We start from the raw sequence: 230,686 nt of genomic DNA, 5'->3' as shown, positions 1-230,686 counted from the left end.
CCTCAACTACATTATCCATGCCGGATATCGCCTGAAGAACACAGCCGCTACAACTACTTGAGGTCTGCTCTAGAACGGACATAGACCCTAATTCTACAGACATTTTGATATTGCTGCAGCAAACGAGGGGTTTGTTATCGATCGTTTATTGATTGTCGAAAGTAAGTGGCAACCTGCTGTTAAACAGCACTTCTCTGTCAGACAGAGAATCTGAGAGTTGCAGACAAAATTGCGCGGTGTGGTCGCTGAACTGCGATTTTTGGGCGAAGCGCGAGCGCTCTCTGTTTGGCGGCCGGCAGGGCAAGAAGTGCCAAAACCCTTGGGAAACAACGAACCCTTGGGAAACAACGAAAAAAGCCGAGGGGGTTAATCCTCGGCTTCTCTGTTAAATCATACCCTCGGAAATTCCGAGGATTTGAAAGGCTCCCCGAGCGCAACCCTCTTCGTAACAATACTCTCCGCGCTCAAAATTCGTAAAGCCTTTGGCTGAAAGGGCTTACGAAGTTCGAGACCCGCTTGGTCTGTTTCTTCACGAAGAGGTACGAACCGTGAGTGGACACCGCAAGATTGTAGCGTCATTAGCTGAACCGGACAATGCCAGTATCCTGCTTTGCATGTGAGAAACGGACCTAAAGTGGTGTTACTGGCTGCATTAGTGGGACTCGGCTTTCTGCTTGCTGGCACTTTTGCGTTCGAAACGGACTCCGGTTGAGGCTGAAGTCGCCGTTTTGGCTGGTTGCGGATCAGCATACGTTTCTGTTGAAGTTCTCGTATCTGGGACCTCCGTGGGTGTTTTCGCAAAGATAAAACTACTGCCACGGTCGGCGACTGCTCTCCAGGCGACGACACCATTTTGTCCAACTTCTTGGAACAGATTCGAAAGCTGGCGTGTGGTTGAATCCTTAGAGGCCCCGCTCACGATCAGTACTACGGCCAGAAAAATGAGATGAAGCGTCGGTGCAACCAGCAAGGAGAAGAGTCCGCCTAATCGCTGGATGTCGGGTTGGCGAAAATCGCTTTCCATCCAGGTAAAAGCAACATGTGCAGCCATGGAAAAACCCATGCATGCTGGTAGCATCCAAGGCTTCAGCGGCATAAGCGTCGAAACAACTTGCAAAACGCCGAATGCAAGAAGCGGAATCAGAGGGATCACGTACGGTGCAATGATGATCAACCAGTTTCCTCCGCGGTCGAAACCAACATAACCTCCTTTGCTAGAGACCTTCCAACGTTTAGGAACTTTGAGGCACAGCAAGCCTGCCAATAGATGTACCGTTTCATGCTCCAGAACCCATAGCCAGTTCCATGCAACAGTCCTCTTTATCAGCCTGCTGACCAATCCAAAAGCTAGTATCCCAAGCATGAAAGGCGGTAACGAGGGCGATCGAAGCAATGACATCGAGCTTGGCCAACAGACCAAGAAACAGCTTGGCAAGAAGAAAAAGCACGTGAGTGCGAACGGCCATTTCAGCGCGTTAACAACCCTGTCCAGACTATCGGCCAAGTAGCACCGGATTCGATTAACAGCAGTCATCGCTTCGTCTCCTCAAGAAGTCAGACAAGTAGATGGACAAGGGCTGCTGGCTTGCTTCCCTTCGAAGGCAGCGGTGCCTGTCAATCTCTGCCGACGGTTCAATTCCAGGCGTCTTCAATCAGCCAGGTTTCGCCGTCCGCGAGAAGCGAGGCGATCTTTCCCCCAGCCCATACTTCAAGTCGGTTTTTTCCAGCTTGTCGAAGCTCGAACCCGCTTTCAAGTTCAGCGGGCGTACTGCGACGCATATTGCGTACTCTTGCGAGCCCTAGTTGGCTCCTCAAGCTGCTGGTCGAAAGACCTTTGGCCGCATTGATGTCCATATCCACCACTGCGTCGATGAATTGGTTGACAACCTCTGCTGCCCGTTCTTGTTGAGTTCGGCTTGAGTGATTGGCGATAGTCGACTCGATCCTGGCAATTCGAGTGAGCGATTTCCATTCCTCCTTGACTGCTTTGCTGCGGAGTTTCACGAGGAAGTATCTTTCTGCTTCCAGACGTTCTTTGTCCATCGCGAGGAGCTGATCAGTGTTACTTGCGAGAACTGCTTCTCGCCGCTTGATAAGTTCGGCCAACTCGAGGCGGAGAGACGCAGTCTGTTCTGAATTGAGCAATTGCCCATCCGCCTTCGGTCCGTTGAGCGACACCTCGATCTCTTCGATGTCAGCCACGATTTGCTCGTACTCAGAATCGATGGCCTGACGATTCGCTTCAGTCGCCATATCCAGGATCTTCTTCTTCGTAGCATATGCCGAATCATAGATCGTGCTGGCCACACTGTTTGGGTTGAACGCGTCCTTTCTCAGGTCTGCGGTCCAGAAGTATGCCAGGGTCAAAGTGCAGGCCAAGATAACACCACTGAAAAATCGCTTTGTCATTTTCGTAATCCTTAGGTCAGGCAACCGGAGACTCGGTTTGAGTAAACAACGTGAATACTGCTAAAACCGTGTCACTCAATAGGAAGTTGGTTACGTGAGCGGCGGTTACGGAATTGACGTTGGCCAGCATCACTTCCCCCAGAAAATTGAAGCATGGAAACTCACCCAGTATTTCGTTTTTCGTAACCGCCGGTGTCCGTCATTCCTGGGCAGTCGCAAAGTGCAACACTTGTTAATGCCTAGTGAACAGCTAAATCAGCGCAAACGACACGCTAGTCACCTTCACAAACGTAGGCGTGCCCACCCGTAGCGTTGATTTGGTCAACGACAATTTGTGCGTCCGCTATGGATGCACAGCAGCCAATAATCGTGGGCGCACTCTCAACCAAATCCTTAATCTCTTGTAGAGTCAGTTGCGAGAATCGCTTTACAACCTTAATGACGCCGATCTTGCTGCTTCCGTAGCTCATAAGTGTGATTGGGGTGCCGTGTTCAGCGTTTGCTGGCATCCCGATCAATATGACCTTGGGGAGCTGAGGGTATGACTGAGAGTCCTTTTTCTCTGCAGTTGCGCTGACCTCCAGTGCCCGTTCCCGCAAGAATTCCAAGAACAGCAAGTTGGCCGGAATATTAATAGCTCCTGAGCGCAGGTACGCTTTGTAAAACTCATCAATGGTCGCCTTTTTGGAGGCTAGCAAGTTTGCGAATTTAAGCACGCATTCAAGCTTAGTCGAGTACTTAAACTCAAGAGCGGTCCACCACTCACGAGCAGTCCTGCAAGCCGTCTTCCATCCAATTTGGAGCTTGACTTCTTCAAGTTGCCCGCGGGACAATTTTGTCCGCTCAGCCAGCCTTGAACAGTGCGGGCAGCTCGGATAACAGTCCTGCGTGTCTTCTACAGAAGGCTGAATGATATACTCGGCGTGACATTCATCGCAAACGACCATATCGCCAACTGCTGGGCAGCTGTCGAAAAGCTTCGAAATCGCGTCGTCGATGCTCCCGCTACCATCATTACCTGATGAATTCTCCTCAAAATCATTCATCGTTAAGTCTCCTAGTTTTTGAATGGGCCAGAGAAAAAAGGACTCACGAACAGAGCGCAGTTCGCAAGCCGTCTATCCATTCATTGGTTACCCTGCGTTGGGTTACGGGTAAACAAGGGAGAATTGCAGGAATTCACTGCATTCAATCCCTGTGATCTGAGCGGAGATTCACTTCTCTCGTAACCGCACGACAGAATCCCACGGGCAGGCGCACAGGAAGACTTCGGATCTCGCTAGTAGCGAATTCGCTGCATTAGGCATTGGGCGCACTCGTATTCGAGCAGCCGAGGGTATCACTACCCAGCGTTCAGCCGATTGATAACCAATAGAACATCGAGCGCAGTGATGCTGTCGTCGTTGTTGACGTCCAGCAGACCGCCGTCGAAAAAGGCGTCAACGTCGGGAGCAGAAAGAACAGAACGCGATCCATGGCGATTGATGAAATTGATGATTCGCAAAGCGTCGATCGGAGAAACTTGGCCGTCTCCGTTGACGTCTTCCTGTAAACGCTTATTGTGCCACTTATTGGAAGGTTGGATCTCCAGTTGCGTTGAACCATAGGTAATCTGCTGCTGGGATATTGGTGAGTCGAGACCGTTCAGCGACACCTCGTGGGCGGGAAGGATGTCTGCTGGGTTTGTGCTGACGTTGAGTGTTCCAACGGCGGTTGCGCGCAATGGGATTCGGACAAACAACTCATCGTCAGCGTTACCAAGTGAGCCGTCAGTAACGGCACTGACTTCATCGATTAGCCCCAAAGCACTTGCATTGCCGGTTTGCCGGTTGATGAATCTTTGGCCGAACAGTAGCGGTCCATTGACTTCCGCCATCGCAGCCGAGAACTCGACGTCAAGACCTGCGGAGAATAGTCCATTCGGCGCGTTACGCAGGTCTTTCGCATTGATTTCGATGAAGCACTCGTCTCCCACGCACACCGATGTCAATGGAGTGCCTTGGCTGTCGACAGGAAGGAGAGAGAACTCGACCATTGCCTACGGTTCGATCACGGAAAAAGCCACCGAGATGCTGAAGTCGCGAAAGCTTTCATCACCGCCAAACTCTTGATCCTCCCAGGCCAGTTGCCACTGGCTCTCGGTAGTCGTCGAGCGCAAATGTTGGTAGCGATCTGGGTTGGCATTCGCGATGGACGTAAAGACCAACGGACGAACCGAAAGTGAATTTTCCGGGTTTAAAGATAGCCATTCCTCTAGCCCTGCGTCTTGTACCAAGTACCAGACGCCAAATCGTCCCGCCTCGAGTTCCACGCTGGATCGATTACCCTCAGTCGCGCCAGAGCTAAATATGGTTTGTGGCGCACTTCGACTCAGCAACTCCGACAACCAACCAACGTCCGCCGGAAGTAATCCATTTACTCGCCCTTGAGCATCATCTACGTAGGCCCACCCCAACTCGTTGTCGTACTCAGCCAACCGCTCGGTCACAACGGAGTCCATACTAGCTCGACCTCCGCCGGAACTGGGGACTTGAAATACGCCAACAGCCGAAGTATTTGCATCTGCGTCTGAATCTGCCATCATCAACCAAGTTGAAGTTGCCAACTCGGGTGTAGCCGCATGGATCGAAATAGCTTGCGGGCCCTCTTCGATCAAATCTGCGACACCTTGTACGACGAATTCAACGCTTGCTGCTCCAGCCGGTATGGTGACCTGAGAAGGTAGATTGAGTTGGTTAACAGTGGGTGTACTAAGTGTTACGACTACCGGCAAACTAAGGGAGCCACCGTTTCGAGTCAAACGAATTCGTTGCTCCGAAACGATGCCTGCCTCTGTTAGATTGCGATCGAGGGGCAGTAAGGTCAAACGAGGATCGCTCCCGGCGTACCAGCCCGTTTGACGAGCGTCGCTGTGATTGGGACGGAAGAAATTGTCGAGACTGGCACTTCCCGTCGATCCGCTACGATCAATACCCATTGCCTGCCACTGGCTGAAGTCAAAATCGCCTCCCAGTGATTCGTAATCGGACCCAAACAAATCAAAAAGAGCAGAGCTCTGAGTGTCAAAGAAATTCCGGTCCGAGCGGAACTTGCCCATTCCGATCGAGGCTCGATATTCATTGTCTGAACCGTAGCGATAGACACTCAGTGTTCGTCGCTCAGAGTGATCGTACGCACGACGATCGACAACCAAGTTGTGAACGAACTCGACCGTCCCGAGCGGAAATGCACCGCGAGGGCTGTCTACGGTTTCGGTAGGATCGTATGCCAACGACCCGCTCCCCAACCGATCTGAGAGCGTGTTAATAATCGTGTTATACTCAATGAGCTCGCCAGCTAATTGGTGCGTACCGCCGATGTCGTCCACTCTGAATCCACCCGGATCCACCAGTAGGTTATGGTGTATCCAGGAATTCGGTGCTGATGTCCCAACACCGTTTCCACCGACGTTGATGATGGTGTTACCGGTCACTTCAAACGTCATCGCGGCGGCCTGCGCAGGTGTAAGACTCCCAAGATGCTTGTACTCAATGCCAAAGCCGGTTTCAGGCTGGCTGTTCCAAACGACATTATCCAAAACCCGAACGTCCACCGAGCCAAAAATGACTATTGGACGGCTGTTTTGGCTTTCCGGTTGATTGCGGTCGAAAATATCGCGGAGCAGATTCCCTTCGAGAGTACTTGAGTGAGCATCCGTCAGATAGATCCCCGATAGATTGTCGTTAGCCCAACCATCAACGTCATGGATGAAGTTATCGTGTACCCCAATAAATCTCGTATCGGCAAGTCGAATCGCCGATCCTTTCGACGTGACGTCAAACCCAGTAATTTCGATATGGCTTGATGCAAGTAGATGGATGGCGTTCATCTCGCTACCGTCAGGCGCCTGCGACCGCAATTTGGCTCCTGGCATAGCCAACAGCCTGATAGGAGCATCAGGTTCTCCGTGAACGCCACGTAGAAACAAGGACTCATAGCGCCCATCATATAAATAAGAAAAATCAACCTCGCCCGGTAGAACCTAAATGGTATCGCCGGGGCCTAGTTGCTGGTGTCCGACCGGACGATCTGCCTCGGAGTAGTACGAGAAAAAGTTCGCAGGTGACTTCCACGCTAACTCGACACTACGACCCGACGCCGAGTCATCGCCGTGGACAGGGTCTAGGTAGAACACGTCTACGGCCATCACCAGTCGTGGCGATAGCGACTCAAAACGTAGGGTTCGACAGAAACTTTTGCTTGCATTCATGGTTTCAACTCTCAAAGCTTCCCCCTGCGTGACATTATTCTTACGCAGTTGATGGTTGGAAGGCAAAACAATAAATCGGAACCAGGAACAACCTCATCACAAAGCGTTCGAAAGTGCACGTAGAAACTAAGGCTGTTTGCAGGACCAATGCTTCTCATTTCAGAAGCCACACTCAATAAGACGACACCGTAAAGCTCACAACTAGGCCTCCGGTAGCAACGACCTGAAGTTTGCAGAGCCTATGCTTCTCCAAGAGCATCAACAACGATTTCCAGTTTAAGCCGAACTCTTTACGGGGCGAAAACTGAGGCATTCGATCCTTCATTGCCGCGCCAAGGACAGCCAAATACATCGGCTTGCCTGCTGACACCTCGGCCGCGACGCGCACGATGTCACCAATGCAAGCATGCGTGAGTACATCACTCTCATTTGCAGGCCCGACCACGTAGTACGCATCCGCTTCGACCCGCAACTGATTCGCTCCGTGTGAGAGCGTAATGCAAACAACGCGTCGCTGTAGCTGTTTCAGCTTGCGAATCAACGGGACAAAATCCGCGTCGCCACTCGCAACGATAAAGTTCTCAATGCCAGGGTTCAGTAGGGCAAACTCAACAGCATCGGTAGCGATCTGCAAATCCACAAGGTTCTTGCGTTTACCGCGGTAGCGAATCGTATCCACCGTCTCAAAACCCGCCTCGATGAATTCAATTCGTTGTGCTTTATATTGGTTCCAGTTCGCATATGCCTTCAGCTTAACGCACTTGCTGTAATCTTCCGACTTTAAGCAGATCGCCTTCGCCAACCCTGACTGACTCATGTTCTCAACGTCTGCGAAAAGAACACTGTCGAACGAAGTCATATTTTTTGGTTGAGAGAACATAAACACCTTCCTCAGGTAGTCGGAATCAAAACATTTCGTCGTGAGATCATCGGTTTTAGTCAATATTTTCAGTGTCAGCCTGGGACTAATCATTCATTAAGTGATCTTGTGGACTCCGGACCTAGACTTGTTTATTCAACTCGAGCAAGTCCTCCCAAGGCGATGATGGCGTCAGCGGCAGCATTAGCGTCAGCATTGCTCTCACACCGGCCAATAATCGTTGGAGCACGCTCAACCAACTGCTTACATGTCACAAGCGGCAGGTGAGTCATTTCTTTAATCTTCTTCGCCACGTCAATCTTTTTGATACCAAACGATACCAAGATGACAGCTACGCCATTTTGGGCTGTCGTGGAAATCATCGGCTTGACTGATGATGCCGCAGCCTTTGCCTTGCGTACCGGAGGCAATGGACCATTTCCGCATTGCTTCATCCGAAGGTATTCCATAAAGTGCAAGTTCGCCGCGACATTGCTAGTACCCGACTTAACGTAGGCATCGTAGAGATTGTCAACCGTACTATTCAGCCCCTCAAGTTCAATTGCGACCTCCAGCACAACTTCGATGTCATGCTTGTAGTTGAATTCAAACGCTTCCCACCACCTCTTAGCCTCGGGTGAGACACTATCCCAGCCGATGTTGGATTTCGCTCTAGCCAACTTAGCTTGGCTCTCCAAATGCTCTTCCACCGTATCCGAGCAATGCGGGAATTGCGGAACTCTGGTGCGACCACGACCAGATTTTCGGGACACGATGTAGTCCTGATGGCAGTCTTCGCATACAGCCGCATCGCCCTCTGATAACGGCTCCCAGAAAAGCCTAGCAATTTGACTATCATGCTCGCCGTCACCAGGAACGCCAGGATCCTCATCGCTAACTGAACGCATTTGCAACCTCGTAGGTATTAGTGGTATACAGCGTTGACTAAGACTAGCCATCGCCCTATCAACTCATGGGTTACGAAACTCCTGGTTACGCGGCTGTGATCTCCGTAAGACATTCTGCATGCAATAAACGCAGTAGACTGGCGGTCAGGAATATCAAAATTCAACGTCACCCCGTAACCGCTCATTTTTCCTTGCCAGTGCAATGAAGCCAAACTCATCTCAGTTCGACGGAATATTCGACGTCAGCGAAGCGAGTTTTCCTCCAACTTTCAACATATGCACATATGCTGTCTTTCGATTACCGTAGTCTTGGGTAGCGGCAACCAGCCTGTTGGTGTCTTGCGTAAGATGCCGTTGGCCGAGCGATCCGATACACAGGTCAGAGTCTTGCTACCACGGCATGGCGAGAGCTGAGCTGATTGGAGCCGCCCAGTTGTAAATCGATTTCGTATTTGTTGGCAGAGAGAAGATAGCAACTTCGCCTCGGTGATTTGATCACGTATTTCGTGCTGCTTATCACCACAGTAGCGGCGTTCTCCCGCTGCAATCGGTTTGAGTAATGAGCGATTGCCGCTTCTCTCTACAGACTGATTTGATTGAAGTCAAACATCGCCCCGTCATCGTTAGACCCTAATAAATTTGTTACCGCCGTTTTGGGCGTAGCGCTTCATACCAGGCCAAGCGATTCGGCTTCCACCCTACAAGCCAAGCACTTACTTCATCTACTTCCAATTCATTGATGTCGTCAGCAATTCGACGCATAATGGAACTTGGGAATAGCCTCCGCGCTCGCTCTTCATTTTCTGCTGACTGGCTAAGCGTTTCGTACAAGTCCCAGGCACCATACAAATGGAGAATCTCATGGGCAATCACAGACGAAACAACGCCGTTCCCACTGTTGTCTTGTTCGTACACGATCGCTCCCTCGACAAAGTAGAGCTCTTCATTCACTCCGTTGCTCGACGACATGGCATAGCTGCGACCTCTTCCTTTCGCATAAATCAGAACTTGAATTTGCATGGCATTGATGTTCGAGTGCACCCATTCAACTAGATCGTGAGTACTTTTATATCCCAAACGATACAACATCCGAGACACCCACTGTGATGGCTCGTTGCCCGACGCGGTCCCTCGGTCGATAGTGGACACTTTGATGTCGTCTTCCAGTCCATAACTACCCATGGCATCAAAGTTCACCTTCACTCCGTAATTCAAAGCTTGATTCCTGATCCAAGTCATGGCCTCTTCCTGCTTTCTCAGTACTTCGAGCTTTTCTCGATAGCCCCAACTTTCCCGACCATCTTTGGAGATAAATATGCTCAAGGTGTAGACATTTCCTTTCAATTCAGATGCACTTCCGTAGCTCGAGCTTTCAAGCGACTGGGCCTCCGCAGTACGATGCACAAACAGCACCAGACACACGAAGAGTATTATCACGGTTCTTGCCATGGCCATTCGCGAACCAGTTGTTCGAAATCTCTCGACCGGTATCGATGTTCTTGGCATCAAGTCGCTCATTTGACTTACCCTTTCAATGTGGGGGCACCGTCACTGTTGATGAACAGCTTTCCAGCGATCATCGTCAGGGCCTTGTAGTAGCGGTCACTCAAGTGATTGCTTTCGATTTCATGCCCCAACTCATGAATAACGAGATCGACGATCACGGCGGGATTGCCGTCAAACCACTTCTCGCCGCCAAGGCTGTCAAGATTGAAAGTCAGCTCCCTCTGGCCGTAGCAGGCAGCAAAGTACTTACCCGCCCTAGTCATCTTTACGTCGATCTCAATTCCTAACGCCGTGTGAGCGGCCCATTGCGAGAACTCAGCAATTCGGTGCATCCCTGCTGACCAGTCGGTTTCTGCGATTACATTCTCAGGCCGTCCATCATCGCTGTACGGTTTACGTGTCGGAAACACCTGGCCAGCAGGCTTGATCACTCCATGCCTACGTGCTTGAGCCCACATTCCCTTGGGCATGGCACCACCAGAAACTGGTCTTCGCCCCATGCTCGCTGCAACATCGTTGGCTTCCATGTCGCTGGGGTCAAACGACAGCGGCTCCGGATCAAATCGATCCTCCAGGACCTTCTTGATTGCATCCCGGGTGATGTCGCCACTTCCAGCTGCCGAAGTCACCCATTCTGCCGCCGACTCTTCCTTCGTGAGTAAGCTCGCGGTAGCGTTTCGAACTATCGTACGCACTTGCTGCAAGAACTTGGGAGTGACATTGTCACGATCTAGGGACATAGGGACCTTCTGGGCGATGTCGACGTCGAATCGATCGCCTGTTTCGACGATCGGAATTCCCATTTCGTAGATCCAGCCAACAGCGAGTTTAGGCTCATAGATACGAATAGTTGTCTTGCGATTGCTCCTTCGTACGACCCCTTCAGCATCTGCGATTTCAGTTGGTAACGATGCCTGTACTTCCTTGATTGGAGGCTCGTTCTTCAGAACTTGTCCGTTGATTGAGGTAACCACATGCGCGGGCGGCCGTAATTGCTGAACCGATTCCAGGATCTCGTTGACCTCATCGCGTGTCAGGCGAATAATCGCTTCGAATCGAGAGCCAGTATCGCGACGTTGCCGTACGATGTGGCGACCGCTGGGGTCGAAGCGGACGCCTCCGCTGGTCGAAACGATTGTTGCCTCATCGCAAAGGGAAAGCACCAGCTTCTCGCCGAGATTGAATCGACCGCGCTTGGTAGCATCCGATTTCTTCTTGCTTTCGGCGAACAGCGTGTAAGCATGCCGCAAATCGGCAAAACCGTCGGGTGAGTCATCCTCAATCGTCAACCTTGCGCGAGGCCTTCCGGGGATGGTTTCAAGCGATGCTGTAACAACGGTAGTGCTCTCATCCCAAGCGTTTTGAATGAGCTCGAAAAGGACAAACGATTTGCCCTTCCTCTCAACCAGCTTCCCCAATCCATTTTTATCCACTGCAAACCAAGTCATTGTTCTTCTCACTGGGTAGATATCTTGGTTTCTTCCGGGTCCCAAAGCCCGTGCGAGGTACGGGACTCAGAGGGCGGGAAGATCGAGCATGTTGCCCGACACTTATTCGCTGGTTATGGGAACGGTGGTTACGACAATGAGGGCCGGATCGCGGGGGAAACCGCAGCAAAAGTGGGGAAACTCCGGTCTCTGTCACTCATTAACTAGCGACAATCCGTAACCGGGAAGCTGGAATCGCACAGTCTCCAGTGCAGGCGACCGTCACTCACCGAGCCTCCTGCCTGCGCCACGCTCGGAATCGATCAGGGCGGATTCCGCCTGAAACGCGACCAACTTCGCCCAGCATTACCGATTGGGAAGCCGCGAAAGTTGGCGGCGCTGGCTGTCGTCGGTGACTGACACGCTGCCGACGTACACTCCCCCTTAAAATGGGTTAAAATGCCACCCATCCAAATCCGAAGAGTCTTACGCCCTTGATTGCAATGCCACCTCGAGCAAATCCATCTAACCCTGTAATGACTGCGTTCCAGAAGGCGCTCGCGGTGTGCATGAAAGGTACCAGTCGGGCACTCAACAGCAGGATTGGCGTATTCTACCGCGACGATTTCACCGGCTTATGGGAATTGGATGCCAGCCTCAAGTCCCGAGCGTTCTCCAGCGGTGATTTTCTAATCGTGGTGGCCGATGGGCCGGACCGGAGGAGCGACCTTCCCGAAGCCGACAAGCACCTTACGGCATTCGATTGGGTTGCCCTATCTTCGGTAGTTTTCCTGTAGGGCAAGTCGACTTTGATCACTTGGTCAATAAATCAAAGCGAACGAGATAAGATCGAAACTTGGTGCGAAATGGCTACCCAAGGTAGCGAAACCGTCACGCGCGAAGATGCACAGTACATTGAAGCCGTAACGGTACTTTCTCTATCAATTGCTTGCGTCGAACATTCACTTTCAATCATTCTGTTTTCGTCAGCCAATCGGTTATTGGTAGATCACCGTTGTTTAGTTCGTGGCAATATTTCACAAGTGATAGCCACTGGCACGTCGGTTGCCATGTCATTGGATAGGAATCAAATGACAACTGCGGGCAACTCGATTGCTGTGGCACTGCAGGCGGCAGCAGAGTCGATGTCGGGTCCCGAGATCTTGGTCCTGGCTTCGGTGCTGCAACAAGCGAAGCTAAATCAAGTTGAAGAACGACTGACGGGAGTAGTATCAAACATATCGATTGCAGGTGGCTCTGGGACGATTTATAGTTTGGAGAAATCATTCACGGCTCGGAAACGTAATTGCAAAGGCTCGCTGAAAACGGGTGATGTCGTTGAGTTCACGCCGCGTAGCGGCAACAAGGCTAGGATTACCAATGTGGCATGGAACAAATGAAAAGAATCGATCTGTTCTCCGACCTTAACACCGTTAATGAAGCCATCAGAGTTGTCGCGGCCCGATTTGGGATCACGGTTCATCATCGCAATTTCGCAAGCTTGAGTGGTTCCAATGACAAGAGAGCCTGGGACATGCTCCAGACAAACGCGGTCATTGGGATTTCCAACAGCAGGGACTTCAACGCTGTAATAGCAAGTGCGTGGTTGACTAGACTCAGATGCGCACCTTTCAATTACACCGGGCCGATCGCCATTGTTCCTACCCCGAACGAACTGGAAACTACCCCGGCAAAATGGCTGGAGCTCTTAGGGGAACAAACCGTTGAGTTCTCTGAAATTGTTTCTGTATTTCTGCAAATGACTCATAGCGAAGATCGCTGGCCTGTACTGCCAGATTTGAAATGCCGGCCTTCTTGGGCAATGCTTGGCGAAGCGATAAGTTTGCACCATGAAATCAACAATTTCTTCAGTAGGATTAGTCGGTCGTTCTACCAAAACGGGGAGTTGATTAATCCAAACGACAGTAAAATTGCTGAGCGTCTTCGAAAATGGTTTTGTCAAGAAATGAACTTAGGAGAATGACTATGACGATTGTTATCCATGTGGATGATGAGTACCGAGGCGACCCAGAGCGTTTCCCGGTTCTCAAGAGCTTTCTGGAGAAGAGGGGCTTCGTGTTGATTAGTGTCGCGAATTTTAATGAGGCCGAACATCAATATCAGTTACACGGGTACCCGGATGTTGTGATCATGGACATCCTGGACAAAAGCCCCAGCGGCATCACAACTTCTCCTGGTCCTTCACTCACAGAAAAAATGGAGAAGAAGTTCGCTGCCGGTCCACAAGCACCGTGCATTATCTATTATACAGGCATTAGCGACACTTCCCACCCAGCAATTAAGGCTATCAAAGAGTATAACCCCTATACTCCGATCGTTCAGAAGACGGCACTTCTGCACGAAGACGCTGAAAAGATATTTAAAAATTTCCCGGAGCGATTGCAGTAGCTGGGAGCAACACAAGTAACGCGGACTCGCGATCAAGAGCCGGCATGCGTATGAGTTTTGAACACGCGGTCATACTGGATTGTCTTGACAGTATAGGCTGTTTTGCTTCTGCCGTGAGGCAACAAATTGAAGGCTGGCTAGGTTATTCCACGACCATCTTACGTTCCCCTACAGACGTCAACTATCTGTTGCGAATGGACGAAGAGTTCCGTTCATGCCCTGTAATATTGCTGACGCCAATGAGAAGTGACAGTTTAGATCAACAAGTTTTCAACCTCCACTGCACATTGAGGCGGCGAAATTTGGGCAATGAGGCGTCGTGGATCGGTGGCTTAGTAGTAGTGCCGTCAAGCAAGGATGCAGCCGAGGTGCTTTTGGGTAATCCGATCTACAAGAATCTGTCTGGGCATGCCGTGGTGTCTTTTCCAACGCTTCTCTTGGAACTATTGACCGCGATTGATCGAGTAGGTGAATTGTATCCTGGAGCATGGGCGCTAACGGCGGAAAGAGCTGGGCTTGGTACCTTCTGGCAATCAGTCGATATGGCCTCACGGAATCTGGAGAATGGAGATGTCGCTGCTGCGTTGAACAAGTTGAAGGAAGCGATTTTTAAGGTCACGGATAACGAGATTTTGAAGCGACTACTTCCTCATACGGAAGTGATTCGCCAAATCGAATCGCTCGGTCGAGAGATCGACGAACTGGATTGCCCCTCGGTGACAAGCATCTCGATGAAACTGGTTCGTCTAGGCGAGTTGATGGCTGACTACAAAATGGGAGACTGACATGGCCGAATTCACACCGCATACGTACAACATACTGATTGTCGAAGATCGCGCTGACTGGCGGCGTGCACTGAAGGCTATGTACACCAGGTTGCTCTTTGGCACAGAACAAGACTGTCAAAACATTTACACTGCAGCGACTGCTGCGGAAGCCGTCGATCTGATGACGTCACGTCCACAGTTCTTTAATCTTGTATCGTTGGACATCAACCTAGGATCGAGAGAAAGCCTAGGTATCCACGGAATGGATACCAGCATAGCCGTTACTGGTCTTGATGTGCTTGACAAGGTGAAGTCGCTTCAGCGAGGTGCGGCTTTGATCGTGGTAAGCGGAGCTAGCAGCGATAGCGAATTGCCTGCAGCTTTTTCGGCGGGCGACAAAGAGGGAATTGCACGCGCGAGAATAACTCTGGGCTCAGAACTTCAGTCGCAGTTCGAAACCGCGTTTCGGTATTTCCCCAAAGCCCCCTTGGAGGAGACCACCGTCGTAGAGCAGATCGCGTACATTGAACGGCAATTATCGCGTGCAAGTCTCTTCAAACTTACAGAGCTGCGCAAATCTCAGCTAGTAGCCCCGGAGCTCCCAAGTCTGTGTGTGATGATTGTGCTGGACGACGCGTATTTCGAAGGGCATGACGAAAAGGGGACTTTATTTGCAGACCCTAGGCAACGCGTTGTGCGGTTTGACTTTTTTGAGGAGTGCCTGAAGTACTTGGCGAAAGTAAAAATTTGGAAGCCATGGCCAGATCCAGATGAATTTGGCGACGTAGATTCATTTAAGAACGCGGCATACCAATTTTACTGTCGCGAAGCGCAGGAGGCTTTTGACACGGCCCTTGAGATTTCCAAAGGTTTCGTCGTGCTTCGGTCGAAGCCGGATACCGCCCAGGAATGTGCGGCACCTAAAAGTACAACAACCATTAATAAAGTGGGATCGCCAAATTTAACGGACGTGCATCAAGATTTCTTGCTTAGTATAGCTAGGAGCAAAATTATTAACGCACAAGGTGGTCCCGCCGTCGGTGACAATAATGAGAAGAAAACGGCGAGCGAATTGAGAAAGCGGCTGCGCGAAACTTTTCAGTTACGAACTGATGAACTAGATCCAGTCCTTTCCAAGCACCCAAAGAACGGCAAGAAATTATCTCATTACGATGTGAAAATGCAAGTATTCCTCTGCAGCACGCAGTACATCAATCCCCCTAAACCAAAACAGGGCAGACGGAGAAAGCAATCTCTTGAGTAGAAGTCTACAATCCCTCCCAAAATAGATAGCCGTCAATGCCGGAAATTGGATTCGATAACCAAAACACTGCTCCTGAACACCATTCCTGCTAAAGCGATTCCAAGCCCATTTCCGCTTCAAACAATTCGTCAATCTCTTCGACTTTCGGCGGTCGGTTCATTAGCAGAGCATCGAGCGTGTATTGGAGAAATTTTATCGCGAACTCCTTTGCATCCTGTCGACTTTTGAATGGATCTTTCGAGTGGGCGAGATCATTACGAAATCGACGCAATTCGCGTTCGATATTCCCGGCCAGGGTGCCGATGTACGAGTAAACCTTTTCCCAGTCTTTGTCTTTGACGTTTCTGAAACGCAACTCTTGAATCTGCCCCATCATTAGCACAACTTGGTCGAAGGGGTGATCTCGACGATCCATAGATTCCGACTGTTGGACTTTCCCAAATTGCCAAAGCAGCAATAGCGCCTCCTCAAGTTTCTCGAGAATCGTTAGCCTGTGTTCAAATGATCCGTTTAGCCGATTTCCGTATCGTAAGCCATTCAACCGCTCTTCAGCACAAATCTCTTCTTCAGGATGGAACAGATTTCGAGTCTTGATGTTGCCGCTGAGTTCCGCGCACCACCACACTTGTTTCTCCTGGAGCATCCGCAACTTGACCCAATGCTCACGAAGCTCAGCTTGATCCAATGCCAAGTCCAGTACTCGTGTGAACTGCTCGCCGTCATGGACTCCTTTGATCCAGTAACCAGTTGCGCCAACTAACCTAACTGTTTCCGATGAAGATGCTTGTTGCGATGCCGTCATCATCACAATAGGCATGAACGGAAACGTATTTTTGATGTGGTGAAGTACGGACATTCCTGTCGTTTCCTCGATAGGACAGGTTTCATCGGCCCGAGGATTTAGTCGAAGATCGAGAAAGGTCACACTACATGGATAAGTTGTGGAGATCTCCTTCTCCAATTTCGCTTTCAAGGCGCCTGCTTCGATGCTCTCCTTCTCGAGCGCGGTTGAAGCGACATCAGCCTCTCGGCTTTCGGCCGTGAGTCGCGCATGTCGAGTGGATGCTTTAGTAAACGCTTCCTCAGCTTGCTGGGCTGCACGAGCGGCCTTTTCGTAAGCGGCAATGGACTCTTGGAACGTTGGCAGGATCTTGCGCAATTCAGGTACGCTTTCAAGCAGTCCAAGCCCAGGCGCGTCCTCAACGTCAGCGACTTGCCAGGCTAAGTCTTTGAATGCGGCGATCTGCTCAGCACAGGTAAGCTGCTGAGCGACTGCTCTGGACTTGGCAGCATTCAGCGTCTTCTCGGTCGCTTGTCGTTCGTTGGCCGCTTGCTGAAGCTCCTGCTTCAAGCGCGTAGCATTAGCCTTCGCCTTCTTGGCTGCAACCACGGTCAACATTGACTTATGATCCGCTTCCGACCACTGCTCCAGTTTGGCTTCAAAGTCAGCAAGTTGTTGTTCGAAAAACGTGACAGCATCGTCACGGTTGTCAATGCAAGTCATTCGCCCGCAAGGCGAGTAACTCGTCCCTGTTCCCTGAAATGGTTCGTGGCTACACGTTTGCCCTGTGAGCGTCATATAAAGCCCCAGCGACCACCCGTGAACGTGTTCATCATCAATGTAGACGGCCGTCGGACGTCCCTTGAACGCGAGAAACCGTTGACGCAGCTCGAGCAACTCATCCGGCTTGGCTGCCTTCGAAGCTATCCAATGAGGCTTAAGAGCCTTTGCTTTCTTAGCCCAAAGATCAGTCGCGAGCAACTCTTGATATTGAGCTACAAGAGGATGCTCCATGCCGACGACATCTGCCGCGCATTCCGAAAGAAGTTTTCCGATTCCCAGCCGATTCAGTAGCCCGTGCGACCCCCGCTGCTCATCGAATTCTGTTAGGGAAATATACGGGATGATCTTCCGAGGCAAATTGTCGTCATAACCACTGTTGTTCAGCAATGCATGAATCCCAGCAAACAAACGCAACGGGTTCAGATACCCCGTCCCCGGCGAACAAATCAGGCAATTGTCAGGCGTTCGGCGAATCAGATCTACCGGATCTTCAAACGCACCGATCACGGCCGAGAGCCGCGAGAGCGGAAGGAGATCGGCAGTCAAACGGAGGTGCAATAGAAACTCTAGCCCACCCAAGTGTGACCTCGTCTGCCGCGATTGTTTGAATACCAATCCGCCGTTGATATAGATGGTATCCGTGTCCGAGCAAATCTGGTTCAATCTTGGCAACACTTCGGCAATCGATTCTTCCGGGCCGACTTGAAACGGCTTTACCTCGACACGAAGCAACAATTGCAGGACTTGCTTCAGGGCAGTCCCACAAGCGTTCGTGTTGTGGATGGCGACAATAGACTTACTCATCCGTGCTGTTACTCATTTTCTTGCGATTTGTCGGACGATTCGCTTCGGCTTGATCGTAGGCTTTTTTCAAGAGCGGTTCATGCATCGCTGCTTCCAGGACATTCGAATTGCGTTTCATCAGCCGCTTGATGGCATCGTAGGCGGCCGAAGTACTAAGTTTTCTGTTACCAGTTAGGAACTGCATCGCTTTCGTGATTTCAGGCTCCCCAGTGGCATGGTCTTTATGCATCCGTAGACTCGCCAGCAGGTAGCCAACAACCAATTTCGCAGCCGCTTCGTCAAGCTTGTCGAGCTGGTTGTAGAGCAAGTCGGGGTCGGATAAATCGAACTCAAAATCTCGCATCGTGGCGATCAATTCGGCCAGGTTCTTGGGCTGCTTCAGCGATATTGCGGTCGTCGAGCCTATCGGTTCTTCAATGGTAACATCTGGGGTCTTGGCATGTTCCGGTGCAGCCCGTTCGGTGGTCGCAGGCACTGTCACAACCGAACGCTCCAGACCCAAGTCCTGCCTGGCCTTTTCGATCTGCGCAGGGAAAACGAATTCGACGTCGTTGTCCTTAACGACCTTGGTGATCACATCGCGTAGAACGCGAATATTGCCAGGCCAATCGTCTGCCATCAGCAGCGATAAAGCCTCGTCCGAAAAATGCCGGGTCAGCGGCTTCAGTTTGCCGACGACGGATGAAGAACTCAGGCTCTCTTCTGCCTTTCGCAAAAATGAAAAGGCCAACAGCGGGATGTCTTCCTTTCGATCGCGAAGCGGCGGCAAGAAGATCGTACCGCCACGACGGAGCCGATCCAGCAAGTCTTCACGAAAACGACTGGTTGCCGCGTACAGTTCCAAGTCGGCATTTGTCGCTGAAATCACCCGAACATCGACTTCACGCTCTTCCTTGGCACCGGTTGGTGTGAAGGTACCTTCCTCCAAGAACCGAAGTAAGGCCGCTTGCGCCTCAGGGATCATGTCCTTAACTTCGTCAAAGAACAGGTCGCCTTGATGCGCTCTCACAGCCGCACCTTCGTGCTTGTCAACGCCGGTCGCCTTGCGTTTCTCAATACCAAATAATTCGCTGGCATATAGGCCCGTGGTGAGCACTGCCGAGTTTACCGAGATGATATCTTTGCGAGCGCGAGTTGGATGAACGCGGTGGATGTATCGCGAGAACTCTTCCTTACCCACACCCCGTTCGCCACGGATTAGAATGTTGTCACGCGAATCGTTGTAAGCCGTCCGGCGAACGCCTCGGAGAGCCTTTAACAGCGGCAAGCTCCGCCCGACAATCAAACCGTGAGGCTCCGGAAGCAATCCATGTCGATCGAGAAAGGTCCGCAGTTGCTCATCGCCATCAGGAGCCGTTCTTGGGAGAAACCCGAGTGCACCATGAGCGGAATACTCTTGGCTTACCTTGTCGCGATCTTGGCTGGACAAGATAACGATCGGCAGATCTGGGTAACGTGCATGGATGGCTTTAAGCAACTTAAGCCCGAAGAAGTCCTTGGGGGTGATATCGTCCGCTCGCCCTTCTGGCATACCAGGCTCGGCCTTATTGCTCCCGCTTCCTCCGACCGCTGAACTGATCTTGCCGGTCACGACGCCCGTGTAGAAGCATAGATCCAGCAGCAACAGGGACAACCGCTTAGAGCCTCGTTGGGTACCGGCCCATAGTTGGTTGACAATTTGCAGCGTACCTTCAAGGTCATTTTCAACCTCGTCGCCGTCGCTTGGGCAAACAGGAGTTTGCCCACGAATGAACACTGCCTCGGCGATGGGGGACTTTATCTTTTGGCGAGAGACGGTTTTCCTGCCGGGAAGGATCTCACCGGTAACGTCGCGCAACATGAACGACGCACATAGATTGTCTCGATCTTCGTTCGTTCCGTTGGGAAGGTGGCGACCAAACAGGTCGTCGATGATCAGTACTCTAGGTAGCTCCACACTCATACAAAACTCAAATCCACCTAATTGCTCTACTCTCCAATTCGAGATTCCCAACCCGTCCGATTGTTGCGAAATGGCAAAACATCGGTTTTTACCTGGACTGAAGAACGCCTATCAGGAGTCAAGCCCTTGTCCGTAATGTTAATGGTTTTCAAACTACCAATAAGCGGTTAGGGAACCTTGAAATCGCTGTTCCTAACTCGCCACAGGCATCCCGAAAGACCAACAGCTCGGTGCGACAGCAAGCCAATTGCTGCCCCTCAAGTTTACCACACTTACCCCCAATACACTGCTTGAGGCGATCGAAGGCTGCCGACGCTTCGTCGAGTCGCTTAGTCGCCGTCTCAACCAGTTCGGCGGCCTGAATCCGGCTTTTCCAGCAGGCGTGAACCACCGTTCCCAGCCAATCGCGATAACGATCATCGAGTCGACAAAGAGGCTTTCGATCGAGCAGAACACGAGGAGACATGGACCTCTCAAACGACTCAATCAACGCACGAGCATTCTGCATTTCGGTTTCGAACTCTGGCAAAGCAATCTCGATGAACTTCGCTGCAAAATCGTTATCCTCAATACGCTCCTGAGCAATCTTCACCGCTTTTTCCAGACTCAACGAAAACTTGTTCTTCAGCCAATCATGATTCAGCCGATTTCGCCCAGCTTGCCAGTCTCTATCCACCGTGGAGGTAACCATCAGCATCACGCCGCCTCCAGCAGTTTGCTGAGCGTGAGATAAGCTTTCGCGACGGTATCTACAAAGTCTTCATCGGAGACCATCCTTTCATCGATTGCCTTGAACAAATTTTCGATATCGTCGGGCAATTTCGTTAGCGACTTTGGCAGTTCACATCGGATTCCTTCTCGCAGCAATTTTGATCCCTCAAACGGTTCAGTCCAGAACGCAACATTTGGCGTTTGCTTTTCGGAGTCAAAATTCAGGTTGTCTACCGTTTGGGAAACCTTCTCCGCCAACTCATCATCAACCCACCCCATGGCTTTGAGAGCCTTCCCCACATCAACGAATCCCTTGGTGCTCACGGTACCGTCGATCTGGTTCTTCAATGCGTATTCAGCGAGATAGCCTTGGCAGAGAAGGGACAACGCAGGTACGATCTCGAGAACTGGACGAACCTGAAGAAAGTCCGGCACGGCCGGTTTTCGGTCAATCGCATGCAGTACAAGCCCAGTCCATTTCTCCTCGCTTAGGCTCTCCCCTGAGTCAACTGAACCCCAAATCGGAGAGATGAAACAAGTTTCACCCAGCTCTACAACTGTTTGATCTTCATTGACATCTTCGGCTCGAAGGCCACCACCAGAGTACGGAACGATACGAGTACCTGGCTGCAATTCCAGTTTTAGTTCACCAGCCAGAACTCCACGGTTCCTCCAGTGAACGAGAAGAAGACAACAGCCTCCAGAGGGGCGCTTTCCCGCCCAATTTTGGCCGTCGTGTTCAAATACCTCAAAAGTACTGTGCGAAGGCTGGGGCAACGATCGTAACACTTTTGCGATGCTTTCACGACGACGACCATCGTCGTCGAATATCGAAACAAATGGGTTTGACATGATTTAAATCACTCTTGTCTACTTGACGCTGAAATCGAATCGAGTCCAGTTTGCCGATTCTACTTCGGAAATGCTCGTGCAATTCCGTAGCGACTTGCTAACCGGGTATATACCTAGCCGTATAGGAAGCCTGTATCGAGAAACAACCTCCGTAACCTTCAAGACTCGCTTTGCTGCCTCTCCATCGCATGCATACTTTAAAAAAAGGATTTTCTCCATCAAACTTTGCGAGCTTATTGTCCGCGAAATACAGTCAAAATCAACGTCGACTTCAAGATGCAGCGTGGGTGTTATAGCCGTGCTCGGCCCCTCATTCCGAATCACAAATCTGACATCAAACAAATTGAAATTCTTCGTTTCTTGATTCGTGGAAAGATGCTTGAACAAGCTGGCGACGGCCCCAAATAATTCTCTTAACGGACGGGCACTGTCGATATCTATCTCTTTTTGGGGCGCAATCCACTCCAGCTCTTCCAACCATTGCTTGTCAGCAACTGCATACGCAACTGCAAAAACCAGCGCCTGAATTGAAAAACGCTTACCTTGATTGTCACCCAAGTGGATAAGCGCCCAGCCACCAATCGTTCTCTTTAACGTTTCGTACATGTCCTTCTGACCCAAAAGTTTCTCGACCAGACAAGCGTCCAAACGGAACTTGTTTTGCAGGTAGACAGCAAGCGGGTGCTTCGTGCCGTAGAGTGTCAACTGCGGCATGAAGTCCTCGTGATTGTGTGGAACAAGAATGCATCCCTCTGTGAACCATTCCAGTTGGGCAAGACAGTGCTCCTTGCCTAAATCAGAGGCACTAGCCTTAAGAGCAATAGAAGGGGAATTACTTTCAACCCAAATATTACCGTCCGAAGGCCACCATTCTGCAGCAAAGCTTTCACAAGCTTTTTCAACTGAGTGAATCAGGTTTTTGTAATTAACGTCAAGCGTTAGCGAGTTATGCAGTTTACGGAAGACATACTGCGACGACCTATTAGCCAGTTCAAGAAGGATCTCGGATTCCCAATCATTTGCTGCACTACTTGCTATGTAGATCTCGAGATTCGCGAGCGATTTGTGCGTTGCTGCCACAATCAGCAGTAAGAATCCTTGGCGTTGGTCATTAAGCCATGCCACGACGTCTTTTGTATTCACCGAATCTGCAATTGCATTTTTGCAGGCGCAGTAAAATTCGACCGCCAATACCATCTCATGCGCTGAAATATCATCCTCAGTTATCGTGAAGCCCCCACTAGTTTCATTGAGATTAATGTCAAAAAACAGTATCGCTCTATCTGTATCGCCGAACGAGCGAATAGTCTGGATCGCTTTCTTATATGCTTGGAGGCTTCGAACAGGTTCACAGGTTTTCCCTAACGCACGAGCCGTTTCTTCACCAAGTGCATTGAAGGCATCGGCAAATTCAAACTCATATTTGCACCCAAATACTTCTCGTCTAGGAAGTTTATTGGAAGCCCAATGCGCACGGAATTGCGGGAAAAAGACCTTGTCGTCAAAAACATAAACACTCACCTTTTCATTCATTTTCGCTCCTCCGAAATGATCCAATCCGGCTTGTCGAACTCAACTGCGCACCAATATCTGGATCCATCTCGCTGAGGTGCCGAACGAACAACTGGCTGCCTATATTTCAGGAACGTGCGCGCAACAAAATCGAACACCTCTTCGCCTCTAAAGCTCAGAAATAGTCGCTCTTCATCAAGCTTTGGCTTGACTCCGTTAGTCTCCCATTGCATCCTAATGCGCTTGTTCGCCACAGCTTCCCAACTTAGTCTAAGCGTTGCATTATCCGTACTGTGCAAGGTAAAATTTTCAACTGCTAGTACGTATAGCCGAAATACTCCAGCAAGCTCGATGGCGAACCTGCGAGAGGTGTCGGGCTCTTCTTCTCTTCCTTGGTATTTAAATTCGGCAAGCGGCTTACTCCAATCGCATACTCCAGAGCTGAACTTGAAGTGAAGGTTTTTGAGACTCGAGGAATCGATTGTTCGTTCCCCAAGAAAACTTTCGCATAACCACGCTTCCGCGAGATCCACTGAGTCAGTCCGGTCGAGACCACTCGTTTTTCTCAGATAAGTACAATCCTCGGCATATGAGACAGCTTCTTGTATTAGTTCGACGGCATTCTGCGGTCCAAACTCACTGGAACCAAACAAGTCAGTCAGTGTAAAGGTGAGCGACCATAATTTCAGTGTGGAGGATAGGGCCGAGAATATCTTTGGATCTGGAGCTGTTAGATAGCCTTTCGCTTTTTCGCGAGCTACTTGCGTCGCAACGTCAATATTGAGTTTTTCCTCACTTACGAGATGTTCTGTCATTTTTTTAATTGCATGATCTCGCAGGCCTGGCCAAACAGATGGAGGCACTAACCATCTCCCACCGATGCTGCCAGAAAGAGATCGGATTTGATGGGCGAAGGACCTAATCGATTCGCCAATGAGTTCTCGTTCAATAAGCTTCTTTTGAAAACCGCCGTAATAGACGCTATCCAGGATAGGTGAGGCCATCGCTTTGCTAAGCGCCGTCAAGGCTGGAATATCCGCGATCTCCTGATCAACTGTGGCTAACAAGAAAACTCCACAATTGCGGGCCTGCACAACTCCTTCCGAAATGACTACCTGGTGCTTAAAGCTGCGTGTAGAGTGCAACGGAATAATGGCGTGCGCAATCTCTCCGTTAGTAAGAGCGACAAGGCTAAGATACGGAATGAGTGGGAAGGGTGCCTTCTGCGAAATATCGTGCAGGCGAGAAATAATCGGCGAGTTTGAGTCTATTCTCAATTTGTTTTGCAGATCACTTGCGCGATTTTTGAAGGCTGCTTGCTCAGCAATGCTTGGTACTATGTCTCCAAGTGTGCACTCCATAAGTAGCCTAGCAAAGAGGTCGGAATCAGACAATTCTTCCCTGCCAAAAGCGCGAAAGAACAAGTCGAAGTCGTCGAACCCCAACGCAGTCCTCCTCGTGTGATGTGGGGTTCTCTTCAAAGCCTTGTAAAGAGCCTCGCCGACGGTAAGTTTCAAATTTGGCACAGCATTCGACGAAAGTAGTCCGTACTCAGCATTTGCTGCCGAATACAACAAGAAGAGCCATGCAGCTAGATAATTGCATATTTCTTTGAAGGGAGCAATCACTGCACCTTCTATATCCTTTTTCAGAAACTCGGGAAGCATCCCGTCTGGATCATTTGTCCGCTGGTTACCTCTCTGCACCTGAAACAATGAGTCTATGAAATCTGAATAGCCTGTTCTTGCTGCCTTCAGCGAGTCAAAAAATTGCGGAAACCTATTCGCAAGATTCGTTGGGGCTTTATAGCGAAAAAGCTTGAATTCATCGCTTAAGCTATTTTCGGCGATGCTCGACTTCCGCATATAGGTCCTAGTAAGAGCGATGGTGGATTGACTTGGATCGAGAACAGAAAATGCCGCGCCGATTACGCCCTGAGAAGAAGCGATTTCATTGACGCATTTGGTTAAGTCAAGCAACGCCTGGCCCTCCGACGCGTCTTCCGCCGTTGACCATCTGGCAACACACCGATCTATCTCCCCCAGGCGCTTCAGCAGGTCTTTCGTTTGATCGTCGAGTTTTGCGCCCATTACTTTCTTGCCCAAACTACGCCAACCTGATAGTAGCGAAGCGGATTTGCCACTTCTGAAAAGCCCACGTGTCGCAGCATCTCAAAGTGTTCAGATACGGACGAAAGCCTGTTGTCTGTAAGGTAGTGCTGAATCCAGTTATCTCGCAAGGCTTCCAAATTCATAACATGCTTGCTATCTTTGGCCGCTTCTATCGCACGTGTGAAGTTTTCATGCATCCATTTAACTTCGAAATCCAAAATTGTATCAGTCATCCAGGATGACTCGCCGCTGCAGTTAAATAGATCACCAAGTATGAAGATCCCTCCCGGCGTAAGTAAATCATAAATCCGCTGAATCACAAAAAGTTTTTCGTCTGCGGCGAAGTGATGAATCGTGAATGCGGAAAACACCAGCCCAAAAGCGGCTTTCCCAAATCTGTCACTGGCATGCACTCGCGCCCGAGCGTACGTGCTGTCATCAAGAGCATCCGCGACGAATACAGCAAACCGCTCCGGCGTGATACCAGCGTCTGCAGCCTTTTTATTGAATAAATCTACCATTGGCTCACATAGATCGACTCCGATAATGCGCAAGTCGGGAATAGATTCCAGAAGCATAATGGAATCAACTCCAGTACCCGCACCGATGTCAAGCGCTACTTTATCGCGTAAGTGCGGCACATGGTCTTTAGCGAGTCTTTGCATCATTGAATGCATTTGTTCATAGAGCGGAACCACAAACTCGATTGTGGCATCATACATCCCCGCTTCGTGCATTGCATAGAAGAACTTGCGGCGAATTTCACTCAGTAACATCTTCTCACCTTTGATTTCATTTTTCGCGTCAATCCAGTGCTTGATGTTCCGAATGACAGAAGCTAACGATCAACAATTCAGTTCCCCCGGATTGAATCGACCGAACTGTGGCTGCTGCCCTAAAGTCACACACAACTAATTCATGCTTTGCGGCTTCATTGATGTACGTTGCTATCGGTCTCAGGATTCGAAAGTATTTGCCGACGGGCATATGCTCTTCCGACACGAACGACGAAGTCAGTCTCCAGTTACCATCTTCGCTGCGGCCTAGTTTCGCGCCGATGGAAACGCCAGACTTGAACTTCAGAAGATCAACGAGTGGATCGGTTATGACGAGCACGAATTTGCCGCGGGTTGCAATAAGCTTCTTGGCAGAGGCGAAAGCGTTCGAAAGAGATTCCGCCTCTAGAAAGCTGAAGACAGAAACGACCAGATCCGATTCGCTGTTGTTCGGAACTTGCGTAGGCTTCTCGAAATCAGCAACTAAATATTCGACGCCTTCCGCGCGAGCTCTAGCAATCTGAATTAGGCTCTCTGAAAAATCTAGGCCAGTAACTTTAGCTTCGGGGAAATGATTTTTCAGCAATCGACAGAATACACCTTCGCCGCACCCCAGCTCCACAATCGTACGCGGAGGGGATGCAAGAACGCCCAAGCGATCCAGGATTCCGTTCAGCAGTTCCCTACGTTCTATGTTTGACTCCACATAAACTGCCCACAGTGCAGCCTGCCTATTCCACCGATTCTTTCGGCTAGATGAGCTCGACACGTCTATTTCTCCATCGACTTATTGAGAAAAGACTCATCCAGAATCTGGCCCAGAGAAACCTTGCCTTTGGCGATTTCACCAAGTTCTTCTAACCCGCTAATAGTTTGCTGCCAGTTGTCTGGCGATGATTTCAGTACGCCCCCTTCACCCGAGAAGTATGGCATTCCTCGCTCTAACGACTTTAGTTCCCGATCTTTGTCGATTCCTTCAAATTGGATTGCCAGAGTGTCAATGGCTTGCGTGGGATTCGCGATCGCAGACTCCCAGCCCTTTCTGAGATAGTCAATTAATATTTGAACCTCTTCAGGATGCTCGGAGAGAAAATCCTTTCGGGTGAAGTATACCGTTCCTACAAACTTCACTCCAAAGTCGGATGGCTTGATGATGTCGTAAGTTATGGACTTCAGGTCCAAACTTACTGGTTCGTCATAAATAAATGCGGGACGAACATCGTACTGACCAAGAAGAAATGTCTGCAGGTCAAACGGAACTGGAATCTCCTCAATTCTGCTTCGATCTACTGAAGATCTCGCCATTAGAAGATTGTAAACCCGTTCAGTGTTTGTACCGGGAAGAATTCCGACCTTCTTGCCTATGAAGTCTGTGGGAGATTTGATTCCGGATTCGGACTTTACCAAGAAACAAGTCGGCGAAACATTATTTATCGTCCCAATGCAAACGAGGTCGGCCCCTTTTTCATTTGCGCTAATCACAAGATCAGCGCCTGCAACACCAAAATCAGCTGCACCAGATAACACTAATTTTATCGGGTCTACCGACTCAGATCCAGGGATTAGTTCGATCACGACATTTTCAAGCGCAGCAAGGCGGACAGCTTCACACTCACCTGCGTAACCAGCGTATGGAAACCACTCCTGTTGCAACTTTATGGTCGCTTTCTCGTTACTTGAATTGCGCGTAACAACCCACCACCCAATCCCTAGCAGGAGTAGCAAGAATGCCAAAACCGACAGTAGCCTTGTTCGTGTTTTCACTTCAGTTGCCCTTTGAGTACCAACTACCTAAAAAAGATTCCAGCAATCGAACAGTGCCAGCGATTGACGTAGACAATATCGCTGAACCAAGAATGCCGGACATCATCAACTCTGGTTCTAATCGCTTTGCTGCAATGAAGATATCCTTCCCTAAACCATAACGGGCACCATTAAATTCTGCTATAATTGATCCTATGACGCATAGCGGTGAAGCAATGAAGAGCCCCGTTAGAAAGTAATGAGTGACGTGCGGTATAACAATTATCCGAAATGTGTGGAGCTTTCCAATCGCAAGGACCTCCATTAGTTCAAGAGATTCCCTTCGAATCGTGCGAAGGCCAGAGAGTACGTTGCTTAGGATAGGAAAGAACGCAACAAGCGCACTTAAGAAGATCTTGCCCCAGATGCTGGTTGGGCCAAAGGCCAAAACGACAGCAGGTGCAATAGCGACGAAGGGGATAACCTGGGTGGCCGAGATCCAAGGATAGGTGAAACGATGAGTTCTAGGGCTGATATAAAATAACGTTGCCAATGCGATTGAGCCGAGCGCAGCGATAGTTAACCCGCCGATAGACTCGACGGCCGTAGTCGTCAAACTGGTCCAGAATGCAGATGAATTAGTCGAAAGGTATTTAAGCACCCTAATTGGCGATGACACAAAAAGCGCCGCTTTACCGTATCGCGAAAATACTTCCCAGAAGCAGACTGCGATGGCAATAATTGCAGAGTGCATAGCGCGTTCCTTAATTTGCGAAGTCATGCTACTAAGACATCCTTTTCTATTGCTAGCATAAGTTGCTCGTAGGCCTTTTCAGCGTCTGGAGTCAATGCACGCAGAGTAGACTTCGCCAAGTACGAGCTTTCGTCAATTAAGGGAAACGATATATCGCATTCGATTCTTGCTGGCTTTCCGGCGAGTACTAGAACGCGATCAGCGAACAAGATAGCATCTCTTATTTCGTGAGTAATCCATACGACCGTTGATTTCGCGCCGAGCTGAAGCGTCCTCAATGCAATGTTTAACGTATTGCGGTAGCCCGAATCCAAGCTGGAGAACGGTTCGTCTGCAAATAAAAATCGTGGCGCAACACAGAATGACATCGCCAACGCTAGCCGAGCTCGCATTCCAACAGAAAGTTGGTGCGGATACTTGGCTATAGCGTTCGTTAGTCCAACTGTTCTCATCACCTCATTTAACCTAGCTTCGCTTACCTTGCGATCATGCAATTGAAAAGCCAGCTGAAGGTGCTGGGCCACCGTTCGATTTGGGAAAACAACCGGCTCTTGGAAAAGAAACCAAAGTTCTTTGCGTTTGTGCATTTCTTTTGGAGCAGTTCCTGCGATGAGAACAGACCCTTGTTTTGGCGATGGAGGCAATCCGGCAAGACTACGAAGCAGCGTGGATTTACCTCTGCCCGATGTTCCAAGAATTGCAGTACTCTCGCCTTCCCTGATTGTTATGTTGAGATCGCTAAACACAGCGTCCTCACCGAAAGAAACAGTTAGGTTGATAGCTGAAATACCGGACACTTCAATTCTTTCTCAAACTTTGCTTTGATTTTAAGCTAATTCCACTCAAACTTTGAAACCGAGCGTTCCCATCCGCAAGACGCGTGCCAAAGAGCGGGTTTCCCAATTTGCCATTTGTGGCACTTGAGGACCGCTACATGAGGTAGCGAACTCGCTACCAGCAATAGCGTTTTTCGCTATTTGGTTGGCATGAATATCACGCTGCTCAGCAGCAATCTCGTAGCTAGCTAACTTCCTCGGGCTCGGTCGGTTCCTAGATTAGCTTTAAATTTTCTATTGTCTTCCTTACTAGTTTATCGTCTCACGCACCACTCGTAGCCCGATCGACTCTGCGGCGTCGTTCCTTTTTTGCCATGCTCGATTGGCGGCTCGGGCGTCCAGTGGGTTGGTGGAGATTGCCGAGCCGCCGCGGATGGGCGCGTGGAGCGGACTCGGTGGCTCGCTGAGCGGGCTTTCCAGGGTGAGCCACTCCCAACAGTTGCCATGCATATCGACCAGACCAAAACGATTCGGACGGAACTGCCCCACCGGCTGAATCCGTCCCGAGTCAATGTTGCAACTCGCTTTGATGCCTCTCAGAAGTTTGCCCGAATCTCCTCGGTGAAAGGTAGTGATGGCGTCTGATAACGAGCAGTTGCCATCCCAAACGGCCAGCAACTCGCTCGAGCCGGCTCGGCAGGCGTACTCCCACTCGATTTCGGTCGGCAAGCGGTGGACCATTCCCGTTTTGATGGTCAACAGGTGACAATATTGAGTCGCTTGGTACCAGTTGATGTTGGTGATGGGCAAGTTTCCGCCGCTGGTGCTGGCCGATCGATGCGGCTCCATGATCGGGAACCACTGAGCACGGGTGATCTCGCTGACGGACATTTCGAATGGGGCGACTGTGTACGTGGTCAAGCGTTCCAAAGCCGGGTCGCGACCAGGTTCATTGGACAGCGAACCAAGTCTGGCACTACCTCCCGGAATGGATACAAAATGGATAACTGACGGATCGGCCGACGCACTGGGCGGCGGTAGGTATGATCGTGAGCTATCACCGCTATCGCGACTTGCTGGCTCCACCGCTGCCTCGGGCGAGCTCGTCGATCGACTGCATCCCCCGACGAGCATCAACATCGCGAGCAGCACACCGACGATGTGCGTTTTGAGGGGCTTGCTGGCTGGTTCGCTTCGCACGTGCTTCGAATGATCGTTGTTTAGTGTTGCTACATGACCCATATCTCAATCTCCTGCGTTTAGTTCGCTGACCACTGGCACAACTATGCGAAATCCGAGAGTATCTTCTTTTGCGTTGGCGGGTTTGAAGCGTCGCAAAGCGAGTTCCCGATTGGCAGCCACATCTTTAAAACTGGAACCGCGTACAGCTCGCGCCTCGTTTCTTGTAGCCAGCTCTTTTTCATTGAAACCTTTGTAGACAAAGACTTCGTTCGAGCGTGAGGAACTGGGAGTCATCGTGCGTCGTTGGTAGGCTTTCTCGTCCCATGAGTCGATCGTCCACTCTTGCACATTCGAGTTCATGGCAACACAACCACTCCAAGAACGATCCAGTGAATTGTCATTGACTGGCCATGGGCCGCCCAACACGACATTGGGTTCCTGCATCGACTCGAACTGCTGCACGAAGAGGTTGCCTCGCGCTGCGTATTCCCACTCGACTTCGGTCGGTAGCCGGACTGTCACACCACCGTTGAGGCGACTCAACCAGTCGCAAAAGTTCATCGCTGTCGACCAGTCAATCGAGGTGGCAGGCAAATTGCGGTCCTTTTCGCTCGGATGCGGTAAAGGCGTCGAAGTCACCTCCTCAGACGTTCGCTGGGTAGTGAACTCAGCCAATTGTCCGACCGTGACTTCGTAAACTCCTATGAAATATCCGGTCTCGACATTAATCAAGTGAGCAGGAGTCGAAAAATCAAAGTGGGCTGAAGCGGACGCCCGCGCGCTCGCGACGCGTTGTTGTTCAGTTTGCCCAATCAGAAACCTTCCAGCACTTACATAGACCAATGGGATAGCGTTCTCACTTTTGGGGTCTGCACTGGCTCTGAGGAAAAGTTGTCCAGTTGAAATGCCTTTCGTTAAAGCTTCGTTCCTGAGGCTCTGTATTGCTTTCAGTTCCTGGACGTTCTTCAATTCAGAGAGCTCAACTTTCAGGTGGCTGAATTCCAAGTCCAGTCGAGCTAGCCGATCAAAAAGATGGTCTAGGTTCCGCGAAGTAGTCGTCGTTGCCGCAGTTGGGCCAGGTTGGCCACGTTCCGTAGCCGGAGGCTCGCTGGCAGGCAATTGCGACTTGTTGTTATTCGACTCATCCCGTGCTCGCGGGTTGTTTGCTTCGATTACCGGAGTTTCAGATGGACCCGATGCCAATGGATCGTCCTTTGGGAACGGGGAAGAGGCAGGTGACATCTGTGGGAAGAACATCCCCTGATTAGTTGCAACACAATATGCACCAATCGCCGCAATAGCGGTAAGTATGAGGAGCGGAAAATAGTGTCGCAGCCAAGAGTTCTGGTCTTGAAGGTACCCGTGGCGAGCGAACCTTGCGTCTTGCTCCACAAGGCGTAAATTCCCTTCGCGAAGGCTGTTTGAAGCTGTCTGCCGATTAAGTGATTTCGCTGTGCCGGGATTCGCTGTGTCAGGATTCTCCCCGACAGGCTGCAACGTGACCGGCTGCACCGATCGCGTCGGCGGAGACGGCTGTCTCGGAAGGCGTTCAACCTTCCCGCCGAGATCCGCATCTTGTCCAAAGACTTTATCGTGGTTATTGCCTGGGTGTGACATCATAATTTCTCCAGTGAACATGGTTATTGAACCTTTCCAGATTTAATGGCGAGCATGGGATCTAACTTGGTAGCTGCATACGCGTGGTAGGCTACGCCCAGCGCCGAGCAGAGAATGGCCCCCACAAAGACCTGAGCGAAGTCCACGATGGACAATCGGCACTCGGCGTTTGCAATCAACGGGAGTCCCGTTGCGATCAACAAAGACAGTACGCTGGCCATTGCCCAACCCAAGCCGGCGATGAGGATGGCGCGAAAGAAGACGAACAAGAAGATGCCCTGTGATTGCATACCCATAATCTGCATGATGCCGATAGACGTTTGGCGGCGGCGCGTCACTTCCATGAATATGACACTAGACGTGACGAATCCAAGAAAGACCGCAATGACTTGCAGGATGACTACCAGTAGGTCGAGCGTGCCCGCATAGCCTTGCATTTCAAGCACCTGCAGACGCGATGAGACAGTGCTGTAGCCAAGGCTTTGCAGATGTTCATCGATCACGGGAACGTCGTCCAGCACCCGGGCGTAGAAGCGACCGCTATAGTAACGATTTGGCGTGTTGGCTCTCTCAAAATTTTGGGTGGTTGGATCAAAGGTAAGGGTGCCTTGCCGGTGTCGATGAACGGCGGCTAGTAGACTGGCCGGAACTATGGCGATCGGATCGCGATTGGCGTCGATTTGCTGTTCAATGGCTAGCAACGTGGCTCGTGCACCGGATTGTTCCCGTGCTGCCAGAGCATCCAGACTGCCAAGCATGTTGCCTAACAGCCCTCCAAAACCTTCTACGAAATCGTCAAATTTAGGAACGAACGCGTCGACCTTGGAATAAAGCTTTGATGCCTTAAGTTCGTTGATGCCCGTCGGCGGGGGACTGCATGTCAAATTCAACGTTTGACCGTCCGACAACTCCAAGCCAACAAGATCAGTCGTGGCCGTACCGAACGGAATCATCACCCGAGGAAGCTCTGCTCCAATCATTCGCACACGCGTGTCGACGAAGTACCCGCGAAGCCATTTCAATGATCCAGAAATCCCAACCAATCTGTGATCTTTGCCATCGATCTTGGCTGCTGTTGGCTCAGACCAATAGAGCATGACATCGTCACAGGTAGTAATGTCCTCGACCTCGCTGACCTCGAAGTTCAAATACTGCTCCAAACGATCGCTTTGAGTCTGGGAGGTGACCAAGTAGACATGGAGGTCATGCGGCTTAAGCATTCCATAGAGATCTCGCCATCGGGATCTTTCCTGGATTGAGTTGTCATACGAAATGGGCATGGCCTTGAAACCGCGCAGATGCAATCGTTTGATGTCTTCGCCCGAGTACGCCTGCTTTGTGAAGGCCAAATATCCCTGATGCCCGATAGAATCTTCAACGGGAAGGCCTGGCCATGCATGTTCAATAACCGCTTCCCCCTTTGTGAAGTCCTCTAACTGTTCCATGAAGTGCCGAGACAGGTAAGCGGTTTTCGATTTGCTGCCCTCTGTTCCGAAAACTGCACGAACCGAAACTTGAAGTCGGGCGGTAATCGCTTCACGCCCTTCACTCCGGGTCAACTCAATAGTGACATTCGATGTACCAGAGTTAATCGCTTGATCCGACAATCCAAGGGTCTGAGCGACCGCAGGTGAGACCACCAGCTCTGGAGCGGTAGCCCCAGAGATACCTGCTCCGTGGTAAGCAAGGATTGGGTCGCCCGGTACGGTCGTCTGTAGAGTAACACCGTCGACTCTCGCCTTCGGAGTCAAGATCGTCCCGAGCTTGGTGATTTCGGGAACAATGATTGTGCCCGGAGGTAAACCAGCGATCAGATCGGCCTCAGATGCAGCCGACAATGCTAGGTCATCGCTGGTCGCGAACAAATCGCCCTTAATTGACGATGGGTTGGAGCCAATGTCGTCGCGGAGTTGCTGGACGAGACCGCTTTTGAGGCCTGCCAGTACCAGTAACAGCAAACAAATACCTGCGAAGACGGTCGCAGTTGTCAGGAGCGTAGTTCGAGATCGCCAGGAATCCTTCAAGGCGATTTCTCCATAGTACAAGTGCATGCGAATCGAGTCTTTAGGCAACATGATATTCCTCATGAGAAGGTGTGTAATCAACTTGGAAATGCGAGTTTGTAGGGAACCAGGAGCCGTCGATCTTGGCTTCGAAACTGATTGGCGTACCGAAGCCATCGCTTTCGCGGAACGGCAACCCAATTTCATCATCCCAGCCCTCTGGGATTGCGCTGATATTGACGATGTAATCGGAGTAACTCCGAGCCAATGCGTGGTCATGGTTGATCATGATCACGGTTGTCTCTTCGTCGCGAGCGAGCGTGCTCATCAGGTCCAGTACACGACGTTTGTTTGGTGTATCCAGACTGCTTGTGGGCTCATCAACGAATAAGATTTGTGGCCGATGGGCGATGGCACGCGCCAAGGCGATTCGTTGGTATTCGCCACCGGAGTACTCCAATGGAAGTTTCTCTGGGATGTTCTTTTCAGAAACCCCCAGAAGATAACCCAGTAGCCCTTCCGCCCGCTTGTTCGCTTCCTTCGCGGAGGCTCCGTTGAGCCTAAGCGGCATTGCAACATTTTCTTTGATGGTAAGCGTCGGGATGAGCTCACCACTTTGCAGATAGAATCCCATCAAACGTCGGCGGAGAGCCTCCATCTTTTTCTTCCCAGCTTTCCCTTTCTTGAGTAGCTCAGCAACATCGTGGCTGACAACTCGACGAGGCGATGCTCGCTCGTTGATACGAAACTCCTCAACGGTCGAGTACTCATCGCTCTTTAGTGCCAACAATAGGCCGAGTCGGCTTTGTAGCGTGGTCTTGCCAGAGCCTGATTCTCCCAGGATCGTCAAGAGACCTCCCATCGGGATCACCAAGTCAACCACCTGGAGAAGAAAGCGGCGTGTTGGGGTGTTATACAAATGTTGAAGATTTTTTATGGTAATTGCGTACTCAGTCATGATATGCGCTCCAGATAATTGTGACGGAGAGAGAATGGCGAGGAAGCCAGGGCGGCTTCCTCGCCGTATTTGCCAAATAGTTATGGCAGGTCACTAAGCCGAACGAACGCGAAGCGAAGTTGAGGTCGGGTCTCTTTTCCCAAATTGAACCAACGGGCGTTTTCGATATGGCCGGTGACCATCGCGTGGCTAGCATCGATTTCAGCGACCCAAGACTCGAAATCCTTCTGGGACATCGCGGCCAATCGTGCCGGGGTCATATCAAAAACCCTGGACTTGACGGGTAGCCCTAAGATCAATTGCAATATCTCTTTGAGCGGAGTGTCGGCAGTGATTTCACCGTCGTAGCTGATATGTACGGTTAGAGTTCTGAGTGCTTGCAGAATTTTATCGACGTCCTTGCTGCCTGGGTCACCTGCACCCTCAAGCGTCCGAACACAAAACTCCAAAGCTGACGCAAACAATTTCAGCTCATTCCGTCCGACGAGCACAAAGGGCTCGATCGTTCGATTGCCTTCGGCATCTATCTCGGCTGAATAACCGCTGGCGAACGTCGCGCCAACCAATTTCTCCTTGCCCAGGTATTGAAGAATTGCGCCGATCGCACCTTTGTTGGGGTCCTTCGTTGCGGCAAACTCTTCGACATCACCTTGAACGATAGACACGGTATCGCGAACGCGATTCGTAAGTGTCTCCGCTAAACTTTCGATGAAGCTAGTCGTGTTGTCGGTAGTGGCCGAGATTCCTGCGAAATCACGCCCCGCCGCTATGGTCGAAAATTGATCACGGCAAAGGTCACTCATTGGCCCTGAGCCGCTTCCAACTTGCAACGTATGCATGGTAATGTGGCGGAACAATGCTTCAACGTCGTCGCTTGACGCACCTGGTTGAGCGGCAGCGAGTACCGTATCAACGGCTACAAGCGATTTTTCCCCTTCATGGTTTGGAGCGTCGCCGATCAAAATGATGTGGCGATTGGCTACATCGTTCCAGGCAATGTCGGTGATGGCGGTTCTCAATCCTGCATAAACTTGCTCTGGGTCATCACCGCCGCCAGCGACTACAGTATTTGCGAGAACTTTCTCGAAAACGGCTAAGTCGCTCCCGCTTTCCAAGCTGCAGAGTACCTTCGAGACATACTCGTCGCCTTCGTCGCGGTAGCCAACCAAACCCAAACGAACTCGTCCACGTACATGCTGGTTAGCATTCACAGCAGCTGCGATCTTCCGAACCACTTCTTTCGCTGCTTCTATGTGTGGTTTCATCGACGACGTTGTGTCAATAACGAAAACAATGTCGAGAGTGATTTCTGCTTGGACCTGTGGTAGGGTAATTGCTTCTTTTTGATGGACGGACGAGAAGATGTTTTTGGGATCTGCAGTGTGCAGATAGGCAAATTCAAAAACTATTATTTCTTCCCCATCCAAGGTGCTCTTCAACTCTTTTAGTATCGGAAGCAACGAGAATATTTCTGAGCCATCAGACTCACGGCTTATTGCTTCGGAAATGCCGCCTTCATTGAGATGCGACAGCACCGCCGCCTGATTTTCAAAGAAGTATGCCGGACCCCGTCTTCCTCGCTTAGTAAAGCCTCCAACTAGTCGATGCTCCCATTCGACAACATCGTCGGCTTTCACCCAGCCGATTTCGTTTGCGAGAGATTTACCGGTCGCAATACGGTAATGACCTTTCTTGGTTTTTGCTCCCGACTCGTCGGCGGGCAAGACAAAAAACCATTCAAATTGACGTAGTGGCTGTGAACGACTAGATTCGGTCGGTTCCGCGAACACCGCGGAATCGTTTCGCACAATGACCTTCAGGGGTGCGCCGAACTCTGATTTCAATACGTCATCCGCCACCAACGAGGGCGAAGAAATGATCAAAAAGAGTAACGCTACCAAACCGCTCTGAATTTTCGACAACATGACACCGCTCCATTGAAATGGGGTATGAAGCCGTTCCGTGGCAAGGCTGGGCCGCGGTATCCAGCACGCGACCGGCACCGGCAAAAAAACAACCGGTTCCACTTACCCCCTGGTTCCGGCTGTGGCGGTTACGGCGGTCGATAGCCGTAATAGGCGAGAAAACTGCTAAAACCCGAATATTCCGAGTGTTTGCCAATCGAAGAAATTTTGAAAGAGCGTAACCAACTTGATCTGGTTAGCGACATCGCCGAATTCCATAAGCCCAAACTCTGTTCGCAACCTTCAGCGAGAAGGCTCAGCAAGCTTCATCACGAAGCGTTCCGCTGAAGAGGGTTCGGATGCACGAACCTTGTACTTCGTGATGGGCAGTAATTGCACTGTGGAATTTCCTTTTTCGCAAGGAAGTCACGGACTTCTTCATCTAATGCCGTCGGCGGGCAGGCTCGGTAGTCGCGGAAGAGTTGCCAGGCTGGCTCTGAGGCGAGTTTTAGCTTGCCAGACATGATTGCATGGTAGGCGAGCGCGGGGCATTTCCACAGGCATTGCTTGTAGAGCTGGGTACAGGTGCGTTGGAGGCAGATTTTCCAGGCGGCTCTCGGGTCGCTGCCGAACGGCATCGGCTTGCCATCCACCATGTGGTACTGCTGACGCCAGCCACGATGGGATTTGCGGATGTTGATTTGCAGATCAGGATAGCTGGCTCGCCACGCGCGGACCTTCTGGCAGACGACGCGAAATCGCTTCATGTACTCCGGCGCACGTCCATGTTGGGAGACGTCCATACGGAAGCGGTTGTCGATCAGAACGCGGGGCAGGTCGGGATGACGATCGAGGAAGAATCCCTTCGTGACGAACAGTCCTTCGGCGTTTGGGAACGACTGTCTTGCAAGCTCGATGATTGAAATCAACTCCGGGTTGAGTGTTGGTTCGCCCCCAAGAATTGCAATCCGTTTGGGCGCTAGCCGGCCCTTCCATGCTTCGAAGTTCGCGCGAGCTTCATCGAGGCTCACGATTCCGCCGGCATGAAAGTTGGAATAATGCGAGCACTGCGCACAATAAAGATTGCACGCATGTGCTGCATGGAACTCGAGATTGGCAAGCTCGATCATCAACATTTTTCCGAATCACTTGAACCAGCTTCATCGCCCGAGCCTTCGCTGCCTACGTCGCCACTTCCGCCTGGTGGTTTAGGTGGTTTCACGTCGTGGCCTGGATGCCCTGGTGGCAAGTTGTCCGGCCAGTGGTAGCCAGGAGGCAGATGGTATGGATGATGCGTAGGTAGCCGCGGCCAGATGATGTTGGGCAGTGGAGGCGGTACCAACACTTCGATCGGCGGCTCGGGCACCGGAGGCCATACCCAGTCTTCCGGCCACCAATCGGGACGCGGCTCCGCGCTGGAACCCGGTGGATCTGGCAGTGGAACGTACGGTAGCGGTTCACCTGGCGGATCAAACGGCGGTGGGGGCCAACCCGGTGGTCGCTCGCCGTTGGGACCAAATGGTCCATGGTTTGTGGTGGTCATAGACACTCCTTCAAGAAATTGGGTAAACGAAAGAAACAGAAATCAGCGCCAGAGAACCTTGCGTAGGTTGTGCTTACGCAAGGCTTGTTTCAGGAAGACGGGGCGATGTCGCTTGTAGGCGGGCGGATCGACGTGGATGTGCGGAAAGACATGGTCCATCGCCACGCCAACCTTGACGCCGGCAATCTTGGCACGCCAGAAGAAGTCCCAGTGCTCATCGACCTTCAGGTCTTCATCCCAACGGATCGCTTGAAGGATGTCGCGATGGGCAACGAAGCAGTTACAGACGAATGCGCACTCGGCAATGTCGCCGATGCGTCGATACTCGCCGCGAGGAATGTGAAGAACGCCACCGGCTGACTTCAGCAAACGTGGCGCGCCATCAGGATGGGCACGATGCGGTTGCTTGCTGAGCGTTGCCAATAGATCGAGGCGACTCGATTCGAACTTGCGCACGAGATCATTCAGTCGCGTCTGCGGACCAACGACGTGATCGTCATCGGAGAAGATCACCATCCGAGTTTGCGCGGCTTCAACGAGACGATTGCGACCAGCCGACAACTCGATGTCATATTCGGTCTCAATGAGTCGATCTACTAACGTGGCTTCGTCGGGACAGACTTGCGAGAATCTCAGCTCAGGCTTGCCGTCGTCGAGGACGTAGATCAGCGGACGCTCATCGCCACAATGCTCGTAAATGCTACGCACCAGAGTCGCGCAACAATGAGGGCGATGGATAGTCTTGATGCAGAATGTGCACGATCACGCATGGACGATACCTCCTCCTGGATAACGCAGTGAATCAAAGCCGTGTTTACGAAGCCCCAATCGGCGGAACTTGGGTCGGGCTCGCAGAGCTCCGTAAGGCTTGGCTGCCACGTGGTCGTGGACTACGGAGCAGTCGAGAGCCACGGCGATTTGCAGATGTTTAATATGGGACGCTCGGTAGAAAAACTCCCAGTGCTCGTACGTTTTGATCTCGTCGTCCCAGCGAACACGAGCGATCGTGTCGCGCCGCGCGAGGAAGGCGATCAGTTCATTGATCACCGTTTCAAGATCTTCCGTTAGCTTGGCGAAGTTGATCCGATCGACGGGGACTTCTGGATGCTCTTGGATGAACGTCTCGCGATGTTCAAGACGCGAACGCTGGAGTTTGTCGCAGGCGTCATCGCCGGCTGCGAACCATTAGCCTGGATGTCGGCTAGTTCGATCTTGAAGCGAACGAATCGAGGCTTCGATTGGGCGATCCACGGCGATGATTCGCAGCGAGTTACCGAGGGCTTCGTAGAGGTGGTTTGCGAATCGGCAGAGATGCGGATACTTTCCGCCAGCCACGGGTTCGATCACGAATGGCTTCTGCTTTCCTGGCGACGATCCAGGCCTACAGTTGCTTGGCGAGCTGACCGTCGGGAATCTTGGGATCGATCGCTGGGAATCGCATCGCCTTTTCACAGAGGTTCGCAAGCCCGATCGCTTCGCCTCCCCCAGTTGCCTCGTAGCCTCCGAGTTCGTTGCCCATGTGAGGAGAGGCTTGAGACCTGAGGCGTGAGGCTTGAGTCAATGCAACATAAACTCCCTTGGAATTTTCTCCTCAGGCCTCAAGTCTCGAGGCTCACGCCTAGCAAAACGTTGTAAGGTCGGTAAACGTGGTCGCTGATCTTCTTCGGCGGATGCTTAGCGGCGTAGAGGTGCTGACCTCCGAGCTAAGCCAGGCCCCAGTCTTCGGGTAACTCACGAACGTACGCCTCAAGGTGTTCCACAAAGTCGGGAACGAAGCCTGCGTCATCCTCAAAGACCACATACGAGTCGATCCCTTCGAGCAAACATTTCTCCAGGATCAGCAAGTGCGAACGGTTGCAGCCCCAGGCACCATTGCCGGCGCGCCACTGCTCGGACGTCGAGAGCTTGCGACCATCGATGGCTGCGAATCGCTCGACGTCTGGGAATGGCCATGGCTGCGGTAGTTGCTGCATCCACTCGCGCAGACGGTCGTCGCGTCCGTCAAGATTCATGAGGAAGCAACGCTCAACGATCTTGGGCGGCCCCGAAAAGCTTAGCGCAGTCGTTTTTGCAGGGGAGAACTCAAATGGAATCGCTTGCATTTGCTTTGTATCCTTTAGGGCATCGCCAGATTTAGAAGGGATTAGGAAATGCCAAACGAAGTAACGCTGACATTCAGTGCTGATGGTCTGTCTGCGCTTGCGGCCATGACTATCGCCCCCAAAAACCAGTCACTTCTCGACGATCTCCTGTCGCGAAACCGGGAAGGTAAGCTTTCAGCGGAAGAGACGCGGGAACTTGACATGCTTCTGAAGCAGATCGACGAACTCAATCTTGTTAAAGCGCGTGCTGCTGCTGCCTTGCACCGCATCAAGACTGAGGAATAGCGTTGAGCGATTACGTTTCCGTTTAGCTCAGGCGGCAAATTCGAGCACACTTCTCCAGTCGTTGTGCATATTGCCAATCTAGCGAGGCGCTGACGGTGGTGACCTTCGAGGTCGAACACATCATGCCGATGAGCGACCAACAAGCGGTCGAAGGGATCGCGATGATGAAAGGGCAGATTCAATAGCCGTTCGGTATGCGTCGACAAAATCGGCAAGATCTGAAATCCGTATTTGACAACTGCGATGTCGATCAATTCTTGATAGGGGCGATTGAGAATCCATTTACCTAAAGACACTTTGATCGCAATCTCCCAATAGGTTGCTGGGCTGAGAAATATCTCGTTGCCCGCATCGGAAATCATCTCTCGTCCCGTTGAAGACAGGCTCTGATGATCAGCGATAAACCAAAAGAAAGCATGTGTATCCAAAAGAAGCTTCATTGCATGTACTCCGAGAAGTCTTGCAAATGATCATCATCGTCCGCAACAACCGTGATGATCCCTTTTCCGAGACCAGGTATGCGAGGCAACTTCGGAAGAGGCTGTCGTACGGTCAGTTTGGCAATCGGAATGTCGTTTTCCGTGATTACCAACTCGTCGCCAGAATGAAGCTCTTTCAGCAGCTCACGCAAACGCTGCTCGGCCTCCTGGAGGGAAACGGTATTTGTCATTTGTCATTCCTTATTTGTCAGGTTCACTTTATGGATTCTGTTCATTGTCACTTTATTCGGGCAAGGCCGTAACCACTGAATCGGTAGTAGTTCAAGCGCGAAAGAAACTGCTCGGCAGCTTGCGGATCGGGTATCGTGAGACCACGTTGCTGAAGCAACTGCACCTGAGCGGCGTAGGAGAGCCACGGCTTGGAGAAGGGAATCCTTGGAGTGCCGCTCATGTTCGCTCCTCGACCTGAGAATAGGGAGGAGCGCAAAAAAGAAACTCGCCCTTGATGTGCGTCACCGCAAAGCGGGAGGGGCACGGCGAGTGTGTTGATCGAATATTACCGCTTGGCCCGGAAAAGACAAGGCCGTACACGGCTTGGATCGGCTTGCGACACCCCGAAACTGAATCTATCTTGCGGAAAATGCCAATTTTGACGGGCGAACACCCGAATGAACGGGGGTTGCGCATTGCGGGGAAGAGTGGCGTAAACCAATGGGGAAACACGCTTTGTGGGCAGAATGTCATTGGAGGTGTCCCTCCAACCGCCAGCGAATCGTGAAGAGCGGTGACACCGACTTCTTCTGACCAAGCTGGACTTCGATGCGTGCAATCAGTTCGTCTCGTTGGCTGTCAATCTCATCCTGAGCCTCGAAGAGGCGCTTTCGCCGCTCCTTCCGAGTCGATTCCAGCGTGCGGATCAACTTCTGGGCTTCGAGCTTGTCGTTGAGGGACGCCGCCAGTGCAGCGACCTTCCGAGCTTCCCGAATCTGCTTGTCGAGTTCCTTGATCTCCCGCTCCAAACCCTGCTTCAAGTCGTCCGACCAGTGGTCGAGCTTCAGCACCTCTTCGTCGAAGTGCTTCATGTTACGCTGTTCTACCTCTTGCACTCGTCTATCGACGAGCAGTTTTCGGTTTTCAGTTTTCAGTGTTTCAGTCTCTTCGCTGAACACCGAACACTGAACACTGGAAACACTGGCAGGGAGCGACAACAGTTTGCGGGCCGTATCCTCATCTAATACTTGCCTATCATCGGTTGCCGCAAGCACCAAGATATACTCTTCGGTGTCGAGCGAGGTGATCGTCAGCTTGGAGAGTTCCAGCCAACCGCTCTGTCCGAGTAGCGGCTCAACCGAACTGACGACGGAACCGTGATTGGCGTAATGAAAGGTGAGCGTGGCGGGGGGTAACTGCCGGTTCTGGGCACGCTCAATCAGGTGCGCTGCCAGTGGGTGTTGCTGCCGGTAGAACGTATCGCCATTCTTCTCGGCCTGCTTCCAGTCGAAGTGGAAAGTGGTTTTCAGTGCTCTGTTTTCAGTTTTCAGTTCTGGATTTCCTGAACACAGAACACTGAAAACTGAACACCCCTCCTTCAGTCGAAAACGTGGCTCATTCTCAAAAAACTCTGCCTCACCATCTAATTCCGCTTTGGTCAAGTTCAGCAGCCATCTTTCTCGCTCCGACAGGCTCTCCAGCGTCCTGTCTCGATGGACTCGCAGTCGCTCGGTGACTTCCTCATCGAAGTTCTCCAGCAACGTCTGGCGAGTCCCCGCCATGCGGGTCTGAATCTGGTCGGTCAACTGCGACTGAAGCTCGTCGAAGGCTTGGGCAATCTCTTCAGGCGTGCGGCACTTCTGGTAAACGTTGGCGATCCGACGCTCGATATCGACACCGGATTCCAAAGCCCCCAGCACTTCGTCGCTCGAACCGAACACGCCGTCGAACAACTTGAACTTCTCGCTGAGCAACTCGAAGACCCGCTGGTCGGCCTCGTTGCGTCGATTCAGGAAATTTACGACCACCACGTCGTGCTTCTGGCCGTATCGGTGGCAACGACCGATGCGTTGTTCGATTCGCTGTGGGTTCCACGGCAGATCGAAGTTGACCACAAGCGAGCAGAACTGAAGGTTGACACCTTCAGCTGCTGCTTCCGTGGCAATAAGGATCGAGGCCCGGTCACGAAACTCTTCAACGATGGCCGCTTTGATATCGACCGGCTTCGAGCCACTGACGCAATCTTCACCAGCATGGCGAGCCAGCCAGCGTTCATAGATGTCCTTCGATACCGGATCGGCGTTGGTGCCGTTCATCAGCACCAACTGGCCTTCGTAGCCCCGCTTTGACAACAGATCGAGAAGGTACTGCTGCGTGCGACGAGACTCGGTGAAGATGACCGCCTTTCTTGCCGCACCCAGTTGATCCGCACGACGAAAGGCGGTGTCGAGTGCAGGAAGAAGTGCTTCTCCTTTGGCATTGGCCGTGATCCGGCTGGCAAGCTGTGAGAAGCCGAGGAGTTCGTGAAGTTCCTCCTCCAACAATTTCGGGTCGGGCAAGTTTTCGGTTTTCAGTGTTCGGTTTTCAGTTTCTTCATCTGCTGAACACCGAACACTGAACTCTGAACACTCTTCTTCATCCCACTCGTCTTCCAGTTCCAGAATAGATTCGAAGTCACTTTCGTCGATCAACTCTGACGCTGACGGCGGGGATGCTTCGACTGGTTTGGCCTGCGCTTGGGCCTGCTGGATAGCTACCACTCGTTTGAGATTGCGGAGGCGACCGACGAGACCTTGCAGCGTGCCAGCAATGGCAAACGTCGATGAGGCCAGCAGTTTGCGAAGGACCAGCGTGATGAGTTGCCGCTGACTCGCTGGCAACGAGATCAACGTCTCCCGTTGCAGAAAGGCCGACACGCTCTCGTAAAGATCGTGTTCTTCGTCGCTCGGCGTGAAGTCCTGCGTGATAGGAATACGATTGGTGTAGGGAATGTATTCGACGACCTGCTTCCGCAGTGTACGGATGCAGACGGGCATCAGACGGCTGCGAAGCTGGGAATTTCGCTCCGACTCACTGCCCGCCTTGACGAACTGGTCACGGAAGGAGGCGGCATCCCCGAAGACGTGTTCGTCGATCACGCTGACCAGCCCGTACAACTCCATCAGCGAGTTCTGGAGGGGAGTCGCCGTCAGCAGCAGCTTGTGGGCCGGGCCGATGGAATCAGCGATACGCCGGGCCATCTTGCTATGCGGCTTAAACACGTTCCGCAGCCGATGAGCCTCGTCGATCCCCACCAAGTCCCACGGCACGCCCTTAACGCTCTGAGCCTTGGCCGAGGCGAAGTGGTACGAACAAATGATGATCTTGTCGTCTTGCAGGAACGGGTTGCCCTCTCCCGCCTTCCGCATCCGGTTGAACAGGACCGAATCCATCACGACGGACGGCAGGAAGAACTTCTCGTCGAGTTCCTGTTGCCACTGCTTGCGGAGCGTGGCTGGGACGATCAGCAGGATGCGGCGCTTCCGTTCGGCCCAGCGTTGGGCGAGAACGATCCCCGCTTCAATCGTTTTGCCGAGGCCGACCTCATCAGCGAGGATCGCTCCTTTGGACAACGGCGACCGCAGCGCAAACAGAGCCGCATCGACCTGATGGGGATTCAGGTCTACCCGTGCGTTCGAAATCGAACGTGTCAGGTTCTCGATGCTGCCACCCGCTCCCTTGAGGGTGAGCAGGTGCGCCCAGTATTGGCAGTGGTACGGCGTCATTGGCCCCGCTGTTCTCTCCGTCTGGTTGACCAAAAAGTACGGGCAGCATACGCTAATTCACTGTGAGCGGCAATCAGTTGGATGCCCCCCGTGCCCCAAATCGCTGCGCCAAAGACTTACGGTGATGCAGTTCGGTCGTCGAATTCGAGAGCTTCGAGAGACACGAGGGTTCACCCAGCGTGATCTGGCTGAGCGTCTGGGAGTCAGCGTTTCGTACATCTCGAAGGTCGAGAACGAGCGGCTGCACTTCGGGGACTATCCGTCTGAGAAGTTCATCCACAAGCTGGCGTCAGAACTGGACACCAATGAGGACGAACTGCTGCTGCTTTCAGATCGTGTCCCGCCATCACTGAAGAAACGGATTCGGGAACGTCCCGAAGCGTTTCAGCGGTTTGCGGACCTTGACGATGCCCACATGGATGAACTGTTGTCGAAACTCGGAGTGAGCAAGAAGTAAACGATGATGGGCAAGCGGCCATGCTCGACCACGACGAAGCCGATGACGACGAACTGCTCGAAGACAGCTTCGTACAAGCTCGCTTTCCCGTTCGACTCAATCTGCCCGAGGCCAACGCTGACAGTCTCGAAGACGCCAAAGAAGCGATTCGGCGTGAGTTCCGAGACTCGGTGAAGTGGAAGCGGCTGCGATGCCGCAGCGTCACAGTTCTCTCCGAGTCTGAGACTGGAACGGTCTTTATCCTCGAAGTCGGACATGCCGTCGAATTCGACTGGACATGGGAAGGAGCGGTGGCGTTTCGACCGCTCATGCTGAAGGAATTCGCCGACGACCCAAAGTCGCTATTCGGTGAGGAAACAGACGAGATCGACATTGAGGATTCGATCCTCTGGACAGGCGAAATTCTGGAAGTGGACGAAGCGGCGGGGCGCATCTTCATCGTTGTTTCAAATCCAGAGCATCCACCAACGACCGGATCGTTCTACGTCCGTCCCTTCGAGTTTCTGGCGTTTCTCAACGCTGTGTTTCATGAACCAGCATTCGATCAGATTCGGGAGATGCTCCCCAGTCGCCTGCTGGCTGCGGAGGGCGGCGTCCATCCCGATGTGGATGGCTACCGAGAGGTTGGCCTGACCAAGTTGAAGCCGTGGTGGTCGAAGGCGTGGAGCGTCTTGTGGGGACCACCGGGCACCGGCAAGACGTACACCACCGGCCATCAGGTGGCGAACATACTGGCGGACGAGAATGAACGAATTCTCGTCGTCTCTACCACCAATCGGGCCACGGACGCCGCCGCCATCGCCATCGGGCGAGCGGCAAAGGACGTTGCAGCGACAGAACTGGCAAACGGCTCGCTGCTGAGGATCGGCAAAGGTGCGTCATTACAAAAGTTCGAGTCCGAAGACCTGACGGCGATGTTGCGGGGAACCGAGACTGAGTTCCTCGCTCAGATCGAAGAACTTGTACTGGAACTCGCTCGGGCAACCGACTCGGAAACAAAGGCTCTGATCCGCAAGCAGATCAAGGAATTGCGGGAGCAGATGCGGGATGCGGCCCAAAGGAACTTCCTTGACGAAGAAGTGCGGGTCGTCGTCGCAACCGCATTCCGAGCGACAACATTCCTGAAATGCGAGGACGTGAAGGAGGATATCGAGCGTGGTTTTGCTCCATTCACGACCATCTTCATCGACGAAGCGGGACTGATCTCACGAGCGGCTGTTGCCGCACTGTCGCTGCTGGCGAGTCGGCGTGTGGTGCTGGTCGGGGATTCGAAGCAACTTGCTCCCATCAGCCGTATCAGCCGGATTCTCCCCACGAATCAGATGACGTGGCTTGCCAATAGCGGCATGAGCCACTTGGAGAGCATCAAGACTGATGAAGTCGGTGTGCATGTTCTTCAAGAACAACGCCGAATGCACGCTGACGTCTGCTCGGTCGTGTCGGCCTACCAGTATGACGGCTTTCTGACGACGGCCCCGGAGGTCAGCAGCCGTGCGTTTTCGTTGCCCGATGTCCTGAGCAATGAGCCAAGGACCATCTGGTACGTTCTCGATGACGACGGCGACGAATTGCCAGCAATTCGGGCCGAACGTGGTCCCGGCAATCGAAGCTGGATTCGTGTGGCGACAACGAAAGTCCTTGACCGGCTGTTTTCCGATCCGACGTTGCGTGCGGCAACAGGGATGTTCATTTCTCCCTTCAAGGCGCAAGCGAAAGACATCGCCTCATACTTGGCAACCAATGAACTGCATACATGGTCGGCCTCGACGGTCCACAGCCAGCAGGGTACGGAAGCCGATATTGTCGTCTTCGATACCGTCAATGCAGGCAGCTACAGTTGGCCCTACGACGAGTGGAAGCGTCTGGTCAACGTCGCTCTCAGTCGTTCGAGGGAAGCCATCGTCGTGCTTTCCAGTCGAGCGGAAATGGACGAGCCATACTTGCGCCCCCTGCTGCGACACCTCGTCCCCAGAGTGTTGAAGAAACAAGGAAAGAATCTGACGTGGGAATCAGTTCCAGCGAAGGTGGAGTATTCGCCCCCAAACCGATCACTGATGAAGGATTCGAACTCGGTTGGAGGTCAGCTTGCCAAGCGAAAGGAACTCAGGCCAGTTCTATCACACGAGCAAGAACGGCTTTGCGGTCTGGAGCTTGATGGAAAACCTCGACTTGTTCGAGGTGTGGCAGGGAGCGGAAAGACGGTCGTTCTGGCCCATTGGCTGATGCAGACTGTCAGACACTTTGCCGGACAGCAAAACGTCCGCATTTGGGCGGTGTTTGCCAATCGTTCGCTGCAATCGCTCATCGGGGATTCGGTTGAGTCTGCATGGGAGAAGGAGACGGGCGGCAAGCCCTTCCCTTGGGATCGAGTGTCTCTACGGCACATTCGAGAGATTCTGGACTTGCTGCTCCCCGAAGTGGGCCTGTCGTCTCATTCTTTTAGCTTTGAATACGACGATGCCGCTGCTGCGTACCTGAGTCATAAGTCGGTCGATGACATGAAGCCTCGGTGTGACGCCCTGTTCATCGACGAAGCTCAGGACATGGGGCCGAATACGCTGAAGCTGCTGGCTGGCATCGTGCGTCAAGCAGACGATGACGACAACAACAGCCGGTCAGTCAACATCTTCTATGACAACGCTCAGAACATCTACGGACGAGGAACGCCTACTTGGTCGGAGCTTGGCCTCGACATGCGGGGCCGTTCTACAGTGATGAAGGAGAGCTTCCGAAGCACGAAGCCAATCACGGAATTCGCTCTGAATGTCCTGTACCGGCTACAGCCGCCTGAGAAGAATCCTGACCACAAGGAGATGGTGACTCGTGGGCTGATTGAGCGCACGGAGCGCAATGGAACGGATTGGTGGACTGTGCGGTTCAATCAAATTGACGGCCCGAAGCCGAGCTTCCGGCAATACAGGAATTTGGATCAGGAGTTTGAAGCGATTGCCGACTACTGCCGTGAACTGATCGAAGTGGAGGGCGTGCAGCCTTCGGACATCTGTTTGCTGTACAACGGTCAGAACATCAAGTATCGCCTCGAAACGCAGATAGCACCACGCCTCGCTGATCTGGGTGTGGAGTTGTCAGTCCAAACGAACAAGCCATTTGAACGCAGCAGTCGCATACTGCTGGCGACAACATCGCATTCCTTCAAGGGCTACGATTCGGAAGTCGTGATCGTTCCGGCTGCCGATCAGTACACGGCGAATGACAGGGGCGTGCTGGCCAACAACCTGTACGTTGCCATGACTCGTGCCAGATCGATCCTGACGATTTTCGCCCAGAAGATGAACAATCGGCACGCAAGGCACTTGTACGACGTCATCCAAGACTGTCTCGACTATCTTCACGAACGCCCCAAGGTCGATAACGAAATCAGTCCGCAGGATGATCTGGTGGACATCCTCGACATCATCGGCGACGAGCATCGCAAGTGGCTGACGAGTTTGTGGAGTCAGTCCAAGCTGAACCAAGAGCCAATCCTCACTAAGTCTGGTGAGATCGTTGCAGAGCCGTTGTTTTGGATTAGGGCACAGGACGGTCTTTACGCCTGCTTTGGCACTGAATTACCTCGGCAACGAGTAGTTCAAAGGCTGGAGGACCTGGGAATTCGGCTGCTCGAAGTGGGACAGGAGATTGGAAGCAGTAAATGAGAATCCTTTTTCTCCACGGCTGGCACTCAGTTCCGGGCGGCGTCAAACCGACCTTTCTGAAGCACCACGGCCAAACCGTCGTGAATCCCGCCCTCGACGACGACGCTTTCGACGCCGTCGTCTGCACCGCACAAGTCGAATACGATCAGCACCAGCCGGACGTGATCGTCGGCAGTTCGAGAGGTGGCGCAGCTGTCCGTGAAACCGGCAACACCTCATTAGATCGTTGCGAGGCTATTGAGGTCCCGAATCGGCCCGAAAGGAATCTGCCAAATAATCTTTTGGACTTCGGGCAGATTTTCCCTGAACCCTCCGTTTACCTAGATGAAGCGTCGCATAGGGCGATGGCCAATTCAGTTAATTCCAGTTCGGGAGAAGCAAAATGAAGTCCTCTACCATCCTCAAGGTCGTTCGTCGCACTTTGGCAGTCGGCATCGCAGTGATCGGCCTAGCTTGGGCCAGTTCTTCAGCATCGGCCAGCGATTGCTACACGCCGCAAGTCACCTGGAAGACCGTCACTGTTTATCAAGTCGTTCAGCGGCCTTACTTCTACACCGTCACTAAATACACCTCATGTGGAAAAGCCTACCAGGCAAGCCAAGTCGCCTATCAAAGCTTCCGAGTTCCCGTTCAAAAGCGCGTAGCTGTATACCACTGACACCGGACGGCATACGTACTCGCGAGTCAAGATTTGACCAGGAGTCCCGGACTCCTGGTCGCGTGGATTGAGCAGGCCGTTGTATATCGCTAAACTGGCGATATGAACAAGGTTACGGCACCGGTTACTGACGACCAACAATTATCCGATCTCGCCAACCGCTTTAGGCAGGGCGACCAGGAGGCATTTCGTCAGTTGCACAGCTCGATCGATCCTGACTTGAGAGCATTTATCCGGTCACGCTGGTCGGGAAGCGATGGTGATGATATGGTTCAGCAAACGTGGATCAAAGCTTGGGCCTCACGCGCTGGATTTGAGAATCAGCACATTCGCGGCTGGCTATTCCAGATCGCTAAGAACCTGCTGATTGACCAGTATCGTCGTCGCGGCCGCCAGAAGCATGAGTCATTGGGCGAAAGACAAATAGAAATAGTACAGGTGCGAGAAGAACAGTCTCCGCACATCGACGCTCTGCGTGATTGCCTCCAGTCAGTAGGTGGTGATTTTGTCGCGGTGCTCAAACTGCGATTGGCTGAAGTGTCTACGGAGGAAATTGCCGAGCGATTGAACATCTCCCAAAACACGGTCTACACGCGAGCCCAGCGAGGACAGAAGCAGTTGAAGGACTGCATTGAGAGGAAACTGAAATGACGCTGATTTCAGCCAACTTACCTCTCCACCAGGAGCAGCAGTTGCCCCTGTGGCTCGAACAGCAATTGCTGTCCGAGCATCTTGGTCAACTGATTGCCGAGCTGGAAGTTTTGCATGCAACCGATCATCCACTAGTTGAACAATCGTCACAGCCACAGCCTGCAACAACCTTGCAGCAAATCTGCGGCGATCAGATGTCGGATGTGCTACAGCGAGGATTGACGGTGCTGAGCGATTCGCAGGTGCGAGCGCTATTGAGTCATCCGGCTGTGCTGCTGGAATTGCAAGAGCAAGTCATGACCCAGGGAGGCAGCTACTGGATGCAGCTCAAACGCGATCCACAGTTGCTCAAGGACAGCCGCCAGAGTTGGTCTGCGCTGGCCAACAAAATAAGCATCGCCCAGCCAGCGTCGATTGCTATTGAAACTGCCTCGACGACCACAGCGGCAACAGACGCGACACTAGCTCGTTCACAGTCAGTTCCAGCCAATCGCCGAGCTTGGATGTGGGCACTTGCCGGTCTGGCCGCCGCGATGCTGCTGGCTGTATCGCTGTGGCGCGGTCGCACTGCGGGCGATGCCTGGGGGTTCCAGCGCAGTGGATTATTGGCCGCCGACCTGCCTGCCGCCGACTATCTCGAAAGTTTGGCTGACGCCGCCGAAGATTGGTTTAACAAGCGTCCCGACGATGCTGTATCTTTGGCCCAACGCATTGCTTCGTTCGAACGTGGCTGCGACGAGCTGTTGATTGCTAAGCATCCGCAGTTGGACGATGTGACACGAGCTTGGCTGGTCGAGCGCTGTCAACTCTGGAAATCCAAACTGATCGCGCAGCGCACTGAACTGGAGTCTGGTGCCTCGGATGTCGAACAAACAATTCAGGCCGCCGACCAAACCATTCGCACCCTGCAAACCGCCCTCCGCGACCAAGCCAAGCAATTGTCCAGTTAGCGTGAGCCAGTCAGCCATGTCAAAATGATAGTGCACAACGATGAAAACCGATCTCACCCAGAGGCACAGTGGCACAGAGGAAGAAAAGCAGAGCGTATCGGGTAAATCGATTGCGGGTCGGTGCAGAAATGAAAACCCCTCATCTCTGCGACTCCGAGCCTCTGTGTGAAAATCCTACTTCCGACGCTCCTGCCATCAATCTGCCCGGATCATTTTGCCAACGTCGCTGGCGATGCTGACTTTTTCGCGTCCAATCGGCCAAGGATTCTGGGAAGAAATCGTGGATTGATTCGTTATACTGTTGGGTGTCACCCAGCTTGGCAATGTTTCTATGCGGAGGTAGTAACAGCTATGCAATCGCACTTCTCCCTGGCTAGCCTGCTGGCACTGGCACTCACATTCGGCTGGCCGCTATGTGCTGTCTCACAGGCGGCTGACAAGCATGCTCTGCTGGTGGGGGTAACGAAATACAAGCATCAAGCGATGAACGATAAACCACTGGATTTTCCGGAGGACGACGCGCAGGCGATCAAGGGCCAGCTGGAAGCGTCGGGTTACAGGGTAACGACTCTGCTGGGTTTTCAGGCCACCAAGCAAGCGGTCCAGGACGCGATGAAGAAGATCGCAGGCCAAGGGGCTGCCGATGGGGTGTTGATCCTGGGCTTCTTTGGTCACGGCGTCCAGTATGGTACGGCGGCCTACTACTGTCCGTATGACAGTACGGTGCGGGAAGTCAAAGACGCCGATGGCAAGACGCTGCGTGACCGCAGCGGCAAATTGATGCTGGAACCGGACCCGGCATCGCTAGTACCGATGGCTGAGATGCTGGATGCGTTAACACTTTCTGGAGCGGGCAACAAACTGCTGCTGGCCGATTGCTGCCGGGATGACCCCAGCGCGGCTAGGTCGGTGCGTAATCGAGCGTTTGGAAGTTCGCTGCGAGTCGACCAACTGCCCAAAAATTGTGCGGCCATGTTTGCGTGCAGCGAGGGGGAGCAGGCGCTGGAGCACAATAGTTGGAAACACGGAGCCTTCACGCGAGCCATACTGGATGCCCTGTCCAGCACCCCACGAGTGACCGCTAATGGACTATCCGAATCGGTTTTCTATGGTGTCAAAGGCCTCGTGCAGCCCATGGGTAGGAAACAGAATGTTAACAGTCTTTTGGCGGGAGGTGTCATCGATCTACAGCTCAACCCTGATCGACCCCTGAACGTGTCGCTGGGCATGAAGCGTGATATCCAGCCCAATAACCCCACGCCACCGCCCAGTGAACCACAATCGCAGTCGCCGACACTGACCAGCCGATCTACCGGCATGCAGTTGGTCTTGATTCCGGCGGGGACATTCCTGATGGGCTCGCCGGATTCGGATTCGGAGGCCAATGGTGACGAAAAGCCGCAGCATCGAGTGACGCTGAGTCGTTCATATTACATGGGCGAGACGGAGGTAACGCAGGGGCAATGGAAGGCGGTGATGGGGACCGAACCATGGAAGGATGGGCGGAATGTTAGGATAGGAGCCAATTACCCAGCCACGTATGTGAGCTGGGACGACGCAGTGGAGTATTGCAAACGCCTGAGCCAAAGCGAGGGTCGGGAATACCGGCTACCGACGGAAGCGGAATGGGAATACGCCTGCCGAGGCGGAAGTACGTCGAAGTACAGCTTTGGAGACAGTGCCAGTGAATTAGGAAGATACGCCTGGTTTGAAGATAATACTGCCAAAATTGGTGAAGCGTGTGCCCGCATCGTGAAACAAAAACAGCCCAACCAGTTTAGGTTGTACGACATGCATGGCAACGTGAAGGAGTGGTGCAGTGATAGCTATGGGGAGAACTACTATGTCAGCTCACCGGGGACCGATCCTCAGGGACCTGACACTCGTTACTACCCGGTCTACCGGGGCGGGGGCTGGGACAGCACGGCCGGGGTCTGCCGCTCGGCCTACCGGTACGGGGACTCTCCGGCTGCCCGGTACGACTTCCTGGGCTTCCGCCTAGTATCCGTCAGCAGCCAGTAAGCAAGCAGGTCAAGCCAGCGAAGCGAAGGCAGATCGAAAGCGTACGCAGCGGTGCGTTGGGCATGGTTGAGTAATTGAAGGTGAAAGTCCTTTGCGGGACCTATCGGAGGTAACCGCGAGCGAAGGCAACTGCATGAATGGACAACTAAATCTAGCTGTTTCATACGCCGCGAGGCCATGTGGGATGGAAGCTGTTAGCGAACTGCAGCACCGAACGCAAGTGAACCTCATTGTAGGCTTGTTGGCCCGGGTTAGTGTGCCGCTATACACGACGCCCAATATCCGATCGGGGCCAGGAAGTATTCGAGGCGGGCGCGGCAATACATTACTCAACCTTACCCCAAGAGATCTCTATCGGTCCACAATCAGACTCCCACGAGCATGTGGTAGGGCACGCGCAGGAAACGACAACTGCCCAAAGTCGATGGAGAAGTCGGATCACTTCGTAGTAGCGTTGAAGCCGGGTAATGCCGGTGGAGCGAAGGGAGTGACAAGTTGAAAAGTTCTGAATCACGTCAACTGAAGTTCGTGTTTGCCGACAGTCCTGACACTATGCAGAGTTCAGGGGCGAGTTCGCGCGGTCCACAGACGTATCTGCCAGGCCAAGAGTACTTGCAGCATCAAGCGGAAGTCAATTTGACGAACGAAACAGACACCCGAGCAACTGACCCCGGTCAGTTGTTGGAACGAGTAGCATGGCTGCCGAACTTGGCACGCGCGCTGCTCAAGGTTGCATCGAATAAAGGTGCTCCCGGCGTCGATGGAGAGAGCGTCGAATCGGCTGTCGAGCATGCTCCACAGTTGCTGGCCGATCTTCATCAAGCCTTGATCGAGGGTGCGTATATCCCTGGAGACATCCGCCGAGTTTGGATACCCAAGCCCGGGGGTGGCGAAAGAGGTTTAGGCATTCCCAATGTCGTGGATCGAATTGTTCAGCAGGCGGTCCTCCAGGTTCTGGAGCCGATCTTTGAACCAAGCTTCCATAACAGCAGTCATGGTTTTCGCCGTCGTCGCGGTGCACAGACTGCGATCGCCGAAGCTAAGGGTTACTTCGCAGAAGGTTACGGCACCTCGGTCGATATTGATCTTTCCAAGTTCTTCGACCGAGTTCATCACCAACGCTTGCTTAGCCGCTTGGCCCAGCGAGTCGGCGATGGACGTATCCTGAAGCTGATTCACTTGATGCTGAAAGCGAAAGTCGTCTTACCAGATGGCAGTAGTTCTCCGACGCAAGAAGGGGCCCCGCAAGGCGGTCCGCTTTCACCACTCCTCTCGAACGTCGTCCTTGACGAACTCGACTGGGAGTTAAGTCGTCGTGGCCTTCGCTTCGTGCGCTATGCTGATGATTTCAGTATTTTCGTCCGCAGTCACAGGGCTGGAGAACGCGTGATGGCATCCGTGCAACGATTCATCGAAGACCGTCTTCGCCTCCAGGTGAATACGGAAAAGAGTTCGGTGAGTCAGCCATTTGACCTTTCCTTCCTTGGCTTTAGCCTGCGGAAAGCATCCGATGGCTCAATCTCAGTCAGTATCTCCGCTAAGACAAAGCAACGTTTGTCTGCCCGCATTCGCGAGCTAACACCTCGCACATGGGGTAACTCATTCGCTCGCTGCGTCGAACGTGCCAACCGCTATTTAACGGGTTGGGTTGGATACTTTCGGTTATGCACCAGCCCAAGTTCCTTCAGCAACTTTGATGCTCATATCCGGCGACGGCTACGAGCCATCTTAGTCCGCCAGAAGAAACGCTCACGTCACCTGTACCGTCATTTGCAAACCCGCGGCGTATCCCGGGGCCAAGCTTGGAAAACCGCCTATCAGATTCGTAGCGTTTGGAAGCGAAGCAGCAGCTTTGGTGTCCACAAAGCCTACTCGAACGCATGGTTCGAGCAACGGCTTGTATCGCTCTCCGTCCGATGGCAAGAACTCCAGCCAGCCGCGCAGGTCCAAGGACAGCTTATGCTGTTCTAACATGTTCAGCTTGAGGAGCCGGATGTGGGCCCACAAGTCCGGTTCTGTGAGAGGTGCGGGGGAGCAATCCCCCGTGCCTACTCGACAAGCCGAAACGGAGGCCCGGAGGGAGCGTGCGGAGCCGGGACCGTAGGTGCCGCAGTGTAGGCATAGCTGGAGGGCGGCCCGGATAATTCCAGCAGATGCAGAAGTTGATGTGAATCAGCGTGCCACTCGATCACGCCATTTTTCAGGATCGCGAGCAGAATGAAAGACGCAGTAGACCGTGAGGATACCCTCGTGATGTTCATAGAGATCCGCGTAGGCAAATCTGCGAACCAACAGCCGGCGGAAGTTTTGATGAACGCACATGGGTGGCATCACTAGCCCTTAAAGCCGATCGCTGTAAACTCAGCGATCGGCCCAATACCCCGGTTCACGCGACGTGTGAGCCACCGCGATGATGGTGACGTCAGAAGAGTTGGTGCGATAAATGATCTGATAGGGAAAACGACGCATCAGGACAAATCTGTGCCGATTGTCACATTTTGGGAACCGATCTGGCGAATGAGCGATTTCTTTTAGCGCAGAGTCAAATTCCGTTTCGAAATAAGAAGCTATGTTGGGGTTTCGTTCAGCATACCAACACAGGGCATTTGTAAAGTCAACCTCAGCCGCCGAACATAAGCGGATTCGACTCATTCGGACAAACCAGCTTTACGTCGCGCGCGCGCGCGAACATTCTCCCAGTCGTTCACAGGCATTTCGCCAGCCGCAATTGCATCACTCCGCCCATTTGCCTCGGCCAGCCATCCCGTCGACGGAGCTACCCAGTCTTCTGGATGCACTTGCTCCCATAGAAGTGGTATTAAGCGTGCGCGGTCGCCAGATGGCAAGGCACGGACCGCAGCCATAATCTCATCAATAGTACTCATATTGGTTTTTCTAACTTCTTAAACTCACCTACCCAATCGTTTCGATTAAAGCTCACAATAATTATAGGCCAGTGGCGACGTCACTGACAATAGCTTAGTTACATCGTAACCGTTCACGATCAGGAAGGTAGGTCGAGGCTCCTGCCGAGGCATTTAGCGAAAATCGTGACGCATTGGTTGCAGGAACGTTTCGGCAGGTGCCTCACCCTCCCTACGAATCTACTCCGATTTTGACAGAAAACGAAATACCGTGAACGGTTACGTTACATCGAAAGTCGTTCTCGCGTGCAAACCTCCTTCAGTCCGCACAGATCCGCCTTTGCTCAGTACACGTGTCGTTCAACCGGTGTGTTTCACGGTCTGACCGACGCAGTGGTTAGTACGCCCGCTGATCGAAAGTTGCTCGCGGTGGCAAGCACCCAGCACAGCGCAGACCGCTCACACACCCTACATCTACACCTGCCAGTCCTGCTATCATTCTGGCCCCATCATTTTGCCAACGTCCGCTTGGTGCCTGGGGATCATTCGAGCCAAAATTTTTTTTGGTTTGCGGGAAGAATCGCGACCGACCAAGCGTTAAACTATTGCTTGGCCATCTAAATCCCCCCTGCCCTTGCCGAGAGCACTACCATGAATCAGTGTACGACTAGGCTTCTTCCAGTGCTACTTGCGCTGGCGATTCTTCAGCCAGGATTACCGTCAGCTCCAGCTCGTGCCGACGACGCCCCTGAACAGCTAGCGGCTAAGGTAGGTGTGATCCTGAACAACTACTGCTTTCGTTGCCATCGCGGCACAGGTTCTTCTGCCGGCGGTTATGCGTTTAACGCTCGCGACGTGGCTTCGATGGTCACTGACGGTGTCGTAACGCCCGAGAGCACCGACGATTCGGACTTGTACCACGCCATGTTTCGTGGCCGCATGCCGCCGCGCAATCAAATTGGCCTACCTCGTCCAACCGCCGATGAAGTTGCCATTGTCAAACAGTGGATCGACGCCGGTGCTCCAGAATTCCCGCCCATCCCGAAGCGTCCGTTCATGCCGCTGCTGGAGGTGATGACCAGAATCTTCGAGCACTATCAGTCGCTCGATCCCCGCCAACGGAACAACTATCGCTATTTTACGCTGGCCAATCTATGGAACGATCCGCAGGTCGACGAGCGGCAATTGCGGATGACTCGGGCCGCGCTGGCAAAGGCGCTGAACAGCCTGAGCTGGCAATCGGCCATCGTCATGCCTGAAGCGATTGACAAAGAGCAGGCGGTATTTGCTGCCGATATATCAAAACTGGGCTGGACATCGCAGCACTGGCTAGCCTTGGTGAACGATTATCCCTATGACATCGCTGCCGACAGTATTATCGACGATGGCGCTGGCGATACGGTTACTCGACTGCGTCGCATCGAAGAGGATATGATCAGGTTGAGCGGCAATGATCGCCAGCCCAAACATCTGCGCGCCGATTGGCTCATAACCATCGGTCTGCGACCAAAGCTATATCATGCATTGCTGTACGATCTCAGCTTGCCGGCACTCAAAGCCAGACCAGCCAGTCGCAGCAATCCCAACAATCCCAAGAACATGACCGACATGGACCTGGAACATCACCTGGGTGTGCCAGTCGAGCGGAATATTCATGACACGCCTTCGAAGGTCAGCCGGGCTGGCTTTACCGAGAGCGGTATATCGGGACAAAACCGCCTACTCGAACGACATCCGCTATCCACTCGCGGCTACTACTGGAAGTCCTACGATTTTTTGGGCAGCAATTCGCGAGCCATCCTGACCGAATTCCCGCTGGGGCCTCAGCGGGACCCGCGCGACGAGTTCACTTTCCAGCACGACGGCGGCGAGATCATTTTCACGCTGCCCAACGGCCTGCAGGGCTACCTGCTGTCCACGGCCAAAGGCGAGCGGCTGGATGCCGGGCCGATCGAAATCGTCGGTGACGCGCTCAAGACCTCGGGCAATCAACTGATCGTCAACGGACTGTCCTGCATCGTCTGTCATCGCAAGGGCATGATCGAGCCGCCGGACGACGAGGTGCGTCTGGGTGCCGGGGCGTTTGGGCAGTTGGCCGACCGAGTGCGTGACCTCTATCCGGAAGCCGCCGTCATGCAGCGGCTGGTCGAAGAAGATTCCAAGACGTTCAGCAGCACCATCGTTCCACTGCTGAAGAAATACATGATCGACGAGGACTACCAATCGAACGGCGATGGCTTTCCGCCGGAACCGGTAGGCGAGGTGGCTCGTTGGTACCTGTTTCAACCGATAAGCCTACAAACCATTGCCAGCGAATTGTATCACCCGAATGTCGATTCACTGCGAGTGCTAATCAAGACCGACGCCCGGGCGCGCCAAATTGGCCTAGGACAGTTACGCAATGAAAACGGATCGATCAAGCGTGAAGCCTGGCAGCACATCGAAGGCCGCTCGCTAATGCAGCAAGCCGCCGATGTACTGGGCTATTCGCCAGGCGGTTGAACGCATCCAGAGTCTCGACTACACATTGGTTCAACCAAGTAAATTAACCACTCGTAAACGAAAGAGCACTTGTCATGCGCCGAGTACTACTGACCTGCCAATACTGCGTTTTTACTATGCTGACCCTGCCGGGAGGCTTGATAAACGCCGCCACCAATCAATCGCTAGAAGGCCAGATGGCCGGTTTGGCAGCGGATGTGAAGGATTTTCTGAACGGCGACCGCCTGCTAAAGGGGCAAAAACTGCGTTTGGATCGGGTATCCAGCAGCGGAATGCCAGATGCCAACTACGACCAGTTCATCGAGCAGCAACTGACGAAGTTGTTGGAGGATGTTGTGGATAGTGGAGCTGCATTGTTGCTGAAGGTCGAGTATTCCTACCAAGTCAGCGAAACAGAATCCAACCGTAACAACCGTGTGATTCAAATTATCGCCAAGGTACTTGAGCGGGGTCGTACCAAGAAGACGCTGCTTAGGGAAGTTAACAATACCAGTGATATCAGTCGAGTATTGGGTAATACACAGGCTCCCGCCGACTCTGTCGATTATCAGGTAAGGCTGACCTCAACAGAGAAAGCCTTTGAGCAACCAGCCTTCAAAATCATCGGCAAAACGCAGGTCTCCTCCGATACCCCCAATTACAGCGTAGAGATTCGTAAACGCTCGGGCGGCAAAGGAGACACCAGTCCCGTCGTGCCGGTCAATGAAAATGGTCGAGCGTTTGCTCCGATCGATATCAACGACACTTATGAGATTGTGCTTTACAATTATGACTCACTGGCTGACGCAGTTGCCAAGGTCGATATTGACGGTCTGGATGCGATCAATACTTTCAGCATAGACTTGGATTCCTCTGGCCAGAAGATTGTTCACCAGGGCTATTTCATTCCTCGAGCCACCAACTCAGGACCTGGCATTCACATAATTCCTGGCTGGCTGCACACGCTGAGGCCAGGAAACGATAATGTATTTGAATTCGTGGTCAATGAACTAGGACGTGGGGCCGCATCGTCGCTAAACGTGCGTGGCAAGACCGGCGTAATCACCGTCCGCTTCTTTGACGCGTACAAACCCACAGAGCAACCACGCGGTCGCAACTTCGGCGAAACCGGCAAGGGGCAACCACGCAAGCAGGACTATGCGTTGATCGAAACTGTAGTCGGCAGTGAGCCGCTGTCGGTGGTGACAGTGCGATACTCCCGTAGTCCGCAGTAAAGACAGGTTAGAAGACGCGCGAAACGCCGAATCCTGGTATCCCGGCTCGGAACGCCCCGCACCAGCTACCCAAAGTCACCAATGGATTTGCAATGCCTGGGCATCTTATTAATGCCAATCTCACCTTTTTCAGCTTGCACTATAATCTGCTAGTGAACCATGTCACTTGCCAGGATTCTTGCAGCCGAATCCAAGGAGTAACCCATGCAGCCCCCGAGATTCTTTTTATACCACTGTCCGGTAAGACCTGCTTGCTATCCGCACTACGGTTCATGGACCATAATGCGGTTCTTGTGGGCAATGCGGGCTCTGCTGCTGGGACTAGCTCTAATGCCGACAATCGCCACCGCCCAGCAAAAACACGCGCTGCTAGTGGCCGTCGGCGAGTATCAACGCCCAGACAAATTACGGACGCTGAAATATCCCGAGGCGGATGCGCTAGCCATCAAGCAAGCGCTGGAGCGAGCTGATGGGACCGGTTATGAAGTTACCTTGCTGCTAGGCCGTGATGCGACGGGCCCAGAGGTCTTGAAAGCGTTACGTGAGATCGCCAAGAAAGAGGGAGTGGGCGGCCATTTGATCCTGGGATTCTTTGGCCACGGAGTCCAGTATGGCCCCGACGCCTATTTTTGCCCATTCGATACCAACGTCAGGCAAGTGGTTAATGCTGATGGTCAGAAGCTATATGACGGTAATAAACCGCTTCTGGAACCTTCACCCGAAACCATGGTGCCGATGCGGGAGATGCTGGCTGCCATGGCATTGTCCGATGCCAAGCACAAACTGCTGCTGGCCGATTGTTGCCGCGAAGACCCGAATCGCGCTCGAGGAGGCGTGGTTGGTCGAGCCTTTGGTAGCGACTTAAAACTGGAAGACCTGCCTCGTAATTCGGCTGCCATGTTTGCGTGCAGCGAGGGAGAGCAGGCATACGAGCTAGATGACTTTGGTCACGGTGCCTTCACGGCTGCGTTTCTCAAGGCCTTTAAGAGTTCTGAAAATCCCACCGCCAACGAGTTGTCCGTCTCGGTATACCGGGGCGTACAGTCTCTGGTCCAGCCTAAAGGCGTAAAACAAACTGTCAACAGCCTCTTCAGCGGAGGCGTTATTGACTTAGGGATGGTCAATCGGGTCGCGGCAGTCAAGAGGCCTGCGCCTGAAATGCGTTCTTCTGCTCAGTCACCCACATTGAAAGAGCCTACTACTGAAATCTCGACCGTACGCAATCAGGTTGATATGCAATTGGTGCCGATTTCTCCGGGCACTTTCTGGATGGGATCAGCCAACGATCAGGAGGGGCGATTTTCGGACGAAGTGCGTCACGTAGTGACAATTTCCCGTGCGTTCCATATCAGTACCACCGAAGTCACTCAGGCTCAGTATCAAGCGGTCATGCAAAACAACCCCAGTATTGTTAGGCAGCCTCAGCATCCTGTGGACAGTGTAAGCTGGAACGATGCAGTCCGTTTTTGCGAAGCCCTGTCGGCCTTGCCAGCAGAAAAAGCCGCTGGCCGAGTCTATCGACTGCCGACCGAAGCCGAATGGGAATACGCCTGTCGAGCTGGCCAAGAGTCCCGCTTTCACTTTGGAGACGATGCTCAACAATTAGTGCAGTATGCATGGTTCAAGGCAAATGCTGCCGGATCGCAGTCGCTGCCAGTGAAGCAGAAGCAGCCCAATGCCTGGGGAATCTACGACATGCACGGCAACGTCTACGAGTGGTGTGCCGACTGGTACGAAGCCAAGATATCGCCCAGCCCAGCGACTGATCCAACGGGGCCGACCAGTGGCAGCGAACGAGTCATGCGGGGTGGGTCATTCCGCGAAGACGCCAAGTATCTACGATCGGCAGCCCGAATGAGCTATCCACCACAATCCAGCTTCCCGTTTGTTGGATTCCGTGTAGTGATGGAGCAACAGTAGTGCATCGAGCAACCTGCTGCAGCCAGTCCAGAATAGTATTGGTATCAGTAACAATTCAGCCAAATCAAGTTGACGCAGTTGGTGTAGGGTGTGTGAAGCAAGTCGCTAAGAATGGTATGTTCCAACAGCAAGACGCCTGTAATACCAGTCCGCATTTGAACTGCCTATCAACTGACTTGCGTAACACACCGTTTCCTAGGAGTTTGCACGGTGAAAAAGAGAATCGAGTTTTGCGGCATAATCGGTTTAGCCCTGATGACGGCTTCTGGCAATGCGAATCTCCGCGCCCAAGATGCGGTATCCAGTCAGCCCCAGAAGATCACCAACAGCATCGGGATGGAGCTGGTACTGATTCCTGCCGGCCGATTCACGATGGGATCACCAGCCTCAGAGCGTGGCTCGCAGGAAGACGAAGTCCTCCACAAGGTGGATTTGACTCAGGCGTTCCACATGGGCACAACCGAGGTGACCGAACATCAGTGGGCCACTGTCATGGAAGAAGCCTTCCGGACTGAAGTGGTAGAAGTTCGCGATCCGGAGACAAATCGGCTGGTAAAGAAGGAGGAACGCCAGATCAAGAATCCGAAACTCGACAGCCAGTTGCCAGTGACGAATGTCTCGTGGATGCAAGCCGTCGAGTTCTGCAGACGCTTAGGGCAGTTGCCCGAGGAGAAGAAAGAAGGGCGAAATTACCGCTTGCCAACCGAAGCCGAATGGGAGTACGCCTGCCGGGCCGGAACATCGACAGCCTACAGCTTCGGCGATGACGCATCGAAGCTAGGCGATCACGCCTGGTACATAGGCAATAGTCGCGGATCGAAGCCGATGCAGGTAGCTCAGAAGCAAGCCAATCCTTGGGGGCTGCACGACATGCATGGCAACGTCGCCGAATGGTGTCATGACTATTACGGTGATTACTCTGAAGATTTGGTGAGCGACCCTATCGGTCCCGTGAAGTTGGCTTCACTTCAACTGGTTGCACGCGGTGGATCATTCCAGAGCAAAGAAACACTGTGCCGTTCAGGCTGGCGCGGTCAATACTCACGAGATAGTCAAACATTAGTCGGTTTGCGTGTAGTCTTGGGTGCTGTGCTGCCTGCGATGGGCAGGTTTGTTGTGAATAATATTGGCCAGCGCCTAGTTAAAATCGATGCCGGCATTTTTTTGATGGGCTCTCCGGACCTAGATGCTGATGCCGGCTCCAATGAGAAGCCGCAGCATAGTGTGACGATAACGCGGTCGTTCTACATGGGGGAAACGGAGGTGACTCAGGGTGAGTGGCTGGCGGTGATGGGGACCGCACCGTGGCAGGGCAAGAGTCATGTTAAGGAAGGAGCCAACTACCCGGCGACGTATGTGAGCTGGTACGAAGCGGTGACGTATTGCCAGCGATTGAGCCAAAGCGAAGGCAGACAGTATCGGTTGCCAACGCAAGCGGAATGGGAATACGCTTGTCGGGCCGGGCTAAGTTCACGATACAGCTTTGGCGATGACGGTCATATGCTAGGGGACTTTGCCTGGTTCCGCGACAACAGCGATGATGCACAATTAGTGGGCCAAAAAGCACCCAATGCATGGGGGCTGTATGATATGCACGGCAATGTATGGGAGTGGTGTAGTGATTGGTTTGGTGATTACCCCAAGGGGGCCACTAGCGATCCTGAGGGACCAGGAGACGGCTCGGCACGGGTCTTCCGTGGCGGCTGCTGGTACAGCACGGCCGGGACCTGCCGATCGGCCAGCCGGTACGGGTACTCGCCGGAGAACCGGGACTTCGATCTGGGCTTCCGCCTAGTTTTTGTCAGCAGCCAGTAATTAAGGTGGCGGGCGCGGCTCGGAGAATTCCAGCAGATTCAAAGAAGCCAGCCGATTTTATGAAGTTGTTTGAATAGGACTCGAAATAAGCCGAAAACAGGTCCATTAGATTGCATCGATCCAGGAAAATCGCAAACATCGCATACCTCAGTCCATAGTCTGTTGGCCTCTCTGAAGCTGCTGGAAAATCTAACGAAGTTGGCACAATTATTTGGGCAAAATGACTAGAACCTTCACTCACTCAAAGACTCAGAGATGCAGAGGAAGAGCGGGTAGAATTCATGACCTGTCTGCTGTGTGGCTTTATGCCTGTGTGTGACAAACCAGCTGCATTGCCGAGGTAAACCATGAAAACTTCTCAACAGTTCCGCGAACCAACACCTTCTGCGAATCCGATGACTGGTGCCGGCTGGCTGCTGTTCACGTTGGCAGTGATCGCATGGCCAGGCACCGCCATGGCGCAGCAGCAGGCCCAAAAGTATGCGCTAATGATTGGGGTAACGACCTACGACCATGCAGTCATGAACGGTGATCGACCGCTGAAGTTTCCCGAAGACGATGCACGGGCACTCGGTAAGCTGCTGGAGCAGCATGACTACGAAGTCGAATACCTGCTGGGTGAACAAGCAACGCGCGAGGCCGTGATCACGAGACTAGAAGGCCTAACCGCCAAAGGCAATGCAGCCGGTGTGTGTGTGGTGGGCCTGTTTGGGCACGGTGTCGAAATGGAGTTCCCGCTGCCGGACAAGAAAGGCAAACAGATTCAAGGCTGCTTTTGTCCCTTCGACACCGGTGTTCGACAGGTCGTCAATGCAGACGGGCAAAAGCAATTTGGCGGAAGGGGCAAGCCGCAACTGGAGCCAATACCTGACAGTCTGGTCAAGATGTCCGAAGTGGTCAGCGCCCTGGGGCTGGCCAAAGCTGGCTCGCGGCTGCTGATCGCCGACTGCTGCCGCGAGATGCCCAACCGGCCTCGAGGCCGCAATTTGGGCCTGGGCGCCAACTTCAGTACCGATCGTCTGCCATCGCAAACCGCCATGCTGTTCGGCTGTCGGCCCGGCGAACAGGCGCTGGAACGCGACGACTGGCAACACGGTGCCTTTACCAAGTCGCTATTGGAGGTGATGAGCCAAATGGCCAGTTCCAGCGACCCGGTCACGTCTGGCACCTTGGCCGACCGCGTCAAGCGACGCGTACAGCAACTGACCAGCAACCAGCAGAATCCAACTCCGATATCTCTAGATTCGATTGACCTGCTGATGAATTCATCAGCGGAATTGACACCAGCGGCTGATACCCAGTTGATGTTAAATACACAGACCGCAAAAAAGGAGGCAGATAATCGCGGTGATTCGCGTAAGGTAACTGTCGTGGATTCGAAAATTGCCTCACTTCCTGAGCCAATCAAAAGCTGGCTTCAAGAGAACACAGCATTACTGGAAATTGATTCATATTTTAATGTGGTAGTGATTGAAAAGAAACGCATGGCAATTGCTATAGGCAGCGCCTTGATCGAGAACAGCGATGACCTCACTGCGCAAAAGAAGTGTCGCTTGCGCGCCAACGCTGCTAGAACGAAGTCTCAAAATGACGTGAATATCAAGATACGTGAAGAGATTAAAGATGATCGAGTTAGTGAGTCTATCATCTCGTCAGTAGAAGCCAAAGTTCGCTCGCTTCCTGCGGTGGGTAGTTGGACATCGAGCGACGGAAAGAGGATTTGGGTGCTCTATGCTGACCATATCGCGGTAGAGTGATGCAAGCCCTGTGCTTTTCGTATTCGAGTTTTTTCGGATCAAACGATTTACCCACAAAGGAAAAAAGATCATGATAAGCAAAATTATTACTGCAATTGTCGTGTTGCAGTTGGTGGTTTCGCCTGAAGCAGCGTACGGACTCCAAGACAACGAAGCCAGTAGTGATCTAATCATAGAGTATGCAAGGGGGTTAGGGCGTGACGAGGAAAGTGCCAGAAAGAATGCTCTGAAATTGGCTGTTGAACAGGCGATCGGCGTTTACGTTCAAGCCAAAGAGGAGATAAAAATTGATGGTAGCTACGTTGAAGAAATCGCTACGTTCAGCAATGGATTTATTGAACGGTATCAACAGCACGACCTGAAGAAGGTCGGCAATCTCTTTGAGGTCGTCGTCCTTGCTCACATTCGCCGCGGAAAACTGATTCAGGATTTGCAGGCCAAGCAGATCGCTTTGAAACCTGGGGTTACCGCCGTCCAAGTTGATTTATCCGCACCTGCCAACCGGATTCGTGCCAATCGAGAACGGATGGAAAACGCCAGTCAGTTGCTAGCAAAATTTCTCGAAGACATACCAGACCCTAAAGTCTACCTGCGGGCAGGCATTATTAGTGTTGTAGAGCAGGAAGTAAGCCAACAGCAGAGTCGCGCGCATTATGATTTTATTGTTCGCGTCGACTTCGAATACCAATATGACTGGCCTGAGATTATTCGTACTAATAAGTGGCTTGATGAATGCATGACTCAATCAAAAATTGCCTCGCGTAGCGAAACTGAAAGCTTTCGGCATGATGTTGATATTGAGTTGTCAGGCAAACTTTCTGATGAATTCGATATTTTGGGATCTCTTCAAAGACTCAGACTGAAATTGCCCGCCGGTTCCGCTTTTCACAGATCCTACCCTGGAAATGTCGGAAAGGATGAAGGGAATTTTTTGGTTGGATTGATGGTTGCAATTCAACCCGGCAGCCAGGGTAAGCCTTGGCAGACGGAATGGAGAATGCACTGGATAGAGGACGAGATTTGGACGAAAGCAACGCAACTCGCCAGGGACCGATTTTATCGAAGAAACAATCGTGCACAGCGCGAAGAGATAAATGTATCGACGCTCCTAGTTTCGCTTTATGGGCAGGACAAGATTGCTCGAGAAAATTTTTCTGCTGCGCAGGCTCTCGGAGGGCCTCATGCAACCGCAATGGCTCCGTTCGAATTATTTCATTTGCAAGGGCCTCATCCAAGGTTGTCGCTAAAACATCGGGAGCGTGTGTACTTTGCCATCAAGATCGAGGAAACAGATTCTGCAAGTCCATTCAAGTCGTCTGATAGTTTCATGCGTGGCGGACGTCGACCATTTGATCCGATCATTCCATGGAGTGACAAGGTCACGTTAACCTGGAGCCATGAGATTTTACCCTATCAACATCGCCGGCGTTGGAAACTTTCAAAGGGTGATGTACTTGACGGGCAAGTAGTAAATTTGAGCGTAGATGGACGTAAGCTATTAATCTATGTCGAAAATACTCACACATCTTCAGTAATTCTGCGAGCCGACCTATCTGAAGAAGATCAAGTCTTCTTGCATAAGTATCTCGAACAATCACCAGAGTAATTTTGTGCTCGGGCGGTTCGTGGTTCGAACCCACGACCAGCGCATAATTAGGGGATGTCCCGGTGGTTGTTGAAACTAGTGATGGTCTCGCTAGTTCTGGCTCATGTGAACCGGCTGGCTGCCGAGCAGACTGTCGGCTTGGCGGACTACCTCCAGCGCATCTACTGGAGCAGAACTGGCTTGCTGGGCTATCTGATCCTCCAGGCCGACAACTGCGCGTTCGATAGTCAGAATATCCTCGATCTTTTCGGCAATCGCCTTGCCTTTGACCAAATTATCGCGACTGGGCAGCTTGCCTTTACCGCCACTGACCAGTGCCAGTACATTCATTTCAGAGCGAATGGCCTGCAGGCGAATCGCCAGCAGATCACGCTCAGATTGGCGCTGCTGGATGCTTTCATCCAGTTCCTGGTGATTCTTCTCCAGTCTGGCTACCACTACTGACAGACGTTCAACTTCTGACTGCTTCAGCTTGTACTGCTCCATGCGCTTCTTCAAGGTTCGAGTCAGATCGGCATCCCCCTGGGAGCTGCAGGTCGAAGATAACTGGTCCTTCAGTCGATTGCGGGTATCGCAAAGTGCTCCCCGCATCGACTCGACGCTGGCAGAGACATTAGCCAGATTCTTGCGCGCCTTGGAAAGCTGTAAACCAGATTCGGCTCGCGTACGCTGGCTATCTGCCAATTCAGTATCGAGCCGTTCAATGTACAGCCCCAGCCGCTCGATCTCGACCTCCGGAGGCACCTGACCGCTCAGCCACTGGGCAGCTTGCCGGTAGACGACGGTTGGATAATCGTCGAGCCCAGTCATTTTGCCTACCATCGTCAAACCGACCAACAGGGCCGCGACTCCAAGAACTCTCGTAACCATGATTTCACTGTTCTCCCGGGAATCACTGGATTCCGCTATTAGGTTGTCACAGCCGGTAACACATTTGAACGTCCTGGCTGCATCCGGCGTTCACTAGGGATAACTGCGGGTGTTACCGAATCTTCCCATCAAATCAGAAAAATATTGAATGAGCATGCGCTATCAGGAACGATCAGTCTCGTGCTCAGCCAATCTCTAGTCGCCTTCGTTGAGAGCGTACGTTGCCAGGCTGGGTATTCTGGCAAGAAACGCAGCAACAACAGTACGCTGGCCACGATAACGACAGTATCTGATTGAACGTCCGCACTCGTATTTCTAAAGGGGGAATTTCCGTTGGATTCCGAAATTTTCTGGAATACTTGGGAAGATATCAGTTGGATAGGCGTTTCATTGGATGAAGGCCGGCCGGTTCCCGCTTTGCTGAATCAGAGATTGGGCGTCGGGAGCCGTCAATTGCCATTCCGATCTAATTTCCCTACCCAAATCACCAAAAGGATGCACCAATGTTTTTCTCAACAATACCTGACAAAGAACGTCGTATCTCACATCGCAGTCGAACTCTCCGCGTGGAAAGCCTGGAGCGCCGAGAATTAATGGACGGCTATGGACTGCATTTAAGCCTGCCGAGCGTCTCGGCATTGGTAGCCGAAGGTGAGCAACCAGCCGTATTTGCTCAGCAATCAAGCGTCGCGTTGGTTACCGGCAACGTTCGGAATGACTCTATCTCTCGCGTCGGCGAAGTTGACCGTTTTACCGTTCAGGCAAGCGCAGGCCAGCTATTTCAGGTCGCGATAGCTCCTAACGGGAATTTGAATGCTCAGCTTCGAGTACTGGACTCGATTGGCAGGGTGATTGTTAGCGCCGCTTCCACCCAGACGTTCGCTCGCAATTTTTCAGCTGGTACTGCCGGTACTTACATTGTTGAAATTCAAGGAGTCAATCACAGGAGTGTTGGAACTTACCGATTAGGCTTGGAGTCTCTCTCTCGGCCAAGTGCTGATGCCAAGGCATTGCCTATCGGCAGTATCGCCAATGGCCAGCTGTCCGGGTCGGTGCAGGTCGATCAATTCAAGGTGGCAGCTCGCGCCGGCCAGGTATTTCAAGTTGCACTGGCTACTCAGTCTGGCCTGGACGCTACCATGCGAGTCTATGCTCCGGGAGGACGTATGCTGCTTGAGGCCACAACTAAGTCAGCTGCAGCCCGCAATTTCACGGCCACAGCCGCTGGCGAGTACATTGTCCAGATTCAGGCGACCAATCTGACCTCGACCGGTAGCTACCGCGTTGGCGTCGAATCCCTATCGTCGCCGAGTGCAGACGCCAAAGCGCTGTCAGTTGGCGGCTTCAATAACGGTCAATTGACCGGTTCGGTTCAAGCTGATCAGCACAGGTTTTTAGCCAATTCCGGTCAGCGGTTTCACCTAGACCTTGCACCACTGGCTGGTCTCAATGCCAAGATTCGCGTTTTCGAGCCAGGTGGAAGGCTGGTTCTGGAAGGTTTAACATCCAGCGCCAGAACATACAACTTTACGTCCAGCATCAAGGGCGAGTTCATCGTGATGATCGAGGCCGCCAATCTAACCAGTCTCGGCAGCTATCGATTGGGCCTGCGGCGTAGTTGACGGTTCCCCTCATGAAAGCTGTGGTTGTCAATCTCGGAACACTTGTCACAAACAAAGCCAATCAGTCGCTCCGTTGTTTGCGAGCGACTGATTGCTGCTTTTGATGCCGGAGGGAAATCTACTATATGCCCGTAGGGTGAGGAGAATTTTTTCTCTGTGTTTCAGATGCTGACTATAGACAACAATTATCGGCTGGAACGATTGGCGTCCATATCGAATTGCTGCTCGAACGTTTGGGGCAACACCCACGGGGATTCTACAAATCGATACTGGAGTCGCTTGAGGTGGTGCCGTCAGCGCATACGGCCACCTAAATTCAACACACGTTTCTGACTATATGAAGTGAGAACGGGCTTAGCTGGAAACGGTGCTGTGAATGGCATCGTTTTCTAGCGAGCTGCCCTGATCTGTGGGGTCAGGTCGTACTGTACTGATGAACTCGGCGCAGTACGGCCGGATGTCTTGGGCCTGTGAGCCGCCAGTGTTGGCGAATGCTCAGTTTTCGCTCGCGGTCGCGGAATGGGCAGAGGTCTGGTCTCTGTGTGGCCTTGGCCCAATTCCGTTTTCTATCGCTGTTTCTATTTCCCTGTTTCACTCACGAAGGAGATGATTTCCATGAGTCACATTGTTTCGATCGAAACACAAATTCGCGACCCGCTGGCGGTCGAACTGGCGTGCCGACGTTTGCAGTGGCCAGAGCCGGTGGCGGGTAGCCATCGGCTGTTTACTACGACCGTCGAAGGTCTGGGCGTTCGGGCACCTGGCTGGAATTACCCGATCGTCTGCCACCTGGAGAGCGGGCAGTTGTCGTATGACAATTTCAATGGCCGCTGGGGCGATCCGGTGCATCTGGATCAGCTCAAGCAGGCCTACGCGGTCGAGAAAACTAAACTCGAAGCACGCCGCCAAGGCCGCTCGGTCTCGGAGACTATTTTGGCGGATGGCTCGGTGCAACTGGTGGTCGAAGTATCGGCGGGCCAGTCGGGCGTTTTCGATGGCCCGGGTCAGCAAGGAGGTGCCTTGTGAGTCGTCCACTAATCATCGTTCATGTCTCACCCACTGGTCAGACCCAAGTCCGCGCCGAAGGCTTTCGCGGTCAAGATTGTCTGACGGCCACTCGGGAGTTGGAGCAATCTTTGGGGCTGGCAGTTAGTCGCCAACATACCGGCCAGTTCTATCAGGCGAATGAGGCGGCTAGCCGCGTCGAATTGCAATCGGGTGAGCGGACGGAATAGCCCGGATGACGGTCTGTCCGTGACCGGGTAGGGCAGTTTCTAGTCACGCATCTTCTATTCACGCATGTGGTGGGCCGTCGCTGGCTGGACTACTTGCGATGGATTCGTCACAGCAGCGCCCAAGCTGTTTCTAGGTGGAGGGCAATTTGCGCTCGTCTTCCCCGCTCGTCCCACCCTACGAGACCTACAAGGTCGTGAACGCTACATCAGATCAATTCAGTTCCATTTAACTCAGTTCAATTCAACCAACCAATCACACCTTACATGGAGTACCAATCATCATGCCAATGCTAAAAGATCAACTGTGGGAATACATTCGAGCTGGCTTCTCGGGACTGTGGATTCAGACCCACGAGACCAGCGAAGCCCTGCTGGAAATCACCGAACTTGCCCAGCAGAAAAAGCTGCAACTGGTGCGCTGGAACCTCGATCAAGGAACTCAGCTCCTCAACGGCCAGTTGACCGTCCAATCCAATCACGATCCGCTGTCGGTTGTCCGTTCACTCGGCTCGATCGAATCTTCCGAGAACAATACCCTGCTGGTACTGGAGAATTTCCATCGGTTCATCGAATCAGCCGAAATCTGCCAAGCGCTGCTCACTCAGTTGCAACTGGGCAAGCAGTCAGGTCGTCACATCGTGATCCTGTCACCACTGCTGAAAATCCCGCATGAGCTGGATCGACAATTCGCAGTGCTGGAATACGCGCTGCCGGATCGAGAACAGTTGTGGCAGATCGCAACTGGTCTGATCCAGGATATCGAAGACTATTCGGACCAGGAGCGAGAATCGCTGCTGGACGCCTCAGCGGGTCTGACCCGTGGTGAAGCCGAGTCGGCCTACAGCCTGTCGCTGGTGCGCCACGGCCGAATTGTCGACAGCGAAATCTGGGGCCTCAAGACCAAGTGGCTGAGGAAGTCCGGACTGCTGAGCCTCTACCAGAGCGACCAGGGATTCGACTCTCTGGGCGGTCTGGATAATCTCAAGCAGTTCTGCCGCCATTCGCTACGCCGTCACGGCGATGCCGATCGGAGAGCCAGGCCGCGTGGCATCATGCTGCTAGGTGTACCGGGTACCGGCAAGTCGGCCTTCGCCAAGGCGCTGGGCAAAGAATCTGATCGCCCGGTGCTGATGCTGGACATCGGGCAACTGATGGGATCGCTGGTGGGCCAGAGTGAAGCCAATATCCGCACCGCGTTGAAGATCGCTGACGCGATGGCTCCGTGCATTCTATTTATCGACGAAGTCGAAAAGGCACTGGCCGGAGCGGGTTCGGCCAGCGCCGGTGACAGCGGTGTATCCAGTCGCTTGTTCGGTACGCTGCTTACCTGGCTGAATGATCATCACAGCGATGTGTATGTTGTAGTGACCTGCAACAACATTCAGCATCTGCCTCCGGAATTTTCCAGAGCCGAACGCTTTGATGCCGTCCTGTTTCTGGACCTACCGGGAGCTGAAGAGAAAGAGCTGATCTGGCAGCTCTATGTGCAGCACTACCATCTAGACGCTTCGCTCCAGCGGCCAGCCGACCAGCACTGGACCGGCGCAGAGATCAAAGCCTGCTGCCGGCTGGCCAGTCTGCTAAGTGTTTCACTCCAGGAGGCTGGCCAGTACATCGTTCCCGTAGGCGTCACGGCGGCTGAGAACATCGAGCGTCTGCGCACCTGGGCCAGCGGTCGTTGTTTGGATGCCAGTCGTCCAGGAATTTTTCAGTCTCGGGCGGCGGAGTCTCACAGCGGTAATGCCAAGCCGCAGCCCGGCAGTCGTCCCAGGCGCGGGATCACCCTCAGGCCATCTGAGAATTAAAGTACATCTCCATTTCACTAACCTCAACCAAGGAGGACAGACATCATGTCCACAACAATCACCACAGCGGCACCAACACGTCGTTCCGATCCCACCTCACCTGTCCAATCTGAAAGCGAACCTGTCACTGACCAGGTTCAAGCTGCCGAGCAACTGCGGCACGGCTTTTCCGCCATGCGGGTTTCCTTCTGTTGGCTGGGCATGCGCAAGAGTCTCTCGGGCGACCAGCTACAACTGGCCGCCCAGCCCTTTGGGGCTCAGCAGAATTTTATTTCTGCCGGCAAGAAATTGATCGACACCGGACATCCGGCCATGCGGGCCGTCAATCAAATCCGCCGGCAAGTCGTCCAGCTCTGGAAGAACTCTAGCCTGCCCTTCCCTGAACCGGGCATACGTCTGGTCCGTCAGCAGCATGTAGCCGAGCTTAGCCAGAGCATGCAGACTCTAGCTGAGCAGCTCCAGCAGGCGGTGCGAGAGCTGGAAGGCTGTTATGCGGAAATCAAACAACAAGCTCAGCAACGACTGGGCGAGCTGTACTGCGACAGCGACTATCCGGCGAGTCTCAACGAAGCGTTCGGCTTTGTGTGGGAATTTCCCAACGTCGAGCCGCCCGATTATCTGCGGCAATTGCAACCGGAGATTTACCAGCAGGAGTGCGAGCGGGTGCGGGTTCGCTTCGAACAGGCCGTCGAGCTGGCCGAACGGGCCTTCACCGAAGAACTCTCCGGGCTGGTCTCACATCTGATCGAGCGGCTGGCCGGCAGCGATGATGGCAAGCCCAAGGTGTTCCGGGATTCATCGCTGAGCAATCTGCGGGAATTTTTCGAGCGTTTTCGGCTGCTAAATATCTCCTCCTCGCAGGAGCTGGATCAATTGATCGGTCGCGCCCAACAGGTGGTGGCCGGCATCCAGCCGGACAGTCTGCGGACCAGCCAGCCGCTGCGCCAGCAGGTGGCCAGTGAACTATCCAGTGTGCAGAGCGTGCTGGATGGTCTGATGGTCGATCGACCGCGTCGCCGTATCTTGAGAGATGTGGGCCAATGAGCCTCACAATTCTGATTGGCCCCAGCGGGACAGCTCAAGCCATCTATAGCGAATCGCTCAGCCTGTCCGCGCTGGGCCGGCTGTCGATCCGCCGAGCCTCACATGTCGAGCCCACACCTGACGGACAGTGGACGGCCGATTTGTCGCCGGTGGCTGGTCCCATCTTGGGGCCATTTCGGCTGCGAAGCCAGGCGCTGGCTGCCGAACTGCACTGGCTGCACAACTGGCTGGGCGGTCGTGCCGGTCAGTCGTCAACTTCACCGGCTCTGCTCAGTCGTACTGAACAGAGTCACGTATCACATAACCATTTACAAGAAAGCACCAAGCATGAACGCACGTCACAAGTTGAATGAAATGTATGTCTATGGATCGGCCTTCATCGGACTGCTGGGCGGAGCGCTGACCGGTTCCTGGTGGGTATTTTTCTTGGTCACCGGTCTGCTGATCGGTGGCGCTGCCTATTCGGGAGACATTCGCGTCGCCTCCAAGCCCAAAGGCAAACTTGGCCGGTAGTCTGCCGGCTGGCCTCGAAGTGGCTGCCGAGTCGGACAATTCATCAATTCACATCCTTGTGGCTCGCGTCTGCTGTGTTGGACGCGAGCCCTTTTCGTTTGTTTGAATCACTTGTACTCACAGAAAATCGGTTTCACGTCACTTAAGGAGAAACACGTATGATAGTCATCAATAGCGGAGTCTTGGCGCGCACCGTATCGCAGCTCAAGAGCATTCTCGGGCTGCGTGGTCACACGTCGGCCGCCATCACCATCTCGTCAGACGGTAAGACCACGGAAATTGCCAGTCGGCTGGGTGACTGCGCGGTAGCTTGCCAGTTGTCGATTCCCAATCAGCCATCGGCCGTCAGTGTGCCGCTGGAGCTTATCGAAGAACTGAAGCGATCGAGCCGGCATGATGTCACCTTCCGGCGAGACACCGAGCAGGTCTTGGTCGATCACTGGGACGGTAATGCTCGCCGATCGGTCTTGTGGCTAGCGGCTGAACTCCAGGCGCTACCAACACGAGCCGAATATCACTTGGCCAATCCTCGGTCGCTGGGCTTGGCGCTCTATCGGGCAGCACAGATGACCGACGACAGTTCGGTGCGCTATGCCCTGCACTGTCTCCAATTGCGAGGCCGCGATGGTCAGGTTGCCGCTACCGATGGGCGTCAGGCACTGGTCGAGTCGGGCTTTGCGCTGCCGCTGGAGGAGGTACTGGTTCCAGCCAAGCGACTGGCCAAGCTGAAGTTGCTAGAAAAATGTACCGGTGTGTCGGTTGGCTGTACCGAGGGGTGGTTGCAACTGGAGCTGTACTGCGGGCTGGCGCACTGGCGAGTCGACTTGCAGCTCACCAAAAATGTTCGCTTTCCGACTTTAGACCAGTGCTTTGCCGATCCGGCTCACAGCCGGTCGACGCTGAGGATCGACGATCTGGATGCCGATTATCTGCTGGAGCAGCTCCCCAGAGCATTGGGGTCAGGCGAGATCGAGCCGCTCACGCTGGAGCTGGTAGCCGAACCGGTCGGCACGCGAGCTTCAGTCGTGCTGCGCTGGGCCTGTTCGAGTCCAAGCTGGATGCAGATGCAAGGGCTGGCGGACGTGTCGCAATTAGGCTCGATCGTACAGCTTGATCTGTGCGATTCGGCCTATCAGGGTGCTGCCGGCCGGGTTGTTGTCAGCCAACACAATCTGATTAGCGCACTGCAAATGGGCTTCCGGGAGTTTTACATTTGGGCCGCTCCGGCTCCGGTACAGTGCCAGCAGGGCGGCCGGAAATATGTCTTCGGCCAGTTAGATCAGTGCCACCTGCTGTTGCCCGGTCGTGAGGTCGGCTATCTGGCCAGTAGCGGCAATCTGGTGGCTGCCTGATCGAAATCCCGTACTTCGACAATGCCAAGCATTTCGTCGAAGTCACTCGCTTTGCATATCGACTCGCAGTTGGCCCTGGTGGCCGGCTGCGAGTCGCTTTACTCACTTCAATCCAATTTCCAATAAGGAAACCAATGATGACTAACGACGAAGATCCCGATTGGCTCGCCTACTTGCAGCAAATGCAACGGGAGGCCGAAAGGAAAATGACTCTGGCCGCTCAGTATGCCATTCAGCTCCTGCGAAGGCACAAGCTGCCGTGTGTGATGGCCCAGTACTGCGGCTGTGGAGACAGCGGTCAGGTAGAAAGCCTGACTGTACTCAAGCTGAGTGTCGATCGCCAGCAGTTGCTGACCATGGGAATTTATGCGGACGGTAAACAGTGCGGCTTGGACAAGCGAAAGACCCGGTCGCTGGGCAAGCTGCCGTTTCCAGAGGATTTTCCGAAAGCTCTGTCGTCCACTTTGTTTGGCAAAGCTTCACTGGAGGACTGCTTGATCGCACTGGTCGAGCACATGACGCCAGACAGTTACGAAATCAACGAAGGTGGCCAGGGCGTAGTCATATTCGATGCCCACCAGGGCATGGCACACTGCCTGCATGGCTCCAATTACATCGAAATCCAGTACGACTGCCAGTCCGTTGAGGTCGACCCGGTCGCACCGGAGACTCCACAGGGCGGTAAGAAAACCGGTGGCAAGCGCAAGGCGAGCTGAAGGAGCATCAACCATGGCACATCCGTATCATCACGCTCTGAGCAGCATTAAGAAATGGGGCGGCGTTCCCGAGGATTATTTGCCGATCCACGATTGGTTCGACGAGACTAAGAAACTCTTAGCTGACTTTCGACATCGCGCTTTGCGGCATCATGCCGAAGGGATCTTTCTGGCCGAGCAGATATTTGGCAAGACGATCGTGCTCAGCACCGGTCGCATTGTGCCCATCAGGTTTATCGGCGAGCAGCATGTGCTGGAAGATTGCGGCTGGATTCCATCAGCGGGCGACTGGCTGAAAAACCTCCACGCCCAACCCTGGATGAAAGGCATCGGCCAGCGTCTGTCCATCCAGACCTTCGAATGCAGCTCAGCGGCCGGCAAAGAAACCATCTAGCCGGTTCACATCTAGTCCTACAAAACATCCGCATAAGCCTTCACCGGTTTTGTAGGGTGGGACAAGCGGGCCAATCACTTCTGGAGGGAAATTGACCTAACCCCGCGCCGGCCCACCACTGTCGTAAACGTTTGCAATTCCACTCACATTCCATAATTAAATTGGAGCAACAACATGTCCATCAAAGTTCGCATCGGGCTCAACCGTAAAGTCGGCGAGCCCAATTACAGTTCACGCGGTGCCAGCATCGAGCTGGAAGCCGAGGTCGATAACTCAATCGCCACTAATCCTAATCAATTTCAGCAGCAGGTTCGCGGGCTCTACGAAATGGCTCGCCAGAGCATCAACACTGAATTGTCCGGCAGCGCTGACTCTGGACCGGCCCTTCCCAATCCTGCTAATTTCCCAGCGGTTCATCACAGCCTACCGGCCGACAGACGCGATGCCAAGAATGGTTCCGGTACTGCAGCGACCAACAGGTCCAACATACCGGCAATTACCAACAGTCAAGTCCGAGCCATTTATGCACTGTGCAAGCAGCGGCAAATTAATCCAGGCCAATGCGTCCAACAGGAATTCGGCAAGTCGAAAGTCGAAGACTTGAACATCCGTCAAGCCAGCCAGTTGATCGATCAACTCAAGGACCAATTCTCGCTGGCCGGCAGCTAGGCTGATCCAGAGCAAAATAGGTGGCAGTTGAGAATTGGGCAAATTGGCTCATTTGCAAATCTCTAGTAGGTCGGTCCTGTCCGTTCAGGCATCTGCGAGCGGCAGCTGACAACATACCGTAGCTACCGTCGCCAAAGCGGTGGTCCTGCTTGCGATCCATCATCTGGCGACCGCATCTACATTTCGGACGTTTGTCTTAGCGACTAATCAGTACCTAACCGCCAGCCCCAGCGCCACTCTCCTCTCGTCGGTCAAGCATTCCGCTTGACCGGCGAGAGTTCTTTCTGCGTTCGTGGGAAATTAATGTCACTTGCGGATAGCGGAAACGGTGCCTGTGACCGCCGATTATCGCAAGCGATCGCCAAATTCAATCCAATAAAACGCCAAGTTTTGTTTTTAGCTCTCACAGGTCCGCTCGTTGACCAAACACTTCGCCAAGCCGCAATTCGGAAAGCCTGGGTTAGGTTGAAACTATATGAGACGCCGCACTTATCTCTCCCATTTCGTCCGAGCAAGCCAAGACGATTGCCATATGCAATTCGATCGCATTGGAGCCTGTGTTCCGAATTTCCAACTTTTACGAATTCAGTATAGGCTGCGTCGTTCGGCTTGATGCCCTTAGTACACTGACGGTTCGACCTGTGTCAGGGACCAAATACAACCAAACTCGATCGACCCCATTTCCCTTCGCCAGAAAGCTCACTCCATGGCATTTTGGAATCCCTTACCTGGGATTCACAGGGGCATCAAGAGCGAGGCGGAACCCATTGTTGAAGTTGCTACCCGACGGGTCGAGGTTGCCACGGAAGGATGATTGGCACATAGCGGCCCCGTAGTCCCAACTGCCGCCTCGGTCGACTCGTAAAGAGCCTGTACGCGGACCTTGAGGGTCGCTAACAGCTCCGTTCGGATATTCCCCATACCAATCCGAACACCACTCCCACACATTTCCATGCATATCGTAGAGACCCCATGAATTCGCTTTCTTCTGTCCAACGGGATACGTTCGATCATTACTATTTGAGTCATACCAAGCATAATCACCAAGTGCCCTAACATCCCCCCCAAAACTGTAGGCTAACTTACTCCCAGCGCGGCAGGCGTATTCCCATTCTGCTTCAGTCGGTAATCGGTACACTCGCCCAGTCGCTCTCTCTGCAGGCAATGCCGATATGCGTCTGCAAAACTCGACTGCATCCTCCCAAGAGACTGTTTCTACTGGAAAGTCTGAAGTAACCTCGACGCTTCGAGCGTCAGGCAGATTGTCATTTTGGAAATAGCTTGGATTATCCCCCATGATTGTTTCGTATTGCGCCTGAGTTACTTCGTACATACCGAGGTAGTAGTCTCTGCTGATCGTTACCTCATGCTGTCGCTCGTCATGGTTCACGCCTTCCTTGCCGGGCGGTGATCCCAACTTGAACGTCCCCTTGGAGATTATTACAAGCTTCATACCGATACTGTTGGCAATCTCTTTCGGGCTTTGAGCGCAGCACTGCTCGGATCTACTAACTCCGAAGAACGCTGCACGCAACAACCAACAAATGGAATACCCTCGTTGCATAGTCATAAGCTCCGCAAAAATGGTGTGAAAGACATCGGAAAACTCCTGCCATCACGATGCTAAGTTCCTATGTTCCACCTCGACGCGAAGTTTAAACACTCTTTCTTCCGTCTCCTAGGCGATGTCCACCAGTCCTGGGCGGCCGCATCCGGCTTCATCATTACGATTTACATGCAGTCGTGCAAGCGCCCAAAGCGAGCGATTTGCCAGAGTGATTCAAGGGGAAATTGCGACCACAACTCGGCCCGTAATATGTCGAATCAATTAGCCGAAATGCCCTATCTTCAGTTATCATTTACTAACCTTCCGAAAGCTCTTCAAAGAACTTGTCGATCGACTCGACTGATGGCGAAGTTAGCGTGAGGCTCGCTGGAAGGCTGATTGGTTGAACTCGCCTAAGTCGCAAATTCCCCAGCACCCATTCGCGGGCCGATAGATTCGAGGTAGTTGAACTCGCCCCGGTTAGACTGCCGATTCGGTAATTCGTCGTACCCCGTTGGGCAACGGGGGCTACGAACTTACATCCAGTTGACTCAAACGGTTGGGCGATTGACGATCCGGCCAACTGACTGCTAACAGGCTGCGGATTAGCCATCACGACTATAGGAGCGATTATTGGTGTAGGCGGTAATACCGTCGAGCCAGCGCTGGACAGTTTGGTCGGATTTGAATCCTCAATTCTAGCTGTGTCTTTAACTGCAGCACTGTCTTCACTGACACTTGCGTCTTCAATAATATCAGTGTCTTCGATGAGCTGCGCAACTTCGAGAACTGTTGCGTATTGAATGGCAGTTGCATTTTGAACATCACTGCCGATCTCAGCCACGCCAGAACTGCTGAGCAGACGCGACTCTTTAACTTCAGTAGTCTGCTCAGCAACACTTACGTGCTCAGCGATACTCGAGTCTTCAGCAATACTCGCGTCTTCTAGGAGACCCGCGTCTACAATCAGGCTAGTGGCTTCATTGGCAACTGTGTCTTCAACCGCAGGTGCCGCCATTCTGAGCGCAACCTGGCCGTCATGGTATCCGCCTTGATCTTCGCCACTGTCGGCTAAACTACTTGCCGCAAAGCCACTGAAAGCTGCGGCCCCGTCATCAAAAACGTAGCCAACTAAGCTGCCTTCCTGGTTATCACTGCCTCCAGTGCCTCCGCCACCACCGCCTGAAGCAGGAATGATGATATTCGTAAGCTGAGCTGCCACGTTATTGCGCATGGCGGTGATGTCGGCGAAAGCGATCACACCATTCTTGTCGATGTCGAGCACGCCACCCGGACCGACAATGATAGAAACATTGTTCTTGATCTGGGTGATATCGGCGAAGGACACCGTGTACACACCGAACTCGACAATTCCGTTGGTCTCACCGCGAAGATGCCCCAAATAATAGACTTCCGGCACGGCCAGTCCCGTATTGGTATTGGCCTTGATGGTTACTCGTATCCATCGGTTGATGATCGATCCATCAGGCCACTCGAGGATCACTCGTGGCGTCGCACCCGGCAGAACTGTAATCGCCGATGGAGCGGGAGCCGCTGTCCAGGCTGACGGCGGATTAGCGCTCTGGTTAAACGCGCCCTGTGGGCTCCACTGAAACTCAAAATCGGCTGCGGTCAAAGCAGTTGCCGGCAGATTCGAAATATCAAAAGCCAGACCATTGATGCCACGAGATGTGTTGATCAGGTTGTTGAAACCCAGTGTCTGGGAAGTCGCCCCCTCCTTGGCTAGCTGTTTGCTGGTATCCAGCGCGGCGGCTATGTTGCTGCCGCCCCCTGCGAAACTCGATCCTTTGTGGTAGACATGGCTCCCTACAACTTGAGCACTACCAACTGAGATAGCAACTGGGTTGCTACTTCCCGGTGTCAGGGACTCACCATCGGTGACGAAAGCTTGAACAGTAAAAGTGCCCAGCTCGGCAAAGACATAGTAAACCTCAAAAGTAGCTTGATTCAGATGGACTGAATCCGGGGTTATCCGCAGCGGCGTACGGGCGACTTCAACGTTTGAACTATCCTTAATCGAAACGTACCCGGTCCACTTGTCGCTGTCGTCCTCCGCTCCGAGATCGGTAAAGGTGCCGATGAACTTGACCGAAGTGCCTTGTGCAGTCGAGTTGCTGCCGCCTGCGGTGGCAAAGGTCTGTACGGTCGGTACCTGGTTGTTAATGGTGACGACCTGTGTATACACGTTGCTGCCCTGATCCTTGTCGCTTACGCGAACTCGTAACAGATAGCTACCGTTGGTATAGATCGTTACCGGAATGGTTGGCGTGGACACCGGACCATGCTCGTACAAGCCATCGCCATCGAGATCGAACTCGAACATCAGCGACGCGAGGTCGGCTGGAACATCATTCAAATACTCAAGTCCAAATTGGAACGTGCTGCCTTCATTAATTGACGCAATTCCAATGGCTAAATCACCTCGTGGGGCCACGTTTTCTACCTGCACGATCCGCTCGTAGGTTGTTTCGCCTCCATCACGGTCTCGAATGCGTCCCCGGACGGTATAGATGCCGTTGTCGGGGAAAATGATCCAATGAGACGCATTAGGACTGTCCAGCACATCACCAGGATCGGAGTAATCCCCGTTTCCGTTTAAATCGATGCTGTACAGGAAGCCAGCCGAAGTATCGCCGGGCGAAGGATCGTAGATCGAGCTGAATTCGAAGTTGACTGCAACGCCTTCCGGGGCTGTGGTCGGACCGGTGAATTGTGCGGTGGGAGCGGCATTCAGGATGGTAAGGGTAGTGTCGGTTGAATGCGTGCCGCCGAGCCCGTCGTCAACCAGAAGTTCAATTGGTAAACTGGCGGGACCATCAGAATACCCAAACGCTACCAACTCGTCCCAACTGAGGGTCAGGATTTGACCGCTACCCAGAACGGTGACATTGCTCTTCCAAGTGTAGCTTAAGAGGTGTCCGTCGGCATCGCTGGACTGTCCACCCTCCAGCGTCAACGACTGCCCTTCGCTGATGGTGTAGGTTCCACCTGCGTTGGCCATTGGCGAGGTATTGGCGACGACCAGATCAACCGCCATCGAATCATCGCTCAGCAGCCCATCGGAGACTCGCACGCGAACCGGATAAGTACCTTGTTGCGTAATGCCCCAGTTGGTTAATTGAACCCAAGTAAGCGTCGGGCTAACACCCGTCACATCCCCGAAGATACCATCGTTGTTCAAATCCCAGAAATAGGAAAGCGGATCGTTACCAGGATCAGTCGATCCGCTAGCGTCGAGCGTCACGCTACCCTGGCCGGCGGTAATCGTATACGGCCCGCCAGCGTCAGCCGTGGGGGCAGCATTATCGATCATGACTGTTGTCTGGTAGTCGCTAAAGCCACCATCCTTGTCCATCACCCGACCGTATACTGTGTAGGTTTCGTCAGCGGTAAAGGTGAACTCTTGAGAGCTCGATAGACTACCATCGGCATAGACCGCTGCGTCGCGAGCCAAGACATCCGTCGAGAAAAAATACCGCAAGCTCGCCTGATCATCACTGGAAGGATCGGTAGCCGCGATCGACACGGTCACCGGCGTTCCTTCCGGCTTGGGACCATTATTGGCCATGCCGCCCGTGGGAGCGACATTGGTCACAAAGACCATTGCGGAATCTGAAAACGTGTGTGTCTGCCCTAGGTAAGTTCCGGTCACTTCGACCTTGACGTGGTACCCTCTGCCGATCGGGTTGTTTTGACCATCCAGACCACTCAGGACAAACGTGTCATCCGTTTGTCCGCCGATTTCATAGCCATCTACAAACCATTTGTATGTGGGACCTGTCAATTGATCGCCCACGTCGGTCGTGAACGTACGCGCGGCTACATTAGCATCCTCGGTGATCATTCGATCGGGACCGATACCAACCGCCATTTGGCTTCTGAAGTCCTGTTGTGTTGCGATGAACTGATTGCTAACCAGGCTGACAGTTCGCAGGCTGTCGGCTGGCGAAATTGCAAATCGATTGTTGGCAGGATAATTCCTGTCGACTCGTACCTGGTATGTACCGAGGGTCAGACCAGTAAAGCGGTACTGGCCATTGCCATCGGTCAGCGTGTTGCTTTCCGACTCTTGCCATATACCATCGCCATTTTCGTCTAAGAATACACGCAATCCTTCAACGTCCTCACCTGGGTCCAAATCTCCACTTAGGTTTGTGTCGTCGAACACGGTTCCATAGATTCCGCCATTGCCAATGTTGGCTGCCGGGATGGGGGCAATTGGGGTACCCACCGTCCAGCGCAGAATCGCCGCATCGTAGGCTGATCCGTTAGCGGTACGGTTATACGTCCCCGAACCCGGATTAAGGTCCGCTATACCCTTGATCCGACCCGCAACGACCACGTTGCCCCCGGCATCAACCGCGATTGATTGTCCCAAATCATCATCACTGCCACCGAACTGATCGGCTTGCAATAGAGACCCATCATTTGAAGCCAGCTTCACAACAAAGCCATCGGACTTTGAGGCACTTGAAGTCAAGTTGATCGTGCCGCTTCCGGGATCGAAATCCACGGTGCCGATGAAATTCCCAGTAATCCAAATATTGCCCGCCGAATCGGTAGCCGCTGATCTGGCGGTCCCGCCGATTTGTGACGGTGATGTGCCCCCCATCGTGCTGACCCATGAAAGACTACCTGCCGGGTTAAACTTGGCGATGAAAATGTCATTGTTGTTCGCGGTGCGAATCACCCCAGTATCAAAGGTGGCTGTCTGCTGGAATTCACCTACAACGATGACATTATTGTCAGCGTCCGTCGTAACTCCGAAAGCAGAATCTGTGCCGCTTCCCCCCATGCGTCGAGCCCATTGAAACTCGCCACTGCTACTGAGTTTCAGCACGAAACCGTCGTGACCAACCGCGTCTAATGGGAAACTACCAGCCCCTGGATTAAAGTCAACGTTAGACCCTTGAAATTGTCCAGTAACGAGAACATTGCCCGAACTATCCGTGCTGATCGAAAAGCTAGTGTCATTGCCGGTACTTCCGATTCTGCCGGACCAAAGGTGATTTCCATTCGAGTCCAGTTTACTGACAAATATATCCGCCGCCCCCGCAGTCGACAAAGTTGTCGATCCTGGACCGGAATCAAAGTTTGAGCTTGCGAACTGGCCTGCAACCCAGACATTTCCGAATGGATCAACTGAGACTCCTCTTCCCAGATCACTACCTGTGCCACCCATTCGCTTTGCCCATGCGAGAGTGCCGTGAGTATCGAACTTGATGACAAACACGTCGTCACTTCCTGCGCTTGTCAGCGTAGTTCCCATCATTGAGACAGTGTTTTGGAAGTAACCGGTGACATACACATTTCCATTTGCATCCACATCGATGGCGAGCCCTTCATCGTTTGGAGTCCCCGAAGATTGGTTGATCTTACGAACCCACGCCAACGCCCCTGCGGGCGTCTGCTTCATGACGAAGACGGCGCGATCTCCAGCACCGTTGGTTGACAAAGAATAGACACCTGGTCCTGCATCAAGATCGACGTTGGAACCGTCGAAAGCTCCTGTGGTATACACGTTTCCTTGCGGGTCAGTTCGAACGGCGTGTACAAAATCATCGCGGTCGTTGACAGAACTTCCGAACGAAGTTGCCCATCCGAATGCGGGAGCTGACCCCGTCAAACCCGCATCAATTCCTTGAGGCACTCCAAAACTGAACGCAGATGAAACTCCAAAGTTGTTCACATCGCTGTCGATGTTGTCATCGCTGCCAACATCTTTATCGACAAATGTGAATCCGATTGGAGGCCGCACAACTACATAACTGTAGGGTTCAGTCGCATGGGTCAAGAAATGGTAACGGCCCAAGGCATCGGTCGTTGTGACCGCAACCGAAACATCGTCACCATCTCCAGCTGTCGCATTCACCGAAAAGAAAAGCTCTACGATCGCGTTAGGAACCCCCGCTTCGCCAGCATCCTGGAGATGATTGCCATTCGCATCGAACCAAACTCTGCCGGTTACCGAAGGAACGACCATCACATCAAAACTCTGCTCGCTTGTTCGGCCACGATAGTCGTTAGGACCGGTCGGGCCATCGTGGGCGGTCACTGTCACCCGCGCATTACCCGTAAAATCGCCCGAAGGAGTAATTATCAACTGATCACCTACAACCTCTAGGCTCAGACCATATCCATTTACAATGGGATGATCGGTGGTTGCGGTAAACAAAGCACTGCCAGCCACATTGGATTGAATGATAGAAGCGGAAAAATTATCGACACCGAACGAGGCGCTTGTTCCAAGGGCCGACGCATTGGATGTGAAATATCCAAAGCTGATGGGCAGTCCTGAAGAACTGAAATCGAGATTTCCCGTTCCACTTACCAACTCGAAGTCGCTCGCTAACAAATTACTTCCAGCAACTCGACTCCAGCCCTTGGATCGTTTAGCCACAGCAAGATTGTTCTTCTGGACATAGTAATTGGCTCCTTGCTTCAGCATGAGTCCTGTCGTTACATCGCCGCCATTGAATGACCGAATGTCGAAGGAATAGTTCATTGCGCCGATGGGTGAGTCGCTTAACGAGTAAGCTGGGACTCCTGTAAACGTATGGATGCCCAAGAACAGCTCGGAGTTATTTGTGGTCGAACGTTTTACTCGCAAGTTGAGATTGGTGCCATCGTAGCCCGTAGACGGCAGAAAGAGATCGTCTCTGCCATCGCCATCATAGTCGCCTATCAGTACCCGATTCAGTGCTCCAGGTCCATCGCCCAGAGTTAGAGTCTTTGTAGCAGATAACGAAAATCCATTGCCATTTCCGAAGTAGATAGTGGTACGCAGGCCAACCGGAGACTCTATAAAATGAACCACCAGATCCCCATAACCATCGCCGTTCAGGTCAGCGACTCGAACGGGGCTAAGAGTCACATTCGGCAGAATGGGTATCGATTGGACTGTAGTCATAGGACTCCAGGTCCCATTGGAATTTCTCAATGTGTGGCGGACCAACAATTGAGTCGAGGTCTGATGGATAAACGTCAAATCTGCCAAACCGTCTCCATTGATGTCAGCCAATCGAGAATTGGCTGCAAGTCCGGATTCAACAGGGAATAATTGTTGTACCGAGCCTTTCCAGTTGTTGGCCTGTCTCTCGAAGACTCGAACACGAAGTGACCCTGTGTCGTGGCTAAAGTCAAAAGGCACGACCAGATCAGCCAGACCATCCCCTGTAACATCTCCAAGCCTTGCAAATTGCGCCAGTCCCACTCCATCAGCAAACTGTTGATTTACGGGTGCCGCCCAACCGCCGCCGGGAAGTCTCGGAATCGTAAGAATGTTGAAGCCACCATCGCTCCGTTGGTGATCGTAGGGAAACACCAAATCCGCTAATCCATCTCCATTGACATCGGCAAGCCGAGGGTTGACTAAGAGTGACGATATCGTTGCTCCAGCGGCGATAACGCCGTTCAAATGCCCGAAGACTTGATCGCTATAAACCCAGCTTCCATCGGCGTGGTTGATATGCGTTCGAACTACCAGGCCTTCATTCGTACCAAAAGGGCTATTGTACGGAAGGACTAAATCGTCTCTACCGTCCCCATTGACGTCACCGGTTCGTGCATTAATTTCCCAATTGGCTCCACCATTCAAGAAAATAGTTCCCTGAGCCGGGATTTCTTGCCATTCGAAATTCGTCCAATTGGACTGACTTGTTCTCTGAAATGGTCCAGAAACTCCTCCAACGGTCGCCGTAATGGAGGTGCTGCTCCAGTTCTCAGGAGGCGTCACGATACTATGACTCCAGTTCGAACTATCGAATACCTGGTCCGATTGAGTGGTTACTCCTTGCAGCGATAACTGAACAGTCGTAGTTCCATTGGCGGCTACCAGTTGCGGAGCGATCGGGTTCAGGACTGGAACTGCGGTCGTGGGGTCTAAAATCAACTGAAGTCCACGGCCAGACTGGGCAATCATAGCAGGAATAGCAATATTAACCGCATCGTTGCCGAGTGGGTTGCCGCGCAGGTCGAGGTTCTTTAGCCGAGACAACACCGCCGAACTTCGAACGATCTGTACGCCGTCGGCAATGACTAAGCCATCTGCGACATTGCTTAGTGTTAGAGTCAATCGGCCAGTCGTCGAACCTTCTGCGGATTGCATTACGCTCACCGAGCCTGCAAGCCGCTGCCATTTGCGATTCTCGGAGTCGACACGCTGAAAGTCGCTATAGGCCCCGGGTTCGAGCTTCTGATTGACGAAAATCGGCGGTCCCTCCAGCATTGCCGAACCAATGCTTCCTTCCTGGGAAGATGCGATCACATACCGTGCATTGCTTGCGTTTGCCTTGCTCGGCAACCAGGTGACCCATACTTCATATTCATCGGGCACTAAATTTTCGAATGTCCAAGTAGCAGAAGCCGTTGCCTCCTGGCTCGGCGATTTCTCTGCGAATCTATAGTCTCCATGAAAGGCAGCGGTTACGTTGCTGATATTGCCCTGCCAACTTCCGGTTTCGGTGAAGTAAGAACTGGAGAATTCGGTATGCGGATCAGTCGCTGATGCAGGGCCAACAAATCCGGGCTGGTCGTCATCGGCAAGCGCTATTCCAGCTAGCGCCGAGACATCTCCGACGGAGTTGTTGCGTAAATTCAAATATTCTAGGTTAACAAGTCGACTTACTGGAGCGATACTTGAGACACCTTGATCAATCAGACTCAACGACTTCAATTTCAGAAGTTCGGAAATAGACGAAATGGAATTGACACCACTCGGTGTGTGTTTTAGCCAAGCTCCCGCTATGTTGTTAGACTCTGCTGCAAAGCCCAGGAACAAGTCCATATCGCTATTTCGCAACAGACTAGTCTGTGGTCTTGCACCTCCGACTGAAATCGGCATTTTAAACTGTCCGGATTGTCCGAAGTCAGTGTCGATTCGCCCGTTCGAATCGAGTCTAACAATGGTAGGCTCTAGATCAACGCTTTCACGTCCAGTCACCAGAATTCCATCTGCAAAGTCTATAAGCAACTGGTTGCTGGCATAGCCATTTGGCCTCATCCCTGGGATTTCGACTCTTCCGTTGTTTCCAAAGGTAGAATCGGTTAGACCATTGCTCTGGTATCTGGCTATCAGCGTCCTGGCAGCGCCGCCGGTCAATGTACGATGGTACTCTACAACAACAATTCTGCCCTGAGAGTCAATCTGTACATCTAATGCGAGGTCTTCAGCAGTAGGATCGTCAGAGAGTACACGACCTTGCGAACCAAAATTTAAGTCCTTTACTAAACCGTTCGGCGTGGGTAGTAACTTCGTCATGAATCGCCCAGTGCTTGCCGCTGAGAAATTTGCATCGTAGGATGAGCCAACAACAATGACTCCGCCATCCGGGTGAAGCCGTGCCTTAGCTACGGCTACATTCGTAGCAATAGGACTATCTATGAAGTTCGTGCCTACTGCCACACCAGAACTGGTGAACTCGACTCCAGCAACACGGTAGCCTCCTGAGTTCCACGCTTCTCCAATCGCAACGACATTGCCATTAAACAATTGAACAGCGGACTTGAAGTAATCGGAATCTAGGGAGTTGAACTCTACTCTTTGATAACCTGACGTTCCATTGAACGGTGAGGTCGACCCATTTCCGCTCGAATCAAGTTTGCCTTCGGTCGTTAGACGTACAATGAGTGCATCACGAGCTGACCCCAGTCGAATTCCCCCAAGCAACAAAATCTTTCCATCTGCTTGCAATTCAATGCCATGAAGCCCGCTCATGGGTGACAGGCTCGGCAGATTGGACAACTGGAATATGCCCCCAGTGCCAAACGAATTGTCTAATGCCCCGTCTTTTTGGTATCGTACGACGGTCCAAGTATGCGGTGAGGATAATGAATGGAGCGCATACAAAACCTTCCCATCAGGTTGTACCAAGATTTTTCCAGCACTCGGATTGGTATCTGAAAAGGGTGAAAATATAGGGATCGAATTCACTGCTATCGATGGGGCTTTATCGATGCTTAAATGCTCAAGCGAGGAAAGTGACTGAATCGCCTGCTGGGGGTCACTCCAGGTTTCCGAGCTACTAAGGCTTAAAGCAAGAGCTTCAGAACTTAGCCAGTTGCCATCTGCCGACAAACCGCGTAGCTCGCCTAGTCCCCCAAGTGGAGCAAAAGATACAATCTCGTTGCTGTCCAAAGAAAGGTACTCTAGTCGGCGAAGTCCGAGTGGCGCTCCTGCATCTACGTCATCAGTGCTTGTTTTGACGCGAAGCGTTTCCATACTTCGAAGAATATTATTCGCCAAATTCAGGCTTCGAAGATTGACCGCGTTTTCGAGTCCAGTCAGATCGCGGATTCCGCGATTGCTTGCGTCCAGGTGTGTTAGCGTTGCCAAGTCGCTCGCATGGATTGGGCGAGCCAAATTGGGCTGGTCGTCAAAGCGGTTGGTGTAGGTAATGCCAATCGCATCGGCCAGTACTAGCCGCAATCCCTTGTCTGGAATGAATACGGCACGGTCGAGCTGCGCCTTCTTGAAATCCCCGATCGAATCGGCAGTAGCGGTTTGAACAACGATCTCGTTATTCGGACCTGCCGCATCCAGCGTTCCCTGGTAGTCGCGAATCTCGGTGCTGCGCAGTCGAGCTTGAGTCGTACCGGTGAAGACCGTCAACGTGTCACTGGTAATGACGTCGTTACCCGACCCGCCGAACAGTCGATCGATGTCTGCGTTGCCAATCAGGAAATCGTTGCCATCACCGCCGCGAATGGTATCGCGGTCGGGATCGGAGAACGTCGGTCGAGTCTGCCCAGCCGGTGGTGCCGCGACCAAGAACGTAAAGTTGCGGGCCGTACCGGTCGCGGCCGGTGCATCCGGGCGATAGACTCGCGCATAGTACGTCCCCGCATCTAGATGCCGCATATCGACGTTGGTTACACCCGGCTTCATCAACCCGCCCTTGGCATCGTACAGGTCGAATACCACGTCGTTTTCCGAGGGCGGTGTTACAGTCAACCGCGTTGCACCCGGCATGTTCGGATCGTCTCCGTCGTGCGGAACTCCAAATCTTGTAACGGCCCCAGCCAAATCGATGGCGATATCCAAGCGAATGTTATTCTGAGAATCACCTGTCGGGGACTGGGCGTTTGGAACATCGCTGGCCGACAGCCTGTTGCCCTGCTCCAGTCGCACCGTCATTCGGGTGTGTCCCTTCAGCAGAGCATCACGCACTGCGGTTTTCAGCATTGCATTAACCGTCGGATCGTCGATCACACCGCTGGTTGCATTGACGGCACCCGCAGTCCCAGACTTGGCGGTCCGCTCCGAGTAGGCCACTGGGTTCGATACCCCAATGAGGTCATCGCTAGTAATCTGTCCATCGCCCTCATCTCGCAGCACATTCACGACTAGCTCAACGCCTAGCGTCCGATCCACTCGCACCGTTCCGTCCGAGTTGCCGTCGGACTTGAACAACTTGCTACCCGCCCCATCGTCCGCCAGAAAGTACGCTAGATTTCCAACAGCCACAAAGTTCGAAGGGTTGGAACCGGCAATGCTCGGCGTGTCAGGGCGAATATTGGAGACTAGATTTGTCCCGATCGAGGTTCCATCGCTTTTCCACAATTCATTTCCGTGAATTAAGTCATTCACAGCAAAATAGATGAATCCATCCACCTCGGTAAAGTTCGTAGGAGTAGATCCAGTAGGTCCAGGTACGATATCCTTAACGTATCGAGCGATATTTACTTGAGACCAAAATCCTCCCGTGGTTGATGTAGAGCCAGTGCCGGGTGGTAAATCCAATTCAAAACTGTTGACGTTTACGTTCTTGATGGCAGTCACGCGATTCACATTGCCTGCCCCACTACCGGTCGCCCCCAGAATACTGACGACATCGCCATTTTGCATGCCATGTGGCTGACTGGTAACGACGACAATGGATGAGCCGGAGCCACTTGCAGACACAACACTTCCACTGCCGAGCGAAACGCTCGTGTCATACTTGAGTAACTCAGTTCCAATTCGGGAGTCACTACTTGCCGCAAAAATCAATTTCGTCCCAGAAAGACTGGTTAGACTGCTTCCATCGGCGATTGGCAATCCCTTCTCACCCAGCATAGCCTGTGTACCGGTAGTTGTACCGTCAGAAATCCAAACGGTGTTGCCTGGAGCCACTGTAAAAAACAGGCGGTTATTGACACCAGTCAGATTGCCGAGAGCATTTCCCGAATGACTACTAACAGCGTTAAGATTCGCAGTATCAGCGGAATTGACTGTATACAGGCTGGGGAAACCATTGCCGGGATCATTAGCCGTGAAAAATAGTGACTGCATTGACGGTACGGCGGTGAGGTTTTGAGGATTCCCCAAGTTCAGATTCACGCGGCCTGCAAGACTATCGCCATCGAAGTCCGCATTGACTTGATTCAGGCGAATGGACCAAAGTCTCTTAGTCGAGCTTGAGTTCGAATGATCTGCTACAAAGAACAGAGTCCTTTCACCGAGGATGGGCGTTACCTCTAAGCTGTTCGGATTCCTAACAAAATCGACGACCGGAGTTCTTTCTGAGACGACTTTACGGGCACCTGCGACAGGCACCGTCGAATCCAGATGCCACAGGCGTGCGTAACTACCTTCGGTACCTGTGAAGAAGACAATACTCTGACCGGATTTCTCGCCCAGATATTTGAGCTTACCTAAAGATGTCACACCGGTGAGATTGGTCGTCTGGACCGCCTGCTTTGATGGGTTCAAATTCCATATCTGGTTATGAGATGTAAAATAAAGCTTATCATTTGCGCCATCGTTATCGCTGTCGATTCCTAATAACTCGTCGGTCGTTGTCAAGGCAACCAGAGCATCTCCAGTCAGTTGCCGTACCTGATAGGTTCCAACTACAGTTCCGTCAGTCCGCCACAGCGACTGCCAACCAGTAGGACCTCCGACGAAGTACAGTATGTTGCCGATCACCGCTCGATGAGTGGGCTCCAGACTGACGGTGCTCGGAAAATTGAGATTGGCCGAACTGTAGCTGAGCTGGAGATTGACTTTAGTCAGAGCATCTTCGATCAGACTATCCACTGTCGATGTGGATGGATTGTCGGCAAGCAGCTTCTGGATGCCGGACAGATCGAATTCCAGGATTCCGGGTAGGTTGCTGGAGATGGAAAGGGGGATATCCGGGGCCAATGCTCCTCGATCCAAGCTGCCATCACGATTCAGCCGGACTAATGCAAAATCCCCTTGCGGCAAGGTGTCATGGTATGCCATGCCAGCTGCGACAATCTTTCCATCCGACTGCATGACAACTCCATAGCCAGAACTATGATGTTGTCCGATTTGCACCGCTTGCATGCCTGACATACCGAAGCCGTTGTCGAGACTGCCGTTTGAATTGTAGCGACTGACAAACAGTTTTCGGAGCGTGTTGAATTGATCCTCGCCGGTAACCATTAGTTTACCGTCCGGTTGGATTGTCAGGTCGGCAAAAAAGATGCTACCAGTGGGAGTCGAGAAACTGAAGTCTGCACCTGATTCCGCTGTACCATTGGCAGAATATCGTGACAGAAACGGCGTGACCGTTTGACCGGATACTCCGCTCCAGTTATATCCCGCCACAACCAATTTTCCATCAGACTGAATAGCCAATCCTCTTAGAGTCCCCGCAGCGGTGTTAATAAACTTTTGGCCATTGCTGTTTCCGCTACCATACGTCTGAATGCCATTGGTTCCAAAACCCGCGACGGCGGTACCATTACTGTTAAATCGACCAATGGCCAGCAGTGTCCCCTGCCTGCCAGCAATCACGATCTCACCGCTGGACTGAATGCCTACTCCGACTTGCATGAAATCATTATCACTGGCAAACGCGGGCGTAATCTTGCCCGAACTGCCAAAGGAACTATCATCGCTTCCATCTGATTTGTAGCGCTTGACAACGAAAGTGCCAGAGGCGCTCACAGATGCCGATTGTCGCCCGACCACTAAGATTTTGCCGTCTGCCTGCAGCGTCATGCGGAATATTTGATCGTGCTGGCTAGAATACGGGTCGATGCGAACTCCAGCAGTACCAAAATCCGTATCTGGTGTTCCATTGGGCAGTAGTCGAACCAATGCGAAATCGTAATCACCGGAGCCAATGCGACTTGAAGCGCCTATGACTATCTTGCCATCGGGCTGAATCAAAACTGCTTGTGTCCAGTCGTCAGCCGATCCCGAATTACGAATGGTTGGCTTATAGATACCGCCATTACCAAAACTCGAATCCAGCGTGCCGTCGATGTTGTAGCGAGCGATGGCGATTTCACTGCGGGAAGTGGAAGGAATTGTTGAGTATCCGGCCACGACAATCTTTCCGTCAGGCTGAATGGCTAGTCTGCCTGTCATAATATCATTGGTATTCGCGCCGATATCGGTGATGACGATACCCTTGTCGCCAAACATACTGCCGGCTGCTTGCGGAGCAATGCTGATTGGGGCTGACGACTGAGCATTGATGCCAAAACTGTTCCCCGGCAGGCCGTCACCGAGCGTGGTGAATTTGAACCACTGCTCAGATTTACTGTCGGCGAGCGTTCGCGAGAAGGTATCGGGTTGGCCGGTGGCGCGATCGACCAGGAAGTCGCCGCTGGCGGTGACGGTGCGGTTGGTTAGTACGTCGATGCCGTCGTTGGGAATAGCCGTTCGCTTGCGCTCACCTTCGATGGCAAACACGCGTCCGGCGTTGCTTCGCACAGACCCCAGCGTGCCAGTAGCCTTGGCTGCTCCGATCAATAGATCGCTGAGCCCATCGGCGTTCAGGTCCAAGCCAGTGGGGCTAATCGCGGTGATGATCCCCGTGGAGGCGTTCGATTCAATCACGACATCGCTATCGGCCAGCGACAGAGTATTCCCGACTCGGCTGCGGATATTCGAGAAGACATAGACGCGGCCCGAAATCGGAGTACCACTCGCAGTCGAAACCGACTCCAAAATGGCCAGGTCAGCCTGGCCGTCGCCATCGTAGTCGCCGGCAACCGGAGTCAGCGTCACTCGCTGGCCGGGGACACTTGACCCATTGCGGTTAATCAAGATCGAGCGACTGGAAGAGATGCCCGTTTGGCTGCCAAAGCTGATCTTGACTGTGTTGTCATAAGTACCGTCTCCGATCACTTCCGCGAAGTCCGCATAGCCATCCAACCGGCTATCTAGATCACCCATCGGCAATTGACGAATGACGGAATTCTGAGTCGCTCCGGCGGAGATAGTCGTACTGGTTGAGCCACCGGTGATCAAGCTGCTGAAGGCGGTTTGTGATGCCGATGGACTGCGCCGAGCGCGTAGATCGCTGCGTCCATCGCCGTTGACATCCCCCAAAACCTCCAACACCCAGTTAGGAGATGCAGACGTGTTGAAAGTTATGATCGCGGACGACAGCGATCCGGTGCCGTTGGTGTTATGGTCGTACGAGTGAATGGTGGACGTCGCACCGCGATTGATCAGAATCTCGCTGGTAGGCCGCCCTGAACCATCCAGTATCCCGTTCCAGTCCAACATCGAGACGGTAGGAGCAAATCCGCTGGAGACTGTGATGTTCTGTTCGTACCATCGCAATCGATCCGGGTCGGAGTTGTATCCGGTGATGCCGCCTAGTTCTCGAGGAAGGACGCGGCTGCCCATGATCGCGGTAAGCGTCCATGTCGTAGCATTTACGTACTTCACGAATACCAGATCGGCTATTTCATCGCCGTTGACATCGCCCATTCCGCTGGCCAGTGTCCCGAGGTAGTGGCTACCACTTGGATTGCCCGTGTTGACGATGATATCGGCGCGATCGCGTATCGACTCGACACCGGCCAACGATACCGGCCCCAGCAGTATGTAACTTTCGGTCGCTCCGGAGATGAAAAAGTCTGGAAAACGATCACCGTTGATATCGCCGATGTTGCGCGCACTAGCCAACTGGTCATTGGCGTTCATTCCTTCCAGCGCGGCGGCACTAGCGATACTGACCGTGCCTCGATTGGGCAATTGCAAGGAGCTAAGTAAACCCGCATGACCCGGCAGCAGCGGCGGTGCCATGCCGACTCGGAAAATTTCTGACGACTCGGTGAAGTTCCACGTGGATACATAATTGACACTTGACACCCGCCCCAAAATGACGTGCGTATGTTGTCCAACGCCCGGATAATCGCCGATACCAAAGTCGGCCTTGCCATCGCCATTGACATCGCCCAACGCGCCAAGTGCCAGTACATCCAACGTGCCAGTGTCGTATAACGATCTGGCAGTTTCGATCACTAGGTCGGGCGTTGCCAAACTGAAGTTGCTGCCACCAAAGAAGACCTGTCCGATGGCGTGTTTCAGTTGCGGGCCCAACTCGCTGACCGGATCGGTCCATTCGATGCTCTGAACGCCAAGGTCAGCACGGTTGGCTGTTGTACTGTCGTTCGCAACATCGCTAACATTCCCCAATGCGATTAAACGTCCCGCAGGCAATCTCTTGACCGAAGACGACAACCCAACGGGCGCATTCTGTCCGACGGTCAAGTCCAGAGAGAAACTCGCCGAACCACCTTCGACAACAAACGAAGGGCCTGAACTGCTGTTGATCAAGAATTCATGGTGAGCTGATCCAAAAACATCTCCAAGAGCCGATGTTACTGAGTAATTGGCAAAAGTGCTATTCTGTGCAGTAATCGTAGCTCCAGGTGTAGCAGTAGCTCCTCCATGGAAGATTTGTATGGTCGAGTTATTGACCAGAGCAAAGTCCGCACGTCCATCTCCGCTATAATCGCCAATGCCGGCCAATGAATCGGCAGTGTACCCGGTGAGCGACTGTTGAGCAGTGGTCAACTGTCTAGCTACCCGCGCGAATGCGATGTTGTCGACGTACCAGCCTTCAAAGTTATTGGCCAGGTTGTCAACGGAGTCGAAATGGAAAATCAGACGGATTTGCTTACCGCGATAATCGTTGAGATTGATCGTAGCCAAACGCCAGTTGGCGTTTGGCGACACGACTGCCCCCGGACCTTCATCAATCAGGGTGTGTATGGCTCCAGTACGATTACTGGCGACCACGGTGCCCGTGAGCCCCGTTGGCCATGGGTCTTGTGACGAATTTCGCTGCTGGAGAATGACGCGAGCCTTGTCATAGATCGAATTGACATCGGTCGATTCCGTTTGAAGCAGGTAGGCAAATCGCAACTCGATATCGTTGGCATCAGCCTCATCGAGTTCTGATGTCAGGTCGATTTCGTGAGTCGTCAGTGCTCCCGAGGTCGTGCCTACATCGAAGTTACCCTCAATATTGCGACCGAAATAAAATGCCGGTCCACTGTGGTTGGCACCGCCACTGCGTCGCACCGTTCGATTCCAAAGCCCCGTATAGGATTCAATACCTTCATCGACATCTTGATTCTGGGCATTGGAGAAATCCGACGACCAGAGAACTGCGGTCGACCTGTACAGGGAATTGCCTGCGTAAATTCCAGGAGTACCACCAACAAGTCCAGCTACGATGTCCGCAGTGCCTTGCCCGCCGGAGCCGTAGGCATCGCCCACGAGTCCGCCGGTAGCAGTAGCGAGCGAAATGCGTGCATCATAGGATCGGGTGACATCCAGGGATTGAGCATCAAGAATTCCACCTGTCCACGCGTTGCGCTGTTCGTCTCGGAAGCCGAGGACCGCTTTCATTGGATCGGAAATTGAATCGTTCAATGACAATTGCAGCGACCGACCAGACCTTAGACGCAGACGGATCTTGTCGCCTGCCTGAGCCGTTGTGCGCACCTCGCCTGTTGAACTGACTGCCTCGGCAATGATTGTGTTGCTCAAGCCAGCGGTAGCAATCGCTGCGTTCAATTTAGTCAGCAGTGTTGCGAGCGTTACGCTGGTTTCAGCTGTGTTAGTCGTCAAGGTCAGCGGAATCCAATTTGCCGCTTCTTCAGTCTTGACAGACAGAGTTGCTCCAATGGGCAGCGTATCCTCTGCTTGCAATGATCGTGAACCGGTGACAAGAAATGCGTCGCTTCGTCCCAGAATGGTATAGACCCCGGCATGGTCTCCACCAGAGACCGTTACCACGATATCCCATAGTCCATCCGCATTAAAATCTCCGCTGGTAATCGTGGAGAATGTCCCGGGACCGGAACCCGTTGGCGACAAAGGAGCTGGCAGTTTCAACGACAGCACGTGTCGATTGAGCACGGCGTTGTTGCGGGCGATTTGATTGGCAAAGTTGGGGCTGGCCGGATCGACCGGCTCTTGCGGGCCGCCAAAGAAGATTCGGGCGTAGTGATCGTTGCCACTGGAGAAGGTCGCTCCGACAAAATCGCCGTAGCCGTCGCCATTGATATCGCCCAAAGCGATGGCTGCTGGCAAATCGCCCGGATTGGATGTTTGCACATGCCCCGATGCGTCAGTGGCGGTTGAGACCTCGACGGTTGCGCCAAGCTTGGAGGCTAATAGTCGAAGTTGGTATGTTCCCGATGATTCGGGGATAGCGGAAGTTCCGTTGCGGAAGTACAAGTCCTCCGAAGCTGCGTTCTTCGGGCCGCCCAGTCCGGTAATGAGCATGTTGTTGATGGACGCTATAGCTTCGCCACTGACCGAAGTGGAACCAGTCAATCCAAAGGTGGCGTTTCCTGTGCCAATTCCCAGTGATGTCTCGGAACCGCCCGCATTAGTGCTCAATCTCAGCTTACCATTCAACAAACTGGCACGCACCGTAGTGGCCAATGAGGTCGCCGCAAGCTTGGCGTTAATGACGCTGACCAAGTCTGCTGGACGGCTATTATTGGTCGTGTCGCCTGCCGTGACGGAGACGGTGACTGCGGTTCCTCCGTTGTAACTAACGGTAAACGATTGGGTCGAAGAAACTTTGCCATCGCTGGGCAAATTGACTGAGCCGATGATTTCCGCTGGCGCGCCGACAAAAGCACTTTTGTCAGATAACCAGAATCCAACGCGTTTGTCCTGTGTGCTGAATTTATTAAAAAGAACTTTTCCATTGAGGTACGATTGCTGAACCTTAGATTGGATACTGGCCACCAACAGATCCAGATCATTGGCACCACCGAAAGACAGTGGTTCAGTCAGGCTCTTCACGACTCCATTGGCGTTGATGTACTCAAAGGTAATTCCAAGTTCTGCCAAGTAGGGTTCTACTCCGTGCATAAACTGTGGATTACTGACTTCGGCAGAACCGATCAAGGCATCATTGTTGGGATTGACGACATGGATCAAGTAGTATTCGGGTACGCCTTCGAAATCCTGGACTGGCACGATCGATATTCCGACGCCAGGGTCGGTATCGTAGCCTGCAAACAGGTAGAGCAGACGTCCGGAGTCGGAGTTAGGGACGTATCCGAAGGATGCCAGTCGCTGCGATATCGGCGAGTTCGGATTCTGTGTTTCGGGGTCAGTGAACTCGATCTGGATGGCGTCTTTAATCAACTGCGCTGCTTTGACGGAGGCAAACTGATGGGCCACATCAGGGGAGCCAAATTGCTTGACCGCTTCCGGTGTCTTGAGGATGTACCAGTCGCCGGTGTCGCCATAGCTGAGATTCAGAGCACGGATGACTACGTCGCGGCTGGCTGCCGGAAGCAACTCGCCTGTAACGGCATCGCGGCGACGAAGCACCGACAGGTCTTCATTGAGCAAGGCTGCGTAGCTGACACTGTTATTGGCGGCTCCGGCCGCGAATTCGTAGCGATCGGGCATGACCTGGCTGGGGCCACCGGCAATCCAGTCGTCGCCGGCTCCACCGTCAATTTGATCATTACCTCCTCCACCGCGAATAACATCGGCTCCGGCTCCACCTTCGATGCGATCGTTGCCAGCTCCCCCGAACAGGCGATCGTTGCCATCGCCGCCTCGGATAATCAGGTCAATCTTGCCTCGCTGTGGCCGATCTTCGGTATCGAATCCCCACTCGCTGCCGCGAATCAGGTATTCAGGGTCTGCGCGAACTTCGTCGTCACCCGCTCGCGTATCGATCACTGTGTAGGTTGTGTTTTCTGAGTCGAAGACCGTGTAGAAAGCGTAGTGCTGCTGTGGCGAGAAACTATCCTTTTGGCCAGTAGCCGGTTTGTCTGGAGGAGTCTCAGTCAAACCGAGTTGATTTATCGCAACCGAATTCGGAGCCACGAGCGTCAGCGAGGCGGTTGTCCCCCGCGAAATAGTTGTCAACGATAGCCTACCGTCCAGATTGCGGGCAGAAAGTTTTCCGCGCAAGCCGGCGATTCGAATGGCCTCATTGATCTGAAAGACGAGATGATCAAACTTCGAATTCAGTTGCGCCGTCGCTTTGGTAACTGTGATGACGGTCGGGGTGCCGCCGTCCGCACTGATGGTAAATGTAAGGTTATCGTTTAGTTGTCCGTTGCTAGGACCGGCGGTCAAACCAACGATTTCAGCCGGCCCCTCAAGAGCATCCGTTTCCCACTTCTGCTGTTGAAAATTCCAGACTCGAGTGGTGATCTCGTAGCGGTGCAGGATGGTATTCCAGCGAATGGCGACATGATCGGGTACCGGTCGGCCATTGGCATCCAAATCGCCACCCAAGTACAGTACTTGGGTGATGCCCGGCCCGCCATCGAAGCGGTCGGTGTAGGTTGGGATAAAGGTCTCGTTGCTGGCCGTTCCCACGCGTCGCTGAGCGGCCTTGGTGGCAGGCAGCCGATCGGTGACGACTTGGAAAATATCATCGCCCTCTTCGCCCCACAGCAGGTCACCGGCCTGGCGATCATAACCGCCCGAAAGCACGTCGTTGCCCGGGCCACCAAAAATCCAGTCTTCGCCGGGTCCGCCCTGCAGGATATCGTTCCCCGGTCCGCCCATCAGAACATCCTTGCGCACATACTTGTAGCGACCGAAAGGGTCGACCAGCGGATTGCCCAGAAACTGCTCGGCCTGAGCCGACAGATTGACGCTGTATGCGCCGTAGCTAGGCGACTGATCGGAACCAGAGTTTACCCGCGGAACAAGTTCGTAACGCGCGGAACTCGATCCGGTGACTCGCAGTTTGTAGTTACCAGGATTCAACCCGGCCAGAGAAACGTCTGCGGGGGTCTCGAGGCCATACGTAGTCGCCGCATCAATGGCCGTGTTGTTCTGGTCCAGTAGTTCCAGTGTTATCCAGCCACTGGCATCGAAGGCGCTGAGCGAAATACGGTCAGCCGACTTACCGGTGCTCGTCAGTGTAAAGCTATAGTAGATGCTGTTTGGGCTGCCGCTGGGTTGCTTCAGAGGCACTCCGACCACGGAGTTCAGGTCATAGATCGTCGCAGCCGAAGCGGATAGAACTACGTTGCCGATGGTATCCCGCAATTCAGTCGGATTGGTAATTGCAATCGCCGCGGAAGCCGAAGCGCCAGCCGAACTGCCGACGATAAAGTCCAGCTCGTAGACGGTCGGAATGCGATCGGTCGAAATCTTCAACCAGTAAACTTCACTGCCCTGAAGCGCGGGCAGTTGGTCCAGACGAATCTCTGGATCGAAAGCGGTTGCTTGAGTCCAGGTATATCCGTCAACCGGCGTATCGGTCGATTCATTGGGTATTAGTGAACTGCTGGCTGTCTTGTAAAGCTGGAATGACAGACGGTCGTTCGGCGATAGACTTGGCACGCGTAGAACGTCACCTGAGGTCACGCCTGACAAGGTAAAGGTGAACCAGTCGACATCCGTTGGATTGTCAATGGTCAAGCCGGTGAACAACCGCTGGGTTGACACGTTGCCCAGTCCATAGGCTTGGGATGGCGTATCATTGCGTACCGTACCAGACCCGCGTAGATCGGGATGATCGATCAAGATGGGCTGGCCGGCCATGTGTGTAATCGTATCATCGCCCCGGCCGCCGTCGGACCAGACGCTCTTGATAACCGTTGGACCAACGATGATTTGATCGTTGCCATCGAGTGCATCGATGATGATGGCCAAGTAATCGTTTTCGGGCGGCAGCAGGCTCTTCAGCCCGTTGGAGCCAACCAAACTGTTGGTAGCAACGGAATCCGCGCCGATGAATAGCTCAGATTGAGTCACGCTGTTGGCATAGGTAATGACCAAGGAAGCATTTGGCGAGTTCACCGGCGACGTACGAATCAAACTGAGGAGATCGCCGCTGGCTCGGGCACGTACGGGCAGGGAAGCAAGGTCCGCAGGCTGGAATTCTCCGTCGACACGGGTCAGCCCATAGGCAGTCGCTATGGCCTCGTCCACCTCTTTTACCAAATCGCGGATGGTGCGCATGCCACTGGGCACCGAGGCGCTGCTGGAGGGAGCGACCGAGATCAGCTTGATTTCACCACCATCGACGCTGATGGCAAATTCAACCGTGGCGGACAGCGTTGCATTGCTGCGACCATCGTTTAATTCTGTAGCTACCGAACTGCGAACAGGTGACGAGCCAGTGATAGCCAGTCCATAAAAGGCATCGGAGGAGGACCAGTTACTGAAATCCAAATTGACCTGAGCGTCAAAGGTATAGTTGCCATTGTTGTTTGTCAGCCGCGTAATCAGATGGCGGCCTTCCAACAAGCCGGGCTCGGTGACATAGTCTACATGGATCACATCGTCGCGATTGGAGCCGCTGTAGTACCAGACTTTATTGGTCGATTTTGCATATTCCTTCCAAGCATCGCCCGCTAGAACGCCGCGACTCTCGAACAACTGGCCATTCCTGTCGTACAGCAGGTCGGGGCTGGCTTCTGGCGCGCCAAAACCGTACATGAAATCCAAGCCAGTACCGCCATATAGTTGATCGAACTTGTTGTCGCGTCCAGTTTGATCTGCACCTAGAACGCGATTGATTCCGGTGTCTTCGAGCTTAAAGCCCGGCGGTAATGCCGCTAGTGAATCGGGGAATTGGTCGTTGTTCAAGTCGCCATTATTGGCCACAAAATTACCTTGAGAGTCAACGACTATTCCGAAAATGCCAGACTCAATTCGAAATGCGGACGGCGACCGGAAACGCAGTTTGGTGGTATGCGCGTCAACGACAATCCCTGAGTCGCTTCCCACGGCAGCTTGAAGCTGATTGATGAGGTCAGGGAGATTTTCGTTCGTGTCAGAAACTGCTTTCGGAATTTGAATGGGAATTGGATCCTGATTGTCGCGGATGATCCACAGGTTCAAATCTGCCCCAATTTCCCCGTTGGCAGGCGCATCGAATGCACCTTCGATCGTATGCACACCGCCGACAGAACGGGATGCAGCCGAGGGCGTCAAGTAAAGTTTAGTAATTGCAGGTCCTGGGTCGTAGCTCCATGCGAAAAGCGAGTTCGTGCCCTGTCCACCCAGCACATCATCGTTGCCTTGACCGGCATAGATCGTGTCATGATCGCTGACGTTTCCCAGGCCAGGACCGCTATCACCCCACAGTTGATCATCGCCACCGTAACCGTAGATAATGTCGCTGCCGTAACCGCCGTCGATGCGATCGCGACCATTGGTACCCTTCAAAATATCGTTACCCGGACCGCCATCGATGACCGCTACCCAGTCATCGCTGCGATCGGTCAGGTCGGAGATATCGAGTTGATAGGGCGTGCTGGAGAAAGAACCGACTCTGCGGTTATCCAAGAACGCAATACTGTCGTCGCCGCCGAGACCTGAAATGCGAATCTGCTCGATCAAAGGCTTGCCGTTGGCATCGGCTGGGTCGGTAAAGTCGCGCCAATTTGCCAGCAACAGTCGTCCATTGTATTGGACGGCCAGGCGCGAGCCGATGCGAGTGGTGTTGGGGATGTTGAAGTCGATCTGTCCAACACTGATCGTATCAACTAAATCGGTGCCTTCGATCAGCAAGATATCCGTGGCGTTATCGTCGGCCACGTCGCCTGGTAGGAAATTGCCATAATGACCGTCGAAAACCTCGTGGGTCGCATTGAGACCGTAGGCAGTGTCGGTATCCAGTAGGATCATGTCGATGCCAGAGCCACCGTACAGCGTGTCGACTCCATCTTGGCCTTCCAACCAATCCGAATCGGCACCACCCCAGATGATATCGCCGCCGCCGCCACCGTAGATACGATCTTCGCCCGAGCCGCCGTAGATCAGATCGCTACCGCCGAGTTGCCGCTCCGATTCGGTGGCATTGACCGTTGCGGAACCGATGCCGGTATAAATAAGCGGATACTCGTCATTGATGGCGCTAAGAGCCTTGCGCGGATTGTCGGCGTAGTTGGGCCCAACCAGTCCGTCGCCTTGGATGGTGTCGTTGCCACTGCCGCCGTAGATCGTATCACGCCTGATGCTGCCATAGATCCAATCCCCGCCGGCTCCGCCGTGTAGCTCTTCGCCGTGCAGCAGCGATTCAGTACCCACATGATTGCTTGCGTCAACTGTTGCAAAGTTGGTCGAATAGGAATAGCCGTACAGGTAGTCGATGCCGTCGCTACCAAAGAGTCGCTGGCCCGCAAGCGATTGAAACAGCCCCATCCCCTGGCCAATATCCTCACCGGCATCACCGAACAGCCTGTCAGAACCGGCATCGCCAAACAGTTGATCGATACCTGCTCCACCTAGAATGATATCGTCACCCGAACCACCGCGCAGGACGTCGTTTCCATCGCCGCCCTCGATGCGGTCGCTGCCAGCACCTCCGTCGGCGTAGTCGCGGCCGGGACCGGCTAACAGCACATCGTTGCCGCCACCACCAAACAGCCAGTCGTCGCCCACTTCGCCGTGCAGCATATCGTCACCGTCATCGGCTTGGCCTTCGACCGACAGACCTGCCAGAACGACTGGCACGATGCGAGTGTAAGCCTGTGCCACGATATCAGGCCACTCGGCACCTGGAAAATTGGTGGGATAGTCGAAATCGGTAATGACATCACGTCGAAATGCTGAGAATGAGATGACTTCAGAACCGCCCCACAAAACGTCTGACCCCTTGCCACCCCACAACTGATCGTCGCCAATACCGCCGACCAGGAAATCGTCATCGTCATATCCGTAGATCGTGTCTTTTCCGGCTCCGCCAAAGACCAAGTCCTTATCCGTCTGACCGGGATACAGGTGCAGATCGGTCACACCCGCGATGATGATATCATCGCCATCCTCGCCGTACACGATGTCATCGCCCACCGAGGTACTGATATAGTCATCGCCGCGTCCGCCGTACACTGTGTCGTTACCAGCCAGAGTGAAGACAATGTCAGCTCCTTCACCGGCGAACACCAAATCGTCGCCGTTGTCGCCATAGATGCGGTCGCGGTGATCCTCAAGATTGCCAGGCGGCGATTGGGCGGCAATCGGCAGGCTGGTATCACCGAAGATAGTATTTCGAAAAATGTAACCAGAGCTGCCACTTCCCAATTCGTCAATGCCAGCGTAAATCAGATCAGACTGCCAGCCACCCTCGATCCAGTCGTTACCCTGCAACCCGTAGATCGTGTCATTGCCGAAGCCTGCGTAGATAAAGTCGTCGCCCTGATCGCCGTAGATCAAGTCTTCATGATCTTCCGGACGTCCTGTCATGTTCCAGTGCGAATCGCGATTGGCACCATCTAGATCGCCGAAAATTACGTTGCTATCGTTTATGTTAGACGGTGAGCCATTTGTATCTCGTCCGCCAAACAGTATGTCACGTCCCCAGCCACCTATGATGTAGTCGCTGCCATCTCCGCCAATAACCAAGTCGTCGCCATCACCGGCATCGATCCAGTCATTGCCCGCCAGACCGTAGATAAGATCGCTTCCCTCACGACCATAGATGGTATCGGGGCCGATATCGCCATAGATTTCATCGTCGCCATCTCCACCGTCAATGACGTGGACGGCTCCGGTATCGCCACCCGCCTTGGATATACCCGCGATGATGATGTCGTTGCCGGCGCCTCCATAGATGAAATCACTGCCGGCGCCTCCGATCAAATAATCGTTCCCGGCACCCCCTTCGATCGAGTCGTTATTGGCCCCACCGTCAATGGTATCGTCCCCATCTCCGCCATACAGAAAATCGTTGCCCATACCACCTTCCAGGCGATCGTTGCCGTTACCGCCGTACAGGCGATCACTTCCGTCGCCACCAATCAGCGTGTCGTTTCCGTCCTCGCCATACAACTCGTCATTATCTAAGCCACCATCCAGGTAGTCATTGCCGGTTCCACCGTAGATCTTGTCCCGCCCCAGTTCGCCATACAGCCGATCGTTACCGGCCCCGCCATATATTTCGTCGTCTCCGCCCCCGCCGTAGATTTCGTCGTCTCCGTCGTCGCCATAAAGCTTATCATTGCCTCCGTTCCCATAGATTCGATCGTTGCCGAGCCCGCCGTGAAGTTCATCATTTCCGGCTCCACCGACGAGCGTATCATTACCCGAACCACCCCAAAACTTAGCGGTTCTACTGCCGCGATAGATCAGGTTATCGTTCCCTTCCCCACCATGAATTTCGACATCCAAGGCGACCGATTCCTCGAATACGATAAAATCATTGCCCTTGCCAGCGTCACCAACTATCTTACCGAAGCTGGTCAATCCGAGGCTTGCGGGAGTGTAAGAACGACTCTGCCCCCTGCCCGTCACTACGATTGCGCCGCTTGCGTCTTGACGGACCTTAAAGTTGTCGTCTACGTCACGCAATCGCAAACGGACATCATTGGTACCTGGTACGCGTTCCAGCAAATGGTCGGTGTCAATTTCGCCACGCGGAGGCAACGAGAAGTCAAGCAGTGTGACTCGGGCCAGTTCCTTGCTGGCATCGATAATTGTCAACGAAAAGAAGCCTAAGCTGACCTGGATTTTAATAAATGCCCGCAAGTAGGCTTCCAGGGATCCTTGAAGGTCAAAAACCCATTCTGGACCGCGACTAATATTTTGGAGCAACTCGGGCAGATGGACTCTACCGTCTTGATTCGGATCGTGTAAATTCAAGCCAACTTCGGCGAAAATTCCTCCAGCGGCACCAGCGGCCACGGTTACAATCCCCAAGTCAATGCCCGCGAAGGCTCCAGCCTCGACATTAGCGAACAGCGAAACCTCTATCGGATCGGCTGCCCCCTTGACTCCGCCAATAGTGTCCTCGATGTAGAAGCCATCCATCGGATTGCCGGATACAAAACCGCTGGTATCAAACCCGAAATTGAAATCTGCTTGTGCACCGATCATGCCTTGAAAGAAGACTGTCAAGAACGGCGGGAATATCGGCAGCGGGCCAATCTTGAATGGTGCCGTAAACCTCAATTGCGGCATGTCGTACCGAAAAAGCGTGACGTCTTGTTTGCCCAGTAGAATCTGCAAAACTCCCATCGGATTCTGGAGAATTGGGAAACTGAATCCGTCCCCCGAACCGTTGCCGGATGGCACACTTTGCCCCTGTTCCATGAAGGCCTTTGAGGCGGCATCCAATTTGCCAGCCAACGACAAATCGTTAGCCGTAGTCCCAGTTAATTGATCAATTAGTTGCGCAGGGTTAATCTCCGACAACGACCCAGTACGAATGTCAATCTGATTTCCACCGGTGCCGGCTGCGCTTGGACCACCGCTAAGCTGGTAGCTGCCAAGATTGATTTTTCCCGACGCTGATACATTCTGAACGAAGTTCACCAAGCTGTTCAGATCGGCAGCAGCACGAATGAATCGCTTGGTCTCTTGTGAAAACTCACCGCCAAAGACAGGCGCAAACAGCTCGGCCATATCCAGCAAAGTAAAATTGCGTCCGGCAAGCTGCGAGATAACCGGCAGAGGAGTCTGCAAGACTTCGATCACCGGCTTGACCGGCGCGAGTATAGAATTCACGTGTTGGAGCATCGGTTTAGCGAATCGCTGTACGACTTGACCGGGATCAATTTGCACATTGCGCAGCCAAACTTCCGGCGAGTCTCCAAAGGATGAGGGGTCGGTAGTTGTCAATATTCCGCCGAAACCCCAGCCAATCGTCAAGTCAGTTTCTATCTGCGGGAAGTCCTGATTACCGGCGATAGAGCCGACCAAGTGCAACCTCACATCAGCCCGATTAGAGTCTGCAGTATTTGGAAACCGAGCCACGATCACATTGGAGAGATTGGCACTGGCCAATTCAGACAGCGTCAATTTGTTATCGTTATTGGCACCAATGCCAGGATCTCGGAAGTCCACATTGATGTTGGCCAACAATCTTGTTTTTTCATTGGCCGAAATGACATTGTCGATGTTCAGGTCGGCTCCGTCGGTAACATTCACCTGCAAGAAGCCCAGCGTGCCTTGAGCGTTGAAATTGGGAATTGTTGCCTCCAGGGCGATGCGCAGTTCATCCGAGACATCGGTAGTCAGATAAAATCCCCTGCTCCGATCGAGACCGAAGGTCAAATCCCAATTGAAGCCGATATCCAGTTGAACCTGACCGTCGACAACCAATCCCAGCAGCGGCAATCCCAAATCAAAGTCCACCGGAATTGTCACACGAGCCAGCGACTGTTTCAGCCGGACATTGTAGCGCACATCGCTAGACGAATTCACGTCGATACGAACATCGTCAACACTGATATTCGCCAGATTCAGTGGGCCGGACCGCCAATTGGAATCATCTTGATCGCGTAGCCAATTCAGTCCACCTGGACCAATGGCTTCATAAATCTTTTGCTGGACCACGGTCACGGACTTTGGTCCGAGCACTTGCAAGTTGTCTGAGATTTTGTCGCGAATGTCGCCGACAAACCGCACCGCATCCCGCAGCGCGTCACCGATCAGGGGCAATCTTGCAATGAGCGCCTGGTTATCAATAGCCGTGTCCAGAATCGTGAAGAAGTCGGCGATGCCACCACTAAAACCGTCCAGTTCTGTAGAGAGATTTAGTCCAGAAACTAGCGAATTGAAATTTGGGTATGTTAAGTTGGCACCGCTGGACGGCGCGTTATCCCAGCTTAGGCTGCTATTGATGGGGAATTGCCAGTTCAAATTTCCTATCAAACTTTCATCCCGAGTCTTAGACATCGGAAGATGGACACGGAACTGACCGTTCAAGGCACTTTCTGTGAACGTTGCATTGCTTAAATTGGTAAAGTAAACTCGCCCATCGTTTCCGCCGTCATCGTTCAACGTGATTGAGTAGTTTAATCGGTCATTTGAATTGAAAGTTCCCTCGGCATCACCATCGGAATCGATAGCTACCCAACCGTTGTTGACCTTGACGCCGAAAGACAGCACCGAAGCAGAAAAACTGAGGTCTTTGCCCCAAACCTTGGCCCCCACTTCAGCCATGGTAGTCCCCGAGTAAAGGAACGGACGCGGGGATAAGGGATTGGACATATCAATACCCAGATCGATGTGGAATCCCGCGTTGGCGGCAACGCGAACGTTCCCTTCACCACGCACGTCGACTAGACTGTCCAGATTAGCGATTCCCAGCGAACCAAGACTCAGATTGATGTTGAACTGATCGTCGACCAACGCAGAAAAATCAAAGCCAATCTTGAGCGCAGACCCGTCAGCAGTAAATGTCACGGGTACACCAAGAGCAGTTTCCATGGCTGTCTTGAACTGCACCAGTGTTTGTACTGGTTGGTTCTTGTAATTCGCAATCAGCTTCGTGAATTTACTTCCGGCACCTACCAATTCCGCCAAGCTGCGATTGAGGGCCGGTATTTTTTCTTGTAGGAACGGGAACTGCTCCACATTCGATAAATAAGCAACCACGCTTTCGAGTGCGCTGGCAATGCCTTCACCATCGAGATTGGCGAAGTTGAATAACTGATCAAGGCTGCTTGCATGAGAGACTCGCAGTTTGCTGGCATCCGTCAGGTCAGGCCAAGAAACAACGACATTCCCAGTAGCCAACTGATTCGCTGGAAGCCACGGTGCCTTGGCTGCAACCGGCAAGAATAAATTCATCGACGCGCTGGTTTCAGCGGCTACGTTCAGAATAGATGGAGTTCGTACTGCATCGAATAGTTCCTGCAGCGTAATTTTCCCATCGCTGGCGGCAGGTCCGTCCATGGCGAGTCGTACCGTAGCTCGCGCGCTGCCTGTTCCGTCATTCACACTGGCTTCTGCAATCAGAACTTTCAAGGATGCGTCGATGTCACTGGCTGACACAGTAACCGAACTGCCAATCGTTGGTCGGTTCGTGGATGTGCTCACGAGATATAGCCGCTCTGCGAGACTGTCGTTGTGCAGCGGAGAGCCGCTTATTTCCAGGTGTCCTTCGGAATTAGGTTTGCCGCTAATGCCATAAATTCCCAGACCAATTCCAGCCAACCCGATGTTCGAGTTATTCAGACCAGTGATCAAAAATGGCTCAGCTTCACCGCGTGTGCGATCGACGAATGAAAACGCCTTGCGCGATTGATCGAGCTTCGCAAACGGTGATTGAGCACTGTACAGCGTTGCATACCGCGAACCCAAGGCGGCAGATGCGGCCGTCTCTATGGCACTCAGCACTGCGCCAACCGTGGTTAGACCATCAAAATTCACATCGAAATCGGTTCCATCGGACAACGTAAAGCGAACGCCATCCACCTCTGTCGGTCGGTCAGCCAATTGCCATCGTGGTACTGGTGGAGTAGAACTGTTCTGATCGTGGTCATATGTAACGGTCGTTGTACCGTTGGAGCCATTGAGCGCAGTCAGCAATGTGGCCGCAGACAGGTTGAACCCACTGCCAATTGCGCTATTCAGGTCGATTCCCAAAGTGAACTTGAAATTCGCATCGGCTTGAATTTCAGCCAGGCTGGCGGAATCGAATGAGCCAATCGGACCAAGGTCGGCATCAAACCCAACTACGGCCGACTGCTTTACCAGCGAGCGAGATAAGTCGACATTGAAGGTAAGGTGCCCGGTGGAGGAATTGTAGTTGCCTGTCGAAACCCCTAGGCGAGTGAGCAGAGTTTGCAGGTCTTGCACGGGACTGCTGCCGGAGAATTGACTGCTGACTGCTGTGTCCCAGGCTTCCTTCAGGCGAATCGCATTCCCGGCATCCAGTCCTTTGGCTAGCCCCAACGACACGTCAAAGAGACTGGTGTCGCGCAGGCTATCGATGGCCGTACCGAGTTGGCTGAGTGCATCTTTGAACGCCGACGAATTGATCGTCAGTAGATTCTTGAGACCACTGGAGAAACCAGTGATGGAAACGTCGATGGGGTTAGCATCGAAGATGTTTGTGTCACTAAAACTGATGGACCCTGTGTAGGTCGTTCCGAACAGAGTGGCCGTGGCATTGAAGCCTCCAGTGACTGACGTAGTTGGAGTCGGCGCTGATAATAACACGCTCAACGGACTGGAAGCCAAGCTACGCAGCGAAATCTCGCCCGAACTAGCCGACACGTTGGCATTGAGGTTCAGGTTGCCGCCACTAACATCAAGCTTCAGGAAGCGACCAAGCAAGTTTAGATCAATCATGCTTGAGGGAGCCACAGTCGCGCTCGCGTTCGCTTGAAGGCTATTGATCTTGATAAAGAACGCCTCGTCTGTGCTCGACGTTGTCAAATCAATTCCGAAGTCCAGGCTGCCAGACAAGGTTGTTGTCAGCGTAATTGGAATCGAGCGACTGGTAGCCAACCCGCTAGTAGCTGCGTTTTCGCCGAGGTACAGTGTGCGTGATGCGTCAGAAACGGAGCGTGTAAAGCCAAATTGAAATTGTTTCCGATTGGGCTGCGAACTGACTGGATTAAGACTCGTCAGGGTTACACCGGTGATTCCGGCAGTGGTCAGATAAGCTTGGGCTCCCGGCAGCGAGGGGCTGTCAGACGTTTCGATATAGCTGGCCAGCGGCTTGATCAGGCTATCGCGCAACTGGCTGTCGATCGACAAAGCACTGGCTAGACTGACTTCGTCTTTGGGGGCTTCGGGAGTGGATTTCGTTTCGACGGGGGTCGTGCCGACCAGTGGAAGCGGCTTGCTAAGTTCTCCCAAGGATGCAAAGTTCATCCTGTCTGCAGCAGACCTCAAGCCTTGAGCCAATGACGATCGCTGGGCGGCGGTCAGTATACCACCAGAGCCGTTAAGTCTCATCGTCGTGTAAAGGTCAAGCTCCGAATCGAAACTACTCGGCTGCCCTACGGGGGTTGTCCCAAGCGCCTTGAATCGCTGTAGCATATCGCGTGTGAAAGGCCCCGATATGCCGTCGATGGCAAGAGGTGCGATCGGCTGATTGTTAGAACCGCCAGGCAAAGTGGGGTTGGTCAGAAATATTTGATGGTTCGCGTAATCTCTTGCACGCAGGTAGTTCAGACGCTGTTGCACAGCCAACGTTTGCTGAAGTTGGTTATTACCGACGATAGACAAAACCCCCGAGCTACTGTAGCCATCGACAATTCTCAGGTTCAATTCATACACGGTGTCTGAAAAGGGAGCTCCACCGTCGGGCTGCGACGTGAATCGCAGTTTCACCTTGCCTTGAAATCCCGATAGAGCAGACCCGTCAGCGATTGTGTCGCTAGTCCCGGGAGCGAAAAACAGCCTGCCGGTATCGCGGAATCGACTGCTACTTCCCAGCCGATCTGCAAAGATGATCGAGCCGATCATCGCTCCATTAGCTGTCGTCTGTCTTATATCCCAGTCGCCCCGCTGATTGACGGTGACCGATGTGGGAATTAGCAGACCATGCTCACCGTAAAGCTCGACATCTATCAGTTGATAATGGCTGCCGCTGACCACGGCGGATTTCAGATTCACTGGAATGACATCCCCAGTCTGACCTCCGGCAATCAGATTGATGTTGTCGATGAGGATCTTGGTGGAAGGAACTACGCTCAAATTTGTGTTGGCCAGTCTGAAAGTAATCTCGGCAGATCTACCTTTGAATTGTCCGGGCAGCGGTATAAAATGCTGCAGGTTCCAGGTTGTCCCCGCGCTGGCCAAATGAATCGGCTGGCCGATGGGCTGGCCATTGACCTCAACAATCAATTGATCGCCGACATTGCCATTAGTTGGTTTGGCCCAATCAAAGGCGATGCCAGCCACCTGGCTGGAAAGGTACGCACGATTGTGAGTTCTATTAAGTCCGGCAGGGCCAAGTTCGAGCGCAAAATTTGTAGCGTTCAGACGTACTACACTTCCACCCCCGGTGCCACCATGATGGCTCCATCCCGGGATCAAGTTGTTGTTGATCGTCCAAGCACCGTCGTGGCGATCGCCCGGGTAAGTGAAATCGCCGTTATGAAGCCTCAGCGCACTCCAATCCGGTGATTGCTTGGCCCCCGCAATGGCAGCTTGTGCCCCAGGATTCGTTACAGTCGTGGGTTTTAGAGCGACCGGAGTCTGGCTGTGATTCTGAAAGCTTGAATAAAAACTGAACTGAAACGACGGGTTGCTTAAATCCGACTGGGTGGGACGTGATGCACTGGGTCGGGGGTCGGAGCCTTGAGCAACCTGACTGAAGGCGTATCCGCGCACGGCTGAAGCAATCGTGTCGTTCACCGTGCCAAGATAGTAAGAGGCCCAGACATCGGAATGTGGTAGCCCCAGCAGCGGTAGCTCAGAGTATGTCAACTTATAGTTGTAGGCACCTGGTATCGGACGCCCCTCTGGATCCGGTGTAAGCAGACTTTGGTAGTAGACGTCTGTGAAGGCAACATTGTTCCAAACGGTTGCTCCATATCCTGCGGGTTTACCCAATTCGAACAATCGTTGTTCACCATCGATAGGCATTCCCGATTCATCGAAGTCGTGAGGATCCAGGTATGTAACCTGATCGACCGGAATCGAGAATGCGGCTAGACGCTCGACAGCTTCACTGGTAACGGCCGTACCAAAACTGTGACCAATAAAGTGCAGCGGAGCAATCGCCTGCTGTAACTCAGGCGATACCAACCCCAACGTGACTAGCGAACTGAAAAGCGCATCGCCAGCCGCTTCGGCCCATCCGCTACTTGGTTCATTCGATTCTGGTGCCCAATCGAATTGGTAGACCAAATGTCCCGGCGCGCCAACCAAAATGGAGCCATTCAACGGTTCATCGTCGCCTACTCCCAGATCCATGTCGAAGAAGCCATTACTTCCCTCGCCACGAACATCGAAATCGATGAGCCATGCACCCAGGTCGGGCCCATTTTCAGCATCGGCCCTGTTGCGAATCGCCTGAGTGAGCGACTGCAGCGAATCGCCTTCGTATCCGGTGAGCTGAAATCCATGGGTGACAACGGTAACCCCCTGGAGTTGTCCCGCAGACAAATGTGGCCGCAACAGATCAGACATCTGCTGCACGGACAGATGAGAGAACGCCAGCAGCCTGCGGTCTTCCAGTAATTCAAACCTTAAGGCTCGCCGAGCCTGGGACATAAACTGTAGACGCTGAAACCTGTTCTTGTGTCTGTCGGAGCGACTGCGTTTCATAGAAAGCTCACGCATTAATGTACGGTATGAAAAGGCTGATTGAAGCAATTGGCGACTGGAATCCCCTATCACACAAGCCGACAATCTCAGATGTGATCTCAACGAGTACCAGAGTCACTACGAATTATTCGTAGGGTAGCGACAGTATCATGCATGACGCAAATGCTTCGGAGATGTCGTTGAACATCGCTTGCGCTGAAGTTTAAGCCTTGCTGATTTGCGTAGCAACTAGCCATAGAATTGCGCGTTCAACAATTTCAAAATTCCCAAAATCTGGGCTGAGTACTCGATGACTGTTGCTCGAAAAAATTCTTGTAGAGTGTCGCCAAATGATTCAGAATTTCCTTGGTGGCTTGATTGGGTATATGGCGAATCAGCCATGCATTAGTCACATTAGTCGTGTCGCCGACATTCAAACGCCATCAGTTTGCATAGTCTGCATGGACACCATTGCATCGGTTTCTCAAGGGCCAATTCAAGGTAGTTGGCAAGTGAGAAATCTAACACATCAGGACTGGCATCAGAAACAGCGAGCCAAGTGGAAGTCCTAGTAAGCGGGTCCAGCCATTCATCTATGGAATGACCAGGTGAGCGCACTGCGAACTGGCGGTGATTTTCGCAATTGTGCCGGAATTGAATGGCAGAAAATCGCTGTCGACTCCATCTGAAAAGATGATCCCGCCATCGGGCATGAGCGATTCAATGATGAGACCCTCACCTTCGTCAATCACCCCCGCCACAAGCGTGGCCTGGGTCCGTTGGCTCTTAAAAGGCTCGCGAACCGCCCACAGAAGCTTACGGTCCTCCCAGCTCAATGAGATATTGCTGGCCAGTTCAGTTCCCAGCATCTGAGCTACGCCCGCTGCCATATTGAAGACACTTGACATCCAGCCTGTAGAGCCGGCTCCAGTGGAGATCAGAATTCCGCTTGAGCTTTGCGCTTCACTCTTTCCGCTGGTTTGAATGGTGTAACGTGCGGAGGCGTGGTTTGCTCGCCCCACAAAAAAATCGTTGAAGGCCAATAACTTTTGTGAGTCATTGAGGAGGACTTCCGCCAAGGTGACGCGACGAATTTGCGCCTGTTGATCGAGGACTCTTTGTACCGCCCGCCTGGCTTGTTCAACTTTGAACGGCAGCAAGATGCCGTCGAATCGAATTGGATCTGGATTGACACCGATGATTGGCACGTCCCCGACGTATTTGGCCGTATTGGCAACCAATCCATCTTGGCCAACCACCACAACCACTGCCATTTTCCAAAAGTCCATGGTTGGAACCAGTGACCGGTCGACGACAGAAATCGGGACGCCAAAACTGAGTTCGCTTTCCAGTCGCTCCAGTACTCGCTGGTATATCGTGTCTTCCTGTTCGTATTCGCTAAATGAAACTTCATGTTCAATCGTAGCGGCTGATTTTGCTCCAAGTTCGGTTTGAGTCGATCGGCGATTACCAACTCGTCCCTGGGCTGTCTTGCTGAGGCCAGATTCGAATTTAGCCGGCTCTGAGAAACTCTGCCGGTTGCTCATGACAAAGCGGGCTTGTCCAAGCGTTCCCCACCGTTGGCGTAATCCTTCCAAGCGTGTCGGTCGACGAACGATCACAATTCCAGGCGTGTGGCTCAACTTTTTATTCCCAGCAGTTGTGGCTGACCTTAGCTCGGCGGTAAAAAGCATTTGTCTTGCATGACAGACACCGGGGTGACAATCGCAAGACAGAGTTTGGTTTACTTATGCGGTTTGGGATTGGTGGGTAATTCTGACTGGGTCAACATCGCCAACAGATCTGGAGAGATATTGAGTTGACCAATCTTCTCAGCATTTTCCGCCAGCTCTCGAAAGGCGAGTGCAATATTCAGTTTCGCATCGCCACCTCCGCCGGCAGCCATCAGCGTCTTCCAGTCAATTGACTTCAGGGGGTCCAGAATTTGTTGCAGGGCAAAGGCTCGGGACTCAGCCTCTTTGCGTTCATTTTCAGTGCGACTATCGACCAGCGTTGCCCGCTGGGCTTCTAGTGCGATGTCGGTGCTCATTTGAGTTTCACGGACTTCGCGCTTCTTCTGCTCGACGGCGATCTCGGTTTTTAATTCGTTCTCTTTGATCGATCGTTCCATTTCGACAGACGCATTCCGTCGGGCGAATACCGCTTCGTCTGCTTTTCTCAAGAGCTCTTCGCGAGCGCCTGCCTGGAGCGCTTTTGACATTTCGGGATTTGATTTGATTCCCAGAATCGACACGTCCAGAACTTCGATTCCCAATCGCGTCACCGCCTCAGAGGCCCCCATGCCTTGAGCGACTTCGGCAGTCATTTCGCTGGACTTGACTAGTAACTCCCGTAGAGCGAACCGCTGTACGAAGGCTTTGGCTAGAACCTGCGAGGCATGTACTAGTCGATCGTTTAGCTTGGTAGGGTCTTCGCTTCGGTAATTGCCTCTGGCATCGACGCTATAGTCCAGCACTTCGGCTACTCGCTTCGGTTGCACAATCCGATAGGTGAGCTCTCCCTGAATCATGACATGTAATAGTTAAAACTTGATCTGACATTAACCAAGGAAAGAGGTTAGTGTATTTCGGTTGCTAGCAGTAGTGCAGTTGCGCAGGTGCGTTGGGCATGGTTGAGTGATTGAAGGTGAAAGTCCTTTACGGAACCTATCGGAGGTAACCGTGAGTGAAAGCAACTGCATGAATGAGCTACCGAACAAGGTTGTATCATATGCCGCGAGGCCATGTGGGATGGAAGCTGTTAGCGAACTGCAGCACCAAACGCAAGTGAACCTCATAGCAGGCTTGCTGGCCTGGGTTAGTGTGCCTACGAACACAACGCCCAATATCCGATCGAGGCCAGGGAGTAGTCGAGGTGGGAGCGGCAGAACATTACTCAATCTTACCCCAAGAGATCTCTATCGATCCACAGTCAGTCTCCCACAAGCATGTGGTAGGGCAGGCGGAGGAAACGACAAATGCCCAAAGTCGATAGAGAAGTCGGATCACTCCATAGTAGTGATGAAGCCGGGTAATGCCGGTGGAGCGAAGGGGGTGACAAGTTGAAAGGTCTGATTCACGTCAACTGACATTCGTGTTTGCCGACAGGCCTAAAGCTCTACTGAGCTCAGGGGCGAGTTCGCGCGGCCCGCAGACGCATCTGCCTGGCCAAGAGTACTTGCAGCATCAAGCGGAAGTCAATTTGACGAGCGAAGAAGACACCCGAGCAACTGACCGCAGTCGGTTGCTGGAACGAGTAGCCTGGTTGCCAAACTTGGCACATGCGTTACTCAAGGTAGCATCGAATAAAGGTGCTCCCGGCGTCGATGGAGAAAGCGTCGAGTCGGCTGTGGAGCACGCTCCACAGTTGCTAGCCGATCTTCATCAAGCCTTGATGGACGGGACCTATATCCCTGGAGACATTCGCCGAGTTTGGATACCCAAGCCCGGGGGTGGCGAAAGAGGTTTAGGCATTCCCAATGTCGTGGATCGAATTGTTCAGCAGGCGGTCCTCCAGGTTCTGGAGCCGATCTTTGAACCAAGCTTCCATAACAGCAGTCATGGTTTTCGCCGTCGTCGCGGTGCACAGACTGCGATCGCCGAAGCTAAGGGTTGCTTTCCGCAGAAGGTTACGGCACCACGGTCGATATTGATCTTTCCAAGTTCTTCGACCGAGTTCATCACCAACGCTTGCTTAGCCGCTTGGCCCAGTGAGCTCGGCGATGGACGCAACGAAGCGCTGATTCTAGTTACCTTGATGCTGAAAGCGAAAGTCGTCTTACCAGATGGCAGTAGTTCTCCGGACGCAAGAAGTTGCCCCTGCAAGGCGGTCCGCTCCTTCACTCCTCTCGAACGTCGTCCTGACGAACTCGACTGGAGTTAAGTCGTCGTGGCCTTCGCTTCGCGCGCTATGCTGATGATTTCAGTATTTTCGTCCGCAGTCACAGGGCTGGAGAAACGCGTGATGGCATCCGTGCAACGATTCATCGAAGATCACCTTCGCCTCCAGGTGAATACGGAAAAGTTAGGTAGCCATTTGACCTTCCTTCCTTGGCTTTAGCCTGCGGAAAGCATCCGATGGCTCAATCTCAGTCAGTATCTCCGCTAAGACAAAGCAACATTTGTCTGCCCGCATTCGCGAGCTAACACCTCGCACATGGGGTAACTCATCGCTCGCCGCGTCGAACGTGCCAACCGCTATTTAACGGGTTGGGTTGGATACTTTCGGTTATGCACCAGCCCAAGTTCCTTCAGCAACTTTGATGCTCATATCCGGCGACGGCTACGAGCCATCTTAGTCCGCCAGAAGAAACGCTCACGTCACCTGTACCGTCATTTGCAAACCCGCGGCGTATCCCGGGGCCAAGCTTGGAAAACCGCCTATCAGATTCGTAGCGTTTGGAAGCGAAGCAGCAGTTTGTGTCCACAAAGTCACTTCGAACGCATGGTTCGAGCGACGGCTTGTATCGCTCTCCGTCCGATGGCAAGAACTCCAGCCAGCCGCAGGTCCAAGGACAGCTTATGCTGTTCAACATGTTCAGCTTGAGGAGCCGGATGTGGGCCCACAAGTCCGGTTCTCAGAGAGGTGCGGGGAGCAACTCACGTGCCTACTCGACCAGCAACGAAACGAATGCTAGCAGCCGGCGCAAGAGCTCACATAGGCCCTTTACAAAGGGACAAGGAGTGTCAGATGACTACCGAACGTAAGAGATCATTGAAAACAAACCGGCATGCTTAAGCTGGTTGAGAAGCTCGGGAATGTCTCCGAGGCTTGCAAGGTGTTCACTCCGGTTACCCAGAGATAGTTCTTGTATCGCTTCAAGCAGCTTCTACGAAGTGGCGGCGAGGAAGCTCAAGGAGATCTCTAAGAAGAAGCCCGTGCTGAAGAATCGCGTGTGGCTCCTGAAGTTGAACAGGCCGTGCTGAAGATGGCCTTTGAGCTGCCAGCCTATATCAAGTGCGTGTCAGCAACGAACTCAAGAAGCAGGGCATTCTGCTATCGCCTGGCGGAGTCCGCAGTATCTGGCTGCGACATGACTTGAGACTTTCAAGAAACGCTTGACAGCACTCGAAGCCAAGATCGCTCAGGAGGGTGGCGGCGCGCTTACTGAAGAGCAAGTCGTTGCTCTTGGAGAAAGCCAAGCAGGAAAAAGGAGCGCATGGTCAATCGAAACCGAGCATCCCGATACCTGGTCGCTCAAGACACCTTCTACGTAGGAACGATTAAGGTGTTGGACGAATCTACCAGCAGACCGTCATCGATACCTACACGGGTCGCGTTTGCAAAACTCTATGATCGCAAGAACGCACCTGTAGCTGCCGACATGCTCAATGATCAGGTGATTCCATTCTTTGAGCAGGAAGAAGTACGCGCAAGGTGTTCTCACCGATCGTGGTAATTGAGTACTGCGGGGCGCGTGAACATCACGAGTACGAGTTGTACTTAGCTTAGAGAATATCGACCACGAAAACTAAAGCTAAGAGCCCGCAAACCAATGGTATTCGCGAGCGTTTTCACAAGACGATTTTGCAAGAGTTTTATCAGATTGCCTTTCGCAAAAAACTCTACGAATCGATCGAGCAATTGCAACAGGATGTCGATCAATGGTTACAGCACTACAACGAAGAACGTCCTCACAGCGGACGCTACTGCTTCGGAAAAACTCCGATGCAAACTTTCAAAGATTCTAAGCAGTTGGTTGATCAAAAAATGCTCGACCAACTCTTACAGCCCAGTGCGTAATCTGGGCAATTGTCGTCAGATCAAATACTGGCTACTACACATAAAACCACCAAAATGTCGGATCGCAGTTTTTGCACAGGGCGGTACCGTGGCCTCGCGGCTTGTGTCTCGTACTGCTCCTTGCGACACTTAGGCCCGACGAGTAACTATCGGACTAGCAACTGATGCGCTCCCTTCAAAAAATTTCCCATTTGTTCCTAGTCCACATCAAATATTGACTTCGATATCACCTCAATCTCCCGAACTGCGAAGCCATTTTAATACAGCATTTTCCAGACCAACTGCTAGTTCGAGTAATTTGACCACACTACTACCTTCGACGATTTCGGCGGAGGGATAGGCCGAGCGTTGCAGGGGCTAGCAGAAGAAGAGACGATGGTTCAGGTACGACTCGCATGGTACCGATCCGTCCGCTGAGTCCAACCGACTCGTTATTGACGTTCAGCAAGTCGAATGCGGCTAGGTCGCCTAGCTCGTTGTGAAGCGATATCTGCTCCTCTTCGGTTGCACTGACCAGATTCCCAAAAACGGTAAGACTCCATACGGTGGGGACACCTCCGGACCAACTGGAGAATGAATTGTTTGGCAGAGATATTCCAGACGGAAGAGCGGCGACATCAGGAACGTTAAAGGTGAAAGAAGGTACGCCTGCCGAGGTGGCTGTCAACGAAAAGGACCTAGCCTGGCTGGCACCAACTGTGTCAAAGGTTATTGTTCCAAATATTCGATCTACGCCAGACGAAAAATGTGAGCCCAGCGTGGCATCGAAGGGACTACCCATAAACGTGACCGTGGCTGCATACGCAGATGCGGGTGCTAGGCACAGGATCAGACAGGCCACGATATGTCGAAAGCTTTGAACGAATGATCGGATCATCTTGTGAACCTTATCACAAATCAAGTTGGTTAGTTTCTTCATGCGAGGCACCTAGTTTACGTCCACGTTTTGGCAAACGTAGCTACGACACGGTGTCACGGATTTTCTGGGACCATGCAATATCTGGGTTATCGTCTGGTCGAGCTAACCGTGAGCTAACGCTCAACGGCTGATCGAGTTAACTACCTTAACTCTGGGTGTTTCGATTCCACCATACGATTAACCATCAAGCGGTAGAATCAGGGATCTAATCGCTTCTCAAAATTACGACGGAAAAATGCCAAGTCCACCAGATCGACATCACGGTCTACGTCCACATCAAACGCACTCTCGAAGAACTGGTCCTGAGAGGTCTTTTGGAAGGTCCTCTGGAAGAACGCATAGTCTACCAGATTGACATTGCGATCACCATTCACGTCGCCAAAAAATCGGAAAAATTCATCCACTCGCGAATTCCCGGCTTGTCCGGTGGCTCCTCCGTCCAGGGCGGCTCCCTGGGGACTACGGATGTGGGTGTGCTGGGCCGTCAGACGGTAGTTTCCGTCCTTCAGCGAACCACTCAGCTCGCGGAAATTGGAGGCGGCGAAGGTGATCAACGCCTGAGTCTTGCCGTCAGCCTGCTGCACATCTACATTTACGGGCAAGACTTGCCCGCCGGTTTCCAGCCGGAACGCTCCGTCGTCAATAACAACTGCCGAGTCAAAATGGACGGTAATGGAATGCACCATGCTGCGTTGGGTTCTGCCGTCGCCTATGATAACCCGCTCGATCTGGGGGGCTATGACATGGATCGGTCGCGCACCGAAGTCGATTCCCGTTCGATTCTCGCCAGGGGCAAGATCGATCTGGTGGCCGATTGCCAGACTGGTGACTCCGGCATCGCCCGGATCGCCATTGCCAGTATCACCATTGTCGCCGCTGTCGTTGACCGGATCGTAGTTCAGCACGCGGCTGAGCATGTTGACGACGTCCAGCCTGAAGTAGGGCGCGCCGGTCCCGGCGACGCTGCTGTCTTCATCATCTCCGTCGTAGATCAGCACGCCGCTGGATTGCAGCAGCGAACGTATCTGAGCGGTCGTTAGCCGTTGACCGTGCTCGCGCAGCGACAACTGCTGGGCCAATACGACGGCTCCGGTCACAAACGGAGTGGCCATGCTGGAACCTCGCATCGCCATGATACCGCCGCTGGCGTTGGCGGCTGTGATCAGGGCTCCGGGGGCAAATACATCCAGCAGATTGGCGTCGCGCTGCGAGAATACGGCGATGCGATCGGCAGCGGTCGAGTATTCGCTGCCATAAGCGCCAAACGACTGCGGGCCACGATTGCCATCCCAGACGGCACCCACGGAAATGGCATACGGATCAGCCGCCGGATAGGACAGGCCTTGACGGCCTCCGAAGGCAGCATAGCTATTGCCGCCTGCCGCTACGGTGACGATGCCCAGAGCATCCAGAGCGGACAATTCATCAGAGATACCGTACATGTTGACTGGCACCGACCAGTTCCGGCCATCGCCCAAAGAGAGATTCACAGCAGCAATGTTGTAGGTGCCCGCATTTTGAACCACCCACTGCAGGGCGCGTTCCAGATCACCGAACGTGCCGTTCCCATCGTCGCCCAAGACCTTCAGAGCAATGATGTTGACACCGGGAGCCACGCCGGGATAGTGCGGATTGCTGGAGGAGATAATGCTAGTGACATGCGAGCCGTGACCAGAGACATCGCCGGCCGAGCTGTCGGGGTCGGTGAAGTCGTACTGGAATACGATGCGATCGGCGATACCGTTGCCATCACCGTCTGGACCAAAGAACGGATGATTCAAGTCGATGCCGGTATCGATCACCACCACCGACATACCCCGTCCATCGATCCCCGAGTATCGCGAATCGGCACGCAGGCGATCGATGCCCACCAGGTTTCTGGATAGGGCTGCGTTGACAGGATGTGATACTGCGGGTCCAGCCTGAGAAGCGTACAGCTTGGCGGAGCCATTATTCAGCGCATTGACAATTAGCAGCGCGTCCAATGCCGAGACACGGCCGTCGCCATTGACATCCAAGGGATCAAACAGGCTGGCGATTCTAGCGGCACCGGGACTAGTGAAGTTCAGCCGATTGATGATACGTAAGGCGTCCAGTGCAGAGATACGACCGTCGCCATTGACATCCATTCGACTGAGCGGGTGAGTGGAGATGGAACTGTCGACGATTTCAAAGCCAGGAGTCACTAGGGTAGCGGGTGAACCGGTGAAGGTGAGCCCGGAAGCCCCAGAAGCGACCGGATAGGTCTGTTCCCATGCGTCGGGCAGCACATAGCGCACGGTGTACTGACCGGCAAGCAGATTGGCAAAAGTGTAGCCCCCCTGATCATTGGTCAGCGTACTGGGCTCGTCCAGGTCCCAGCGACCGTTATCGTTCAGGTCCAGGAAGACGCTATGGTTGGGCAAGACCGCTTCCCACGGCTCGCGCTGGCCATTGCCATCGGCATCCTGCCAGACGGTACCCGAGATGGAACCCACCAGTACCTCATCGCCCTCGGGCACCAGAATCCGTGCCGAGCTGCTGGGGACGCCAAAGCCGATCAGATCAAACGACAGCTTGCCGATCGTTCCTTCAGGCAAGCTGCTGATATCGACGGTCACCAGGATTGACTTGGTCAGATCCAGCATACCACCGTCCAGCAGTGTACCGGAGACCAGGACACCGGGACCGGCGTGGTAGGAGCCATCGCGTTGGATATTGAGAAAACTATCGGAATTGTTCAGAGAGCTGATACTACTGAAGTAACGGGGGGTATTACCGGGCAGATGCGTTGCCAGAGCCACCTCGAACGCATCGGGCGGCTGTTCAGGGCCGTTATCATTAAGCAACATATTACGAATTTCGAAACGGAACGAAGCCTCGTCCGGATTGAGAGTATAGCTGCGTGACGCACTGGAAATCAGCAGTTGATGCTCATTCAACAGCAATTCGCCGCTATCCAATTGACCATTACCCTGGAAGGTCCAGGTGTTCGTAGGGAGCCCCAGACCAGGATTGGTGAGAACGGTAAACGAACGCTGAACCATGTTCTCCTGAGTGCTTGAAGGCGGGGGAAATTCCAGCGCCAGCGCAACTTCTGTCGGCTCATGCGGTTCTTGCAGCATACCCATAGCCGCCGTTGAGGGCGGGCTACTAGAACCATTGAACTTACTGAGTAATAGGTCCCAATATCCGAAGCCGTTGCTCTGCCTGTGCAGTGTATTGTCCCCCAAGAACTGAGCGCTGTGTGACCAGCCCACATCCGCGAAACCAGTAAGATCCGCCTCCAATGCTAACCCTCTATGCTGAAAGCCAAATCGAGCTGTTAAATTCTCACTATCGGCAACGAGTCCAAGGCCGCCCACTGGCATTGACAAATGCGGCGTAGCGAAGGCCAGGATTTCGTAGCGACTAATGTCCATGAATAGAGTATTTTCGACAGTGTCAATCCACCCGAGAAATTGGCATGAATCGCCACTTCCATCAAGATTCGCACGGTAAAACCCGTTTTTTGGGAAAAGTTGGCCACAGCTTGCTAAAAACGATGCATTGTGAAGAGTCTTTAGTGAATCATTATTAGGTAAGAAATTTAATGGATGTACGAAATACCAGCGGTGAATCGAATCACTTTCGGGAATTGCCGTATTCCCCTGCAGGAAAGAAGGTTTTAAAAGTTGATTTGCCCCCCACACCCAATTGCTAAGCGCCCAGTCTCCCGGGCTATAAAAGTTTACGTATTTTGCAACGGCGGGAGCGAACTCAGGGGAAAAGTATGGACTGCCTTGATTCAGATAGTTACTAAACGCCCTCTCTGACGGGTAAAGCCCATTACTGAAACCATATAACGACGAACTTACAGCGGATTGGGTTGAGACATATACGTCAATCAGAGGCTGGAAAGCACCTGCCCCATGTTGCCTAAGCGCCTCACCTACAACGTAGTTGCCCATGCTATGAGCAAAGACATTTAAAGTGGTGTATTCACTTTTGAGCTCTTCTAACTTAGCACGTAAACCTGCCGCAGAATTCCATGCAATCAATTCTGAGCGGTTGTAGTTGCCCGTGTCAGACAATGGATTCTCAACCCAATCCGTTGGCCATGAAAAGAATGCGAAGTCATTCTCTGACCCTGCATACAAGAGCCGCTTCATAGAGGTAGCTGCAAATGCCATTCTCTCTTCTTTGATCATACGCCATCCGTGGACCAGAACGTTGACTCCAGTATTTCGCGATGCATCCACTTTGACTGAGTTGCCAAAAGCCGCCTGCCTCGAACTCACTTTAGGTGGCTGAATGGGTTGCAGATACTCTCCATACTGAACCGCTGTAGACATTGGTTCTTGATACACCCCACCGTTTTGATCGTAGTTGGCTACCGTAAAGTGCTGATACCATGTGTCTATGTGAGTCAAACGCAGGTAGGCTGACGTTTTGGCGTATTCAGAAGTTTCACCGTCAGAGGGAGGCTTGAGTTGAACATCAAAGCTAAAGTCAGATACCTCGATACCTGAAACGTTTCCCTCAATCAAGTACTGCACAGCGTCTAATCCTTTGAAATCCGCAGGTTTAAGGTGGCCACCATGAAATGCGAATTTATTTGCATACCGCAGTACGCTATCGGCAACAGTCGTTGAAAACAGATACTGTCGTCCAAGAACTTGAGAATTATCGCGATAAACATTTATCTGTTCTCTGTTGCCGTCTAAAGCTAATTTGAGGGAGAAATCCTTCGGAAGAAACTGGAATAATGGGGCAACCACCTGAAGAGATATAAAGTCCTCCAGGTCTCGACGTGAATCAATGCCTTCGGTCTCGAAGTCTGTTTTCGCAACACTCTCACCGAACTTTTCAAAAGCAGCCCTCAAATTGGGCATTTCTGTGTCGGAATTGGTATTTCCCCAGAACGGCTGCGGAAACTTTTTGGAGGTCCGATTTTTGTAAATATCAAGAGGAGCGCTCCCATCTGACTGAGAACCTCTGTTGGTAGGCGTATCGCGATAGTCGTCGAAAGCGATCGAAAGAGCTAAAGATGTGAAAGCAATTTTATCCCGAAGCGGAGCATTCTGCATGTCTTGTCCGATCGGATTCACCAATAGAGTGATCGTTTGATCTGCTAGAGCTTTACCGTCAATGAGAGACTCTAGGTAAACCACTCGGTAGCTCGACTCTCGAGAGAAATTATCACTAAGCACCTTTTTAGGAATAGGCAGATCTGCGAATCGAATGGACTCAGCATTCTTTAGCAGATGCTCAGATAGCAGACGCGGTTCGTCGGCATCAACAGTCCACAATCGCAAACCAGGCGTCTTGATTTCATAATACCAGGGTTCTGCGAATGTGCCTTGTCCGAATTCTTTGACGCCATCCGCCGGAGTTGCCTGATATTCGAATTGCACATATGCTTCTTGAGGGTCAATACCCTTTGGAAGTTCCACGATGATCGGAATCAGTTTGATTCCACTGCTGGATTTCGATTCTTCATTAGCAAAGCCAGAGTCTTTGATACCATCGGCAAAATCAGGTACTCCATCACCGTCAGAATCGTTGAACGTGGGAATGACAACTTTCCCAGGTTGAGTCGCAACTCCATTGCTATCCCGAGCTGGAAACTTTTTGCCTTGCTCAGCGAGGCTGCCATCGGGATAAGAGTAGCCATTATTGTTGTCTGAATCAATGTGAAGTAACCCGGCATTGATCGTACTAACCACGGTACTACTAGCAAAGTAGTCGTCGACTGAAGCCGATTCAAAGAAAGCAGATCTGCCAAGCAGTACCGAAATCTCTTGGCGCGGCTTGTACTCGTTTTCAGTATTTAAGAAAAATGGAACACCTTCAAGATAAAACGTTACTGAACGTTGAGTCTCGGTGATTCCAAGTGCATAGGCCGAATAATGTTTGTCGTCAATTGAATGTACATAGTCTATTTCGGGATCTCGAAACTCGTTTCCATCTTTGCGCCAAATCCTCAGGTGCCCCTTTGCGGGAATTAAGTTACCATTGGAATCTGTTTTCATTAGCGTGGGCGGCGAACTTGAATATTGGAAGCCTATGACTGTTTGAGCATCTATGTTGATGTGGTCTGGAATTTCAACAATCAACTCTGCAAATTGATGTGTGCTTGCGGAATGATTGTCACTAACGCCGCCAAATCCATCAACCCAGTCGGATATTCCGTCATCGTCCAGGTCAGAGAGACCAGCACTCACTATCACACCCGAGTTATTAACGTCGTACCTTAAGGTGAAGTCAGCACCTAGGTGGTCTTTATCGATGTAGCCATCGTTATTGGCGTCTACGTGCGCACGAATCTGCGCACCGGAAGAAACAAAAATTGCTTCTGACCCATTCCCGTATACGACAAAGGCTAAATCGCCTAAAGAATTCAGACCATCATGAGTCGATACATGTCTGGCTTGGCCTATACCTGGAAATTCCTGACCTACCTGAGCGACAGTTGATGGTTCGAACTTAGTTATCTCGTATGATGCGGAGTTTTGTGGCTTATCTCTGGCTATCTGTATCACGTGAAGTCCATACCGTCTGTTTTCAGGACTCAAGAATTCACTCCACTCTCGAGCGCCTGCGTACTGAACATAGTAACTTGTTGTTAGTTCAGCTCTAGCGATATTGACCTGTGCATCAAGGTCGATTGACGAAAACCCGTAGTAATCCTCAGACGGGTCTGAGTCGAACTTACCGTTTTCGTTTGTGTCGATCCAACGCTCGCCGGGATCCAAGCGACCGTCGTTGCGGAGCCCAATGATTTTTTCTAAAGCACTTCCATCTGGCTGGACAATGAAAATTCCTGTACCAAGCGTGGAGTGTATTCCAGCAAACGCAATCAGCGATCCGTCATCCGAAATCGAAGGACGAGTGCCGATACGTTCGAAACTATCCGAAATCTTTGCAACGGGTGTGTAGTTGGAAGTGTAGACATGCAGTACTTGACCGCCGCTGGCTACGAGAATTCCGTTGTCAGCGATACGTGGATACACCTGAGAACTATTGGGCCCGGCACCGAGATAGGGAATACCAGGGTTGAATGCTGTGGTTAAATAGTCGACGTTACCGATATAGGACCCGTCCTTGGGGGAATTCGAAGTTTTGCTGTTAAAGACATACTGTGGCGTTGGCAGGTTGTTTAAACTAACTGGTGCATCAGGGTGAACAATGCTAAACGGTGAATATAAATCCAGTTTCGAAGGGTAAACGTTGACCCAGATTGGATCGTAAACGATAACAGGTGGGCGCATCAATTGGGCTGCGAATAAGCCCCCAATGCCAGCCGCCATTCCGAGCGGGCCAAAAAGCGGTCCAAGCAGAAGTGCACTGCCAATTGGACTCGTTCTTATCAAACCAGTGATTGGGTCGGTTGCAAAATGTTCAAGAGTTTCAAGTCTTAAACCTGCTCCGTACATTCCGCTGTCACCCATAGCTACCATTCGCGACGAATTTCCAGAGTTCGCTATACCAGCATTCCATGTTTCTAGAAATGTGAGCGGTAGTACATTAGATGCGTCTGGATTCCCGACCAAGAGAATATCAAAGAGAACTGATTTCGCAAATAAAACGCGATTAGCAAGTACTTGTCCGTTATCGTTGACCTGGACGTAGTTGCCGAAACGCATCGACGGAGCGGAATCAATATCCAATGGATGTTCACCCGGCACTGGATGATTGATGAATGGGTGCATCAGTGCCATTGCAGATGAGCGGGCTGCATAATTGGCAGCGTATACGTTTGAGAATCCATCGGCAACAGCGGTGAAGGCTACGACACCTTGGTTGTTGATCGAAACACCGGTACCCACACTCGAAAATTTGTCCGGCGGTGTAACCGGGAAGTACTCGAGCGCAGGGATTGATGGAGCCAGAGTTGTATTTTGCTGGCTAGCAAAGGCGAATGATGAAGCTCGTGCGCCGTCGCCGCTGTCCGATGGACTGAGCGAAACAACTGTCAACCGAACGGATGCTGAATCACGTAGCCCCAGTCGATCCTCGATTTGATAGTCGAAACTATCCTCAACACCCGGACTAAAATTTGCTGTGGATTGTAATTCTGCGGAGGCTCTAGGGTCATAGCTGAAACTGCCATCTGCTCGGACTACCACCCTAGCACCTTTTGCTGAAAGCCCCTCAAATGGTATCGCTGTGATCCGATCTCCGTTGTCCACATCATACGCGTCAACCAGCAGTCCGTAGGGTGCTCCGCGACTGAGTACACGATCCGCATAGGCAACCAGTCCAGTGATCTGCTTGGCTACTGGGCCGTTGTTTTTTCCAGTCACATCGATCAAGGCACGGCCCGGCGTACTAGCAAGGCCGTCTGTTACCCAATACGAAAGTTCTAGCGTATGTTGCTGGCCCTCTGGAACGTGGTCCAAGGCTCCACGAGGATCAAAAACGAACGAGCCATCAGCAGCAACAAATAAACGCGTTGCCATGTCTGCTGGCACGTTCCATTCAACCGCCGCAATCTGGGGACGCTGCGGATTGGTAGATTGGTCATTGGCTAATAATCCGAGGGAAGCAGGGACGTTCAACACCGAGTCGGCACCGACGGTGTATCGTTCATCGGAAACTTCCGGTCTTAGGTACTGGACGCGCGATCGCTGTTGAAACTCGGGTATCGTTCCGATGGGGGGGATGGGGAATGCTGGTTCTTGATCAGGAACACCAGTAAAGTAAAAGCGAATTCCACTTTCCAAAGTGTTGCCTGCTTCGTCCACTAGAAGGTAATTGATCAAGTTTTCGCCCGGCTCCAACCTTAGAAAGTCAAATGCAAATGCACCATCTGCGTCCGCAACCGCAACCGAGGTCAGGTCCGTCAGATAGATGCTCGTATAAGGCTTGGTGGTTCCTTCAATCCGCACAAACTGCTGGTCGGTTCGCCGATCACCTCGCACTCCTGTATCATCTTGAGCTGCGATATCCCACTGGATATTTGGTATGGCAGTATCAATGATCAACTCCACGGGCAGCGACATGTCACTTAAATTGCCGGCGATGTCCTCAAGCTTGACAGAAATGCTGTGATGTCCGTCAGGTAGGGCAGGTAATGTATAGTTCCCTCGTTGATCAACTGCTCCAACTGCAATCCGTTCTCCGTTACTGTACCAATGAACCAAGAAGCTCTCAGAGATCGGCAACATCATGGTCGGCTTGAAGGTCGACAAAATCGGAATACCGACGGCAAACTGCGTGCCATGCGGAGTATCCAAGTCGGGAGATAGTGTTGCCGGACTCGAACTATCGTACAAGAAGCTGAACGACTTGAGTGATTCATTGCCAGCACCGTCTCTCGCCCGCACATTAAGTTGGTGAGGACCTTGACGGAAAGAAGTGCCAAACAACTGACCTAGATTTGCTGCTTCAATATTGAAAAAGCCATTGACCACCAACGATCGAGCATCCCTCCACGGCCCATCATTCAGTTGCAATTCAAAGGTCACAACTCCACTGGCGTCACGGACAAGTCCCGTCAGCGTTGGATCACTGGTTATCCGATCAGTATTACTGCGGCCCGTGTCGTTCGCCAATGCGATCTCAATCGTGGGACCGAAGCGGTCTTCCATGCGGATGGTGGTTTGGTGGGCGGAGCCGTTGCCGGCTAGGTCGGAGACAATGACCTGCAAGATGTTGTCGCCGGGGACCAGGCGTACGTCCGTGATGCGGAAGTTGCCTGTGGCGTCGGCTTGCACTCGATGGGTAGTGCCGGATAGCTCGACAAACGCTCCAGGCTCGGTTGTGCCTTCCAGGATTACCGTCTCGTAGGCGGTGGTGTTGGAAGTTGGCGTGTCGCGGAATTGGGCAGCCAGCGACAAGGTGGGCTGTGGTGGGCTGGTTCGGTCGACAATTACGGTTAACGGTAGCGAGAAGCTGGAGAGATTTCCGGCTATGTCTTCACTCGTGGCGGTGAAGAGATGCGTTCCCTCAGCCAGACCACTCACCGTGAAGGATCGCTGTGTTCCGTTGCTGTTTTGGGCTATCTGGACTCCATTTTGATACAGCCGGACAAGGGCGTTCTGCTCTACCTGGGTGGTCAGCGTCAGGCTCTGACGATTGGTGATGTTGTCCGTGCTGCTGACTCCGGTATCGTCAGCGGCTATCAGATCCAGACTGGTTGGCGGTAAAGGCCGAACTGTATCCAAGGTGAAGCTAAAATTGCTTGGCGCGGAGACTCGCCCGCCAGCATCCGTAGCAATCAGCGTTACCGTGTAACTGCCGTCGCTCAGATCGGAACCCCTCAATAGCGAGAACCGACTGTTAGTCAGCTGCAGCAGCGATCCGCTCAACCATCCCAGAGCATCCTGTGGAGGACCGCCATTGATCGAGGCCGTCAAGGCCGTGATGCCCGATGGATCGTCAATCGTCGCCCAAACGGTGGCATCGCTAGTAATGCGATCGGTCCGACTGCGCCCAGTATCGCGCAGCAGTCGCATGGAAACCGTCGGTGCGGAGGTGTCGGCAGCGGTGGTTTCGATCGACAGATTGACAGTGCGGGCATTGCCGGCGGTGTCCTCGGCGGAGACGACAAACGGATTATCGCCGCTCTTCAAGGCAATATTGTCCATGCGATACTGGCCGTTGGCTCCGGCTACGACCAGAGCGATTGGGTTTTGCAGATCGGAACCGCGATAGATGGCAACTCGGGCACCCGCCTCGGTCTGCCCCACCACGGATATGTGCTGGCGATCCGTGCGATTGTCGCCAAGTACGCCCGAATCGGTGTCCGCCGACAGACCGGCAGTCAACGTGGCTGGTGGCGTTTCGTCCAGGGTGATGGTCAGCGGTAGAGTAGTCGGGCTGGTATTGCCGGCCTCATCGCGGGCCATCAGTCGAATGGCGTGATCGCCCGATCCCGGCAGCGTTACCGGTATGGAGACGGTGCCAGTGGACAGTTGCGATCCGATGACCTGACCGTTCAAAACAGCTTCTACCCGGTCACCCGGATTGGCAAATGCCGTCAGGATGACCTCGCGCAGTTTGGTAATGCGATCAGTATTGTCGTGGCCCGTGTCGCTGGCAGAGGATAGCTCGAACTGCGTGGGAGTGACCGGTGGTTGGGTATCCAATACAAAGCTGAAATGGACAATCGACGATTCGTTGGCTGCATTGTCAGTGGCCCTGAAGCGCAGATCGTACCGCCCGTCCGCCAATGAGCCACCCAAGATGGTTGCCAGTTCGCTGGTGGTGATCTCGAAGCTACCACTGGAGAGCTGTGAGGTAATGTCGATCCATGGGCCACTTGCGCGCGATAGTTGCAGAAGTTTGATTCCGCTGGCATCACTGGCCGTGCCCACCAGAGTAGCGTTGGAGGTGATGCGATCATAGTCGTTAAATCCTGTATCGTTAGCCAGCCCGACCGTCAGCGTGGGCGGTGTCGTTTCGCTGCCAATGCGCGTAATGGTGACTCCACCGACGGCATTTGCACCAAAATCATTGCCCGTTTGCAGTACCAAGTCATTATCGCCGATCACTAGCGGCACGTCGAAGAAGGCGAACATGCCGTTGAGCAGCACTTGAGCGCTGCCCGGATGTCCGGCCAGCGACACGCTGTGGAAGGGCGTGCCCTGACCGGCAACGATGACCGATCCCAGGCTGGTGGTGTTGTCGCCTAGTGGCTCGGAATCGTCGCTGCCAGTTTCGAGCGACAGCAAATAATTGCCATTGGCTAGCGCAAAGCCAGCCAGGCTGGTGGAGAAGCCGTAGTTGTGCAACAGGACCAACCTGTCGGCAAAGTCCAGCTTGCCGTCACCGTTGATATCTGACACAGGATCAATCGACTGCTCACTGGCAACTTGACCTTCTGCGTCACTCAAGAGGGTAGCATCGTTGCCGTCAACCTGTCCGTCGCCATTGATGTCACCCGCCACACTGACATTCAGCGAGTAGGTTCCGGCCGGTCCAGTGACACGCAATAGGTCCAGTCCGGGTTGGCTAACGATGAACAGGGATGTGATCTGGTTGTTGTTAGCGACTCGCGAGATCAACGTCGCGTGATCCATGGAAACTTCAACGGCAGGCCCGCTTCCAACGCCCTTGGTCACTACGCGCAGCATGACCTCGCCGCGCGGTGAGTATTCCAGATCGGTATCGGCCATGTGGATCGAGTAAAGCTGTTCAGCCGTTGTTCGCTGAGCCTCAATCGTCCGATCGGAAAAGTCTCTAATTCCACCCAGATATTGTTCGATGGACTGGCTGGCCGCCACATCACCGTAACGAACACTGCGGTTGGTGGACTGGGAATGGGCGATCGATAGTCGCGAATGGTCGTCATACCGATATGCGGCCTGAACGTTTCCCGAGTTGTCTGTAACGGTTGTCAGTTTCCCAGAACTGTCGTACAGGTATTGCAGATAGCTGGTCGGTCCATTGGAGATACGGGTAACGCGTCCGGCAGCATCGCGAACGACACCGATTTGGTTGACGCTGTCGGGGGTAATGCCGCTGTCGCTGACCAAGGCGGAGCAACCCGGACCATATTCGATCTTGGTTGTTCTACCACCAGCATCCAAGTGGTACTCCTCGCCCGACGCCATCTTGACGCGATAGTTGGAACCCTCGAACAGATTGTTCGACGGATGATAGGGCAGACCCGTCCCCAATTCGTAGTATTTACCATCGGCGCGAATCAGCATTACATCCACGGAATACAGATCGGCCCCTGCGCCAGGGTCGGCCTGCCAGCGCGGCTTGAAGAAGGTCAGCGCACCAATCGAGGTCACTTCGGGCGAGAACGTAAAGCCGGCTCGATTGCCGCCCGGCAGTGACAGGTAGGCTCTGGTACCTTCACGCATCGGTTCGTAGACGCCCAAGCCCTCGCGGCCCGTACGTGGCGTGTCCGTCTGGAGCAAGAAATCCAATTCGGCCCAGCGCCAGCCCTGACCGAAACTGGAACCGGGTAGTGTCAGCGACGAGTCGTAGACTCTGGTCAGATTGATGGTCATTGAGGACTTTTCAATGGCAGCCTCTCGTTCGGACCAGGTAAATACTCCGGGTTTGTTGCTGGAGTTGACTTCGAGCTTGGACTCAACAGAGCTATTGCGACCGCCGATATCGACGGCCGATAGCCGGAGGCGATAGATGCCGTTGGCAAGAACGCCCGGGTTTATTTCCGCCAGTGTTCCATTGACAGTGTTGGTACTACTGGTCAAAAGCACAAAGTTGCTGGAGCCCCAGGGTGCCAATTCGAGCCGCCATTGGTCCAGATTCTGATCGCTGACCTGACCGACGATGGCCGTGGTCTGCGAAATCACGTGGCTTGCCAGGGTAACATCCAGCGAGGTGACTGGGGCGGCGGTATCGGCGACATCGCGAACCTTCAGCGACTTGACGGTTCGGCCCACAACGCCTTGCAGGTCGGTGACGATGGCTTCCAACTGAATTTGTCCGGGAGCGGTAGGCTTGAGTGTCGCCCAGCCTTGAGCGTCCAGCGCCACTTCCACACCATCGGCCAGCAGCTTGTAAGAGCCAATTCCCACGCGAGACGAGGCGGTCACACGTACCTGGACGTTTTCGTTGGGCAGCGCTGGGAAGCTGGGAACCAGCACGATTTGAACGTGTGGTGCAACCACTTCGTTGGTCACCACCAGGCTCATCGTCTGCCGAGCTTGCAGCTTGCCATCGGAAACCACAAAGGTCACCAGATACTCGCCTGCCTGACCGGGCAGCGGAGTCCAGGAGAACAGCCCGGTGGCGGAATTGACGCTGGCTCCTTCGGGCAATCGCAGTGCGCTGTAGACCAGCGTATCCAGATCGGGGTCGCTCGCCTGAAGCTGGAATTCCAATTTGCGTCCCACCACACCGGCATAGTCACGAGCCACCAATTGGGGCGCTCGATTGACATCGTCGATGCGAACCCGGATTGGCATCGAATCGACGCCACCGTGTGCATCCCGTGCGGTAACCGTCCACGTGTAGTCGCCCGATTGTTGGACGCCGGGAATCCAGGTCAGAACATTGGTCACATTATTGAATTGCGCTCCACTGGGCAGATTATCGACCGACAAAGTCGCCAAATCGCCATCGGGATCGCTGGCCCCCAGCAGTATTCGCAGAGTGGCTCCCTCGCGACCGTACTGTGGCGCGAGCGGCTGCAAAACGGGGGCTTGATTCACGCTGCGTACAACGATGGCGAAGTTGGCCGTGGTGCTGGAGTGGCCATCGGAGATGTTCACAGCTAGCGGGAAGTTGCCCGCAACGAATGGTGTCCAGGTGAGCGTACCGGTTCGCGGATCGAGGGCAGCTCCGGTTGGCAGATCACTGGCCGGTGTGAATCGCAGTTTATCGCCGTTTGAATCACTGGCTGGAATGGTCAGCGTGAAGCGCTGCCGCTGGTCGGCGAACACCTGGGCAGGCACGCTGGTCGTGGGAGCCGCGTTGCTGGAACGGACGATTACGTTGAACGTCTCGGAGTCGCTTTCTTGGGGACCAGCGCCAGCATTGCCACTGTCAGTGACCGTGACGGTAACCGGCCGTTGTCCGGCATGTGCCGCTGTTGGAGTCCATCGCAGGAAGGATTGACCATAGAAGGTGCCCGGAACAATCTGAGCGCCTGGTAATCCACTAGACACGTAGGTCAGCGTCTCTTGATCGAGATCGGAGCTTCGCAGTTCAATTTCCAGCGGCTGACCAATGATGGCCACTCGGTCGCCAATGTAGGACAGTACCGGGGGATCGTTGGGCGAGTCGACTTGAACGACAAACGACATGGTTGTTGTCAGTCGTCCCCAGCGCTGGCCACCGGCAACGGTGTCAATGGCGGTTAACGTGATCGGATGGCTGCCTCGGTCTCCGGCCTGAGGAGCCACGCGGAATCTACCGCGTCCACCACCCAAGTCGGTGAATTCGATAAACGATGGCAGCGGTCGATTGCTCAGCTCACTAGCCGCAGTCAATGTAAGCGGATCGCCGTCAAGATCGGTGACCGTGACGATAAACTCGTTTGCCTGTCCACGCGGAACTTGAACTGGCTGGACCACAGGAATTTGCGGAGCCTGGTTCTGGTTCAGGACTTCGATAGGCACCGTAAGTGTGGCTGTCGCATTGGCACCAACTCCATCGCCATCGTCTGTCGCTGAGAAGACTACTTCGTAGCTGCCGGCCTGATTGAAATCGGGTCGCCAGCGGAAGATACCGGTATCCGAATCAAAGGTGGCTCCGTCGGGCAACAGTCGCACCGGACGATAGGTCACCGACTGCCGTGAGTTGCTGGTGAAGAGCAAGCTGCCGTCTTCTTTGCGAATGGGCGGAACGAAGTCGGGGTTGTCAGGATCTCGAGCGAAGACCCGGAATTCGATGGTCTGATCTTCGTAGGCTCGCCAGCGCTCGATAGCATCGAACTCGGGAACGGCATTGCTATTCAAGACGGCCAGAACCGTGACCACGGATTGCGACAGACCGTTGGCACTTGCGGTAAAGGTGATCGGGTAGATGCCAGCCTGATTATAGCCAGGGTTCCAGGTGAACAGCCCCGTAACAGGATGTAGAATCGCACCCTGCGGTAGTCCGGCGGCAGAGTAGTTGATCACATCGCCGTCTGGATCGATGGCGCTTAACTGGATAGACAGCGCATCGCCTTCGCGCAGGATTCTTCCGCCTGGGTCTCGCAGGGTCGGTGATAAATCCTTGGGAAGGATCGTAATATCAAAGGACGCGGACGACTGGCCTTTGGAATCGGATGCAAACACGCGAATGTCTGGGTAGCTGCCCACATCCTGCGTTGTCGGCGTCCAGTAGAGGGCTCGAGTCTTGGAGTCAAAATAGGCTCCTGGAGGAATGTTGGTTGCCCACAGTCTCAGTTCGTCGTTATCCGGATCGCTGACATGAATGGGAATGACGATAGGCGAACCCGGCTGGCGCTGGAACGAACGGGAACTGAGCGAGAAGACCGGCAGATGGTTGCCACCGGCCAGTGCAATCGTAAAGTACTGTTCGGCCCAGGCACCTTGCGGATCGTAGGCACGCAGTGCGACTTCCGTCGTCACCGAATGGCTACTTTGCGGCAGCCAGCGCACCAGGCCGGTAACCGGATCGACGGTCATGCCTGAGGGAGATTTCACGAGAACATAAGTCGGAACGCTGGTGTCGGGATCGACAGCCGTTGCTTGATAGGTGTACTGCGAGCCCACGTTGGCCTGCTGGTTCGGACTGGTTGTGAAGACTGGTGGTGCGTTGTCGCCCACAGAGGCAGCCACGCTGTTAGTGAAATTGACTCGCTGACCATCGGGTGAAGCGACAGAAATCGTCCTGCCCGTGGTGGAAGCGTTCGGGTTTAAGCGAACACCTCCCGGAACGTTGCCAGCTAGATTAATCAACCAGCGTTGTCCGATCGCTCCGGTCGCGTCCAGTGGAATACCTCGATAACCACCCGTCGGGTCGAGAGCAAAGAACAGCGGCAAGACTAGCGGGCGGTCGCTGAGGTTAGTGATCGTGACATCATACGAGATAGTATTGGTTTCACGTTGCAATCGAGAGTTCGTGAAATTGAAGTCGACCAGCGCTGCGACCGTATCCACCGCCGTGAAGCTAGTTGTGTAGTTGGCTCGCATGGAAACGCCCAGCCGGGTCTTGACATTCTTGGAAACGGTCAGCTCGTATTCGCGCTGGGCCAGTGAGGCAACCGTCAGCAGAGCCGTGAAACTGGCTGGATCATAGTTCACCCGCAAAATCCTGGGTTGTCCCCCTTGATCATCGCGTAGTAGGTAGTTGGCCGGATTAAGGACGGACCCAATGGCGGTTGGATCGCCGACCAGCATCTCTTGATCAAAGGTGACAGTGATCAACGAGAAGGGCAGAGCCACATTGGCTCCATTTGGTGGATTGGTTGCCACCACGACGGGATCAAGTTGTGCATTTAACACGTCTACTTGAGTGGACTGGCTGACAAAAATCCGTCCGTCAGCGGCGATGGTGACGGTATCACCTCGCGAACCATCGCGGGCAACGGCCACGCGACGCCTGGTGACCAGATCGATCATCGTCAGATCGCCACCGCGACCGCTGGTTCCCGCGTTGGCGGTGACAAACAGCAGGCCATCTAAGTCTGTCCCTGGGCGACCGAAAGCGATGGAGTCGATCGGCGTGTCAAATTCAAAACGCATTTCGGCTCGCGCACGGCTGTTAAACTGCACCACGGCGTTGCGCTGCGGCCACAACGTGCCCCACAGATTTCCGGCGTTGTCGAACGCGATATTGCCAAACCGCAGGTCTCGATCGCGACTGTAGAGCTGGAACTCACCGGTAGTCGGGCTGAAGATCTCGATACCGCGATGCGAGGTGACGTAGATTTCGTCCTTCGTCGGGTGCATGGCCAGCGACATGGTGATCCCATCGCCAAAGCGCTGCTCAATGGCACCTGTGGTTGGGTTCAGTCGCAACAGGGCTCCACCGCCCGACGTGGCCCACAATTGGCCAGACCGATCAAAGGCCAGGCTGAAAATCTGCTCATCAAGCGTTGCCAACGGAGATGACGTATCACCTCCCTCGCGGCCATAGCGGAAGAGCTGATTGCGACTTTGGCCACCCGATACCCAGATGGAACCGTCAGGTGCTTCGGCAATGGCCATTGGGCCGATACCAGCATCATCGGCGACAAAGCCGGTTGCAAAGGCCCGCGCGGTCAGGGGCTGCAAGACGCTGGAGAATTCGCTGCGTTGTCCAGTCGCTGGCGGCGAAGCCAAGACACCTCGCTCGGCTGAGACAAATAGCGGGTTGGTGGACGGTGCCGGTGAGGGTGCAACTGGTGGGCCTAAATTGACCGGAAGCGGATTGATAGAATCGGTGGCAGATACGGCTGGATCGCTATCGGCCACAAAGCCAGATACCGCCGGCTGCTGGCGATTTCCAGCCCAGTCGGTTGCCAGCGATAAAAATCGATATCGCCTGCCTGCCTCTCCAAGAAATATCTCAGTTCCGCCGGACTCACTTAGGTCCTTTTTCCAAATTCGATACGGCCCGTTGTCTTCTGATACATACAGCGTGGTGGACTTCAGACCCGAACCACCCTCGGTGTCACTGGCGGTCCAATTGACAGAAAACGTTAGACCGCTTTGTTCGACCGTTGTCTGCGATTGTGGACGATCGGCATCAAATCGGATGCGAATCGTGGGCGTATCTTCCGGTGGGGCATTGTTGAGTGTTACTCTGGCCTTGAGCTCCAAAACGTCGCGAGTTTCCACCTGATCGGCTGAGCGAACCGTGAATTTTATGTAGCCCGAACCGTCGCCGCTGGCATTGTTGGCTGGCAACAGTCCACGCGCAGGATCGCGAGTCACTTCTCCGGTGACTGGATCAATGGCTTGCAAGACCCAGCTTGCAGTGGCCGACGGCAAGTCAATTCCACCAGAGACCCTCAGTATGATCCCATGGGAGGAAACAAAGTCATACTCGCCAGCGAACGATGGTTGGTTGGCAGGTACATCGATGGCAGGCAGAGTACCCAATTGGATTTGGCCAACTCGGAAGGTTCGCGGGTCGGCATTTTCTGGGAATTGAACATTGACGCGCACTTCGGTCGTGAGGCTCGACGAAGCGGTTGGATTTTGGAATCGCACCGTATAGGGCAAGTCCATTTCTGTAGGCACAAAGCCGTTGCTTTCCACAGTGAACGGTCCAACAAGTGACGCCAATCCGGTAGCACCGGTTTGGGCATCAAAGAACCGTGTCAGATCGACGGACGCAAATGGATCTTCGTTATTGACCGTCACACCCGTAATCAGATAGTCGGCAGGCAAGCTGGCTCGCGCCCCCCAGGCCACCCACGGCACGTAGACTCGCAACGATTGCTGTCTAGTGCGCGCGGCGGCTTCCAAATCGACCTGAGAGAAATCCATCAGTTGCGGGATGGGATTGGAATCGCCCAAGAACGGCGGGAACATTTCAAAGGTGGGTGCGATGAATCGCGGTGCGTTTGGATCGGGAGGTGCGAGGGCGGTTTCGTCGATCCCGTACCATTGCCGCAGTTGATCAAAGAACTCTGGCAGATTGTTCAATTGAACCGTTTGACCTGCTGGTCCCGCCAGAATGCCGCTAGCCAGTGAAGCCAACATGCTGATCATCGCTGGGTGCTGGAGAATGGGAGGTGTTGCGCCATCGGGCCGCAACAAGCCACTCTGCTCCAAGGCCGCTAGATAAAGCGTTCTAAAGGTTGCCGCGTCGGCGGCCAGTGCCAGCATCGCAGCCGGCGCATCATCAGACGCAATGATGCCTTGACGCAATCGTTCGGCCTGCAGCGTCGCATGTTGAATGAATTCGTCGCGAGTCAAGGCGGTCGCCGAAGCGGTCACGTTGAATTGAAATGGGACAAAACCTTTTTCCAAAAGTCCTGGTATCTGTCCCCAGGCGTCCCACAATAAACTTAATCCAGGAGCAATCAGATCCAATCCTGCGGGACCGTTATCTAAAATGCCCCTGTACTGCGGGACCGCTGCATATAGCTTTTCTTTCAGTTCCTCGAATTTGTGGTCATTCAGCTCCCTCATGCCGGGATAGGTATAGGTCTGGAAGGTGAACCCGGTAAAACCATCGGCTTCCAGGTCGAGCAGATATCCAGACGCCAGCTTGTAGCCACCAACATTGACGGTCGAGCGCAGATCGCCCCAGGCCACCGTTTCAAAAGGGCTGTTTGGGGGTCTGCCCGCTACGTTGGTCGTGAAATTCAGATAGGGAAGATTGTAGACCCATTCATTGACACCCATCTCCGGAACACCAACTTGGAAAAACACATAGGGTGTATCCAAGTTGCTCATGCTCTGAATGGCCACACTGTACAGCCCCTGGTCACCGGCGGGGATAATGCGTGGGCCGCCAATACCAATCGTGACGTCAGGCTCGATTAGATCCTGAATCAGGAAGCGATAGGGAACCACGACTTTTTCATTTTTTCCAGGATTGGTGACGGTCACATCGTAGAGGCCATGGGGAGCGTCCGTAAAGTCGAAGGTAGCTCGGATCGTGGTCGAATCGATGACTCGCATCGCCGACGGCGCAAACGCCTTGAAGCCTGGTCGCTGGATGGTCAGTGATGCGTCTGGTGAGAATTTGGCTCCGCGAATCGTGGTGGAAAAGAACCTGCCATCACCGCCCACATCCGATCGCACGTCGGTAATGGCTAGCGGTAATAACTCGGCCAACAACGTGATGCCAGGCTGCGCTGAATTGACCGAACTGCCTCGCACCAAAATGTAATACGCTCCGGGTCGCGTTGAAGGCACAATCGCGGTTCTGGTGGCATCCAAGCTCGGCGAAGCTACAGCATCGTACGCCGTTCCCGATGGAGCGCTTTCGTGGCGCAGGTAAAGCTCCGATGTGGCCTTTTTATCAGCGTGAGTGACTTTGACCTGCAATGTTTCGCCGACGGGTACAATCACTTCGTAAAGTCTTGACTGCCCAGTTCCCAGTTGATCATCAAAGGGAACGCCCAACTGAATGGACTGGACGGTAACGCGGGTGATGTCAGCGGCGACTGTGGTATTGTTGGATTCGTTGATGCCTTCGTAGACATTGTCAAAAACATCTGTCCGCACTATGAAACGGTAATTGCCCGGAATCACTGCTGGCAGATCGGCCTTGAGTGTCTTGACATAGGACTGGCCCGGCTGCAAGCCGCCTGAATGGGCAACCCGCCCTACGATCGGATCGTTGACATCCCACACGGAATCGGCTGACAGATAGACCGTATCAAACCAGGTGCCCTTGGCTGCTTCCAGGCTGTTGTTGCGGACCGTCCAAGAAACCTCGACCGGTGTGCCTGATTTGCTGGTAGCAGGAGCGGTGATGCCGATAACTTCCAAATCGCTGGGAGGTGGCAATTGAACAATGATGGGCAGGGTAGATGCCCGATCATTGTTTCTTTCATTGGCACCTTCAAAGACCGCGCCAATCTTGCCCCGCTGGATGGGATCGGTCACTACGATGACATACCATGATCCCAGCAGGTCGGTTGGCAACTGGAACTGTAAAGAGTTACTGTAGCTGCCACCGCTGGCTAGTCCGCCTTTGCGCGTCAGTGATCCAATATATCTGTCGGCACTGAGGTCCAGATATGGGTCTCGTGACAGATACACCAAATCCACCCACTCGGTCTGAGAAGGCGGCGTCGCCCCACCGCGATTGGTAACCGTGTAGAAAACATTGACCAACTCTCCGCGATCGGCTCGCACCGGAGCTTCCACCCATGTGACCTGAAGATCTGGGGGATCAGCGAGTGTTACCGGCAAACTGGCGACGGCAATGTTGTTGCCTTCATTTTGAAACTCATAGACACGTCCGCGACTGAGACTTCGGGAGGCGTTGGAGGCGAGATCCCAAGGCGCGAGTGGGTTGCTCTCCTCAAAGACCAGGCCAAGCAAATTAAAGCCGATATCGCTGGGTGGAGAGCTGATTGGATCGCGATAGGCGACCGCATCCGCGTAGGCCAGAATGTTAAAGCTTCCTCCGATTCCTTCGGGCAGCGTTACATCCACGGTAACTTGATAACTGCCCCCTACCGGAAGAATACTGCTCCTGCTGATGGCCGCCAATTCATAGTCTTTACTATCCAGCGAAGCGTCGTGAGAGATGTACAGGCGATCGGTCCACTGGCCTACGCGGGTCGCTCGATTGCCGATATTGCTGACCGTGAAGGATACGGGAATCGTCTGACCAGACTTCGCTTCTGCCGGTACGGTTAGGTTGCTCACCCGCAGATCCGGCTCGCGATACTCGATATCAAACGCTGCCGAGTGCAGATTGTTGTGCGGATTCTCGTAGGCCCAACGAGAAAACGTATCCAGCAGACTTGCATTTTCGCCGCGATCGGCGGGCCACCAATTGGTTAACAATCTGCGAGATTCATAAGGTCGATTGGGTGAAATGTCATTGTGAGCATTCAGGTGAATATGCAGATAGTACCGCCCCTGTGCGCCGCGCGGCAGCGTAATGCGTGTGACGATTTCGTAGGAATCACCAGGATTCAGTAGGCGATCATGCAGGTAGGTGACTTCGCCCATATAGGACGCGCGATCCCGAATGAACTGGGCATCGGCGGAGACCCACAAGAAGTCACGCCACGACTTGGTGCCAGTCCAGACTGGATTCGAACCGATGTTGGTAACGTGATAGCGAATCAAGGTCGACTCGCCCGAAATATTGTCCGGCTCGAAAGTGACGCTGGTGACCTTCAGGTCGGCTGGAGCCGGCAGAACGTTAATGGCACGATTCAGCCGGTTATTGGAGTCCGAAACTTCCTTTAGCTGTTGCTTGGCATCAGCGACGACCACCAGGTATTTGCCGGTGGCAGAGGGTGACAGCAAGATGTCCAACTGCTTCGTGTAGCCAGGCCCCACGAATGAAATAGGACCAATCACTGGAACTTCGGCCAGTAAGATGGCCCGAGCGTTGGGGGCAAACGGATCGGGCAGATCGGACAGGTAGACTTGATCGACCCAGCGATCGTTGGTATCCGCGTTGCCGCGATTTTCGACTCGATATTCCACTCGCAGCGTATCACCACCAATGGCGGTCGGTACGGCAGTGATCTGCATTACTTCAAGGTCTGGAAGCCTGGACAAAACGTCAATCGCTTTGGCCTTGTAGTTGTTATTGTCGATCTGGTTTGGGTCATCCGGGTTGGTATTATCGGCTAGCGTGTCTTCTAGAACATTGCCATACGGATCGGACCAGGGCGTGATATAAAACACGCCGGAATCCAGACCCGTTGGTAAGGTGACTGTCGTCTCGACGTCGTAACTGGCAAATCTCGCCAATCCACCATTGCGGACGATCGACTTCAGCAGAAAATCACCTTGACCGGGATGCGGCCGGTTCTTGTCACGAGTCAGCCAAATTGTGTCCGTCCAGGTATTGGTGTTCGTCGCGCCGCTGCCCAGGTTGGTAACGGTAAAGCGTACTGAAATGATGTCGCCATCCGAGGCTTGCGGCGGGGCTACGACATCGGATACAACCAGATCAGCCAATGGCGTTGTCCCGATTCGAATGGGCCGCACGACGATGTTGTTGTCCTCGTTGGGCCATTCATCTACCTGCTCGCGGGCATCTGCCACAAATATCAGAAACATGTCGTTTCGATAACGCAGTGGAATCGTCACGGGTTTGGTTACACTGCGATACCGCTCACCAGGTGCCAAGGCGGATTGGTTTTCGATTTCGTCCAACAGAAGGTCATCAATTGATAGGCGATTGTCCAACGACAGATAGACTCGATCAAACCAGCGAGTGGCTGAAGCTGGCACAATCCCCTGGTTGACCACTTCAAATTCAACGCTTAGCGTTCCACCGCCCGGAATTTGTGAAGGTGCCGTAATGGTGGCAGAGTCAATTTGCAGATCAGGTCGCGGTTGAATGCGAATATTAACGGGCTGGGAGGACTGGCCGCTGTTGTTGGCGTCTGCCGGTGGACGTTCGTAAACGTGGTTGTTGATGTCCGCAATGACCACAATATCATACAAGCCGCGTATTTTGCTTGGCAATCGGATCTGTTCGGTGCGCGTGTAAGGAGGAGCCCCAGGCAGCAGCGATGTCGTATTGGTGAAATTGCCCAGAAGAATTTCCGAAGGGGGCGTGACGCCGACTTGACGCAACAGCACTCGATCAGTCCAAGGGGCCTGAGCGTTTGCCGGTCCAAAGTTACCTACAGTCCAGGTGACATCCAGCAGGCCACCTTCATCAACCTCTGCCGAGCCAATAACGGAATTGACCCGCAGATCAGGCGTTGGGCTGGCTGAGACGGGGATTGGCAAGGATGTCAGTTGATTGTTGCCGTCAAAAATAAACTCAAAGGGAACCGCTCCCTTGGACAGGACCGGATCAGCAGCGGTGACCGTTGCATAGATGACCTCCGGCAAATTGTTGGGCAATGTAATACTGACCGTGCGCTCGTACGTTCCACCCACGGCCACGTGGCCGAAATGGTCAAAACCGTAGCGCATATTTGGCAGTAGGATTTTGCCTTCCGGATCGCTGGAGAACGTAACCGCATCGAACCAATTGCCCAGGCTGGTCAAACCAATGCCCTGGTTTTCGATGACCCAGCGCAGTATCAACTCCTGGCCGGTGGCTGCCGGACTGAGTGCCGCCACGCTTCTAACGACCAAATCCGCGTAGGGAATTGGCATGACATCTACGTTGGAATCGAGCAGCCTCACGTTGTTAGCTTCGTTCTCCTTCTCGAAAACCACGTTGTCGACATCTGTCTTCACAAACAGCCGGTATCGCCCAGATAAAGCCGGAGGCAGAACGATGTTTTCAGTACGCGTGTAGGGTTGCAAGTTGTTTAGAGCCCCGTTGCGTGTGAATCTGCCGATGACGATATCATCCCCGTTGCCAAAGACACTATCGGTGGACAGAACTACTGAATCGGTCCATTGAGTGACTCTACCTGTTCCGGCTCCCTGATTAGTAACCGTCCATGTCACAGTCAACGTTGCAGGATCCCCAATAGTCCGAGCTGGAACATTGATGGCCGTTACCTCTAGGTCGGCGATGGGAGGCAGGACAACCTGAATGGGCAACGCCCGCAGATTGTCAGTTTCATTGTCTTCTACTACCTGGTTGGACGCATCAGTCTGGATTAACAAGAAGTAATTACCTGCGACGCTTTCGGTCGACAGCGGCAGCGTACTCGGCAGGAACCCCGAAATGAATCCACCAGGCGGGATGGAGGTCGATTGCGGGAAAAAGAGCGATCCCAAGAACAGATCGTTCGCTGACAACGTTCCGTCGGTCGAGAACCATACGCGGCTTTCGGCTGATCCGACAGAGGTTGCTGTACCAATATTGCGTGTGTTCCAACGAACTTGAACCACATCGCCAAACACGATTTGGTTTATAGAGGTGCCTGCGTTATCAGCCAACGCCACGTTGTCGTTGACTACAAGGTTAGGCAGCGAAATCGTGAATTGGCTAGAAAACGCATCCAAATTCGCTTCACCGTTGATACCATTGCCGTTTTGATCCATAGCGTTGTTTGCCAAATCAGATACACCAGGACCGACGGCAACTCGGTAGATGCCATTGCTACGCTGCGGAGTTACCGGAATTCGGAATGTATTGCCGGTTAGGTGCCAAGGATTTGAAATCACGACTGGACCACTTGGCCCAATCAACGTGACATCGTTACTGAGAAACGTCTGTTCATTGATCTGCGAGTCGAACGTCACATCCAGGAAGGTCAACACACCATTCAACGTTCCGCTCGGGAGAACCGAAAGTACCCTGGGGCCCGTTTTGTCAAGTGTTACATTCGTTGTGTAAGAGGCCGCCAATGTGTTGCCGGACAGATCCGCCACGGCCGAGGCGATAGTCAGGCCATACTGCCCCTCTGTTGAGATAGGAGTACTCAGCAAAACGTCGTATCGTGCCGTCGTTCCAGCAACCAAGGTGACCGAGGATACCTGGATCGGGACAACTCCCGCAGGCGGCTGAATTGTAAATCGACCTGGAGTTAGTGTTGCGCCGTTCATCGGCTCGCTGAACGTCACGTAGAAACGACTGATGTTCTGATTTGTCAGGCCAGACGGAGTGACAGACACGACGGTAGGTGCTGTGACATCCGCCAGCAATGTAAATCTGTCTTGCGGTGGAGCAGCGATCTGATTGCCGGCCAAGTCCCAAACCTTGGTGTCGGCTGAAATGGTGTATGCTCCGCCCGCAGTTTGCATCGGAAAGGTGACAACATAATCCGTCCCAGAACCTGTGACAAAAGAAACCGGAATGGGGCCATTGGGGCCAGTCATCGTTACCACGATGCCTGAGGCCAACGAGCGATTAAAGTCGATGGGCTCACTGTAACGCACCAGTCGCTGACTGATGGGACCCTGTTCGGTTGGGGTTCCAGGCAGCAGCACTGGCGGAACTCGATCAAGCGTAAAATTCGTGCTGGCAGTTATCGCAGTACCGAAAGATGGTTGGAACTCAACACGTGGATTCAATGTCCCATCTGTGCTGTAGGTATGCGTGAACGAATGCGTGCCCGGTGTATTTACGTGCCGAGACTGTTCGAAAGTACCATTTCCGTCAGCATCAAATCGAATCAACCCGATCTGATTGACGGTCACGTTGAAGGTCGGATTGGCAATGTTGGTCAAGCGATCCGAGTTCGAGATGCCAGAATCGCTCTGGCTAGCCAAGACAATTGAGGCACTGGCAGCCGCCAGATTCACGCGGAACGTTCCGATGTAATTGTCCCCTGGCGTTCCGTCGTCGTTACCGTCCAGTTGTCCACCGGTCACATTGCGGATGCCGGTCGGTCCCGAAAGCAGTTCCAGCCGATAAAAGCCGCTAGGCAGGCCACTGGGAAACGCATTGAAGGCAAGCGAAACTGTGATTGCACCCTGCACGTAGCTGGGAGTGACACTAAAGACCTGATCGTCGCCACCACCCAGGACTTGATTGGCACCAAAGTGTGTCAAAACATAGTTATTTGCGTTGGTCGCCGTGCTGGCATTGAGGGGCACATTGAACTGGAGGTTGATCGACTGAGGTGATGACGTAACTAGCCCACTGGGCGACTGGCTGAGTACAACAAGATCTGTTGGAATCGACAGTTCGATGCTGGTTGTAAAGACATCACCGATTTCCCCATTGGTTCCATTACCGTTTTGATCCATCTGATTCCCAGCCAGGTCTCGAAGATTTGGGCCAACGCTTAGGAAGTACGTACCCTGCTGAGTCTGGGCTGAAAAATGTACTCGCACAGACGAAGGAGTAGGCTGAGTCAGGTTGGTAATAGCGATAGGTCCCGAAGGCCCGATGAGCGAAACATGGTTAGCGGTAATAGACGCCGAGTCAATTGATGAGTCGAAAGTAGCATCTATGTAACTGAGCGTATGCTGAACCGTGCCGCTAGGATCAGTGGCAATCGCCTTGAGGCCAGTTCGGTCGAGCGTGAGGCTTGTGCTTGCAGTTACTAGACTGCCGTAAGAAGGTTGAAATTCAACGCGTGGATTAAAAGTCCCATCAGCAGCGTAGACATGTGTGAACGAATGAGTGCCTGGTGCATTTACGTGGCGGATTTGCTCAAATGTGCCATTACCATCGGCATCAAATCGAATCAGACCGATCTGATTGACGGTCACGTTGAAGGTCGGACTGGCGATATTGGTCAAGCGATCCGAGGATGACGAACCAGAATCGCTCTCAGGAGCCAGGTTGATCGACGTAGTGGCGGAAGCCAAATTGACACTGAAGGTGCCTAAGTAGCTATCACCGGCAGTTCCGTCATCGTTTCCATCCAATTGTCCGCCGGTCACATTGCGAACCCCGGTCGAGCCCGAAAGCAACTCAAGCCGATAGCGTCCACTTGGCAGTCCACTGGGAAACGCATTGAAGGCAAGCGAAACAGTGTTTGTACCTTGTGTATAGATAGGATTAACACTGAAAACTTGGTCATCGCCGCCGCCGAGCAGTTGGTTTGCCCCCAGGTGCGTCAATATGTAGTTGTTCGCGTTGGTGGCTGAGCTTGGATCGAGCGGTACGTTGAACTGGAGCGTGATCGACTGCGGAGATGAAGTCACAAGTCCTGTGGGCGACTGGCTGAGCACGACCGGGTTAGCCGGAACGAGCAGTTCGATGGAGGTAGTAAATATATCACTTTGCTCGCCGCCGACACCATTACCATTTTGATCCATGGGGTTGCTAGCCAGATCTTTGATATCCGGTCCAACCGCTAGAGAGTATATTCCGGGCTGAGTTTGCGAGGCGAAGTGAATGCGAATCGACGAAGGTGTAGGCTGAGTCAAACTAGTGACCGCAATAGGCCCTGACGGTCCACTGATTGTTACCTGCCCTGTATTGACCGAACTAGACAGAATTGGTTCATCAAATGCCACATCAATGAAATTAAGTGTGTGACGAGCTTCGCTCTCCGGAATAGTACCAATCACTTTGGGGCCGAGGTCTGCGACCGCCTTCAGGTAGACACCATCAGCACGGATCTCCGGCTGTAATTTGATGTTGTTTCCAAAGGCTGATCCGATCACATTGTTGAATACTCCCGAGACACTATCAGCCGAAAGAATCAAGAACTCGGTACCAAGTGCCGGTACGAAGCTATTAGTTTGTACGATTTCGAGTGTGCCACCAACAATTGCGTCGCCGTCTATCAGTAGCTGATCGAAAGAGCTACCAATTTCTATTCCGCCTACCCTAATAACTAATTTTCCTTCGGGGAATTGTTCATAGTCCCCCTCAAGCGTAAGAATGCCGCTCGGAGCTACTGCCCCACCGCTATCGACACTTCCAACCCTTCCATTGCCGATCAAACGTGAATTGGTGAGCAGCCTGGTGGCACCTAAGATTCTTGCGCTCTCACGCGAACTCAGTTCGACACCGACGAACTCGACATCAGATAAGTTAACCGCTCCGCTATTGCTCGCGGTAAGTGAAGAGGTACCTTCAAAGAAGCCCCACCAAGCACTAAAGTCGCTGACGTTATTATCAACAAATGTTGTCAGACTAGCGAGGTTCACCGCACTGCTGGCCCCATCCGCCTTGATGTGAATGGCTCGCCCTCGGTCATCCGTACTGCCTGGGTCAAGCAGCCCCGTAACCTTGCTGAGGTTAACTGTACCACCTGCCAACGCCTCAATGCGGATGGTATCGTTGACGTCGTTGCCATTGGTAATCGTCTGCAAGTTCCTCAGGTCCAGTACGCTCGTATTGCCGGTCGCCCGAAACACTACTTCATCTCGCTCAGTGCCAATCGTATGCGTGTAGCTGGTCGCACTGGGTAACGACAACGTGCCAGCCGTCACTATGAAGCTCGCTCCATCAATGGCTACTGTCCCTAGCGCAGTTAGTGTAGCTCCGTCCGAAGACATTGTGATGGTCTTGCCGGCTGTAAGCGAAAACTCTCCAGAAATGGTTAGAGAATTTCCTGTCAAAAGCATTGAATTCGAAAGATTCAAGCTTTTTATCGTCGTCGCCGTTGAGAGGTCGTACCTAATCGTTGCATTCCCTGGAGCAGTGATGACCACGTCATCGCTTTCACCGGGCAACTGATCCCCGCTCCAGTTCAGCGGATTGCTCCACAGCAGATCACCGCCTCCACCATTCCAGACAGCAGTCCTTGGTATGGTTACAACTGACGTAAAAACATCTGCTGCCGTTCCCTTCTGACCATCACCGTTTTGATCCATCAAGTTGCCGGCCAAGTCTTGGATGCCTGGGCCTGTGGTGATGGTGTAAGTGCCGCCAATGATTTGTGAAGTGAAAATGATTCGATAGGTAACGTCTGTGAGTTTCTGAATAGACTCAACAGAGATTCCGGGGGGGCCTGCAATAGTGATGTCTTGATTGGTGAAAGACGACGCGTTGATCGGATTGTCGAACGTAATGTCGATGTGACCGATGGGCTGATCCACAATGCCATTGGGACTGACGGAAAGCACCTTTGGGCCAGTCTTGTCCAGGGTGATACCTGCCGTGTAGGCCGATCCCAAAGTATTGCCAGACAGATCAGCAACTGCCGAGGCGATGGTCAGGCCATACTGCCCCTCTGTTGCGATAGGCGTACTCAGCAAAACGTCGTATCGTGCCTGAGTTCCAGCAACCAAGGTGACCGAGGATACTTGAATCGGGGCAACGCCCGCAGGCGGCTGAATTGTGAATCGACCTGGAGTTAGTGTTGTGCCGTTCATCGGTTCGCTGAAAGTCACGAAGAATCGACTCACGTTCTGATTTGTCTGACCGGTTGGAGTGACAGATGTAACGGTAGGTGCTGTGACGTCCGCCAGCATAGTAAAGCTGTCTTGCGGTGGAGCAGCGATCTGATTGCCAGCCAAGTCCCACACCTTGGTGTCAGAGGAGATGGTATAAGTTCCGCCAATCGTTCGAAGCGGAAATGCGATCACATAATCCGTTCCCGAACCGGTGACATTCAAAATCGGAATCGAGCCCGTTGGGCCAGTCATGGTGACCAGCAGCCCAGCGGCAAGTGACCGATTATTGTCGATTGGCTCGTTGTATCGCACAAGTCGCTGACTGATTGGTCCTTGTACCGTCGGTGTTCCTGGCAGCAGCACTGGCGGAACTCGATCAAGCGTAAAATTCGTGCTGGCGGTTATCGCAGTACCGACTGATGGTTGGAACTCAACACGTGGATTCAATGTCCCATCTGTGCTGTAGGTATGCGTGAACGAATGTGTGCCTGGTGTATTTACGTGCCGAGACTGTTCGAAAGTACCATTTCCGTCAGCATCAAATCGAATCAACCCGATCTGATTGACGGTCACGTTGAAGGTCGGATTGGCAATGTTGGTCAAGCGATCCGAGTTGGAAACGCCTGAATCGCTGGCCGAATTCAGGTTGATACTAGCTGTCGCAGGTACAGCGTTGACTACGAACGTGTCAACATAGTTGCCGCCTGCGGAGCCGTTATTGTCTCCGTCCAGTTGCCCACCACCGGCTGCTCGAATGCCGGTCGCACCAGACAATACTTCTATTCGGTAATGGCCGCTGGGTAGTCCTGCGGGATAGGCCGTTGGAGTCAGCGTGACCGATGTAGTGCCAGCCGTGTAGGCAGGGCTGACGCTGAAGACTTGATCGTCACCGCCGCCTAGGGCTTGGTCGGCCCCTAGATGTGTCAGCACGTAGTTGGTCGCGTTCAGAGCACCTGCGGTTTCAAGGGACTCAGAGAAACCTAAGCTGACTGACTGTGGGGGAGATGTGACCGTTCCCGAAGGTGTTTGGCTTACTATGGTCAAGAGGGAAGACAACGGGCCATCGCCGACTGTGTATTGCCAACCCATTGTCTCAACTGAGAGTAAGCTAATACTGTCAAAATGAGCTACATTAGAGAAGCTAGTAACGAAGTTTCCCGTCTGTGATCCAGCGCGCAGAACAATGGTGCCTAAATTTAGGGAATTGCCGACATTCAATTGAACGACATTATTGGGACCACCAGAGAAGGATCGCGTGTCGCCACCTGTAGGTGGAACTATACTCCACCCACCCCAACCACCAAGAAGGTATTGTGTGCCCTGAAAAGTAGAGTCGCCGCCAGAGTGGATCTGAAAATCGCCCGCCGCGTAAAGTACTGTCGATGCCAGCGCTGTAACCGAGATCGTTAGCGTATCCTCTTCGTTGACCACGCGATTCAGGTAAGACTTGGTACCAGTTGCCTTCAACTGCAATTGCGCACCCCCGCCTTCCGCTGAAAGAGACGCGATCTGCGCAAGCCCCAATGCGAGATCGTTCAAGGGTAGATCTTTAGTCTGTCCACTTTCATAAGAGTCCAAAGCGGTTAGTAGATCGCGCCGCTCTAGCATCTCTAAGCTTAACGCTGCTCTGAGTCTGGCTCGGGTAGCTTTAACTGATCGGCGTGAGCCAGATTTTCTGTTGCGTTTGAACATCTTGTAATCTCATTTGTGCGGGCGCAGAGTAGCTTAAGAGCGCGGGGCTCGCGTTGAATCGGGTTTAGTGTAAACCAACGATTTTTCTCATTCAATCATGTTGTGGATGCCCTGGCGGAGTTAAAAAATGAGCTGTTGCCATACAAACCGGCACGGAACCGGAACATTGGAGGGCTGAGGGTATCTTAATTCTGCAAAGCAAAGTGCCTCCAACCGCATAGTGGCGGCCTTGATTTCTGGATAGTATCCTAGAGGCTTAGATTCCCTGAATTTTCATGGACCTCGGTTAGTTTAAGCTCCTTCCCAGAACAAACCGCGATATGCCAAAAACGCGAACCAATCAGCGAACAATGATTGTTTTCTGGGGTTGTTTGATGCTGCTACCTCTTCAGTATATTTCGACTCAGACTGAACAGCGGTGGAGTGTCGCAGACTCACTGTGCATGCTGACTGTCCTATTTCTTTGCGCAATCTTAACCATCCGTCGCTGGGATCGGTGCGTACGACTTCCTCAACGGCTTGGAGGATGCCTCATCGTTCTGGGGCTCGCATGTTTCGTGTATGGAATTGTTTTGACTGGTCCTAGCAACGGAGGCTTGGGTAGTTTTTTCCTGTGTGGTGCCTTTCTAGTGTCACACAAGAGTTTCTCGCTCGGCCCACTAGAGCTGGCTCGCTTCTGGCCCTGCCTGGCACCAATTTGCCTCCTGCATGGACCAGTTGAAGACCGGCTATCGATTTTTATCGTTCATTGGGCAGCGATCATCAGTGAAACTATCTTGCAGCAACTATCAATTCTCTGCCGATTACAAGACGGCATCTTGGAGCTACGTTCTGCGAGTTGGAACATAGAGCAATTGGCTGACAGCTCACTGTCTTTGTGGTTGCAGATTTCGATGATGTTCGTTTGGGTGGCTTGGGCACGGCGGAGCTTGTGGCTGCTTGGATTTTACCTAGTATTCGCGTTCTTGATCTACGTGCTTCTATCAGCAGGACAGCTTGTCACAATAGCCGTCATGATGGATCGATTTAACATCGATTGTTCGTTTGGCTACCCTCGATTATTGATCAGTGGAATCACACTCGTTCTGTCTATCTTGCTAATCCTATTGTCCGATCAACTACTTCGCTTTCTGTTCTATCCCATGATGTCACCAGAACTGAGTCTGCGCAAGGATAATCCATTTGTGCATACCTGGAATTGGTTATTTGCAGATATGGCAAATACAGGACCTTCTCCCAAGCCGAACTTGGTCGATGAGGAATCAAGCGGTTCGCATATTTTCTGGTCCAACACCTTGCTGACTTTAGTCTCCTTGGGAGTCGTCTCTCTGGCCATCTATGGATTTTATTTCGGGAACTAGTATCACTTTCGATTAAAATGTGGACAGTCAGGCTTCTTTTGTGTCGTTTGTTGCTTGAAAGCTTCAGTGCATCGCTTCCATGATGAAGTTCAAACCATTTCGTATCGCATCGTTGCAGTCACACCGTAGAAAGCTGCGCAAGGCGATCTCAAGGCTATGGGTAATTCAAGCTGCGCGTTCACGATTGGGAAATCATCCCTGGTTTCGCAATCGATACGGCTATTCAAGTAACTTGAAGCACCTTGCAGATAGCCAACCTCAGGCAGCAACAATACGAAACCTTTTCAATCCAGTTAAGTGGCCAGAATGGCTCCTAGACTTTGCGGCGCGCTGGTTTCGGTCGCGACCGATGTCTAGCGTGATTCCCGGACTAATCATGTTGCTGGTAATCGGACTATTTATATCCGTAAGTGTTTTGGCTTTGCCTGGTGATAGTCGTGTACGACGTCAGAAGTACGCCCAGCAACTTAAGTCTGCGCTGGAAAACAATGACCTGGAGACTGCGTCGCTAGCCGTTCGGGCTCTACTGGATACTCAGCTATATAACGAATCGTTGTTGATTCAACGCGCCATCATTTTAGAACATCAAGGACAGAGCGAATCAGCGCAAGAGCTAATGCAGCAGGTAGTCGAAAAAAGTCGAAGCAGCTCAGCGGCCTATTGGTTAGCACTAAAGAAATACCCGTTAGACAATCTTTCGCGGTGGACCGAACAGGACCATAGTCAATTTCGATCGCTGATGGCTGTTGCGCTTGCTGATGCCAAAGCGTCCGAGCACAAAGAACGTTATTTGACGATGGCCAAATATTGGGTGGCAAACAATCTTGACAGCGAAGCCATCAAGTTGATCGAAGGACTGGCTCCTTTTCATCCAGATGTAGCACAGTCGGCGGCCTTGCTCTGCCTGAGGGTGGGCAAGCAGGCGGATGCGAACCGGTATGCTCAAATCGCTGCAAAATTCTACGAAAAAAAGTTGGAAGCGGACTCTAGCGATAAGGTGAGTCGTGTGGAGTTGGCTCGAGCTTATTTAATGTTAGAACGAGAATCAGACTCGGTCGATCTAATTCGCAGTACGTTGGCCACGGCAGATTCGACTGAAGTTCGTGCGTTGTACGCCGAAGCCATCGCGGCTTGGGTAAAGCGACTCAAGCAGCAATCGCCTGATGCTTCGGGGTTGGCACAAAGGCTTCAGCTAATCTTTGAAGCTCTGAAAATACAACCTAATCATCCTTTGCTTATCGACAGTATTATTGAACTTGCGTTAGATGCTCGAGCAATCGACGAACCATCGCTTCATTTATTGCTGGCAGAGAATCTCAAACAATTGGATCCTGGAATTATCCATTTTATTAGTGGCACTGCAGCGTTACTGGACGGAGATACGGCTAAAGCGGAAACGCATTTGCGTATCGCCGGAGAACAACAAGGAGCGATGGCTGGCATCTTAAACAATTTGGCTGTCAGCCTGGGTTCCAAAGAGGGTGCCGACCTTGAACAGGCACTGCGGTTTTCTGAGCTGGCATTGAGGCAACTTCCCGATCACCCCTATTTCCTTGAAACCAGAGGTCAGATACTGGCCAAGCTTGGCCGAAGCGAAGAAGCGGTCAGAGACCTAGAGCGAGCCCTAAAGAGTCAGGAGCTAGCTAAATCAATCCTCCCCACGCTAGTCGACCTCTATCGCAAACTAGGAATGGATGAAATTGCTGAGGGGTATGCGAAACGAATAATAGAAGTTCCTTAGTGGAAGCAAACAACCAGGTCTGAACCACCCCTTTCTAGCTTTTACTAGCGAGAACTGGGGTTGGAGAGATTGCCGCAACACTGTCAAAATGCCCAGAGTGTTGCAGGTTGGGATGAATGCTCGGTGATTTAGATTTAAAAGAACAGAATCCAATGGCAGCGTGTAGAGTGACTGCGGAAGCACTGCGTACCAAGGAGGAACTAGCCATGTCGTTCGATAGCGTGTTGTCACGGTTTGCAGACCAAGCGCCTGTGGCCACGATGGTCCGGGCTGCAATGGCCAACATATTATCGCCACGGGAACTGGATAAGATTTTTGAAGAGAGCCGGCAGCGGCAATATGAAGACAGGCTGCTATTTTCCAGTGTGGTTGGCCTGCTGACACTGGCGGTAACTAAAACGCAGCCATCGCTGCATGCGGCATATCAATCACAGCGAGAAGAGCTGGGGGTATCGGTAGCCGCGCGTTGTATGACAAGCTGTCGGGAGTGGGCTTACGGTAACACGTGGTGGTAAGACGCACAGCCCAGCGGATGGCAGCGGTCATCGACGCGTTGAGCAGAGACCAGAAGACCGGTGCTCCGGGGGTATAGCATTGTATCTGGATGGCAGCCATCTAGGGGCTACCGGCACCGGCTCAAACCGACGCGGGCGTGCGTGGCGGACCGCGCTGCCGGGATTAGGCTTAGTCGTACTGGATGGAGACCGAAGGATCATCAGCAGCGATTTCTTGCCATGCGTCGAAGCGGACATGCGCAAGAGCTAAGCCTGATGTTGGACTGGATCGACGGCGAAGACCAGTTGTGGATAGCCGACAATATTTCTAGCACCAAACAGATGATCTTCGAGTGCCATAGAAACAAAGCCAGTTTTTTGTTGCGACATCACGATTAGCCTGCCGAGCCGAAGAGGCCAGAGTGCGAGATAGCCAGATGCGCAACTGGCACGGTACAGGGCAAGCGGTCAGCGTGGAGAACACGTAGGTGCGGTCACGCGCTACGGCGGATGACGATCAAGCTAGACAAGCCGACAACCGATGGCACCCAGGAGATTTGTCTGCGGCGAATCTGCCTGCGGAGGTTTCGGCGTCAGATCTGGACCTGTATCATACTCGGTGGGACATCGAGGCGGCCTTCGGAGAGATTGCTTCATCGCTACGCGGGGAGATCGACACGCTGTGCTATCCGGCGGCCGCGTTGTTGGGTTACGCCATGGGACTGGTAACGTACAACTTGCTGGCCGTGGCCAAAGCAGCCATGAGTGTGGTGCATGGTCGCCAGACGGTTGAGGAGAATGTATCGATTTACCATATGGCCAACGAAGTGGCCACTACCTGGACGGGATTAGAGATAGCGATACCAGACAGCCAATGGCAAGCTCGCTTTGCGAAACTTGATGCAGGTCAGTTGGCGCACAAGCTACTTGCACTTGCCCACAAGACACAGCTGCGTCGGTACCAGAAGCATCGACGGGGACCAAAGAAACCTACCCCCAAACGCCAAGGCACTCAGCCCCATGTCAGTACCGCTCGACTGCTTGCTCAACAAAAACTAACACCTTGAAAGGGGTGGTGGCAATTGACTCTCCACAGCAAAGACAGGGGCATGCGAATTCATGAGATTTTTCTTCGATTTCTTTGCGTTGTACGTCAAGCATTTTTCAGCCATTGACTTACTGATTGTGATCCTGGGAATCGCTACGCTGGGGTTTCAGCTTCGAGAGTGGCGATTTTTGTCGGCTAACCAATCCTTGATTAATAATCCTTTTCAGGAAGCTCAGAAGCGAGCATATCGTGTCGTTCGGATCGCAACCCTTGCGATTGATGGTTTTCCATTACTTGGACTGCTTGGCACGGTTGCCTCTCTGTTGGTCACTTTCGCCGGAATTCAAGGAAATCAGGTTACGTCAAATATCATTTCAGATTTCGCACCGGGGCTAACTTCAACTGTGAGCGGATTGTTTTGCTCCTTGGTGAATCTGGGCTTCTTGCAGTTATGGTTGACACCAACGGTGGAAGTTTTTCGACGAAGGCAGTCACGCAATGGATGATCTACTTGAGGGCCCACGTCTTGAGAAACGCATCATGCCGTTGCTAGACGTGGCGTTGTCATTGGTTGGCGTGCTGATTTTGATGGTCTCGATCAGCAATGAACAACGTGAGTCGGGCATCGAAGGTAACGTTGCGACTCTCGTTGTTCTAGAAAATGGGCATGTCATGTTTGGCGAAAGTATACTCGCAACCACTGACAGCGGCGTCGATGAGGCGAAGTTTGAAAGGTTCTTTGAGGAACTAGAAATGCTCGACTCACCGCTGGTTCTTATGTACTACACGCGTCCCTCGGACAAAGACCAAGCTGTCAACGCAGTCGTAATAGCAGCTTGTATAAATGAGATCGAAGCTCGGGGGTACAACCTAAAAGCGATAGGTCGCGAGAAAGCAGAAGGGGAATCAAGATGAATTTGCTAGAAACAGCGGACATGGTGGACACGGCTGTCTCGGTCGGAATGCTTGCGCTGACGATAGGGTGTCCAGTCGCGGGTGTTACATGGTTTGCCGCAAAGATGATGATTAAGCAAGGCGCCAAAATTGCGATCAAGCGATATGCGTTGGGCACCGTTGCAGGCGTGACAGCGACTGCCGCCGCGTTCTTTGCGACAGGATCTGGTGAAGGAGACGGTTCCTCTGGCGTCCCCTTCATGGCTCCGCCCGGTATCTCTCAGGAAATGCTTGAAGTGGAGTTCTTGCAGCTTGTCGTTGAGCCGGATTCAAACGGTGACGACTCGGTGCGAATTGGCGAAAACGTCGTTACGAGGGACCAGATATTCCTGCAGCTCTACCCACTAATTAGCTTCGGTAAGCTTGGGCGGGTTGAGTATAGGATCAACCTGCCAGACAAACAGCATGGTGAATGGAGCCTGTACATGAAAGAGATCGAGAGTAGCCTCGAAAACGTGAAGCCTAGTTTCGAGTTTGTCGAGTCTACGTTAGGGGGATCGTCGGAATGAGCGAAGAGAGCGAGATTCGACGAGTCATGTTTGTTGGGGCCGAGCAGGCTGGCAAGACTACCATGATGTGCGGTTGGTTACATCTTGCCAAAGAGGTCTACAATGCGGACCCGGTTTTGAAATACGAGCAGACGGCTCAGCTTCTTGAAACATACGATCACTACATTAGTGCAACTGTCGTCAACCCGACAAATCCTGGTGAAGTAACGCGAGCGAGGTTTCATTGCCAGCAGCAACACCACAAGTTTGATTTGGAGTTGATTGACTATTCCGGAGAAGACATCAGCACCAGCGCGAGCAAGTTTTTGCATCAAGGGACTAGCCAATCTCTGAATTCGCTTGAAAGAGGATTCGTAGATGACCTAGAGAACGCGGATTGGATCATTTTGGTACATGATTCAGAGCGGATCGTTAATGGAACAGTCGCTGAGTTGGTGAGTTCGCTTTGGCTTGCGAAAGTAATGCCTCGTCTGCTTTTTGCTGGCGGCGATGGGGCCATTGCTAATGCCACGATTTACTTGTCTCGTGGAGACCGAATTGGCCAAGAGGATATCGATCGTGCCGTAGACTCCGTTCGCGCAGTCATTCAAACCTCTAATCTTGCGGCGTTGCCCATCAAATGCGGTAGCGCCAAGGTTTGGGAGCAGAAGGGGCAGTCAGCGTCCGAAAGGCGTTTTGTTCAGCTTTTTACGGAAACCATGCTAAGCGTCTTGAACAGACCTGCTGGAGTGGTTATATCGAAGTCGCATGCACCAGGCTACGGACGATGGCCTTTCATATTCGCCTGTATGGCAATCGTGTTCGTGTCAATTTGGATATTCTCGCAGTGGCAACCAAGGCCGGTTGACCCCAACTTGCAGCAGTTACTAGCCGAACTTGATAGCCTCGAGAATGACGCTGCCAAATCGCCCGATCACGCAAAAGCACAAGAAATTGTCGCACAATTAAACCAGTTAGAGTCGAAATTAAGAACGGTGTTTTCATCACAATATGGCCCCGAACTTTCCGCAAGGATTGTGGACTTACGGTCAGACTTGGATAAGGTGAAGAAGCCGCTGGGAACTGAGAAGATCGCAGATGCAATTGTTGTACTCCGAAAGTTGCACGGCCCTAATCTAAAAGGCTTTTACGCTGGCCTCGCTGAACTAGCAGAGAAGGAGCGTATGAATGACCTTGAATGGCAGAAGGATGCGAGAGACGAATGGGGTGTCATAAAGAAGTTCTGTGAACAAATTCGCGGTGGCATCCCGGTCGGACTAGTCTCTTCGTCTTTTAAAGGTCCTTATTGGTGGACTAGTACGATTGGCAGCGACGAGCTGAAACTCGAAGTATGGGTCGCGGAACCCGGCGACCCGCAGCCATTTGATACCTATACAGACGAACTAGCGTCTCTTGGGACGGAGATCAAAGGGTCAGTACAATCCGGAAATGAATACAGCGTAAGGTGGCCTGGCGCTGTTGCTGAGCAGAGTAGTCTGACAAGCCTTCTTGTGAATCTAGACTTCGACACGCAGGTCTGGGTCAGATTGTATACGTACGATTTCACCAACAAAACGCTTGCATTCGTCAAGGTGCCACGGGAAGGCACGCTTGGACTCGACTGGTTTAATCGCTCGCAAGCAATTCGGATTAATGATAAGAACTACGCCCTTTTTGTCAGAATCAACGTCGATCTAAATGTCCCAGCGGCTATTGAAGAAGCTTTCAAGGATTAAGGGACTCATCAATGGCGGAGAAGGTACTCTACGGACATTCATCTGGGTCAAGCGGGACCGGCTACCGGATTATATCTCGGTCAGCGTCCGACAATCCTGTTAGCGACCTTGACGTGAACGCTCTAATCCAAAGGTTGAAGCTTCGCCCAGCAATTCTCGGCAACGATTTTGGATGGTTCTGGCTTCCGTTCTCGGATCGCACAAGGGTGCTCGCAGCTGCATTGGTCTGCACAAGCGAAAGCGGGGTTCAAACCATGCAATTTCGACTCTTGTTTTTCGGACTCGACGAGTGCGATTTGTTTCACTGGCAGCCCTTTCATTTTTTTGACGAAATGCAATCCCAGTCGCGTTGGGAGGTTGGTGGCAACGGGCTGCTTCCTGCACTCGTTCAAGGGTTGCCAGCCGAACCTTCGGTTGCCCATGCCGATCCGTTAGGGTCATTCGAGATTGATTGGAAAGATTCAGCAACCGTGGCGGACAAAGTCCTTGCAGCATTCCTATCGAGTTGGCCAGTCAAAGACCGTCCTAGCATCGAGTTTTTCGCGCCCGAGCTAAGCGACCGCAACAATCCATTGGTTGTGTTTCGAGCCGGTTCCAGCCCAGGCTTGTCCTCCGCAAGAGATGATAGCGATGGACCTTCGCAACGCACCTTTGATTTGAAGACGGCGGTATTATCCGGCGGAATTGCTTTGCTTTTGGGATTCGCAGTGTCATTTGCTTTTTTGCAGACGAAGCTGGAAGAGAAAGATGCCCTGCTTACTGACAGAGAGAGTGCGCTAAGGCAATATGAAGAAAATCTCGCTTCGCCAACTTTTCCACCTGCGGTTCATGACCAATCAAACGCGTTTAGCAATCTAAACGCTGAGTTTCCCAAGTCGACGTTGGCACGGCTACGAAAACTTTTCGGTGAACTTTATTCGGAAAGCCAGTCGGCGACAATTCATGAAGAAACAGCTCGCCTACTACATTATCTCGACAACAAGGGTGCGTCCAGCGACTACGGCGGCCTCGTAGAAAGCGGGCTAGAAGCATGGATCGAATTCGAGCGACAACGCAATAGTGAGCAAGATCGTATTGCTGAACAAGACCGGGTCGCAAAGCAGCTGCACGAATCACTGCTTACATTGCAAAATCTGGTTCATGACATGAACCGAAAAACGTTGCCGCGATCGGCTCCAGCACCTGCGCAAGCACAAATGGAACGAGAAACAACTGAAGCAATCGATAGGACGATAGCTGAAATCGACGAATTGACCAGATCAATTCGAGAATTGCCGAATCTTTTCGAAGATGTCGATTGACACCTCTGCAACATCCAGGATCTGCGCAGCCCAGGACTGGTGGACTATGGAACAGTGAAGTTAACTGGCTAGGGTGAGCTGGTATTGTTGCTCGAAGTCATGGGCTAGAACCTGCGAGGCATGTACTAGTCGATCTGACCTGCTCCCCAAAACCTGATCCAGGTGATATGAAAGTCGAAGAGCCCGAAACGGGCAGGAGGACTTTCAATGACAAGGCGAAGACGCAAACACACAAGCGAACAGATCATCAAGAAACTACGAGACGCCGACGCGATGCTTGCGGCTGGCAAGAGTGTGGGCGAGGTGCTGCAAGCGTTGGAAGTGAGTGAACCGTCGCCGAGCCGCTGGCGCGGCGCAGTACGGCGGCATGAAGAGCAGAAAGGCCAAGCGTTTAAAGCAACTGGAAGATGAAAACACTCGGCTATAGCAAGAGCGACTGGTGGCGGACCAGGCGTTGGATTCAGATGCTCAAGGGAGGTCGCCCGGGAAACTGAGTACCCCTCAAGCGTCAAACAAGCAGTATGGAGATGCTGCAAGCAAGTATCAAGTATCGCAGCGTCGAGCCTGTCGGGTGTTGGCACAGCCAAGATCCCGCAGCGTTATGAGGGCGGCCGAGGACCAAGACGAGCGGCTAACGAAACGCATAATGGAGCAAGTTAGGCGTAGACCGCGTTGGGGCTATCGCCGGATTGGACAACACTGCGTCGAAGGAGAGAGCACTCAACATGAAGCGTATCGCGCGACTGGCTGGAGATCGGCGGGCTGAAAGTACCAAGGAAACGCAGGAAAAAGCGAAGTCAAGGCCAAGCGGTGAACGCCTGTCATCGGAAGCCAAACCAGCCAACCGAATGATGGCAGCGGACGTAGGATTTTTGCTGGAATCGACACGACGCTCCAGGGCACAAGACTCCGATGGCTCAATGTGATCGACGGAAGATACACGCGGATGTGTCTGGCGTCAAGGTGTCACAAACATCACCAGCGAAGGCGCGGTTGATACGCTGGCCGAGCTATTCTCGATGTATGGAGTCCCCAAGATGTTGAGAAGCGACAATGGGCCTGAATTCATGGCCAAAGCGATCCAGCAGTGGCTAAACATTTATCGATTCCAGGAGCGCTGTATCGAGCCAGGATCGCCGTGGCAAAACAGGGTGTGCGAGAGTTTTAACGGCAAACTCCGAGACAGTATCTGCAACCGAGCGAAGGCTGGTTTCAGTGGCGAGACGCAAGACTCAAATCCCGACAGTGGCAAGACGACTACAAGCAGAATTCCAGGCCCCACAGTTCAACTGGGCTACTGACCCCCAACGAGTTCAGCCGCTCGCTGTGCTGATTCCGTTCCGTTGTCAGTAGGCACGGGGATTGCTCCCACACCTCTCACAGAACCGGACTTGTGGGCCCACATCCGGCTCCTCAAGCTGAACATGTTAGAACAGCATAAACTGTCCTTGGACCTACGCGGCTGGCTGGGTTCTTGCCATCGGACGAGCGATACAAGCGTTGCTCGAACCATGCGTTCGGAAGCAGGCTTTGTGGACACCAAAGCTGCTGCTTCGCTTCCAAACTGCTACGAATCTGATAGGCGGTTTTCCAAGCTTGGCTTTGGGATACGCCGCGGGTTTGCAAGTGACGGTACAGGTGACGTAGGCGTTTCTTCTGGCGGACTAAGATGGCTCGTAGCCGTCGCCGGATATGAGCATCAAGTTGCTGAAGGAACTTGGGCTGATGCATAACCGAAAGTATCCAACCCAACCCGTTAAATGGCAGTTGGCACGTTCGACGCGGCGAGCGAATGAGTTACCCCATGTGCAGGTGTTAGCTCGCGAATGCGGGCGGACAAGTTGCTTTGTCTTAGCGGAGATACTGACTGAGATTGAGCCATCGGATGCTTTCCGCAGGCTAAAGCCAAGGAAGGAAAGGTCAAATGGCTGACTCACCGAACTCTTTTCCGTATTCACCTGGAGGCGAAGACGGTCTTCGATGAATCGTTGCACGGATGCCATCGCGTTCTCGAAAACCCTGTGACTGCAAAGGACGAAAACTACTGAAATCATCAGCATAGCGCGAAGCAGAGAGCCCGACGACTTAACTCCCAGTCGAGGTTCGTCAAGGACGACGTTCGAGGAGGTGGTGAAGCGGATAACCTTGCCGGGGCCCCTTCTTGCGTCGGAGAACTACTGCCATCTGGTAAGACGACTTTCGCTTTCAGCATCAAGTGAATCAGCTTCAGGATACGTCCATCGCCGACTCGCTGGGCCAAGCGGCTAAGCAAGCGTTGGTGATGAACTCGGTCGAAGAACTGGAAAGATCAATATCGACCGAGGGTGCCGTAACTCTGCAGAAAGTAACCTAGCTTCCGGCGATCGCAGTCTGTGCACCGCGACGACGGCGAAAACCCTTGACTGCTGCTGTTATGGAAGCTTGGTTCAAAGATCGGCTCCAGAACCTGGAGGACCGCCTGCTGAACAATTCGATCTGACATTGAGATGCTAAACCTCTTTCGCCACCCCCGGGCTTGGGTATCCAAATCGGCGGATGTCTCAGGGATATACGCACCCTCGATCAAGGCTTGATGAAGATCGGCCCCGGCAACTGTGGAGCATGCTCGACAGCCGATTCGGCTGCTCTCTCCATCGACGCCGGGAGCACCTTTATTCGATGCAACCAGCGGGCAGCGCGTGCCAAGTTCGGCAGCCATGCTACTCGTTCCAACAACTGACCCAGGGGTCAGTTGCTCGAGTATGTTTCGTTCGTCAAAATTGACTTCCGCTTGATGCCACAAGTATATTACTCTTGGCCTGGCAGATACTACGTCTCTGTGGACCGCCACGAGAACTCGCCCCTGAACTCTGCATAGTGTCAGGACTGTCAGCAGCTTACGAACTGATTGACGTGATTCAGAACTTTTTCAACTTGTCACTCCCTTCGCTCCACCGGCATTGCCGGCTTCAACGCTACTACGAAGTGATCCGACTTCTCCATCGACTTTGGGCAGTTGTGTTTCCTGCGCGTGCCCTACCACATGCTCGTGGGAGTCTGATTGTGGACGATAGAGTCTCTTGGGGTAAGGTTGAGTAATGTATTGCCACTTGCCGCCTCGAATACTTCCTGGCCCCGATCGGATATTGGGCGTCGTGTATAGCGGCTTGCACACTAACCCGGGCCAACAAGCTACAATGAGTTCACTTGCGTTCGGTGCTGCAGTTCTTCAACAGCTTCATCCCACATGGCGCTCGCGGCGTATGAAACAGCTAGATTTAGTTGTCCATTCATGCAGTTGCCTTCGCTCGCGGTTACCTCCGATAGGTCCCGCAAAGGACTTTCACCTTCAATTACTCAACCATGCCCAACGCACCGCTGCGCTCACTCCTCTCCATCAGCACAGCGAACATTCCATTCCCTTACCTATTTCCTAACCCAATCTTTCATATCACGTGGTACAAATAAATGGGGCAGCTCAGATCGTTTAGCTTGGTAGGGTCTTCGCTTCGGTAATTGCCTCTGGCATCGACGCTATAGTCCAGCACTTCGGCTACTCGCTTCGGTTGCACAATCCGGTAGGTGAGCTCTCCCTGAATCATGACATCTTGAAAGTCTGCGCTGACTTCCGTAAAGGCAAACGGGACATCCACACTCGCTAGTGGTACGGTCACGATGGTTGCAAAGGGTGCGAAATAGAAGAAAGACTGCCCTGCACCTTCACGTCGGATTTTGCCGCCGCTGAAATGAATCACGTAGGTCGTAGGTGGCGTCTTGAGGTAGCGAAATCCTAGCATGAGATTCTCGAGTCTGTGGGCTGGTCAAATTGATGCAGATTGACGATTGGAAAAGTTGCGAAAGCCGGCGTACCTATTCTAGTTGAGAGCAATGGCCAAAATGACCATCTATTTGCAATTCGATTTTTGTATTTGGAATCGCAATTTCCTGGACGCCACATTGATCCAGGCTGCTTATCAAATTGCAGATCTTGTTCGCGTATTTGCTCCGTATCTGTGGATTGGCCGACCTTAATTCAACCTGGTTTTTTTCCATTTCAGGTGGAGGGGGACATATCTCGAGGGACACAGCCGGATGACGGAGGATTCTCACTGGTCTCCTGATATCGCCTGTGCTTCCAGGGTCATTGATAATGGATAGCACAGATTATTGATGCCCCCATCCGATATTGAAGCCCCTATCCGAAGCGGCCTTCCAGCTAGCGGTTGATGGAATAGGCGAAGCTAGCTGTTTAGGGTGGCATCCACTGCGTTTTAGCTGCGTCCCCGCGAAGTTCCCGCACTTAATTGAGCCGCTTACCAAGATCGGCCTCTACCGGACGAAGTAGGATCGTTGTCGAAATGTGCGCCGAGCCAGTCCGCAGCTTCTCGGCATGTTCTATCATATTGTTTTTGCCAAAATCATGTGCCGTCTGCGGGTCGGCTTGACCTAGCATACAATCCTCAGCAGGAACTAGGCCACTATTTGCTCTAATCAGGAATGTACCCATGTTGACGCCTAAATCCGTTTTCCCTAGCCCTTTGCACGGTACGCGGCGAAGATTCTTCAGCATCCTTTTACTGTCACTCAGTTTTACGGGGTGCCAGCATTGGTCACCTGGAATTCAAGGGAACGGGCAGCTCGGATCGGTGACGCGCGAGGTAGCTACGTTTAAACACCTTGTGATTGCCGGATCTTTATCGGCAGAGATCCTACAAGGCGACCAACTTAGCGTGACGATCGAAGGCGATACGAATCTGTTACCACTCATTGGCACTGACGTTTCGTCCGATGTGCTGACTATTGGTTCGAAGGAGTCCTATAGCACGTCACTTGGTATCAAGGCCAGAATCATTACACCACTGCTGGAAAGCGTCACCCTGTCCGGTTCCGGAAACTGTCAGGTTGGTCCGCTTCAGACCCAACAATTCGCGGGGCATGTCACCGGATCTGGCCGGATTCAAGCATCGGGATCGGCCGAACACGTCGTCGCCACGATTACTGGATCGGGCAACGTTGACTTGCGTGAACTGGTAGCCCAAACGGGCGAGGCCACGATTCAAGGTAGTGGTAATGTGCAAATTCACGCGCAGAACAAGTTCGACGCCACAATCACGGGCAGCGGTCACGTCGAGTATGTTGGGCAACCAGAGATCAATCAACAAGTCACTGGATCAGGCTCAATAAAGTCTCTCTAGCCAAAACCAAGAGCGGTCTAACTCAAGAGTTTTCCTGGCGACGCGAGCTGGTTCGACACCTGTTAGGCGAGCGTCGAGCCCTGGAATTTGACCGGAAAACGAGCGTTATCAATTCCCATCAATTGGAACAAGGTGGCATAAATGTCGTGCACTGACGCTTTGTTTTCGACCGCATGCTATCCAAATTCGTCCGTGGCCCCGTAACTAAAGCCCGGTCGAAAACCACCACCAAACCGGTAAGCGGTCGCCACCGTCGAGGGCTAGGCAATGTCAGGGGCCAGGCGATCTTGGTGCATGAAATGATTCTGTGGGATTTCCGCATTGCGTGTCGAGAGCCCTGCACTTGATCTCTTTCCTCTCATAGAGGCCCCAAGTCACGCAGGAAGACAAATGGAACCCGACTGCTCCCAGAGCAATTTGTTACGAGAATTCGGGACCGATTAAGATCATAGCTCGGCGGCGAACGTCATGGCCCAGCTTATCCCTGTCTTGGTGCATAAGGAAGGCGTGTCATTCGCCGCACAAACGAAGCTGACCGAGTTGGAACGAACTGCCGCTGAGGTTCGGGCCGGCGCTTTGACTGCGGACCGCTAACCGCAACAAGACACCGACAAAGAAGCATATCGCCGACTGTGTCGTCTATCTTCAAAATAAGGGAACCTATCCGCTTTGGGTTCTGACCGCCGAAACGCGATTGATGGAACTGGTTGCCGTTTGGCGCTTCGATACGCTGCGAGAATTGAACGCTGACGCCTTACTAAGCTGGTTATCGACTGAACAGGCGGTGGGACGTTCGGCAAGGGGGCTGAATGGGCAAGGGGGTGAATGGAAGTGTTGCCGCTGCCGTTGTGTTTGGTTAATGGTTGACGGGCAAGCGAACCACCAAGAACCGTGCGAACCAACTAAGCGAAAAGCGATTGATGCAAAACCCGTTTGCCGGAGTCGGCAAGTTTGACGAACGAGCTGACCGCCGCCGCGAACGCCGAGCCATGACCCGACAAGAATTGCGGCAGATGTTGCACGTTGGCGACCGATTGCCGATTATGGTGGAGAGACTGAAAGATTGCCGGTTGATGAACTGCCGACTTCGTCCAAGAGAGGCCGAACTTGGCGGGCAATGACTTAATTACGCGCTGGCCGTGAGTCATTTCGCCCAGGCGGCCGCCGGACTGCACCACTAACAAACTGGTGAGTCACCGAGGACGAACAAGCGGAAACCGACTGCCGTTGACCGACTACTCTTGGGGCAAATAGTTGCGACCTTTCGGAACTGAATGAGAGCGCCCGGGGGCGACATCATGGCCCCCGTTTTGGGTCTCCTTGGTGCGTAAGGTGGATGTTACCGAGGTCCGCAATCTAAGTGGGAGGTTCGTTCTTTCTAACGGTTCTCAAGTTATTCACGCCCACGAACGTCCTGCGCTATGCTCCTCTGTAGTGTTTCGTATACAATGCCTGAAGGTCGCTATCGCCTAAGTTTGGAGCAGTTACGAGGTAAACCGGTTTGCCATGACGACAAAAGAGAAAGTAATCAGCCTACTGGAGTCACTTGAAGATGATGTCGCACTGGAAGTCGTAATTGACCGCCTCTACTTTCTTCGAAAGGTTGAACTTGGAATCGCTCAGGCTGATGCCGGGGAAGTGATCGGACATGAAGAATTCATGGATGAGCTAGAGGCTGAGGATGCCTAGTAAGGTCTTCTGGACACATCAGGCACAAGACGACCTGAGAGCAATCCGATCACACATCGCTCGAGATGCTCCAGTAACCGCAGCCGCTTACGTCCGTCGACTTCGAGAATCAGTTGGTCGCCTAAGAGAATTCCCTTTATCAGGTCAGATAGTACCCGAATTTGGACGTGAGGAAATTCGAGAAGTATTGCAAGGCAACTACCGGCTGATTTATAGAGTTGGGAATAATCGCGTCGATATTTTGACGGTTTTCCACAGTGCGCAGATTCTCGATGCTGCAGGTCTTTAGCTGCGTTATTGACGCTGGCTATGCTTCGGGTGTGGCAGCAACTTAGCCGTGAATGGCCCTGTCAGACTCATCTGATCCGACCGACATCAACTGCACCAAATGCGGAGACACATTAGATTCGCTGGTAAATTGGAATCCGCGAATAGCCAAGTCGCACAGGAGGGCGTGCCATTTGCGTCTAGCGACAGACTGATCCCTCCAAAGTACCGAATGGTAAACCAGAATTGGTATATCTGCAAACGCGTGCCTGTCTTCTTGGCAACAGGCGATCGAGACTGATGGGAACTTGAAACTGAGCCTTAATTCAACCTGGTTTTCTGCCCATATCAGTTGGGTGTACCCTTAGCTTCCGGGCATAACTGCAATTGCCCAACCGGGAGAGTCTTCTGTTTCTCAAGTGCTGACGTTCCGCGGCGTATTCTTCGGACCACCGCTGTGCCGTTGAGCTCACAGGTCATTGGCCGCTGCAATAGCTTGATTACTGGGCTGCTGATCTGTGAGCCTGCCAGGCCAGCAGGCGATGGTGGTTTTACAGGCGTTGATGGGTACCTGAGCCGCTTTTACACCGTAACCGTAAAGCGTGGTTGAAGAATACCTAGCCGGAGCGAAGGCAATCGTCAGGCAACGGACTTCAGCACGTTCGTCCTCCATTGTCCTTCGCTCCGATTCTCTTAGCTTCAAGGCGAGTCAATCACGCCATTAAGCGATAGTTGACGACCGGCCAATTGCTGCTGAGCCTGCGCTGCCAATTGCCAACTTGAATCTCGTAAATACAGCCGTCGCACAATTGAACGGTTTGCCTTGGCGATCAAGCATTCGTGTCGATCTGTGGAGTTGAGGTATTGTCGGTCAACGATTGCACCGGTCGCTGGGAGTAACAGGGTTCGACTATCTTTTTTTAGCTCGCACTTAGCGATGACGACGGCTGATCAATTAAGCAGGCTTTTCTGACTTGTTGGAATTAGGCAGAGTGATCAATTACCAGTGTGAACAGCCGATAAATGAGCCGAGTTCTCCATGACGAGCTGCACGAATTTAGCTACCGTCGCCAGTCGGTGGTGTCTCGGTTCAATGATCGATGGATGTCTGGCAAGACCTCGGATTGGCAGACAGTGGCTACGGTGAATTTGCAACTACAGCTCGACCAAGACGGTTCCACCAATAGTTCAGCCGTTGGAAATTGAAGTTGATCGCGTTTATCGGTCTACAACCGGCTTGCGAATGATTGAACAATTCGTACCGCCAGCCACCGCTCCGCAGCGCCCCCAGACCTACTAAATCGTCAAATCAATGCCGATGATTTAGTAGGTGTGAGGGAGAGGCTGTTTGCTGAAATCAAGATACCAATTAAAGCTGGCAGACCAATCGCTTGAGCAGGCAATCACCCAGGCACTGCCTGTGTTTTAGTCTCTGCCGCTGCACTTTACTGCATGAGCGAGCAGCCTCCTGGAAAGCTGAGAGTAGTTCGGGATTTGATTTGATTCCCAGTATTGAAACGTCCAGGACTTCAATGCTCAATTGCATCGCCGCTTCAAGTGGCCCCATGCCTTGAGCGACTTTGATAATCGGTCATTTCGCTGGACTTGATCAGTAACTCTCGCAGAGCGAACCGCTGTACGAGGGCTATGAATAGAACTCCATCAATCCGCGTGGCCGCTGCGAATAAGCAAGAATTTGCAAGAACGAGTCGACCTGCGGATTTGCTCGAAACGGTTGAACCTTAGGAGTCGTCTTGCGGTATCGAACAACTACCACCTGACCGTCAAAATCGCATTGGATCAATTCGTCTAGAATCATCGACTCGGCGGTATCGGGGTTACCACCACCCGAGCCAGCATCAATTAACGGCATCGCGACAGACCTATAGCCAGACTCGGTGACACGTCGTATTGCGTTTCGCACTGAAGCACGAATCGACCACTCAGACGATCGCCAAAGTATGTTAGTGATGGCAACGTGAATGATCGACCTGAAAGGTAGTCGACCAGCAGACGTTTGCACCGCGCAGCCAAGTGGAATTGGGCCCATAGCTCCCAGCTCCCTAAACGGTTGCTTACCAGCTCGTTTCCTTATTGCTCCAGAAACACCCTGAGGAATGAGCAACCACCAGGGGATGATATTCCGATTCCAGGGGTTCACAATCGCCTCGACATCTTGATCAACTAGATCGCCATCAACGACTGTCACGTACATATCACTGAATCTCCAGGATGATCAGGATATGAAGCATGATTGAATCGACGACCGTCTCTCATCTCACCATCAACTACAGCGACCAGGATTTGGCCAACATGAATGTTGGAATAAAATATCACATCGATATTCTTTAGGAAATTGAGATGCAGGCAGCGATGAAACCCACTGGCTAATAGGCGTGGCTTCGCTTTCAACTTCATGCCAAGACCTTCCTTGGGCGGTCTCGCCGTTTGGTCGGTGTATTTTGCGCTTCGGGTTGTAGCAATTTTTTCATGTCGCCTCTTGCCGGAGCTTCTAGATCCACTGAGCTTAACGACGATACCACGTTCGCTTGCGGGCGGAGGTCCTCGTTGAGGCTCTCAAACAGAATCAGCCAGCTTGGCTTGAGCTCGGAATATTTCTTCACATTTACCATCTTCTCATGCAAGAATTCGACGGCTGCGCAAACCTTCGCTTGATTCAGCTTTTCGGTTTCTTTTTCGCCTGCCAATGAGTGGCCGGTACCATTGCCGTGACTCACGCTGAAACCCGCATAGATGTCAGATTGCAGCTTTGATTTTGCCGGAGTGGAACGATTCTTGGCCTTGATCGCCTTCGAAGTTGACATTGAAGTGTCCTCCACCAGGCTCATCTCTTTACGCTTCATCGCTCGCTGCTTTCGAACCTCTTCTTGGACCATCTTCTTAGGATTGGCTGTTCGATCAAGGTCCGCTGATGCCTTGGCCCATTGCTCGATCGTGTTGGTGTCCTTGCTTGCTTCTGGGTGTTTCGCACACCGAATGTATCGCTCGGCAGTGACGTAGCTAAACGTAAAACCGCGTTTCTCAAAGTCGGTCTTCCAGCCTTTGCCAAAGCTTTGCTTATCGGCCAGCAGCGCCTTGCCGATCTCCACGACGCGGGAATCGAAGGTATTCCAAGCTTCTAAACACGCATTTTCGAGTATTGCCATCTTTGCTTTTTGCTTGGCGAGCTTTTTATTTGTTGCTTGTATCGCTTCCTCTTGGTCAGCAATAGCTTGCTCACTGCTATCGGTATTAGAAATGGCTTCTTCAACTAAAGCGTGAAGCTCATTGATTCTCTGGACATTCATGGCAATCCCTTGTGAATTCGTAGCGACGTGGTGAGCTGCGCGGCTGGACATAACTAGCCGCAAAAGCAGCTCACTGTCCTCAACCTACCGAATCGGATTTTCCAATACAAATTTTTTTTGCCGGTTATTGACAGATTTGTCGAAACTGAAAATCTCGCTCGATCGGCCCACAAGTTCAGCGATGAGCCGTTAGTTGGCCACGCTGGCAGTAGACGAACACCACGATACGGGCCGATGAGCACCTAAGCATTTGTGCGATTGGCTAATCAATGGACTGTCCCTAAGTGGATTGGGATGCCCAAAGATTTGTTGTCGCTGCCCAGCAGTTGCAGGCGATGCATCTTAGATGCTGCGATTTAAGTGCGAGACTGAACGCTTATTTAATCAGGCCCATAACGACTGGTGGCCGTAGTTCGTACATGAATTTCAACGTAGCGACGATGTCGTTTTCCGTTGGACTGTTGTTCTCAGGGAATCCAGCCATGTCAGCCTGGTAACTAGCGATGGCAGGGGCACTGGAAACCATCATGGCATTTGCATGATGGCGACCTCAGCCACAATTCGAATCACCGCTACTGCCTCTCTCGAAGTCAAATCTGTCAAACCGTTGATAAAGCCAGGTGTAATTGCACACGAATATATTCAACAGTGACGCAACCTCTTCGGTGCCAGCTACCTCCATCGAACTTAGCTAGTCGATGAGATGTTCACCCAGATGGAATGGTGACTTAGTTGATCTAACGTCCGTCGCGCGGCGTCTGTGCTCCCAGCAGGATTCCATGGCTGCTGTACACAAAACGGCGTGCAGAACTCCAATCAGACATGACAGTTATTGACCCTAAGGCATTTCGCACTGTACGGACCATGGCCCCCATTTGGCTACTGAGGTCCAGGCGGGAAGAATTGGAGCAGATTAAACTCAGCGAAATCGACTCTCAATGGTCAATTGATGCCGATTTGCCAATTAGAGCTCCGTCTTGCGCAAAACTTCACCTCCAATCGGCCAATTCATAGGCGGCCGCTAGCGGATTCTGAATTCCATCCTGGCCTGCTGGCTACCAGCCACCTCATCTGCGATGTTGCAGGCAATTAAAATTACCCATAAGCGGCTGGTCGAAGTGACAGGACCGAGCTAGCGATTGTTTGATCCGCCGCTCACCGATATTAAGATCCAACCCGTTGCTCAAATTGGCTCTACAACACATCTGCTGTTGGCTGGGGTGTTGTTGGACTGGTGTGTCGGAATAGACCTGCCTAGCTGTCATGATGGCCACTAGCACCAAGAATCAGGAGGCTTGCTGAGTGGCGCAATTAAATCTGACCTTGAAGCCTTAGAGCGTAGGCGATTTTGTGTCTGCAATCATCAGATACTTCCTCGCCCGGATCGTAAATACTCTTCTTGCAATCCCTCAGGCCATGACCTTCCAGAACTTTGGCCGCAAATCGCAGGTGCTTGAGGCGGTTTCTGACCACCACCCCTTCAAAGTGAGCTGAACCTCTAAGCTGCTTTTCAATTAACTCCAGATTCCACCTCGACAAATAATTCTGCGAGATAAATGTGTTTAGACCACTGAGCGGTATAGTCAAGATTTCGTTGGTAGAGATCACGGTTCGTGCAGTAGGTCTAGCGATTCGTCGTTCAAGGAGCTGGAAATAATTTGCCTCGATGGCCCGCTGAGTCCAATACAGGACAGCATCCTGGGCGGTCAGCGGCGAGAAAATAATGGGCAGGGTGGTATGCCTGCAGCCAGCTAGCGTGAGCATTCTTTGCCAAGCTTCCTCAAGGGCCTGCGTGTGAGTTTGGCCACGGCATTGTAGTTTTTCCAAGGCTCCATGGAGCAAATGCACCGTAGCACGCTGCAATTCTAAATCGCCAATTTCAAGTTGATCGAATCTGCGTTCGCTAATTGGCAATACGGGCCTTAACCCAGCCAGCCAATAGGTCTGCTTGCTGGACAATGTATGCCAAATACCAAAATCCGCCTTACACGCGCCCTTGGGCAATCGCTTGCGATTCGAAAAGTCTTCAAGGTGAAGACTGCATGGCCAATCGGTATTGTGATCGGTCAATCCAAGCGATCCCAGCACTGCGCTCACAATATGCCTGGTTTGCTGACCGAAGGTTATCGCCATAGGGGTTAGCCCAGTCAGATACCTTAGTGCCTGTAGGACCACTGCGTTGAGAGTGCGCCATATTCCTTGACTTTCTAAGATGGCCGATAACGTGTGAGCATTAGGTAAAACGTCATCGGCCAGTGGCAGTAGGCCAGGCTGGTGAGAAATCAACTGCACGGTTTGCAAACTGGCGGGAGATGCCGAAATCTCCAGCCGACTTGTTCTGAGCAGCGAGCGACGAAAATCAAATCCAAGAGGAATTGTGCTTTGCTCGATGGGTTGATCAGGAATTGGATTGAGCAAATTGGCGAAATTGATGAAATGCTTCTTGAAGTCCGCTGTCCCGTGGATTGGCACCATCTTGTTGTCCACCATGGCCGAAGAAATCGCCCCTAGGGGATCACGCTGTAGTTTACTAATCGGTATGCGGAGCGAGCGCCACGAGCACTTGTAGAAAACATCGACCTGATAGCTTGGTTCTAGCTCGAAAAACGTGCCCTTGATACGCCATGGGTAGCAGCACAGAGATAGCTTGAGATTCTTACGATATAGGGCCCAGCCAGCCGGCGATTGTTCTAGCAGTCCTTGAGGAGTTGCAATTTGCTTGACTGGACAGTGATTGGGATCATGGGCTTCGAGTTCACATACCAGACCACTGGGCAACAATTCCTGGAGTTCCAACCGTTGAGCATGACTGAGTTGAGCCTCACGCAAAAACTCCGTGGCTTGCAGCAAGGCATTATTTTCTACGAATTTCGCCGCCTCGACCCGCCACGAATGCGCTTTGGAGACAAGCTCATTAAATATCGTCTTGGGCTTGAGTATTTTCAGCGTACTGTCGTTGAATTCCCCATCGGCGTGGCCGAAATGTGAGATGGAGCAATTCAGCCTAGCGGCCATTCGGAGACTATTCGCCGAGGGCTTAGAGCACCACAGTAGTTTGTGGCGCGTCAGCAGCATTCGAATATCGTTCGTCTGCTGGCCTGGATGATCGAAATAATATCCAAATGGGTTGCGTGTGTTGGAATGCCGATAGTGCCAACGAGCAGCACTTAAATACCAATTGAGATCATCGATCAGTATGACGTTTGAATTGGCAAGTGCAGTGGCTGGATGGATCAGTAGCCCTGGATCGTGATTGGCTGTGTCTGTCAGCAGTATGTGTGGCTGGCTATTTGGGCGATCGTGATCTACAAGGCACAGAGAGGCGATTCGACCTGGCAGTCGATAGCCACGTAGTACCCAAAAAGAACTTGCCTCTGACTGGAGAAAAGTATCGCGTTCAGCCTCGGTCATTCTCTCGAAAAATGGCTCTAGATCGGCACGAGTAATCAAACGCATCTGATCATCGGTTAGCCTAGGAGTCGGAAGGCATAATTGCTCTAAATGAAATTCCTCACTGATTTGGAATTCAGAGTATTTCTCACGTCGCTTGCCGGTTTCTCGGGATTGGCACTGATTCCAGATTTCATTCAGCAGTTGAAGGCGTTTCGTGGTTTCAGCCAATGGGCAAAAATCTCCCAGATTATCGACCAAAGCAGCAGGGACATTGACTTCGAGCCATCTCTGCGCGTCAGAATTAAATTTTCCCGATATCCGTTTGACCAGATCTGCTAAACCACCATTGGCTGAACAAACCGCACAGCAATGCCAACGCCCATATGCCGGATCGGCGAAGAAAGTCATCGAGCCTCGCCGACAGAATGGGCAGTCTGCCATTTGCCCTGACTCTGACAAATTGTGGATTCCAAGTTTGTACGCGACTTCTCGCCAGACGCTTTGTGAGATGTAGGTGGCCACTGCGACTATTTCCTTATGATTTGCATTGCCTCTAGGTGGCGTGCAGCTAGTCGACTACCAGTGCTGCCCTATTCCTATGTGGTACCACACTTCAGGTACCCTTTGCAAATTTTTGTGGCCATATTTCGATCGCTGGCACATGGCGACAGCTTTAGAGCGAGCTGGTCGCCGTGATGATGCATGATGCTGCAATGTCAGGACGATTTTTGCATTGAATTAATTTAACTCGAATATGACCACCCCTTTCTAGCTTTTACTAGCGAGAACTGGGGTTGGAGTGATTGCCGCAGCACTGCCAAAATGCCCTGAGTGTTGCAGGTTGGGATGAATGCTCGGTGATTTGGATTGAAGAGAACAGAATTCAATGGCAGCGTGTAGAGTGACTGCGGAAGCACTGCGTACCAAGGAGGAACTAGCCATGTCGTTCGATAGCGTGTTGTCACGGTTTGCAGACCAAGCACCGGTGCGGGATGTCCCCGGTGGTGGTCACGATAGTCCAGGCTGCAATGGCCAACGAAGTGGTCACGACATGGGCGGGCTTGGAGATCGCGGCACCAGAATTCAAATGGCACTTGCGTACTATGAAGCTTGATGAAGGTTAGTTGGTCCACAAGCTACTCGATTATGCGAGCAAAACGCAGTTGCGCCGGTATCAGAAGCATCGACGGGGACAAAAGAAACACTAACCCAAACGCCAAGACGCTAGACCCCATGTCAGTTACGCTCGCCTACTCGCTCAACAGACCTAACACATTGAAAGGGGTAGTAACTAGCATCTAAGTTGTCGCTGCTCGTATTTACACGTGCGGATTCGAACTACAGGAAGATGTGACTTACCGTTGTCGGGGTAAAGGCGTCCAAAATGGCGACACGGCGGTCAGTTGTCATCCCTCCATAGATTGAAGGAAACTCTCAATTCAGGATAATTTCTATTAAGCCACTGGCGAACTTCAGAGAGAACGTAAACACGAGTTTTCCCAAACATGGGGATTGGTTCAGGGAATCCTCGTGATTTACCCCAGTTATTAATTACCTTTGCAGAAATCTTACCCTTTAAGCGTTTGATTATCATTGGCTTTGTAATCGTCTGCAACCGCGGAGGGTCGTCCATTTTATTACCATACAGCTCGTTGAGCTTGCTTGCAACTGTCTAAGCTTCGTCGAGAATTTCGTTTAGTATGCTCCTGTCAGGGGGGAGGTGGGTCGCCGGCGAATTCCCTAGTGACCACTCAATATACGGCCAGACGAGATTAAAAAAAGGTACCATTTTTTTATCAACATCGAACTCAATACGCTCTGATTCGCTTTCATTTGGATGCGGGGGGCAAGACTGGCCGAATTGGCGTAATGGGACATCAGCCTCTGATAGCTCTTTTGCGACCCTCATAATTCTCCGGTATTCGTCATAATTGGGCGGCCTATAGCCCAAGGACCACGAGAATTGTGTTTCCATACCAGCCCGATCATCTAACATTCCTTTTATGAAGGATTCCAGACCAGGAATGTCCACTTCTCTCACCACATCACGCATCACTCACCACCCTTCACTTGTCTTCGTTCCAGTCGAGGAGCTGCCATCGCTGCTTCGATTAGCTTGTCATTGGTTTGCTTCGCGTACCGTTGCGTGGTACGGATATCGGAATGCCCGAGAATTACTTGCGATGATTCCAGACCGAGGGCATCTCGCACCACAACAGCTGTAAGATGTCTAATTTCATACGGAGTCCACGGCTGCAAATTCGCTTTCTTGCAGGCATATTTGATCGCACGCCTATACGAGTCGGAAGTATACCGCAATCGAGGTGGTCGGCTTCTAGATGGTTTACAGCGGCTAAGCTGCGAAGGCTGAACCTTCGACTTTCGTTTCTGCCGCATCATCGACCTACGCTCACGTTCTGACTCTGCAGGGGAGAATAAGAACGCGTCGCTAGCGCGATTCAGGTAATTTTCAACTATTGCCCGCACGTGGTCGACAAGTGCAATTGTTCGAGTCTTGCCTTTGTTAATATTCTTGTGGCTGGCGGGTCGATACAGCCATACTTCGGAGGATCTTTCAATATCGCAAGGCCGCATAGATAGCAGTTCGCTCGGCCGCATACCGGTTGCCACCTGCACTGCTACCATATCCCTAAGCGTGGGAGTAAGGTGCTTAACAGTCTCGCGTATAATATCCAGATCGGCCGCCTGCCTTTCTGGATTGTCTCGCGAAACTGAATGGCCCTTTCTAAGGGGGTCGAGAGTACGCAGCCGCCGATGTACCGACTCGTCGCATAACTCATTTGCTACTGCACTGCGGAAAAAGCGGATTACCGTGTTCGTTCTGCTATTGACATAACGTCGACAGAACCGCCCCGACGTTTCCCAGCGGTCCCGTAAAGTTTTGAGAGATCTGGGACCAAACTCACCGGCAGGCATTTCACCAAATTGTTCAACGAGTTCATCTGCAATATTTCGAAACATAGCTAGCGTCGCATTATCGCCACCGCGTTTTTCAGCTTCCTGGCAAAAGCCATAAGCGACGTGCTTGACCAGTACTGGACTTCCCTCCGAATGGTGAGCGAGACCACTGGGGCTAATCAATGGTCCTGCGAGTCTGTCAATTTCACGTATCCCAAAGCCAGTGGGTAGTGATAATTCTCCACGTTGGTACTCGGCTATCAGGACCGCATACCTGGCTAGGGATTCGGGAGAACCGTGTTTCCCTAAATAGAAGTCTTGCCCGCCGATTCTCACGACCGACTGCCCAGAGATATGAAAACGCAACGAAGGTAAAGGTGATCTTGGCCTAGCCATGACAGTGCTCCCAGGAGTGACGTCCGGCTACCCCCCCCCCAACCCTGAGGTGGTGCTGGGGGTTTTTCAGTAGACGGACCAATTTCCCCATGGTCGCACGGCCAAGAGGCCGGTAACGCAACATGCGTTTCGACTAAGTTTTTATTGGTCTTCCAGCAGTACACCCAACATGATTCGAACATGTAACCTTCGGTTCCGTAGACCGATGCTCTATCCAATTGAGCTATGGGTGCATGCCCGTATTTATAGCGGATCAGGCGGTGAGCGTCAATTGTGCGATCAATGGCTGATGGCCAAGTGATGCTAGCGGATTCTGTTAGCCAGACCACCGGGGCAGAATAGTATTTGTCATGCAATGGACATACCTCCCTTGACGGAATTGGTCTTCGCCTACAGTGGAATTCGTGTGCGCTGCGTGGCTGGCAGCAAGCCGAAGAATTCAATCTTGAATCTGCCGGTATTGCGCGGTCGATTGGGGCGCATCAATTGTGCATACTTCTGGATAACTGCCTGCACAAGCGGAAATGCCCTACAAGTGGCTGGTGGACGGCTGATTATCGAAGTGTCGGGATAACGCTGGCATCGCAACGGAGCCGAACCGTGTATAATCCTGGCCGCTTCAGCCTGTAGTGTCGCGCAACCGGATCTTCGGGACTGTCACCCCAGAATTTGAGTTATACGGATCGTTGAGCAAGATGACTGCCAGCTACAAACAGCGATGGAACAAGGTTTGGATTCTTGGTGCCAGTACCGGCATTGGCCGTGAATTGGCACTGGCGATTGCACCCCAAGCGGCCGAGGTTTGGATCTCGGCGCGAAACCATGAGAAGCTGAACGAGGTCGCCGCGCTTGCCAAAAACATTCGAGTCGAGCCTCTGGATATAACTGACGAAGTGGCGGTTGCCGAATCGGCCAGTCGCATTGCCGAGGGGGGCGCGCTTGACTTAGTTGTCATATCATCCGCAGTGGGGTTAATGTCCCGATTGCCAAAGTTTGATGTGCCTATGTACCGCCAGTCGATGGAGGTCAATTATTTAGGAACGGTATACGCCATTGCTGCCGTTTTGCCTGCGATGGTCCAGCAGGGCAGGGGACATATTGCCATGATTGCTTCGGTGGCCGGGTACCGAGGATTGCCTAACGGTGCTCCCTACGCGCCTACCAAGGCAGCCCTGATCAATTTGGCGGAGTGTATATACCCTAATCTCAAGCGGCTTGGCATCACTGTATCGGTTATCAATCCGGGCTTTGTCGAGACGCCGATGACGTCCAAGAACAAATTTCCCATGCCTTTCTTGATGAAGCCTGAGGAGGCTGCGCGGCGTATTGTTCGCGGGCTGGAGCGGAGACGATACGAAATTGCCTTTCCAACGCGCATGGTCTACCTGTTGAAGCTGGTGCGGTTGTTGCCAAACGCGGTGTTCTTCTGGCTGGCAGACCGATTGATGGTTGGCAAGGATCGGCCTCGCCAGGATTCTTAGGCCTAGACTATTGTCCGCCTTCGGTTCGTTTAGACCACCATGGCAATTGTACGCCGCCGTCCATCGTCAGCGTTGTCCCGGTCATATACGCCGCCTCTTGGCTAAGCGTAAAGCAGATGCCATGCGCCATTTCTTCGGAGGTGCCCAGACGCTGCATGGGAAGTTCCTGTGCTCCGGCAGCTAACTGATCTTCTGTGAAAAACTTTCGCTCGCCCGGCGTATCGATCCAACCTGGGTGAAAAATATTGACACGAATTCCGTATTTAATCAGTTCAATAGCGGCGGTGCGTGCCATGTGGTCGATGGCTGCCTTGGCCATGTTGTAGGCCATGGCCGTGGGAAAGGGGATCAAGGAATGCGGCGAGCTGACCACGGTAATTGCACCGGGACGACCTTGACGAATCATTTGCTGGGCTGCCGCGCGAACGCCAAAAAAGGCACCCCACATCGAGACATCGATAGTTTTGCGAAAGCCCTGCATGTCAGCCTCGACCATCAATTGCCGATCGCTGTAGACCGCATTCGAAACAAACAAATCCAAGCTGCCAAAATGTTCGACAGTCTGTTGGACCATGGCTTCTACCGCTTGCTGATCAGAAACATCGCAACCCACCAACAAAGCTCGACCACCCACTTTTTCGATCTCACGAACAACCTCTTCGCCAGCTTGCCGGCTTGAACTGTAATTGACGGTCACGTTGGCACCGCCGCGAGCCAATTCTATTGCTACGGCGCGGCCAATGCCTTTGGATGAACCGGTTACTAGAGCCGTTTGACCGGGGAACGAATAGTGCATCGTGGGAAAACCCTTTAGCGGTAAGTGTATGAGACGCGTGACTATAGCTCGTCGTAGGGCAATTCGAACATATCCATCAGGTGGTTCAGGTCGCCCGTTCGCAGGCCCAGGCTAAACCATTTCATGCGTTGCTCAGAAGAGCCATGTGTGAATGCGTCGAGTACTACGCGCTGGCCGGCATTGCGCATGATCGTATCGTCGCCCACGGCTGCCGCAGCTCGTAAGCCGCTTTCCACATCGCCGGATTCCAGGATGCCTTTCATCCGCTGGGCGTGGTGTGCCCATACTCCGGCTAAGAAGTCGGCTTGCAGCTCCAGCCGCACCAACAACCGATTGCTTTCCACTTTGGATAGTGTCTGCTGCTCGCGTTGGACCTTTTCCAGCCAGCCAATTTGGTTCTGTACATGGTGGCCCACCTCATGTGCGATCACATAGGCACAGGCAAACTCTCCGGGAGCCTTAAAGCGAGTCTGCAATTCGTTAAAAAACGATAAGTCGATATATACCTTGCTGTCGCCGCCGCAATAAAACGGTCCAACGGCCGAACCAGCTACACCACAACCGCGAGTTTCTACGTTTCCGTCATACAGCACGAGTCCCGGCATTTGGTAGGGGCGATTAAAGTGCTCAGGAAACAGACTATTCCAGACATCCTCCAGATCTTTGAAGACAACGCTGGAGAATTCCGCCAGGGTATCGTCGGGACGCTGGCCATGCGGGTCTGCATCATCGGCTAGCTGGCCGGCATTTTGTTGTTGCAGCTGCACGCCTACTTGCTGCATGACTTGCAGCGGATTGGCACCGCTAAGGAGCGCGAATATAGCACCAATAATTACGATCAACAGACCGCCTCCCATCACGGGACCACGCAGTCCTCGGCGATCTTCAACGTTTTTGCTGCCTTCACGCCCTTGCCAGCGCATGGTGAGGTTCCTACTAGAAGATGTATCTTTGGACAACTTTCGCGTTGGCCAATTATCGAATATCTTACGGAACCGCGTGTCGCTGGGTAGCGGTCCGAACCCTGTGAATCATCGCCCAGCAGAATTTCTATACCTGAACATCCAACAGGCGAGCTGTGATCAATGCACAGTCTTCGGAATCGGAAGCCTCAGCATCTGGAGCGTTGAAAATGCGTTGGACCGAAGACTGGGCGGCAACAACCACCGGATTATTGACCCTGGCAATTCTGCTGATCCTAACTTATGCAGCACGCCCGCTAGACGTCGATTGGCAGGCGGCCAAACAGAGATCAGATCAATTGCGTTTCGAACAAACCAAGCTGACGTTCGAGGAAGAATCAAAGCTGTCGGAGGCAGATCGCAGGGCACTCGCCAAACAGCGAAATCGTTCGACCTTGGAAAGTCTAGGAATTCATTGGAGTTCCGCCACTAGCGACTGGTTGGCAAAGCTGGAGTCTTGGACCGACTGGCCGACGGAATCTTTTCGCAAGCGAGGCAAGGACGGGAAGCCAGAGGGAATCATTCAGTGGCAGCCTCTGCTGGGGACGTTTGCCATTCTAACGGCCATTGGCTGTGCGGCGATGTGGCTGAGGGGGCTGAGCATAACGCAATTCTTGTGCGGCTTTCCGGGGCTGTTTGCACTGGCTGTCGCAGCGTACCTGTTGGCCGCCCAAAGCGTGGTCAAGTACTATAACTTCGAGTATCCACTGTGGGGGCTGTTAATCGGAATGCTGATCTGTAATACGCTGGGGACACCGGGGTGGTTTAGGCCTGCCTTGCATGGTGAGTTGTTCATTAAAATTGGGCTGGTCTTGTTGGGTGCGGAAGTCCTGGTATCGCGGTTATTGGCATTGGGCGCGCCAGGCGTGTTGGTCGCTTGGGTAGTTACGCCAGTTGTGTTGACAGCCACCTACATCTTTGGCCAGCGGGTACTGAAATTAGAAAGTCGGTCACTGAATCTGGTGATCTCTGCTGATATGAGCGTTTGCGGCGTATCAGCAGCGATTGCCACAGCAGCAGCTTGTAAAGCCAAACAAGAGGAGTTGTCGTTGGCGATTGGATTGTCACTGTGTTTTACCGCTGTGATGATGATTGTAATGCCCTTGGCAGTCGGCTGGCTGGGGCTTGATCCTGTGGTAGGTGGCGCATGGATCGGTGGAACGCTGGATTCGACTGGGGCCGTCGTAGCTGCCGGGGAAGTTCTCGGGATTCGTGGCAGCGAAACAGCGGTGACGGTCAAAATGATTCAGAATATTATGATCGGAGTCATCGCACTGGCGATTGCCGTCTACTGGGCGCGTTGGGTGGAACCGCAGCAGATTCGAGAGTCAACTGAGAATCATACTTCAACCCGCAGTGTAGGCGACCGCCAGGTTCAAGTGTCCAGTCTGGCTGCTGCTACCAATGCGATTGGCTGGATGGAACTATGGAGACGATTTCCCAAATTTGTCTTGGGGTTCTTGATCGCCTCGATTGGATGTTCTTTGATATTCTGGCATTCGCTATTTGGTGAAAGCTGGATCCAGGTGGCGACGGGCAAGTCCACCAGCCTGCTGCGGGGCTGGATATTCTGCGTTGCCTTCGTGGCTATAGGCTTATCAACCGATTTTCGGCAATTGGCTCCTTACCTGCGTAACGGCAAGCCGGTTGTGCTTTACGTATGCGGCCAGTGCTTGAATCTGTTGTTGACTTTGATCATGGCCTACTGGATGTTTGGCGTCGTCTTCAAACAGTAAACCGTAATGCGATCGCATTTCGAAATGAACGAAAGCCCCCAGACCAGCCAGTCATGTCGATACAGTTGGAAGCGGACTGGCCGGCTGTGTTTGGCAGTGACTATCGTGTTGGTCATTTGGCTTTGGGCGTTGCCACGCATAGCGCGTTGGCGACCAGTACAAGAGCATATCCAGGCAATGCAGACGGCCAATATTGCCGTGGATGCCATGTTTTATACAGAGCTTCAGTGGTATCCGGGGCGATGAATGTCGTACCAGTTGGTTACCGAAATCGGTGGGATCGATGCTGCCGGGTCGCAAGCGTTTCATGCGTTGGCAGCAGAACACTGCGATGTGTGGCTGTTCCGCTGGCACGACAACTGACAGCGCACTCACCACACGGCACGCTTCAGCAGCAGCTTACGCGGGCATGGTCACCGGCATTAGGAAATTGCTGGCCGGCTGGATTTGCATGTTGGTGCAACGGTCAAGTTGAAACTGCCGAGGTTCGCAACGGCTCAGGCACAGTGCGAGCACTCGATCGCGCCCTAGAAATCGAATGGGACTGATGACTCGTTGAGTTTTTCGACCATGGCAATCAACATAGTCCAGAGTGATTGCCCACCTGTCTGAATCTCGCATAGCCTTGGCCAGCAATTGTCGGTTCATGGATTTAGCTCCCGTAAATTGAAGTTCATGCCCGGCGCAACTGTGCCGAAGGCAGCTTCCTTCAAGATCATCGCTTACCCATGGACACCTTCGGTCACCGCCCGCCAACCCGTTGAGATTCTTCTTCGACAATTCTTTTCAATCGTTGTTGTATATGTAGACTGGGGGGGTCCGCTGGATGCGGGTCCGTATGTGAGGCTGGAGGAACTGCTGGGGTGGTGTGCTGTCCGCTGGGAACCTGGGAGATGAGCTGGCACGACTGGCCGTTGTGGATGTAGACTCGATTTCGGCCTCCGGTTTTGGCCGCATAGAGTGCTTCGTCAGCCCGCCTGACTAGCAGGCCGATCCGTTCGTTGGGAACGATTTGAGCCACGCCACCGCTGAGCGTCATGGTGATTGCGTGCTGTTCGAATTCAACTTGAATCTTGGCCAGTGAGCGACGAAAGCGCTCAAGCTGCGCGGCTGCTTCTGCCAGTGGCGTCAATGTTAAGAACCCAAACTCCTCGCCACCGTAGCGTGCAATGCAAACCAAATCGGTCAGCTCGGACTGCATGAGCACAGCAACCTGTTTCAAAACTTGGTCACCAGCCGGATGTCCATAAGTGTCATTGATTTTCTTGAAGTGATCGATGTCGACCAGTCCCAGGCAAAATGGCTTAGAATGCTTTTGCCACTGCACGAACAATTCATCGGTAGTTTTGTCAAACGCTTTACGATTCATCAAGCCGGTCAAGCCATCGGTACGAGCTTCCTTCAGGTAGCTGGCCAATTGATCGGTTTGCGTATCCAGCTTCAGCTCGGTCGTTTCCAAGCGTGCTTGAAGCTGTCGGTTGGTTTCCATCATCTGCGAAACCATGTTCATCATTTCTTCTGGATGAGCGGTGCCCGACCGGACTCGCTGATCGATATTGCTGAGCTGATTCTGATACTTGACGACATCCCCAGATAGCTCGCTGGTCCATTGCGACATACTGCGGAGCAAAGCCAAAAATTGTTGGCCCTGGACGGGTGAACCGGCCACTCCGGCCTTCTTGCCAAACCAGAAGCCGAGCCCCAGCCCCAATACCAGTAGAAGCGAACCCGCCGCCAATCCGAGTAGAAAAACAGTGGTATTCGTAGGCACGCTGGTGGCCCTCAAGCTTATCGATAGACTGCCGACGGAGGGTCCACATACCGTAGCTCATCAAAGTCGCTGGTCGGGCTGTCGTTGCGAGAAATCACTACGATGCCGCCAGGGCTGATCGTAAAGCCGCGCTGCCGATCGAGGTCGGGGTCGAACCCGATTTCCATGCCCGGTGGAATATTGACATTTTTGTCGATAATGGCGCGACGTATTCGCGCGCGTCGCCCGATGTTCACGCCCCCTAAAACAATACTATCTTCGACGCTGGCGTAGCTGTTTATCCGCACCCGAGGGCTGATCACACTGCGGAGCACGCGACCGCCACTAATAATGGTGCCCGGGCAGACGATGCTATCGATGGCTTGCCCGCAGCGGTTTGGGTCGCCATCGCTTCCAAAAACAAATTTCGGTGGCGGCAAGTTAGGCTGAAGAGTGCGGATGGGCCAATCCTGATCGTAAAGATTCAATTGCGGATCGACATGGATCAAATCCATATTGGCTTCAAAGTAGGCGTCGATTGTACCGACGTCTCGCCAGTAGGCATGGCGTTTACGATTTTCATCCTTAAATGGGAAAGCAAATACGCGATGCGACTCGATGATCGACGGAATGATATTACGCCCAAAATCATGCTGACTGTCCGACTCAGTGGCGTCACGGCACAGCTGCTCGAATAAGAATCGAGCGGTAAAGACATAGATTCCCATCGAGGCCAGGCAGGTTTGGTCGTCTCCAGGCAATGTCCTAGGTTCGTCAGGCTTTTCCTCGAACCCGACAATTCTGGACTGCGAATCAACTTCGATCACGCCAAATGATTTGGCTGATTCACGGGATACATTCAGTGCGCCCACTGTCAAATCAGCATCCATCTCTCGATGGAATTCGAGCATTGACAAGTAATTCATCTTGTAAATATGGTCGCCCGCCAGGATCACCACATATTCTGGACGATCCTTTTCGATCACGAAAATATTCTGATACACCGCATCGGCAGTCCCTTGATACCAATGCTCATCGATGCGCTGTTGAGGCGGCACGACATCCAGAAACTCGCCCAATTCGGCGCAGAAGTACTGTCGCCATCCCAGGTTGATATGCCGGTCCAGGCTAAGCGCTTTGTACTGGGTCAGCACCAGCAACCGGCGTAGACCGGAATTGATCGCATTGGACAAGACGAAATCAATGATGCGATAGTTGCCGCCAAACGGGACGGCTGGCTTGGCTCGATCCAGCGTCAGCGGTTCTAATCGCGTGCCTTTGCCACCGGCTAGAACAACAGCCGTCGTGCTTGCCAAAAGGTTGTTTCTCATCTGCGCAGCGCTTCTCCGTGAGTCGGTTGCCAGGTAGGAACATCGTCAAGATAGCATCTTTCCCTTTTCGAGAGAATCGCGGAATTGATTAGATTCGCGCGCATTATTCCAATTGTCACAGATTCTCCAATTGTGTCAGGGCTGCACGGGGTAGCTGTGGGCTTCCGTGTCCACCGGGAGTTGCCGATGGGACTATTCCGTGTTTTAATGCTCGCACGCATGGCTGGCATACGAATGCCTCAGCGGCGTTCTGTTGGCACTGGGTACCAACTTTGGGCAATCAGCTCGTTTGTCAGTTTCAAAAAATGCTGGAACTATTTAATCAAATTCAACAAGCGGTGGCGGTGATACGTAGCCGCTGGAATCAGCGGCCACGAGCTGGAATCATCTTGGGTACCGGCTTGGGGCCGCTGGTCCAACAAATCCAAGAAGCGGTTGCCATCGAGTACGCCGATATACCGTTTTTTCCGAAATCCACTGCGACTAGCCATCGTGGACGGCTGGTTTGTGGCAGCCTTTGCGGGCTGCCCGTGATGGCCATGGAGGGCCGTTTTCATTTGTACGAAGGCTACCCGTTGAAGCAAGTAACACTGCCAGTCCGAGTCATGCGGGCTATGGGGGCTGAGCTGTTGGTTGTTTCCAACGCGGCTGGCGGTATGAACCCCAATCATCGGTCGGGCGATATCGTGGTAATTGACGATCATATTAACCTAATGGGCGACAATCCATTGATTGGCATTAACGACGATCGTTTGGGGCCAAGATTCCCGGATATGTCGCAGCCGTACGATCAAACGCTGATTGATAAAGCCCTGGAAGTCGCTCGACAGCAAAACATCGTGGCTCACCGCGGAGTTTTTGTGGCGGTCTCAGGACCAAATTTGGAAACGCGAGCCGAGTATCGTTTTCTGCGCGCCATAGGGGCGGATGTTGTGGGGATGTCGACTGTGCCAGAAGTTATCGTCGCAGTCCACGCGGGTATGAGGGCCGTCGGTTTTTCCGTGATTACCGATATGTGCCTGCCCGATGCCCTGGAGGCAGCCGATGTCGATAAAATAATCGCCACCGCAAATGCGGCTGAGCCGAAATTGCGAGCACTGATGCGGGGCGTACTGGAGTACGAAAAGCAGCGTCCGGCCAGCGCGTAATCTGGCCTTCGAGACCTGATAGATGCCTGCCGAAATTGATCTACAACGCTGCTTGCCGGCCCAGTTCCATGAATGCGTCACCGCGGCCTGCGAGGTGATTCAGCAGCATAGAATACTCGCTCCGTGGGTTGGCTGCGTCTTAGGTAGCGGACTGGGCGGCCTAGCCGCGCAGGTTACTCATGCCACCAGCATTCCTTATGCTGACGTGCCCGGTTTTTCCAAGACGCACGCCGTAGGGCATGCCGGCCGGCTGGTTCTGGGCTATTTTGGCGGAGTGCCCGTCGTGCTGTTGCAAGGCCGCAGTCATCGGTACGAGGGCCGCAGTCCGCGCGAAGTGCAGTTTCCAATCTATGTCCTGCGTGCCTTAGGTGCCACCACACTCATCACGACCAATGCTGCAGGTGGCGTTAATCCGACTTTTCGCGTTGGCGATCTGATGGTTATCAACCGGCATATCGACTTACTGTGGCCCGGACAGTTTGGTCGCGCAGCACCGCTAGGCGAACCAATCCCAAGCCCCGCGAAGCCAGAGCTTCAACTGCCGTGTGTAGTAGGCTATGATTTCCCGCGTCCTGTAAGTCCTTACTGCTTACAGTTGACAGCCCAAGTGAATTCGATTGCACAGCAACATGGCATTGCCATGCAGCAGGGTTGTTATGTTGGGACGTTGGGACCAACTTATGAAACGCGAGCTGAGTACAAATTCTTTCGCTGGGCTGGCGCCGATGCAGTGGGCATGAGCACGATACCGGAGGTCATAGCTGCCGCTCAGTTGGGTATGAAAGTATTGGGCATCTCAGTCATTACCAATGTGGCATCTACCGACACGCCACAGGAGACTTCTCACGCAGAAGTTGTTCAGTCGAGCAATCAAGCGGGGCCAAAATTGCAGGTGATTGTACGAGAGCTACTGGAACAAATGTCTGGCCAACCTGACTAGGGATCCTGTGCCAGTCTTGCTCTTGCTTGTTGGGGTGGATCTATTTTGGGGTAGATCTATTCCTGATCAACAACCTGCTTTTCAAATTCATCTGTGACCGGAGGTGAGAGAACCAGACCGTTGTTCAGGAGGGGTTTGAGTCCCTTTGCACCGTCATAACCCCAAATAATTGCTACAAACAGCGAGGCTACTGTGGCGACCAAGCCTATATTCATCGCCACTCCGTTGATAGCTACCAAAACCGCGGCAACAGTAAATCCAACCATGCTGATTGACAGCTTCAACAAACTGGTTGACAGGTAGCGTTGACGTGTGCTTTTGTGAATTGCAGTCCTGGCAGAGGAATTTGCCAAGTCCCGCAGTGCCGTAATGTTCTTTGGTTTTTCCGGGGCGTTTGTACGCGATTTGTAGCTGTCAAAGTCAAACGATCCTCTGGCCTCTGGAGTAAGTTCTGGCGGAGTCGGCTGAAAGGCCGACCGAGCCGTTTGGATAGGGGCCGCGACAGCTTTAGGGCGTGCTTCCACGGCAGCGGTCGCTACGGGACCGGAATCGCCGCGCATTCTAGCGAGTAGTCGCTGCATGTACTCTTCAACGCTTTCTTCCTCCGCACCATCGCCCACCGAGTCGCTCGCTGTGGCCGGGTTGCGTGATGGGCTGCTGCCCAGCCCAAACAACTCTCCAGACACCGGCGCATGGAAATTGTGCTCTGGAAGTACAGCCATGTCGTCTTGAACTTCAAAGGCTGGATCATCGGGTTCATTCAGAATAGCCGATTCATATCTAGACGGCTCATCCCCCTTAACCATACCAACAGGCATTTCGTCAGCCAGCGATTGGCCAGCGGTACTGCTTGAGGAATCATGGTAACAGTGGCTGGTGGCCTTAGCATCGTCGCCAGAATCGGCAAGGCGGGCATTTTCCCACATGCTGCAGGCATCGGCATCAAGCGCATCGGCCTCTAAGCACGCAGTTTCAGTTGGTTGCTCGAATTCTTCTACATCTTCCAGCAGTGCTCTGCGAAGATCGAGAATGGCTCGTTCGCGGTTGTCATTGCGTGATGTTGCCTGTTGTTCGCGGGCTGGTAGCGGCTGCAATCCGCCAATGGACAGTGACTCCTCTGCAGTCCACCAGTCAGGTTGAGCGCTCGCCTGGGGCTCCCTAGTCAACTCCGCTGCCGCCAATGGAACCACTTGTTCGTCAACTGCGGACAAGGCGGATAAGTTTGACGTGGGCCTGCCCTGTGCGAGTGATGGCCAAAGTCGGCCTTGTTGGCTTGTTGCCATTTCAGCGGGAAGGTCGACGGACTGGCCGTCCATAAATAATTCCGGCTCTTCCCAGTTCGTTGAGCTGGCCACATCAACCGGAGGCTGCGCTTCCGGAGTATCTAAGGCAATACTTTCAGTCTCCCACAGCGACAGCTCGCTTGCCTGTGATGCTGGCAACTGATTCTGGGGTCGAAAAGTTTCCTCTACCAATCGTTCAGCTGAAAGTCTCTCGAAGGCCTGCTCTGAAGTAGCGCCAGGCATACTGCTGTCCCAAGTATCATCTTGTATAAGCGATTGTGACCGCTGCCACTGTTCGTGCTGTGTGGGTTTGATTTCGGGCTGGTTAGAGGCTATGTCATCAGCAGATGTCGGTTCCATTTGCGACGACTGCATGCCCCAGTCGCTGAGGGTGTCGTGAGCGGGTTGTGGCATCGTCAACGCAGCCGGACCACCGATGGGTGCGGGCGTTGCGTGTTCATCGGCGATAAACCAAGCGGGAATGTTCGGATTCGTGCCGTCAGATACTGACGCATTGGCAATAGATCCTGCATTTCCGGTCGATGGCACCGGTCCACTGCTAGTTGCTTCTGAGTGGTTAGCAGACCATTGATCGAGCCATCCATTATCGGGGCTGCTTGAGGATGCCTCGGAATCCCAGAACTGCTCCGCTGCGCCAATTGAGAGCTGACCGGAAGCTGGCGATTCAAGTGCAGAGTCACCTGCTTCAGACCTAGGACCTAATTGTGGTGAGAGCGTTGGGGTTGAGGCTTCGGAATTAGTGCGGGTCGGCAACCCGCTCTCATGGTCAGATTGCGGAGCTGAAGATTGCGCCGCGGCTTCAAGCAGCGGTCGGGTGGTCGACAGATGCAACTGCTTGTCCAGCTTCTCTAGCTGTTCCTGAACGCAGTATTGCCACTTCTGAATCTCTTCCTGTGCTTGCTGTTGGCTTGTCTGTAACGACTGTATTGCCTCCAGGACCGAAGTATCTGGATGATTGGCGACATGTTGTGTCAGTTGAGCTACGGCACCCGATAGCTGCTCGAGCTGCAGTTGAACTTCCGATTTCCAGTATAATCCTTCCGATTGTGCAGACTGTTGCTTGTCATGTAGCTGGTTTAGTGATTCGGTGACTGCGACCATGCCAGTCTGCAATTGCTCGATGGCAGTGCGTTGAGCGGTTAATTCCTGAGTGACCTGCGACTGAGCGGAACTTTCTGGCGATGTTTCTTCAGCAATGATGCCTTCAATCGTGGATAGTTGATGATTGACGTCTTGCAGGCGTTCACTGAGAGCTTCTAGCGTAGCCGATTGACGCGCGATGATGGTGGTGATCTCTTCCGAGATTTCGGCCGAAGCTTTTTCGTAATGCGCGCGCTGTGCGTCGGTACTGCGGCGGGAGTGGTGACGACGTCGGTCAACCTGGCCAGGCATAGCGGATAGGGCTGAGTCCGCGTTTTCGGTGGTCGCGACCGCAGATTGTGGGCTGTGCTTTTCTAGTTCGGTTTCAACAAGAAAGTCCGATTGCCGTCGATCGTGAACCGACTGTGCTCGAAATTCTGCGATTGGCAGGAGTAAGCTTTCGATCTGAGCCTCCAGCGGCTCGATGGTCTTGCGAATCAGGTCCGACACCCAGGGAATATCGACTTCCCTTGGCAGGCCAGCCGCTGACGGGTTTAAGGGGCTGGTTGTCGAGGCGGCGATGGCCTGCTCGGCAGACAAGCTCAACGGTCGAGAGACTGCGAATCTGAGACGCTGTTGCTGCTGAACTTCGGTGGCGGACGGCAGTGGGCTCCGCAGAATCTCGAAGCGGTGTCCGGCGATTTCAAAGTGGCTGCTAGGTGCGGCGAGCAAAAGTTCGTTGGCCTGCCTGCCATCCTGTGAAAGCTGTGGTGCGAGAGCGCGTATGAAGGTCTGCCTGGAGCCATTGACGATCAGCGCGTGAAACGGTGCAATGCCGGGAAGTTGGCAGCGAAAGGTACAATTCTCTGCGCTGCCCAGAGTGGCTTTGGCCTGCGCAATGGGCCATTGTTTAGCAATTTGGCCAGAATCGTCACGCAGCACCAAGAGAGCTGCCGCCGCGCGGGCCGGTGTGCGCCAACTCTGACGTGGATCAGTTGCAAACACTCCGCTGTGCGTCGCCGACTTCATGTCGTCTAGACTCCATTGTCTTCCAGTATTCGCGCCGGGCAGGGGCAGCCCTTCGTCTGTCGGCTATCGTCAGCTAGTTGCCTTCAGCTAGCCTGAATCAGTTCTCGCCGAAATGAATGGACTCCGGATGGTCCTGCTGGTAACGGTTTTAACGAATACAGCGGTTGCAATCGCCCGAGGTAGATGCGGCAATGCGCTAATGCAGGCTATAGGCACGGTGAGGCAGCAGCTAGGCAGGCCAGAGCACACAGAGCGGGAGTGTGAATCCCTGTTACGTGTTCTGGCAGGCGTAAGCTCCAAGACCAACAATCGTCTAGGTAAACTTCCAGCCATCGAGCGCTGCGGCCTGCTCGGAAACGCTGCTACCGTCTGGGGTTGCATCGCTGGAAACGTCAAACCAAGCTTCGTCGAAACGAACAAAGCCGGGTTCTCCTCGCGACTGCTTGGCCATGGCCACGTTGGTCGTTAGCGCAATGACAGCATCGCCCATGGCGACTTCGGGGTAGCAACGAGGCTTGTTTTCCGGTGCGGGATTGCGAATGCACCAGGCCCAATGTTCAATTTCTTCGGTATAGCCGCGACTGACTTCTTCGCCGGCAGCAGTTTTTGCAACCGCTGAAGCCGCATAGCTCCCGCTAGCCTGCGTATCCAACTGATAGCCGCCTTTATCTTGCTTGACAGAGACTTTGGCCGACAAATCATCGCCCTTGTAAAGCATGATCTCCTTTTCGCGTTCCAAAACTAAGGTGCCCTTGGTGCCCATCACGACTTCGCCATATCCGCCGAAACCGTTTCCATTGATCGACGAATACGTGACAATTATTTTCTTGCTCGGATCTTGCTCATAGCCCGGCAGCGGCTTGCCCTTGGGCGGATAGTCTTCAGCCTCGCTGCGGTATCCCACATCGAAGTCGTATTCGGGTCCGGGGAATTCGAAGGTGCAGAAGACATGGTCTTCTACTTCTCGGTCGGCTGGAAAGACGAGCCTGCCGCCCACCGCGTGAACGGACAGCGGATGTGCCTTCTTGCCATCTTTGCGCAGGGCCGAGCAAAAGATTGAGGCTGCATCCAATTGGTGGCTACCCAATTCGGCCATCAATCCACCACCAGTGCGTTGCCACAAACGCCATCGAACCAGTTCTTCCATCGCCGAACGCTGGCGACCCTGCGGCAACACGATGTCTTGATATCCATGACGGGCTGCCTCGACGTTAACATCCTGCAACCACGCGTCCCATTGTGCGACTTTACGAGACAGCATCTCAATTTCGCTAGGGGTTCGGGCTTCATCTAACTGTTTTTGAAAGGTGTCGCGCTGACGCTTTATTGACTTGTCGTTGGGTAAAGGTACCTGCCAACTATCCCTACCTGGCACGTTGCCGCGATGCCACTGAGCGCGAATGTGGTGCAATTGTCCCAGCAAACCGAACCGTAGCAGATGAACTGCGTTGTCGTACAACACGCTGTAGTGTCGCTGGTGGCCAGTGGCACAGTGTAGACCGGTCTCGTCGGACACGCGGGCCATGACCTTACACTGTGCGATATTGTGAGCCATCAGCTTTTCGGTCAGCACATGCTTACCACGACGCATAGCTTGGATGGCGATCGGTGCATGCAGCCATAGTGGCAAAGCGATGATGACAGCTTCAACCTGCTCATCGTTCAATAACGCTTCAATCCCACCATTGTTTTGGTCGTATACTTTGACGTGCTGCTTGGCCTGGGTCTCATTGCTGTAGCCGTACTGTTTTATGAGACCAGGCCGAGCCTCTAGGGCTGCCGGGCTGGACCAATCGCCATGAAAGGCCCGGTGAATGCTGCTGGGGCGTATATCCGAGATTGCGACCACATCAACAAATTCCGGCGTACAGCCTCCGATCAGCACATTGCCCTCGTCACCGACACCGATCACACCAACGCGTACTGGGTTGTTGATTCGTTGGTAGCCAAAGTACATCGCACCCAAGCCTGCGCCGGAAACTACTCCCGATGCGGCGACTCCCTTGATAAAGTCGCGGCGCGTAACGCCGACCGCTTCGTGATAGTTGTCGGCACCTGTCTGTCGCTGTTCAGCGGTCAATTCCAGCATCTATTGGGATCCTTGTTTAGATTTCGGTATCGTGTTGCGAGTTTAGGCCAGATGTAGTTTGTCGCGTTAGCGCTCCAGTCACTTGCCAACTGTGCGTTAGACGGGAGTCGTCCGGGAACGCGCGAGGCGACGATTTTGCCACCAAGCCCAGGTCAAAAAATCAAGACCCGCGAATCGTCCGGCTCCAACGCTCGCCAGAAAAATCAATGCCAGTGCCTCGACGGCGTGAAAGTAGGTCAGCTCTGTTCCATGGTCCCCGGGAAACTGCGACAGCACGACGCCAAACAAAAACAGCGCTCCGGCCGTCGCCGCCCAAGGCACCAGCAGTCCCAGCACCAGCAGCGCGCCGATGGTCAAATCGAACACTGGAATAACCTTGTCCAATGTCCTGGATGACACGACACCTTCGCCGGGTCGCTCAATTCGATAATATCTGCCAGCCGCACGTTGTTCGGAGGTAGCAACGGCGTTGAGGTTGCGTTCATACTGATCCCATATCGCTTGAATCGACTCGATGGCTGGTTGGACCGACGACTTGTCCTCGCGGGCAATGCGTTCTTTCTGTGCGCGCAGTCCAGGTACTTGATTCCAAACCGCCTTCTCACTCATCACTTTCAGTCGTTCGCGGTTCTTTTGGTGCTTGGATATCTCTGCGGCATACTCTTCAAAGACCAGCTTGAGCTTGTCCTGAGACAGCTTCTCCTGTCGTTCCACAGCCTTGACCTGCTCGCCGCTGAGCGAAAATCGTTGCTGGACTTCGGCGGCGGCGCCCTTAAAAAGTTTGCTGACAAGCTCGTAGTCCAATCGTGCGCTGCCGTCACGGTCCCAGATCAGGCCGTGAAAATACCCGGCCAAACGCCCGTCAGCCGATTTTAGGAACCCCTCCGATGAAAACTTGCCGGACTTGACTTTATCGGCACCTTCCATGAAAAAGTGCCAGCCAATAGCCAGTCGCAGGGCGACGATGGCCACGATCCCCAGAGTTCCCAGGCGAGCAAAATTGTGCATAGGCGGCGAATTCCGTAGCTGAAACCAGATCGTTGGCGGATAGACCTCCGTAAAATACCGAATTTATTATGCCCCTCAGGGCGAACCTAGCCAAGCCGTATTACTATCCATACGGTGTAAATCAATTGCGGCAACTCTCGCCAGCCGCCAGGGAAAAGCGATTGGCGGCAACTGGTTTCAGTACCATGGACGATGTCATTAACTGCTCCGATTCGCCTTGACAATCATTGAAACGGGCCTGGGCAATCCCTTTCCCGAATGCTAGATTCGGCGGGGCAGTTAGCCAACAGAAATGAACCGCACTTGATAGTGCCCTCGTAGCTCAGTTGGATAGAGCAACGGATTTCTAATCCGTCGGTCGCAGGTTCGAATCCTGCCGGGGGTGTTCGATAGCGTAACGCCAGCCTAACATCACACGCGTTACATGCATGGGGTTGCCGATCCCTTTCCTTTGCCCAGATGGTCCAAGTGCTGCGAGTCACCCGGCGCATCGGAAATTGGTTGGCTGACCAGCGACGCCGAATTGTCGGCTGGCGCGCGAACAGGTAAACTACCGCTGTTCGTTCTGTGTGATACACCAGAAATTGCAAATAACGCGAATTTGGAGTTGCTAGATGACAACTGCTACGAAGCCCAGCCTCAAGGAAGGGACGTCCGCCCGGCTGGTTCTGGACGGCAAAGAATTGATTCTGCCTGTAGTGGTCGGAACCGAGGGCGAAAAAGCCATCAATATCTCCAATCTCCGTCGGGATTCCGGATTTATCACTATCGACGAGGGGTACGTGAACACTAGCAGTACGCTCAGTGCCATCACCTTTTTGGATGGTGAGCAAGGCATACTGCGTTATCGCGGCTATCCCGTTGAACAAATTGCCGAGCATTGCGACTTCGTGGAAGCATCCTATTTGTTAATCTACGGCCAACTGCCGACGGCGCAGCAATTGGCAAAGTTTCGCGATGCCATTCAGCAGCATACGATGTTGCACGAGGACATGAAATCGTTTTACAACGGCTTCCCGCGCGATGCGCATCCGATGGCGATTCTGTCGTCTGTGGTCGGTGCGTTATCTACCTTCTATCAAGATTCGCTCGATCCACACGACCCTCAACAGGCTCAAATCTCGATTCACCGCTTGATGGCCAAGCTGCCTACAATCGCCGCGTATAGCTATAAGAAGTCGATTGGGCAACCGTTCAACTACCCGCGCAATGACTTGGCTTATTGCGAAAATTTCTTGCAGATGATGTTTGCGGTGCCCACCCAAGCATACGAACCGGATCCGGTGTTTGTTGAGGCGCTGAATTTGCTGTTGATTTGCCATGCTGATCATGAACAAAATTGCAGCACATCAACCGTCCGCATGGTGGGTTCATCGAACGCCAATCTATTTGCGTCCATTTCAGCCGGTATTTGCGCCCTGTGGGGACCATTGCACGGCGGAGCCAATGAAGCCTGCATCAATATGTTGGAGAGCATCGTGGCTGATGGCGGCAACGTCAAGAAGTATGTGGACAAGGCCAAAGATAAGGCCGATGGCTTCCGCCTGATGGGCTTCGGGCACCGTGTTTACAAGAATTTCGATCCCCGTGCGACCATTATTAAACGCGCGTGCGACAAACTGCTGCAACGATTGAACTTGAATGAGCCGCTCTTCGAAGTGGCCCAGGAACTGCAAGAGGTCGCATTGAATGACGACTATTTCAAAGAACGACAACTGTATCCAAATGTCGATTTCTATTCGGGAATCATCTACCGCGCCATGGGGTTACCTACCCAAATGTTCACGGTGTTGTTCGCCATCGGTCGTTTACCGGGTTGGATCGCGCATTGGGTGGAAATGCATCAGTCACCATCTCCAAAGATTGGCCGTCCGCGACAGATTTATACCGGTGAAACCAAGCGAGATCTAGTGCCGCTCAGCAAGCGAGGCTAATCCATAAAAGCGCTGCTGAACCGCAAACGCGGTCAAGGAATGCTGCCAGTGCGGAGGCCAACATCGTATGGCGATCGTCCAGCACCCCAATGCCCACCAAGCACAGCCGCTGCTTCCATTAATCAGCCAACCACTGACTGGGCCAATCTCCGACTTAACTCTGTTGCAGCAAAGCCTGTTATTCGCTGAATTATCGCAAGTTGCCTATGGACTACCCGATCAAATTACCGCTTCATCCCAAGCGGCCGGCTTCCAGTCGTTGGACTTTTTAGAACAGGACAATGCACAGGCATACTTGCTGACGACCCAGTACGACTGCATTGTCGTCTTTCGTGGAACGGAGCCAGAGAATCTGGAGGACATTCGAGCCAGTTCCGATGCTGTACTCGTAATCGCCGAAACGCTCGGTCGCGTCCACCGAGGATTCAAGCGCGAAGTGGATCTGCTGTGGCAACCGCTTGAGAAACTGCTGAAAGACAACCAAAAGCCGTTGTGGTTTTGCGGTCATTCGTTGGGCGGCGCCTTGGCCATTATCAGCGCGGGTCGCTGCGTCTTGTCGCCAATACCGTCTAACCCGAAGGGTCTATTCTCTTTCGGTAGTCCACGCGTCGGGAATCGAAAATTCATTAATTTTGTCAAGCTGAATCACTATCGCTGGGTCAACAACAACGACATCGTGACTCGTCTGCCGCCGCGTTGGTTAGGATACAGTCACAGCGGCCGAGAACTCTACATGAACGCCTACGGACAGGTCCGCGAATACACCAGATGGAATAAGTTCCGCGATCGATGGCTGGGATTCTACCTCACACTGCGGCAAGGCCGATTCGACCATGTGGCTGATCATTCCATCTCCAGCTACATCCAAAACCTCCGCCAAGCGGTCGCCGACGAAGCCTAGGCATCTGTGCACGTAAAATCGTAGACCAAAGGCTCGCGCTCATACCGCTTGTTGGCCAAAGCATCCTGATAGTGGGATCGCAGCTCACTGAGGTATAGTTCGTACGGCATGTCACTAAACGCGCCGTAGTCGTGGAGGTAGGTCATAAACACATTGCCTCGGCTGTCATACGGCTGAAAGATGGCATCCTGCGTTCCGTCGAATTCTAGCGCGTCTACACCCAGGTAGCGGCACAAAGTGCTGTTGAATGCCGGAGTGGTTTTGATCCACCGATCGTCCAAGAGCAATTCAGCGGCTCCGTGGAAGACCAGATAGTCTTTTTTCAGTAGCCGTTCGAGTTTTTCAGTTCCGATATGATTGCGGACGATGTAGAAGCTCAGTCGGCTGGGAATGCCGAGCGCTCGCGCACAGGCGGCCAACAAGATGCCTTTTTCGATGCAATAGCCGCTGTGGCGAGTCAACAACGTGCTGGCCTTCAACCCCGTGCGTCGCAGGTCCAGCACATACGGGTTGTACAGGAAACCATCCCGCACAGCATAGTAGAGTTGCACGATCTGCTGACGAGGTGATTCAGCGCCTTGAGCATGTCTCCGCGCATACTCTGCGACTGCGGGATGATCGTAGTCCAAGAACTCAGTAACGCGTAAGTATTCGTCTGAAACCATCAAGCCGAACTCGCTTTTCTAATAAAATAACCACACGTGACCCGGTTGAGCATTCTTCGTGGTAAATGAGTCTTCGCAATCGAACACCCAGTACTCAGGTCGTGCCAGCGTTGGCAATTCGGTGCCAATCCGCCAGTGGTGTATGATAACTCGTCTGCTCTGACTGTCGATCGTCTAGCAGCGTCCCCTTGATGCGGTGGTCGGTGACTATGCTCGCGCCTGTGGGTTGATGCCGTCAGTATAGAACCTTACACAGATCGAGTAGTCGCAATAGATTGACAGACGCTCCCTCGGCTACCACAATCACGAATACTATGCGATTCTGGGCCTCGGTCGATATGCTCGCCAAGTCAATGCTCAGAGGTTGAATGTGGGATCGAGGTGGTTCGTTGGCCAGTCAGATTGGAGTCTACTCGATGCGCAGCTACGGAATCAGTTGGTTACTACTAATGATGACGGCGGTTGCTCCCGCAGTCGCAGTGGGGCAGTTGCGCGGCGAAAAGCCGGAATTGGTGCGTGTCACCGACCAGGTGTACTGTGCGTCGGGCTACGCGCTGGGCAACACCATGTTTGTGATTACATCGGATTGCGTCGTGGTCATCGATACCACAGAAAGTCCCGATGCGGCACAGGCGGCGCTGAGAGCGTTGCAGCAAATTACTCAATTGCCTGTGCGCTATATCATCTACACACATTTTCATGGCGACCATATCAATGGTGCCATAGCGTTTCGCCCGCGTGATAAGAGTTCGCTGAATATTATTGCCCAAGCCAATCACGACCGCGAGTTGTTCAGATTTCAGGCGCTACGCAACTACAACCGACGACTGAACGCAATTCAGTTTGGCGCAGGTCTCAAGCACAAGGACGTTACCTTAGAACTCGCGCTGGATCCGAACCGTCCCACGATCGGCTATATGCGGCCTACCATGACGTTTGACGCTGAGTATAAGTTTGAAGTGGGCGGTATTCCATTGGAGTTGTACCATACCACCGGAGAAACAGACGATCACTTGATGGTTTGGTTGCCGCAGCAGCGTGTCCTGTTCCCTGGCGACTTGTACTACCATAGTTTTCCAATGCTCTCCAGTCCTATGAAGCACGACCGGCCAGTCATCCAGTGGGCGGAATCGCTCGAGCGAATGGCCAAATTGGAACCTGAGTTTTTAGTGCCTTCGCATACGCAACCGCTGCAAGGCACGCCGCTTATCAAGGAGACGCTGGGACATTACGCCCAGGCGATCCGCCATGTTCATGACGAGACAGTACGCTGCATCAACCAGGGGATGAGCCTAGCGGAAACGCGAACTCAAGTCCAGTTGCCTGAACACCTGGCGAAAAAACCGTACTTGGCCGAGCGCTATGGTCGGGTGGCGTGGAGTGTCAACGGGATTTACCGACAATACACAGGTTGGTACGACATGTTTCCCGCAAACTTGAACCCCGGTCAACCGATGGAGCTGCACAAAGAGATTGTGGCAGCCTCTGGTGGTCCCCTGGCGCTATTGAATCATGCGCAGCAGGCGCAGGAGCAAGGCCGCTTGCAACTCGCACTAGAATTGTTGACGATCGTCCTAAATGCTGACCTTTCAAATACAAGGGCTCGTGTTCAGGCCGCCTCGGTTCTGCGTGGGTTGGCGGAGCAGTCGACCAATAACGTCGAGCGCAACGTCTATCTGTTGGCCGCTCAAGAGCATGAAGAACAGATGTCGCTTACCAAGTAGATTCAGATACAGGGGCAGAGTAATACGCTGCGATAATACGGAGTTAAGGTGATGCAACAATTGGCGAATTGGCTGTGGGTATTTAGTCGCACATGGACCGGCGCGGCCTGGGTCATAGCCCTGATTCTTAGCAGTCATCTGCAGGCCCAGGAGCTGCGTTACGAACTCGGCGCGCGGCTGCGAATGCTCGAGCGTGAGTTCGAGAAACTGACAACGGCCCAGCAGCGAGCCGCCGCCTTGCCAACAATGTCCGAGGCGGTACGTCTGTTCTTCAGTATGAAGCTGCCAGATGCCGCACAGCAAATTGATGCGACGCGCATCGTTCTATGCCCGGAGGGCCAACGCCCGCTTTTTGAAAGAACCGTGAATCTGCGGCTGGCATGTTCGTCGCGAGTGCTTGATCCCAAGCAGCAAACGCTGGACTGTACCGTCGGGCCTCTCTATGGCGACACAGCGTGGGACGACACAGTGCTCTCTTGGCGACTAGTGCCATTGGTTGTGGCTCAACCTATCTCAACCATCGCTGGCATCTTGCCCGGCGGCTCCGAACAACAGGATTCTAACCTAGGAGTGGCCAGTGGCAGTCTTGCATTATCAGGTCCTCCACCAGCTCGCTTTTCGATTCAAATCGCTGAATTGGCACCGCAAGATTATTTATTGCAAGTGTCGATTGGTTCTGATGGACAGAAGGCTTCTGGAGAAGCTGATGGCAATGTTCAATTGCTGCAGCGTATCGTTTCGCTCGTGGAAAGGCCTGTTCAGAGAGTTGCAACTCTGCAAGAGTCCATCGACAACATGCCAGACGAGAGTTTTCAAAATTTACATGCCTCGAGCGTTCGTGGGAATACGCGTCTGTTGGCTCGAATTTTGGACGGCAGTTCATTAGAGACTGACTTTCCGGCGGCGCAATTGCTGGAGCAGACCGAGAGAGCGTTGCAGCTTGTACAGGCTGGCAAGCCGGCCTATGGAATGAGTCAACCCGGGCAATCGTGGATCGTCAGCGGCAAGGGAGCCAACGAAAGATGGTTACGAGTTCGCGCGCCGAAGGCCGCCAGCGCTGGCCAGCCGCTCCCATTGGTGTTGGCGCTGCATGGTGCCGGCGGCAGTGAGAACATGTTCTTTGACACCTACGGAGACGGTAAGGTCGTGCGGTTGTCAGAGGAACGCGGTTGGCTGCTTGCGGCACCGCGCGCAGGCATGGGATATTCAGGCTACAAGTTGGAGCAATTGGTCGACTGGATTGACCAGCTGTATCCGGTCGATCGACGTTCGGTGTTCGTGGTTGGCCATTCGATGGGCGCGGGCGGGGCCGTTACATTGACCTCAGCCGCCAAGCAAAAGCCGACGGCGGTGGCAGCATTGGGAGGTGGACGGGCCATCAAGGAGACCGTGGGTTTTGAGGGGGTTCCTGTGTTCGTGGCCGCTGGTAGCCACGATTTTGGACGAGCAGGGGCGATGCAGTTGGCCGATAGCCTGCAAGCCGGTGGCATTCAGGCCAGCTATCGCGACTACGAGAACGTCGAACACCTGGCCATGGTACAGGTCGCTCTGGACGATGTTTTCAAGTTCTTTGACTCGCACCTACCGCAGATACAGGCTGCTCCATCGATTGGTCAAGGGCTGCGCATTAATGAATTGCAACTTGTCGGCACTCATAATTCCTATCATTTGGCACCTGATTCGGTCGCCATGCGGACCATCGCCGCCCTGGCACCTGGAGAGGCCAAAGCGATTGATAACTCGCAGAGACCAATTACAGACCAACTTAGCCAATTGGGCGTGCGGCACATTGAGTTAGACTTGTTCCTGGACCCAGAAGGAAAGCTATTCAGCAAGCCGCTGGCATACACTCAGGCCCTGCGCCAACAAGCGGATGTCCCGGAATTTGATCCCGAAGGCAAGTTAAATCGGCCTGGCATCAAAGTACTTCACAGTCCCGATTTCGATTTCCGCACGACAGCTTATTCGTTGATCGATGCGTTGCAGGAGGTCAAAAACTGGTCCGATGCGCATCTGCAGCATGTGCCGATTTTCGTGTTGTTGGAGCTAAAGACCGATTCCTTCTCGCCGGCCACACGGCCACTGAAGTGGACGCTGGAGTCCTTTGATGAACTGGAAAACGAGATTCTATCCGTCTTTCCGCGCGAGCGAATCTTGACACCCGATGTCGTTCGCGGCGATGCACGCACGCTCCGTGATGCGGTGGCTGGCCAGGGCTGGCCAACCGTCGATAGCCAGCGCGGCAGGGTGGCTTTTCTGCTGGACAATGGCGGTCCGATTCGTGACCTGTATTTGACTCGTAGCGAAATTCTAGCAGGTTGTCTGTTGTTTGTGAGCGTTGATCGTCAACATCCGGCTGCGGCGTGGATGAAGTTGAACGATGCGGTGCGGTCGCACGATGAAATACAGCAATTAGTTCAGGAAGGGTTCATGGTACGTACGCGTGCTGACGTTGGCACCGTAGAGGCGCGACGCAATGACCCTCGTCGCCGCGACTTGGCAATCTCCAGTGGTGCCCAGTTGATCAGTACCGATTTTCCAGAGCCTGATCTGCGGTTTTCCGACTACCATGTTTCGTTGCCGCTGCCACCGGAATAGATCGGGCAAAAAACCCCAGCGTTCTTCAGGCTCAACGGTGCGATGCTGGCGTTTGGCGTTGGTGGTATAATAGAGCTAACTCGCCAGTGACCAAGAAGAATTACCGGTTGCTTGGACCGTTAGACCTAATCGACAACCGCGCATGAATGCACCATTAAAAAGTAGCTGGAAATTAGGGTGGACAGAGCTAGGTAGACTGGCCAGCTGGTCGTTACTAGTTTGGCTTCCAGCGTTTCAGTTCGTATCTGCTCAGTCATGGGCAGCAGAATCAAATAGCGCGCATGCCACGGCAATCAATTATGATCGCGACATTCGGCCCATCTTGGCCCAGAACTGTTTTGCCTGTCACGGATTCGATGGTTCGGCTCGGCAAGCTGACTTGCGCTTGGACACGCGACAAGGTGCATTGACTTCTGGCAGCGGAGATGCCGTTGTACCTGGAGACGTGGCTGCCAGCCAGCTCATTCAGCGCATTGACGCCCAGGAAGACGGCCTGCTGATGCCTCCGCCGGAAAGCGGCAAGACGCTCAGTCCAACCCAACGCGAGCTGCTGCGGCAATGGATAGCGCAGGGGGCCGAGTATCAAAGCCATTGGTCGTTCGCCGCACCACAAGCCCCGCCGATACCTCATTGTTTCCGAGAGTCAGAACAGTCGGGAGTTAATTGTAGTTCTGTGCGAACTCCGATTGACTCATTCGTCCAGGAAAAACTAACTGAAGTAGGATTATCGCCAGCATCCACTGCGGCACCGCAGACTTTGTTGCGCCGCCTAAGCTTAGATCTGATTGGTCTGCCACCTACGCAGTTGGAAATTGACGAATTCATGTCGCACTGGAACTCCGATACCGAGTCTGCCTACCAGCAGACGGTCGATCGATTGTTAGCAAGCCCGCACTACGGCGAGCGAATCGGTCGTTGGTGGTTGGACCAGGCGCGATATGCCGATAGCAACGGCTATTCCGTAGATTCTCCCCGTGAGATCTGGCCCTATCGCGACTGGGTCATTGCGGCTCTAAACGACGACATGCCGTTTGATCAATTTACGATCGAGCAGATCGCCGGTGATTTGCTGCCCGACGCAACTCAAGCGCAGAGAATTGCCACTGGCTTTCATCGCAATACGCCGCTGAATCAAGAAGGCGGTATCGATCGCGAACAATTCCGCATGGAAAGCTTGTTTGATCGAGTGGCGACCACGGGGACGGTCTGGTTGGGGCTATCCATCGGTTGCGCCCAGTGCCACGACCACAAGTTCGATCCCATCACGCAGGCAGAATACTATCGTTTGTTGGCGTTTTTTAACAGCCAGGACGAGCCGTCTCTCAAGGTGGAAACTTTGCGTGGCGACTCCGCATCGACGTTGGTCATGAAGGAACGTGCCAGTCCGCGAGCAACTCATCTCTTGGTCAAAGGCGATTTCACGCGCCCTGCCGAAACTGTCGATCCTGCAACTCCAGCATGTTTGCCCGATTTGAAATTAGCGTCGACGGACGCTAGGCCATCCGGCTTACCAGTGCCTCTCGTAAAGCCGCTGGAAAATGATACCGATGGCGCTGACGTTGAGCCAGTCAGTGATGCGCCTGCACTTGGACCTAACAGACTAGACTTGGCACGCTGGTTGGTCGATCGTCAGCAGCCCTTAACGGCCCGCGTGATCGTCAATCGGGTATGGCAATTGCACTTCGGACGTGGCTTGGTAGAGTCGGAGAACGACTTCGGCATGCAAGGCACTCCACCAAGCCACCCAGAGCTTCTGGACTGGCTGGCAACCGAATTTATGGAAGGCGGTTGGCATTTCAAGTCGCTGCATCGAATGATTGTTCTGTCACACACTTATCGACAAAGTTCCGTTGTTACTGATCGCCATCTGGAATTGGATGCCAACAATGTCTACCTAGCTCGCCAAAACCGCTTTCGATTAGACGCAGAGTTGGTGCGCGACGTGGCGCTGACTGCTAGCGGGACACTGGATCGGACAGTTGGAGGACCATCGGTGTTTCCACCTTTGCCCGATGGCGTCATGCGATTAGGACAGGTTAATCATCCATGGAAGACCAGCGCAGGCGGCGACCGCTATCGACGTGGTTTGTATACGTTTATGTTTCGTGCCATGCCGATGCCAACGTTGAATGTGTTTGATGCTCCTGAGGGAGTCAGCAGTTGCACGCAGCGTCTGCGCAGCAATACCCCTTTGCAAGCGCTGACCCTGATGAACGATGGGGCATTTGTGGAACTGGCACGCGCTTTGGAGTTGGTAATAATGGCCGAAGGGGTGAATGCAGCCTTCCAAAGGTGCGTTTCCCGCGAGGCTACTAGTGCTGAGCTGGCTGTGCTTGAGCAGCTCGATTCACTGACCGCTGCTCGGGCCATGCTGTGTTTGGATGAGACGATTTCGCGCGAATAATAGTGAGTCGCAGCGAGTAACGGTAAAAGGAAAACTGGCAATGCTGGGCCGGCGCTGGGACCGACAACTAAAAATTGAAAGATCAAAGTACTTGGCGACCAAACTGAGTTGAATCGGCCAATTTGCAAGGACCACGCTTGACCTACCCTACGAGACCCATGAACGGTTACAACGAAGCTTCTGGACAATCGCCGTTACGCCATACCACGCGGCGATATTTCTTTGGTCGCTGCGGCATCGGCGTCGGCTCACTCGCCTTGGCGGAACTGTTGAAACATTCGTCAACGATGGCCGCCGATCCGAGGGCTTCCTCGACGCCGACCGATTCTGTCAATGGAAGGCGGAAAGGTCGCGCACAGCGTGTAATCTTTCTGTTTATGGCTGGCGGTCCCAGTCAGTTGGAATTGTTTGATTACAAACCGAAGTTGACCGAATTGAGTGGTCAGGCGATACCGGAGAGCTTTATCGCGGGCAAGCGTTTTGCGTTCATGGACAGTAGTCATCGTACCGATTTGCTGGGTTGCAAACGCCGTTTCGCGCAGTATGGAGCCTGCGGTGCGCATGTGAGCGACTTGCTGCCGCACATCAGCCAGATCGTGGATGAATTGACCATTGTTAGGTCATGCCAAACTGATTTATTCAATCACGCACCCGCTAAGTTGTTTATGAATACTGGCAGTGGGCAATTTGGTCGCCCAAGTTTGGGCGCCTGGGTGACGTATGGACTGGGTAGCGATTCCCGAGATTTGCCGGGCTTTGTAGTGCTGCAAAGTGGACCGCGGGGCCCCAGAGGTGGGGCCGTTAACTGGGGCAGCGGCGTATTGCCCACGACGTTTCAAGGAGTGCCTCTCAGAAACCAAGGTGACCCGATTCTGAATCTGTCTACACCGACTTCCATTTCCGAACAGCAGCAACAGCAACTTGTGCAAGCCATTGGGCAACTGAATCTGGCGCGACTGGTCGAGACGGGTGATCAGGAAATTGCCACGCGTATCAATGCCTTTGAGATGGCTTACCGGATGCAAACCAGCGCTCCTGAATTGATGGACACATCCGGTGAATCTGCTGAGACACTTGCCCTGTACGGCATTCGCGATCCGATGGAATCCAGTTATGCTCGGAACTGCCTGTTGGCGCGACGTTTGATCGAACGCGGCGTACGTTTTGTGCAGTTGTATCATACTAACTGGGATCATCACGGCGGACCGACAGAGAACTTGGAAAAGCATCTTCCCGAAGTTACTCAAGAGATCGATCAAGCCTCGGCAGCTTTGGTGCTGGACCTCAAGCGGCGTGGATTGCTGGAAGATACCATCGTTATTTGGGGCGGCGAATTTGGGCGCACGCCCATGGGTGAAGTGCGTGAATCGACCGGACGCAATCACCATATCGACGCCTTTACCATGTGGTTTGCGGGCGGAGGATTTAAGCCGGGGATGCTCTACGGCCAAACCGACGAATTTGGGTTTGGTCCGATCGAAAACCCTGTACACGTACGCGATATCCACGCAACTTTATTGCATTTGCTCGGGTTGGACCATGAGCGGTTGTCGGTACGCTTTCAGGGACTTGATATCCGCTTGACTGGCGTCCAACCTGCGCACGTTCTGACTGACATTCTCACGTAGTGCGTACGTGTGCCTCTCTTCGGTTCCGGATTAGTTGTGAATAAGATTAATGATGGAGCAGCAGATGTCCCGCAATTATCCAAGCGGGTAGCAGTGGAATCTGATACTGGCGGCAGTGAACTGGGAATATGCCGCTGGCGGCGACTGTGGATTCGGCGTTACGCCGTGATTGCTGGGCTGACACTAGCGTTGATCTCTGCTTACCTGCTGCTGCGATTCTACTTCTTAGTTGACGAGGCTACGGCCCGTTGGCCACTGTGGTTGGCGCTAGGATTAGGTGGCGTGCCGCTGGTGGTTGAACTTGTACTGGGCCTGTTGAGGCTGGAGTTCGGCTCGGACCTGTTAGCGGGCATCTCCATCGTAACGGCGATATTATTAGGCGAATATTTGGCAGGCACGCTGGTGGTATTGATGTTGTCCGGTGGCGCTGCACTGGAGTCCTATGCCGTGCGCCGAGCATCATCCGTGTTGGATGCTTTGGCGCGACGTATGCCCTCGGTTGCTCATCGCCGACTGAAAGATGGCCTGCTGGAGGTTCCGATCGCGGAGGTACAGGTGGGCGACCTGCTGGTTGTGTTGCCGCATGAGAGTTGCCCTGTAGACGGCTTGGTAGTTGAGGGGCATGGCAGTATGGATGAAGCCTATTTGACAGGAGAGCCTTATGAGATGTCCAAGTCCGTTGGTTCGCCAGTGCTGTCCGGGGCCATCAATGGAGCAGCGGCGCTAACGATTCGCGCCACACGACTGCCCAAAGATTCTCGTTATGCTCAAATCATGCAGGTCATGCAGCACTCGCAGCAGCAACGACCTCGTATCCGACGTCTGGGCGATCAATTGGGCGCGTTCTACACGCCGCTGGCTTTGGCAATCGCCGTTTTGGCCTGGAACTTTAGCGGAGATCCGTTACGTCTGTTATCGGTGTTAGTGATAGCCACTCCCTGCCCGCTGTTGATTGCTATCCCAGTTGCGATTATTGGCTCAATATCGCTGTCGGCGCGGCGCGGCATTGTCATTCGCGACCCGGCTGTTTTGGAACGAATCGGTCGTTGCAGTACCATGATTTTTGATAAGACGGGTACACTGACATATGGCAAGCCAAGTTTAGTCGAACAGCACGTAACAACCGAATTCAACGCAGATCAGATTCTTGAGCTAGCTGCGAGTCTGGAACAGTATTCCAAGCATCCATTGGCCGCGTCCATTGTCGCCGCAGCCCGTGACCGCAGCTTGAATGTCCAGGTCGCTCAAAGCGCTCAGGAATTACCGGGCCAGGGGCTGCGCGGCGTCGTGCTGAACCACGAAATCCGCGTTACCAGCGCGAAGCAACTGTTAACCGAACAACCTGAATTGAAAGGAAAACTGCCGGCGGCCAGCGGCGGATTGGAATGCGTTATCTTGGTCGATGGACACTACGCGGCCACCTATCGCTTTCGAGACGAACCGCGATCCGAGAGTGCTTCATTCGTGGAGCACCTACTGCCACACCATGGGTTCGATAAGTTAATGCTGGTGTCTGGCGATCGGCTGTCGGAAGTTGAGTACCTGGCCCAACGCGTGGGCATCACCGAAATTCATGCCGGAAAGAGCCCTGAGGAGAAGTTGGCCATCGTGCAAGCCGAAACGGCCCGCTCGCAAACGGTCTATGTTGGTGACGGTATCAACGATGCCCCGGCCATGCAAGCCGCCACTGTCGGGCTGGCGTTGGGGCAGAACAGTGATGTGACGGCGCAGGCTTCCGGTGCGGTATTGTTGAACAGCATGCTTGGTAGCGTCGACGAACTGCTGCATATCGGCCTGAGGATGCGGCGCATCGCCTTGCAAAGCGCACTAGGTGGCATGGCGCTCAGTTTTGTGGGGATGCTGTTTGCAGCCGCTGGCTATTTGCCGCCAGTTGCCGGCGCTGTGCTGCAAGAAGCCATCGACGTCCTTGCGGTCATGAACGCCCTGCGCGCCGCCTTGCCTCCAGCTCAGTTACGCGACTATGAGTGACCGCTGTGGGCAGCGGTACGCTGCTCAGCTTGGTGCCAGCGGGCTGACTGGCAGGTGCCGCGTTGCTGGAAGGTTGCTAGTAGCGCATCTTTGATCGACCCCTTGTGCAGACTCCACTGGGGAGCGATTAGATTTTTGGGTGGCGCATCGCCAGAAATACGCTCAATCACCATCTGCGGGGGAAGTCGCTCTAGGAAGTCAGCCACGATTTCAACGTACTCAGATAGTTCCAGCATGCGCACTTCTTCACGCCTCAACATTTCGGCCAGTGGAGTACCTTCAACAACGTACAAATTGTGCAACTTGACGCTATCCACATTCCACTGCGCCACTTGATCGGCGGTGGCCATCATCATCGCTTGGTCCTCACCGGGCAGCCCCAACATAATGTGAACTCCAATCTCGAAGCTGCGACCGTAGCACCGCTCGATTGCGTCCATCGAGGCATCGTGATGGTGCCCGCGATTCATCCAGTCGAGGCTGCGATCGTGAATTGTCTGGACGCCTAGCTCCAATGAAACGTAAGTTTGCTGAGCAAACTGGTCAACAAGATCCAATATTTCGTCGGGGAGACAATCCGGACGGGTACCGATAACCAGTCCTACAATTCGCGGGTCTTCGAGAGCTATTTCCCAGAGCGATCGCAACTTGTCCAGCGGGCCGTATGTATTGGTGGCAGGCTGAAAGTAGGCAAGAAACCGCTCGGTTTGGTAGCGGCGCTGTAGCCCCTCGATGCCACGCTGAATCTGCGCGGTAATGGCGTCACGGTGCACGCGCCGGCTGGGGCTAAACGCCCGGTTGTCGCAGAACACGCAGCCTCCCACGGCGACCGTACCATCGACGTTCGGGCAGGTAAATCCACCATCTAGGCTGATTTTTTGAACTCGGCATCCAAATAGATGTCGGTAATGACTATTCAGGTTGTAGTACTTCAGACCTTGAGACCGCCAGTCAGCGACTGGAAGTTTGGGTCGAAAAATTGACCTTTGCATAGCTGGAGCTTAAATTAGAAGATGCAGTTCATCGAACGGGAGAAGCCAAAATGCAAGACTATGGTCAATTAGTGCCCAGCGGTGGTGGCGATACCATCGTGTTGCGCAAAGACCGACTAGTCATCGGTCGTCGCGAGACCTGCGATATCGTGCTACGGTTCGCCAATGTCTCAGGCCAGCATGCTAAACTGAGTCTTGAGCAGGGTTACTGGTTTCTGAAAGACCTAGGAAGCCGCAATGGTACTAAGGTAGATGGATACCGCATCGATCGCAAGCGGCTTGACCCGGGTGCCAAGATTTCGATCGCCAAGCACCTGTACATCATTGAATACTCGCCGGAAAGCTTAGGAGCATTTGGCGCTCCACCACCCGATGACGACCAAATCGAGCAAGTCCTGCGGCGGAGCCTGATGGATCGCGTTGGCCTGAATCGTCGCAGCGACGACGACAAATACAAGAATCGCGATCTAGCCGACGAGGACTAGCCAATCCGGCAGCGATTGGGGAGAGATTCGAGAGTATAAGTGGTGCGTTCCGCCAGTTGCCACTGCGGCAGTCTATAAGCAGCGCTACACAAATGGTTTGGCACAACTGAAGAGGCTAACATGGATGTACAGGATTTATAGGATGAGATTTACAGGATGATCGCCGATTCGACTGCAGGTTGCAGAAATTACTGTGTAAATCATCGGACGTCCGGTCGAAATGATCAATAAGTTGGGAATCGCCAATTCAAAACTCGAATACAACCGATTCACACAACACAAGTAATTCTATCAACCACGTGCAATCATCCTGCACACCAATGTTCAGTCCCCCGATAGCTACAGCTACGGTGTCCCAACTTCTGGCGAACGTAGCTACCAATTCGATCGGCTACCACGGTGCTCGCACGGGGTACACGCCGAACTGTTGTGTATTGCTGGGCCATTGTGGGGTAGCATAAAACGCGCCACCTGCCGATGGGGCTCCCTGATAGCCGTACTGATGATAGATCGGCAAGCTGTAATTGCGTGAGACGCCCCATGAGTGGGTCTGTTGCATGACCGAGTTGGGTGGCACGACTAGCGCCGTGGGTTGACCATACTGCTGGTAATAAAAATTGCCGTGCCAAGGCCTCTCCTGAGCAAAACGCTGAGCCCAAACGTCACCTTTGTTCTGCATATCATGCTTCATCATTCGCTCGCTGGGTCGCAGGGTTCCTGCAGAACGTCCATAGTGCTGTGCCAATGCGAGTTTTGGACTGACAGCTACCAAGAATCCAAGGGCTAGAGTCAGCTTGAGGAGGTTCATTACCGTAGTCCTGCAATTGCGAGTGTGAAAGGGCGAATCGCCAAGAACGATTTACCAGTAGCCATCGTCGATAGGCGGTGTGCCAACTGAGGTGACCGCGTTTGGTGACTGTGGCGACTTACAAAGCCACCACTCCGTAGCGACGGCGGTAGTCATACGTGGAGCCGGGGTATTAGGGGCGCGGGAGCGACAGCGATTTATGCACACCGCTTAAGAAGGTCTTGATCGGCGGCGAATAATAGTGAACACGGGTACGATTGAGCCCGCGGTTGTCATCGTAATACGAATGGTAGCGGTGGGAATGCCAATAGGTCATTTCGTGGGGATACAGTGGCTGGTAGGTGTAGTACGTATGGCCAACCCAGGGTGGCACGGGTACCGGTGCCACGTACATTTGAGCTGTGGCCTGATTGGCGTAGCCCTGTGTATACTGGTTGGCCATCAGGTGTGGTCCCACGCCACCATGCTCCTGAGCTTCGGCCAATCCGGCCCAGCCCAGCGGCAAAGCCATGGCGATAAACAGTTTTGCGGCAATGGATGGTCGCATTGATCGAGTACTCGCTTTCTGGCATGGACTGCGTTTCCCAACCCACGACAACGTGGGCCACCGAGATTCAGTTCCCAATGAATCGGCGTAACTGCTGAGGGCTGTGCAATCGTTACCTAGCGAACCGCAAACTCTACCCAATCCGAGCAGTCCGGGTCGTTGGCGTCAATCTGGTGAAATGGGAGGTTTCTGGCGATTGTCGATGATTTTGAGGCCTATCTCGGCTTATCGAGTTTGACAATTCCTGTCAGAATCTCAACAATCGCCCGCTTCCAAAGTTCTTTTGGCAGCTGCGTTCCCCAGAGCGTGGAAAAGCGGTGTGGTGGAAAAGCGGGGACACAGCACAATGCTGATTTCCCACAGCCCACCCGAAAGCGGTAATGCTTTGGCTTGCAATTCAATCTGACCCAACTCAATAAATCACGGAGGAACGTTAAGTAGATGGCAAAACGTCGAGGCAAACAGGATGCTCAGGGGCGATCGTCGACTGTCGGAAAGCGGCAGTCAAAGCGGTCTGGACGACCCGATGCGGAGGGGGCTGAGGTCGAACAGCAAATCGAGACGGTGGCCCTGCGCTCAGCGGCGCAAGAGCGTTATCTGAACTACTCGCTGTCGGTTATAACCAGCCGAGCGCTGCCCGATGTTCGCGACGGGCTGAAGCCGGTGCAGCGGCGAATTCTGTTTGCCATGGATCAATTGGGGATCCGCCACGACGCCAAGCCGCGAAAATGCGCCTTTGTGTGCGGTAATGTCACCGGTAACTATCATCCACACGGAGAATCGAGTGTCTACGATGCCCTGGTGCGGATGGCGCAGCCCTGGTCGCTTCGCGAAACCTTAGTTGACGGCATCGGCAACTTTGGCTCGATCGACGGCGATAATGCAGCTGCGATGCGCTACACCGAGTGCCGTATGTCCCCTCTGGCGTCGGACTTGCTTGTCGACCTGGGTGCCAGGATTGTCCCGTACAAGCCCAACTACGATGGTACGCGGCAAGAACCAGTTGTTTTGCCTAGCCGGGTGCCCAATATGCTGGTCAATGGAGCGACGGGGATTGCGGTGGGGATGGCTACGAACATTCCCACGCATAATTTGGCTGAAGTCTGCCGTGCCTTGCTCAAGTTGCTACGCGATCCGGAAATCAAAGACTATCAACTGGTGGCCAACGATGCCGTCCAAGGGCCTGACTTTGCTACTGGTGGTCAGATCATCAACACCAAAGAAGAGCTGCGCGAAATCTATCGCACTGGCCAAGGGTCACTCAAGGTTCGTGGCACGACGAAGTCCGGAACGGCGCTCAAGAGCGGCAGCAAGTTGCTGCACATCGTGTCCATTCCGTATGGTGTTAACAAAGCGGTGTTGGTCGAGCGCATCGCCGAAATTGTGCTCGGCAGCAAGATGCCGCTGATTGAAGATGTGCGTGATGTGTCGACAGAAGATATTCGCATCGACCTGCAACTTAGGAGCGATGCCGATGAAGCCAAGGTGTTGGCCTATTTGTACAAACACACTCCGCTGCAAACTAATTTCAACGTTAATATGACCTGCCTGGTACCCACCGAGAATCCTTTGGTGGGACGTCCCGAACGGCTAGGGCTGAAAGAGATCCTGTGGCATTTCCTGCACTTTCGCCTGGAAGTGGTCACTGCACGACTGGAGAATGAACTCGACGGGCTAGAGCGCAGAATTCACATCTTGAACGGCTTTGTGATCGTCTTTGATGCTTTGGATGAGATCATCCGTATCATCCGACGCTCAGATGGCAAAGCCGATGCGGCGCAGAAGATTATGCAGCGCTTCCCAGCCAATAAGGGTGGGCTGGACGAAGAGCAGACCGACGCCATCCTGGAGTTGAAACTCTATCGGTTGGCGCGACTGGAGATCAATCTGATCCAAGAGGAGTTGGGCGCGAAGCAGAAGCGCGCTCGCGAGATTCGGCGCTTGCTCAAAGAGAATACCGACGACACGAACTCCTCGGGCCGGTGGAGCATTGTGCGCCACGAGATTGAAGAACTGATCGAAAAATTCGGCAAGACCAAAGGTAGCGCTCGTCAGACACAAATTGTCACGGTCGAAGAGGAGTCTGAGTTCACCGAAGAGGACTTCATCGTGGCCGAGGATTGCCATGTGTTATTATCGACCGATGGTTGGGTCAAACGACAGAAACAGATTGCGGACCCAGCCAAGAGCCGCCTGCGCGAAGGCGATGGAGTATTGGCCTGCGTGGCGGGATCGACTCGCGCCACCCTGGCTTTTTTCTCATCCTTCGGCGTATGCTACACCGCTCGATTCATTGACATTCCGGCATCGACAGGGTACGGCGAGCCGGTGCAAAAGCTGTTCAAGTTGAAGGACGGTGAGCGAATCGTGTCGATGATTTCGCTGGACCCGCGCGTCATTGGCGACATTCAGGAAGATCCCAAGCGACCAGCGCTGTGCCCAGATGTACATGGCCTGGCAGCCACCAGCAACGGCTACGCGCTTCGCTTTTGCTTAGCTCCATTCGTCGAACCGTCCACTCGAAGTGGACGGCGCTATGCTCGAGTGGCTAGTGGCGCTGAAGTGATCGGAGTCGAGTCCGTGCATGGTACCGAAAATATTCTGGGGATTTCCGCCGACTGCCGAACCATCGTTTGTCCGGCCGAAGAGATCAATTACCTTTCGGGGCCAGGTAAGGGTGTGACGCTGATCAAGCTGGCCAAGACCGACCGGTTGATCGGCTTCAAGGCTTCCAAGGGCGATCGCGACTTGCTGGTGGTCGAAACCAATCGCGGAGCGCGCAAGACGATCTCTACCGCCAAGTATCGAGTCACCTCGCGCGGCGGTCGGGGTACCGAGATTCAAAAGAATGGCAAGATTGCTGCGGTTGTCATCGAGCCGCCCACGGCACCCCAGCCGTTGCCGGAAGAGTAGTTGGCCCAACATCAAGAGTTTCAGGCGAGCGTAGCTGCGTAAGAAGGAAGAACTATGTCGACTGCTAACAAGACAGCCTACACGGCGTCGGATATCGTGGCTCTGGAAGGACTGGAACCCGTTCGCAAACGGCCTGGCATGTACATTGGCGGCGTGGGCTCGGCTGGTTTGCACCATCTGGTTTGGGAGATCCTGGACAACGCGGTGGACGAAGCGATGAACGGCCATGCTTCGGAGATCACCGTCACGTTGCATAAGGATGGCCGAACCATCACGGTTGCCGACAACGGTCGCGGCATTCCCGTCGACAAACATCCTAAGACCAAGAAGAGCGCCTTAGAGATGGTGCTGACGCTGCTGCACGCGGGCGGCAAATTCGAAGGCAAGAATTACAAGACGTCCGGCGGCTTGCACGGCGTAGGAGCTTCGGCGGTCAATGCGCTGTCCAAGCATCTGGTGGCTGTCGTTCGTCGCGATGGCGAGCAGTACAAGATGGAGTTTGCTCAGGGCAAGCCCACCACGAATTTGCAGAAGGCCAAAGGAACCTTTCGCGGCTCAGGGACAACCATCACCTTCACACCCGACCCCACAATCTTCCCCAAAACTGAGTTCAATTCCGAAACGATTCGCCAGCGTTTGGAAGTAACCAGCTTTCTACATCGCAAAGTCAAGGTGAACTATGTCGACCAGACCAACGACAGCCAGGTAACCTATTTCCACGAAAACGGCATCGTGGACTATCTAGGCAAGGTAATTACTGAACGTTCCGCTAGCTCAATTCACGAACAGCCCTTCACCTTAGACAAAGACGGCGACCAGCGCATCGAAGTCGCCTTGAAATGGACCGAGTCGACCGACGAGCATGTGCGCAGCTACGTCAACGGAATTCCAACGCTCAGTGGCGGCACACACGAAAACGGCTTTCGCGCCGGCCTGGGTAAGGCGGTACGCAATTTTATCGAGACCCACGATTTGACTCCGCGTGGCGTCAAATTCGCTCCAGAAGACATTCGCGAAGGCTTAGTAGCGGTGGTGTCGCTGTTCATCGCCGATCCACAGTTTCAGGGACAAACCAAAGACCGATTGAACAACCCCGACGCGCAGGCCTTTGCCGACGGTGCGGTGCGAGCCGCTCTAGAACAGTGGCTCAATAACAATCGATCGATCGCCGAGTCGATAGTGGCGCGAATCATTGCCGCCTCCAGAGCCCGCGCTGCATCGCGTGCCGCTTCGGACGCGGTATCGCGCAAGTCCAGTACCTCCCGCGGTACCATGTTGCCGGGCAAGCTGAGTGACTGCCTGGCCTCAGGGCGTGGACGTTCCGAGCTGTTTATCGTCGAAGGCGATTCGGCGGGCGGCAGCGCCAAGCAGGGTCGCGATCGAAATTACCAAGCCATTCTCCCACTTCGCGGCAAGGTACTGAACACCGAAAGCGCCAGTCTCAAAAAGGTTCTGGAGAACAAAGAGATTCAAGATATGGTGACTGCCCTGGGCTGCGGAATCGGCAATCACTTTGACATTAATCGACTGCGTTACGAGCGGATCATCCTCCTGGCCGATGCCGACTCGGATGGGCATCACATTACCACGCTGTTGCTCACCTTTTTCTATCGCCACATGCCAGGATTGATTTCCGGTGGGCGTATATTCATCGCCGTGCCTCCCTTGTATCGCATCGACATTGGCAAGGAAACTTTTTGGGCCGTCGATGACGCCGATCGCGCTCGGATATTGGCTGAAGCTGATGGTCGAGCCAAGCCAGACATTCAGCGATTCAAAGGACTGGGCGAGATGATGCCCAAGACGCTGTGGGAAACGACGCTCAATCCAGCCACCCGCCGGTTGCTGAAAGTTGAGGTGGACGATCAACTAGAGACCGACCGGGTTGTTGCCGATCTGATGGGCCGCGACGCGTCCGCGCGATTCAACTTCATCATGGAGCGCGCCGAGGAAGCTCAGGAAGTCGACGTGTAGCGCGCGGTCGGCTCTGTAGCGAGAAGCCGAACGTTCCGCCGGACAAGCCAGGCGGGATTCGGAATGCTCCCGGCTTGCCCGAGAGGTCGTTCCGCCTGCACTACACTACGCGCGGGGCGTTGCCTACGCGGTTCAACGGAACAGCATCGACGGTAAACTTAGAATCACTTTAGCAGCTTGGTAACGTCGCGGAACTTGGGATGCCTGGCGTCTACCATTAGCTCAAACAACGCCAGCTCGACGCAGCTTAGGTGAACGCCACTGGCCGCCATTCGCTGGACTCCAATTTCACGATTGACCGCCGAGCGTGAGGAAACCGCATCGCAGATCAAATGCACTTGGTAGCCATCCTGTCGAAGTGTAAAGGCGGTTTGCCAGACGCACACATGAGCTTCAATGCCGCAGAGGATAACTTGTCGCCGCCCGGTGGCCTGAATCTCGCGATACAGAGCCTCATCACCGCAACAACCAAAACTGTATTTGATGTGCGGCTGCAGGCCCTGAAGCCTGTCGGCGATTTCCGGCAGGGTAGCGCCCAGCTTGTCAGGAAGCTGCTCGGCCCACACAACTGGCAACTCTAGCAGACGGCAACCATCGATCAGAATCTGCAGTTGCCGAATCACCGACTCAGACTGGTCCATCATCCGAGCCAATTTGCCCTGCACATCTACGACCAGTAGCAGCGCGTCCGGCAGACGTAGGCGATCTAATGTTAAAGACATGTTCATCCTTGATAGCCAGTGGCTGGAAAGCTAGCCGTAATACAATGGCTAAGCGGCAGACCGGCGTCGCCGCCGCACGAGCGCACCTGCACCGGCGACGGCCGCCAATGCCAACGAGGAGGGCTCGGGGATATGATAAATGTTCGGAATCGAGGCCGTGCCTCGCAATTGGCCGGCGAACTTCAGATTAATAGTACCGATGCCCAGGTTGATATCGCCAAAATCTGCCAGGACTGGAATTGTCAGCGTCGACGCCAAGGTGCCGGGGTTGTAGGTAACGGATCCTGGTGCCAGCGGTGTATTGGGCATGCTCACACCACTCATGTCGATACGCGTGCCAAAGCCCACGTTGATTGAGCGCTGCAAGACGTTGGATGTTACGGTCAAGCCAATATCCGGTACGGACGCCACGAGCGCATTGACCGCTAAGACCGCTGCAAAGTGGCTCAAAATATCCGGCTGGACCATTCGCAGGCTACCATTGACGTCCGCAAAGCCATTGGCGATGTCGATGCTCAATAGGCTCGCATTGAACTGTCGAGTTATCGGATCGATGTACATCCAGGTTGGTGAATTGGGATCGAGTTGCAATTCACGCAATGCAATCTTGAAATCCACTGCCGTGATTGTTCCCAAATTGAGCGTGCCGATGTTGGGGACGTCGAATGGAGGCAACACGATTTGCTGAGGTGCCGACAGATTGACCCCGTAGTTTGCAGCAGCTGTACCTGCATCGCCGCCAACGTTCGGCGAATACTGCAGCGGAATGTTAAACAGCCCGAGTGGATTAACGGCGTTGGCCCCACCACCATCTGGGAACGAGATCGCACTATTAGCACCAACACCCAGATGAAAATTCGTAGCTACGGTTCCGTTGTAACGCGTCCGAGCTGTTGGGTTCTGCTCTGACACCGTCAACTGCGCTCCCAACGAGGTGCCCGTTACTTGCAAGTCGATCTCGCTGGCGGTTTGTGTGAGCGAATACAGGTAGGCGGCATTGGCCACAGAGCCATTAACTAAAACTGACACAAGCAGCAGACAGCAGAAGATGTGGCGCACAGAATGTATCCTACAAAGTATCGGGGTGGATCAGAGAAGCTTTTCAGACACTGCAACGCAATGCAGCCGAAGTTGGATTCTAACAATCGCAACAGCGTTTACTGTAAATGGAGATGTACTGTTGTCAATCATGGATTGGTAAATCGGCCGGTAGCGTACAGATAATTGAAATTAGCAGGTAGCTACACTCGCCAGAACGTGGACCGCTGAAAACTGAGCGTACAGCCGTAGTAAGTCTGCCTTAGTTCTTCTGCAATCTGGGAGCAGCATCCAGAACCGCCGGTTGGAATTTGCGACATGCTCCATCGCAGGCATTGGGAAATACCATACGGCCGCTGCTGCACGACGGCCCCCCAATCGTCTGCGACGCTTCACTCACCGCAGTTGACTCATTGAATTCCATTGCGCAGCCAACTGGTCAGGGATGACTTTCTGTTCGAACATTCCCTATTGGAGGGGTTTGGCAGTCAGGAGGCTACGCGCTAAACTGCGCTTCGGGATAGCGCTATCTTACTGTCCCAAAAACTGGATAACTGAAGTGGACTGGCCGATGCGCGGTTGCCAGGGAATCACGCGTTAGCTACTACAGCTCGATCGTGCCATTGAATGGCTCGAGTGGAATGTCTGCTATTTGAGGTGTCTATTGAAACGACGTTATTCGACACACCTCAGTCGTTCGTCTGGCAGGTCTAAGCAGCACTCCTCCTACGGATCGTTTCGGTCAGGCACCACAGGGGAGCCGTCCCTAAGCGTCAGCGGAAGTCTTCCGACGCGGAGACAACGGATTGTTCAGTTGTTGTGCATCGCTATGGCAGCGCTTGTCGGGCGGTTGTTGTACCTAGGCGAACTTGCTGGTACTTTGCCGTTTTCGACTTTGGTGATCGATGGTCGAGCTTACGACGCTTGGGCACGGGAGATTGCCAGCGGCCAGTGGTGGGGGACAGAGGTGTTCTATCAAGCACCGCTGTATCCCTATTTGTTGGCGGCTATCTACAGTGTATTCGGTCCGAGTGCGATGGTTGTCAGAGTAATACAATGTGTGTTTGGAGCTGTGGCTTGCATCCTGATAACCCTTTGCGGCAATCGGTTGTTTGGAATTCGCTCTGGTTGGATTGCAGGCATCATGCTGGCTGTGTACCCACCCGCCATCTTCTTCGATGGACTAATTCAAAAGGCATCTTTGGACCTGCTATTGGTCTGCAGCCTGCTGTGGTTGATCGTGCAGTTGCAGTACCGGCGGAGCTGGCCTTGGCTGGTTGCTGTTGCAGTCGCCGTGGCGGCCCTCATGCTCAATCGCGAAAACGCTCGCATCGCCTATCCACTGCTCTTGGTTTGGATTCTGGTGGAGTTCTCGGATCAGTCGCTGGCTAAGCGTTGGCTATGGGCGGGAACGTTCACTTTAGCGATGGGTCTGGTGCTGTTGCCAGTTGGAATGCGCAATTATCTGGTCGGTGGTGAGTTCTTGCTGACGACCTCGCAGGTGGGACCGAATTTCTACATCGGCAACAATGCGCAAGCTAATGGTACGTACCAGCCACTGGTGCCAGGTCGAGGAGACCCCAAGTACGAGCGACGAGATGCAACGCGGCTCGCCGAACAAGCCAGTGGTGGACAATTGACGCCACGTGAAGTCTCCAATTATTGGTTGGGACAATCGATCAGCTATATCCTCAACCAGCCGCTCGACTGGTTGAAGCTTATGGCTTGGAAGTCGCTGCTGACGGTCCACGCGATTGAAGTGATTGATTCGGAGTCAATTAGTTTGTATGCCCACTATTCGGCGCTGTTGCGATGGCTATATCGCTGCTGGCATTGTGGCATATTGATGCCGCTAGCCGCTTGGGGATTATGGATAACCCGATTCGAGTGGCGCAGGCTCTGGGTTTTTTATGGATTGTTCGGGCTCTTGGCGGCTTCCACCGCAATATTCTTCGTTTTCGCCAGGTATCGATATCCCCTGGTACCGCTGGCGGTTTTGTTCGCTTCCGCAGGTCTAGCTGTATTGCCTGAATGGGTCTCGACAATCCGACGGCAGGTCAGGTCCATCCACTGGGTACTGGGAGCTACAGGCGTGTTGATCGTGGCCATGATTTGCAATTGGCCGCTGTCCAGCCTAGAGGATGATGCCAGAAGCTATTCGAATCTAGGCATCGGGCTTTTGGACGACGATCGTCCCTCTGACGCGCTGGCGGCTTTCGATCATGCCATCCAGCTTGAACCACAATTCGCGGATGCGATTTACAACAAAGGTATTGCCTTGGAGTCACTGGATCGCCGCGAGGAAGCTATTCGTCTTTTCGAACAGGCCATTCGGTTGAAACCAACATTGGGTGGTGCCCACTCGCGATTGGCTCAGTACTATGTCGATTGTGGAAACGTCGATAAAGCTACCTACCATTTTGGGCAGGCGATAGCGCTGGTCGCCGAACCGGCTCTGCTGCACTTTGAATATGGACAACTGCTGGTTGGGCAGGGCGATACGTTGGGCGCGATCGCGCAGTATCGTGCGGCCCTGAAATTAGACTCAGGCATCGTTCTGGCGGCCAATAATCTGGCCTGGTTGCTGGCTACAGACTCACGCCCTGAAGTAAGGTCCGTTGCTGAGGCAATTCAGATCGCCGAAAAGCTGGCGGAGCGAATTTCACGTAGCCCTGACGACACACATACTGAGGCTGAGGTAACCATTCTAGATACTCTGTCAGCAGCGTATGCTGAAGCCGGACGATTCGACGAAGCTGTAAGAACCGCTCAGCGAGGCCTAGAGATAGCCTCGCTACTGGCTGACACATCGCTGACTGAAATGATGCAGTCGAGGATCGAACTTTATCGCACAGGTAAACCGTTCCGATCACAGTAGTTGGCGACTTAGGCGAAAGCCTTACCAAAGGCTTCCTTATCACGTTAGGCGGCTCTGCCAGACGTCGAGCCAAATCGGTACCATAAAATCGCGGGAAATCGCTTTTCGAATGACTCAATGTAACGAGCAATCTTACTCTGTGTGCTGGGTAAGTCAGGAGACTTTTAGTCCGAAGCCGAACAATCCGCCGGGCAAGCCGGGACGGAATTTTGTTAAAACGAGACGGGGTTGGGAATGCTCCCCGGCTTGCCCGGGAGATCGTTCCGCTTCAAGCTACCCAGAGGCTGAAGGCGCGGCCTTCAAACGTTCAGAGATCATCGTCGCTACGTTGCCAATTGCGAACGTAAGCTGCGATGGCAGGTGACCGCAAATCGCCGAATGAGCCGACGTACGCACTAGGCTGCCACAGTCGATCCAGCTTGGCCTGAATGACGTTAGCCGAGTAGCGCTGCCACATCAGCTCCTGAGCCGAATTCATCAGCTCGACCACCACGGTAGCCAGCGAAACTGCCGGATGCACGGCAACCGCGATATGCACGTGATCGGGCACAATCGAAACCTTCAAGAGCAGAAATCGAAGCGTCGTCTGCAGCTTGCACCAGCGCTCGGCTACCGCACTGCCCGACTCGCGATGGAACACGCCATGGCGCCAACTGCTGGCTAGTACCAAATGGAATCGCAGCGATGTCATCGCGTGAACGGCCTCCAAGAGCTGCTGCTGTTGTTCCTGAGCCAGTTCGTAGCGCTGTACAAACACTGGTGGTCGGACTCGGGACTCGTAGCCATGATGGGCAGGCTGACGATCCAAATAGTGGCTGACATCGTCGCTGGTCGTGCCGCCTGTCGTCACGGCGAAGTAACCTCGGCAGAGATGTCTTAGTTTTTCGCTTGAGGTGGGCGGAGTTTGATCGCTGAGCCATTTGCTCAGGCGGCCTTTGATCTTGCTGGCTGCGGTCGAGGTCGTCTCGGTTGCTGTCAGGCTGACCAACAGGCGCACGTTGACGGCGTCTGTGGAGAGTTCAAGGAGCTGGATGTCGTAGGGTTCAAGCAGGCTGGAGAGGGTCGCTTGGTCTAGCCTTGCAAGTTGCTGGAGAGGCTTGCGACGATGGGAGCGGAAATGGAAGTAGACTCGGTGGCACCAGGCGAAGTGTAGTTCTTCGAGCGTGTAGGGGTAGATGCGCATGGGTAGATTGTAGCCAGAAGCCCAACCATCCGCCGGGCAAGCCGGGGCGGGATTTCCTATGCTGGACTGTCGCCATTTAGCAGGAAACCGAATAATCCGCCGGACAAGCCGGGCGGGCTTTTCTGCTGACCGGGGTCGTGATTTGGCAATGCTCCCCGGCTTGTCCGGGAGATGTCTTACGTTTCCAGCTACACCGGCCGGGACCCGAACACCCACCGTAAACCCAAGCCCGCAGCGCGGAATGCTCACGGCTTGCCCGGGAGAACATTCCGCTTCAAGCTAAAAAGCAAATCGCCCAAGTTCTAGGAGCAACACTTGGGCGATCGTGGTTTTAATTTTTCTAATTCCGTCTGGCGACATTGGGCCGTCAGCTAACTTTCGAACTAACGTCGACGACGGCGGATACCGCACAGGCCGACTAACCCAGAGACGGCAAGAACCGCACTGGATGGTTCCGGAATGGCGGTGATTGTAACCGTGGCTGTAACGAAGTGGCCATCTAGATTAATGTTTCTGGCGGGTGCCCCGGGGTAGTTGTCGGGATTCATTCCACCCAAAACATCGTTGATGCCAAATCGGGCGGCATGTTCGTCACCCCCAACCAGGTTCTGAGGACTCTCAGCACGAGTCGCCCACGAGAAACTGACGGTGACTGTGTTAGCGCCGGAAAGTCCAGTAATCGTGTGTGTACGAGCGTCGTTCACAGAAATCTCAACGCCAGTAGTGTTACTGGTTCCACCCTGCTGCAACTGCCCACCACCGTACACAACCGATAGGTTTGCGATACTAGATGTGATGCTAGTTAGTCGCGACAGGCCAGAACCTCCCTGATTTAGGGTGGAATCCTCTCGAGCCGTTAAGCCACCTCGAATAACAGTGTCCAGCTTAACGTCATATACGCGACCGGCACCGGGATTGGGTATCGCGAAAGAAACGACGTAACTGGTGTTGACTTGAGCCACAGCACTACCACCACTCGTTGAACTCCCTCGGTCAGCAGCCGCATTAGACGTGTATCGCGTGGTAGCGACAACTTGAGCACCCAGCGTCGGCGCAATCGGCCCGGATGCGGGGCCAATGCTTAAACTGTGAGCCGCAGCGCGATCGGCAGTAGTACCGCCCGTCAACGTGGTAGTTGAATTGTTCGTGCCGGACGGAGTAATTGCCAAGTTTGCCTGTGCGGAAGTGCAGCTAAGCAGGCCAATCGCTGCCACTGCCAGTAACCGCGTACAGTCACGGACGAAGACACTCATGAAAATCTCCCCTAGTTAAAGCGTCGCGATAGACTTAATACACTATGTATTTTGTCAGGCCCAACGCCACTTGCCTGCTGTAGTACCTCGGTAGAGTTGACCGATTACAACAGCTTTACTGAATTCAAATTAGGCACGAGTGTCAAGACTGTCAATGACTTGAAGCCTAAAAGTGGAGAAATCTGTCTTTTTCTGTTTTCAAAGCGTTCCTGCAACGTTCCTGGGTAAAAGTAGTCAAGAAGCTCCGGGGGCAGGAGACATTGTCCCAATCACTGACTCGCTACTCGGCGACTATCGACCGAGTGCTGGCCTATCGGGATATGAAGAGCGAACTGACCGCCAATTCTCACAATGTGAATTCGAGCAATATGGTGGCCCGGCATCGATGTACAGATCTAATTGTCTTCGGCGGAGGATTGGCGGCCGAAAATCATCAGCGACCGAACGACGTGCATCGCCTAGCGAGATAGTCAGGTAAGCCTATTCGGCTTGGGAACACGGCAGTCTGGAAAGCTATCCTAAGAAAAAACGCCCAAGTGTTGGTGGCAACACTTGGGCGTTGAGAACTTTGAATTTGATTGGTTGGCTCCAGAACTTAGCGGGGGTCTTCTAGCAGCCGAGCGAAACCAACAATTTCTTGAACTTAGCAGGCGCGTCGGCGAAAGCCAGTTAGGCCTACCAGGCTGCTCAATACCAACAAGGCACTGGATGGCTCAGGAATTTGAGTAATTCGTGCGGTCGCCGTAAAAAAGTGTCCGTCATCTGCTTGATTTCGACTATTGGCTCCTGGGTAGATACCAGACAAAGCGTTGGTGGAATGGAACCCGCCCAATCGGATGGCACCATCGTCGCCTTGGCCGTTATTGAAGAGGCCTCCAGAATTAGAACTGACCGCATTCTGCGCCCATGTGAAGCCAATGGTAATAGTACTATTGCCACTGAGCCCCGTAATTATCTCAGAACCACTCTGGCTCACAGGATTATGGAACCACTGGCTGGAATTATTGCCGTTTGGAGAGGTAAAAGATGCAGTGGCAGAGTTTAGCCCTGTTCCGATCCCCGAACCACTACCAGACTTGCTGGTGGTTATAGCACCCAACGTTAACACTGCATTGCCTCCGTGGCCGGTAGACTCGTTCAGAACAGTCAACTCGCCTCGTCTGATAGCACCAAGATCGACTTCGTACTGGACATACGAAGGAGCGGTGATCGAAAATGTGACTGAATAGCTAACGGTAGCGTTCTGGGTGTTTGAGGAAACAAGTGTATTCGTGTTCGAATCTTTATCAGACAGCGTCAGAGCAGCTAACCTAGTGCTGATAAGCGCCGTGTTATTCACCGCCAAAGCCGTCGAATCGGAGCTTTGGATGGCTGTGAGGGTACTGTTGAACTCGCGCTTGTCGGTAGCTGTTCCTGTGTGAGTGTTTCCAGTACTGCTGTTAACTGAACTGGTGACATTGATGACCAAGTTCGCCCGAGCTGCTTGGTTTGCAGCGACGGTGATTGCCAACGCCATGGCAATCTGAGTAAATCGTTTCATGATGCTAATTCTCTTCCTGGGTTTTATCGACCGGCCAACAAACCATTTGGTGACCCCAAAAGTCGGTACTTTGGCCCAAATCTACGACGGGTTTGAGGTCTGCGTAGATTTAGACAAGGTTCAGTTTTAAGCGGATTGCAACGACTTGTCAATCATTTTGCCGGGATCAAGTGGGAAATTTCGAGAGATTTTTATTAAGTAGGTGTTTTTAGCCTCCGCAATGCCCGGCTCTGGGGTGGTCTAGCGGGCTCTCCACGAAAACCATTCGATCCAGCTGACCAGTCCAAGGTTATCCAATGAGCTTGGCCATAAACGTCTCGGAGTCTGCCATTGGTCCGCTGCACACTCGATTTGCATTATCGCTCGGGTGCATTATTGCTTTTGGGAAGGAGGTTGCAGGGAAGCAGCCAGGTCGTAGTCAATTTCAAATACCTGATTATTACCAGCGCTTCCAGGCACCGGCTGGTGTCGCGTGGGCTTGAGCCAACCGGGTGGTCGAGCGCCACTGAGTAAGCGGGGCACCAAGCCGTCATAGGCTTGAGCGTCACGCGGAAGGGCTCGATGTAGACGAGTGTACTCGAGCGCAAATGCGTCGGCTTGAAATAGGGCTAGGTAGGTTACCGCGTGCTGCCTAAATAGCCGAAACGCTTCCAAGTCGGATTGAGTGGCATAGATTTCCGCTGTGGCTTTAAGGCCTGGTAAATTCTCCCAATACAGCGTTCCCAAGCCTTTCATTCCACCATAGTACATCAAGTACGTGGTGCTTGTCGGGCCGCTGACAACGGTTGGCTCTGTCTGAGGCTCTGACCGACGCAGGTTGTAGGCGTAATCACGTAGGTAGATGCCAAAGTACTCCTCGCGTCCGATTTCGGTTGTCTTGATCGTTACGCTGCGCAGGAATCCTTGCACAAGCAACGCCGGGTTTGCCACCAAGAGAATCGCGGTAAAGGCCATGCCGGCGGCCCCTTCGTATACAGCGATGCGTTGGGTTCGGACCAGCAGATAAGACGCAACCAGCGCCAGCGGAATGGCTGCAACCCACAATGAATTGGCAATTAGCAACCAGCGAAATTGAAGCAGGCCCATGAGGGTTATCAGTCCGCCGGGCAGCGCGACCAGCATCAGCGGGCCTTTCCAGGTGTTGCCTAGGTGTTTAGTCAGCAGCAGTCGAATCAACGGAGGAGCAATGAACAGGAAAGAACCGTACTGGATAATCGCTGTCAGCAGCCGCTTACCCTCAAGAAATCGCAGGACGCTGTTGAATTCGTTAATATAGTCACGGTGTAGATTCCATAAGAAAGGATCGGCAATCCAGAAGCTTCGTTCCGCAAAGCCCCCAATGAGCATGGGCGGTGCCACAATTGCTAAGGATGCTGCAGCCAGACCGACCGGACCGAAGCTACCTTGCCAGGGACGAATGCCGTCCAATACCCATTGATTGACTCGCGCTATCAGCTCGGCACCGCCCAGCCACGCCAGCCCATAAAGGGGATGGTTGACCTCCAGTCTTAGGGCCATGTGACCAGGGAAGTATTCCAGTAAGTAAAATACTAGGGATCCCGCGCATCCGGCGACTCCCCACCAGCGCCACAGTCCAGCTACGTAGCGGATAGAAGCTTGACCGGAGGAGTTTGCACCGAAACGGCAACTGGCCAAAGCACCTAAGCCGATTCCGACCAAAACCGGCACGGTAGTGGCGGCGCTGATCCACAATCCAACGGAACCGGCCAAGCCGCTGGCGACGAAGTATCGACGGGCGGTTGCCAACGATACGTGTCTCTCGATGGGTGAAGCGGTCTGGGCCGCTCGAGACCTAGCGTTTGGAGGCATCCGCTGCTTGCTGGGCAACTGAAGCTTCACTGGACGAAATTGGCCGACTGCGAGCTGTCCGAACGCCGAATCTGTAATCCAGCCGGCACCCCCAACGCCTATCAGCAAGACGCTGAACATGCAGGCGATGGCCACCAGCCCATGGTGGTCTGGCATTCCAACCATGAACTGTTCGTACAAAGAGTGGACACCGATCAAGCCGCCAGCCAAACCAGCAGCCCCCAGTACACCAAGCTGTCTTCGAAAAATCCACGGCGAAATCAGGACTATTAAAGCAAGCAGAAGGACATTAACGTACGGAGCTACCTGCTCGACCGAAGCAGCCACCGGCCAATCTGCCAGCCACGCATGAACTGTTCCGCAGCCGATCAGGAGCCACAAAAATCCATGGCTCCAATGAACTGCTCGACCGTGCGGATGGTTGTCGATAGTGGTCCAACGGACTCGCCAATTCGAATCTCTTAGCATGTTTTGCGCGTGCATGATCCAGTGCAGTCCGTCGATTCCCTCCAAGGGAAGAACTAACCGACGCATTCCAAGTTCGTAGCCCGTGGGTGACGAACGGTCTAGTGCAAGCGCTGGCTGCCCCAACGATGCGTTGGCGCATTTGACGATACGATTGTGGTGCTTCCAGCTATCGCCAGCAATCACAGTAATCAACATGCAAATAAACACGCCTAACCCAAAAGCTCGATTAGAAAATCGTTGAGTGCGTGCGAGAGTTCTGTTTGGCATAAGCGGTTGACGATTTTCGACTGCAGTGGATCAGACGGACACCATTCTTGCAGACAGCTCAATAAAATGTAGCCACTGTTCGGGGGTGCATCGAAGACTGCTCCGGTAAAAGGCTGGCGGATTCTGGAACGAGAGTCTCCGTGAGTGCTTGACTGAGGAACTCGTCTTGATCGTGGTTGGAGGCTTATGAGCACCAATTCTAGTTAATCTGCACCGGTGGGTTCTTGGCGCTGAAACTTTTTGCGACGACTGTCAGACCTTTGTGTCGATTGCTGTAACTTCTTGTTGAGTCGATCGCCAATTCATCGTCGCGAAAAGCCTAATCAACCACCGAGCGAGCCAGCGCGACATGCTGAATGCTCCCCGCTTACTCTGGAGAGTCTATACTTTTCGACTACAAGACAGACCCTCGCACATCTCAAAACAACAGCAGCCTCGCCCGCAGTCGGTGGCTGTTGGCAAAACGCGTGGCGAGAGTGACCAATTTCTCGACAGATCGGTCGTAAATCAACAACAGTACATCGCGATTTATAATCTGCGGCAGTTCCAGCCTGGCAATTCGGTCTGCCAGAAGCGTATTCAGATTTATAATTGCCACTGCGGATTGTTCGCTGCTTACGGCAAGAAACGACGGCCCATTTCAAGTCGAACTGTCAATTTGCCGTAGCGGCCGATTCGCTTTCACTGCAGCTTCCGTCCGCAGTGACATGTCGCTGAACTCTGAACGAGCGCTGCGTGAGGATGTTCGCCTTCGCCGCTGCGAGTGGCAGTCATTGAGCAGGCGGCCACTACAGGCCGTCGTCTGCCACTGTCGGTGCGCCAGAAAAACCGCAGTGTCGTTCAATTAGAGCGATGCTGCGGTCGCGTGTCAGGAAGTATCTCTAGAGGCCGTTACCGACGCAGACGCCTGCGAGAGGTCAGAATCGGGCCGATCGCAGCGAAGCCCAGCAGGATCAGAGCACCGGGTTCCGGAACCGCCAAATACAGCGCCTGACCGTTACCCAAGCTGACGGCACTGGTCGATGCCCCATCGCCACCTAAACTGGCTAGCAGCACCGCCGTGTCCGGCACCAGTGTCAGATAGACATCGCTGGACCCCAGGGTGGCAAGTGTAATAGCTCCCCCTGATCCGCCCACCAACGTGTTCCGCGTATAGCCGCGCAATAACAAGTCGGAAGAGCCACCATCAATACCCATCGACGGGTTCAGCACGTTTCCGTTGGTTAAATTCAACAGCACCAGCGTATCAAACCCAGCAAAATCTTGATTATAGTTGCCCACCCCGGCATCCAAACGCACCAGCGCCAGGCTGGCGTTAGCCAGCGGAGTGCCGTTAACATCGAAGGCTGGTAGCGGACCACCTAGAGCCGCCACAACCGACGCGATACTCACCGAGGCATCGGCCAGACCGTAGATTTCCGCGCTGGTGGTCGAGCCGTCCGAAACCGCAGGAATGAAGGGGGTTATTGGGGAGCCTCCCACAAAAGGATTAGCATCCCGAGAACCAACTGTATTGAAGATATCCGAAGCTCCACTGACGGAGCCGCCGAAAGGAGCATCGTTGCTACCGTACACAAATCGGCCACCACCTCCAGCACTACCGCCGGTGCCGCCGCTCACATCAATCGTGGCACTGCCGTTGACCATCGTGCCCAAAATCAGCACCGTGCCGCCAGCGCCACCGCCGCCGGCTCCGCCAGCGCCGCCGGCTCCGCCAGGGCCACCATTTCCACCGGTGCCGCCCGTGCCGCCAATGCCACCAGGCGAGTTGGCACCGCCGGCACCCCATGTGCCGCCGTTTCCTCCACCGCTGCCTGCAGAACCTGCAGAGCCGCTGGAGCCTGAAGAGCCAGGCGCTCCATTGCCGCCTGTTGCGTTGAACGAGCCAGCTATGTTGATCACGCCGTAGGCCTGAATACCAAGAGCACCACCGCCAGCGCCGCCGGCGCCGCTAGTGCCACCGGTACCACCCGTGCCGCCAGTGCCCCCCAACCCGCCTTGTCCGCCACCGCCACCGCCAGCTCCAGCACTGATTCCGCCGCCGGCGCGACTTCCGCCGCCGCCGCCACCGCCCGAGCCGCTAGCGCCGCCACCACCACCGGAACCACCACGACCGCCCGCGCCGCTGCCGCCGCCGCTGCCGCCAGAGAGGGTATCGCCTGTTCCTGTATTAAGACCACCACTACCACTTCCAGACGCAGCCGGAGCAGAGCCTGGGGCCGAGCCGCTGTTGCCAGGATTTCCAGGATTTCCGTTCTTGCCAGTATTGCCATTACCTGAATTACCGCCAGCTCCGCCGGTCCCACCAGCAGTTCCACCGGCTCCCTGGGAACCAACAGCACCCGCTCCTGCGGACGTTCCACCGGCGCCGGCACCTCCCGAATTGACGCCAGCCGAACCACCCAATCCCGCGGCGCCTGCACCGCCAGCTTGGCCAGCCGCCCCAGCATTGCTAGCTTGGCCCTGGCTGCCCCCGGCCCCGTTGGCACCGAAAGATATCCCACCTGCGCCACCGGCGCCACCGGCTGCCGGGCCGCTTGAAGCTGCTCCAGCGGTTGATGCCAGGGGGCTTCCAGCGTTACCACCGTTAGCGGCACCACCCGAACCACCGTTTCCGCCTGAACCGCCAGAACCACCTCCGACGCTGCCGCCCCCCCCTCCACCGCCGGCACCAGGAGTGGTACCTACGGCCGAGAAATTGAACACGGCACCAGCGCCGACGTTCACGTCGTTACCCACTAGCAGTCTGATGCCGTAGTTATTTGGGTTGTTGGTCGCGGAGACTACGTCACTGGAAGCGATATTCAAATCACCATTGATAATAAATGTAGCCACACCACCGCTTACACCGCCGAACGTGACCGCACCTGAACCGCTCAAGCCGGTGATGGTTCCACCTCCCACGTCAATATCGATCAGCCCCGCCGAGGCAGTCGGCACTGGGCCTGCATAACCTGACCAGGACGCTACTACGATCCATAGAAGGACGCGCGCATACATTCGGGCTGACATTAGTTTTCCTCGGGTTTTCAGTAGTCCGCCCTGTGCGGTACTCGCGCTGAGCCTCATGGTGGCCCCCTCTATGCGTAAAGTCCGGAAAGAAAATAGATGCTGGATCGGCCACCATTGCGCAGCGAATAGCGGTGCTTAGACTATCCATAATTTCCGGAAAGTCAAGCAAATCGGAAAAGCCAAGAAAAAAATAATTCTTGACAACTCCACCTCGCTACGGCGGGGTAGAGGAGTAATGGATGACCTCTCGGGCTCAAGCAGGACCGTCAGGGACGGTGCTGGTTCTGGACGTATCGGATTGACGAAGTCCCGCGCTGGCAGAGTTTGGCGCGAGATGCGGTTATCGGGCCAACGCTGTCCCGTAATCTGCTATCTATTCGTGAACTTCAGAAGCCTGCCCTGTTTCGACAGACTCTGCATTTATTACTGGGTTATTCAGCCCAAGAAATCTCGCGGCGGTAGCGGTTGGGGCAACTTCAAGAAACTGGCGAATATTACGATTCGCCCCAGTGGCAAGGGCGGGTTTTCGAGTCGGCTATCGGTGCGGCTCGATTACAATCCGGAGTCACGGTGCATTACTGGCGCGACGGAAATAAAGAGGTCGACAATGTGCTGCAAGGGGATGGTCGCCTGATGGCGATTGAAGTGCGTTACGGAAACCAGCGACCGACGATAGGATAGGACGCCTTCAAAAACGTCTTCCGCAGGCGGTCTGTCTGCATATTTATCAATAGGCAAAACGGTCAGCATCTGCGGAGCGAGGATAATCGGCTGAAATTGCTGGGACGGATGATCGGCTGCTTTTAGCTGGAAGCCGAACGATGCGCCGGGTGGTTCTGCTGGAAACTATGTAGGTGCCAGGCGCTTTGAAGTCGAGTCA

Annotated in this window: 141 protein-coding genes, 2 tRNA genes and 5 pseudogenes (1 of these 148 only partly in view); 73 read left to right on the top strand and 75 right to left on the bottom strand. The window is 53.3% G+C overall.

What is annotated here, in order from left to right:
- Positions 1–61, top strand: the final stretch of a protein-coding gene (locus KF752_09825) for an IS630 family transposase (GenBank protein MBX3421838.1). Its footprint begins 557 nt before the window's first position; 61 of the gene's 618 nt are visible here — the last part of the coding sequence; the start codon falls outside the window, past its left edge; the stop codon is at positions 59–61.
- Positions 62–652: 591 nt separating this feature from the next.
- Here KF752_09825 and KF752_09820 read toward each other — a convergent pair.
- From KF752_09820 to KF752_09775, 10 genes are all read right to left on the bottom strand, one after another.
- Entirely contained in the window at positions 653–1,534 is an 882-nt protein-coding gene (locus KF752_09820; protein ID MBX3421837.1) for a hypothetical protein, read from the bottom strand.
- 98 nt (positions 1,535–1,632) lie between these two features.
- Positions 1,633–2,202: a hypothetical protein gene (locus KF752_09815; protein MBX3421836.1), complete on the bottom strand. Its 570-nt coding sequence runs from the start codon at positions 2,200–2,202 to the stop codon at positions 1,633–1,635.
- A gap of 479 nt (positions 2,203–2,681) precedes the next feature.
- The gene (locus tag KF752_09810) at positions 2,682–3,455 is read right to left on the bottom strand and encodes a ribosomal protein L7/L12 (protein ID MBX3421835.1); all 774 of its coding nucleotides are present in this window, start codon (positions 3,453–3,455) and stop codon (positions 2,682–2,684) included.
- Positions 3,456–3,751: 296 nt separating this feature from the next.
- Positions 3,752–4,285, bottom strand: coding sequence for a hypothetical protein (locus KF752_09805; protein ID MBX3421834.1), 534 nt, complete (start codon positions 4,283–4,285; stop codon positions 3,752–3,754).
- Between the two features lie 162 nt (positions 4,286–4,447).
- Positions 4,448–6,277 (bottom strand): right-handed parallel beta-helix repeat-containing protein, encoded by a 1,830-nt coding sequence (locus KF752_09800; protein ID MBX3421833.1) that lies wholly within the window; start codon positions 6,275–6,277, stop codon positions 4,448–4,450.
- A 153-nt stretch (positions 6,278–6,430) separates the two neighbouring features.
- Complete coding sequence (locus KF752_09795; GenBank protein MBX3421832.1) at positions 6,431–6,658, bottom strand: hypothetical protein; 228 nt, start codon at positions 6,656–6,658, stop codon at positions 6,431–6,433.
- A 172-nt stretch (positions 6,659–6,830) separates the two neighbouring features.
- Positions 6,831–7,538, bottom strand: a complete 708-nt coding sequence (locus tag KF752_09790) for an NYN domain-containing protein (GenBank protein ID MBX3421831.1) — start codon at positions 7,536–7,538, stop codon at positions 6,831–6,833.
- A gap of 131 nt (positions 7,539–7,669) precedes the next feature.
- Positions 7,670–8,425, bottom strand: coding sequence for a ribosomal protein L7/L12 (locus KF752_09785; protein ID MBX3421830.1), 756 nt, complete (start codon positions 8,423–8,425; stop codon positions 7,670–7,672).
- 642 nt (positions 8,426–9,067) lie between these two features.
- Positions 9,068–9,931 (bottom strand): hypothetical protein, encoded by an 864-nt coding sequence (locus tag KF752_09780; protein ID MBX3421829.1) that lies wholly within the window; start codon positions 9,929–9,931, stop codon positions 9,068–9,070.
- Positions 9,932–9,948: 17 nt separating this feature from the next.
- Positions 9,949–11,379: an ATP-binding protein gene (locus KF752_09775; GenBank protein MBX3421828.1), complete on the bottom strand. Its 1,431-nt coding sequence runs from the start codon at positions 11,377–11,379 to the stop codon at positions 9,949–9,951.
- Positions 11,380–11,927: 548 nt separating this feature from the next.
- Here KF752_09775 and KF752_09770 point away from each other — a divergent pair.
- From KF752_09770 to KF752_09745, 6 genes are all read left to right on the top strand, one after another.
- A complete protein-coding gene (locus tag KF752_09770) occupies positions 11,928–12,155 on the top strand; it encodes a hypothetical protein (protein ID MBX3421827.1) in 228 nt (75 codons plus the stop codon).
- 69 nt (positions 12,156–12,224) lie between these two features.
- Entirely contained in the window at positions 12,225–12,758 is a 534-nt protein-coding gene (locus tag KF752_09765; protein MBX3421826.1) for a hypothetical protein, read from the top strand.
- Positions 12,755–13,342 (top strand): hypothetical protein, encoded by a 588-nt coding sequence (locus KF752_09760; protein ID MBX3421825.1) that lies wholly within the window; start codon positions 12,755–12,757, stop codon positions 13,340–13,342. Before KF752_09765 ends, KF752_09760 begins: the two co-directional genes overlap by 4 nt.
- A gap of 2 nt (positions 13,343–13,344) precedes the next feature.
- On the top strand, positions 13,345–13,767 hold the full coding sequence (locus KF752_09755; GenBank protein ID MBX3421824.1) for a hypothetical protein: 423 nt from the start codon (positions 13,345–13,347) through the stop codon (positions 13,765–13,767).
- A gap of 239 nt (positions 13,768–14,006) precedes the next feature.
- Entirely contained in the window at positions 14,007–14,552 is a 546-nt protein-coding gene (locus KF752_09750; GenBank protein MBX3421823.1) for a hypothetical protein, read from the top strand.
- A 1-nt stretch (position 14,553) separates the two neighbouring features.
- Positions 14,554–15,798 carry a response regulator gene (locus KF752_09745; GenBank protein ID MBX3421822.1) on the top strand — a complete coding sequence of 415 codons (1,245 nt, stop codon included), beginning with the start codon at positions 14,554–14,556 and terminating at the stop codon, positions 15,796–15,798.
- 88 nt (positions 15,799–15,886) lie between these two features.
- On the opposite strand, the gene KF752_09740 is transcribed toward KF752_09745, so the two are convergent.
- From KF752_09740 to KF752_09615, 26 genes and pseudogenes are all read right to left on the bottom strand, one after another.
- Positions 15,887–18,166, bottom strand: coding sequence for a response regulator (locus tag KF752_09740; protein MBX3421821.1), 2,280 nt, complete (start codon positions 18,164–18,166; stop codon positions 15,887–15,889).
- Entirely contained in the window at positions 18,159–20,108 is a 1,950-nt protein-coding gene (locus KF752_09735) for a sigma-54-dependent Fis family transcriptional regulator (GenBank protein ID MBX3421820.1), read from the bottom strand. The genes KF752_09740 and KF752_09735 overlap by 8 nt, the downstream gene beginning before the upstream one ends.
- A gap of 148 nt (positions 20,109–20,256) precedes the next feature.
- Complete coding sequence (locus KF752_09730) at positions 20,257–20,805, bottom strand: hypothetical protein (GenBank protein MBX3421819.1); 549 nt, start codon at positions 20,803–20,805, stop codon at positions 20,257–20,259.
- On the bottom strand, positions 20,805–21,671 hold the full coding sequence (locus tag KF752_09725; protein MBX3421818.1) for a hypothetical protein: 867 nt from the start codon (positions 21,669–21,671) through the stop codon (positions 20,805–20,807). Before KF752_09725 ends, KF752_09730 begins: the two co-directional genes overlap by 1 nt.
- A gap of 18 nt (positions 21,672–21,689) precedes the next feature.
- The gene (locus KF752_09720; GenBank protein MBX3421817.1) at positions 21,690–23,204 is read right to left on the bottom strand and encodes a hypothetical protein; all 1,515 of its coding nucleotides are present in this window, start codon (positions 23,202–23,204) and stop codon (positions 21,690–21,692) included.
- Positions 23,201–25,288 carry a hypothetical protein gene (locus KF752_09715; protein MBX3421816.1) on the bottom strand — a complete coding sequence of 696 codons (2,088 nt, stop codon included), beginning with the start codon at positions 25,286–25,288 and terminating at the stop codon, positions 23,201–23,203. Before KF752_09715 ends, KF752_09720 begins: the two co-directional genes overlap by 4 nt.
- Positions 25,273–26,070, bottom strand: coding sequence for a class I SAM-dependent methyltransferase (locus KF752_09710; GenBank protein ID MBX3421815.1), 798 nt, complete (start codon positions 26,068–26,070; stop codon positions 25,273–25,275). Before KF752_09710 ends, KF752_09715 begins: the two co-directional genes overlap by 16 nt.
- Before the next feature lie 28 nt (positions 26,071–26,098).
- Positions 26,099–26,725, bottom strand: a complete 627-nt coding sequence (locus KF752_09705) for a class I SAM-dependent methyltransferase (protein MBX3421814.1) — start codon at positions 26,723–26,725, stop codon at positions 26,099–26,101.
- Between the two features lie 116 nt (positions 26,726–26,841).
- Positions 26,842–27,834: an ABC transporter substrate-binding protein gene (locus KF752_09700; GenBank protein ID MBX3421813.1), complete on the bottom strand. Its 993-nt coding sequence runs from the start codon at positions 27,832–27,834 to the stop codon at positions 26,842–26,844.
- A gap of 1 nt (position 27,835) precedes the next feature.
- Positions 27,836–28,594: an ABC transporter permease subunit gene (locus KF752_09695; protein ID MBX3421812.1), complete on the bottom strand. Its 759-nt coding sequence runs from the start codon at positions 28,592–28,594 to the stop codon at positions 27,836–27,838.
- Positions 28,591–29,364: an ATP-binding cassette domain-containing protein gene (locus KF752_09690; GenBank protein ID MBX3421811.1), complete on the bottom strand. Its 774-nt coding sequence runs from the start codon at positions 29,362–29,364 to the stop codon at positions 28,591–28,593. The genes KF752_09695 and KF752_09690 overlap by 4 nt, the downstream gene beginning before the upstream one ends.
- Before the next feature lie 288 nt (positions 29,365–29,652).
- On the bottom strand, positions 29,653–30,585 hold the full coding sequence (locus KF752_09685; GenBank protein MBX3421810.1) for a formylglycine-generating enzyme family protein: 933 nt from the start codon (positions 30,583–30,585) through the stop codon (positions 29,653–29,655).
- 3 nt (positions 30,586–30,588) lie between these two features.
- A complete protein-coding gene (locus tag KF752_09680) occupies positions 30,589–31,728 on the bottom strand; it encodes an SUMF1/EgtB/PvdO family nonheme iron enzyme (protein MBX3421809.1) in 1,140 nt (379 codons plus the stop codon).
- 437 nt (positions 31,729–32,165) lie between these two features.
- A complete protein-coding gene (locus KF752_09675) occupies positions 32,166–34,217 on the bottom strand; it encodes a hypothetical protein (protein ID MBX3421808.1) in 2,052 nt (683 codons plus the stop codon).
- Entirely contained in the window at positions 34,207–35,103 is an 897-nt protein-coding gene (locus KF752_09670; GenBank protein ID MBX3421807.1) for an ATP-binding cassette domain-containing protein, read from the bottom strand. Before KF752_09670 ends, KF752_09675 begins: the two co-directional genes overlap by 11 nt.
- Positions 35,104–35,183: 80 nt before the next feature.
- Positions 35,184–37,028, bottom strand: coding sequence for a VWA domain-containing protein (locus KF752_09665; GenBank protein MBX3421806.1), 1,845 nt, complete (start codon positions 37,026–37,028; stop codon positions 35,184–35,186).
- A 308-nt stretch (positions 37,029–37,336) separates the two neighbouring features.
- The gene (locus tag KF752_09660; GenBank protein ID MBX3421805.1) at positions 37,337–38,143 is read right to left on the bottom strand and encodes a radical SAM protein; all 807 of its coding nucleotides are present in this window, start codon (positions 38,141–38,143) and stop codon (positions 37,337–37,339) included.
- On the bottom strand, positions 38,137–38,550 hold the full coding sequence (locus tag KF752_09655; GenBank protein MBX3421804.1) for a hypothetical protein: 414 nt from the start codon (positions 38,548–38,550) through the stop codon (positions 38,137–38,139). Before KF752_09655 ends, KF752_09660 begins: the two co-directional genes overlap by 7 nt.
- A gap of 42 nt (positions 38,551–38,592) precedes the next feature.
- Complete coding sequence (locus KF752_09650) at positions 38,593–39,297, bottom strand: glycosyltransferase (protein ID MBX3421803.1); 705 nt, start codon at positions 39,295–39,297, stop codon at positions 38,593–38,595.
- A gap of 15 nt (positions 39,298–39,312) precedes the next feature.
- Positions 39,313–39,597 carry a hypothetical protein gene (locus KF752_09645; GenBank protein ID MBX3421802.1) on the bottom strand — a complete coding sequence of 95 codons (285 nt, stop codon included), beginning with the start codon at positions 39,595–39,597 and terminating at the stop codon, positions 39,313–39,315.
- Positions 39,598–39,931: 334 nt separating this feature from the next.
- A complete protein-coding gene (locus KF752_09640; protein MBX3421801.1) occupies positions 39,932–40,111 on the bottom strand; it encodes a hypothetical protein in 180 nt (59 codons plus the stop codon).
- A gap of 37 nt (positions 40,112–40,148) precedes the next feature.
- A pseudogene (locus KF752_09635) lies at positions 40,149–40,562 on the bottom strand (glycosyltransferase family 25 protein).
- Between the two features lie 131 nt (positions 40,563–40,693).
- A complete protein-coding gene (locus tag KF752_09630) occupies positions 40,694–41,377 on the bottom strand; it encodes a type II toxin-antitoxin system VapC family toxin (GenBank protein MBX3421800.1) in 684 nt (227 codons plus the stop codon).
- On the bottom strand, positions 41,374–41,607 hold the full coding sequence (locus tag KF752_09625) for a hypothetical protein (protein MBX3421799.1): 234 nt from the start codon (positions 41,605–41,607) through the stop codon (positions 41,374–41,376). The genes KF752_09630 and KF752_09625 overlap by 4 nt, the downstream gene beginning before the upstream one ends.
- A gap of 47 nt (positions 41,608–41,654) precedes the next feature.
- Complete coding sequence (locus tag KF752_09620; GenBank protein MBX3421798.1) at positions 41,655–41,828, bottom strand: hypothetical protein; 174 nt, start codon at positions 41,826–41,828, stop codon at positions 41,655–41,657.
- 289 nt (positions 41,829–42,117) lie between these two features.
- Positions 42,118–45,132 carry a DEAD/DEAH box helicase family protein gene (locus tag KF752_09615; GenBank protein MBX3421797.1) on the bottom strand — a complete coding sequence of 1,005 codons (3,015 nt, stop codon included), beginning with the start codon at positions 45,130–45,132 and terminating at the stop codon, positions 42,118–42,120.
- A gap of 124 nt (positions 45,133–45,256) precedes the next feature.
- Here KF752_09615 and KF752_09610 point away from each other — a divergent pair, with 124 nt between their 5' ends.
- The 8 genes from KF752_09610 (at position 45,257) to ltrA (ending at position 55,497) form a co-directional block, all read left to right on the top strand.
- Positions 45,257–45,589: a helix-turn-helix transcriptional regulator gene (locus KF752_09610; protein MBX3421796.1), complete on the top strand. Its 333-nt coding sequence runs from the start codon at positions 45,257–45,259 to the stop codon at positions 45,587–45,589.
- Positions 45,590–45,609: 20 nt separating this feature from the next.
- Entirely contained in the window at positions 45,610–49,245 is a 3,636-nt protein-coding gene (locus KF752_09605; protein MBX3421795.1) for an AAA family ATPase, read from the top strand.
- Entirely contained in the window at positions 49,242–49,631 is a 390-nt protein-coding gene (locus KF752_09600; GenBank protein MBX3421794.1) for a hypothetical protein, read from the top strand. Before KF752_09605 ends, KF752_09600 begins: the two co-directional genes overlap by 4 nt.
- Positions 49,628–49,903, top strand: coding sequence for a hypothetical protein (locus KF752_09595; GenBank protein MBX3421793.1), 276 nt, complete (start codon positions 49,628–49,630; stop codon positions 49,901–49,903). Before KF752_09600 ends, KF752_09595 begins: the two co-directional genes overlap by 4 nt.
- 102 nt (positions 49,904–50,005) lie before the next feature.
- On the top strand, positions 50,006–50,554 hold the full coding sequence (locus tag KF752_09590) for an RNA polymerase sigma factor (protein MBX3421792.1): 549 nt from the start codon (positions 50,006–50,008) through the stop codon (positions 50,552–50,554).
- The gene (locus KF752_09585; GenBank protein MBX3421791.1) at positions 50,551–51,504 is read left to right on the top strand and encodes a hypothetical protein; all 954 of its coding nucleotides are present in this window, start codon (positions 50,551–50,553) and stop codon (positions 51,502–51,504) included. Before KF752_09590 ends, KF752_09585 begins: the two co-directional genes overlap by 4 nt.
- Positions 51,505–51,855: 351 nt before the next feature.
- Positions 51,856–53,526: an SUMF1/EgtB/PvdO family nonheme iron enzyme gene (locus KF752_09580; protein MBX3421790.1), complete on the top strand. Its 1,671-nt coding sequence runs from the start codon at positions 51,856–51,858 to the stop codon at positions 53,524–53,526.
- A 495-nt stretch (positions 53,527–54,021) separates the two neighbouring features.
- On the top strand, positions 54,022–55,497 hold the full coding sequence (gene ltrA / locus KF752_09575) for a group II intron reverse transcriptase/maturase (GenBank protein ID MBX3421789.1): 1,476 nt from the start codon (positions 54,022–54,024) through the stop codon (positions 55,495–55,497).
- A 390-nt stretch (positions 55,498–55,887) separates the two neighbouring features.
- Here the strand turns inward: ltrA and KF752_09570 are convergent, their stop codons facing one another.
- Both KF752_09570 and KF752_09565 read right to left on the bottom strand, forming a co-directional pair.
- A complete protein-coding gene (locus KF752_09570; GenBank protein ID MBX3421788.1) occupies positions 55,888–56,178 on the bottom strand; it encodes a type II toxin-antitoxin system RelE/ParE family toxin in 291 nt (96 codons plus the stop codon).
- A complete protein-coding gene (locus KF752_09565; protein ID MBX3421787.1) occupies positions 56,175–56,411 on the bottom strand; it encodes an addiction module protein in 237 nt (78 codons plus the stop codon). The genes KF752_09570 and KF752_09565 overlap by 4 nt, the downstream gene beginning before the upstream one ends.
- A 630-nt stretch (positions 56,412–57,041) precedes the next feature.
- Between KF752_09565 and KF752_09560 the strand changes: the two genes are divergently transcribed.
- The 6 genes from KF752_09560 (at position 57,042) to KF752_09535 (ending at position 67,204) form a co-directional block, all read left to right on the top strand.
- Positions 57,042–58,892, top strand: coding sequence for a hypothetical protein (locus KF752_09560; protein ID MBX3421786.1), 1,851 nt, complete (start codon positions 57,042–57,044; stop codon positions 58,890–58,892).
- Between the two features lie 74 nt (positions 58,893–58,966).
- On the top strand, positions 58,967–60,106 hold the full coding sequence (locus KF752_09555; protein MBX3421785.1) for a hypothetical protein: 1,140 nt from the start codon (positions 58,967–58,969) through the stop codon (positions 60,104–60,106).
- Between the two features lie 204 nt (positions 60,107–60,310).
- Positions 60,311–62,026 carry an SUMF1/EgtB/PvdO family nonheme iron enzyme gene (locus KF752_09550; protein ID MBX3421784.1) on the top strand — a complete coding sequence of 572 codons (1,716 nt, stop codon included), beginning with the start codon at positions 60,311–60,313 and terminating at the stop codon, positions 62,024–62,026.
- Positions 62,027–62,236: 210 nt separating this feature from the next.
- Positions 62,237–63,841 (top strand): formylglycine-generating enzyme family protein, encoded by a 1,605-nt coding sequence (locus KF752_09545; protein ID MBX3421783.1) that lies wholly within the window; start codon positions 62,237–62,239, stop codon positions 63,839–63,841.
- A 347-nt stretch (positions 63,842–64,188) separates the two neighbouring features.
- Positions 64,189–65,598, top strand: a complete 1,410-nt coding sequence (locus KF752_09540) for a caspase family protein (protein MBX3421782.1) — start codon at positions 64,189–64,191, stop codon at positions 65,596–65,598.
- A 70-nt stretch (positions 65,599–65,668) separates the two neighbouring features.
- Positions 65,669–67,204, top strand: a complete 1,536-nt coding sequence (locus KF752_09535; protein MBX3421781.1) for a hypothetical protein — start codon at positions 65,669–65,671, stop codon at positions 67,202–67,204.
- Positions 67,205–67,294: 90 nt separating this feature from the next.
- Here the strand turns inward: KF752_09535 and KF752_09530 are convergent, their stop codons facing one another.
- Entirely contained in the window at positions 67,295–68,074 is a 780-nt protein-coding gene (locus tag KF752_09530) for a hypothetical protein (protein MBX3421780.1), read from the bottom strand.
- Between the two features lie 503 nt (positions 68,075–68,577).
- Between KF752_09530 and KF752_09525 the strand changes: the two genes are divergently transcribed.
- The 11 genes and pseudogenes from KF752_09525 (at position 68,578) to KF752_09475 (ending at position 77,424) form a co-directional block, all read left to right on the top strand.
- The gene (locus KF752_09525; GenBank protein ID MBX3421779.1) at positions 68,578–69,696 is read left to right on the top strand and encodes a PPC domain-containing protein; all 1,119 of its coding nucleotides are present in this window, start codon (positions 68,578–68,580) and stop codon (positions 69,694–69,696) included.
- A gap of 615 nt (positions 69,697–70,311) precedes the next feature.
- Positions 70,312–70,722 (top strand): DUF1257 domain-containing protein, encoded by a 411-nt coding sequence (locus KF752_09520; protein MBX3421778.1) that lies wholly within the window; start codon positions 70,312–70,314, stop codon positions 70,720–70,722.
- Positions 70,719–70,931 (top strand): DUF2997 domain-containing protein, encoded by a 213-nt coding sequence (locus KF752_09515; GenBank protein ID MBX3421777.1) that lies wholly within the window; start codon positions 70,719–70,721, stop codon positions 70,929–70,931. The genes KF752_09520 and KF752_09515 overlap by 4 nt, the downstream gene beginning before the upstream one ends.
- Positions 70,932–71,218: 287 nt before the next feature.
- Positions 71,219–72,736, top strand: coding sequence for an AAA family ATPase (locus KF752_09510; protein ID MBX3421776.1), 1,518 nt, complete (start codon positions 71,219–71,221; stop codon positions 72,734–72,736).
- 153 nt (positions 72,737–72,889) lie between these two features.
- Positions 72,890–73,780, top strand: coding sequence for a hypothetical protein (locus tag KF752_09505; protein MBX3421775.1), 891 nt, complete (start codon positions 72,890–72,892; stop codon positions 73,778–73,780).
- Positions 73,777–74,010, top strand: a pseudogene (locus KF752_09500) (hypothetical protein). The gene KF752_09505 and the pseudogene KF752_09500 overlap by 4 nt, the downstream one beginning before the upstream one ends.
- 97 nt (positions 74,011–74,107) lie before the next feature.
- On the top strand, positions 74,108–74,293 hold the full coding sequence (locus tag KF752_09495; protein MBX3421774.1) for a hypothetical protein: 186 nt from the start codon (positions 74,108–74,110) through the stop codon (positions 74,291–74,293).
- A gap of 158 nt (positions 74,294–74,451) precedes the next feature.
- Positions 74,452–75,645: a hypothetical protein gene (locus KF752_09490; protein ID MBX3421773.1), complete on the top strand. Its 1,194-nt coding sequence runs from the start codon at positions 74,452–74,454 to the stop codon at positions 75,643–75,645.
- A gap of 134 nt (positions 75,646–75,779) precedes the next feature.
- Positions 75,780–76,361 (top strand): hypothetical protein, encoded by a 582-nt coding sequence (locus KF752_09485; protein ID MBX3421772.1) that lies wholly within the window; start codon positions 75,780–75,782, stop codon positions 76,359–76,361.
- A 13-nt stretch (positions 76,362–76,374) separates the two neighbouring features.
- Positions 76,375–76,755: a hypothetical protein gene (locus KF752_09480; GenBank protein ID MBX3421771.1), complete on the top strand. Its 381-nt coding sequence runs from the start codon at positions 76,375–76,377 to the stop codon at positions 76,753–76,755.
- Positions 76,756–76,929: 174 nt separating this feature from the next.
- Positions 76,930–77,424: a hypothetical protein gene (locus KF752_09475; protein ID MBX3421770.1), complete on the top strand. Its 495-nt coding sequence runs from the start codon at positions 76,930–76,932 to the stop codon at positions 77,422–77,424.
- 724 nt (positions 77,425–78,148) lie between these two features.
- Here the strand turns inward: KF752_09475 and KF752_09470 are convergent.
- The 4 genes from KF752_09470 to KF752_09455 form a co-directional block, all read right to left on the bottom strand.
- Positions 78,149–78,877, bottom strand: coding sequence for a formylglycine-generating enzyme family protein (locus KF752_09470; GenBank protein ID MBX3421769.1), 729 nt, complete (start codon positions 78,875–78,877; stop codon positions 78,149–78,151).
- A gap of 409 nt (positions 78,878–79,286) precedes the next feature.
- Complete coding sequence (locus KF752_09465; GenBank protein ID MBX3421768.1) at positions 79,287–113,159, bottom strand: VCBS repeat-containing protein; 33,873 nt, start codon at positions 113,157–113,159, stop codon at positions 79,287–79,289.
- Between the two features lie 572 nt (positions 113,160–113,731).
- Positions 113,732–114,832 (bottom strand): NAD(+)/NADH kinase, encoded by a 1,101-nt coding sequence (locus KF752_09460; protein ID MBX3421767.1) that lies wholly within the window; start codon positions 114,830–114,832, stop codon positions 113,732–113,734.
- A gap of 50 nt (positions 114,833–114,882) precedes the next feature.
- Positions 114,883–115,668, bottom strand: coding sequence for a protein/band 7 family protein (locus KF752_09455; protein MBX3421766.1), 786 nt, complete (start codon positions 115,666–115,668; stop codon positions 114,883–114,885).
- 563 nt (positions 115,669–116,231) lie between these two features.
- Here KF752_09455 and KF752_09450 point away from each other — a divergent pair.
- The 3 genes and pseudogenes from KF752_09450 (at position 116,232) to KF752_09440 (ending at position 118,880) form a co-directional block, all read left to right on the top strand.
- A complete protein-coding gene (locus KF752_09450) occupies positions 116,232–117,020 on the top strand; it encodes a hypothetical protein (protein ID MBX3421765.1) in 789 nt (262 codons plus the stop codon).
- A 285-nt stretch (positions 117,021–117,305) separates the two neighbouring features.
- Positions 117,306–117,683: a hypothetical protein gene (locus KF752_09445; protein MBX3421764.1), complete on the top strand. Its 378-nt coding sequence runs from the start codon at positions 117,306–117,308 to the stop codon at positions 117,681–117,683.
- A 262-nt stretch (positions 117,684–117,945) separates the two neighbouring features.
- Positions 117,946–118,880, top strand: a pseudogene (locus KF752_09440) (transposase family protein).
- Between the two features lie 310 nt (positions 118,881–119,190).
- On the opposite strand, the gene KF752_09435 reads toward KF752_09440, so the two are convergent.
- Positions 119,191–119,799 carry a PEP-CTERM sorting domain-containing protein gene (locus tag KF752_09435; protein MBX3421763.1) on the bottom strand — a complete coding sequence of 203 codons (609 nt, stop codon included), beginning with the start codon at positions 119,797–119,799 and terminating at the stop codon, positions 119,191–119,193.
- A 197-nt stretch (positions 119,800–119,996) separates the two neighbouring features.
- Positions 119,997–150,977: an Ig-like domain-containing protein gene (locus KF752_09430; GenBank protein ID MBX3421762.1), complete on the bottom strand. Its 30,981-nt coding sequence runs from the start codon at positions 150,975–150,977 to the stop codon at positions 119,997–119,999.
- 1,166 nt (positions 150,978–152,143) lie between these two features.
- Here KF752_09430 and KF752_09425 point away from each other — a divergent pair.
- The 13 genes from KF752_09425 (at position 152,144) to KF752_09365 (ending at position 161,554) form a co-directional block, all read left to right on the top strand.
- Positions 152,144–152,491, top strand: a complete 348-nt coding sequence (locus KF752_09425; protein ID MBX3421761.1) for a hypothetical protein — start codon at positions 152,144–152,146, stop codon at positions 152,489–152,491.
- A gap of 349 nt (positions 152,492–152,840) precedes the next feature.
- Complete coding sequence (locus KF752_09420; protein ID MBX3421760.1) at positions 152,841–154,232, top strand: hypothetical protein; 1,392 nt, start codon at positions 152,841–152,843, stop codon at positions 154,230–154,232.
- Between the two features lie 206 nt (positions 154,233–154,438).
- Positions 154,439–154,747 carry a hypothetical protein gene (locus KF752_09415; GenBank protein MBX3421759.1) on the top strand — a complete coding sequence of 103 codons (309 nt, stop codon included), beginning with the start codon at positions 154,439–154,441 and terminating at the stop codon, positions 154,745–154,747.
- Positions 154,748–154,966: 219 nt separating this feature from the next.
- Complete coding sequence (locus tag KF752_09410) at positions 154,967–155,125, top strand: hypothetical protein (GenBank protein ID MBX3421758.1); 159 nt, start codon at positions 154,967–154,969, stop codon at positions 155,123–155,125.
- An 89-nt stretch (positions 155,126–155,214) separates the two neighbouring features.
- A complete protein-coding gene (locus KF752_09405) occupies positions 155,215–155,793 on the top strand; it encodes a hypothetical protein (protein MBX3421757.1) in 579 nt (192 codons plus the stop codon).
- 52 nt (positions 155,794–155,845) lie between these two features.
- Positions 155,846–156,280, top strand: coding sequence for a MotA/TolQ/ExbB proton channel family protein (locus KF752_09400; GenBank protein ID MBX3421756.1), 435 nt, complete (start codon positions 155,846–155,848; stop codon positions 156,278–156,280).
- Entirely contained in the window at positions 156,273–156,689 is a 417-nt protein-coding gene (locus KF752_09395; protein ID MBX3421755.1) for a hypothetical protein, read from the top strand. Before KF752_09400 ends, KF752_09395 begins: the two co-directional genes overlap by 8 nt.
- The gene (locus KF752_09390; protein MBX3421754.1) at positions 156,686–157,237 is read left to right on the top strand and encodes a hypothetical protein; all 552 of its coding nucleotides are present in this window, start codon (positions 156,686–156,688) and stop codon (positions 157,235–157,237) included. Before KF752_09395 ends, KF752_09390 begins: the two co-directional genes overlap by 4 nt.
- On the top strand, positions 157,234–158,952 hold the full coding sequence (locus KF752_09385; protein ID MBX3421753.1) for a hypothetical protein: 1,719 nt from the start codon (positions 157,234–157,236) through the stop codon (positions 158,950–158,952). The genes KF752_09390 and KF752_09385 overlap by 4 nt, the downstream gene beginning before the upstream one ends.
- A gap of 578 nt (positions 158,953–159,530) precedes the next feature.
- Complete coding sequence (locus tag KF752_09380) at positions 159,531–160,253, top strand: hypothetical protein (protein MBX3421752.1); 723 nt, start codon at positions 159,531–159,533, stop codon at positions 160,251–160,253.
- Between the two features lie 207 nt (positions 160,254–160,460).
- Positions 160,461–160,664: a hypothetical protein gene (locus tag KF752_09375; protein MBX3421751.1), complete on the top strand. Its 204-nt coding sequence runs from the start codon at positions 160,461–160,463 to the stop codon at positions 160,662–160,664.
- A gap of 314 nt (positions 160,665–160,978) precedes the next feature.
- Positions 160,979–161,179: a hypothetical protein gene (locus KF752_09370; protein MBX3421750.1), complete on the top strand. Its 201-nt coding sequence runs from the start codon at positions 160,979–160,981 to the stop codon at positions 161,177–161,179.
- A 93-nt stretch (positions 161,180–161,272) separates the two neighbouring features.
- Entirely contained in the window at positions 161,273–161,554 is a 282-nt protein-coding gene (locus KF752_09365) for a transposase family protein (GenBank protein MBX3421749.1), read from the top strand.
- A gap of 112 nt (positions 161,555–161,666) precedes the next feature.
- On the opposite strand, the gene KF752_09360 is transcribed toward KF752_09365, so the two are convergent.
- The 3 genes from KF752_09360 to KF752_09350 all read right to left on the bottom strand — a co-directional run bounded on the left by KF752_09360 (position 161,667) and on the right by KF752_09350 (position 164,029).
- The gene (locus tag KF752_09360) at positions 161,667–161,984 is read right to left on the bottom strand and encodes a hypothetical protein (protein ID MBX3421748.1); all 318 of its coding nucleotides are present in this window, start codon (positions 161,982–161,984) and stop codon (positions 161,667–161,669) included.
- Between the two features lie 577 nt (positions 161,985–162,561).
- Positions 162,562–162,951 (bottom strand): hypothetical protein, encoded by a 390-nt coding sequence (locus KF752_09355; GenBank protein MBX3421747.1) that lies wholly within the window; start codon positions 162,949–162,951, stop codon positions 162,562–162,564.
- Between the two features lie 727 nt (positions 162,952–163,678).
- Entirely contained in the window at positions 163,679–164,029 is a 351-nt protein-coding gene (locus KF752_09350) for a hypothetical protein (GenBank protein MBX3421746.1), read from the bottom strand.
- A 708-nt stretch (positions 164,030–164,737) separates the two neighbouring features.
- Here KF752_09350 and KF752_09345 point away from each other — a divergent pair.
- From KF752_09345 to KF752_09330, 4 genes are all read left to right on the top strand, one after another.
- On the top strand, positions 164,738–165,427 hold the full coding sequence (locus tag KF752_09345; GenBank protein MBX3421745.1) for a DUF2807 domain-containing protein: 690 nt from the start codon (positions 164,738–164,740) through the stop codon (positions 165,425–165,427).
- Between the two features lie 920 nt (positions 165,428–166,347).
- The gene (locus KF752_09340; protein MBX3421744.1) at positions 166,348–166,548 is read left to right on the top strand and encodes a hypothetical protein; all 201 of its coding nucleotides are present in this window, start codon (positions 166,348–166,350) and stop codon (positions 166,546–166,548) included.
- Positions 166,549–166,933: 385 nt separating this feature from the next.
- Entirely contained in the window at positions 166,934–167,116 is a 183-nt protein-coding gene (locus tag KF752_09335; protein ID MBX3421743.1) for a hypothetical protein, read from the top strand.
- On the top strand, positions 167,109–167,405 hold the full coding sequence (locus KF752_09330; GenBank protein ID MBX3421742.1) for a type II toxin-antitoxin system RelE/ParE family toxin: 297 nt from the start codon (positions 167,109–167,111) through the stop codon (positions 167,403–167,405). Before KF752_09335 ends, KF752_09330 begins: the two co-directional genes overlap by 8 nt.
- A 447-nt stretch (positions 167,406–167,852) precedes the next feature.
- On the opposite strand, the gene KF752_09325 is transcribed toward KF752_09330, so the two are convergent.
- Positions 167,853–168,056 carry a hypothetical protein gene (locus tag KF752_09325; GenBank protein ID MBX3421741.1) on the bottom strand — a complete coding sequence of 68 codons (204 nt, stop codon included), beginning with the start codon at positions 168,054–168,056 and terminating at the stop codon, positions 167,853–167,855.
- 350 nt (positions 168,057–168,406) lie between these two features.
- Between KF752_09325 and KF752_09320 the strand changes: the two genes are divergently transcribed.
- The gene (locus tag KF752_09320; protein ID MBX3421740.1) at positions 168,407–168,589 is read left to right on the top strand and encodes a hypothetical protein; all 183 of its coding nucleotides are present in this window, start codon (positions 168,407–168,409) and stop codon (positions 168,587–168,589) included.
- 439 nt (positions 168,590–169,028) lie between these two features.
- On the opposite strand, the gene KF752_09315 is transcribed toward KF752_09320, so the two are convergent.
- The 4 genes from KF752_09315 to KF752_09300 all read right to left on the bottom strand — a co-directional run bounded on the left by KF752_09315 (position 169,029) and on the right by KF752_09300 (position 174,492).
- On the bottom strand, positions 169,029–169,598 hold the full coding sequence (locus KF752_09315) for a macro domain-containing protein (protein ID MBX3421739.1): 570 nt from the start codon (positions 169,596–169,598) through the stop codon (positions 169,029–169,031).
- Positions 169,589–169,801, bottom strand: coding sequence for a hypothetical protein (locus tag KF752_09310; protein ID MBX3421738.1), 213 nt, complete (start codon positions 169,799–169,801; stop codon positions 169,589–169,591). Before KF752_09310 ends, KF752_09315 begins: the two co-directional genes overlap by 10 nt.
- Positions 169,798–170,691, bottom strand: coding sequence for a hypothetical protein (locus KF752_09305; protein MBX3421737.1), 894 nt, complete (start codon positions 170,689–170,691; stop codon positions 169,798–169,800). The genes KF752_09310 and KF752_09305 overlap by 4 nt, the downstream gene beginning before the upstream one ends.
- 1,311 nt (positions 170,692–172,002) lie before the next feature.
- A complete protein-coding gene (locus tag KF752_09300; GenBank protein ID MBX3421736.1) occupies positions 172,003–174,492 on the bottom strand; it encodes a hypothetical protein in 2,490 nt (829 codons plus the stop codon).
- 532 nt (positions 174,493–175,024) lie between these two features.
- Between KF752_09300 and KF752_09295 the strand changes: the two genes are divergently transcribed.
- On the top strand, positions 175,025–175,198 hold the full coding sequence (locus tag KF752_09295; protein ID MBX3421735.1) for a hypothetical protein: 174 nt from the start codon (positions 175,025–175,027) through the stop codon (positions 175,196–175,198).
- Positions 175,199–176,136: 938 nt separating this feature from the next.
- Here the strand turns inward: KF752_09295 and KF752_09290 are convergent.
- The gene (locus KF752_09290) at positions 176,137–177,066 is read right to left on the bottom strand and encodes a tyrosine-type recombinase/integrase (protein MBX3421734.1); all 930 of its coding nucleotides are present in this window, start codon (positions 177,064–177,066) and stop codon (positions 176,137–176,139) included.
- 492 nt (positions 177,067–177,558) lie between these two features.
- A tRNA-Arg gene (locus KF752_09285) sits at positions 177,559–177,632 on the bottom strand.
- 122 nt (positions 177,633–177,754) lie between these two features.
- Here KF752_09285 and KF752_09280 point away from each other — a divergent pair.
- Positions 177,755–177,973 carry a hypothetical protein gene (locus KF752_09280; protein MBX3421733.1) on the top strand — a complete coding sequence of 73 codons (219 nt, stop codon included), beginning with the start codon at positions 177,755–177,757 and terminating at the stop codon, positions 177,971–177,973.
- A gap of 121 nt (positions 177,974–178,094) precedes the next feature.
- Positions 178,095–178,880, top strand: a complete 786-nt coding sequence (locus tag KF752_09275) for an SDR family NAD(P)-dependent oxidoreductase (GenBank protein MBX3421732.1) — start codon at positions 178,095–178,097, stop codon at positions 178,878–178,880.
- A gap of 7 nt (positions 178,881–178,887) precedes the next feature.
- Here the strand turns inward: KF752_09275 and KF752_09270 are convergent, their stop codons facing one another.
- Together KF752_09270 and KF752_09265 are read right to left on the bottom strand one after the other, a co-directional pair.
- Positions 178,888–179,676 (bottom strand): SDR family oxidoreductase, encoded by a 789-nt coding sequence (locus tag KF752_09270; protein MBX3421731.1) that lies wholly within the window; start codon positions 179,674–179,676, stop codon positions 178,888–178,890.
- A 41-nt stretch (positions 179,677–179,717) separates the two neighbouring features.
- Entirely contained in the window at positions 179,718–180,599 is an 882-nt protein-coding gene (locus tag KF752_09265; protein MBX3421730.1) for a zinc metallopeptidase, read from the bottom strand.
- Positions 180,600–180,808: 209 nt separating this feature from the next.
- Here KF752_09265 and KF752_09260 point away from each other — a divergent pair, with 209 nt between their 5' ends.
- Entirely contained in the window at positions 180,809–182,374 is a 1,566-nt protein-coding gene (locus KF752_09260; GenBank protein ID MBX3421729.1) for a putative sulfate exporter family transporter, read from the top strand.
- Positions 182,375–182,773: 399 nt separating this feature from the next.
- Here the strand turns inward: KF752_09260 and KF752_09255 are convergent, their stop codons facing one another.
- The 3 genes from KF752_09255 to glgC form a co-directional block, all read right to left on the bottom strand.
- Entirely contained in the window at positions 182,774–182,995 is a 222-nt protein-coding gene (locus KF752_09255) for a hypothetical protein (protein MBX3421728.1), read from the bottom strand.
- A 121-nt stretch (positions 182,996–183,116) separates the two neighbouring features.
- Positions 183,117–184,145 carry a GGDEF domain-containing protein gene (locus tag KF752_09250; GenBank protein MBX3421727.1) on the bottom strand — a complete coding sequence of 343 codons (1,029 nt, stop codon included), beginning with the start codon at positions 184,143–184,145 and terminating at the stop codon, positions 183,117–183,119.
- A gap of 17 nt (positions 184,146–184,162) precedes the next feature.
- The gene (glgC, locus tag KF752_09245) at positions 184,163–185,455 is read right to left on the bottom strand and encodes a glucose-1-phosphate adenylyltransferase (GenBank protein ID MBX3421726.1); all 1,293 of its coding nucleotides are present in this window, start codon (positions 185,453–185,455) and stop codon (positions 184,163–184,165) included.
- A gap of 305 nt (positions 185,456–185,760) precedes the next feature.
- Here glgC and KF752_09240 point away from each other — a divergent pair, with 305 nt between their 5' ends.
- Positions 185,761–186,603: a purine-nucleoside phosphorylase gene (locus KF752_09240; protein ID MBX3421725.1), complete on the top strand. Its 843-nt coding sequence runs from the start codon at positions 185,761–185,763 to the stop codon at positions 186,601–186,603.
- A 22-nt stretch (positions 186,604–186,625) separates the two neighbouring features.
- Positions 186,626–187,543 carry a purine-nucleoside phosphorylase gene (locus KF752_09235; protein ID MBX3421724.1) on the top strand — a complete coding sequence of 306 codons (918 nt, stop codon included), beginning with the start codon at positions 186,626–186,628 and terminating at the stop codon, positions 187,541–187,543.
- A 56-nt stretch (positions 187,544–187,599) separates the two neighbouring features.
- On the opposite strand, the gene KF752_09230 is transcribed toward KF752_09235, so the two are convergent.
- The 3 genes from KF752_09230 to KF752_09220 all read right to left on the bottom strand — a co-directional run bounded on the left by KF752_09230 (position 187,600) and on the right by KF752_09220 (position 194,053).
- Positions 187,600–190,956, bottom strand: a complete 3,357-nt coding sequence (locus tag KF752_09230; GenBank protein MBX3421723.1) for a hypothetical protein — start codon at positions 190,954–190,956, stop codon at positions 187,600–187,602.
- A gap of 313 nt (positions 190,957–191,269) precedes the next feature.
- Positions 191,270–193,045, bottom strand: a complete 1,776-nt coding sequence (locus tag KF752_09225; GenBank protein ID MBX3421722.1) for a Gfo/Idh/MocA family oxidoreductase — start codon at positions 193,043–193,045, stop codon at positions 191,270–191,272.
- Between the two features lie 96 nt (positions 193,046–193,141).
- The gene (locus tag KF752_09220; protein MBX3421721.1) at positions 193,142–194,053 is read right to left on the bottom strand and encodes a hypothetical protein; all 912 of its coding nucleotides are present in this window, start codon (positions 194,051–194,053) and stop codon (positions 193,142–193,144) included.
- Positions 194,054–194,364: 311 nt separating this feature from the next.
- Here KF752_09220 and KF752_09215 point away from each other — a divergent pair.
- From KF752_09215 to KF752_09205, 3 genes are all read left to right on the top strand, one after another.
- Positions 194,365–194,438, top strand: a tRNA-Arg gene (locus tag KF752_09215).
- Between the two features lie 229 nt (positions 194,439–194,667).
- Positions 194,668–195,987 carry a citrate synthase gene (locus tag KF752_09210; GenBank protein MBX3421720.1) on the top strand — a complete coding sequence of 440 codons (1,320 nt, stop codon included), beginning with the start codon at positions 194,668–194,670 and terminating at the stop codon, positions 195,985–195,987.
- A gap of 67 nt (positions 195,988–196,054) precedes the next feature.
- Entirely contained in the window at positions 196,055–196,888 is an 834-nt protein-coding gene (locus KF752_09205) for a lipase family protein (protein MBX3421719.1), read from the top strand.
- Here the strand turns inward: KF752_09205 and KF752_09200 are convergent.
- Positions 196,885–197,553, bottom strand: coding sequence for a transglutaminase family protein (locus tag KF752_09200; GenBank protein MBX3421718.1), 669 nt, complete (start codon positions 197,551–197,553; stop codon positions 196,885–196,887). The two genes, KF752_09205 and KF752_09200, sit on opposite strands and share 4 nt — an antisense overlap.
- Before the next feature lie 389 nt (positions 197,554–197,942).
- Between KF752_09200 and KF752_09195 the strand changes: the two genes are divergently transcribed.
- The 5 genes from KF752_09195 to cadA all read left to right on the top strand — a co-directional run bounded on the left by KF752_09195 (position 197,943) and on the right by cadA (position 207,896).
- Positions 197,943–199,277, top strand: a complete 1,335-nt coding sequence (locus KF752_09195; protein ID MBX3421717.1) for an MBL fold metallo-hydrolase — start codon at positions 197,943–197,945, stop codon at positions 199,275–199,277.
- A gap of 51 nt (positions 199,278–199,328) precedes the next feature.
- A complete protein-coding gene (locus tag KF752_09190) occupies positions 199,329–201,875 on the top strand; it encodes a hypothetical protein (GenBank protein ID MBX3421716.1) in 2,547 nt (848 codons plus the stop codon).
- 142 nt (positions 201,876–202,017) lie between these two features.
- Positions 202,018–204,279: a DUF1553 domain-containing protein gene (locus tag KF752_09185; GenBank protein ID MBX3421715.1), complete on the top strand. Its 2,262-nt coding sequence runs from the start codon at positions 202,018–202,020 to the stop codon at positions 204,277–204,279.
- A gap of 158 nt (positions 204,280–204,437) precedes the next feature.
- Positions 204,438–205,907: a DUF1501 domain-containing protein gene (locus KF752_09180; protein MBX3421714.1), complete on the top strand. Its 1,470-nt coding sequence runs from the start codon at positions 204,438–204,440 to the stop codon at positions 205,905–205,907.
- A gap of 144 nt (positions 205,908–206,051) precedes the next feature.
- A complete protein-coding gene (gene cadA, locus KF752_09175; GenBank protein MBX3421713.1) occupies positions 206,052–207,896 on the top strand; it encodes a cadmium-translocating P-type ATPase in 1,845 nt (614 codons plus the stop codon).
- Here the strand turns inward: cadA and KF752_09170 are convergent.
- Positions 207,887–208,888: a TIGR01212 family radical SAM protein gene (locus KF752_09170; protein MBX3421712.1), complete on the bottom strand. Its 1,002-nt coding sequence runs from the start codon at positions 208,886–208,888 to the stop codon at positions 207,887–207,889. The genes cadA and KF752_09170 overlap by 10 nt on opposite strands.
- Positions 208,889–208,938: 50 nt before the next feature.
- Here KF752_09170 and KF752_09165 point away from each other — a divergent pair, with 50 nt between their 5' ends.
- Positions 208,939–209,373, top strand: a complete 435-nt coding sequence (locus KF752_09165) for an FHA domain-containing protein (protein ID MBX3421711.1) — start codon at positions 208,939–208,941, stop codon at positions 209,371–209,373.
- Positions 209,374–209,764: 391 nt separating this feature from the next.
- On the opposite strand, the gene KF752_09160 is transcribed toward KF752_09165, so the two are convergent.
- Complete coding sequence (locus tag KF752_09160; GenBank protein ID MBX3421710.1) at positions 209,765–210,067, bottom strand: hypothetical protein; 303 nt, start codon at positions 210,065–210,067, stop codon at positions 209,765–209,767.
- A 286-nt stretch (positions 210,068–210,353) separates the two neighbouring features.
- Positions 210,354–210,617 (bottom strand): annotated as a pseudogene (locus KF752_09155) (hypothetical protein).
- 552 nt (positions 210,618–211,169) lie between these two features.
- Between KF752_09155 and KF752_09150 the strand changes: the two are divergent.
- Both KF752_09150 and KF752_09145 read left to right on the top strand, forming a co-directional pair.
- Positions 211,170–213,641: a DNA topoisomerase 4 subunit A gene (locus KF752_09150; protein MBX3421709.1), complete on the top strand. Its 2,472-nt coding sequence runs from the start codon at positions 211,170–211,172 to the stop codon at positions 213,639–213,641.
- Between the two features lie 54 nt (positions 213,642–213,695).
- On the top strand, positions 213,696–215,615 hold the full coding sequence (locus KF752_09145; GenBank protein ID MBX3421708.1) for a type IIA DNA topoisomerase subunit B: 1,920 nt from the start codon (positions 213,696–213,698) through the stop codon (positions 215,613–215,615).
- Between the two features lie 164 nt (positions 215,616–215,779).
- Here the strand turns inward: KF752_09145 and KF752_09140 are convergent, their stop codons facing one another.
- Together KF752_09140 and KF752_09135 are read right to left on the bottom strand one after the other, a co-directional pair.
- A complete protein-coding gene (locus KF752_09140) occupies positions 215,780–216,337 on the bottom strand; it encodes a hydrolase (GenBank protein ID MBX3421707.1) in 558 nt (185 codons plus the stop codon).
- 48 nt (positions 216,338–216,385) lie between these two features.
- Positions 216,386–217,396: a PEP-CTERM sorting domain-containing protein gene (locus KF752_09135; GenBank protein ID MBX3421706.1), complete on the bottom strand. Its 1,011-nt coding sequence runs from the start codon at positions 217,394–217,396 to the stop codon at positions 216,386–216,388.
- Between the two features lie 808 nt (positions 217,397–218,204).
- Here KF752_09135 and KF752_09130 point away from each other — a divergent pair.
- The gene (locus tag KF752_09130; GenBank protein ID MBX3421705.1) at positions 218,205–220,253 is read left to right on the top strand and encodes a tetratricopeptide repeat protein; all 2,049 of its coding nucleotides are present in this window, start codon (positions 218,205–218,207) and stop codon (positions 220,251–220,253) included.
- A gap of 307 nt (positions 220,254–220,560) precedes the next feature.
- Here KF752_09130 and tnpA read toward each other — a convergent pair whose 3' ends face one another.
- The 5 genes from tnpA to KF752_09105 form a co-directional block, all read right to left on the bottom strand.
- Complete coding sequence (gene tnpA, locus KF752_09125) at positions 220,561–221,436, bottom strand: IS200/IS605 family transposase (protein ID MBX3421704.1); 876 nt, start codon at positions 221,434–221,436, stop codon at positions 220,561–220,563.
- A 383-nt stretch (positions 221,437–221,819) separates the two neighbouring features.
- Positions 221,820–222,689 (bottom strand): hypothetical protein, encoded by an 870-nt coding sequence (locus KF752_09120; GenBank protein ID MBX3421703.1) that lies wholly within the window; start codon positions 222,687–222,689, stop codon positions 221,820–221,822.
- A 643-nt stretch (positions 222,690–223,332) separates the two neighbouring features.
- Complete coding sequence (locus KF752_09115; protein ID MBX3421702.1) at positions 223,333–224,229, bottom strand: PEP-CTERM sorting domain-containing protein; 897 nt, start codon at positions 224,227–224,229, stop codon at positions 223,333–223,335.
- Positions 224,230–224,601: 372 nt separating this feature from the next.
- Positions 224,602–226,794, bottom strand: coding sequence for a hypothetical protein (locus tag KF752_09110; protein MBX3421701.1), 2,193 nt, complete (start codon positions 226,792–226,794; stop codon positions 224,602–224,604).
- An 891-nt stretch (positions 226,795–227,685) separates the two neighbouring features.
- Positions 227,686–228,369 (bottom strand): PEP-CTERM sorting domain-containing protein, encoded by a 684-nt coding sequence (locus KF752_09105; protein ID MBX3421700.1) that lies wholly within the window; start codon positions 228,367–228,369, stop codon positions 227,686–227,688.
- Here KF752_09105 and KF752_09100 point away from each other — a divergent pair.
- Positions 228,359–228,580, top strand: a pseudogene (locus KF752_09100) (hypothetical protein). The gene KF752_09105 and the pseudogene KF752_09100 overlap by 11 nt on opposite strands.
- 112 nt (positions 228,581–228,692) lie before the next feature.
- Here KF752_09100 and KF752_09095 read toward each other — a convergent pair.
- Entirely contained in the window at positions 228,693–229,430 is a 738-nt protein-coding gene (locus tag KF752_09095) for a hypothetical protein (GenBank protein MBX3421699.1), read from the bottom strand.
- A gap of 841 nt (positions 229,431–230,271) precedes the next feature.
- On the opposite strand from KF752_09095, the gene KF752_09090 reads away from it, so the two are divergent.
- Complete coding sequence (locus KF752_09090) at positions 230,272–230,487, top strand: DUF4143 domain-containing protein (GenBank protein ID MBX3421698.1); 216 nt, start codon at positions 230,272–230,274, stop codon at positions 230,485–230,487.
- Positions 230,488–230,686 lie beyond the last annotated feature (199 nt).

The organism is Pirellulaceae bacterium, from assembly GCA_019636385.1.
Taxonomy (GTDB): Bacteria; Planctomycetota; Planctomycetia; order Pirellulales; family Pirellulaceae; genus Aureliella.
Note: the sequence above shows the minus strand (reverse complement) of the source record. Positions and strands in the feature narration are given on the sequence as shown.

Coding starts and splice junctions, on each gene's coding strand:
- KF752_09730 (MBX3421819.1), bottom strand. CDS start 20,805: ATGCTGATGGTTACCTCCACGGTGGATAGAGACTGGCAAGCTGGGCGA.
- glgC (MBX3421726.1), bottom strand. CDS start 185,455: ATGAGAAACAACCTTTTGGCAAGCACGACGGCTGTTGTTCTAGCCGGT.
- KF752_09740 (MBX3421821.1), bottom strand. CDS start 18,166: ATGAGTAAGTCTATTGTCGCCATCCACAACACGAACGCTTGTGGGACT.
- KF752_09305 (MBX3421737.1), bottom strand. CDS start 170,691: ATGAATGTCCAGAGAATCAATGAGCTTCACGCTTTAGTTGAAGAAGCC.
- KF752_09660 (MBX3421805.1), bottom strand. CDS start 38,143: ATGTTGATGATCGAGCTTGCCAATCTCGAGTTCCATGCAGCACATGCG.
- KF752_09275 (MBX3421732.1), top strand. CDS start 178,095: ATGACTGCCAGCTACAAACAGCGATGGAACAAGGTTTGGATTCTTGGT.
- KF752_09345 (MBX3421745.1), top strand. CDS start 164,738: ATGTTGACGCCTAAATCCGTTTTCCCTAGCCCTTTGCACGGTACGCGG.
- KF752_09310 (MBX3421738.1), bottom strand. CDS start 169,801: ATGAAGTTGAAAGCGAAGCCACGCCTATTAGCCAGTGGGTTTCATCGC.
- KF752_09610 (MBX3421796.1), top strand. CDS start 45,257: ATGCAGTTCGGTCGTCGAATTCGAGAGCTTCGAGAGACACGAGGGTTC.
- KF752_09240 (MBX3421725.1), top strand. CDS start 185,761: ATGCTGGAACTATTTAATCAAATTCAACAAGCGGTGGCGGTGATACGT.
- KF752_09665 (MBX3421806.1), bottom strand. CDS start 37,028: ATGTTGTCGAAAATTCAGAGCGGTTTGGTAGCGTTACTCTTTTTGATC.
- KF752_09300 (MBX3421736.1), bottom strand. CDS start 174,492: ATGACTTTCTTCGCCGATCCGGCATATGGGCGTTGGCATTGCTGTGCG.
- KF752_09605 (MBX3421795.1), top strand. CDS start 45,610: ATGCTCGACCACGACGAAGCCGATGACGACGAACTGCTCGAAGACAGC.
- KF752_09655 (MBX3421804.1), bottom strand. CDS start 38,550: ATGACCACCACAAACCATGGACCATTTGGTCCCAACGGCGAGCGACCA.
- KF752_09710 (MBX3421815.1), bottom strand. CDS start 26,070: ATGTTACTGAGTGAAATTCGCCGCAAGTTCTTCTATGCAATGCACGAA.
- KF752_09265 (MBX3421730.1), bottom strand. CDS start 180,599: ATGCGCTGGCAAGGGCGTGAAGGCAGCAAAAACGTTGAAGATCGCCGA.
- KF752_09805 (MBX3421834.1), bottom strand. CDS start 4,285: ATGGCGGAAGTCAATGGACCGCTACTGTTCGGCCAAAGATTCATCAAC.
- KF752_09585 (MBX3421791.1), top strand. CDS start 50,551: ATGACGCTGATTTCAGCCAACTTACCTCTCCACCAGGAGCAGCAGTTG.
- KF752_09220 (MBX3421721.1), bottom strand. CDS start 194,053: ATGCACAATTTTGCTCGCCTGGGAACTCTGGGGATCGTGGCCATCGTC.
- KF752_09570 (MBX3421788.1), bottom strand. CDS start 56,178: ATGAGTCGAATCCGCTTATGTTCGGCGGCTGAGGTTGACTTTACAAAT.
- KF752_09620 (MBX3421798.1), bottom strand. CDS start 41,828: ATGAGCGGCACTCCAAGGATTCCCTTCTCCAAGCCGTGGCTCTCCTAC.
- KF752_09350 (MBX3421746.1), bottom strand. CDS start 164,029: ATGCTAGGATTTCGCTACCTCAAGACGCCACCTACGACCTACGTGATT.
- KF752_09615 (MBX3421797.1), bottom strand. CDS start 45,132: ATGACGCCGTACCACTGCCAATACTGGGCGCACCTGCTCACCCTCAAG.
- KF752_09390 (MBX3421754.1), top strand. CDS start 156,686: ATGAATTTGCTAGAAACAGCGGACATGGTGGACACGGCTGTCTCGGTC.
- KF752_09140 (MBX3421707.1), bottom strand. CDS start 216,337: ATGTCTTTAACATTAGATCGCCTACGTCTGCCGGACGCGCTGCTACTG.
- KF752_09170 (MBX3421712.1), bottom strand. CDS start 208,888: ATGCAAAGGTCAATTTTTCGACCCAAACTTCCAGTCGCTGACTGGCGG.
- KF752_09565 (MBX3421787.1), bottom strand. CDS start 56,411: ATGAGTACTATTGATGAGATTATGGCTGCGGTCCGTGCCTTGCCATCT.
- KF752_09765 (MBX3421826.1), top strand. CDS start 12,225: ATGGCTACCCAAGGTAGCGAAACCGTCACGCGCGAAGATGCACAGTAC.
- KF752_09150 (MBX3421709.1), top strand. CDS start 211,170: ATGGCAAAACGTCGAGGCAAACAGGATGCTCAGGGGCGATCGTCGACT.
- KF752_09185 (MBX3421715.1), top strand. CDS start 202,018: ATGAATGCACCATTAAAAAGTAGCTGGAAATTAGGGTGGACAGAGCTA.
- KF752_09365 (MBX3421749.1), top strand. CDS start 161,273: ATGTATGGAGTCCCCAAGATGTTGAGAAGCGACAATGGGCCTGAATTC.
- KF752_09525 (MBX3421779.1), top strand. CDS start 68,578: ATGTTTTTCTCAACAATACCTGACAAAGAACGTCGTATCTCACATCGC.
- KF752_09290 (MBX3421734.1), bottom strand. CDS start 177,066: ATGTTTCGAAATATTGCAGATGAACTCGTTGAACAATTTGGTGAAATG.
- KF752_09420 (MBX3421760.1), top strand. CDS start 152,841: ATGTCTAGCGTGATTCCCGGACTAATCATGTTGCTGGTAATCGGACTA.
- KF752_09675 (MBX3421808.1), bottom strand. CDS start 34,217: ATGTTGCCTAAAGACTCGATTCGCATGCACTTGTACTATGGAGAAATC.
- KF752_09630 (MBX3421800.1), bottom strand. CDS start 41,377: ATGAAGCTTCTTTTGGATACACATGCTTTCTTTTGGTTTATCGCTGAT.
- KF752_09230 (MBX3421723.1), bottom strand. CDS start 190,956: ATGAAGTCGGCGACGCACAGCGGAGTGTTTGCAACTGATCCACGTCAG.
- KF752_09130 (MBX3421705.1), top strand. CDS start 218,205: ATGGCAGCGCTTGTCGGGCGGTTGTTGTACCTAGGCGAACTTGCTGGT.
- KF752_09425 (MBX3421761.1), top strand. CDS start 152,144: ATGATGGATCGATTTAACATCGATTGTTCGTTTGGCTACCCTCGATTA.
- KF752_09595 (MBX3421793.1), top strand. CDS start 49,628: ATGAAGTCCTCTACCATCCTCAAGGTCGTTCGTCGCACTTTGGCAGTC.
- KF752_09205 (MBX3421719.1), top strand. CDS start 196,055: ATGGCGATCGTCCAGCACCCCAATGCCCACCAAGCACAGCCGCTGCTT.
- KF752_09540 (MBX3421782.1), top strand. CDS start 64,189: ATGAAAACTTCTCAACAGTTCCGCGAACCAACACCTTCTGCGAATCCG.
- KF752_09360 (MBX3421748.1), bottom strand. CDS start 161,984: ATGCATCAGCCCAAGTTCCTTCAGCAACTTGATGCTCATATCCGGCGA.
- KF752_09480 (MBX3421771.1), top strand. CDS start 76,375: ATGGCACATCCGTATCATCACGCTCTGAGCAGCATTAAGAAATGGGGC.
- KF752_09810 (MBX3421835.1), bottom strand. CDS start 3,455: ATGAATGATTTTGAGGAGAATTCATCAGGTAATGATGGTAGCGGGAGC.
- KF752_09400 (MBX3421756.1), top strand. CDS start 155,846: ATGAGATTTTTCTTCGATTTCTTTGCGTTGTACGTCAAGCATTTTTCA.
- KF752_09510 (MBX3421776.1), top strand. CDS start 71,219: ATGCTAAAAGATCAACTGTGGGAATACATTCGAGCTGGCTTCTCGGGA.
- KF752_09235 (MBX3421724.1), top strand. CDS start 186,626: ATGCCTGCCGAAATTGATCTACAACGCTGCTTGCCGGCCCAGTTCCAT.
- KF752_09325 (MBX3421741.1), bottom strand. CDS start 168,056: ATGGAGGACGAACGTGCTGAAGTCCGTTGCCTGACGATTGCCTTCGCT.
- KF752_09180 (MBX3421714.1), top strand. CDS start 204,438: ATGAACGGTTACAACGAAGCTTCTGGACAATCGCCGTTACGCCATACC.
- KF752_09435 (MBX3421763.1), bottom strand. CDS start 119,799: ATGAAGAAACTAACCAACTTGATTTGTGATAAGGTTCACAAGATGATC.
- KF752_09785 (MBX3421830.1), bottom strand. CDS start 8,425: ATGCGTTCAGTTAGCGATGAGGATCCTGGCGTTCCTGGTGACGGCGAG.
- KF752_09555 (MBX3421785.1), top strand. CDS start 58,967: ATGCGCCGAGTACTACTGACCTGCCAATACTGCGTTTTTACTATGCTG.
- KF752_09465 (MBX3421768.1), bottom strand. CDS start 113,159: ATGAAACGCAGTCGCTCCGACAGACACAAGAACAGGTTTCAGCGTCTA.
- KF752_09820 (MBX3421837.1), bottom strand. CDS start 1,534: ATGACTGCTGTTAATCGAATCCGGTGCTACTTGGCCGATAGTCTGGAC.
- KF752_09590 (MBX3421792.1), top strand. CDS start 50,006: ATGAACAAGGTTACGGCACCGGTTACTGACGACCAACAATTATCCGAT.
- KF752_09720 (MBX3421817.1), bottom strand. CDS start 23,204: ATGAATGAAAAGGTGAGTGTTTATGTTTTTGACGACAAGGTCTTTTTC.
- KF752_09210 (MBX3421720.1), top strand. CDS start 194,668: ATGACAACTGCTACGAAGCCCAGCCTCAAGGAAGGGACGTCCGCCCGG.
- KF752_09550 (MBX3421784.1), top strand. CDS start 60,311: ATGCAGCCCCCGAGATTCTTTTTATACCACTGTCCGGTAAGACCTGCT.
- KF752_09165 (MBX3421711.1), top strand. CDS start 208,939: ATGCAAGACTATGGTCAATTAGTGCCCAGCGGTGGTGGCGATACCATC.
- KF752_09600 (MBX3421794.1), top strand. CDS start 49,242: ATGAGAATCCTTTTTCTCCACGGCTGGCACTCAGTTCCGGGCGGCGTC.
- KF752_09775 (MBX3421828.1), bottom strand. CDS start 11,379: ATGACTTGGTTTGCAGTGGATAAAAATGGATTGGGGAAGCTGGTTGAG.
- KF752_09315 (MBX3421739.1), bottom strand. CDS start 169,598: ATGTACGTGACAGTCGTTGATGGCGATCTAGTTGATCAAGATGTCGAG.
- KF752_09320 (MBX3421740.1), top strand. CDS start 168,407: ATGAGCCGAGTTCTCCATGACGAGCTGCACGAATTTAGCTACCGTCGC.
- KF752_09670 (MBX3421807.1), bottom strand. CDS start 35,103: ATGACTGAGTACGCAATTACCATAAAAAATCTTCAACATTTGTATAAC.
- KF752_09795 (MBX3421832.1), bottom strand. CDS start 6,658: ATGAATGCAAGCAAAAGTTTCTGTCGAACCCTACGTTTTGAGTCGCTA.
- KF752_09295 (MBX3421735.1), top strand. CDS start 175,025: ATGTCGTTCGATAGCGTGTTGTCACGGTTTGCAGACCAAGCACCGGTG.
- KF752_09120 (MBX3421703.1), bottom strand. CDS start 222,689: ATGAGTGTCTTCGTCCGTGACTGTACGCGGTTACTGGCAGTGGCAGCG.
- KF752_09770 (MBX3421827.1), top strand. CDS start 11,928: ATGAAAGGTACCAGTCGGGCACTCAACAGCAGGATTGGCGTATTCTAC.
- KF752_09475 (MBX3421770.1), top strand. CDS start 76,930: ATGTCCATCAAAGTTCGCATCGGGCTCAACCGTAAAGTCGGCGAGCCC.
- KF752_09455 (MBX3421766.1), bottom strand. CDS start 115,668: ATGATTCAGGGAGAGCTCACCTATCGGATTGTGCAACCGAAGCGAGTA.
- KF752_09255 (MBX3421728.1), bottom strand. CDS start 182,995: ATGCGAGATTCAGACAGGTGGGCAATCACTCTGGACTATGTTGATTGC.
- KF752_09270 (MBX3421731.1), bottom strand. CDS start 179,676: ATGCACTATTCGTTCCCCGGTCAAACGGCTCTAGTAACCGGTTCATCC.
- KF752_09280 (MBX3421733.1), top strand. CDS start 177,755: ATGGACATACCTCCCTTGACGGAATTGGTCTTCGCCTACAGTGGAATT.
- KF752_09485 (MBX3421772.1), top strand. CDS start 75,780: ATGATGACTAACGACGAAGATCCCGATTGGCTCGCCTACTTGCAGCAA.
- KF752_09560 (MBX3421786.1), top strand. CDS start 57,042: ATGAATCAGTGTACGACTAGGCTTCTTCCAGTGCTACTTGCGCTGGCG.
- KF752_09330 (MBX3421742.1), top strand. CDS start 167,109: ATGCCTAGTAAGGTCTTCTGGACACATCAGGCACAAGACGACCTGAGA.
- KF752_09460 (MBX3421767.1), bottom strand. CDS start 114,832: ATGCTTTTTACCGCCGAGCTAAGGTCAGCCACAACTGCTGGGAATAAA.
- KF752_09735 (MBX3421820.1), bottom strand. CDS start 20,108: ATGAGTGTGGAGCTACCTAGAGTACTGATCATCGACGACCTGTTTGGT.
- KF752_09790 (MBX3421831.1), bottom strand. CDS start 7,538: ATGTTCTCTCAACCAAAAAATATGACTTCGTTCGACAGTGTTCTTTTC.
- KF752_09145 (MBX3421708.1), top strand. CDS start 213,696: ATGTCGACTGCTAACAAGACAGCCTACACGGCGTCGGATATCGTGGCT.
- KF752_09760 (MBX3421825.1), top strand. CDS start 12,755: ATGAAAAGAATCGATCTGTTCTCCGACCTTAACACCGTTAATGAAGCC.
- KF752_09490 (MBX3421773.1), top strand. CDS start 74,452: ATGATAGTCATCAATAGCGGAGTCTTGGCGCGCACCGTATCGCAGCTC.
- KF752_09470 (MBX3421769.1), bottom strand. CDS start 78,877: ATGAAGCTTGTAATAATCTCCAAGGGGACGTTCAAGTTGGGATCACCG.
- KF752_09780 (MBX3421829.1), bottom strand. CDS start 9,931: ATGCCAAGAACATCGATACCGGTCGAGAGATTTCGAACAACTGGTTCG.
- KF752_09370 (MBX3421750.1), top strand. CDS start 160,979: ATGAAGCGTATCGCGCGACTGGCTGGAGATCGGCGGGCTGAAAGTACC.
- KF752_09225 (MBX3421722.1), bottom strand. CDS start 193,045: ATGCTGGAATTGACCGCTGAACAGCGACAGACAGGTGCCGACAACTAT.
- KF752_09755 (MBX3421824.1), top strand. CDS start 13,345: ATGACGATTGTTATCCATGTGGATGATGAGTACCGAGGCGACCCAGAG.
- KF752_09115 (MBX3421702.1), bottom strand. CDS start 224,229: ATGAAACGATTTACTCAGATTGCCATGGCGTTGGCAATCACCGTCGCT.
- KF752_09200 (MBX3421718.1), bottom strand. CDS start 197,553: ATGGTTTCAGACGAATACTTACGCGTTACTGAGTTCTTGGACTACGAT.
- KF752_09580 (MBX3421790.1), top strand. CDS start 51,856: ATGCAATCGCACTTCTCCCTGGCTAGCCTGCTGGCACTGGCACTCACA.
- KF752_09385 (MBX3421753.1), top strand. CDS start 157,234: ATGAGCGAAGAGAGCGAGATTCGACGAGTCATGTTTGTTGGGGCCGAG.
- KF752_09340 (MBX3421744.1), top strand. CDS start 166,348: ATGCAAAACCCGTTTGCCGGAGTCGGCAAGTTTGACGAACGAGCTGAC.
- KF752_09530 (MBX3421780.1), bottom strand. CDS start 68,074: ATGGTTACGAGAGTTCTTGGAGTCGCGGCCCTGTTGGTCGGTTTGACG.
- KF752_09410 (MBX3421758.1), top strand. CDS start 154,967: ATGCGTCGAAGCGGACATGCGCAAGAGCTAAGCCTGATGTTGGACTGG.
- KF752_09535 (MBX3421781.1), top strand. CDS start 65,669: ATGATAAGCAAAATTATTACTGCAATTGTCGTGTTGCAGTTGGTGGTT.
- KF752_09750 (MBX3421823.1), top strand. CDS start 14,007: ATGAGAAGTGACAGTTTAGATCAACAAGTTTTCAACCTCCACTGCACA.
- KF752_09335 (MBX3421743.1), top strand. CDS start 166,934: ATGACGACAAAAGAGAAAGTAATCAGCCTACTGGAGTCACTTGAAGAT.
- KF752_09685 (MBX3421810.1), bottom strand. CDS start 30,585: ATGGGTCATGTAGCAACACTAAACAACGATCATTCGAAGCACGTGCGA.
- KF752_09260 (MBX3421729.1), top strand. CDS start 180,809: ATGCGTTGGACCGAAGACTGGGCGGCAACAACCACCGGATTATTGACC.
- KF752_09415 (MBX3421759.1), top strand. CDS start 154,439: ATGTCGTTCGATAGCGTGTTGTCACGGTTTGCAGACCAAGCGCCTGTG.
- KF752_09495 (MBX3421774.1), top strand. CDS start 74,108: ATGAACGCACGTCACAAGTTGAATGAAATGTATGTCTATGGATCGGCC.
- KF752_09110 (MBX3421701.1), bottom strand. CDS start 226,794: ATGCCAAACAGAACTCTCGCACGCACTCAACGATTTTCTAATCGAGCT.
- KF752_09800 (MBX3421833.1), bottom strand. CDS start 6,277: ATGAACGCCATCCATCTACTTGCATCAAGCCATATCGAAATTACTGGG.
- KF752_09695 (MBX3421812.1), bottom strand. CDS start 28,594: ATGACTTCGCAAATTAAGGAACGCGCTATGCACTCTGCAATTATTGCC.
- KF752_09190 (MBX3421716.1), top strand. CDS start 199,329: ATGCAACAATTGGCGAATTGGCTGTGGGTATTTAGTCGCACATGGACC.
- KF752_09375 (MBX3421751.1), top strand. CDS start 160,461: ATGACAAGGCGAAGACGCAAACACACAAGCGAACAGATCATCAAGAAA.
- KF752_09355 (MBX3421747.1), bottom strand. CDS start 162,951: ATGGCTGCCGAACTTGGCACGCGCTGCCCGCTGGTTGCATCGAATAAA.
- KF752_09725 (MBX3421818.1), bottom strand. CDS start 21,671: ATGTCAAACCCATTTGTTTCGATATTCGACGACGATGGTCGTCGTCGT.
- tnpA (MBX3421704.1), bottom strand. CDS start 221,436: ATGCGCATCTACCCCTACACGCTCGAAGAACTACACTTCGCCTGGTGC.
- KF752_09160 (MBX3421710.1), bottom strand. CDS start 210,067: ATGATGAAGCATGATATGCAGAACAAAGGTGACGTTTGGGCTCAGCGT.
- KF752_09625 (MBX3421799.1), bottom strand. CDS start 41,607: ATGACAAATACCGTTTCCCTCCAGGAGGCCGAGCAGCGTTTGCGTGAG.
- KF752_09395 (MBX3421755.1), top strand. CDS start 156,273: ATGGATGATCTACTTGAGGGCCCACGTCTTGAGAAACGCATCATGCCG.
- KF752_09745 (MBX3421822.1), top strand. CDS start 14,554: ATGGCCGAATTCACACCGCATACGTACAACATACTGATTGTCGAAGAT.
- KF752_09520 (MBX3421778.1), top strand. CDS start 70,312: ATGAGTCACATTGTTTCGATCGAAACACAAATTCGCGACCCGCTGGCG.